The organism is Serratia ficaria, from assembly GCF_900187015.1.
Lineage (GTDB): Bacteria > Pseudomonadota > Gammaproteobacteria > Enterobacterales > Enterobacteriaceae > Serratia > Serratia ficaria.
In genome coordinates this window covers 3288526-3516774 of sequence record NZ_LT906479.1, presented here as the reverse complement: position 1 = coordinate 3516774, position 228249 = coordinate 3288526, and the positions used below count along the sequence as shown (strand labels likewise).

Annotated in this window: 210 protein-coding genes, 5 tRNA genes, 1 pseudogene and 1 riboswitch (2 of these 217 cut by a window edge); of the genes and pseudogenes, 126 read left to right on the top strand and 90 right to left on the bottom strand. The window is 59.4% G+C overall.

All coding sequences use genetic code 11. From position 1 onward, the window contains the following. The 3 genes from sbcB to CKW09_RS16620 form a co-directional block, all read right to left on the bottom strand. Positions 1–1109 carry the 5' portion of an exodeoxyribonuclease I gene (gene sbcB, locus CKW09_RS16630; protein WP_095098471.1) on the bottom strand. 319 nt of this gene lie to the left of the window's left edge, so the window shows 1109 of its 1428 coding nt (coding positions 1–1109); its start codon is at positions 1107–1109; the stop codon falls past the left edge of the window. Between the two features lie 89 nt (positions 1110–1198). Further along, the gene (locus CKW09_RS16625) at positions 1199–1387 is read right to left on the bottom strand and encodes a DNA polymerase III subunit theta (protein WP_061795893.1); all 189 of its coding nucleotides are present in this window, start codon (positions 1385–1387) and stop codon (positions 1199–1201) included. Positions 1388–1459: 72 nt separating this feature from the next. Then, positions 1460–1669 (bottom strand): hypothetical protein, encoded by a 210-nt coding sequence (locus tag CKW09_RS16620; protein WP_095098468.1) that lies wholly within the window; start codon positions 1667–1669, stop codon positions 1460–1462. A 256-nt stretch (positions 1670–1925) separates the two neighbouring features. On the opposite strand from CKW09_RS16620, the gene CKW09_RS16615 reads away from it, so the two are divergent. After that, positions 1926–3035, top strand: coding sequence for an SDR family oxidoreductase (locus tag CKW09_RS16615; protein ID WP_061795895.1), 1110 nt, complete (start codon positions 1926–1928; stop codon positions 3033–3035). 15 nt (positions 3036–3050) lie between these two features. Here CKW09_RS16615 and CKW09_RS16610 read toward each other — a convergent pair whose 3' ends face one another. Beyond that, positions 3051–3797, bottom strand: a complete 747-nt coding sequence (locus CKW09_RS16610; RefSeq protein WP_061795896.1) for a S24 family peptidase — start codon at positions 3795–3797, stop codon at positions 3051–3053. Positions 3798–3973: 176 nt separating this feature from the next. On the opposite strand from CKW09_RS16610, the gene CKW09_RS16605 reads away from it, so the two are divergent. From CKW09_RS16605 to araD, 10 genes are all read left to right on the top strand, one after another. Beyond that, positions 3974–4741, top strand: coding sequence for an N-acetylmuramoyl-L-alanine amidase (locus CKW09_RS16605; protein WP_095098465.1), 768 nt, complete (start codon positions 3974–3976; stop codon positions 4739–4741). Between the two features lie 93 nt (positions 4742–4834). Continuing rightward, positions 4835–5902, top strand: a complete 1068-nt coding sequence (locus CKW09_RS16600; protein WP_061795898.1) for an FUSC family protein — start codon at positions 4835–4837, stop codon at positions 5900–5902. 161 nt (positions 5903–6063) lie between these two features. After that, positions 6064–6381, top strand: a complete 318-nt coding sequence (gene tmaR / locus CKW09_RS16595) for a PTS system regulator TmaR (protein ID WP_004935612.1) — start codon at positions 6064–6066, stop codon at positions 6379–6381. A gap of 546 nt (positions 6382–6927) precedes the next feature. Beyond that, on the top strand, positions 6928–7995 hold the full coding sequence (locus CKW09_RS16590; protein ID WP_061795900.1) for a zinc-binding dehydrogenase: 1068 nt from the start codon (positions 6928–6930) through the stop codon (positions 7993–7995). Positions 7996–8129: 134 nt separating this feature from the next. Continuing rightward, positions 8130–9047 carry an ABC transporter substrate-binding protein gene (locus tag CKW09_RS16585; protein ID WP_061795901.1) on the top strand — a complete coding sequence of 306 codons (918 nt, stop codon included), beginning with the start codon at positions 8130–8132 and terminating at the stop codon, positions 9045–9047. A 57-nt stretch (positions 9048–9104) separates the two neighbouring features. Next, the gene (locus tag CKW09_RS16580; protein WP_083950350.1) at positions 9105–10595 is read left to right on the top strand and encodes a sugar ABC transporter ATP-binding protein; all 1491 of its coding nucleotides are present in this window, start codon (positions 9105–9107) and stop codon (positions 10593–10595) included. Beyond that, the gene (locus CKW09_RS16575; protein WP_061795903.1) at positions 10592–11581 is read left to right on the top strand and encodes an ABC transporter permease; all 990 of its coding nucleotides are present in this window, start codon (positions 10592–10594) and stop codon (positions 11579–11581) included. The genes CKW09_RS16580 and CKW09_RS16575 overlap by 4 nt, the downstream gene beginning before the upstream one ends. Positions 11582–11599: 18 nt before the next feature. After that, positions 11600–13087: an FGGY-family carbohydrate kinase gene (locus tag CKW09_RS16570; protein WP_095098462.1), complete on the top strand. Its 1488-nt coding sequence runs from the start codon at positions 11600–11602 to the stop codon at positions 13085–13087. Next, entirely contained in the window at positions 13074–13943 is an 870-nt protein-coding gene (locus tag CKW09_RS16565) for an L-ribulose-5-phosphate 3-epimerase (RefSeq protein ID WP_095098459.1), read from the top strand. The genes CKW09_RS16570 and CKW09_RS16565 overlap by 14 nt, the downstream gene beginning before the upstream one ends. Further along, positions 13937–14629 (top strand): L-ribulose-5-phosphate 4-epimerase, encoded by a 693-nt coding sequence (gene araD / locus CKW09_RS16560; protein WP_095098456.1) that lies wholly within the window; start codon positions 13937–13939, stop codon positions 14627–14629. The genes CKW09_RS16565 and araD overlap by 7 nt, the downstream gene beginning before the upstream one ends. A 7-nt stretch (positions 14630–14636) precedes the next feature. Here araD and CKW09_RS16555 read toward each other — a convergent pair whose 3' ends face one another. Then, positions 14637–15641: a LacI family DNA-binding transcriptional regulator gene (locus CKW09_RS16555; RefSeq protein WP_061795908.1), complete on the bottom strand. Its 1005-nt coding sequence runs from the start codon at positions 15639–15641 to the stop codon at positions 14637–14639. 480 nt (positions 15642–16121) lie between these two features. Here CKW09_RS16555 and CKW09_RS16550 point away from each other — a divergent pair, with 480 nt between their 5' ends. Both CKW09_RS16550 and CKW09_RS16545 read left to right on the top strand, forming a co-directional pair. Continuing rightward, the gene (locus tag CKW09_RS16550; RefSeq protein ID WP_095098447.1) at positions 16122–16532 is read left to right on the top strand and encodes a hypothetical protein; all 411 of its coding nucleotides are present in this window, start codon (positions 16122–16124) and stop codon (positions 16530–16532) included. 199 nt (positions 16533–16731) lie between these two features. Then, a complete protein-coding gene (locus CKW09_RS16545) occupies positions 16732–17127 on the top strand; it encodes a VOC family protein (protein WP_061795912.1) in 396 nt (131 codons plus the stop codon). A 17-nt stretch (positions 17128–17144) separates the two neighbouring features. Here CKW09_RS16545 and CKW09_RS16540 read toward each other — a convergent pair whose 3' ends face one another. Continuing rightward, positions 17145–17531: a winged helix-turn-helix transcriptional regulator gene (locus CKW09_RS16540; RefSeq protein WP_061795913.1), complete on the bottom strand. Its 387-nt coding sequence runs from the start codon at positions 17529–17531 to the stop codon at positions 17145–17147. A gap of 112 nt (positions 17532–17643) precedes the next feature. Between CKW09_RS16540 and CKW09_RS16535 the strand changes: the two genes are divergently transcribed. Next, positions 17644–18693 carry an NAD(P)-dependent alcohol dehydrogenase gene (locus CKW09_RS16535; protein WP_095098440.1) on the top strand — a complete coding sequence of 350 codons (1050 nt, stop codon included), beginning with the start codon at positions 17644–17646 and terminating at the stop codon, positions 18691–18693. A gap of 394 nt (positions 18694–19087) precedes the next feature. On the opposite strand, the gene CKW09_RS16530 is transcribed toward CKW09_RS16535, so the two are convergent. Both CKW09_RS16530 and CKW09_RS16525 read right to left on the bottom strand, forming a co-directional pair. Next, the gene (locus CKW09_RS16530; protein WP_061795916.1) at positions 19088–19381 is read right to left on the bottom strand and encodes a DUF1330 domain-containing protein; all 294 of its coding nucleotides are present in this window, start codon (positions 19379–19381) and stop codon (positions 19088–19090) included. A gap of 2 nt (positions 19382–19383) precedes the next feature. After that, a complete protein-coding gene (locus CKW09_RS16525; RefSeq protein ID WP_061795918.1) occupies positions 19384–20061 on the bottom strand; it encodes a GntR family transcriptional regulator in 678 nt (225 codons plus the stop codon). Positions 20062–20554: 493 nt separating this feature from the next. Here CKW09_RS16525 and CKW09_RS16520 point away from each other — a divergent pair, with 493 nt between their 5' ends. From CKW09_RS16520 to CKW09_RS16490, 7 genes are all read left to right on the top strand, one after another. Further along, complete coding sequence (locus CKW09_RS16520; RefSeq protein WP_061795920.1) at positions 20555–21157, top strand: amino acid synthesis family protein; 603 nt, start codon at positions 20555–20557, stop codon at positions 21155–21157. Next, a complete protein-coding gene (locus CKW09_RS16515) occupies positions 21129–21974 on the top strand; it encodes an alpha/beta fold hydrolase (RefSeq protein WP_061795922.1) in 846 nt (281 codons plus the stop codon). Before CKW09_RS16520 ends, CKW09_RS16515 begins: the two co-directional genes overlap by 29 nt. Continuing rightward, positions 21961–22881 (top strand): flavin reductase family protein, encoded by a 921-nt coding sequence (locus tag CKW09_RS16510; RefSeq protein WP_061795924.1) that lies wholly within the window; start codon positions 21961–21963, stop codon positions 22879–22881. The genes CKW09_RS16515 and CKW09_RS16510 overlap by 14 nt, the downstream gene beginning before the upstream one ends. Positions 22882–22900: 19 nt before the next feature. Further along, the gene (locus CKW09_RS16505; protein ID WP_061795925.1) at positions 22901–23938 is read left to right on the top strand and encodes an LLM class flavin-dependent oxidoreductase; all 1038 of its coding nucleotides are present in this window, start codon (positions 22901–22903) and stop codon (positions 23936–23938) included. Between the two features lie 11 nt (positions 23939–23949). Continuing rightward, positions 23950–25416, top strand: a complete 1467-nt coding sequence (locus CKW09_RS16500; protein ID WP_095098433.1) for an aldehyde dehydrogenase — start codon at positions 23950–23952, stop codon at positions 25414–25416. Positions 25417–25623: 207 nt separating this feature from the next. Further along, positions 25624–27027 (top strand): purine-cytosine permease family protein, encoded by a 1404-nt coding sequence (locus CKW09_RS16495; protein ID WP_095098430.1) that lies wholly within the window; start codon positions 25624–25626, stop codon positions 27025–27027. A gap of 231 nt (positions 27028–27258) precedes the next feature. Then, entirely contained in the window at positions 27259–28158 is a 900-nt protein-coding gene (locus CKW09_RS16490; RefSeq protein ID WP_095098428.1) for a LysR family transcriptional regulator, read from the top strand. Here CKW09_RS16490 and CKW09_RS16485 read toward each other — a convergent pair. The 3 genes from CKW09_RS16485 to CKW09_RS16475 all read right to left on the bottom strand — a co-directional run bounded on the left by CKW09_RS16485 (position 28133) and on the right by CKW09_RS16475 (position 31411). Then, complete coding sequence (locus tag CKW09_RS16485) at positions 28133–28939, bottom strand: substrate-binding domain-containing protein (RefSeq protein ID WP_095098425.1); 807 nt, start codon at positions 28937–28939, stop codon at positions 28133–28135. The genes CKW09_RS16490 and CKW09_RS16485 overlap by 26 nt on opposite strands. A 14-nt stretch (positions 28940–28953) precedes the next feature. Then, on the bottom strand, positions 28954–30249 hold the full coding sequence (gene tcuC, locus CKW09_RS16480) for an MFS transporter (protein ID WP_061795932.1): 1296 nt from the start codon (positions 30247–30249) through the stop codon (positions 28954–28956). A gap of 367 nt (positions 30250–30616) precedes the next feature. After that, positions 30617–31411 carry an AraC family transcriptional regulator gene (locus CKW09_RS16475; RefSeq protein ID WP_095098422.1) on the bottom strand — a complete coding sequence of 265 codons (795 nt, stop codon included), beginning with the start codon at positions 31409–31411 and terminating at the stop codon, positions 30617–30619. 77 nt (positions 31412–31488) lie between these two features. Between CKW09_RS16475 and CKW09_RS16470 the strand changes: the two genes are divergently transcribed. From CKW09_RS16470 to CKW09_RS16460, 3 genes are read left to right on the top strand one after another with little or no spacing between them, the layout of a single operon-like run. Next, the gene (locus CKW09_RS16470) at positions 31489–33534 is read left to right on the top strand and encodes an FUSC family protein (RefSeq protein ID WP_095098419.1); all 2046 of its coding nucleotides are present in this window, start codon (positions 31489–31491) and stop codon (positions 33532–33534) included. Further along, positions 33524–33739 carry a DUF1656 domain-containing protein gene (locus CKW09_RS16465; protein ID WP_095098416.1) on the top strand — a complete coding sequence of 72 codons (216 nt, stop codon included), beginning with the start codon at positions 33524–33526 and terminating at the stop codon, positions 33737–33739. The genes CKW09_RS16470 and CKW09_RS16465 overlap by 11 nt, the downstream gene beginning before the upstream one ends. Then, positions 33736–34599, top strand: a complete 864-nt coding sequence (locus CKW09_RS16460; protein ID WP_095098412.1) for an efflux RND transporter periplasmic adaptor subunit — start codon at positions 33736–33738, stop codon at positions 34597–34599. Before CKW09_RS16465 ends, CKW09_RS16460 begins: the two co-directional genes overlap by 4 nt. 201 nt (positions 34600–34800) lie before the next feature. Here CKW09_RS16460 and CKW09_RS16455 read toward each other — a convergent pair whose 3' ends face one another. Then, positions 34801–35832, bottom strand: a complete 1032-nt coding sequence (locus CKW09_RS16455; RefSeq protein WP_061795984.1) for a methionine synthase — start codon at positions 35830–35832, stop codon at positions 34801–34803. Between the two features lie 26 nt (positions 35833–35858). After that, complete coding sequence (locus CKW09_RS16450; protein ID WP_061795933.1) at positions 35859–36836, bottom strand: DUF1852 domain-containing protein; 978 nt, start codon at positions 36834–36836, stop codon at positions 35859–35861. A gap of 432 nt (positions 36837–37268) precedes the next feature. Between CKW09_RS16450 and CKW09_RS16445 the strand changes: the two genes are divergently transcribed. Beyond that, on the top strand, positions 37269–40043 hold the full coding sequence (locus tag CKW09_RS16445; RefSeq protein ID WP_095098408.1) for an autotransporter outer membrane beta-barrel domain-containing protein: 2775 nt from the start codon (positions 37269–37271) through the stop codon (positions 40041–40043). 125 nt (positions 40044–40168) lie between these two features. On the opposite strand, the gene CKW09_RS24895 is transcribed toward CKW09_RS16445, so the two are convergent. Then, positions 40169–40357 carry a hypothetical protein gene (locus CKW09_RS24895; RefSeq protein WP_095098404.1) on the bottom strand — a complete coding sequence of 63 codons (189 nt, stop codon included), beginning with the start codon at positions 40355–40357 and terminating at the stop codon, positions 40169–40171. A 273-nt stretch (positions 40358–40630) separates the two neighbouring features. Here CKW09_RS24895 and CKW09_RS16435 point away from each other — a divergent pair, with 273 nt between their 5' ends. The 5 genes from CKW09_RS16435 to CKW09_RS16420 all read left to right on the top strand — a co-directional run bounded on the left by CKW09_RS16435 (position 40631) and on the right by CKW09_RS16420 (position 54553). Beyond that, complete coding sequence (locus CKW09_RS16435; RefSeq protein WP_095098394.1) at positions 40631–41716, top strand: DNA cytosine methyltransferase; 1086 nt, start codon at positions 40631–40633, stop codon at positions 41714–41716. A gap of 4 nt (positions 41717–41720) precedes the next feature. Further along, the gene (locus CKW09_RS24585; protein ID WP_145957253.1) at positions 41721–44519 is read left to right on the top strand and encodes a hypothetical protein; all 2799 of its coding nucleotides are present in this window, start codon (positions 41721–41723) and stop codon (positions 44517–44519) included. A gap of 83 nt (positions 44520–44602) precedes the next feature. Further along, positions 44603–47413, top strand: coding sequence for a kinetochore protein (locus CKW09_RS16430; RefSeq protein WP_167387254.1), 2811 nt, complete (start codon positions 44603–44605; stop codon positions 47411–47413). A gap of 14 nt (positions 47414–47427) precedes the next feature. Then, entirely contained in the window at positions 47428–53388 is a 5961-nt protein-coding gene (locus tag CKW09_RS16425) for a DEAD/DEAH box helicase (RefSeq protein WP_095098391.1), read from the top strand. Between the two features lie 7 nt (positions 53389–53395). Further along, positions 53396–54553, top strand: coding sequence for a RecB family exonuclease (locus CKW09_RS16420; protein ID WP_095098388.1), 1158 nt, complete (start codon positions 53396–53398; stop codon positions 54551–54553). 408 nt (positions 54554–54961) lie between these two features. Here CKW09_RS16420 and CKW09_RS16415 read toward each other — a convergent pair. Next, positions 54962–55037 (bottom strand) — tRNA-Asn (locus CKW09_RS16415). A gap of 465 nt (positions 55038–55502) precedes the next feature. Here CKW09_RS16415 and CKW09_RS16410 point away from each other — a divergent pair. The 5 genes from CKW09_RS16410 to CKW09_RS16390 all read left to right on the top strand — a co-directional run bounded on the left by CKW09_RS16410 (position 55503) and on the right by CKW09_RS16390 (position 60581). Further along, complete coding sequence (locus CKW09_RS16410; protein WP_061795935.1) at positions 55503–56621, top strand: branched-chain amino acid ABC transporter substrate-binding protein; 1119 nt, start codon at positions 55503–55505, stop codon at positions 56619–56621. Positions 56622–56783: 162 nt separating this feature from the next. Beyond that, on the top strand, positions 56784–57698 hold the full coding sequence (locus CKW09_RS16405) for an ABC transporter permease subunit (RefSeq protein ID WP_061795936.1): 915 nt from the start codon (positions 56784–56786) through the stop codon (positions 57696–57698). Between the two features lie 11 nt (positions 57699–57709). Then, positions 57710–58996, top strand: a complete 1287-nt coding sequence (livM, locus tag CKW09_RS16400; RefSeq protein WP_061795937.1) for a high-affinity branched-chain amino acid ABC transporter permease LivM — start codon at positions 57710–57712, stop codon at positions 58994–58996. After that, positions 58993–59868 carry an ABC transporter ATP-binding protein gene (locus tag CKW09_RS16395; RefSeq protein WP_061795939.1) on the top strand — a complete coding sequence of 292 codons (876 nt, stop codon included), beginning with the start codon at positions 58993–58995 and terminating at the stop codon, positions 59866–59868. Before livM ends, CKW09_RS16395 begins: the two co-directional genes overlap by 4 nt. Beyond that, positions 59865–60581, top strand: a complete 717-nt coding sequence (locus CKW09_RS16390) for an ABC transporter ATP-binding protein (protein WP_061795940.1) — start codon at positions 59865–59867, stop codon at positions 60579–60581. The genes CKW09_RS16395 and CKW09_RS16390 overlap by 4 nt, the downstream gene beginning before the upstream one ends. Before the next feature lie 4 nt (positions 60582–60585). Here CKW09_RS16390 and CKW09_RS16385 read toward each other — a convergent pair whose 3' ends face one another. Together CKW09_RS16385 and CKW09_RS16380 are read right to left on the bottom strand one after the other, a co-directional pair. After that, complete coding sequence (locus tag CKW09_RS16385; RefSeq protein ID WP_095098385.1) at positions 60586–61272, bottom strand: aspartyl/asparaginyl beta-hydroxylase domain-containing protein; 687 nt, start codon at positions 61270–61272, stop codon at positions 60586–60588. A gap of 44 nt (positions 61273–61316) precedes the next feature. Continuing rightward, the gene (locus CKW09_RS16380; RefSeq protein ID WP_061795944.1) at positions 61317–62351 is read right to left on the bottom strand and encodes a LacI family DNA-binding transcriptional regulator; all 1035 of its coding nucleotides are present in this window, start codon (positions 62349–62351) and stop codon (positions 61317–61319) included. A gap of 341 nt (positions 62352–62692) precedes the next feature. Here CKW09_RS16380 and CKW09_RS16375 point away from each other — a divergent pair, with 341 nt between their 5' ends. The 4 genes from CKW09_RS16375 (at position 62693) to CKW09_RS16360 (ending at position 68171) form a co-directional block, all read left to right on the top strand. Next, positions 62693–63871 carry a Gfo/Idh/MocA family protein gene (locus CKW09_RS16375; RefSeq protein WP_061795946.1) on the top strand — a complete coding sequence of 393 codons (1179 nt, stop codon included), beginning with the start codon at positions 62693–62695 and terminating at the stop codon, positions 63869–63871. Positions 63872–64147: 276 nt separating this feature from the next. Continuing rightward, positions 64148–65338, top strand: a complete 1191-nt coding sequence (locus CKW09_RS16370; protein ID WP_061795950.1) for a sugar transporter — start codon at positions 64148–64150, stop codon at positions 65336–65338. Between the two features lie 172 nt (positions 65339–65510). Continuing rightward, positions 65511–66908 carry an MFS transporter gene (locus CKW09_RS16365; protein WP_061795951.1) on the top strand — a complete coding sequence of 466 codons (1398 nt, stop codon included), beginning with the start codon at positions 65511–65513 and terminating at the stop codon, positions 66906–66908. A gap of 204 nt (positions 66909–67112) precedes the next feature. Continuing rightward, positions 67113–68171 carry an NAD(P)H-dependent flavin oxidoreductase gene (locus tag CKW09_RS16360; RefSeq protein WP_095098382.1) on the top strand — a complete coding sequence of 353 codons (1059 nt, stop codon included), beginning with the start codon at positions 67113–67115 and terminating at the stop codon, positions 68169–68171. Between the two features lie 6 nt (positions 68172–68177). Here CKW09_RS16360 and CKW09_RS24990 read toward each other — a convergent pair whose 3' ends face one another. The 3 genes from CKW09_RS24990 to CKW09_RS16345 all read right to left on the bottom strand — a co-directional run bounded on the left by CKW09_RS24990 (position 68178) and on the right by CKW09_RS16345 (position 72596). Then, positions 68178–68321: a DUF805 domain-containing protein gene (locus CKW09_RS24990; RefSeq protein ID WP_445263842.1), complete on the bottom strand. Its 144-nt coding sequence runs from the start codon at positions 68319–68321 to the stop codon at positions 68178–68180. Positions 68322–68750: 429 nt separating this feature from the next. Then, complete coding sequence (gene katG, locus CKW09_RS16350; RefSeq protein ID WP_095098374.1) at positions 68751–70949, bottom strand: catalase/peroxidase HPI; 2199 nt, start codon at positions 70947–70949, stop codon at positions 68751–68753. 582 nt (positions 70950–71531) lie between these two features. After that, positions 71532–72596, bottom strand: coding sequence for a LacI family DNA-binding transcriptional regulator (locus CKW09_RS16345; protein WP_095100214.1), 1065 nt, complete (start codon positions 72594–72596; stop codon positions 71532–71534). 235 nt (positions 72597–72831) lie between these two features. On the opposite strand from CKW09_RS16345, the gene CKW09_RS16340 reads away from it, so the two are divergent. Both CKW09_RS16340 and CKW09_RS16335 read left to right on the top strand, forming a co-directional pair. Further along, positions 72832–75951, top strand: a complete 3120-nt coding sequence (locus CKW09_RS16340) for a beta-galactosidase (RefSeq protein WP_095098371.1) — start codon at positions 72832–72834, stop codon at positions 75949–75951. Positions 75952–76132: 181 nt separating this feature from the next. Further along, on the top strand, positions 76133–77398 hold the full coding sequence (locus tag CKW09_RS16335; RefSeq protein ID WP_095098366.1) for an oligosaccharide MFS transporter: 1266 nt from the start codon (positions 76133–76135) through the stop codon (positions 77396–77398). Between the two features lie 103 nt (positions 77399–77501). Here the strand turns inward: CKW09_RS16335 and CKW09_RS16330 are convergent. Together CKW09_RS16330 and dpiA are read right to left on the bottom strand one after the other, a co-directional pair. Then, a tRNA-Asn gene (locus CKW09_RS16330) sits at positions 77502–77577 on the bottom strand. A 261-nt stretch (positions 77578–77838) separates the two neighbouring features. Continuing rightward, complete coding sequence (gene dpiA, locus CKW09_RS16325) at positions 77839–78525, bottom strand: two-component response regulator DpiA (protein ID WP_095098355.1); 687 nt, start codon at positions 78523–78525, stop codon at positions 77839–77841. A gap of 311 nt (positions 78526–78836) precedes the next feature. Here dpiA and citC point away from each other — a divergent pair, with 311 nt between their 5' ends. From citC to dhbA, 11 genes are all read left to right on the top strand, one after another. After that, entirely contained in the window at positions 78837–79910 is a 1074-nt protein-coding gene (citC, locus tag CKW09_RS16320; RefSeq protein ID WP_095098352.1) for a [citrate (pro-3S)-lyase] ligase, read from the top strand. Then, the gene (gene citD / locus CKW09_RS16315) at positions 79910–80218 is read left to right on the top strand and encodes a citrate lyase acyl carrier protein (protein WP_095098349.1); all 309 of its coding nucleotides are present in this window, start codon (positions 79910–79912) and stop codon (positions 80216–80218) included. The genes citC and citD overlap by 1 nt, the downstream gene beginning before the upstream one ends. Next, on the top strand, positions 80202–81122 hold the full coding sequence (gene citE, locus CKW09_RS16310) for a citrate (pro-3S)-lyase subunit beta (RefSeq protein WP_061797544.1): 921 nt from the start codon (positions 80202–80204) through the stop codon (positions 81120–81122). Before citD ends, citE begins: the two co-directional genes overlap by 17 nt. Next, a complete protein-coding gene (citF, locus tag CKW09_RS16305; RefSeq protein ID WP_095098346.1) occupies positions 81122–82627 on the top strand; it encodes a citrate lyase subunit alpha in 1506 nt (501 codons plus the stop codon). Before citE ends, citF begins: the two co-directional genes overlap by 1 nt. 3 nt (positions 82628–82630) lie before the next feature. After that, positions 82631–83179 carry a citrate lyase holo-[acyl-carrier protein] synthase gene (gene citX / locus CKW09_RS16300; protein ID WP_061797541.1) on the top strand — a complete coding sequence of 183 codons (549 nt, stop codon included), beginning with the start codon at positions 82631–82633 and terminating at the stop codon, positions 83177–83179. Then, positions 83160–84038 (top strand): triphosphoribosyl-dephospho-CoA synthase CitG, encoded by an 879-nt coding sequence (gene citG, locus CKW09_RS16295; RefSeq protein WP_061797570.1) that lies wholly within the window; start codon positions 83160–83162, stop codon positions 84036–84038. Before citX ends, citG begins: the two co-directional genes overlap by 20 nt. Before the next feature lie 18 nt (positions 84039–84056). Continuing rightward, positions 84057–85520, top strand: a complete 1464-nt coding sequence (locus tag CKW09_RS16290; protein ID WP_095098343.1) for an anion permease — start codon at positions 84057–84059, stop codon at positions 85518–85520. Positions 85521–85666: 146 nt separating this feature from the next. Continuing rightward, positions 85667–86896: a bifunctional glucose-1-phosphatase/inositol phosphatase gene (gene agp / locus CKW09_RS16285; protein ID WP_095098341.1), complete on the top strand. Its 1230-nt coding sequence runs from the start codon at positions 85667–85669 to the stop codon at positions 86894–86896. 104 nt (positions 86897–87000) lie between these two features. Further along, positions 87001–87693 carry a 4'-phosphopantetheinyl transferase family protein gene (locus CKW09_RS16280; protein ID WP_095098337.1) on the top strand — a complete coding sequence of 231 codons (693 nt, stop codon included), beginning with the start codon at positions 87001–87003 and terminating at the stop codon, positions 87691–87693. A 188-nt stretch (positions 87694–87881) separates the two neighbouring features. Beyond that, positions 87882–89069 (top strand): isochorismate synthase, encoded by a 1188-nt coding sequence (locus tag CKW09_RS16275; RefSeq protein ID WP_061797536.1) that lies wholly within the window; start codon positions 87882–87884, stop codon positions 89067–89069. Positions 89070–89153: 84 nt separating this feature from the next. Continuing rightward, the gene (gene dhbA, locus CKW09_RS16270) at positions 89154–89912 is read left to right on the top strand and encodes a 2,3-dihydro-2,3-dihydroxybenzoate dehydrogenase (RefSeq protein WP_061797535.1); all 759 of its coding nucleotides are present in this window, start codon (positions 89154–89156) and stop codon (positions 89910–89912) included. Between the two features lie 2 nt (positions 89913–89914). Here the strand turns inward: dhbA and rarD are convergent, their stop codons facing one another. Next, positions 89915–90796 (bottom strand): EamA family transporter RarD, encoded by an 882-nt coding sequence (gene rarD, locus CKW09_RS16265; protein WP_095100211.1) that lies wholly within the window; start codon positions 90794–90796, stop codon positions 89915–89917. 138 nt (positions 90797–90934) lie between these two features. Between rarD and alkB the strand changes: the two genes are divergently transcribed. Further along, positions 90935–91582: a DNA oxidative demethylase AlkB gene (gene alkB / locus CKW09_RS16260; RefSeq protein ID WP_095098334.1), complete on the top strand. Its 648-nt coding sequence runs from the start codon at positions 90935–90937 to the stop codon at positions 91580–91582. Here alkB and CKW09_RS16255 read toward each other — a convergent pair. Beyond that, positions 91565–92500, bottom strand: coding sequence for a LysR family transcriptional regulator (locus CKW09_RS16255; protein ID WP_061797532.1), 936 nt, complete (start codon positions 92498–92500; stop codon positions 91565–91567). The two genes, alkB and CKW09_RS16255, sit on opposite strands and share 18 nt — an antisense overlap. Before the next feature lie 84 nt (positions 92501–92584). Here CKW09_RS16255 and CKW09_RS16250 point away from each other — a divergent pair, with 84 nt between their 5' ends. Continuing rightward, the gene (locus CKW09_RS16250; protein WP_061797531.1) at positions 92585–93214 is read left to right on the top strand and encodes an alanyl-tRNA editing protein; all 630 of its coding nucleotides are present in this window, start codon (positions 92585–92587) and stop codon (positions 93212–93214) included. 12 nt (positions 93215–93226) lie between these two features. Here the strand turns inward: CKW09_RS16250 and CKW09_RS16245 are convergent, their stop codons facing one another. Next, complete coding sequence (locus CKW09_RS16245) at positions 93227–93475, bottom strand: hypothetical protein (protein WP_061797530.1); 249 nt, start codon at positions 93473–93475, stop codon at positions 93227–93229. A gap of 295 nt (positions 93476–93770) precedes the next feature. Here CKW09_RS16245 and CKW09_RS16240 point away from each other — a divergent pair, with 295 nt between their 5' ends. From CKW09_RS16240 to CKW09_RS16215, 6 genes are read left to right on the top strand one after another with little or no spacing between them, the layout of a single operon-like run. Then, the gene (locus CKW09_RS16240; protein WP_095098331.1) at positions 93771–95396 is read left to right on the top strand and encodes a TIGR04028 family ABC transporter substrate-binding protein; all 1626 of its coding nucleotides are present in this window, start codon (positions 93771–93773) and stop codon (positions 95394–95396) included. Positions 95397–95405: 9 nt separating this feature from the next. Beyond that, a complete protein-coding gene (locus CKW09_RS16235) occupies positions 95406–96350 on the top strand; it encodes an ABC transporter permease (RefSeq protein ID WP_061797527.1) in 945 nt (314 codons plus the stop codon). Next, positions 96347–97237 carry an ABC transporter permease gene (locus tag CKW09_RS16230; protein ID WP_061797525.1) on the top strand — a complete coding sequence of 297 codons (891 nt, stop codon included), beginning with the start codon at positions 96347–96349 and terminating at the stop codon, positions 97235–97237. The genes CKW09_RS16235 and CKW09_RS16230 overlap by 4 nt, the downstream gene beginning before the upstream one ends. Further along, positions 97234–98889, top strand: coding sequence for a dipeptide ABC transporter ATP-binding protein (locus CKW09_RS16225; RefSeq protein ID WP_061797524.1), 1656 nt, complete (start codon positions 97234–97236; stop codon positions 98887–98889). The genes CKW09_RS16230 and CKW09_RS16225 overlap by 4 nt, the downstream gene beginning before the upstream one ends. Further along, on the top strand, positions 98889–99932 hold the full coding sequence (locus CKW09_RS16220; RefSeq protein ID WP_095098328.1) for a putative FMN-dependent luciferase-like monooxygenase: 1044 nt from the start codon (positions 98889–98891) through the stop codon (positions 99930–99932). The genes CKW09_RS16225 and CKW09_RS16220 overlap by 1 nt, the downstream gene beginning before the upstream one ends. Then, positions 99929–101041, top strand: coding sequence for an alkylhydroperoxidase domain protein (locus tag CKW09_RS16215; protein ID WP_061797521.1), 1113 nt, complete (start codon positions 99929–99931; stop codon positions 101039–101041). Before CKW09_RS16220 ends, CKW09_RS16215 begins: the two co-directional genes overlap by 4 nt. A gap of 86 nt (positions 101042–101127) precedes the next feature. Here CKW09_RS16215 and CKW09_RS16210 read toward each other — a convergent pair whose 3' ends face one another. Continuing rightward, positions 101128–103035 (bottom strand): aliphatic sulfonate ABC transporter substrate-binding protein, encoded by a 1908-nt coding sequence (locus CKW09_RS16210; RefSeq protein WP_061797520.1) that lies wholly within the window; start codon positions 103033–103035, stop codon positions 101128–101130. Between the two features lie 274 nt (positions 103036–103309). Between CKW09_RS16210 and ssuD the strand changes: the two genes are divergently transcribed. The 8 genes from ssuD to CKW09_RS16170 all read left to right on the top strand — a co-directional run bounded on the left by ssuD (position 103310) and on the right by CKW09_RS16170 (position 112814). Beyond that, positions 103310–104482, top strand: a complete 1173-nt coding sequence (gene ssuD / locus CKW09_RS16205) for an FMNH2-dependent alkanesulfonate monooxygenase (protein ID WP_095098323.1) — start codon at positions 103310–103312, stop codon at positions 104480–104482. Beyond that, the gene (locus CKW09_RS16200; protein ID WP_095098320.1) at positions 104482–105864 is read left to right on the top strand and encodes an FAD/NAD(P)-binding protein; all 1383 of its coding nucleotides are present in this window, start codon (positions 104482–104484) and stop codon (positions 105862–105864) included. The genes ssuD and CKW09_RS16200 overlap by 1 nt, the downstream gene beginning before the upstream one ends. An 85-nt stretch (positions 105865–105949) precedes the next feature. Next, complete coding sequence (locus CKW09_RS16195) at positions 105950–107356, top strand: LLM class flavin-dependent oxidoreductase (protein ID WP_061797516.1); 1407 nt, start codon at positions 105950–105952, stop codon at positions 107354–107356. A gap of 7 nt (positions 107357–107363) precedes the next feature. Beyond that, positions 107364–108383: a methionine ABC transporter ATP-binding protein gene (locus CKW09_RS16190; RefSeq protein WP_061797515.1), complete on the top strand. Its 1020-nt coding sequence runs from the start codon at positions 107364–107366 to the stop codon at positions 108381–108383. Then, positions 108380–109084, top strand: coding sequence for a methionine ABC transporter permease (locus CKW09_RS16185; RefSeq protein WP_061797514.1), 705 nt, complete (start codon positions 108380–108382; stop codon positions 109082–109084). The genes CKW09_RS16190 and CKW09_RS16185 overlap by 4 nt, the downstream gene beginning before the upstream one ends. Positions 109085–109086: 2 nt before the next feature. Then, positions 109087–109962 (top strand): MetQ/NlpA family ABC transporter substrate-binding protein, encoded by an 876-nt coding sequence (locus CKW09_RS16180; protein WP_061797512.1) that lies wholly within the window; start codon positions 109087–109089, stop codon positions 109960–109962. A 183-nt stretch (positions 109963–110145) separates the two neighbouring features. Continuing rightward, positions 110146–111600 (top strand): MFS transporter, encoded by a 1455-nt coding sequence (locus CKW09_RS16175; RefSeq protein WP_095098317.1) that lies wholly within the window; start codon positions 110146–110148, stop codon positions 111598–111600. Next, complete coding sequence (locus CKW09_RS16170; protein WP_061797509.1) at positions 111597–112814, top strand: acyl-CoA dehydrogenase family protein; 1218 nt, start codon at positions 111597–111599, stop codon at positions 112812–112814. The genes CKW09_RS16175 and CKW09_RS16170 overlap by 4 nt, the downstream gene beginning before the upstream one ends. Positions 112815–112856: 42 nt before the next feature. Here CKW09_RS16170 and CKW09_RS16165 read toward each other — a convergent pair whose 3' ends face one another. Continuing rightward, complete coding sequence (locus CKW09_RS16165) at positions 112857–113492, bottom strand: flavodoxin family protein (protein WP_061797507.1); 636 nt, start codon at positions 113490–113492, stop codon at positions 112857–112859. A 119-nt stretch (positions 113493–113611) separates the two neighbouring features. Between CKW09_RS16165 and CKW09_RS16160 the strand changes: the two genes are divergently transcribed. From CKW09_RS16160 to CKW09_RS16145, 4 genes are all read left to right on the top strand, one after another. After that, complete coding sequence (locus CKW09_RS16160) at positions 113612–114493, top strand: LysR substrate-binding domain-containing protein (RefSeq protein WP_061797505.1); 882 nt, start codon at positions 113612–113614, stop codon at positions 114491–114493. An 86-nt stretch (positions 114494–114579) separates the two neighbouring features. After that, positions 114580–115167 carry a nitroreductase family protein gene (locus CKW09_RS16155; RefSeq protein ID WP_061797504.1) on the top strand — a complete coding sequence of 196 codons (588 nt, stop codon included), beginning with the start codon at positions 114580–114582 and terminating at the stop codon, positions 115165–115167. Positions 115168–115298: 131 nt separating this feature from the next. Further along, positions 115299–115592 (top strand): DUF2623 family protein, encoded by a 294-nt coding sequence (locus tag CKW09_RS16150; protein ID WP_095098314.1) that lies wholly within the window; start codon positions 115299–115301, stop codon positions 115590–115592. Between the two features lie 266 nt (positions 115593–115858). Further along, on the top strand, positions 115859–118423 hold the full coding sequence (locus CKW09_RS16145; protein WP_095098311.1) for an autotransporter family protein: 2565 nt from the start codon (positions 115859–115861) through the stop codon (positions 118421–118423). Between the two features lie 154 nt (positions 118424–118577). Here the strand turns inward: CKW09_RS16145 and CKW09_RS16140 are convergent, their stop codons facing one another. The 3 genes from CKW09_RS16140 to CKW09_RS16130 all read right to left on the bottom strand — a co-directional run bounded on the left by CKW09_RS16140 (position 118578) and on the right by CKW09_RS16130 (position 122769). Continuing rightward, the gene (locus CKW09_RS16140) at positions 118578–119255 is read right to left on the bottom strand and encodes a Fe2+-dependent dioxygenase (protein ID WP_061797501.1); all 678 of its coding nucleotides are present in this window, start codon (positions 119253–119255) and stop codon (positions 118578–118580) included. A 51-nt stretch (positions 119256–119306) separates the two neighbouring features. Next, positions 119307–121586 (bottom strand): catecholate siderophore receptor Fiu, encoded by a 2280-nt coding sequence (locus CKW09_RS16135; protein WP_374188967.1) that lies wholly within the window; start codon positions 121584–121586, stop codon positions 119307–119309. A gap of 592 nt (positions 121587–122178) precedes the next feature. Then, entirely contained in the window at positions 122179–122769 is a 591-nt protein-coding gene (locus CKW09_RS16130; RefSeq protein ID WP_061797500.1) for a TetR/AcrR family transcriptional regulator, read from the bottom strand. 146 nt (positions 122770–122915) lie between these two features. Here CKW09_RS16130 and CKW09_RS16125 point away from each other — a divergent pair, with 146 nt between their 5' ends. Continuing rightward, complete coding sequence (locus CKW09_RS16125; protein ID WP_095098304.1) at positions 122916–123698, top strand: SDR family NAD(P)-dependent oxidoreductase; 783 nt, start codon at positions 122916–122918, stop codon at positions 123696–123698. Between the two features lie 118 nt (positions 123699–123816). Beyond that, entirely contained in the window at positions 123817–124821 is a 1005-nt protein-coding gene (locus CKW09_RS16120) for an NADP-dependent oxidoreductase (protein ID WP_095100205.1), read from the top strand. Positions 124822–124862: 41 nt separating this feature from the next. On the opposite strand, the gene CKW09_RS16115 is transcribed toward CKW09_RS16120, so the two are convergent. Both CKW09_RS16115 and CKW09_RS16110 read right to left on the bottom strand, forming a co-directional pair. Continuing rightward, positions 124863–125597 carry an NADPH-dependent F420 reductase gene (locus CKW09_RS16115; RefSeq protein WP_061797495.1) on the bottom strand — a complete coding sequence of 245 codons (735 nt, stop codon included), beginning with the start codon at positions 125595–125597 and terminating at the stop codon, positions 124863–124865. Positions 125598–125627: 30 nt separating this feature from the next. Beyond that, on the bottom strand, positions 125628–126062 hold the full coding sequence (locus CKW09_RS16110; RefSeq protein WP_174524356.1) for a MarR family winged helix-turn-helix transcriptional regulator: 435 nt from the start codon (positions 126060–126062) through the stop codon (positions 125628–125630). A gap of 576 nt (positions 126063–126638) precedes the next feature. Between CKW09_RS16110 and CKW09_RS16105 the strand changes: the two genes are divergently transcribed. The 6 genes from CKW09_RS16105 to CKW09_RS16080 all read left to right on the top strand — a co-directional run bounded on the left by CKW09_RS16105 (position 126639) and on the right by CKW09_RS16080 (position 131969). Beyond that, positions 126639–127271: an ECs1377 family protein gene (locus CKW09_RS16105; protein WP_095098301.1), complete on the top strand. Its 633-nt coding sequence runs from the start codon at positions 126639–126641 to the stop codon at positions 127269–127271. 350 nt (positions 127272–127621) lie between these two features. Further along, complete coding sequence (locus CKW09_RS16100; RefSeq protein WP_061797490.1) at positions 127622–127945, top strand: PTS sugar transporter subunit IIB; 324 nt, start codon at positions 127622–127624, stop codon at positions 127943–127945. Continuing rightward, positions 127942–129267 (top strand): PTS sugar transporter subunit IIC, encoded by a 1326-nt coding sequence (locus tag CKW09_RS16095; protein ID WP_095098298.1) that lies wholly within the window; start codon positions 127942–127944, stop codon positions 129265–129267. Before CKW09_RS16100 ends, CKW09_RS16095 begins: the two co-directional genes overlap by 4 nt. A gap of 13 nt (positions 129268–129280) precedes the next feature. Next, the gene (locus CKW09_RS16090) at positions 129281–130672 is read left to right on the top strand and encodes a glycoside hydrolase family 1 protein (protein WP_061797487.1); all 1392 of its coding nucleotides are present in this window, start codon (positions 129281–129283) and stop codon (positions 130670–130672) included. Beyond that, positions 130672–130989 carry a PTS lactose/cellobiose transporter subunit IIA gene (locus CKW09_RS16085; protein WP_061797486.1) on the top strand — a complete coding sequence of 106 codons (318 nt, stop codon included), beginning with the start codon at positions 130672–130674 and terminating at the stop codon, positions 130987–130989. Before CKW09_RS16090 ends, CKW09_RS16085 begins: the two co-directional genes overlap by 1 nt. 59 nt (positions 130990–131048) lie before the next feature. Next, on the top strand, positions 131049–131969 hold the full coding sequence (locus tag CKW09_RS16080) for a LacI family DNA-binding transcriptional regulator (RefSeq protein ID WP_061797484.1): 921 nt from the start codon (positions 131049–131051) through the stop codon (positions 131967–131969). Positions 131970–132123: 154 nt separating this feature from the next. On the opposite strand, the gene CKW09_RS16075 is transcribed toward CKW09_RS16080, so the two are convergent. From CKW09_RS16075 to CKW09_RS16060, 4 genes are all read right to left on the bottom strand, one after another. Then, the gene (locus tag CKW09_RS16075; protein ID WP_061797482.1) at positions 132124–132897 is read right to left on the bottom strand and encodes an FCD domain-containing protein; all 774 of its coding nucleotides are present in this window, start codon (positions 132895–132897) and stop codon (positions 132124–132126) included. Positions 132898–132986: 89 nt separating this feature from the next. Then, positions 132987–133304, bottom strand: a complete 318-nt coding sequence (locus CKW09_RS16070) for a PTS sugar transporter subunit IIB (RefSeq protein WP_061797480.1) — start codon at positions 133302–133304, stop codon at positions 132987–132989. 10 nt (positions 133305–133314) lie between these two features. After that, positions 133315–134742, bottom strand: a complete 1428-nt coding sequence (locus CKW09_RS16065; RefSeq protein ID WP_061797478.1) for a glycoside hydrolase family 1 protein — start codon at positions 134740–134742, stop codon at positions 133315–133317. A gap of 8 nt (positions 134743–134750) precedes the next feature. Beyond that, entirely contained in the window at positions 134751–136073 is a 1323-nt protein-coding gene (locus tag CKW09_RS16060; protein WP_095098295.1) for a PTS sugar transporter subunit IIC, read from the bottom strand. 181 nt (positions 136074–136254) lie between these two features. On the opposite strand from CKW09_RS16060, the gene CKW09_RS24750 reads away from it, so the two are divergent. From CKW09_RS24750 to CKW09_RS16040, 5 genes and pseudogenes are all read left to right on the top strand, one after another. Continuing rightward, positions 136255–136425 (top strand): PTS lactose/cellobiose transporter subunit IIA, encoded by a 171-nt coding sequence (locus CKW09_RS24750; protein WP_165283121.1) that lies wholly within the window; start codon positions 136255–136257, stop codon positions 136423–136425. Between the two features lie 155 nt (positions 136426–136580). Continuing rightward, complete coding sequence (gene gcvA, locus CKW09_RS16055) at positions 136581–137486, top strand: transcriptional regulator GcvA (protein WP_061797565.1); 906 nt, start codon at positions 136581–136583, stop codon at positions 137484–137486. 75 nt (positions 137487–137561) lie between these two features. Then, on the top strand, positions 137562–138389 hold the full coding sequence (locus CKW09_RS16050) for a DMT family transporter (protein ID WP_095098292.1): 828 nt from the start codon (positions 137562–137564) through the stop codon (positions 138387–138389). A 20-nt stretch (positions 138390–138409) separates the two neighbouring features. Next, complete coding sequence (locus tag CKW09_RS16045; protein WP_095098289.1) at positions 138410–139300, top strand: oxidoreductase; 891 nt, start codon at positions 138410–138412, stop codon at positions 139298–139300. A 396-nt stretch (positions 139301–139696) separates the two neighbouring features. Next, a pseudogene (locus CKW09_RS16040) lies at positions 139697–139813 on the top strand (helix-turn-helix domain-containing protein); the annotation flags it as partial. A 34-nt stretch (positions 139814–139847) separates the two neighbouring features. On the opposite strand, the gene CKW09_RS16035 reads toward CKW09_RS16040, so the two are convergent. After that, positions 139848–140633 (bottom strand): SDR family oxidoreductase, encoded by a 786-nt coding sequence (locus tag CKW09_RS16035; protein WP_095098286.1) that lies wholly within the window; start codon positions 140631–140633, stop codon positions 139848–139850. 148 nt (positions 140634–140781) lie between these two features. On the opposite strand from CKW09_RS16035, the gene CKW09_RS16030 reads away from it, so the two are divergent. Continuing rightward, positions 140782–141675, top strand: coding sequence for a LysR family transcriptional regulator (locus tag CKW09_RS16030; protein ID WP_061797470.1), 894 nt, complete (start codon positions 140782–140784; stop codon positions 141673–141675). A gap of 24 nt (positions 141676–141699) precedes the next feature. On the opposite strand, the gene CKW09_RS16025 is transcribed toward CKW09_RS16030, so the two are convergent. The 9 genes from CKW09_RS16025 to CKW09_RS15985 all read right to left on the bottom strand — a co-directional run bounded on the left by CKW09_RS16025 (position 141700) and on the right by CKW09_RS15985 (position 150182). Beyond that, positions 141700–142689 (bottom strand): aldo/keto reductase, encoded by a 990-nt coding sequence (locus tag CKW09_RS16025; RefSeq protein WP_095098283.1) that lies wholly within the window; start codon positions 142687–142689, stop codon positions 141700–141702. A gap of 25 nt (positions 142690–142714) precedes the next feature. Continuing rightward, positions 142715–143566 carry an aldo/keto reductase gene (locus CKW09_RS16020; RefSeq protein WP_095098280.1) on the bottom strand — a complete coding sequence of 284 codons (852 nt, stop codon included), beginning with the start codon at positions 143564–143566 and terminating at the stop codon, positions 142715–142717. Positions 143567–143797: 231 nt separating this feature from the next. After that, a complete protein-coding gene (locus CKW09_RS16015) occupies positions 143798–144862 on the bottom strand; it encodes an alpha/beta hydrolase (RefSeq protein WP_095098276.1) in 1065 nt (354 codons plus the stop codon). A 107-nt stretch (positions 144863–144969) separates the two neighbouring features. Further along, positions 144970–145554, bottom strand: coding sequence for a flavodoxin (locus CKW09_RS16010; RefSeq protein WP_095098273.1), 585 nt, complete (start codon positions 145552–145554; stop codon positions 144970–144972). Positions 145555–145563: 9 nt separating this feature from the next. Then, on the bottom strand, positions 145564–146325 hold the full coding sequence (locus tag CKW09_RS16005) for a carboxymuconolactone decarboxylase family protein (RefSeq protein ID WP_095098270.1): 762 nt from the start codon (positions 146323–146325) through the stop codon (positions 145564–145566). Then, on the bottom strand, positions 146303–146782 hold the full coding sequence (locus CKW09_RS16000; RefSeq protein WP_095098268.1) for a (R)-mandelonitrile lyase: 480 nt from the start codon (positions 146780–146782) through the stop codon (positions 146303–146305). Before CKW09_RS16000 ends, CKW09_RS16005 begins: the two co-directional genes overlap by 23 nt. A gap of 65 nt (positions 146783–146847) precedes the next feature. Beyond that, the gene (locus tag CKW09_RS15995) at positions 146848–148305 is read right to left on the bottom strand and encodes a heavy metal sensor histidine kinase (protein ID WP_095100202.1); all 1458 of its coding nucleotides are present in this window, start codon (positions 148303–148305) and stop codon (positions 146848–146850) included. A 15-nt stretch (positions 148306–148320) separates the two neighbouring features. Next, entirely contained in the window at positions 148321–149001 is a 681-nt protein-coding gene (locus CKW09_RS15990; protein ID WP_061797454.1) for a heavy metal response regulator transcription factor, read from the bottom strand. Between the two features lie 14 nt (positions 149002–149015). Next, positions 149016–150182: an aldo/keto reductase gene (locus CKW09_RS15985; protein ID WP_181907832.1), complete on the bottom strand. Its 1167-nt coding sequence runs from the start codon at positions 150180–150182 to the stop codon at positions 149016–149018. 274 nt (positions 150183–150456) lie between these two features. On the opposite strand from CKW09_RS15985, the gene CKW09_RS15980 reads away from it, so the two are divergent. Next, on the top strand, positions 150457–151482 hold the full coding sequence (locus tag CKW09_RS15980; RefSeq protein ID WP_374188968.1) for an alpha/beta hydrolase: 1026 nt from the start codon (positions 150457–150459) through the stop codon (positions 151480–151482). 122 nt (positions 151483–151604) lie between these two features. Here CKW09_RS15980 and CKW09_RS15975 read toward each other — a convergent pair whose 3' ends face one another. Both CKW09_RS15975 and CKW09_RS15970 read right to left on the bottom strand, forming a co-directional pair. Next, positions 151605–152825, bottom strand: coding sequence for a multidrug effflux MFS transporter (locus tag CKW09_RS15975; protein ID WP_095100196.1), 1221 nt, complete (start codon positions 152823–152825; stop codon positions 151605–151607). 482 nt (positions 152826–153307) lie between these two features. Next, a tRNA-Asn gene (locus CKW09_RS15970) sits at positions 153308–153383 on the bottom strand. Positions 153384–153708: 325 nt separating this feature from the next. On the opposite strand from CKW09_RS15970, the gene nac reads away from it, so the two are divergent. Next, a complete protein-coding gene (gene nac, locus CKW09_RS15965; protein WP_061797447.1) occupies positions 153709–154632 on the top strand; it encodes a nitrogen assimilation transcriptional regulator NAC in 924 nt (307 codons plus the stop codon). A gap of 12 nt (positions 154633–154644) precedes the next feature. On the opposite strand, the gene CKW09_RS15960 is transcribed toward nac, so the two are convergent. Together CKW09_RS15960 and opgB are read right to left on the bottom strand one after the other, a co-directional pair. Next, complete coding sequence (locus CKW09_RS15960) at positions 154645–156108, bottom strand: AMP nucleosidase (protein ID WP_095098262.1); 1464 nt, start codon at positions 156106–156108, stop codon at positions 154645–154647. 161 nt (positions 156109–156269) lie between these two features. Then, positions 156270–158573 carry a phosphatidylglycerol--membrane-oligosaccharide glycerophosphotransferase gene (gene opgB, locus CKW09_RS15955; protein ID WP_095098259.1) on the bottom strand — a complete coding sequence of 768 codons (2304 nt, stop codon included), beginning with the start codon at positions 158571–158573 and terminating at the stop codon, positions 156270–156272. Positions 158574–158865: 292 nt separating this feature from the next. On the opposite strand from opgB, the gene CKW09_RS15950 reads away from it, so the two are divergent. Then, a complete protein-coding gene (locus CKW09_RS15950) occupies positions 158866–159606 on the top strand; it encodes a transporter substrate-binding domain-containing protein (RefSeq protein ID WP_061797443.1) in 741 nt (246 codons plus the stop codon). A gap of 27 nt (positions 159607–159633) precedes the next feature. Here the strand turns inward: CKW09_RS15950 and CKW09_RS15945 are convergent, their stop codons facing one another. The 4 genes from CKW09_RS15945 to tenA are packed head-to-tail and all read right to left on the bottom strand — an operon-like array spanning position 159634 to position 162774. Beyond that, the gene (locus CKW09_RS15945; protein WP_095098256.1) at positions 159634–160569 is read right to left on the bottom strand and encodes an ABC transporter substrate-binding protein; all 936 of its coding nucleotides are present in this window, start codon (positions 160567–160569) and stop codon (positions 159634–159636) included. Positions 160570–160595: 26 nt separating this feature from the next. Beyond that, positions 160596–161363 (bottom strand): ABC transporter permease, encoded by a 768-nt coding sequence (locus CKW09_RS15940; RefSeq protein ID WP_095098253.1) that lies wholly within the window; start codon positions 161361–161363, stop codon positions 160596–160598. Next, entirely contained in the window at positions 161360–162097 is a 738-nt protein-coding gene (locus CKW09_RS15935) for an ABC transporter ATP-binding protein (RefSeq protein WP_061797438.1), read from the bottom strand. Before CKW09_RS15935 ends, CKW09_RS15940 begins: the two co-directional genes overlap by 4 nt. After that, positions 162094–162774, bottom strand: coding sequence for a thiaminase II (gene tenA / locus CKW09_RS15930; protein WP_095098250.1), 681 nt, complete (start codon positions 162772–162774; stop codon positions 162094–162096). Before tenA ends, CKW09_RS15935 begins: the two co-directional genes overlap by 4 nt. A gap of 62 nt (positions 162775–162836) precedes the next feature. Further along, a riboswitch (TPP riboswitch) is annotated at positions 162837–162939 on the bottom strand. 159 nt (positions 162940–163098) lie between these two features. Here tenA and CKW09_RS15925 point away from each other — a divergent pair. The 4 genes from CKW09_RS15925 to gap all read left to right on the top strand — a co-directional run bounded on the left by CKW09_RS15925 (position 163099) and on the right by gap (position 166986). Continuing rightward, complete coding sequence (locus CKW09_RS15925; RefSeq protein ID WP_095098248.1) at positions 163099–164121, top strand: LLM class flavin-dependent oxidoreductase; 1023 nt, start codon at positions 163099–163101, stop codon at positions 164119–164121. A gap of 26 nt (positions 164122–164147) precedes the next feature. Next, positions 164148–164882, top strand: a complete 735-nt coding sequence (locus tag CKW09_RS15920; protein WP_095098246.1) for an SDR family NAD(P)-dependent oxidoreductase — start codon at positions 164148–164150, stop codon at positions 164880–164882. Between the two features lie 40 nt (positions 164883–164922). Then, the gene (locus CKW09_RS15915) at positions 164923–165897 is read left to right on the top strand and encodes a GlxA family transcriptional regulator (protein WP_095100193.1); all 975 of its coding nucleotides are present in this window, start codon (positions 164923–164925) and stop codon (positions 165895–165897) included. Between the two features lie 78 nt (positions 165898–165975). Beyond that, entirely contained in the window at positions 165976–166986 is a 1011-nt protein-coding gene (gene gap, locus CKW09_RS15910) for a type I glyceraldehyde-3-phosphate dehydrogenase (protein WP_061797436.1), read from the top strand. A 52-nt stretch (positions 166987–167038) separates the two neighbouring features. Here gap and CKW09_RS15905 read toward each other — a convergent pair whose 3' ends face one another. From CKW09_RS15905 to CKW09_RS15890, 4 genes are all read right to left on the bottom strand, one after another. Next, on the bottom strand, positions 167039–167827 hold the full coding sequence (locus tag CKW09_RS15905; protein WP_061797434.1) for an inositol monophosphatase family protein: 789 nt from the start codon (positions 167825–167827) through the stop codon (positions 167039–167041). 9 nt (positions 167828–167836) lie between these two features. Further along, positions 167837–168913 (bottom strand): ABC transporter ATP-binding protein, encoded by a 1077-nt coding sequence (locus tag CKW09_RS15900; RefSeq protein WP_061797432.1) that lies wholly within the window; start codon positions 168911–168913, stop codon positions 167837–167839. Further along, a complete protein-coding gene (locus CKW09_RS15895; protein ID WP_061797557.1) occupies positions 168910–171138 on the bottom strand; it encodes an ABC transporter permease in 2229 nt (742 codons plus the stop codon). Before CKW09_RS15895 ends, CKW09_RS15900 begins: the two co-directional genes overlap by 4 nt. 78 nt (positions 171139–171216) lie before the next feature. Then, on the bottom strand, positions 171217–172245 hold the full coding sequence (locus CKW09_RS15890; RefSeq protein ID WP_061797431.1) for an ABC transporter substrate-binding protein: 1029 nt from the start codon (positions 172243–172245) through the stop codon (positions 171217–171219). A gap of 236 nt (positions 172246–172481) precedes the next feature. On the opposite strand from CKW09_RS15890, the gene CKW09_RS15885 reads away from it, so the two are divergent. Beyond that, on the top strand, positions 172482–173504 hold the full coding sequence (locus CKW09_RS15885) for a LacI family DNA-binding transcriptional regulator (protein ID WP_231922070.1): 1023 nt from the start codon (positions 172482–172484) through the stop codon (positions 173502–173504). Between the two features lie 87 nt (positions 173505–173591). Here CKW09_RS15885 and CKW09_RS15880 read toward each other — a convergent pair whose 3' ends face one another. The 4 genes from CKW09_RS15880 to CKW09_RS15865 all read right to left on the bottom strand — a co-directional run bounded on the left by CKW09_RS15880 (position 173592) and on the right by CKW09_RS15865 (position 176830). Beyond that, a complete protein-coding gene (locus tag CKW09_RS15880; protein WP_095098243.1) occupies positions 173592–174335 on the bottom strand; it encodes an SDR family oxidoreductase in 744 nt (247 codons plus the stop codon). Between the two features lie 58 nt (positions 174336–174393). Then, positions 174394–175497, bottom strand: a complete 1104-nt coding sequence (locus tag CKW09_RS15875) for an alkene reductase (RefSeq protein WP_095098240.1) — start codon at positions 175495–175497, stop codon at positions 174394–174396. Between the two features lie 54 nt (positions 175498–175551). Continuing rightward, the gene (locus tag CKW09_RS15870; RefSeq protein ID WP_167387253.1) at positions 175552–176133 is read right to left on the bottom strand and encodes a TetR/AcrR family transcriptional regulator; all 582 of its coding nucleotides are present in this window, start codon (positions 176131–176133) and stop codon (positions 175552–175554) included. 64 nt (positions 176134–176197) lie between these two features. After that, on the bottom strand, positions 176198–176830 hold the full coding sequence (locus tag CKW09_RS15865) for a TetR/AcrR family transcriptional regulator (RefSeq protein WP_095098237.1): 633 nt from the start codon (positions 176828–176830) through the stop codon (positions 176198–176200). Positions 176831–176925: 95 nt separating this feature from the next. Between CKW09_RS15865 and CKW09_RS15860 the strand changes: the two genes are divergently transcribed. From CKW09_RS15860 to CKW09_RS24950, 7 genes are all read left to right on the top strand, one after another. Further along, positions 176926–177540, top strand: a complete 615-nt coding sequence (locus CKW09_RS15860; RefSeq protein ID WP_095098234.1) for a TVP38/TMEM64 family protein — start codon at positions 176926–176928, stop codon at positions 177538–177540. Positions 177541–177575: 35 nt separating this feature from the next. After that, on the top strand, positions 177576–177959 hold the full coding sequence (locus CKW09_RS15855) for a nuclear transport factor 2 family protein (RefSeq protein WP_095098231.1): 384 nt from the start codon (positions 177576–177578) through the stop codon (positions 177957–177959). A gap of 67 nt (positions 177960–178026) precedes the next feature. Beyond that, positions 178027–178413, top strand: coding sequence for a nuclear transport factor 2 family protein (locus CKW09_RS15850; protein ID WP_095098227.1), 387 nt, complete (start codon positions 178027–178029; stop codon positions 178411–178413). Between the two features lie 46 nt (positions 178414–178459). Further along, positions 178460–179119, top strand: coding sequence for an SDR family oxidoreductase (locus CKW09_RS15845; protein ID WP_095098224.1), 660 nt, complete (start codon positions 178460–178462; stop codon positions 179117–179119). A 1-nt stretch (position 179120) separates the two neighbouring features. After that, the gene (locus CKW09_RS15840; RefSeq protein ID WP_095098221.1) at positions 179121–179783 is read left to right on the top strand and encodes a Rossmann-fold NAD(P)-binding domain-containing protein; all 663 of its coding nucleotides are present in this window, start codon (positions 179121–179123) and stop codon (positions 179781–179783) included. A gap of 11 nt (positions 179784–179794) precedes the next feature. Next, on the top strand, positions 179795–180235 hold the full coding sequence (locus tag CKW09_RS15835; protein WP_095098218.1) for an SRPBCC family protein: 441 nt from the start codon (positions 179795–179797) through the stop codon (positions 180233–180235). A gap of 20 nt (positions 180236–180255) precedes the next feature. Beyond that, entirely contained in the window at positions 180256–180387 is a 132-nt protein-coding gene (locus CKW09_RS24950) for a hypothetical protein (RefSeq protein WP_258873661.1), read from the top strand. Positions 180388–180418: 31 nt separating this feature from the next. Here CKW09_RS24950 and CKW09_RS15825 read toward each other — a convergent pair whose 3' ends face one another. Continuing rightward, a complete protein-coding gene (locus CKW09_RS15825) occupies positions 180419–181309 on the bottom strand; it encodes a LysR substrate-binding domain-containing protein (protein ID WP_095098215.1) in 891 nt (296 codons plus the stop codon). Positions 181310–181511: 202 nt separating this feature from the next. Between CKW09_RS15825 and CKW09_RS15820 the strand changes: the two genes are divergently transcribed. Then, positions 181512–181937 (top strand): VOC family protein, encoded by a 426-nt coding sequence (locus CKW09_RS15820; RefSeq protein ID WP_095098213.1) that lies wholly within the window; start codon positions 181512–181514, stop codon positions 181935–181937. A 111-nt stretch (positions 181938–182048) separates the two neighbouring features. Next, positions 182049–183308, top strand: coding sequence for a cation:dicarboxylate symporter family transporter (locus tag CKW09_RS15815; protein ID WP_095098210.1), 1260 nt, complete (start codon positions 182049–182051; stop codon positions 183306–183308). 337 nt (positions 183309–183645) lie between these two features. On the opposite strand, the gene CKW09_RS15810 is transcribed toward CKW09_RS15815, so the two are convergent. Then, positions 183646–183721: transfer RNA gene (locus tag CKW09_RS15810), tRNA-Asn, on the bottom strand. A gap of 102 nt (positions 183722–183823) precedes the next feature. After that, complete coding sequence (gene mtfA, locus CKW09_RS15805; RefSeq protein ID WP_061797427.1) at positions 183824–184612, bottom strand: DgsA anti-repressor MtfA; 789 nt, start codon at positions 184610–184612, stop codon at positions 183824–183826. A 92-nt stretch (positions 184613–184704) separates the two neighbouring features. Here mtfA and CKW09_RS15800 point away from each other — a divergent pair. Next, a tRNA-Ser gene (locus CKW09_RS15800) sits at positions 184705–184794 on the top strand. Positions 184795–184943: 149 nt separating this feature from the next. Here CKW09_RS15800 and CKW09_RS15795 read toward each other — a convergent pair. Beyond that, entirely contained in the window at positions 184944–185744 is an 801-nt protein-coding gene (locus CKW09_RS15795) for a MetQ/NlpA family ABC transporter substrate-binding protein (protein ID WP_061797425.1), read from the bottom strand. A gap of 180 nt (positions 185745–185924) precedes the next feature. On the opposite strand from CKW09_RS15795, the gene CKW09_RS15790 reads away from it, so the two are divergent. Both CKW09_RS15790 and CKW09_RS15785 read left to right on the top strand, forming a co-directional pair. Next, positions 185925–186146, top strand: a complete 222-nt coding sequence (locus tag CKW09_RS15790) for a DNA polymerase III subunit theta (protein WP_095098207.1) — start codon at positions 185925–185927, stop codon at positions 186144–186146. A gap of 110 nt (positions 186147–186256) precedes the next feature. Next, complete coding sequence (locus CKW09_RS15785) at positions 186257–186550, top strand: YicS family protein (protein ID WP_231922069.1); 294 nt, start codon at positions 186257–186259, stop codon at positions 186548–186550. Positions 186551–186563: 13 nt separating this feature from the next. Here the strand turns inward: CKW09_RS15785 and CKW09_RS15780 are convergent, their stop codons facing one another. Continuing rightward, positions 186564–187541, bottom strand: a complete 978-nt coding sequence (locus CKW09_RS15780; protein WP_061797420.1) for a GlxA family transcriptional regulator — start codon at positions 187539–187541, stop codon at positions 186564–186566. 162 nt (positions 187542–187703) lie between these two features. Here CKW09_RS15780 and CKW09_RS15775 point away from each other — a divergent pair, with 162 nt between their 5' ends. The 3 genes from CKW09_RS15775 to CKW09_RS15765 all read left to right on the top strand — a co-directional run bounded on the left by CKW09_RS15775 (position 187704) and on the right by CKW09_RS15765 (position 190317). Next, entirely contained in the window at positions 187704–188390 is a 687-nt protein-coding gene (locus CKW09_RS15775) for a cysteine hydrolase family protein (RefSeq protein WP_061797418.1), read from the top strand. Positions 188391–188511: 121 nt separating this feature from the next. Continuing rightward, the gene (locus CKW09_RS15770; protein ID WP_061797416.1) at positions 188512–188712 is read left to right on the top strand and encodes a hypothetical protein; all 201 of its coding nucleotides are present in this window, start codon (positions 188512–188514) and stop codon (positions 188710–188712) included. Positions 188713–188868: 156 nt separating this feature from the next. Then, positions 188869–190317 carry an EmmdR/YeeO family multidrug/toxin efflux MATE transporter gene (locus CKW09_RS15765; protein ID WP_061797414.1) on the top strand — a complete coding sequence of 483 codons (1449 nt, stop codon included), beginning with the start codon at positions 188869–188871 and terminating at the stop codon, positions 190315–190317. A 3-nt stretch (positions 190318–190320) separates the two neighbouring features. On the opposite strand, the gene CKW09_RS15760 is transcribed toward CKW09_RS15765, so the two are convergent. Then, positions 190321–191145: an AraC family transcriptional regulator gene (locus tag CKW09_RS15760; protein ID WP_095100191.1), complete on the bottom strand. Its 825-nt coding sequence runs from the start codon at positions 191143–191145 to the stop codon at positions 190321–190323. A 199-nt stretch (positions 191146–191344) separates the two neighbouring features. On the opposite strand from CKW09_RS15760, the gene melA reads away from it, so the two are divergent. After that, entirely contained in the window at positions 191345–192652 is a 1308-nt protein-coding gene (gene melA / locus CKW09_RS15755) for an alpha-glucosidase/alpha-galactosidase (RefSeq protein ID WP_061797412.1), read from the top strand. A gap of 81 nt (positions 192653–192733) precedes the next feature. Further along, the gene (locus CKW09_RS15750) at positions 192734–194002 is read left to right on the top strand and encodes an MFS transporter (protein ID WP_095098204.1); all 1269 of its coding nucleotides are present in this window, start codon (positions 192734–192736) and stop codon (positions 194000–194002) included. Here CKW09_RS15750 and CKW09_RS15745 read toward each other — a convergent pair. The 3 genes from CKW09_RS15745 to CKW09_RS15735 form a co-directional block, all read right to left on the bottom strand. Beyond that, positions 193983–194162 (bottom strand): hypothetical protein, encoded by a 180-nt coding sequence (locus CKW09_RS15745; RefSeq protein ID WP_061797409.1) that lies wholly within the window; start codon positions 194160–194162, stop codon positions 193983–193985. The genes CKW09_RS15750 and CKW09_RS15745 overlap by 20 nt on opposite strands. 300 nt (positions 194163–194462) lie before the next feature. Further along, positions 194463–196835, bottom strand: a complete 2373-nt coding sequence (locus tag CKW09_RS15740) for a glucose/quinate/shikimate family membrane-bound PQQ-dependent dehydrogenase (protein WP_095098201.1) — start codon at positions 196833–196835, stop codon at positions 194463–194465. Positions 196836–197422: 587 nt separating this feature from the next. Further along, positions 197423–198316, bottom strand: coding sequence for a LysR family transcriptional regulator (locus CKW09_RS15735; RefSeq protein WP_061797406.1), 894 nt, complete (start codon positions 198314–198316; stop codon positions 197423–197425). Positions 198317–198526: 210 nt separating this feature from the next. Between CKW09_RS15735 and CKW09_RS15730 the strand changes: the two genes are divergently transcribed. Beyond that, complete coding sequence (locus tag CKW09_RS15730; protein ID WP_061797404.1) at positions 198527–198922, top strand: (R)-mandelonitrile lyase; 396 nt, start codon at positions 198527–198529, stop codon at positions 198920–198922. A gap of 140 nt (positions 198923–199062) precedes the next feature. On the opposite strand, the gene gabD is transcribed toward CKW09_RS15730, so the two are convergent. Then, positions 199063–200538, bottom strand: coding sequence for an NADP-dependent succinate-semialdehyde dehydrogenase (gene gabD, locus CKW09_RS15725; protein ID WP_061797403.1), 1476 nt, complete (start codon positions 200536–200538; stop codon positions 199063–199065). 212 nt (positions 200539–200750) lie between these two features. On the opposite strand from gabD, the gene CKW09_RS15720 reads away from it, so the two are divergent. Continuing rightward, positions 200751–200969: a glycogen synthesis protein gene (locus CKW09_RS15720; protein ID WP_061797402.1), complete on the top strand. Its 219-nt coding sequence runs from the start codon at positions 200751–200753 to the stop codon at positions 200967–200969. 37 nt (positions 200970–201006) lie between these two features. On the opposite strand, the gene CKW09_RS15715 is transcribed toward CKW09_RS15720, so the two are convergent. Both CKW09_RS15715 and CKW09_RS15710 read right to left on the bottom strand, forming a co-directional pair. Next, a complete protein-coding gene (locus tag CKW09_RS15715) occupies positions 201007–201921 on the bottom strand; it encodes a pyridoxamine 5'-phosphate oxidase family protein (RefSeq protein WP_095098198.1) in 915 nt (304 codons plus the stop codon). Positions 201922–201926: 5 nt separating this feature from the next. Then, on the bottom strand, positions 201927–202544 hold the full coding sequence (locus CKW09_RS15710) for a glutathione S-transferase (RefSeq protein WP_061797400.1): 618 nt from the start codon (positions 202542–202544) through the stop codon (positions 201927–201929). A gap of 99 nt (positions 202545–202643) precedes the next feature. Here CKW09_RS15710 and CKW09_RS15705 point away from each other — a divergent pair, with 99 nt between their 5' ends. The 4 genes from CKW09_RS15705 (at position 202644) to CKW09_RS15690 (ending at position 206404) form a co-directional block, all read left to right on the top strand. Beyond that, positions 202644–203552: a LysR family transcriptional regulator gene (locus CKW09_RS15705; RefSeq protein ID WP_061797398.1), complete on the top strand. Its 909-nt coding sequence runs from the start codon at positions 202644–202646 to the stop codon at positions 203550–203552. Positions 203553–203704: 152 nt separating this feature from the next. Then, positions 203705–204520, top strand: coding sequence for an alpha/beta hydrolase (locus CKW09_RS15700; RefSeq protein WP_061797397.1), 816 nt, complete (start codon positions 203705–203707; stop codon positions 204518–204520). Further along, positions 204504–204875 (top strand): RidA family protein, encoded by a 372-nt coding sequence (locus CKW09_RS15695; protein WP_095098195.1) that lies wholly within the window; start codon positions 204504–204506, stop codon positions 204873–204875. The genes CKW09_RS15700 and CKW09_RS15695 overlap by 17 nt, the downstream gene beginning before the upstream one ends. 131 nt (positions 204876–205006) lie before the next feature. Next, entirely contained in the window at positions 205007–206404 is a 1398-nt protein-coding gene (locus CKW09_RS15690; protein ID WP_061797395.1) for an amino acid permease, read from the top strand. A gap of 34 nt (positions 206405–206438) precedes the next feature. Here the strand turns inward: CKW09_RS15690 and paaY are convergent, their stop codons facing one another. The 13 genes from paaY to paaA form a co-directional block, all read right to left on the bottom strand. Continuing rightward, positions 206439–207035, bottom strand: a complete 597-nt coding sequence (gene paaY / locus CKW09_RS15685; RefSeq protein ID WP_061797394.1) for a phenylacetic acid degradation protein PaaY — start codon at positions 207033–207035, stop codon at positions 206439–206441. A gap of 12 nt (positions 207036–207047) precedes the next feature. Beyond that, complete coding sequence (paaX, locus tag CKW09_RS15680; protein ID WP_095098192.1) at positions 207048–207983, bottom strand: phenylacetic acid degradation operon negative regulatory protein PaaX; 936 nt, start codon at positions 207981–207983, stop codon at positions 207048–207050. A gap of 78 nt (positions 207984–208061) precedes the next feature. Further along, positions 208062–209369 carry a phenylacetate--CoA ligase PaaK gene (gene paaK / locus CKW09_RS15675; protein ID WP_095098189.1) on the bottom strand — a complete coding sequence of 436 codons (1308 nt, stop codon included), beginning with the start codon at positions 209367–209369 and terminating at the stop codon, positions 208062–208064. A 14-nt stretch (positions 209370–209383) separates the two neighbouring features. Next, positions 209384–210589, bottom strand: a complete 1206-nt coding sequence (gene pcaF, locus CKW09_RS15670) for a 3-oxoadipyl-CoA thiolase (protein ID WP_095098186.1) — start codon at positions 210587–210589, stop codon at positions 209384–209386. Continuing rightward, the gene (gene paaI, locus CKW09_RS15665) at positions 210586–211026 is read right to left on the bottom strand and encodes a hydroxyphenylacetyl-CoA thioesterase PaaI (RefSeq protein ID WP_095098183.1); all 441 of its coding nucleotides are present in this window, start codon (positions 211024–211026) and stop codon (positions 210586–210588) included. The genes pcaF and paaI overlap by 4 nt, the downstream gene beginning before the upstream one ends. Further along, positions 211023–212558, bottom strand: coding sequence for a 3-hydroxyacyl-CoA dehydrogenase (locus CKW09_RS15660; RefSeq protein ID WP_061797388.1), 1536 nt, complete (start codon positions 212556–212558; stop codon positions 211023–211025). Before CKW09_RS15660 ends, paaI begins: the two co-directional genes overlap by 4 nt. A gap of 2 nt (positions 212559–212560) precedes the next feature. Beyond that, on the bottom strand, positions 212561–213352 hold the full coding sequence (gene paaG / locus CKW09_RS15655; protein ID WP_095098180.1) for a 2-(1,2-epoxy-1,2-dihydrophenyl)acetyl-CoA isomerase PaaG: 792 nt from the start codon (positions 213350–213352) through the stop codon (positions 212561–212563). 3 nt (positions 213353–213355) lie between these two features. After that, positions 213356–214129, bottom strand: coding sequence for a 2,3-dehydroadipyl-CoA hydratase PaaF (gene paaF, locus CKW09_RS15650; RefSeq protein WP_061797385.1), 774 nt, complete (start codon positions 214127–214129; stop codon positions 213356–213358). A gap of 10 nt (positions 214130–214139) precedes the next feature. Next, positions 214140–215198: a 1,2-phenylacetyl-CoA epoxidase subunit PaaE gene (gene paaE, locus CKW09_RS15645; RefSeq protein WP_095098177.1), complete on the bottom strand. Its 1059-nt coding sequence runs from the start codon at positions 215196–215198 to the stop codon at positions 214140–214142. Positions 215199–215211: 13 nt separating this feature from the next. Further along, positions 215212–215709, bottom strand: a complete 498-nt coding sequence (gene paaD / locus CKW09_RS15640) for a 1,2-phenylacetyl-CoA epoxidase subunit PaaD (RefSeq protein WP_061797383.1) — start codon at positions 215707–215709, stop codon at positions 215212–215214. Positions 215710–215720: 11 nt separating this feature from the next. Further along, the gene (paaC, locus tag CKW09_RS15635; RefSeq protein WP_061797381.1) at positions 215721–216479 is read right to left on the bottom strand and encodes a 1,2-phenylacetyl-CoA epoxidase subunit PaaC; all 759 of its coding nucleotides are present in this window, start codon (positions 216477–216479) and stop codon (positions 215721–215723) included. Positions 216480–216487: 8 nt separating this feature from the next. Continuing rightward, positions 216488–216775, bottom strand: coding sequence for a 1,2-phenylacetyl-CoA epoxidase subunit PaaB (gene paaB / locus CKW09_RS15630; protein WP_061797554.1), 288 nt, complete (start codon positions 216773–216775; stop codon positions 216488–216490). Between the two features lie 19 nt (positions 216776–216794). Next, positions 216795–217733 carry a 1,2-phenylacetyl-CoA epoxidase subunit PaaA gene (paaA, locus tag CKW09_RS15625; RefSeq protein ID WP_061797553.1) on the bottom strand — a complete coding sequence of 313 codons (939 nt, stop codon included), beginning with the start codon at positions 217731–217733 and terminating at the stop codon, positions 216795–216797. A gap of 318 nt (positions 217734–218051) precedes the next feature. On the opposite strand from paaA, the gene paaZ reads away from it, so the two are divergent. Then, positions 218052–220118 carry a phenylacetic acid degradation bifunctional protein PaaZ gene (gene paaZ / locus CKW09_RS15620; RefSeq protein ID WP_095098174.1) on the top strand — a complete coding sequence of 689 codons (2067 nt, stop codon included), beginning with the start codon at positions 218052–218054 and terminating at the stop codon, positions 220116–220118. A 60-nt stretch (positions 220119–220178) separates the two neighbouring features. On the opposite strand, the gene CKW09_RS15615 is transcribed toward paaZ, so the two are convergent. Beyond that, the gene (locus tag CKW09_RS15615; protein WP_061797378.1) at positions 220179–221765 is read right to left on the bottom strand and encodes a sensor domain-containing diguanylate cyclase; all 1587 of its coding nucleotides are present in this window, start codon (positions 221763–221765) and stop codon (positions 220179–220181) included. Positions 221766–221936: 171 nt separating this feature from the next. On the opposite strand from CKW09_RS15615, the gene CKW09_RS15610 reads away from it, so the two are divergent. After that, positions 221937–222131, top strand: a complete 195-nt coding sequence (locus CKW09_RS15610) for a hypothetical protein (protein WP_061797376.1) — start codon at positions 221937–221939, stop codon at positions 222129–222131. Positions 222132–222149: 18 nt separating this feature from the next. Here the strand turns inward: CKW09_RS15610 and CKW09_RS15605 are convergent, their stop codons facing one another. Further along, a complete protein-coding gene (locus CKW09_RS15605) occupies positions 222150–222569 on the bottom strand; it encodes a VOC family protein (protein ID WP_061797374.1) in 420 nt (139 codons plus the stop codon). 255 nt (positions 222570–222824) lie between these two features. On the opposite strand from CKW09_RS15605, the gene CKW09_RS15600 reads away from it, so the two are divergent. The 5 genes from CKW09_RS15600 (at position 222825) to CKW09_RS15580 (ending at position 225883) form a co-directional block, all read left to right on the top strand. Further along, positions 222825–223598: an SDR family oxidoreductase gene (locus CKW09_RS15600; RefSeq protein ID WP_061797373.1), complete on the top strand. Its 774-nt coding sequence runs from the start codon at positions 222825–222827 to the stop codon at positions 223596–223598. Between the two features lie 53 nt (positions 223599–223651). Continuing rightward, a complete protein-coding gene (locus CKW09_RS15595; RefSeq protein ID WP_095098171.1) occupies positions 223652–224554 on the top strand; it encodes a LysR family transcriptional regulator in 903 nt (300 codons plus the stop codon). Positions 224555–224916: 362 nt separating this feature from the next. Continuing rightward, complete coding sequence (locus CKW09_RS24985; RefSeq protein WP_306307671.1) at positions 224917–225138, top strand: glycine zipper domain-containing protein; 222 nt, start codon at positions 224917–224919, stop codon at positions 225136–225138. A gap of 12 nt (positions 225139–225150) precedes the next feature. Further along, a complete protein-coding gene (locus tag CKW09_RS15585; protein WP_061797371.1) occupies positions 225151–225399 on the top strand; it encodes a GlsB/YeaQ/YmgE family stress response membrane protein in 249 nt (82 codons plus the stop codon). 94 nt (positions 225400–225493) lie between these two features. Then, a complete protein-coding gene (locus tag CKW09_RS15580; RefSeq protein WP_061797369.1) occupies positions 225494–225883 on the top strand; it encodes a YidB family protein in 390 nt (129 codons plus the stop codon). A gap of 2 nt (positions 225884–225885) precedes the next feature. Here the strand turns inward: CKW09_RS15580 and CKW09_RS15575 are convergent, their stop codons facing one another. Next, on the bottom strand, positions 225886–226818 hold the full coding sequence (locus CKW09_RS15575) for a LysR family transcriptional regulator (RefSeq protein ID WP_061797368.1): 933 nt from the start codon (positions 226816–226818) through the stop codon (positions 225886–225888). A gap of 111 nt (positions 226819–226929) precedes the next feature. Here CKW09_RS15575 and CKW09_RS15570 point away from each other — a divergent pair, with 111 nt between their 5' ends. Together CKW09_RS15570 and CKW09_RS15565 are read left to right on the top strand one after the other, a co-directional pair. After that, positions 226930–227982 carry an SDR family oxidoreductase gene (locus CKW09_RS15570; RefSeq protein WP_095098168.1) on the top strand — a complete coding sequence of 351 codons (1053 nt, stop codon included), beginning with the start codon at positions 226930–226932 and terminating at the stop codon, positions 227980–227982. A gap of 103 nt (positions 227983–228085) precedes the next feature. Continuing rightward, positions 228086–228249, top strand: the beginning of a protein-coding gene (locus tag CKW09_RS15565; RefSeq protein WP_095098165.1) for an endonuclease/exonuclease/phosphatase family protein. It continues 919 nt past the right edge of the window; the window shows 164 of its 1083 coding nt (coding positions 1–164); it begins with the start codon at positions 228086–228088; its stop codon lies beyond the right edge, outside the window.

The window sequence follows — 228249 nt, the reverse complement described above, 5'->3', positions numbered from 1 at the left end:
AAACCGTCGTACAGCCGGGCGTCGACGTCATCGGACCCCTTGAAAGGCTCGGCTTCGGCAAACAGCGCCACCACTTTTTCGCGCACTTCCGGATGCTGACGCAGCAGCTGCAGATTCTGCAGGCAGGCCTGGCGATCGATGCCCAGCCGCTCGGCATTTTCCGGCAGCAGCGTTTTGGCCGGCGCCAGCACCGGGCACTTGTTGATGTGTACCAGCTTGATCGGCACCGGCGCCTGGCCAGCGGCCAACTCGTCGCGGCGGGTATACAGCCGCTCGCGCAGCTGCTCGGCGCTCAGGGTCAGCAACGGGGTCATGTCGCCGGCCAGGTCGCACATGATCACCGCGTTCTTGTTGTCCGGGTGCCAGGCCAGCGGCGAAACCCAGCTGGTGTTGCCGCGCGCAGCGCCGAACATGCCGGAAACGTGCACCAGCGGGGTCATTTCGGCGATGTCGATCAGCGCATTCAGCTTGTGCTTGTTGCGGTGCTGCAGCAGAAAATCAAACAGCCGCGGCTGCGCCTGCTTGACCAGCCTGGCCATGGCGATGGTGGCGTAAACGTCCGACATGGCGTCGTGCGCCTGGGTATGCTCGACGCCGTTGGCGCGGGTCAGGTGTTCCAGACGGAAGCTGGGGAAACCCTCTTCGTTTTCCGGCCAGACGATGCCGTCCGGGCGCAGCGCATGGCAGGCGCGCATCACGTCCAGCAGATCCCAGCGCGAGTTGCCGTTTTGCCAGCTGTAGGCATAGGGATCGTAGAAGCTGCGGTAGAAAATGTTGCGGCTGACTTCGTCATCGAAGCGGATATTGTTGTATCCCAAAATACAGGTGCCGGGCACGCTGAACGCCTGATGGATCTGGCGGGCGAATTCCGCCTCGTTGACGCCTTTGGCCCGCGCCTGCTGCGGCGTGATGCCGGTGATCATCACCGCTTCTGGCTCCGGCAGGTAATCATCGGCCGGGGCGCAATAGATCACCAGCGGCTCTTCGATGATGTTGAAATCCATGTCGGTGCGCACGCCGGCAAACTGCGCCGGGCGGTCCATCGATGGGCTTTTGCCGAAGGTTTCGTAGTCGTGGATGTAGAATGTGGCCGGTGCCTTGCTGCTCAAAATCGCATCTCTTCAGTGGCGAATGAATATGCCCCTATTGTAACGGCGAGATGCGCGATGCCAAGCGGTGGTTAGCGAAATGCGCGTTATTACGCACCGCGGTAGTAATTCAGACGCTGAAAAAAATAGGCGCGCAGGTGTTCGGGCACCTGTTGTTCCGCATCGGCCTGAGTGGAGGCGATGCCGTAGCGTTCGTTATAGATAACGCTGATGGCCAATAAGTCGGCTTCGATTTTTTCACGTTCCGCCTGGGGCAAGCTATCCAGCTTTCGAGTCATTTTTATCTCCCTGTAAATCTCAGGGCATCATAGGATCGTTAGCGGTGCTTGTCCCTACCCATAACGGGGGGATCAGGCGGTTGGCGGCAAGGGGGGAGTCCCTTGCGCCGTGCGGGTGTCGTGATGGATTTGGCCGTGTTGCGCCGCCAGCTCGTCGCTCTGGCGATGCTGACCGACGCGCTCAAGGTCGCCATTGAGCGAAGAAATACCGCCGATCACCGCCAGCCAAAAAAAACTGCACAGCAGTAATATACCCAACCAAACTTTTTGGTTATAGGTCATACGCCCTCCAGGGGAAAAGAAAAGTTATGCTGAGAAGTAAATTAAATCAGAGACAACATCAATGATATTTAAACGACGCTGATTAACTCCCGTCATTTTAACGCCAATTTGTTACCAAATGCCGCGCGGGTGTTTCAAAACATTCTTAAGATAATATTAAGAAAAGATAACTAAACACTCCGAGGTTTTATTTAATATTTGTTTAAATATCCACGCATACAATCAGCCTCATTCAATGCCATTGTGGATAATTATTATGAAAACGCTGCTGTTGACTGGCGCTACCGGCTTTCTCGGTGGTGCGGTTCTTGAGAAGTTACTGAATGAAAATCAAAACATTAACTGCCTGTTGTTAGTGCGTGCAGAGGATGCGCCGCGGGGGTTGGCGCGTATAAAAGCCAATATGGAAAAATTTAATGTCGCCGCCAATCTATTATCTAAAATAACGAAAGAAAATATATTGTTGGGCGACTTATCCGAGCCGGAAGCTTTTTTATCTGACTCGCGTATCGATAATGTCACGCACGTTATCAATTGTGCGGCGGTTGCGTCATTCGGCAATAACCCGCTCATTTGGAAAGTGAATGTGGAGGGCACGCTGGCCTTTGCCGAAAGAATGGCGCAGGTAAAAGGGCTGCAACGTTTCCTGCACGTCGGCACCGCGATGTCCTGTGCGCCTGAGCCGGGTTCGCTGGTGGCGGAAAGCGGCGAGTTTGAAGAGGGCGCCGAGCATCTGGTGGAGTACACCCGTTCCAAATCCACCATTGAGCAGCTGATGCGCCAGCGCTGCCCGCAGCTGCCGCTGGTGATCGCCCGGCCGTCGATTGTGGTGGGCCATACCCGCCTCGGCTGCCAGCCCTCCAGCAGCATTTTTTGGGTGTTCAGCATGGCGCTGATGCTGCGCAAGTTCATGTGCTCGCTGCAGGATAACATCGATGTGATCCCGGCGGATTACTGCGCCGACGCGCTGGTGATGCTGATGAACAGCGGCCCGCTGGAAAACGACGTCTACCATATTTCCGCCGGGGAAGGGAGCAGCGTCAGCTTCGCCGATATCGATCGCGCCATGGCCGCCGCGCTGGAAAAGGCGCCGGTCGGCGATGCTTACGCGCAGGTCAACTATGACGCGCTGGTAAAAATGCGCAGGCAGCTGAAAGATATCTTCGGCCCGTGCAATGAGCGGCTGATGCTGAAAGCGATGCGGCTGTACGGGTCATTCGCCATGCTCAACGTGCGTTTCAGCAATGAGAAGATACTCAAGCTGGGCATGCCGAAGCCGCCGCGCTTTACCGACTACATCCACAGCTGCGTGCAGTCGACCCGCGGCCTGACGATCCAGCAGCAGATGGTGGTGGACTTCAAGTAAGCGCCCGGTTGCGCGTCACCAGGACGACGAAGACCAGAACACCCGCCCCAGCACCACCAGCTGCTCTTTGCGCTGCTGGTAGCTGAGGTGCTCGTCCTGATATTCTTCCCGGTTGAGCGAGCGGATGACGACGCCGCCGTCGGGCTGCTCGATCAAAATTTTCACCCGCAGCAGGTTGCCGTGGCGTATCGCGTAGGTCTTGCCTTCGCGAATGCGGGTGTCGTCGGTATTGATGCCCACCACGTCGCCATCCTGCAGGCGCGGCTCCATGCTGGAGCCCGAGATGCGGATAATCCGCGCCGCGTTCACCGCCACCCCCATCTTGTGCAGATAGTAGCGGCGGAAGATCAGCGAAAACTCTTCGCGATCGACGATTTCATAGCAGCCGTCGCCGGCGGAAAAATCGATATCCAGCAGCGGGATCTCCACGAACTCTTCCTTGTCCTGTTCGGTGTCCTCCCACACCACCGGTTTCAGGCGGGCGGGTTGAAAGTCGGATTCTGCCGCCACGTTGTCGAACGGACGGGTCAGCTGCTTTTCATGAAACACGTCAAACCAGCCTTTGGGCAGATCCAGCCTGGCCTCTATCCGCCTGGCGAGGTTGTCGCCAAGATTGCGGGAGGATTTTTCACCGATGATTTGGCTCAGCGTGGGCGCAGAGGATTCAACCAGGGCGGCGAACTCGTTCTGGTTGACGCCTTGCCGGGCGTAGCGGGCCATCAGTTCGCGCAGGTTGTTGCGTCTTATTTCTTTAGTTTCCATCTGCGGATGATCTCACTCTTTAGCAAAAAGGTAAATAACGTTTTTGCTAAAAAACGCTTGCGCGAGATTTAGCGTTTAGCTAAAACAAAGAGGGGGTCTGCAGGCTCACGCCGAGAGAACGGCCAGTCATGATGATGAGCCGTTCAGTGAAATCAACCGAGAAGAGGGAATTTACGATGTTCAAGATTGATTACAACAGCTACCGTTCGGTCGCCAGCTTTGGCCACCGCGTGCGCTTCCTGGTGCTGCATTATACGGCGCAAAATTTTGTCGATTCCGTCCAGTCCCTGACCGGCAAGTCGGTCAGCGCCCATTATCTGGTGCCGGATCCGACCGATCCCGGTTACCAGGCCGCCGGCTTCAGCGGCGTGCGCATTTTCAACCTGGTGGACGAGAACGAACGCGCCTGGCACGCCGGGGCCAGCCAGTGGGGCAACCGCAATAACCTCAACGACACGGCGATCGGCATCGAGATCGTCAACCTGGCGAGCGGCGATGGAGAAGACATCACCTTTCCGCCGTTTGATCCGCAGCAGATTGCGGCGGTGACCCGGCTGGCGCAAAACATCCTGCAGCGCTACCCGGATATCACCCCGGTCAACGTGGTGGCCCACTCCGACATCGCGCCGGGCCGCAAGAGCGATCCGGGCCCGCAGTTCCCCTGGCGGCAGCTGCATCAGGCCGGGGTCGGCGCCTGGTACGACGACGCGGTAAAGCAGCGGCATCAGCAAAGCTATTGCAGCCAGGGCCTGCCTGCGCAGCAGGAACTGCTGGCGCTGTTCGCCAAATACGGCTACGACACCTCGGCGGCCACCAATGCAGAAGGGTACCGCCAGCTGGTGCGCGCTTTCCAGCTGCATTTCCGTCAGCAAAAGTATGACGGCGTAATGGATGCGGAAACCGCCGCCGTCCTGCGTGCGCTGGTCGACAAGTACGTCGCCTAGGCCGGGGGCGAATGGGGGACGCCTCATTCGCCTTTTCTCCCGTCGTCTTCCTCCGCTAAACTAAGCCTCTGGCCCGTATTAACCGGATGCATTGTGCGCCTCGACAGAAAGATTTCGCCGTTTGAACTGCTGACCTACCGCCATTACCGCATCGTGCACGGGGTGCGCATCGGGTTGGCGTTTATCCTGACCTTCCTGCTTATCCGCCTGCTGGAGGTGCCCGAAGGCACCTGGCCGCTGATCACCCTGGTGGTGGTGATGGGGCCGATATCTTTCTGGGGCAACGTGCTGCAAAGGGCGCTGCAGCGCATCGCCGGCACGGTGTTCGGCGCCGCCTCCGGGCTGATCGCCCTGTATCTGGAACTGTATTCGCTGCCGCTGATGCTGGCCTGGTGCGGGGGGGTGATGTTTCTCTGCGGCTACCTGACGCTGGGCAAGCGGCCTTATATGGCGTTGCTGGTGGGGATCACGCTGGCGGTGGTGTGCGGCGCCGGCGCCGGCGACATGCATACCGCGCTGTGGCGCAGCGGCGATGTGATCTTCGGTTCCCTGCTGGCGCTGCTGTTCACCAGCATTTACCCGCAGCGGGCCTATATTCTGTGGCGCATGCAGATGGCCGACTGCCTGCAGAACGCCGGCAGGATCTATAGCGCCTATCTTTCGCCCAACGTGATTGAGCGGCCGCGGTTGGAGCCGCAGCTGAAAGACTTGCTTAATCAGGTGGTCAAGCTGCGCGGCCTGATCGTGCCCGGCAGCAAGGAAACCCATATCCCCAGGGCGGTGTTCGAAGCGGTGCAGACCCTCAGCCGCAACCTGGTGTGCACGCTGGAGCTGTTGGCCGATGCCTACTGGGCCTCGCGCGAGACTCACTTCATCATGCTGAATGCCAAGACTTTGCGCAGCGCCCAGCTGCTGACGCTGAGTTCATTGGCGTCGCTGGCGGCGCTGATGCGTGAAGGGCCGCAGCAACGGCGGCAGGCCGCGGCGGGGCAACTGGGGGAAATCGCCGGCGAGTTGCAAATCCTGATGCGCGAGGCCAGCGTCAGCCAACACGGCGAAGCGCCGATTTACGGCTATGTGTGGCTGAGCATGGTACTGGCGCGGCAGTTGGAGGAGCTTGGCGACCTGCTCAAGGTGTGCACCGCCGGCGGTCCTGAATAAGGGGTCAGATCATGAAGCGAGCGCTTTCGGTTTTGGCCGATGGCCTAAAGTGGGTAAGATAAGGCAATGAGAGTTGTGCCTGACCGCCACAAACCTGTATCTTGGTGCCATTGTGGCCGTAAGCAAATGAATCTGTGTATTACTAAAGCAAGGGTATGAAGATGGATAATGCAAATAAGCCGAGTTTCCAGGACGTTCTGGAGTTTGTGCGTATGTTCCGCCGTAAAAATAAGCTGCAGCGCGAAATCGTCGACAACGAAAAGAAAATTCGTGATAACCAGAAGCGCGTGTTGCTGCTCGACAACCTGAGTGAGTACATCAAACCCGGCATGAGCATTGAAGACATTCAGGGCATCATCGCCAACATGCGCAGCGACTATGAAGATCGCGTTGATGACTACATCATCAAAAATGCCGATCTGTCCAAAGAGCGTCGCGAGCTGTCCAAAAAGCTGAAAGCGATGGGCGAAGTGAAGTAACCTGCTTTATCGGGCCAGGCGTTGCGCCTGGCCCCTGTGTTCCCCCTCTGTTTATCCTCCCAACGCCTTTACCGGCGCTTGCTATGCCTGAACCGCGCCTTTTCTTCAGTATGTAAACGCCGTTTAAAAAACGCATCAACGCGTGGAGAAGCGTCATGCCGTACCGGGCAAACTCTTCCCGATATGAGCGGATGCGATACCGCTACTGCGGCATCGGCTAGACTGTTTCTGTTTATTTTCAAACCATTGCCCCTCTGCAAGGATCCTCCGGCGATCTTTCACCTCATTCATAGTGGGATCGCTGTCGGGTTTGTAGCATTTTTAGCCGCAATGTTAACGATATGTGATTTCGATCAAACAATTATTTTTGCAGCTTTGGTTATATGATGGTCAATGTTTACGTTGTCATTTTCTGTTTTTCGAGGTTTCTTATGTTAAATCAATTAAAATCATTAGGTTAATTTAACCTTTTTTTTATTTGCATAAAAATGACAACGTCAACATTGCTATTTTACAGTAACTTAACGTTTGTTTTTGGAGGGATTGATGAGCCAGTTGCCTGAAAAAATGCGCGCCGTAGTGTGCCACGGACCGCAGGATTATCGTTTTGAGCAGGTCCCTACGCCGCTGCCGAAGGCCCGCGAGTTGGTGATCAAGGTGGAAGGCTGCGGCATCTGCGCCGGCGACTGCAAGTGCAAAAACGGCGCGCAGATGTTCTGGGGGGAAAACCCGTGGGTCAAGCCGCCGGTGGTGCCCGGCCACGAGTTTTACGGCCGCATCGCCGCCATGGGCGAGGGCGCGGAGGGGAAGTACCGGATCGGCGAGCGGGTGATCGCCGAACAGATCGTTCCCTGCTGGGACTGCCGCTATTGCAAATCCGGCAGCTACTGGATGTGTGAAACCCACAACATCTACGGCTTCCAGAAAGACGTGGCGGAGGGCGGCATGGCGGAATACATGCGCTTCTCGGAAAACGCCATCGTGCACAAGATCCCGGAAAGCCTCAGCCATGAAGACGCGGTGCTGATCGAACCTATGGCCTGCGCGATCCACACCGTGGCGCGCGGGGATATTCAGCTGGACGACGTGGTGGTGCTGGCCGGCGCCGGGCCGCTGGGGCTGTGCATGGTGCAGGTCGCCCGGCTGAAGACGCCGAAGAAGCTTATCGTCATCGACGCCATCGACGAGCGCCTGGCGCTGGCGAAAGCCTTCGGCGCCGACGTGGTGATCAACCCGTTAAAGGAAGATGCCGACCAGATAGTCAAATCGCTGACCGGCGGCTACGGCTGCGACGTTTATATCGAAGCCACCGGCGCGCCGATCGGCGTAACCCAGGGGCTGCAGATGATCCGCAAGCTGGGGCGTTTCGTCGAATTCAGCGTATTCGGCAAGGAAACCACCGTCGATTGGTCGATCATCGGCGACCGCAAGGAGCTGGATATTCGCGGCGCGCATCTGGCGCCTTACAGCTATGAAATCGCCATCGACCTGTTTGAACGCGGGTTGGTGACCTCAACCGGAGTGGTGACCCACAGTTATTCATTAAATGAATGGGACCAGGCGTTCGCCCTGGCGGATTCCACCGACTCGATCAAGGTTATTCTGGTTCCCTGATTTATCACGTGAGTCTCGAGGCTTATTTCACTCGGCGATAGAGTGAAATAAGCCGCCTTATCAATAAATAAAACCAAGACATGCTGTTGCTCTGATAACCACAATAATATCCGAACCCTACAGGAGAATAAGCTATGTTTTCATTCGCCAGAAAAACCGTGCCTTTTATTATCGCCGGTGGAATGTTGGTGGCCAGCCAAATGGCGATGGCCAAGCAGATCACCATTGGCATTTCATTCCAGGAAATGAACAACGATTATTTTGTCACCATGAAAGAATCGCTGGAGCAGGCGGCCAATGACATCGGCGCCAAGGTGTATGTCGCCGATGCCCGGCATGACGTTTCCAAGCAAATCAGCGACGTCGAAGACATGCTGCAGAAGAAGGTGGATATCTTGCTGATTAACCCGACCGATTCGGTGGGGGTGCAATCGGCGGTGATCTCCGCGCATAAGGCCGGCGCGGTGGTGGTGGCGATAGACGCCCAGGCCGAAGGGCCGCTCGACTCCTTCGTCGGCTCGGAAAACTACGACGCCGGTTTCCAGGCCGGCGAGTACCTGGCCAAATCGCTGGGCGGCAAGGGCAAGGTGGCGATCCTCGACGGCATTCCGGTGGTGCCGATCCTCGAGCGGGTGCGCGGCTTCGAAGCGGCGATGAAGAAATACCCCGACATCAAGATTGTCACCAAGCAAAACGGCAAGCAGGAGCGCGATACCGCGCTGACGGTAACGGAGAACATGCTGCAGTCGGCGCCGGACCTGGCGGGGATTTTCAGCGTCAATGACATCGGCGCGCTGGGCGCGCTGGCGGCGATAGAAAGCAATGGCGCCAAGGTGAAGCTGGTCAGCGTCGACGGCCAGCCGGAGGCGATTAAGGAGATCCTGAAGCCGAATTCGCCGTTCATCGCCACCTCGGCCCAGTTCCCGCGCGATCAGCTGCGTATCGCGTTGGGCATCGCGCTGGCCCGCTATTGGGGCGCCAACGTGCCGAAAACCGTGCCGGTAAAAGTGAAGCTGATCGACCACAGCAACGCGGCGGGCTTCAGCTGGTAAAGGCGTCAATTATCGCTCCGTTCGGGCGGAGCGATAAACGCGGAGGGTATGACAGTGCTGACACCTTTATTGGAATTAAAGCAGATTAACAAGTCCTTTCCGGGCGTGAAGGCGCTGGACGGCATCGATCTCAGCATTCAGCGCGGCGAGGTGCACGCCTTATTGGGCGAAAACGGCGCCGGTAAATCCACGCTGGTTAAAATTATGTGCGGGATTTATCAGCCGGACAGCGGCGATATTTTCATTGATGGCGAGCAGCGCCATTTCAATAATTATCGCCAGGCGATCAACGCCGGGGTAGGCATTATATTTCAGGAGTTTTCATTAATTCCTTATATGAACGCGATCGATAATATTTTCCTGAACCGGGAAATAAAAAATCGCTGGGGATTATTGGATCGCCGCGCAATGCGGCGCAAGGCCGAAGCGATTTTCAAGCGCCTGACGGTGGAGATCGATCTCGACCGCCCGGTGGAGCAGCTGAGCGTGGCGCAGCAGCAGTTCGTCGAGATCGCCAAGGCGCTGTCGCTGGACGCGCGCATTCTGGTGCTGGACGAGCCCACCGCCACGCTGACGCCGGGCGAGGCAGAGCACCTGTTCAGCGTGATGAACGATCTGCGGCTGCTCGGCGTCGGCATGGTGTTTATCTCGCATCACCTGGACGAGATTTTCACCATTTGCGATCGGATCACCGTGCTGCGCGACGGCGGCTATATCCAGACGCTGACCACCGGCGATACCGACGTCGAGGAGCTGGTCAGGCTGATGGTCGGGCGGAAAATCGAACATGCCTTTCCGCCGAAGCGGCACCCGGCCGGCGACGCGACGGTGCTGCTGGAGGCGAGCATTCAGCGCGAAAAGCACGGCGCGGAGGACCGCTTTCACCTGCGGCAGGGGGAAATCCTCGGCTTCGCCGGGCTGGTGGGCTCCGGGCGTACCGAAACCGTCGCCGCCATGATTGGCGCCAGCGGCTGTTACCGCAAAAACATTCGCCTGGCCGGGCAGCCCGCCGCGCTGCGCAATCCCGCGCAGGCGCTGCAGCGGGGCATCGGCCTGCTGCCGGAAAGCCGCAAAACCGAAGGGCTGGTGCTGCCGTTTTCGGTGGCGCAGAACATCACGCTCAACCGGCACCACCGGCGCGGCAAGATTTTCATCAATGCCCGCAAGGAGCAGGACATCGTGCAGCGGCTGATCCGCGCCGTCGGGGTAAAAACGCCGGATGCGGACACCGCCGTCAGCACCCTGAGCGGCGGCAATCAGCAGAAGGTGGTGATTGCCCGCTGGCTCAATAACGACTGCAACATTCTTATCTTCGATGAGCCCACGCGCGGCATCGACGTGGGCGCCAAGGCGGAAATCTATCAGCTGATGCAGCAGCTGACGCAAAAAGGCATCTCCATCATCATGATTTCATCCGAGTTACCGGAAATTATCGGCGTATGCGACCGCGTGCTGGTGTTCCGCGGCGGGCATATCGTCGCCGAACTGACCGGCGATGAAATCGAGTCCAACAACATCATGCTTCACGCGACCGGGAGTGCATTATGATCGGAATTGAACAGTCTTCCGCAACGGGGCGCGCCGCCGGCCCCGGCCTCAGCAAGCGCTGGGAAAAACGCCTGCATCACCCGGCGGTGCTGCCGTTTATCGGTTTCGTGATCCTGTTCGTGCTGATGAGCGGGCTGAACGACAGCTTCCTGACGGTAAACAACCTGACCAACGTGGCGCGGCAGGTGTCGATCAACGCCATCATCGCCGTCGGCATGACCTGCGCGATCCTGACCGGCGGCATCGATCTGTCCGTCGGCCCGGTGATGGCGCTGGCGGGCTCCATCGCCGCCGGGCTGATGCTGGCCGCGGTGCCTATCCCGCTGGCGATGCTGGCGGCGTTAACGATCGGCGCGCTGTTCGGCCTGGCCAACGGCGCCTGCATCGCCTATCTGCGCATGCCGCCGATCATCGTCACCCTGGCGTCGATGGGCATCGCCCGCGGCCTGGCGCTGCTGTACACCGGCGGTTATCCGATCTCCGGCCTGCCCGAGATGTTTTCTTTCTTCGGCCGCGGCACGCTGCTGGGCATTCAGGTGCCGATCCTGATCATGATCGGCGTGTACCTGCTGGCCTGGCTGATGCTGAACCACCTGCCGTTCGGCCGCTACGTCTACGCCATCGGCGGCAACGAAGAGGCGGCGCGGCTGAGCGGCATCCGCGTGCCGCGCTACAAAATGCTGGTGTACGTGGTCAGCGGCCTCACCGCCGCGCTGGCCGGGCTGGTGCTGACCTCGCGCCTGATGAGCGGGCAGCCGAACGCCGGCGAAGGCTTCGAACTGGACGCCATCGCCGCGGTGGTGCTGGGCGGGGCGGCGATTTCCGGCGGCCGCGGGGCGATTATCGGCACCCTGGTCGGGGCGATGATGCTCGGCGTGCTGAACAACGGCCTCAACCTGATGAACGTTTCCCCGTATATCCAGAACGTGGTGAAGGGCGGCATTATCCTGGCCGCCATCTATCTCAGTTCCGTGCGCCGCAAGTAAGGCGGGGGAGATAACGCCATGGGATTTTTTATCGGGGTGGATATCGGCGGTACGGTGATCAAGGCCGGATTATACCGCGCCGACGGCCAGGAAATGGCGATTGCCGAACGCGACGCCGGGGCGCTTTCCGTTAGCCCCGGATTTAGCGAGCGCAATATGGACGCATTGTGGGATGACGTTTGCGCGGTGATCCGCCAGGCGCTGCATGCGGCGGCGATCGACGCCGGCCAGGTGCGCGGCCTCAGTTTCTCCGCCCACGGCAAGGGGCTGTACGCCATCGACCGGCAAGGCCGCCCGGTCGGCAACGGCATTCTCTCTTCGGATACCCGGGCGGCGGCGATGGCCGAGGCATTGCGGCGCGACGGCGTTGAAGCGCTGAGCTATCCCCGCAGCCTGCAGCCGATCTGGAGCAGCCACCCGGCGGTGCTGCTGCGCTGGCTGAAACAGCGGCAGCCGGCGCAGTACGCCGCCATCGACCGGGTGCTGATGGCGCATGACTATCTGCGCTTTCGGCTGACCGGCGAGATTGCCGCCGAAGTGACCAACATCTCCGGCAGCAACCTGTTCAACCAGCACAGCGGCGATTATGACCCGGCGCTGATGGCGGCCTTCGGCATCGAAGAGGCCGCGGACAAAACCGCGCCGATCGTCGGTTCGGCACAGCTGGCCGGGCGGGTGACGGCCGCGGCGGCGGCGCAGTGCGGCCTGCGCGCGGGCACCGCGGTATACGGCGGGCTGTTCGACGTGGTCGGCGCCGCGCTCAGCTCCGGCGTGGCGGATCACCGTACGCTCAGCGCGGTGGCGGGCACCTGGTCGATCGCCACCTGCGTGACCGACCGTTTGCTGCCGGCCGACTACCCCTACGCCTGGGGGCGTTATTGCATCGAAGGGCGCTACTTTGCCCACGAAGGCAGCGCGACCTCGGCCGGCAATCTGGCGTGGTTTTTGCGCCAGTTCTGCGGCGGCGATCGCCAGCGCTACGCGCAGTTCAACGCCTGGGTGGCCGAACGCCGCGAACGCGCCTGCGACATTCTGTTCCTGCCGTACCTGTACGGCTCCAACCTCGGCGCCGGCGTGCCGGGCGGGCTGATTGGCCTGAGCGGGCACCACGGCATGGCGGACGTGGTGCAGGCGATTTACCAGGGCATCGTGTTCTCTCACCTGATCCACCAGGACCGCCTGCTGCAGCTCAACCCGCGGGTGGAGCGGGTGCGCATGACCGGCGGGCCGACGCAGTCGGAGGTCTGGATGCAGATCTACGCCGACGCCGGCAACTTGCCGCTGGAGGTGGTGGAGACCCGGCAAAGCGGCTGCCGCGCCGCCGCGCTGTGCGCCGCGGTCGGTGCCGGTGAATACGCCGGTTTCTCCGAAGCGCTCGAGGCCGCGCCGCCCCGGCTGCGCCGCTATTTCCCCGAACCCGCCGCCAACCGCCGCCTGCGCGCCCAGATGGCGCGCTATCTGGCGGTGGCGCAGGCATTGAATGAGGTTAACTATGCAAACCACTAGCGCCGCCTGTCTGGGGCTGTACGAGAAAGCGCTGCCCGCCGGCCTGAGCTGGGCGCAGCGGCTGGCGACCGCCGGCGAGCTGGGCTTTCAGTTTATGGAGATTTCCATCGACGAACAGCCGGCGCGCCAGCAGCGCCTGGACTGGGATCGCCGCGAGCGGCTGGCGTTTATCAACGCCCGGTTCGACAGCGGGGTGGCGGTGCCGAGCATGTGCCTGTCGGCGCACCGGCGTTATCCGTTCGGCAGCGCCGACGCGGCCACCCGGCAGCACGCCAGGGTATTGCTGACCAAGGCGCTGGCGTTCGCCGGCGATCTCGGCATCCGCAACATTCAGCTGGCGGGTTACGACGTGTACTACGAGGCTTCCGATCGCCATACGCGCCAGCGTTTTATCGAGGGCATGCAGTGGGCGGTGGAGCAGGCGGCCAGGGCGCAGGTGATGCTGTCGGTCGAGGTGATGGACACTCCGTTCATCAGCAGCATCAGCAAATGGCGGGACATCGCGCGCCACGTCGGCAGCCCGTGGTTCACCGTTTACCCGGATATCGGCAACCTCAGCGCCTGGGGCAACGATCTGGCAACCGAGCTGGCACAGGGGATCGAGCAGATCACCGCGATCCACCTGAAAGACACCGTGCCGGTGGCGCCGGGCTCGGCCGGGCAGTTTCGCGACGTGCCCTTCGGCGAAGGCTGCGTAGATTTCGCGCACGCCTTCGCCATTCTCAAATCGCTCAACTATCGCGGCCCTTTCCTGCTGGAAATGTGGGCGCGCGACGACGAGCAGGACATTAACCGCATCCGCCAGGCCAAGGCCTGGATGGAGCAACAGATGATCAGCGGGGGGATTGCATGCTGAACGAACTCAAACAGCGGGTGCTGGCCGCCAACCTCAGCCTGCCGGCCTATGGGCTGGTGACCTTTACCTGGGGCAACGTCTCGGCGATCGACCGTCAAAACGGGCTGGTGGTGATCAAGCCTTCGGGCATCGCCTATGAACAGATGACGCTGGAGGATTTGGTGGTGGTGGATCTGGAAGGCCGGGTGTGTGAGGGGCACCGCAAACCCTCATCCGACACCGCCACCCATCTGGCCCTGTACCGCGCCTTTCCGGCGATCGGCGGGGTGGTGCACACCCACAGCCGCAACGCCACCATCTGGGCGCAGGCCGGGCAGCCGATCCCGGCGCTGGGCACCACCCACGCCGACTATTTTTATGGCGACATTCCCTGCACCCGGCCGATGAACGAAGCGGAGATTGCCGGCGACTACGAGGGGGAAACCGGCAAGGTGATTATTGAGACCTTCAACCAGGCGGGGCGCGATCCGCAGCAGGTGCCGGGGGTGCTGGTGTATTCCCACGGGCCGTTCGCCTGGGGCAAGGATGCGGCGGATGCGGTGCACAATGCGGTGGTGATGGAGGAGGTGGCGGTGATGGCGATGGCCACGCGCCAGCTTGCGCCGGCGATCGCCCCGATGCAGCCGCAGCTGCTGGACAAGCATTTCCTGCGCAAGCACGGCAAACACGCCTACTACGGGCAATAACCCGCCTTCAGCGATTCAGCAGCGAGCCGGTGAAGAATTCCCTGCGCACCGGCAGCTCGCCGCGGCTGGCGTTAATCGCGCTGAACAGCAGATCTGCGGCGATCTCCCCCAGCATTTGGGTGTCGTGATACACCCCGGCGATATGCAGGCCGTAGGCGCCGGCGCGCGGCGGTTCATCGATCGAGAAGAATTTGACCCGCTGATAAATGCCCAGCTCGTGACACAGGGAGATCGCCCCCAGCGTAATGATGCCGTTCAGGCCGATGATATAGTCCGGCAGGGTTTCCGCCGCCGCAAGATACGCCCTCACCGCCGCTTCCTGCGAGTTAAAATCGTAATCGCCGTTGATGATATGGATATCGTGGCCGTTGTCCCGCAGCGCGTCGACGATGCCGGCGGTGCGCGCCAGCGTAATTTCCGAATCGGCCGGCCCGCCGATAATCAGCATTTTTCTTTCCGGCTGCTGCGCCAGATATTCCCCGGCCAGGGTGCCGATTTCGCGGTTATTGAGGAACACGCCGCTCAGCTGCTGATCGTAGAGGTCGCGGTCGATCAGGATCAGGGGGATGCGATACACCTCGGCTAATTCCAGGTAGGCGGGGCGGTAGTTTTTATCGTCGCGCACCGCCGAAAGCAGTATGCCGCGCGCCTTGTAGCCGAACAGCGCCTGAATGGCCCGCATTTCCGCCTCTTCGCTGCCGTCGGTGTCGAACAGCATGATCTGGTAGCCCTGCAGCCGCGCGATGCGCGACACGGTCTTGATCAGGCCGGAATAAAACGGGTTGTACATGCTGCTGGTGACGATGCCGATAATCTGGCTGCTGCTGCTTTTCAGCCCCTGGGCGAAGGCGTTGGGCACGTAGTTCAGCTCTTTGGCGATGGCGTGAATGCGCTCGCGGGTTTCCGGCTTGACCAACTCGGGCTTATTGAACGCGCGGGAAACGGTGATGTTGGTCACCCTGGCGCGGCGGGCGATATCCACGATGGTGGCATTGGAGTTGGCTTTCGACACCGTCTTTCCTTGCGTTATGCCTCAACAGATCCCTTATTGTAGGGAAGGGGCCGGAGGTATGCCAGATGTAAGTCACTCGGTGAGGTGGGGGCGGCAAAAAGCGTGCTTGGGGGGAAGGTTGGGGTTGTGTGGCGTATTGAAATGGCGGTTTGCTTGGTGGCAAGAGCGGACTTAAGTAACTCCTTAAACTTTTATCAACATCTCTTCTTCCCGTTGTCTAAAATGTACACCGAGTCACTGGCTAAACTATCAGTCGTTCATCCTGAGCAAAATCCAGAAACGGCTACGTACTATCTGTATAAATTTTATCGGAAGACGTTTTGGTGATTTCAGAAAAACATGTTGAAAAAGATGTATATCGACGTTAGTTTGATATGACTAATGATTAGAAAAGAAGGTGGGAAATACACCACGTACGGGGGCGGCACCTTCTAACAAATTGTTAGTATTCAATCGCGGAATATTGTGGAACGTTAGATTGTGGAGTTAAAATTGAGAGACTTTAACAATGGCGGTGACATAAACGTTAACGGGGATTTTAACGTAAATGATAATTCTAAAAGTGAGTTTAAACTCTATATTCATTGCTCAAACGAAGAGTTGTTGGCTGACCGTCCCTTTAGAGCTGAAAATATCAAAATTGAACAGCGAAAGAAAATCAAGCGCTTGAAGCCATTCTATGCTCTTACTGTTTGTTTAGCTTTCGCTGCGGCTATTTGGGCTATGTACAACGGAAAGACGGATCTTATTACGATATTGATGGGAGCAGTTTCCGCATTTTTTGGTTATCAATCTTTGAACGCGACCATTGAGCCAAATACATTTCAAAAAGAAGAACAGGCGGCAGTAAATGAGATAAGCAAAATATTAAAGCAGCGTCGAGTTGAATGATAGCAATGAATACTGACAAGGCGCTCAAGCGAATGAGTTGTTGAATTCGGCGTTAATGTCCGTTTTTCTCTCACAGCAGGCCGTTTTGTGACTGTGGTAGGCACCGATGCCTTGGGCCATATACAGGCTCGGAATGAAGCGCGTTTGTGATAAAAAGAGTTTCAGACCCGTTATGCCTGAAACTAGACGGAGCAGAAAAATGAGAACGCAGAAGCGATGCATGGGATATGTGGCCGTGGTGGTCGATGATTACGATCGCGCAATCGAGTATTACACAGACAAGTTGGGTTTTACCCTCGTTGAAGACACGCCGCAACCGGGGAAGCGCTGGGTAGTGGTGACGCCGAACCCGGAAAGCGATTGCAACATTCTTCTGGCCCGAGCCTCGAACGCGAAACAGGAAGGCTTTATTGGTAACCAATGCGGCGGCAGGGTGTTTCTGTTCCTGCAGACCGACGATTTCTGGCGCGATTACCACGCGATGAAAGCCAAAGGGGTTCATTTCTGCGAAGAGCCCCGTGAGGAGGGCTACGGAACGGTGGTTGTGTTTGAAGATATCTACGGCAACCGCTGGGATCTCTACCAAAACGCGTAGAACGAAGCGCCCAACGGTTAGTCGGACGCCGCCGCCTGATAATTGGCTGCCATTTTATCCAGTGCGGACTGATTTTCTAACCCCCATTGGTACATTTGCTCAATGGGTTCGGCCAAGGTTCGGCCAAGTGGGGTCAGCCGGTAATCGACTTTGGGTGGGATCACGTCATACACATGGCGGGCAATCAACCCGCGCAGCTCCAACTCTTTCAGCGTTTGGAACAGCATTTTCTTGGAAATCCCCTGCAAGCTGCGTTGTAACTCACCGGTGCGTGCGCGTTCATCCGGCCAGTGATACAGCGCGTGCAGCACCATTGTGCTCCATTTAACTGAAAAGAGCTCCATCAGGCGGCGCGGCGGCGAGTCCGCATAGAAAAAGAGTTTACCCTCAACCCAGGCTGGCACTGTTCTGTCCTCTGCTTATGGTCACCAAATGGTAACTACTATCAATATGAAACCCTGTTGACTATAGTCTGCCCCCTTGAGTTAGCCAAAACCAGCACATTCTTGAGGCAAGATGAAAATCAACGCATTAGTCGCACATGACGCGGCACAACCCTTAACATCAGGCCAGGTTTCGCTGCGCTCGTTACAAAAGCAGGATGTCAAAATCGAGATCCTTTATTGCGGCGTGTGCCACTCCGATCTCCATATGGCGCGTAACGAATGGGCGGTCAGCCAATATCCACTGGTGCCGGGACACGAGATAGTCGGGCGAGTCGTGGAGATCGGGGACGAGGCCACCCATTTTAAACCCGGCGATATCGTCGGCGTGGGCGTGATGGTCGACTCCTGCCGCGAGTGCCATTTCTGCAAGCACCACGAAGAACAATACTGTGAAGCGGGGTTTACCGCGACCTACAACGGCATTGATAAATATACCGGCGACAGCACCTGGGGCGGCTATGCGCAGAGCGTGATTGTCGATCAACATTTTGTTGTTTCCGTACCGCGAAACCTGTCGCTTGCCGGGGTTGCGCCGCTGTTGTGCGCGGGCGTGACCGTATGGTCGCCGCTGCGCCATTTCAACGTCAATGCAGGCGATCGCGTTGGTGTCGTGGGGCTGGGGGGGTTAGGCCATATGGCCGTGAAGCTGGCCAGTGCGATGGGGGCGGAAGTGACGCTGTTCACCACCTCCCCGGAGAAGGGCGAAGATGCCCGTCGTCTGGGGGCAAAACAGGTCGTGGTATCGCGCGATGCCGCGCAAATGGCTGCCTGCCGAACCTCGCTGGATTTTATTATTGACTGCGTAGCGGCACCGCACGATCTGGATCCTTATCTGGCAACGCTGAAAACCAATGGCCGCCTGGTGTTGGTGGGTATTCCTGACCAGCCGCACGACTCGCCGAATATTACGCCCATGGTGTTTCGACGTTTAAGCATCAGCGGTTCGTCGATTGGCAGCATTCAGGAAACCCAGGAGATGCTGAATTTCTGCGGCGAGCACAATATTACCGCCGATATTGAAATGATCGGTGGCGAGGATATCGAGGCTGCCTTCGGCCGTATGCTTAAGGGGGACGTTAAGTACCGCTTTGTGATTGATATGCAGGCTACGCGCTGGTAGCGGAGCGGCCGTTCCTGGCCGCCCGGTGCCATGATCGAACTTTTGTAACAAGCAGGCAGATAGAAACTGTTTTGTCAGTTGCCAGCCACAGATACGCTCACTCCGCCGCAAAAAACGGTGGTAGTGAGTGTCGTGGTCGCCTGAACTGACATAAGCATGCTCCAACCCTGGTTGTTTATATCGGAAATAAAAAATAGCACATATCCGGATAGAACACGGTGTTTTGAACGTGCCTCAATATCCTGCCCGCACTTCGCTCATTGCGGACCTGACGGCCTTTCAGTCTGGCCGCTTAGTGCCGGAAGCGGGTCAGTGATGTCCCGCGCCCCGAATATGATCCGACCCTAATCGGGAATAACCGGCGTTTGAAATCGCGATGGCGAACGGTCACGTCTTATGAGCCGGCCAACCCTTCGACAATGGTGATCATCGCCTCGGCGACGTCTGCGCGCGCGGCCCGCGCCTGCCGGTACTCTGCGGAGTGGTAGCAGGCCAGCGCGCTCTCCATATCCGCGAATTCAATCAGCACATGTTTAGCAAAGGATGGGCCCTCCAGCGTCTGCGCTTCGCCGCCGCGGGCGATAAAGCGTGCGTTGTAGCGTTTGAACGCCGCCGGGGCCAAATCCATATAGTGTTGATAGTGCTCGGGGTCGTGGATGTTCACGTGGGCAATCCAATATGCGGCCATATTTACTCCGGTCTGGAAAGGATCTGTTTTGCCAGTTGAGAAGCTTCGGTGAGGTGATCGTACACCGCTTGCTTGGCCTGCGCCGGGTCGTTGCCGGCAATGGCGTCATAGATGCGCGACATGCGTTCAAACCCTGCGACCTGCCGTTCTGGCGACGCCAGCGTCAACGCTCGTAAGCGGCTGATGCGGCTGTTCAGGCGCTGAACAATTTCCCAGGCGATAGTGTGTTTGGCGACGTGGAAAAGGGTTTCATAGAACGCCTGCGACGCTTCCACGCGCTTGATGTCGTCCTGCTCACGTGACGCCTGGGCAATTTGCAGCAGCTGTGTATGCAGGCGCTTTTTGTCCTCGTCATTGGCCAGCTTCGCGCAGTCCCGCGCCGCTTCCTGCTCCAGCAGCATACGGATGTTGTAGATCTGTTCGGCGCTTTCCCAGTTCAGTACGGCGACGATCGGCCCTTTTTTCGGTAACGTCTCGATAAGCCCCTCCGCTTCAAGGTAGCGAATCACTTCCCGCACGACGCTGCGGCTGACGCCAAGCTGCTCGGTGAGCTGGCGTTCCACCAGGCGATCGCCCGCCTTGAAATAACCGGCGATAATCGCCTGACGTACTTTGGTCAGCGCCAGTTCACGTAGGGTGACCGGGACGTTCTCAATTTTTAGCGAATGGTTATCAACCATCAAATCCCTCTGTGTTTATCTAATGAGTCAAAAGCGGCGGCACGGCCCGCAGAGGAGAATAGCTTTACTATTAGCACCCTTTTGTAAAGCGATGCAATGTGGATCCGTCAAGGCCGACTGCGCTTTTCGCCCTGGCGAAAAGGGGGGAAATTGCGCTGGCTCACAAATCTGCATTCTGCTGAAGAAAAAATCATCACTTTCCTGCCGCAATCCTAATGTCTTGATTTTAGTCCATTTCAACCTGCCGATTGACGGGTTGTCGTTGCCTCACCCGTTGCGTGCCGTTGCTGCTGCCGTTCGCGAAACATGATTTCATAATTCCAATTTAAATCATGTCGTTACGTTTTTTCTGCCGCTCGTTTCATTGAATGATTCAAGCTTATTGGTCTGTTTGTATGATGGTATACCATATTTTGACATGTTAATTTCGTCGATGCTATACCACTCACGAAACATTTAATTAGCAATTCATTAACCTTGTTGAGGAGAGAGCATGCATCCCGCGATTCGTAAAACAGTAGTCACCACCGAAACGCTGTACGTTGATGGTGGAAAAGCGGCGGCAAAACCGCTGGTGATGATTGCCGCAGCGGCGGTGATCCGCAACCCATGGGCCGGGCTGGGGTATGTTGACGATCTCTCGCCGCAAATCCGCGAGTTCGCGCCGATCCTCGGCGAGCTGCTGACCGGGCTGATCCTTAAAGAAGCGGGCGGCGGCGAGAAGGTGGAAGCGTTCGGCAAGAGTGCGATTGTGGGCCTGGAAGGTGAGCTGGAACATGCTTCGGCGCTGATCCACACCCTGCATTTCGGCAACCACTACCGCAGCGCGGTGCAGAGCAAAAGCTATCTCGCCTTCAACAACACCCGCGGTCCGGCGAATTCGCCGGTATTGATTCCGATGATGAACAAAAACGACGAAGGCAGCCGCGAACACTACCTGACCATGCAATTCAACATCAGCGACGCGCCGCGCCATGACGAACTTGTCATCGCGCTGGGCGCGGCGTTAGGGGGACGCCCTCATCATCGAATTGGCAACCGTTATTCCGATCTGAAAGAGTTAGGCCATGATGCGCAAAACCCAGCTGCTGTCTGATAGCCAGATGCGGGTCAGCTATCTGGAAGCGGGGGAAGGCGCGCCTCTGGTGCTGCTCCACGGCGTCGGCATGAACGCGGCGTCGTGGTACCCGCAGATAGAAGCGTTAAGCCGCGATTTTCGGGTCATTGCCGTCGATATGCCGGGCCATGGCGAAAGCGAGGCGTTTACCCGCCCCGTCACCTTAACGGATTACGTGGCGTGGCTGTCCGATTTTCTCCGTACCCGGCCGGAGGCGCGTTTTGCCGTCGCCGGCCACTCGATGGGGGCGCTGATTACCGCCGGGCTGGCCATTGACCATTCTGAACAGGTCAGCCACGCCATCGTCATGAGCGGCGTTTACCGCCGCAGTGAAACGGCCCGCCGCGCCGTACTGCAGCGGGCCCGGGAGCTGGCGGCAGGAGAAGCGCTGCTTGATTCGCCGCTTGCGCGCTGGTTCAGCGATGACGCTCATGAGGCCGCGCTGCGCGAGCAGGTTGGCGGCTGGCTCAGCCAGGTCAATCTGCAGGGCTATGCGGCAGCCTATCAGGCTTTCGCCGACGGCGACCGGGTCTACGCTGACCGATGGCAGGAAATGCGCTGCCCGGTACTGGTGCTGACCGGCGAACTGGACGCCAACTCCAATCCGCAGATGGCGCGTGAGATGGCCGCCGCAGCGCCGCAGGGGCGCGCGGTGATTATTCTCGGCGCGCGGCATATGGTCAGCCTGACCGATGCGCCGCGGGTGAACCATGAAATGCTGAGCTTTTTGCGGTACGGCTCGGCAGTACAGGGCAACAGAACTGAAATGGCAGGATTCTCTTATGCAAACAGATAAACGCAGACAACTTCGTGATGCATTCGGCGCATTCATGACCGGCGTCACCGTCGTCACCAGTCGCGACAAAGCGGGCGCATCGATTGGTTTTACCGCCAATTCGTTCTCGTCGGTATCGCTGGATCCGGCGCTGCTGCTGGTCAGCATCGATAAGCGCTCGGCCAATTTCGGCAACTTCACCGAGTGTCGGTTTTTTGCGGTCAATATTCTTTCTGAACAGCAGAAAGAGACCGCCAATATTTTCGCGCAAAAGGTAGAGGATCGCTTCGGCATGATTGACTGGCATGTTAGCGAAAACGGCACGCCGATTATCGACGATAGCTCGGCCTGGTTCGACTGCGCGCTGCATCAGGTTGTGGACGCCGGCGATCACGCGATTCTGATCGGTCGGGTCGAAGGCTTCGACTCTACCGGTACGGCGGGGCTTGGCTACTACCGCGGCGCGTATTTCACGCCGTATCACAATGCGGAAGCGCTGATTCATCGTCTGAGCGTGGAGGTGAGCGCGCTGATTGAGCTGAATGGCCAGGTGGTGATGGTGCGACAGGAAGGGAACTATCGTTTGCCGACTCGCAGCGTCGCGAAAGGCAGCGTGAGCGATACCCTCAATACCCTGATGGGCGAGCTGGGCGTCAACGCCAGCCCGGGCTTTGTCTACTCGGTGTATGAAGACCGGCAGAATCATAAGCAGCACATCGTGTTCCTGTGCGCCCTGCCGACCGAAGCGGAACTGCCGACGCTGCAAAACGCGCAATGGTTTGATCTGGAAAACCTGTCGGCGTTACCGATTGGCGATTCGGCCCTGAAGTCGCTGATGAACCGCTTCGTTCGCGAAAATGCGGTGGGCAACTACAGCATTTACTACGGCGATGAGCAGAACGGCGCTATCAAACAATTCGCTAGCTGAAGCTAATCTGGAGCCTCTGATGAAACTGTCACTCTTTATCCATATGGAACGTATCTCGCCGGATGAGCCGCAGGATAAGCTCTACAACGAGATGATGGCGCTGTGCGAAATGGCCGACGAAGCGGGTATGCACGCAATCTGGACCGGTGAACACCATGGAATGAATTTCACCATCGCGCCGAACCCCTTTATCAACCTCGCCGATTTAGCCAACCGCACCAAAAATGTGCGGCTGGGCACCGGCACGATTATCGCGCCGTTTAACCACCCGTTGCGCCTCGCCGGGGAAGCGGCGATGACCGACATCATTACCGGTGGTCGCCTGGAGCTTGGCATCGCCCGCGGCGCCTACCACTACGAGTACCAGCGGCTGATGCCCGGCCTCGATGCCTGGCAGGCCGGGCAGCGGATGCGCGAGCTGGTCCCGGCGGTGAAAAAATTGTGGGAAGGCGATTACGCCCATCAGGGGGAATTCTGGCAGTTCCCTTCCGCCACCTCGTCGCCGCAGCCGAAACAGCAGCCGCATCCGCCTATCTGGATTGCCGCACGCGATCCTAATAGCCACGAATTCGCCGTGACCAACGGCTGCAACGTGCAGGTGACTCCACTGCATCAAGGGGAAGAGGAGATTGTGCGCCTGGCCGAGTGCTTCCATGAGGCGCGTCAGCGTCTGGCTCCGGGAGAACCGCTAAAAATCATGCTCCTGCAGCATGGTTTTGTGGCGGAAGACGAAGCGGACGCCCAGCTCGCCGCCCAGGAGTTGAACCGTTTTTACAACTATTTCGGCGCCTGGTTTAAGAACGAGCGCCCGGTCAGTAAGGGGCTGATTCAGCCGCTGAGCGATGAAGAGATTGCCGCCAATACCTACTATTCCGCTGAAGCGATGCGCAAAAACCTCGCTATCGGCACGCCGAATGAAATCATCACCCGCCTGAAGAAATACGAGGCGCTGGGCTACGATGAGTTTGCGCTGTGGATCGATAGCGGCATGTCGTTTGAGCGCAAGAAAGCGTCATTGACGCGCTTTATTCGGCAGGTCATGCCCGAATTTCATTAACAGGTGCAGAGATGGAATCGTTCAAACTCTATATTGACGGCAATTTTGAATCCGGCGCGGCCTGTTTTTCGTCGCTGAACCCGGCGACGGCGCAGCCGTGGGCGGAAATCGCCGAAGCGCGCGGCGATGAAGTGAATCGCGCGGTGGCCGCCGCAAAACGCGCTTTCCATGATCCGGCCTGGCGCGGCCTGACCGCCGGCGCGCGCGGCAAATTGCTGCTGAAGCTGGCTGAGCTGGTTGAGCGCAACGCCGATGAGCTGGCGCGTATTGAGACCCTCGATACGGGCAAGATCATCCGCGAAACCCGCGCGCAAATTGCCTACGTTGCCGAGTATTACCGTTATTACGCCGGCCTGGCCGACAAAATGGAAGGGCGCACGCTGGCGATTGACAAAGCGGATACCGAGACCTGGACGCGGCGCGAGCCGGTCGGGGTGGTCGCCGCGATTATCCCTTGGAACAGCCAGCTCTTTTTGTCGGCGGTGAAAATCGGCCCGGCGCTGGCGGCCGGCTGTACGCTGGTGGTGAAGGCGGCGGAAAGCGCGCCGGCGCCGTTGCTGGCCTTTGCACGCCTGGTGGCTGAAGCCGGGTTTCCGCCCGGGGTATGCAATGTGATTACGGGTTTTGCCGAAGCCTGCGGAACGGCGCTGACGACCCACCCGGATGTCGACCATATCGCCTTTACCGGCGGCCCGGAAACCGCGCGCCATATCGTACGCAATAGCGCGGAAAACCTCAGCAAAACCACGCTTGAGCTGGGCGGAAAGTCGCCGTTTATCGTCTTTGAGGACGCCGATCTGGATAGCGCGGCGAACGCGCAAGTCGCGGCGATCTTCGCCGCATCGGGGCAGAGCTGCGTCGCGGGTTCGCGCCTGCTGGTGGCGGAAAGCATTAAAGATAAACTGCTGGCGAAGCTGGTCGAGCGGGTTGAACGCATCGTGATCGGCGCGCCGGATGATGCGGCGACGCAGTTTGGCCCGCTTTGTACCCAGCGCCAAAAAGCGCTGATCGAGCAGGTGGTGAATCGCTCTCTGGCGCAGGGCGCGCGCCTGGTGTGCGGGAATCAGGCCATTGACTCTCCCGGCTATTACTATCCGCCGACCATCCTGGATTGCTCGAAGGTGCCGCAGGCTGAAAGCGTAGTGCGCGAGCTATTCGGGCCGGTGCTCTCGGTGGTGGCTTTCCGCGACGAAGCCGAGGCGATTCGTCTGGCTAATACGACCGACTATGGCCTGGCGGCAGGCGTCTTTACCCGTAATCTGGCCCTGGCCCACCGCGCCACGCGCGACCTGCGCTGCGGCGTGGTGTGGATTAACACCTACCGGATGGTGTCGCCGCTGGCGCCTTTCGGCGGTTATGGCCTCTCCGGCCACGGCCGGGAAGGGGGAATGGAAGCGGCGCTGGAATTCACCACGACCAAAACGGTGTGGTTACGCACCAGCGACGAACCTATCGACGATCCCTTTATCATGCGCTGAGTCCCGCTTTCTCAGCCGCCGTCGCGCTATGGCCGGCGCGACGGGCAGCCGCCGAGTTCTCATGATGAGACGCGTCGTCGCGGCCTTAACGGAATGGCCCCCGAAGCCTGTTTTTCCAGGGATCATGATGATCTCGGGCCCGGCCGCGCTCTTTTAGCCATCTAACCCCTACATATAAAGAAAAAGTCCCCACTAACGGAGGATAAAATGTCCCGGAGTCAAGTAATCGAAAATAAGACGGTGGACTATGTGCCGGAAAGTGAACGGCACGGTCAGGCACGCAGCCTGTTCACCCTGTGGTTCTGTACCAATATCGCGCCGCTGGCCGTGGTCACCGGCGCGATATCGACCCAAACTTTCCATCTGAATGTTCTGTCGGCTATCAGCGCGATCGTTGCCGGCCATATGTTTGGCGGTCTTTTCCTGGCGCTGACCTCAGCGCAAGGGCCGCGCGTCGGTATTCCGCAGATGGTGCAGAGCCGGGCGCAGTTCGGTCGTTACGGCTCCCTGCTGGTGGTGGTTTTCACCAGCGTCATCTATCTGGGCTTTTTTATTTCTAACGTCACGCTCTCCGGCAAGGTGATTAATAACGTTTTACCCGCCATACCGCTGACCGGCGCGACGGTGGTCGGCGCGATCGCCGCTACGCTTATCGGCGTAGTGGGCTATCGGTTCATTCACCGAATTAATAAAATCGGTGCGTGGGTGATGGGGAGCGCGCTGGTATTGGGGCTTGGGATCATGCTCCTGCAGCCGCTGCCGGCGGCGTTCTGGCATCAGGGTACCTTCAGCCTGAGCGGCTGGTTCGCCACCTTTTGTATCTGTGCGGTCTGGCAGATGAGTTTTTCTCCTTACACCTCTGATTATTCGCGCTATTTGCCGGCGAACATCGGCGTGTTTAAACCCTTTATCTGCACCTGGCTTGGCGCGTGCTGCGGCACGATCCTGGCATTCCTGGTCGGCGTCGTGGCTATCAATGTCGTGGGCGGCGAGGGCGATGCGATGGCGGCGGTGCGTCAGGCGACCGGCTGGCTGGGGCCGATTTTGATGGTGCTGTTCTTGCTCAATATTATCTGCCATAACTCGATGAATTTGTATGGTTCGGTCCTGTCGTTGATTACCGCCGTACAGACGTTTCGTCCTGACTGGCGCCCGGATGCGCGCGTGCGGGTGGTGGTGTCGGCCATTGTTCTGGTGGGCGGCGTGCTGGTATCGGCGGTGGCGGCGGCCAATTTTGTCGCTTTTTTCCTCAATTTAATCTGGGCGCTGATCGGCGTATTGATCCCATGGTGCGTCATCAACCTGCTCGATTTTTACGTAGTGAACCGACAGCGTTATGATATTTCGGCTATTTTCAGCGCCGATGGCGGCCGTTACGGGCTGGTGAACACGCGGGCGTTGGCGATCTATTTTGGCGGCGTACTGGTGCAGGTTCCCTTTGTCGAGAATACGTTTTTCACCGGGCCGTGGGCACATCTGATCCCCGGCGCCGATATCTCGTGGATGATTAGCCTGGTGGTGACCAGCGCAGCATATTTGTATTTTTACCGTCGTGATACTTCGCTGCATGCGATGCGCGGCAAAGATCATCTGTTCTTCGGTGAATCGTGACTTTTCAGCGGCAGGCCCCTCGCTCGGGGAAGCGAGGGGCCTGCCGGAGCTCTGTTTCCGAATGGCGCAGGCGTTCTGATCAGGATCACGCTCTCCGTCGACCTCTGCGCCCCGCCAGCGTGCAGAGCCCCAGGCCACGCCGGCGACCGTCGAAAAGGTTGCCGCCGCGCAATAAGCGGCTATCATCTTTCCTTTACGCCCCTGGCGCCTCTGAAAGGATTGTCCGCCGCTATGCCCGTGAATTTTGATCTCAACGATCTCTATGCCTTCCGCGCGCTGGTTGAATACGGTAATTTTCGCCTTGCCGCGGAATCCATCTGCCTGTCGCAGTCGGCATTGAGCCGCAGGATAGAGAAGCTGGAATCCGCGCTGGGCATCAAGCTGTTCGACAGAACCACCCGGCGCGTCACGCTGACGCTGTACGGGCAGACCTTCGCCGAGCGTTCAGACCAGCTGCTGGCGAACGTCGAGTCGGTATTGGCGGATGTCAATAAGGCCAGCCAGGATCGCGTGGGGCTGGTCACCGTCGCTACGGTGCCCTCGGCGGCCTACTATTTTATGCCCGACGTGATCCGCCGCTTCCAGGCCCGCTATCCGCGGGTACGGGTTAAGCTTATCGACAGCAGTGCAGGCAACGTCATTGAAGCGGTTGCCAGCGGTCAGGCTGACTTCGGCATCTGTTTTGCCCGGAACCTGCAGGCCAATATCGAATTTCTGCCGCTGGTGGGGGATGTCTACGTGGCGGCCTGCAGGCGCGATCATCCCCTCGCCGGCAAGAAAAGCCTGACCTGGCGCGAATTTTACCAGCAGGATTACGTGGGGCTGGATAAGACGTCCGGTAACCGCAATCTGCTCGATAAGATGCTGGAACACATCATTCCCGAGCGGCCCAGCATCTGCGAAACCCGCCATGTGACGACCATGCTGGGCATGGTCGAAGCGGGCGTCGGCATCGCCGCCGTGCCCGCCATGTCGATGCCGCCGTCAGAGCATTCGGTGCTGACGCACCTGCCGCTGACCGACCCGGTGGTGAAGCGTACGGTCGGCCTGATCCGGCGCAGCGGGCGTATGCAGTCCTACGTTGCCGCCGGGCTGGAAAAGTTGATCACTGAACGGTATCACGCCGTTTAACCGGCAGTTCGGCCTTCACGGATCGCATGCCGGTGGCGCGAATGCTGTCTTGCGCCTCGGCGGAAGCCAGGAAATCCAGCAGCGCCCGGCCTTCCTGGCGGTGTTGTGCGTCGGCGGTGACCGCGCCGGCAAAGCGGGTAACGTACTGCACATTTTCCGGCAGTTCGCCAATGAAGGTGACGCCCGGCACGGGAAGCAGTTCACTCACCTGCTGGAAACCCAGCGCATATTTTCCTTTCGCCACCTCCGACGCCACCGGAATACGCTCAATCATATGCGCTTTCCCTTTCATCTTGTCTTCAATACCCAGCTTTTTGAACAGCTGGCCGCTGACGTAGCGGCCGCTGGCGCTGTCGGAATAGGCGATGGATTTGGCCTGCAGCAGGGTATTGCGCAGCTCCGCCTCCTGGTTGATATTGGGTTTGGCGTCGCCTTGTTTGACCACCATACCAATCGGCGAGTCGGCCAGTTCCACGCGTGAACCCGGCTGGATCCGGTTATCCTTTGCCAGATTTTTCAGCGCATCGCCCACCATAATCACCACGTCGGCGTTTTCGCCGCGCGCCAGGCGCGCTGGGATCGCCTGAGGCGTCTTGCCCATCGAAGGGCCGGAGACCACAATGATGTGGTCGCCGCTCCTGGCTTCAAACTGCGGGGCCAGTTTTTCCAGGGCGGCTTTAAAGCCGCCTGAAATCATGACGGTCACGTCTTTGGCCTGCGCGCCGGTGCTGATGCAAGACAGTGCCAGGGTGGCGAGGAGCGAACGATAAATTTTTTGCATGGCGTAATCCCTGATTAACGTGCGGTTTGTAGTGACAACGCGCTGCGGCGGTACAGATAAAGCGTCGCCAGCAATGCGCATACGGCGGCAAAGCTCATCCAGTAGCCGGGTGAGGCCTTATCGCCGGTGTACTCGATCAGTGCGGTGGAAATAACCGGGGTAAATCCGCCAAAAACAGCGGTTGCCAGGCTGTAGGCCAGCGAGAAACCGGCCACCCGGACCTCCACCGGCATGATCTCGGTTAACGCCGGGATCATGGCGCCGTTGTATAGGCCATAGAGGAAAGACAGCCACAACAGTACCGTCAGCATCATGGAAAAGCTGGGGGCTTCGGCAAGCAGGCTAAGCGCCGGATACGCAGTGACCAGGGCCAGCAGCGCCATGGCGACCAACACCGGCTTGCGGCCAAAACGGTCAGACAGGGCGCCGCCTACCGGCAGCCAAAGGAAGTTGGATACCGCAACCAGCAAGGTCACCAGCAGGCTGTCAGAGGCGCTGAGCATCAGCACTTTCTTACCGAAGGTCGGTGCATATACGGTGATCAGATAAAACGCGGTGGTGGTCATGGCGACCATCAACATGCCGGCGATAACCACCTGCCAGTTCGCCAAGAGGGTTTTAAACACCTCGCGCATCGCCAGGTGGTTGCGGCGGGCGGTGAACGCCTCGGTTTCTTCCAGCTTGCGGCGCAGGAAAAAGATAAAGGGCACAATCAGGCAGCCGAACAGGAAAGGCAAACGCCAGCCCCATTCGCGAATGGCGCTTTCTTCCATCACGGCATTCAGCGCGAAGCCCATGGCCGCCGCCACCATAATGGCCACTTGCTGGCTGCCGGACTGCCAACTGGTGTAAAAGCCTTTACGGCCCGGCGTGGCGATCTCGGCCAGGTAAACGGATACGCCACCCAGCTCGGCGCCCGCCGAGAAGCCTTGCAACAAACGCCCGGCCAGCACCAGCAGCGGCGCCCAGAGCCCGATCGCTTGATAGGAGGGGATGAGCACAATCAGGAAGGTGCCGGCCGCCATGATCGACAGGGTAACAATCAGCCCTTGGCGTCTGCCGACTTTATCGATGTACGCGCCCAGCACGATCGCGCCGATAGGGCGCATCAGAAAGCCGGCGCCAAAGACCGCGAAGGTCATCATCAACGAGGCGAATTCACTGCTGGCCGGAAAGAATGTATGGGCGATGTAGGTGGCGTAAAAGCCGAACAGGAAGAAATCAAATTGCTCCAGAAAGTTGCCGGAGGTCACGCGCAGTATCGCGCCGGCTCTTGCCCGAGCCGTCATGGGGGGGGTAGGGGAATGCATCTTTATCTCCAGTTGGTCATTGGCGTTTTTGCCGCGCCTGTTGCTGCAGACTGGATCAGGAAAATAAAGTAAATAAGCGCAATAAACTCATGGGCCGATGCGTTCGGCGCATGAATCGACGTTAACAATTGGATGCGATGGGCTGTAACGGGCCATTAACAAGTTTGCCCGGTGCAATCTTGTTGGTGACGGGCTAAAAACTTCCTGCGTGTTTTGTGACGGGGTTCATATAGGGCGCGGGGGGGAAATGAGCGCTTGGCCCCGCGGAGTCCCCCGGAATTGAGCGGGAGCAAGCAGGTTTCAATGTGCAATCATCAGCGCGTGTGGCTTTCGGCGAGGTCGTTACCTGATGCCGAAGCGCATCAGTCTAGCGTGCGCTGGTTTTCCGTTCGGCAAAATAGTGCGCGGGCGTGCTGCCCATGGTTTTTTTGAACATGGTGATAAACGCATTGACCGATTCATACCCCAGATTCGCCGCCACGTTTTGTACCGATATGCCACTGGCCAACTCCCGAAGGGCAATGATCAGATGCAGTTGCTGGCGCCAGCGTCCGAAGGTCAGCCCGGTTTCGCGCAGCATCAAACGCGCGAGAGAACGTTCGCTGAGCGCCAGCCGTTTTGCCCAGGCTTTGAAGGTGCTGCGATCGCCAGGGCAACTGACCAGCGCATCGGCCATGGTGCGGATTTTAGGATGCGACGAGACAGGCAGGCTCAGCTTCTGTTGCGGCATGGTGGCCAATTCATCAAGGGTCACTCTGGTCAGCCTGGCGACATGGCTTTCCGACGGGTAATCGACGCCCTCGCAGGTTAAGCGATCAACTAATTCTTTGATCAGCCCGGAAATCGCCAGGGTGCAGCATCGCTCCGGCAGTGCGGCGGCCCCGGGTTCGATAAACAAATAGTTGAGATGCGCATTCCAGGTGGCTTTGGCGCTGTGCGGAATTCCGCCGGGGATCCAGACGGCGCAATCGGGCGGCACGATCCAGATGTCATTTTCCGCGCGGCAAATCACCGCGCCATACAGGGCAATAATGAGTTGCCCTTTGCGATGCGTATGCACCGGCACTTCTGCGGCGTAGTCAACGAAATCCAGATGACGCGCTACCGCCGGGCAGGGGGTGGAGTCAGGGTCAAACAACGTATTGGCGAATTGGGATATCATGTCATTGGCAACATTTAGGTATTTTTTGACAGAATAGAGTATTTATTGGCATGTGCAAGCCGGTAATAATCACCGGCATGAGCAAAATCCACTTCAGACACTTTCCGTTTTTACGCGCGATTGGCCAGGCGTTCTGCCGCATGGGCCCGGCCTCGCCCGCGATGCTGAATGATGCCAATGCCTTGCTGTATTCTGCGCGGAGTTTTGCCGCAGCGATGCTTGCGTACTATGTTGCCCTGTCGATTGGCTTGGAGCGGCCTTCCTGGGCAATTATCACCGTTTATATCGTTTCGCAAACATCGGTCGGCGCGTCGCTGAGCCGGAGCCTCTATCGCTTGGTGGGAACCGTGGTCGGTGCGGGCGCGACCGTTTTTATCGTGCCTGCCTTCGTGAATATGCCCATCTTTTGCAGCGTGATACTGACAGGCTGGATCACCTTCTGCCTCTATTTATCGCTGCTTGAACGCACGCCCCGCGCCTATGCCTTTGTGCTGGCCGGTTACACCGCAAGCCTGATTGGTTTTCCCGCCGTGTTCGATCCCGGCGCGATTTTTAACATTGCCATTGTGCGGGTGCAGGAGATCATGATTGGCATCTTCTGCGCTGCGCTTATCCACCGTTATGTGTTGCCCATGCGGATCTCAGGGCTGTTCAACAGCAAGCTATCGCAGACGCTGGACGCGGCGCGACGGCGGGTTGCCGACACCTTGGCAGGCAAACCCGATGCGGCCTCGGGGCCGTTGCACCTGGCGCTGGCGTTACAGTTCCTGCAGGGCATCAGCCATCACATTCCTTATGACTTCGCGCTCTCCGTACCGGTCAGGCAGGCCAGAAAAGAGATCCATGACCGGCTGGCGCGATTGGTCATCGTGAACTGCGAATTACGCGATCGGCTGCGGATGATAGCGGTGATGCCAACCGATCTGCAGTCATTGCTGGGCGATGTTCAGGCCTGGTTTGCCTGTGAAGACGCGGGAAAACGCCACCGCGCGACAGCTGCGCTTAAAGAACGCAGTGAACAATCGGCTCGGTTGCACCTGGCGCAGATGCTGACGTTTGAAGACGCGCTGCGGGTGAGTTTTGTGCGTTATCTGACAGAGGCCATTCTCATACTGCAACAGTGCGATCGCCTTTCTGACGCCATTCGTCATCCGCAATCCGCGTCAGCGCAGACGGAAGACCACGCGGTAAAAGGCTATGTTTTCCATCGCGATCCCCTTAGCGCCGCCCGCACTGCGCTGGGCGCTTTCACCATCATCCTGAGCGGCTGTCTGGTCTGGATTTACTCTGCCTGGCCTGATGGCGGCACGGCGGTCTCGATCCTCGGCGTCTGCTGCACGCTGTTTGGTAGCTTCGACACGCCGGCCCCGCATATTGTGAAATACATCATCGGCTCCGTCTGGGGGGTGGCGATTAGTTTGATCTACAGCTTCGCCCTGTTGCCGCAAGTGAGTGATTTCACCGTGCTGGTTGCGGTCTTCGCACCGGTATATCTGCTTGCCGGATCGCTCCAGGCCAGGCCGCCCACCACGTTTATGGCGATGGGGATCACCCTGACGCTGCCCATTTTGTGCGAGTTGGGTGCGCACTACAGCGGAGACTTTGCCGCGGCTGTCAACACCGCCATCGCGTTATTTTCCGCGACCGGCTTCGCCGTCATCAGCATGAGCCTGCTGCAAACCGTGCAGGCAGATGCGGCGATAAACCGCCTGCTGAAACTTTGCCGGCGGGACATTCGGCGTAGCGTGAAAGGCACGCTGAAAACCGATGAAACCCGTTGGACCAACCTGATGATCGACCGGGCGGCGTTGTTGGCGCCGCGTTTGCAGCGCAGCGGGCCGTCATCCGAACTGGCGCTTAACCACCTGTTGCACGCGCTGCGTATGGGTCTTGGCGTGATGCATTTGCGCCGATGTAAGCCACACGCGGGCACTGAGATGAGCGAGCTGTTTTCTCTGATGATCCGCGCGACGGACACCGAAGCCTTGCGCATGCGTATTACCGCTATGACCGAGCGCTGTTTGCCTGCGTCAGATGAGCCCTCGCGCCGGTTTGTCGCCGGGCTGGTTGATCTGTACTGCGCGTTAAGCGAGCGGAAAAAGGAGCTCGCCGATGATAAATGACATCAATATCGGGGGTGTTTTTATTCCCGGTTTGCTGATGACTGCGCTCGCCACCCTCGTCTGCACGCTGTTACTCGGGCCGCTTTTTTCCTTCAGCAGGCTTTACCGCCGTTTGCCTTTTCGCCCGCTGATTGATTTCTCCCTCTATATAGTTACCTTTTTCCTGCTGTTGCAGAGTCTGACCACGCCGGGGTTATTTACATGAAATCTTTACTCTCCCTGTTAGGCCGATATGCGCTGACGCTAAGCGCGGCGGTGATGGCTACCTTTCTGGCTTTTATTATCTGGAAACATTACGCGCAAACACCCTGGACCCGCGATGGCCGGGTTCGCGCGGATGTGGTGCAGATTGCGCCGGATGTTTCCGGGCCGGTGATGAGCGTGGCTGTCCGCGACAATCAGTGGGTTAATCGTGGGGATATGCTCTATTCCATCGATCCGCACTGGCTGAAGCTGGCGGTGGTCAGCGCGCAGGCCGATGTTGAGGCTAAACGTCATGAAATGTTGATGCGCCAGGACGCGGCCAGCCGACGCGCCAAGATAAAAGGGATGATTTCCGGCGAAGATTTACGGCAAACAGGCAGCGCGGCCAGCGTCGCGGCGGCCAATTATCACGGCGCGTTGGCCGCGCTGGAGCTGGCGCAGCTTAACCTGTCTCATGCTACCGTCCGATCACCGGTTGCGGGCTATGTCACGCATCTGCGGCTTCGCCCTGGCGACTATGCCGCGGCGGGAGAAACCAAAGTCGCCATCATAGATGCGCACAGTTTCTGGGTGGTGGGCTATTTCGAAGAGACCAAGCTGCGCCATATTCGCGTGGGAAATACTGCGCATATTTCGCTGATGGGACGTGAGCCGGTGATCGTGGGGCATGTGGAGAGTATCGGGCGTGGAATTGGTGACAACAATGACGAAACGGGCGGGCTTGGCCTGCCAGAGGTCAATCCCACGTTCAGCTGGGTGCGACTTGCACAGCGAGTGCCGGTACGCATCCAGATAGACACATTACCTGAGGGCATTGTGCTGGTGGCAGGATTATCTGCGAGTGTTTCCGTCATGCCTTAAGGGCTCATCCGGGGTGGTTTTATCAATACGTCGCCACCAGACAATGCAATCGTATTTTTCATGGATAGCTGGGAAAGGGCACCGCGTCGCGTTCACCCATGAAGAACAACTCAGCCCGCCTGGCGGTTTGGCAGCGTTAGCGATTGATTGCAGCGCTAGCCGCGGACCGAGTTGTTTCAGGTTATCGACAGCTTGGCGACGTTATTTAGCCAGAAGCTCTTTTCGGACGATTTCCGCGCCTGCATGTAAAGCGTCCAGCTTGCCCCTTGCCACCGCGCGCGGCAAAGGGATCATGCCGCAGTTCGTACAAGGGTAGAGCTTGTCGGCGTCGACGAACTGCAGCGCTTTGCGCAGCGTGGCGGCAACCTGCTCCGGTGTTTCAATGGTATTGGTCGCCACGTCAATCGCCCCAACCATCACCTTTTTACCCCGAATGAGTTCCATTAGCTCCATGGGAACATGGGAGTTTTGACATTCCAGCGAGATGATATCGATATTGGATTTTTGCAGTTTTGGAAAAATCTCTTCGTATTGTCGCCACTCCGATCCCAGCGTCTTTTTCCAATCGGTATTGGCTTTGATGCCATAACCGTAGCAAATGTGTACGGCCGTTTCACATTTAAGCCCTTCGATGGCCCTTTCTAAGGTGGCGATCCCCCAGTCGTTCACCTCATCGAAGAAAACGTTAAAGGCGGGCTCGTCAAATTGGATGATATCGACGCCGGCGGCTTCTAATTCCCTGGCTTCTTCGTTGAGAATTTTAGCGAATTCCCAGGCCAGTTTTTCGCGGCTTTTATAGTGGTTATCATACAGCGTATCTATCATCGTCATCGGGCCAGGCAGGGCCCATTTAATGGGTTGGCTGGTTTGTCGGCGTAAAAACTTGGCATCTTCGACAAAAACCGATTTTTGACGGCTGACGGGGCCAACGACCGTCGGTACGCTCGCATCGTAGCGATTGCGAATTTTAACGATCTCGCGTTTCTCGAAATCAACGCCGTTGAGGTGCTCAATAAAGGTGGTGACGAAATGTTGGCGCGTTTGCTCACCGTCACTGACGATATCAATACCCGCCTGCTGTTGATCTTCCAGGCACAAACGCAGAGCATCTTGTTTGCCGTCGATCAATTCCTGGTCCTGCAATTTCCACGGGGACCAAAGCGTCTCAGGCTGGGCCAGCCAAGAGGGCTTGGGCAAACTGCCGGCGGTCGACGTCGGTAATAACTTTTTCATAATGGATGACCCTGTATCTTGGTTAATCAAAGAGCGCAATTAGCGGACCACTGCTCAAGAATGTTCTGGTATGGTTTAATAAATTTCTCTTCAGTGAACTTACCCTGCTCAATGGCCAGATGGCTACGTTCTTCCCGATCATAAACCACGCGAGTTAAAGAATAATCCTGTTGATTCAGGCTTGGCCGATAGCATTTTCCTGCCGCAGAGTTGGCATTGTAAATCTCGGGCCGGTAAATTTTTTGGAAAGTCTCCATCGTGCTGATGGTGCTGATAAGTTCCAGATTGGTGTAATCGCCGAGCAAATCGCCGTTAAAATAAAAAGCCAAAGGCGCAACGCCGTTGGGCGGCATAAAGTAGCGAGCCTGCAAGCCCATTTTATTGAAGTAGGCATCGGTCAATGAAGGCTCGTCTTGCTGATATTCCACGCCCAATACGGGATGCTCATTACCCGTCCGATAATAGGTGTTTTTACTGGAAACGCTCAGGCATATCACCGGCGTTTTAGTAAAGTTATCTCTGTACGCCTCCGAGTTGACGAAGTGCTTGAATATATTCCCATGCAAATCACCAAAACTATCGGGAATGCTGAATTCAGACCGGTTCTTGTTGTGCGCCGACAACAATACGCTAAAGTCATAGTCGCGCACGTAAGAAGAGAAGTTATTCCCTACAATACCCTCAATGCGCTGGTTGGTTTTTTTATCGACGATGTTGGTTTTTAATATTTCAATCACCGGGAAGCTATTGCCATTGTCTTCAAGACGCATTTCAACAGAAATGATTTCAAGCTCGACAGAGTAACGATCGCCTTTGGGGTTGTCCCAATGCGCCAAACTATTGAAACGATTGTTAATCATCACCAACGTGTTGCGCAGGTTCTCCTGGCGGTCTTTTCCTCTGGCCAAGTTGGCAAAGTTGGTGGTGATCCGCGTATTTTCAGATGGGTTATAATGCTCATCGAAAAGACTGCTCTTAATCGTAAATGTAAAATCGTTATTCATCGTAGTCTTGCATCCTGAGTTCTGATATGAAAACTGAATTTACTTATTTATTTTCCAGAGAACTGACTGGTTTTCTCATGCATCAGTCTTCATGTTGTCAATAAGTTAACATTGCATAATTTATGCCAGAGCCATTGGATGAGTGAAAGCGACTTAATTTCATTACCACATGAGTCATCTTCATGATCCGGGTGCGGCGGATGCCGCAGGGGCTGCAGCCCTTGGCGTCACGTCCGGCTGGCGATGTCGCTGGAGCAGTAACGCGAGGCCGTTTTCTCACCGCCGTTATCAGGTTCGGATGGTGTATGGCGAAGCGTAAGCCGCGTTTTATCTGAATTTCCGCCCCCTGAATGGCAGATTCCCGATTCCTATGTCAGCCTTATTTCGTCGCCGGTCGGCGACGAAATAATAATGAAAAGGCATGGAGGAGACATGGGCAAGCTCTGGGGGCAGCGCACGCTGCCGGTCAAAACACGGTTATCGCGACTGCATATTGCGTTGACCATGGCAACGCTGTCGATGGCCGGCGCGGCCGATGCGGTTTACGCTGACGAAGCTATTCTGGATGGCGATCGCCATATTTCTCATTCGGTTTCTTATGACGGGAAGGTGATCGTCGGCGCGGTGGATGTCAGCCATTTATTGATCGACGGCGGCACGTTCAGCGCCGATCAGCTGGTTATTGGCTCGAAAGGCCAGTCGCAGGCGAGGGTGCGGGTCAGCAACGGCGCCAAATTGGTGAATGACGAAGCGACTATAGCGTACGGTGTTGACGATACTCAGTATGAGCAACGGCCGCAAGCGGTGATTAGCGGTCAGGGCAGCGAGTGGCGGGTTAACAATAAGCTGGCTGTTGCGGGCGTGTTGGATGTGCTTGGCGGCGCAAAGGTCAGCGCCGGAGCTTTGGCGATCGCGTCTCAGCCCTGGGAGGGGAAAAAGGCGGCGGATATTTACGTCGGCGGCGCCGGCTCGCACCTGCATGTTGACGGGCGGGCGGAAATTGAGAGTCTCTCTTTGGTTGACGGCGGGCGCTTCAGTACCGATAGCAAGAAATTATATGCCTCGGGGCTGCTGGTGATCGGCAGTCGCGGCTCTTTTAATGGTTCTGACAAGTATAGTTATGACTTGAATATAGGGACCGACCTGACGCTGGGCCAGGCTCAGGCCCCCGGGGTTTTGGACTCCGATATTGTGATAGATACCGGCACTGATGGGATGTCGAGTTATTGGGCTAACGGGGTGGTTTTCAATCACACCTCGAATGATTACGAACTTGCCAACGTTATCTCCGGCTACGGCTCGCTGGTCAATGTGAGCGGCCAGACGACATTGACGGGCGATCTGCGAGATTTTATTGGGCACGTTATCGTTAAAGGCGGCAAGCTTACCGTCAACAGCGATATGGCGCTGGGGTATGAGGACGAGTGGCTGATCAGATACCAGGAACTGAGCGTAGAGAATGGCGGGACGCTGGTTCTGAACGGCACCATGGGCTTTTTGGGTACGCGCGGCACCGGGTTCTCAAGCCATGTCTTTGTGAGGCCGGGCGGCGTACTGGCCGGCGATGCGACGGTCGGCAGGACACGGGTGGAGCAAGGCGGCCATATTTCTCCCGGTGACGGCGGTATCGGCAAGTTTACGATAAAGGGCGATGCGATCTTCAATGACGGCGCGTTCTATGATGTGGATATTGCCGCAGACGGTCGCAGCGACAGCGTGGCGGTGGCCGATAAGACGACGATAGGCAAGGATGTCAAGGTGCTGGTGAATGCGCTCGATCCGCATACCAGTTACCAGAACGGGCAAAGTTACCGGATATGGACGACTAACAAAGGCTACGAGGGGATGTTCAGCGAAGCGGTGTTGGACTCCGCCTTTTTGGATGCGTCACTGACGAACGATGAAAAATATGTCGATCTGACTATCCGGCAGAAAAACGCCGATGGTAATACCGGCGGCGACGACGGTAACCACGATGGCGGCAACCACAACGGCGACAGTCATGCCGGAGGCGGTGATGGCGATAGCCACAATGGCGGCGGTAATGACGGCCATACCGACGGTAGCCCGAACGCGCCGGGCATCTTCCAGACGGTGGCGACCAACGACAACCAGTGGAACACCGCCGGTGCGCTGAGCTCGCTGGCGCAGCTGGGGCCGTCGCTCGGGCTGTACAACTCGCTGCTGATGCTGAATGCGACTCAGGCGCGCGAGGCGTTTAACCAGTTGTCCGGCGAGCAGTATGCGTCGGTGCAGTCCAGCCTGCTGCAGAGCGGCACGTTGGTCGGCAATGTGGTGAACCAGCATATGCAGACGATGTTCGACGACGACAGCCTGACGGTGCCGCCGCTGGCGATGAGCCTGGTGCAGGGGGCGGAGCGCGAGCGCAGCGGTGCCTGGGGGCAGGTGTTCGGCAACTGGACGCGCAGCAAGGGCGACAGTAACGTCGGCAAGCTGGACAGCAACACCGGCGGTTTCCTGGTGGGCGCGGACCGTGAACTGAGCGAAGGGGTTCGCGCCGGCGCCTATGCAGGCTACAGCCGCACCCATTTCGACGTTGACAGCCGTGCGTCTTCGGGCCATAGCAACAACTACCATCTGGGTCTGTATGGCGCGGGGCAGCGCGACGCGCTGGCGCTGCGCGGCGGCCTGGGTTACAGCTGGCACCGGATTGAGAGCGAACGCAACGTCGGCTTCGGCGGCTATCGCGATCGGCTAACGGGGGGTTACGACGGCAATACGCTGCAGGCGTTTACGGAGCTGGGCTACCGGCTGCGTTATGAGTCGGCGAGCGTGGAGCCGTTCGTCAACCTGAGCTATGTGCGTCTGCATACGGATGCGGTGCAGGAGCAGGGGGGCGCGGCGGCGCTGAGCGTGAAGGATGAGACGATGAACACCTTCTACTCGACGCTGGGCCTGCGCGGCGCGACGGATATTCCGGTATCGGGCGTTGATGTGACGCTGCACGGCAACCTGGGCTGGCAGCACGCCTACGGCGACACGGACACCTCGGCGCAGATGGCGTTCGCCACCGGCGACAGCTTTGCCACCAAGGGCGCGCCGGTGGATAAGGACGTGGCGGTGGTCGGCGTCGGTCTGGACGTGCCGCTGACGCGTTCGACGCGGGTCGGCGTGTCCTATCAGGGGCAGTACGGTTCGCAGCTGCAGGCCAACTCGGTCAATGCGCAGCTGACGGTCACCTTCTAACGCGCCGTTGCTCGCGTGCGAGCTGCCCGTTTCTCTGGCAGCTCAATCAACCGTGCTCTGAATTTCGCCGCCCGCGTGGCGCATTTCCCCTTATTGGGTCGCGATGGCGGCCCAATAAGGGGAATCTATGGTGTATGCAGAGGGGAAAAACGGGAGGGGGTAAATTGAGACCTATAGGCAAAAAGCCCGCTCAGGTTTCCCTGAGCGGGCTTCTCTAATATGGCTCCTCTGACTGGGATCGCCTTTGCCATTAACTGGCTAATAAATAAGCTAAACCTGAATGCCCTGCTTGTCAAGACCACCAGAATGACCACCTTTTAAGGCTCAATCGCGAGGTCTGGAGTGTGAAATATGAGGTTGAATCTTAGGCTGAAGAGTATTCTGTACGTTCTGTTGTGGATCATTATCTACCTGATACTTGCTCCACCTGCCAAAAACATAAATAATGTTAATTCTCTACGCGATCATACCAAGCTATAATAGTTGTCCATGATTTCTAGAGAGAATTTACTGTCTATATGGACAGGTGATCATGATCTTAGGGTTGATAGTGATTAAGTTAGGATGGCGATGCCCAGTATGATGATATGAACAGTATTTTTGAAAGAGAGCATGCCAACATCCAAGTACTTTCACTGTTTTCTGGCGGTGGTGGTATGGATTTTGGTATTGAATCAGCCGGAGGTCAGGTTGTTTTTGCAAATGATATTGTTGAAAACGCTTGTAAGACTTTAGAGACGTATTTTCCTGAATCAGAAGTCAGGCTTGGCGATATATCAAATATCAAAAATTTCCCACATGTTGATGTTGTTGTTGGCGGCTACCCTTGCCAATCGTTTTCGATGGCTGGTAATAGGAAACCTGATAGCGATGCTCGAACGAATCTCTATAAGCAATTTTTGCGTGTATTGAATATTGTTCGCCCAAAATATTTTGTTGCAGAGAATGTGTCTGGTTTGCAGCAGCTTGGCGCAGGTGGTTTTTTAGAACAACAGCTTACAGCATATCAACAAGCTGGATATAAAGTTAGTTATCATATTGTTAACGCTAGGGAATATGGTGTTCCACAATCACGTAAGCGTTTATTTATTATCGGTGTTAGAAACGATTTAGGACAATATTTTGAATTTCCTCCTGCAACACATGGTAAGCCGAGCCAGAAGAATCCTCATTTAAAACCTTACTCATCACATGGTGATGCTATTTGTGATTTGCCTTTATGGCCCGAAGGAGAGTTCTATGAACGCCCTCATGACCCTGAAGGTCATTTTTCATGGTATTTCATGTCGAGGAATCGTAAGGCAAAGTGGGATAGCCCAGCTTATACAGTGGTAGCTAATTGGCGGCATGTTACATTACACCCAGCAAGCCCAGTAATGAAACTCACATGGTCAAATCTTGATGATGGCTGGAAACAGCGCTGGGATTTTTCCGATGAGTATGAACACTTGGCAGTAGATGGGACCCGCCCGATATTGGAACAGGCCAGACGTTTGTCGTGGAGAGAATGTGCCAGGATACAGACCTTTTGCCACGATTATGAACCAGTAGGGGATATTGATGCCAAATTTACCCAAATAGGTAATGCAGTTCCCCCTATGTTAGCTGAGGTTATTTTTAGCCATCTTTTTTCAGGCGCAGGCTTGAAAAATCTTTCTATAAAAAACAGGTGATACAATGGGCGAGTCATTTCCGGTTACTTTAGATGAGTGGAATACAGCCCTGGTTAAAGCCATTTTTTTTGATCCTTCTTGTGCCGGGTCAACATTGAGCCGAATTGATGCTACGGGGCGAATTTTTGATGAATTCAAAGGCTGTCGTAGCAAAGACGAAGCTAAACGTAGCTTTTTAGATGCATTTGGTAAAACACCATATGAGATTCGAGCTCGCTTTAAATGCACAACAAAAAATGCAGCGCTTACGCAACGAGACGGAATCCCACCTTACTTCGCTGCACTATACCTCACTCTGCTTTCTGCCAGTGCTGACGATGACACTTATGAGGTAGGAGATTTCCGAGCAAGATTTGCGATTTTGTTAGGTTTTAGTGAATTACAAAATTTTTCATTTAGTGACTTGCCCGCATTGTGGCACCAATTAGCCGATTGGAGCCGGAGACGAAGAGAGCTTAAAGGTGATTGCGCTGAATTAATTCTTCCAGTTCCACCTGCAAGTGAAAAGCTTATTGGCCATTCTAAGCGTTTATCATTTCCTTGTTATAAAGATGAAAATCGGCTTCGTGATTTACTTGCTAATGAAAAACTAGATAGCCATTCCTCCTTTCAAAAAGTAAATGAAGCTATACACCGTCAATTGTTTTTTTTTAATGAAGTTTTCAATTATGAGGTCAAGACATTTAATTGTTTTTTGTTGAGTGCATCTTGGCAACAAGCCTTCAATAGCCCATTTTGGGGGGCTGTTCGAGACATCACAAGATATGATGAAAGCCAAAAAATAGCAGAGAATGGTAGATTTTGTATACAACTAGATTATGCTGATTTGTGGCATCCAGAAATCTATCTATTGATGGATCAGAAAGGGGCGGATGTTTTTACTGTACAAGAGACCTACACGCTACCACAACAGACAAGTATTTATACTAAAGGCTATTATCAATCTAATATTGATAGTATGTTGATACATCTTTCGTCATTATCACAAAAACAAAATAAAGGGCTTTATCAATCAAGAATAGGAATGGCATTGCAGGTGGGATGCCTTCCATTGTTTCAGGATGACTCAGGCTATATTAGCTCTGACGGTCATTATTTTGATGATGGTCCGGTTTGTCTGGTGATAGATAGTAGTTATGTAAAAAACATTAGCGTGGTGAGTAAGCATATTAATTTAAAATTTAGTTTTTTGGGGTTTAATTCAGAACGTGATAAATGGAGTATTCTTTTTTTTGACGCAATAAGTCGACAGGCACTGACTTCCTTAGCGAAGGCACTTCCTCAAAGCATCCAACGTTTTTTGATTCAAAGTTGGATGCCAGCAAGGCCTCGTCTTATTGGTGGGGCGAGATTCGGACAGGCTGTATTACTTAACCCTGCTAGCACTCCGTTTATTCACATGGAAGGAGTTAACAGTGGAAGATTTGTAATTTGTGATTCTATGGGTAATGAACTTGCTACAGGTGAATTATCGCTCAGTGACGAAGGATTATATATTTCACCAGAGAAATTGGTTTCCATTCACGGGCAAACACTGTGCCGCTATCTATTAACAGTAGATCAACAAATTACGCCTCTTACTTATGATGTTCATGTATTAGACCATGCACCTGAGGCGCTTTATCGACGGTTAAAAGAACCAAGCAATTGGTTGGTTGATGGTCCTTTGGGTGTTTTAGTACCACTTGATGATGTTGCGCGTAGCGAATCTAACTCTGAATTTGTAAATAAACAGAAACTTAGTCCTATGGGGGGAGAGTGGTCATTATGGCAACAACATGAATCGCCTCCTGTAGAACGTGAACTTACTGGTCTGCATTCTATTCCCGTAGCGCTCGATTGGTTAGCTGAAGCACTGTCACTACGTTTTCAAAGGCGCAGCACGCTGTCTTTTAATGAACTAAATAAACATCTCGTACCCGTTTCCAGAGCAATAGGTATTCCTGCCTGGCGGCTACGCCGAATGCTATTTGCATCTGGTTGGCTTTCTGTGGTTGAAAGTCGGTATACACCTTATGCCTCAGTAATACAGGCTCCTCGCACAATCTCATTACTTGACGACAAAGCGCGTACAGTGGCTCGTATTTGTGGAATGATGACAAAAAGTGAACGTAATCATCTGCAAAATGCGCTAGAAGATAATGAGCATCTTGAAAGGTGGTCAATACGAGGTCATGATCTTGCTACAGGTTGTATTACTTTAAATTTGTCAAACGTTGATCGTGCAAAGTTGCTGGTTAAACAGTTTGGTTTGCAACTTATTACCAAGGCAGATTTTTCTGTCAGTCCATTAGGCGCTGTGATTTTACCAATCACTCAGATAGAAAATATTCCATCGTTACCAGTCAATGTAAATGTGTCGACTTGGTTAGAAGCAAAAAATGATTGGTCTGGAGAGTCAGTATTAATTGACCACAATTGCAATGCTTTCGTACGTTGCCGGGAAAAACAGCGCAATCGATATTTTATTATTACCAAAAATGGTTACTGGCGGACTGACAGCTTTGCTTGGGGATTGATGGCTCAGACTATTTTTTCAAAGAAAAAATTGGGTCTCCGGAGCCATAACGGTGATCTACATTGGTCAAAAAGTCTAATAGCGTTACCGCCTTCTCTCACACAATGGTGGTTACATTTTGCTGGTGGCTGTCTTTCTATTGGCGATGACGGTCATGTTTCATTTGTCGGTGGCGGTAGCTCTATTTGGGGCGATCTAGATCGTTCAGAAACTACTACACAAGAGTATCACAACCGGGCCATTGTTCGCCGCTCGCGGGCGTTAAAGTTACGCAAAGGCCGATAATACCAACAGCACGAACAATTTTTACTTGTTCGTTAGATTCACAACGAATTTGTTGAGTTGGCATGTAAAGGAGTTTAATCAGGATGGCTAAAAAACAACAACTTACTAAAGTGCGCTTGAGCCAAATGTACTGCTATGGTTTAGAACCTCACGAGCGAATCAACTGCCTGAAAGAGTGTAAGCAGAAGCTCATTATGGCGGGTGCAAAAGCGGATAACTTGCCTAAAACGCTATCTCAACAACTACATTTTTTAACTGAGCTACAGTCAAAAGCTCAGATTGTTATCCAGACATGGCTTCGAGCTAACATACAGTTTTCTGAACAAGTCGATCCCAATAAAATTCTTAATGACATCCTGTTAAAAGAAAAAAATGGCGACGGTATAGAATCGTCAAAGTTATTGTGGCGCGATATTTTAGGATTTTACATTTCTCAGCCATGTCCTGAAATCATTGAGCGGTTCCTCAATGACGAGCCTATATTTCCACTCCATGATCATGTTGAAGAATACTCCGAGAGTTTGTTGAAAGATCAATTTATCAATGTGACGGAAGATGATCTAGAACAATGTTTACTAATCAGCCAAGGTCACGTTGCACCATCCGATCGTATATTTCCGATGTTTGTTGCTGGTCTTGTGAATACGCTTAATGGTGAGCAAGAAGCAGCCAGCGGGTGGAAGGAAAAGTTATCCAGACATGCCTCCCCTATGGCGCAAAAATTTGAAAGTATTATCACGGAATTTGAGTATTCTCATAATCAGAAAGAAGCTAACGGTATTGAAGTTTTATCGGCAGAGTTTATTGCAACAGAGGATGTGAACGGTTATGTAATCGATAGCATAGCTTTTGTCGGTGTCGTTACCAAATTGCTTCCTAATGATGCTTTCTTTGTTTCACCTGTTGCTATATTTATTAATGATAAACTTTGGTCACTTTCTGAAGAACAAGTGAAGGCCATATATCCTCATCGTGGTGAAGTAGTTGGATTTATAAACAATTACACCAAAAATTTTACTCAAGGAGAGTTGGGAGTATGGGAGGCGGAACATCGACCATCCGACAAACAGGCTCAATATGTACTGGCTGGCTATCAGTCGCGTGTATACCCTGTCGTCAAGCTTCCCCATTTATCCAGTGACCCAGACTCTGTCAGAGCGTGGTTATTAACTCAGTATCAACCACATGATGAATCTCCTGCTATTTTTTTGCTGGATGATGGGGTAGCGTTAAGACTTCCCGGTGATCTATCGGATCCTAGAAAATATGACTTCGATGTACCACTTGATAGCTACAGAAAATTGACCTGTGTTAAATTACATTCACAGAAAACCACCATTGTGACTCGACTTCCCATCGCCAGCGAAAAATACGATTGTGCGCCCGCTGGTACATGGATAAAACGTCTGATGAAGCTAAATTATTCATCAACTAACTTTCCTGTTTTCAACAAAAAACATTTGCAAAGTTTAACTCAATTTATTAATGAGTATGAGCCAGGGAGTAAGGCCTATTTCCGTGCCTTGGCTCATCTGGAGCAGATTGCTGATTCAAGAGAATTGTTGGATGATATGGTTCAGCGGCTACTGGAATTGCCCGTAGTAGATGCTAAAATTAATATAGAGAAGAAAGCGATTCTGGCTGATTATGAAAGTGAACAGAAACAATTAAGACAGGCAATCTCTTCTTTGGCTGACAAGAAAGCACAACTTGAATTGGAAATCGATAAACAAAATAAACATCTAAAAACTGAAACAGAAAAATCAAAAAAAATGATTCGCCAACAGGAAGCAGAACTGGATTTGCGTATCAGACAAACCTTCGAAAATGCGTCACAAGCCGGTATCGAAACACTAGCACAAACGGCCTTGTTTCGTGCACTGGTCGCTGATGTAGCGGTGCCGAAACCCGATTTTACAGTTAAACCTGAATCCGCCATTGTAGCCTCACTATCTATACCGCAGCCAGAACCGTATCTATCACCAATAGCAACTGAGATAACCAGTAAAAGTCAGCTATTGACAGTGATGGAAGAGCAGGCAACTGCAACAGGGCTAAGTGAAACCTTTTTATCATGCATTGTCGCAGCCGCGAATGTAACACCTATTGTTGGGTTATTGGGGAAAAATACTAAAAAAGCGCTTTCTGCTATAGCTAACGTTTTTTCAGGCGGAGTTCGTGGGGAAGTTTCTATCCACGGTGATTTGTTTAGCATCAGCGATTTAATGAAATCTCCTGTATTAGTCAGAAGAGTGGAAAACACATGCACCATGACTCTGGGGGATTTTTTGCTGCATCAGCAAGATAATAGACTGGCTACGGTGGTGGAGTTACGTGGATTTAACCGTATGCCACCAGAGACATTGTTACCTGAGTTGAGTGACTGCCAGATCAGTGATGAACTAGCATCTGGATTTTGCTGGGTGGATCAACATCAGACGCTGCGCCATATTTCAATTAGCCAACCGATACTGTTTGTGTTGACCTTTGCTGTTGGTAAAAGCACGTTCCCATTACAGGGGCCTAGTGCTCGCAGATTGCCGATGTTTCTGGCCGAAAGCATCTGGGGTGATGAACAACCCGCTAATAGCACTACTGAGATCACATCCACCTATGTAACGTCAGTATTATGGAAATCACTATATACAAGTACCCGTCAATCTAACGCTAATCATCATAATGAACAGCAAATCTTACAAACTACACTGAAATCTTTCCATTATTCTGATGAAGAATCACAGGCAATTACCAAATTAGCGTTTGAATCTGGGCGTAGCACATCGGAGAAAATAGTTTCAGATATTGTGCCATTAGCACCTACACTAACGAATTATGCTCGGGAAATTACGCAGGGCGAGGCTGCAGCGGTGCTTGATTGCCTATTTCAGTCATAAGGAAGGTATATAGTATGAACAACCCATTAGAAACGTTTGAATCCATAAGGGATTTTTACATCGCTTATCTTGAGACTGCCTTCCGTATTGGATCTCCTGCCATTCAGGGGTACCGCCGAGAATTACTTGAAAAGCAAGGGACGTTGTGTGCGGATTTATTTCTGGAACCAATGCCCCGATATAGAGACTATGGTTTAACTATTAGCGACTTACGGGATGCTTCGAAAGGGGAAACATGGCTGCCGGGATTTACCGCCCAGCAAAGGGCTGCATTTATCGATCTATGCCTGGGAGGGCTTTTGCCACGCGATCTCAAGGATGTGACCAAAGGGCGTTTTAAACTCTATACCCATCAATTAGAAATGTTACAACGAGGCGTACAACCCGGCAAGCCCGGCATTGTTACTTCAGGAACGGGTTCTGGTAAAACAGAATCCTTCTTACTGCCTATTCTGGCGCAAATTGCCAAAGAGGCAAGTCAATGGTCTCAAAGTACCGCGCTTAAAAGTTGGCTGCCATGGTGGCATGAACCAAATGCCCAACCTACCTTTATGCGAGATCGAGAAGCTCCTATTTATGGGAGACCTAAAGCTGTGCGAGCATTAATCCTCTATCCGATGAATGCGCTAGTAGAAGATCAATTAGTGCGTATGCGCAGAGCGCTCGATTCTGATGAAGCTCATGAGGTAATGGATTCCCATTTTGGTGGCAATCGTATTTTCTTTGGTCGTTATACCAGTGCCACGAAAGTGACTGGGTGGTTGGATCATCCTCGACTAGGTAATGAGCCAAAAGAGAAAAAACGTGTGGCAGGTAAAGTCACTGAATTACGTAAATATCTGCAATTTGCTGAACAGACCCATAAAGAGGCTGTACATCAAGGGAATCTCGATAAGGATGATAATTTACAGTTCAATTTTCCCAGACCGGGCGGAGGCGAAGTGCTTAGTCGCTGGGAAATGCAAAAAATGCCGCCAGATATTCTCATTACTAACACCAGCATGCTTTCAACTATGCTGGTGCGTGAAATTGACGACCCTATTTTTGATCAGACCCAACAATGGATCGAACGCGATCCGAATGCCTACTTCTATCTTGTGCTCGATGAACTGCATCTCCAGCGCGGTACGGCAGGCACTGAAGTCAGCTATTTGCTTAAACATTTGATCAACCGCCTGGGGCTAGATCAACCACAACATCGACACAAATTACGAATTCTGGCTTCGAGTGCTTCACTCCCCGTGAGTGGTCAGGAGGGTAATCAAAGTATTGACTATCTTTGGGGCATGTTTGGTCAACGCGGATTACCAATGAATGCCAGCGCGAAGGACTGGAATACTTGTATTGTTGATGGAAAACTCGATGAACTGGTTGATATACCGCTTTTTTGTGGGGATCTCCCAGCGCTTTGTCAGGCGGTTGAGAAACTGAAGTCAACGGAGGCATCTGGAATATGGAGTGACATAGCTCGTAGTCTGGGATGCTATCGTGATGATGTTACCATAGAAGAATTAGCGCAGCATACGGTCTTATTGGCTGCGCGAATGCTGGAAAAGGGATGTACTAATGATAAAAAATCTTCACGCGCAACCGCTATCAACTCACTGGCAACCGATCTATTTGGAGAACATCCCGATGCGCGTAGGGGAGTCAGTGCGCTAATCTGGATACGGGTGACGGTTGATAGTTGGCAAAAGTGGTTTGCACATCCTTTTCCTGCTCATATTGTACTACCACGTTTTCGGGCTCACGCATTTTTACGCGCGTTGGAAGGTTTATATGTTGCTCCGCTGCCATCACCGCCACAAGCAGATAAAGATGAAATAAATCAATGGTTATTTGCCGATCTTACGGTTGAGTCTGGTCTACGGTACGGTGATCGTTTGTATGGAGATAGGCAGCGTTCGCGACGCGTGGAACTGCTCTATTGTGAATGTTGTGCAACATTATTTTTGGGCGGAAAACCATCTGCTTTCTCAGCGAGAAGTGAGCGGACAGAACTTCTACCAAACGATCCTGACATAGAGAAGCTCCCGGAGCACGCAAAATCGGTGATGATTGAGCGACGTTCAGCAGAAGAATATGTCTTGTTTATGCCAACCGTTGATCGGTTCTGGCCTCTCGGTAATGAAAAACTCGCAGATGACGATTCTTTTGGTAAATGGAGGGAGGCAAGTTACGATCCGTTTACCGCAACGATTACTCAGCCAATATCTCTGGTAAAACCCTTACTAAAAACCGATATTGCTGGCTGGTTCTATAATGTTCCTGTGGGGGATTTTATCCCTCCGAAACGAGAACAGTCATCCAGTAAATCACCTGGTTCTTCATTGCCTTTCCAATGCCCAGCATGTGGAACCTCATATAAATATGGTAAAGGAAAACAGTCTCCTATTCGTGGTTTTCGAGTAGGTTTCGCGAAAACCACGCAGCTCCTTGCTAGTACATTAATGGCTGAATTGCATAAATTCGGAGATCAAGAACGACTGATAACGTTCTCTGATAGTCGACAAGATGCGGCTAAGGCCGCGCTTGATCTTGAATCTGGGCATCATGATGATATCAGGAGGGAGATCCTCATCGGTTCGCTGAAAGAACTTGCGGCGGATAATTGTTCACATGAAAAATTGCGTATACGTTTTGATGAGGTTACAAAAAGGAAGAAAGAACTTGATATTCTTGATGATCTTAACAAACTCTCAGACGTACAGGAAAAAGAACTAAACGATCTTTGGAAAGAACGAAAACACATCAAAGAAACGTTATTACTCCCACAGGCTGATAGTGTCTCGCTAGAAGCTATATTGGAAAATTCGCCCAAGGCGGGAGAGCCACTTAATAGATTGCTGGCTAAGCTGGTTAAAGCTGGTATTCATCCGACGGACCGGACTGGCATTAACCCGGTACCCGATCCATCAAAATATAGAGAAGACATTAAAACCTTTACATGGCAGCAGCTCTTTGATAAAGACCATCAAAATAAATGGTGCTGGAAGGCTTTTCCTTACTATGAAACTGATCTGAATATTGCTCGTCAGGAAATTTCACGCGATCTGAAAGAACTAGCCGGTGAAAGCGTATTCAGCAAAACTTACTTTGCATTGGAAGAAGCTGGATGGGGGTATCCCTGCATCCCTATTTCTGAGAATTACTCCAGGGAAAAATTGGCAATATTTGATGCATTACTTCGAGTTTTGGCGGACGCTTATCGAGTCGAGCCATCGCAGTATCGTAATCCCGACAACCCTAACACACCTTGGAGAAAGGCATCAGCGATCCCTAAACTCAATAGGGTATATCGCTTTGCTAATTCAATATGTCAACAATCTGGCGGTAGTGTTTTAGGCTTACTTGATGAGTTTCTTCTGCTACTTGAAAAAGCGGGGCATCAAGGTGGAGTAATTGATATTGGCAAAGTGCATTTCCATTTAGTTGAACCTGCAGCTAGCTTCTGGCGCTGTAACAAGTGCGGTCGCGTTCACTTACATCTGGGGGCCAAAATATGCACCCGCTGTCATGCTGTTTTACCCGAAATACAATACGGTGAAGCTGGTATGCTTCAGAAACAAAACTACCTTGGTAAACGTATTTTGCATTCATCCGGCAACCATCGAATGCGTTCTGAGGAGCTCACTGGGATGACAGAAAATCCAGCAGCAAGATTACGTCGCTTCAAAGGTATTCTTATTGCGGATGATGATGATATTTTACCAACGGGACTGAAAAACTTTGAACCAGACACTGCGCTGGACAGAAAGGCACGCGTTATTGACGTGCTTTCTGTAACAACTACCATGGAAGTTGGCGTTGATATTGGCGATTTACGTGCTGTATTTCAGGCCAACATGCCACCGCAACGTTTTAACTACCAGCAGCGCGTAGGTCGTGCTGGGCGACGTGGTCAGGCTTTTGCTTTCGTTCTGACCGCGTGTCGTAGCAAAAGCCATGATCTATTTTACTTCCGTCATCCAGAAAAAATCACTGGTGACCTTCCACCGCCGCCTTTCTTAACAACCAAGCTGGAAATGATCTGTCAACGACTGGTGCGCAAAGTCTGGTTGGTTGCTGCGTTCAAGTGGCTAAGACAGAACACAATTAATTCACACCAGTCATGGCCTGTAGATGAACACAGGCATAAAACCGATAACCACGGTGAGTTTTTTCAAGTTGACTGGCTAAAAGACCATCGGGTTGACTGGCTACCACGTATCCGTCAGGCACTAATAGCAACGATGAGAGATCGTGATGAATTTGCCCATGTCTGCATGCCGGATAATCAATCTTTCTATCATAGCATTGTGCAATTACTGACCCCCGACAATATGAGTCAGGATATTGATTCGGCGCTAAACGATAATGCGATGGCGGGTAAAGGGCTGGCTGAAGCGCTGGCGGAGCGAGGGCAATTCCCGATGTATGGTATGCCAACTCGCACGCGTTTGCTACAAACCAGAGCTATTGCTACAGGAGAAGACGATATCCAGTTTGCTAGCATGGATCGCGATCTGGACATTGCAATACAAGAGTTTGCACCGGGAAAATATCTGGTACAGGACAAACGACGCTACTTAACAGCAGGTTATGCTGGGATGCTTAGGCAGCGCTATCCCAACGCTAAAGAATTTGATTCCAACGTGAGTGAACTGGGAGAAGGTCGAAAGATGACTGCCTGCCCAGTATGTCATGTCTGGACTCCAATCAATCACACGATCCCCGAATGTACCGCCTGCGGTGCGGTGTTAGATGATGTTGAGCAGTACCAATGTTATGTACCTTATGGGTTTATTACCTCACTGGAAGATAAATCAGTCAAAGAGGATATCGATCAAACTCTGACCAATGCCAGCCGAGCTTCTATTGCTGAGGCTTACTCAATCTCATCTGAGGCAGAGTTTGATGCTAATGTTGCCATTCAACTTGAATCTCAAATTTGTCTTCATCGCCTTAATCGGGGCACTTATATCGATGAACGGTGGAGCGGTTTCAATGCGCTACAGGGAAACTTGCGTGTTCCCTATAGAAAAGAGGGCGTATATCAATCATTAACGGCAAATCGCGTTTGGGCCGATAGCCAATTACTTGAAACAGATCCTGTGCTGAAAAGACGGTTCACGCCTTTACAGGAAAGTAGAACCTCTTTTTATCTTGCGGCACCTAAAGTGACGGACTTGTTGGCTCTGATGGTGGTTAATACCCCTGTTGGCCTTCATTTACAGACGCCGGCATTCCGGGCCGCAGCACTCTCTGCTGCATTTATTATTGTCAACTATGCATCAAAAGAGCTGCTTGATATCGATCCAGAAGAAATCGAAATTCTGGAGCCGCGTGTCCAAAGATTAGCGGACGGAAGGCTGGCACCGATATTGCAAATGGCCGATCGTCTGGTTAATGGTTCTGGGTTATGCGAGCGTTTACAACAGAAAGGATCATCTGGTACGCCGATAATTCTTGAGGTAATGAAAGCTATTGTCAGCAACAAAAATGGCTTCCCGCTAAAAGAGTTTCTGGACAATGACCATCCGAAAAAATGTATTCAGGCGTGTTATCATTGCTTGCACAGATATGGTAATCAGGCTTATCACGGGTTACTTGACTGGCGACTTGGGCTGGATGTTATCCAACTGCTACTGGATAAAAATTATGATGCCGGACTAAATGGTGATTTCTCAGCTCCCGGTATCGCTGATTGGCGAGAAAATGCCGTGAGTTTAGCCAAAGAGGCGGCATCACTCTTTAATAGTGAAGTTAGAATGGTAGGCCATATTCCGCTAATTAACATTGGCCCACAACGATGGGTTGCGGTGACCCACCCATTCTGGAGCGTGGATGGCGTTTTCATTGCTAATCCTGAGCTTGAAAGGCTTTTCCTTGAATGGCAACTGGAGAAAAAAACGATCAGTACTTTTGATCTCTCTCGTCGTATGGGAGCTGTTATGACTAAGCTAAGAAACCCTGACGGTAATAAGGAGGATTGAGAGCGATATGAATGCTATAACACTTACGCGTACTCGTCCGGCGATCCCGTCTAAGCTAGGAGTGTTTATTGCATGCCCAGCGAGATACTTACTGGAGAGTGAACTACATACTACCCACCAGGTATCTTTACATCCTCGGACGATTCTCGGAAGTGTTGTACATTGGTTGGCGAATACATTGCAAAAGAATTTAGATGGCACGCCAGCCTCATTTGTAGAGCTGTTAGAGAGCTCCTTCATTAGTGCATTGAGGAATACTAAACGGGCAGGGCCCATTACTGAATGGGTCCTTCAACATTACGGCATTTCAGGAATAATATCCCGTCAGACGCTGCTTGAACAAGTTCGCTATGCTAAATCGATAACTAAACCTTTTGTGGAGCGAGGAAAATATTCGCCAATCAGGCTCGAAAAGCAAGAAGGAATAATTCCTTTTGGCAGAGAAAAAATACTTAGCAGCTCCAAGTTCAATATGATTGGAAGAGCAGATCTGATTTATCAAACAGACTCGGGGTCGATACGGGTCGTTGATTTCAAAACCGGCAAAGTATTGGATGAAACAAACCAGCCTAAAGACCATTACTTTCTGCAAATTGCGGCATATGGGATGATGGTGAAAGAACAGATTCCTGATGTTGATATTGAATTAGAGCTGGCAGGTGCTTCTGACAGCTGGTTGGGACATCTGGATAAAATCCTGAATGACCGACTTATCCATATTCTTAGTAAATTGAACAATACATTACCATTGAATAAGACTTTTTATGCCGAAGCTCTTGTACAAACTGGAAAACATTGCGTCACATGTATAAGTCGTTGCTCATGCCCTGTTTATCGTGAAAAGCTACAGCAACACCTGCAGCAACATCAGTTTGGACCTACGTTCTCTGACTATGATATTATCGGGCGGTTACTGGACGTTGAGGAGGGGGATAGTTTAATCACTCTTCGAGTTCAGCTTGCTAATGGTTATACAATAAAGGTATTTCGAATCCCCTCGCAGATTTTTCCTGAGTCGGAAAGGATAGTCGGGCGTCTTTTATCAATGTATGGTTTAAATCGCTTAGGTCGAAGCGCAGAAGGAAGTTTCCCTCGAAATTTTTATGTAATTGATACACAGGATCCAAAGCGATCCGCATTCCAATTTTTCTTGCAATGGAAATAAAGCTTACCTGAAGGATGAGATAGTTATTAAAAGGGGAAATGGCCTTCCCCTTTAGCTGCGTTTTAACTTGAGAGTTAATTCAACAAGTTAATCAATCGTAACAGCGTTGACAAAAGCTCCAGCACGATGATGATCACAGACAGCATGTTCATCCGCGTTCTCCACATAATGCGGAATGCAACATCAGTACCTTACCCTTACATTGCCTGTCGGCATGGGCATACAAGTGTTAGATTGTATGGTCGCATGTCGCTGCTTAACGATCACCTATCGTTAAGGGCGAAAAATCACCAACGGGGTTTTTATTGTCTGGAATTTGGTTTCTCACGTATCCCGATTTCACCGGGCCAAAGGAAAGCACCAAAGCAAAAAGCCCGCTTAAGTTTCCTTAAGCGGGCTTTTCTAATATGGCTCCTCTGACTGGACTCGAACCAGTGACATACGGATTAACAGTCCGCCGTTCTACCGACTGAACTACAGAGGAATCGTGTGAACGGGGCGAATAATAGCGACGCCGCCGGGCTTTGTCAAAGCGCTAAACCGTGAAAAAAGCGCGTTTGCTGACAGAATGAGCACCTTGCGCTGTTTTTCGGCATTCATCGCGGTTATGCGGTGATTTTGCCGACAAAAAAGCGCTGCCGCGCCCTGCACCCGGCGCTGCACATTTATGGTGCGGCGCCGGCACTCCACACGCCTTCCGCGCGTGTCGCCGCGCTGCCTGCCCGGCGCCACGGCCCCCGCATCGCGCCGGATCGCCGGGGCGGCAACTTATATGTACGATGAATAAGCAAAAAATATGTATTGGCCGTCACAATGGCTGGATTTTTGCTTACTTAATTTTGGGTAATGCGACTGTGCTCTCACGCAAATTATTTTCCCCGTCTACACATAAAGTGACGTGCTCTGCGCCCCCGGGCGTTCCGCTAAAACAGTGCTGAGGAAAACAACGATGTCATCAAAATTGATTAAAAGTCCGCTCGCTGCTCTGCTTATCGGTTGTTTAGGAACCGCTTTCACCGCCCAGGCGGATATCGTTATCGGCGTCGCCGGGCCGTTCTCCGGGCCTAACGCCACCTATGGCGATCAGTACTGGCGCGGGGCTTCGCAGGCGGCGGCGGACATCAACGCCGCCGGCGGGATTAAAGGGGAAAAAATCAAACTGGTGCAGGGGGATGACGCCTGCGAACCGAAACAGGCGGTGGCGGTCGCCAACCGTCTGGTCGATCAGGACAAGGTGTCAGCGGTGGTGGGGCATTTCTGCTCGTCTTCCACCATGCCGGCCTCCGAGGTGTATGACGAGGCCGGCATCATCGCCATCACCCCCGGCTCCACCAACCCGCAGATCACCGAGCGGGGCATGACCGGCATGTTCCGCATGTGCGGCCGCGACGATCAGCAAGGGGTGATCGCCACCAACTACATGCTGGATACGCTAAAGGCCAAGCGCATCGCGGTGATCCACGACAAAGACACCTACGGCCAGGGGCTGGCGGACGCCGCCAGGGCGGCGATGAACAAGCGCGGGGTGAAAGAGGTGCTGTATGAGGGGCTGTCGCGCGGCGAAAAAGACTTCAACGCGCTGGTCACCAAAATCGCCTCGGTCAAGCCGGACGTCGTCTACTTCGGCGGCTGCCATCCGGAAGCCGGGCCGCTGGTGCGCCAGATGCGCGAGCAGGGCGTCACCGCCAAGTTCTTCTCCGGCGACTGCATCGTGACCGAAGAGCTGGTGACCGCCGCCGGCGGGCCGCAGTACACCAACGGCGTGCTGATGACCTTCGGCAACGACCCGCGCCAAATCCCGGACGGCAAGGCGGTGATCGCCAAGTTCCGCGCCAGCGGCTTTGAGCCGGAAGGCTACACCCTCTACTCCTACGCCTCCATTCAGGCGATCGCCGCCGCCTTCGGCGCCACCGGCGGCAAAGACAGCGCCAAGGCCAGCGAATGGCTGAAGTCGCACGACGTGGATACCGTCATGGGCAAAAAGGCCTGGGACCAGAAGGGCGACCTGAAAGTCTCGGATTACGTGGTCTATCAATGGGACGACAAAGGGAAATATCACCAGCTCTAACTTTCGCCTGCGTCTTTCAGGCTGCGGCGTCGTTGGCCGCAGCTTGGAATCCATTGGAGAAATGCCAGTTATGGATCCGCGCATCGGGCGGATCCGTTCCGATACTTCCTTTGGGCCGCGTCGGATTTCGTTTGCGGCCTCACCAGGCGAGACTGCTTATTTATGGACGTTTTCTTTCTGCAACAGATGATCAACGGCCTGACCCTCGGCGCGGTTTATGGCCTGATCGCCATCGGCTACACCATGGTGTACGGCATCATCGGCATGATTAACTTCGCCCACGGCGAGGTGTACATGATCTCCGCCTACCTGTGCGCCATCGGGCTGGCGCTGCTGTCCTTCTTCGGGCTGCAGTCGTTCCCGCTGCTGATCCTCGGCACGCTGGTGTTCACCATCGTCATTACCGGCGTCTACGGCTGGGTGATCGAGCGCATCGCCTACAAACCGCTGCGCAACTCCACCCGCCTGGCGCCGCTGATCTCGGCCATCGGCATGTCGTTGATCTTGCAAAACTATGCGCAAATCAGCCAGGGGCCGCGCCAGCAGGGGATCCCCACGCTGCTGAGCGGCGTGTTCCGCTTCGAGTTCGACGGCGGCGTGGTGCAAATCACCTACACCAAGGTGTTTATCCTGGTGGCTTCGCTGCTGGGCATGGCCATTCTTACCTATATCATCCAGCGCACCCGGCTGGGGCGCATTTGCCGCGCCACCCAGCAGGACCGCAAAATGGCGTCGATTCTGGGCATCAATACCGACCGGGTGATCTCGCTGGTGTTCGTGATCGGCGCCGCCATGGCCGGGCTGGCCGGCGTGCTGATCACCATGAACTACGGCACCTTCGATTTTTACGTCGGCTTTATCATCGGCATCAAGGCCTTCACCGCCGCGGTGCTGGGCGGCATCGGCTCGCTGCCGGGCGCAATGCTCGGCGGGCTGCTGCTGGGCGTGGCGGAGGCGCAGTTCGCCGGCATGGTGAACTCCGATTATAAGGACGTGTTCTCCTTCGGCCTGCTGGTGGCGATCCTGATTTTCCGCCCTCAGGGCCTGCTCGGTCGGCCGCTGGTCGCCAAGGTGTGAGGGAGAAAACCATGTCGCAATCTGTCATGAATTCCGGGCTGGATATTAAACGCAGCCTGTTGGACGCCGTATTGGCCGGGCTGATCGCCCTGATCGTGTTCGGGCCGATCGTCGGCATCGTGCTGAACGGCTACAGCTTTAACGTCGAACCGCACCGGCTGGTGTGGATCATCGCGGCGGTGGCGGCGGGGCGTTTGCTGCTGAGCCTGTTCCTGCAAACCGCCTCCGGGCGCAAGGTGCTGGCGCGCTTCGACGGCGGCAACGACGGCGTATACGTGCGGCCGCTGGGCTACAAGTCCAGCCTGCGCTGGATCATCCCGCTGATGGCGGCGATCGCGCTGCTGTTTCCCTTCATCGCCACCAAATACCTGCTGACGGTGGCGATCCTCGGGCTGATCTACGTGCTGCTCGGGCTGGGGCTGAACATCGTGGTCGGGTTGGCCGGGCTGCTGGATCTGGGCTACGTGGCGTTTTACGCCATCGGCGCCTACGGGCTGGCGCTGGGCTACCAGTATCTGGGGCTGGGGTTCTGGGCGATGCTGCCGCTGGGGGCGCTGATGGCGGCGCTGGCGGGCGCGCTGCTGGGTTTCCCGGTGCTGCGCATGCACGGCGATTATCTGGCCATCGTCACCCTGGGGTTCGGCGAAATCATCCGGCTGGTGCTGAACAACTGGATGTCGCTGACCGGCGGCCCCAACGGCATCTCGGTGCCGGCGCCGACCCTGTTCGGCCTGGAGTTCGGCCGGCGGGCCAAGGACGGCGGCGTGCCGATCCACGAGTTCCTCGGCATCACCTATAACCCCAACCTGAAGTTCGTCTTTATCTACGCGGTGCTGTTCCTGGTGGTGCTGCTGGTGCTGTACATCAAGCACCGCCTGACGCGCATGCCGATCGGCCGCGCCTGGGAAGCGCTGCGCGAAGACGAGATCGCCTGCCGCTCCCTCGGCCTGAACCACGTGCTGGTGAAGCTGTCGGCCTTTATGCTCGGCGCCTCCACCGCCGGGCTGGCCGGGGTGTTTTTCGCCACCTATCAGGGGTTCGTTAACCCGACCTCGTTCACCTTCTTCGAATCGGCGCTGATCCTGGCGATCGTGGTGCTCGGCGGCATGGGCTCAACCATCGGCGTGGTGCTGGCGGCCTTCGTGCTGACGGTGGCGCCCGAACTGCTGCGCAGCTTCGCCGAATACCGGGTGCTGCTGTTCGGCGTGTTGATGGTGGCGATGATGATCTGGCGGCCGCGCGGGCTGGTGCGCATCAGCCGCGCCAGCTTCGCCGCCCGCAAGGGGGTGGCGCCATGAGCGACGCCATCCTGCAGGTGGAACATCTGATGATGCGCTTCGGCGGCATCAAGGCGCTGAACGACGTCAATCTGGCGGTGGAGCGCGGATCCATCACCGCCCTGATCGGCCCCAACGGCGCCGGAAAAACCACGGTATTCAACTGCCTGACCGGGTTTTATCGCGCCACCGGCGGGGCAATTTTGCTGAATACCCACAAGCGGCCGACCGACGTGATCCAGGTGCTGGGGCAGAAGTTTCGCGCCGGCGACTGGGTGAACCCGAAGCGGCTGGGCTCGCGGCTGTATTACAAGATGTTCGGCGGCACCCATCTGGTCAACCGCGCCGGGCTGGCGCGCACCTTCCAGAATATTCGGCTGTTCCGCGAGATGTCGGTGGTGGAGAACCTGCTGGTGGCCCAGCACATGCTGAGCAACCGCAACCTGATCGCCGGGGTGCTGAATACCCCGGGCTACCGCAAGGCGGAGAACGAGGCGCTGGATCGCGCCTTCTACTGGCTGGAGGTAGTGGATCTGGCGGACTGCGCCAATCGCCTGGCGGGGGAGATGTCGTACGGCCAACAGCGGCGGCTGGAGATCGCCCGCGCCATGTGCACCACGCCGGAGATGATCTGCCTCGACGAGCCGGCCGCCGGGCTGAACCCGGTCGAAACGGCCACGCTGAGCCGCATTATCCGCTTTCTGCGCCAGCATCACGGCATTACGGTGCTGCTGATTGAGCATGACATGGGGATGGTGATGGAGATCTCCGATCGGGTGATCGTGCTCGATCACGGCGACGTGATCGCCCGCGGCACTCCGCAAGAGATCCAGCATAACGATGCGGTGATAGCCGCCTACCTTGGCGCGGACGAAGAGGAGTTGGCGGGATGAGTGAGGCGATGCTGGAATTTCGCGATGTCGACGTGTTTTACGGCCCGATCCAGGCGCTGCAGCAGGTGTCGCTGCAGGTGAACGAAGGGGAAACGGTGGCGCTGATCGGCGCCAACGGCGCGGGCAAATCCACGCTGCTGATGTCTATCTTCGGCCAGCCGCGCATCAGCGGCGGGCAGATCCTGTTTCGCGGCGAAGACATCAGCCGCCGCTCTACCCATTTTGTCGCCAGCAGCGGCATCGCGCAGGCGCCGGAGGGGCGGCGCATCTTCCCGGACATGAGCGTGGAGGAAAACCTGCTGATGGGCACCATTACCGTCGGCAATCGCTATCTGCAGGAGGATCTGCAGCGGATGTTCGAGCTGTTTCCGCGGCTGAAGGAGCGGCGCAACCAGCGGGCGATGACCATGTCCGGCGGCGAACAGCAGATGCTGGCGATCGCCCGGGCGCTGATGAGCCGGCCCAAACTGCTGCTGCTGGACGAACCCAGCCTCGGATTGGCGCCGATCGTCGTCAAACAGATCTTCGGCACCCTGCGCGAGCTGACCCGCAGCGGCATGACGCTGTTCCTGGTGGAGCAGAACGCCAACCATGCGCTGAAGCTCTCGGATCGCGGCTACGTGATGGTCAACGGCCAGATCCGCCTGAGCGGCAGCGGCGAAGAGTTGCTCAACAATCAGGAGGTGAGAAAGGCCTATCTGGGCGGCGGGTAACCGCCTAGAACGTGCGCTGGATCCAGCGCACGTTCAGCCGCACCAGCGCGATGATGGCGCGGGAAAGCAGCCGCAGCCCGCCGGGTAAATCGCGGCGGCGAACGTCCAGCAGCAGCACGGTGCGCACCCGTTCGCTGTCGTTCCACACCTCGTGTTCGAAGGTATCGTCCCACAGCATGAACTCCCCCTCGCGCAGGCGATACTCCCGCCCGTCGACCTTCAGCACCGCCGCGGGCGAACCGTCCTCGCGCGTGGGCATGTCCAGCACCAGATAACCGCGCAGGATGCCGCGGAACGGGCCGCGGTGCGCCGGCACCCGCTTACCGGGCGCCAGAAAGGACAGCGAGGCGGACAGCACGTCCGGTGAAGCGGCGATAATGCCGGCCAGCGCCGGGCAGCGCGCCAGATTGCGGGGAATGGGGTGGCCGTAGGCCTGCATGATGAACATGCGCCAGTCGCGCGCGTCGTTGGCGGAGATCGACGCCTGTTCGCTCATGATTTCGTGGAATCGCGGAATGTTTCGCAGATCTTCGGCGACGGTCAGCGCTTCGTCGCGGATCTGCCGCCAGTGGGCGATAAAGCGCTGCGCATCGGGGAACAGCGCGGTGCTGTCCAGCACCGGCGCGCTATGGATGCGGCGATCGTAAACCTTGCGCAACGCAAGCACCGACCAATCGTAAATAGCTGACATAGTGACCTCGAATCAGTAACCGGGCTTTCCGCCGTCTTTTGACGCTATTGCTTGTTAAGGTGCGAGCGCCGAATGACCAGCTCGCCGGCATACAGCCGCTGGCCGCCGGGTTCAAACGCCTGCGTCAGGCAATGGATGCCGTCGGCCACCAGCGCCTGCATCGGCTGGCGGTAGGTGGTCAGCTGGTAGCTGGGGGAGGCCGCCAGCTCGATGTCGTCGAAGCCGACCACGGCGATCGGCGCGGCGCCCGGCGTGGCGCGCAGGGCGTCGATCGCGCCGATCGCCAGAATGTCGTTCTCGCAAAAAATGGCCTCGACGCGCTGCGCCGGCGGGGTGGCGGCCAGATAATCGCTCACGGCATCCAGCCCGCATTGGCGCTGATAGTGCGGCGCCTGCAGCACCAGGCTGACTTCGCGCCGCTGCTCCGCCAGCGCATCGCGAAAGCCGTCGAGCCGCCGCAGCTGGGTCGATTCACTGATCGGCCCCGCCAGATAGCCGATGCGCCGGTAGCCTTGCTGCGCAAACAGTTCGCCGATCTCGCGCCCGGCCTGGTAGCCGTTGGTGGCCAGCACCTGAATATAGGGGCTTTCGCTGTAGCGGTAGAGCACCACCAGCGGAATGCGATGAATATCCTGCGCCAGCCGGATCAGCCGCTCGTTAAGCACCGTGCCGAGGAACAGCAGCCCGTCCACCTGCATCTGGTCGGCCAGGGTCAGGGCGGATTCATAATCGCCCTCCGAGGTGATATTCAGCAGCAGCGCCATGTAACCGCGGCTTTGCAGCTGGCGGGTGACCTCATCCAGCAACGGAAAGATGTGCGGATTCTTCAGCTCGTCCGCCACCAGCCCGATGATGCGGGTGCTTTTTTTCGACAGGCTGCGCGCCAGCAGGTTGGGGCGATAGCCGAGCTCGCGCGCCGCGGCCTGCACCCGCAGCCGCGCATGTTCGGAGATCGACGCGCCGTCGGTAAAGGCGCGCGATACCGTCCATTTCGAGACGCCGGCGCGGGCCGCCACGTCGCTGGCGGTCGCCTTGTGGGCCGTCGTTTGCGGGGTAGAACCGGGTTTCTTCGCCATCATCCTTCGCTCGCGGTGAACGCTTCGGGTCGCTGAAATACCGCTCTGAAAAAACGGTAAGGTTCAACAGATTAGCACAGCCTTTCGCCAAGCGGGAGACGCCGCCGCGCCGCGCCCTCCCGGCGTGAGAGCCGGCAGGCGCGGTGCGGCGTATTTTTGTGCGAATTGTGATCCTGGCGGGCAAATATCACTCGCTGAATTTGACTTATTTTTAGCCATCTCCAATAGTCCACGGCAAGTGGCTCTGGTTTTACGGTCGATTTGCCACCTGATTTTGCACCCGGTTGCATCCAATTTTGCACCCGGGTGCAATTTGATTCAATCCCCGGAATTCAGGAGCAGACATGTTGAATGGCGAAAGAAAAATAGCCCGTCCGTTGCGGTGGGCGATGGTGGGCGGCGGGCGGCTCGGGCAGGTGGGGTATAAACACCGCTGCGGGGCCCTGCGGGATAACACCGCCTTTGCGCTGGTGGCCGGGGCGTTCGATATCGTGCCGGAGCGCGGCCGCGAATTCGGCGTCAACCTCGGCGTGGCGGCCGATCGCTGCTACGCCGATTACCGCCTGCTGTTCAGCCGGGAGGCGCAGCGCGAGGACGGTATCGAGGTGGTGTCGATAGCCACGCCGAACGGCACCCATTATGAGATTGCCCGCGCGGCGCTGCTGGCCGGGCTGCACGTCATCTGCGAAAAGCCGCTGTTCTTCACCAGCCGCGAGGCGCGCGAGATCAAGGCGCTGGCGGCGGAAAAAAACCGCATCGTCGGCGTGACCTACGGTTTCTCCGGCCACCCGCTGCTGCTGCAGATGCGCGCGATGATCGCCGCCGGCGAGATCGGCGAGATCCGCATGGTGGATCTGCAGTACACCCACGGTTTTAACGCCACCGACGACGGCGACCAGGTCAACGAAGCGCAGCGATGGCGCGTCGATCCGCGCGTCGCCGGGCCCAGCTTCGTGCTGGGCGATCTCTCTACCCACACCTACTACATGTCGCAGCTGATCATGCCGCAGATGCAAATCCGCGAGCTGCTCTGCGATCGCCAGAGCTTTATTCCTGCGCGCGCGCCGCTGGAGGACAACGCGCTGGTAATGATGCGTTACGCCAACGGCGCGGTAGGGCGCATGTGGGCCTCTTCGGTCAACGCCGGCGCCATGAGCAGCCAGCGCATTCGCATCGTCGGCAGCAAGGCCAGCCTGGAGTGGAGCGACGTCAACCCCAGCGAGCTGCGTTATGAGGTGCAGGGGCTGCCGGGCCAGACCCTGCATCGCGGCATGCCGTATCTGAACGACGACTGCAACGCCTATGAGCGGCTGGGCGTGCTGCATACCGAAGGGCTGACCGAATCCTGGGCCAACATTTACCTGAAGTTCGCGCTGGCGATCGACGCCAGCGATCGCGGCGACCGGCAGGCGCTGGCGCAGCTGGTCTATCCGGATATCGACGCCGGGCTGGAAGGGGTGCGCTGGATCGAAAACTGCGTGCGTTCCGCCGACGGCGGCGCCCGTTGGGTCAACTTCGAGTGATTTAAGGAATAACCGATGAAACTGTCTTTCTGTACCGATAGCCTGGGGCATCTGCCGTTTGAGGCGATGCTCGACCATTTGTGTTCGCGCTGGAGAACTTCGGTGGCGGCCCTGCAGCAGAGCCTCAGCCGGTAGTCCCTGTTAATCCCCGTCTGCCCGGCGCGGCGGACGGGGATCACAAAATTCCATACAATAAAAATGTGACGCATATCGCATTTATCCCGCCAGTTGGTTAAAATATCGCTACTTGCCGCACCTGTCCGGACCCCGTTTACCATGGAACACACCAACGTCTCCCGCTCAACCGCCTGGTTGCGCGTGGTCATTCTTGCCGTCTCGGCCTTTATTTTCAACACCACCGAGTTTATTCCGGTCGGTTTGCTGAGCGATATCGCCGCCAGCTTCTCGATGCAAACCGAGCAGGTCGGGCTGATCATCACCATTTACGCCTGGATCGTCGCCGCCGCCTCGCTGGTGTGCATGTTGCTGACCAGCAAGATCGAGCGCCGCAAGCTGCTGATCGGGGTGTTCATGCTGTTTATCGCCAGCCACGTGCTGACCGCCGTGGCCTGGAATTTCACCACGCTGGTTATCTCGCGCGCCGGGGTGGCGTTGGCCCACTCGGTGTTCTGGTCGATCACCGCGTCGCTGGCGATCCGCGTGGCCCCGGCGGGCAAGAAGGCCCAGGCATTGAGCCTGCTGGCCGGCGGCACCGCGCTGGCGATGGTGCTTGGTCTGCCGTTGGGGCGGGTCGTTGGCCAGATCCTCGGTTGGCGCATGACCTTTATCGGCATCGCGGTATGCGCCACCCTGGCGCTGGCGCTGCTGTGGCGCCTGTTGCCGGAGCTGAAAAGCGAACATTCCGGTTCGCTGTCCAGCGTGCCGGTGCTGTTCAAACGCCCGGCGCTGGTCAGCCTGTATATGCTGACCATCATCGTGGTGACCGCGCACTTCACCGCCTACAGCTACATCGAGCCGTTTATCCAGACGGTGGCCGGGCTTTCCGAGAACTTCACCACCCTGATGCTGCTGCTGTTCGGCGCCGCCGGCATCGTCGGCAGCCTGTTGTTCAGCCGCTTCAGCGAACGTTTCCCTTCGGGATTCTTTATCGGCGCCATCGCGCTGCTGGCGCTGAGCCTGCTGCTGCTGCTGCCGGCCTCCGGCGATGAAAACCACCTGACCCTGCTGTGCATCTTCTGGGGCATGGCGATCATGGCCATCGGCCTGTCGATGCAGGCCAAGGTGCTGAGCCTGGCGCCGGACGCCACCGACGTGGCGATGTCGATCTACTCCGGGCTGTACAACTTCGGCATCGGCGGCGGTGCGCTGCTGGGCAACCAGGTCAGCCTGCATCTCGGCATGGGCAACATCGGCTTCGTCGGCGCGCCGCTGGCGCTGATCGCCCTCGGCTGGTGCCTGCTGAACTTCTACCGCAGCGAACGGCTGCAGCAGCACCACAGCCGTTAATCCCCCTGCGGCGGCCGGGCCCGGCCGCCGCAGCTAAATTTTCTCTCTGTAAAACAGTCCGCTGCAGCGTTTTATGCTTAACTTTTTTTCATAGGCTGCTAATTAAAAATTTAACTCCGGCGCCGGATCGCTAGCATAGAAAGTCATCAAATATGTTAATGGGAGGTTAACGGTGAGTGACTCTGTGGCGGCTTCGCCTATCCATGAGCGGGATCTGTCGGCCAGGATCGACGCCTTGCCCGCGTCGGCCGGCCTGTGGCGCTTTATCATCCTGCTGTCGCTGGGCGGCTTTTTCGAACTCTACGATCTGTTTCAGACCGGCTATATCAGCACCGGCCTGATCGCCGACGGCATTTTCCACACCGGCGCGCAGGGAGTATTCGGCGTTTCGGACCAGGCGGCCTTCGCCTCGGCCACCTTCCTCGGCCTGTTCATCGGCGCCAGCCTGCTCAGCCCTTACGCCGACCGCTTTGGCCGCCGCACCACCTTTATGTTCGCGCTGGCCTGGTACGGCGTATTCTCGCTGCTGCTGGCGTTCCAGCAGCAGGCGGAGTGGGTTATCTTCCTGCGTTTTTTGGTGGGGGTCGGGCTGGGCATCGAGCTGGTGACCATCGACACCTACCTGACCGAATGGGTGCCGGCGCATCTGCGCACCCGGGCGTTCGCCTTCGCGTTTTTCATTCAGTTTCTGTCGGTGCCGACGGTGGCGCTGATGTCCTGGTGGCTGGTGCCGCAGACTATTCTCGGGCTGAGCGGCTGGCGCTACGTGGTGATCGCCGGCGCAGTGGCTTCGCTGGTGATCTGGCTGGTGCGCAAGGGGCTGCCGGAATCCCCGCGCTGGCTGGTGCAGCAACGGCGCTACCCGCAGGCCAGGCAGGTGATGCTGGCGATGGAGCGGCGCTGCGGCGTGACCGACGCGGCGGAGTTCCCGCAGCGCGGGGGCGACGAGGCCGAGCCGGTGCCGAAGCAGGGGCGTTTCAGGGATATCTGGTCGCCGCAGTATCGCGGCCGCACGCTGATGCTGGTGGTGATGAATTTCTTCCAGGCGATCGGCTTCTTCGGCTTCGGCAACTGGCTGCCGGCGCTGCTGTCCGGCAAGGGCGCCTCGGTCACCCACAGCCTGCTGTACGCCTTTTTCATTACGCTGGCCTATCCGGTGGGGTCGCTGTTGTGCAGCCTGTATGCCGACAAAATGGAGAACAAGTGGCAGATCGTTCTGTCGTGCCTGGTAACGGTGATTTTCGGGTCGCTGTTCGCGCTGCAGAACAACCCGCTGTGGCTGATCCTCTGCGGTTTCTTCATCACCTGGTCCAACGCCTGGCTGACCTACAGCTACCATTCTTATCAGTCCGAGGTATTCCCCACCTACATCCGCGCCCGCGCGGTGGGTTTTTGTTACTCGTTCAGCCGCCTGTCGACGGTGTTCAGCAGCATCATCATCGGCGTTATCCTGCAGTACGGCGGATCGTTGGGGGTGATTGCCTTTATCGTCGTCAGCATGCTGATCGTCATGCTGGTGATTGGGCTGTTCGGCCCGAAAACGCGCGGCATCGACCTGGAAAACATCTGACCTCCCCAGCCGGCGCCGATTGAAGCGCTGGGTTTTCGTATCGGCCCGGATCGGCCGGTGGCGCATCACTTCCTGCCGCTGGAGCGGCGGCAGATGAAGCACTAACTGAACGAAGGGGGCGCTGAGAGGGTGCTATGCTTTCCGTCGGGCTCCGGCGGCGCTGCCGGCGGAAAAACGAATTCACTGAGAACAGGCGAGAAAACGATGACGGCATCTTCTGTTTTTACCCGCGCGCTTGGGTTGCGCTATCCGATTGTCCAGGGGCCGATGAACGGCGCTTCGCCGCCGGAACTGGCGGTTGCGGTCAGCAACGCCGGCGGTCTGGGATCCTGCGGCGCGGCGGCGTACGCCCCCGAGGTGATTATCGAGCGGGTGCGGCAAATCAAGGCGCAGACCGCCGCGCCGTTTAATATCAATCTGTTTATTCTCGATGAGCAACACCCGGAGGCCGCCGCGCTGCAGCAGGCTCAGCGTCTGTTGCAGCCGTTCCGCGACGCGCTGGGCCTCGGCAGCGGCGGCACGCCGCAAAAATTTGCGGAAAACAGCCGCGACCAGATTGCGGCGTTGCTGGAGGCCGCGCCGCCGGTGGTCAGCTTTACCTTCGGCGTGCTGCCGCGCGAAACGGTCGCGCAGTTTAAAAGGGCCGGTTCGCGGGTGATCGGCACCGTCACCACGGTGGCCGAAGCCAAAGCCTGGGAGCAGGCCGGGGCGGACTTTATTTGCGCCTCGGGCTCCGAGGCCGGCGGGCACCGGCCCACCTTCCTCGGCGATTTTGAACAGTCCTCGGTTGGCCTGATGGCGTTGATCCCGCAGGTGGTTGCGGCGGTGAAAATCCCGGTGATCGCCGCAGGCGGCATCATGAACGGGCGCGGCATTGCGGCCGCTTTGCTGCTTGGCGCCCAGGCGGCGCAGCTGGGCACCGCTTTCCTCTGCAGCCCGGAGTCGGGCATCGCCGAAGCCTGGCGCAGCGCATTGCGCAGCGCCGGCGACGACAGCACCCGGCTGACATGGGCCTTCAGCGGCCGACCGGCGCGCGGCATCGTCAATCAGTTTATGGAGCGCATGCGTCCTTTCGAGCGGCAAATTCTGCCTTACCCGGTGCAAAACGCGCTGACCGGCGATATTCGCCAGGCGGCGGCCAAAGCGGGGCGTGCGGAATTTCTGTCGCTGTGGGCCGGGCAGGGCGTGGCGCTGGCGCGGCCGATGCCGGCTGCTCAGCTGGTCGCCCTGCTGGCGGAAGAGCTGGAGGCGATCCACGCCTGAGGCCGGTTATGCCGCTTGGCGATCGCCGTAAGGGTTATCGATGTTCCTGGCGGGAAGAAACAGGGCGAAGATAAGCATCACATAGGGCGTAAAGCAGAACCAGGTCAGGCACCAGGCGCCCGAATAACCCGCATCGTGCAGGCGGCGCACATTCGCCGCCAGCAGGGGCAACAGAAACGCCGCCAGCGCGAAGAGGGAGATTTCATTAACCCTGCTGGCGATAACGGCCAGATAAAGCAGAAACCAGGCATGTTGGCACAGGAGCAGCGCTAAAAATGGCGGCGGCTCTCACGGCCTGAATAGCTGAAGGTTTTTTTGTAACTGTTGAGCAAGGCGTTGATCATGTGCAATCGCTTAGGCCCTGTGCGTTGGCTTTCTTGTTTTATTGACTACCAGCTCCTTCAGTGCGACTCAAACTGGATTTTTTCAACATTCATCGATGGAGGCGTTGGCAGCTAAAGCTTATACGGGCCTATAAACCTTTCGTTATCACTTCAGTGTATTGAGGCGCATGGGTCCCTTACTCGATGAAAAGCCCGCCTGAGTCACCCCGGGCGGGCCCGTTTAACGCAGCTCAGATCAGGCCAGATCGAAGCGGTCCAGGTTCATCACCTTATTCCAGGCGGCGACGAAGTCGTGCGCGAACTTCTCCTGCGCATCGGCGCTGCCGTAGACTTCGGCCAGGGCGCGCAGCTGGGCGTGCGAACCGAACACCAGATCGACGCGCGTGCCGGTCCACTTGACGGCGCCGCTGTGGCGATCGCGCCCCTCGAAGATCCCGTCATCACCGACCGGGTGCCAGGTGGTGCCCATGTCCAGCAGGTTGGCGAAGAAGTCGTTGGTCAGCGCATGCGGCCGATCGGTGAAGACGCCGTGTTTGGCGTCGCCGAAGTTGGCGCCCAGGACCCGCAGCCCGCCGACCAGCACGGTCATTTCCGGCGCGGTCAGCGTCAGCAGTTGCGCTTTGTCCACCAGCAGCACCTCGGCGGGCACCTGATATTTGCCTTTGAGGAAGTTGCGGAAGCCGTCGGCCGCCGGTTCCATCGCCTCGAAGGAATCGACGTCGGTCTGCTCTTGGGTGGCGTCGGTGCGGCCCGGCGCGAAAGGCACCTGCAGCTGGAGACCGGCGTTTTTCGCCGCTTGCTCCACGCCCGTACAGCCGGCCAGCACGATCAGATCCGCCAGCGAAACGCGTTTGCCGCCCGGCTGGGCATCGTTGAACGCGCGCTGAATGCCTTCCAGCGTGGCCAGCGTCTGCGCCAGCTGAGCCGGTTGGTTGACCGCCCAGTCCTTCTGTGGCGCCAGGCGGATGCGCGCGCCGTTGGCGCCGCCGCGCTTGTCGGAGCCGCGGAACGTGGAGGCCGAGGCCCAGGCGGTGGCGACCAGCGTCGAAACCGGCAGGCCGGAGGCCAGCACCCGGTTTTTAAGCTCGGCGATGTCCCCTTGGTCGATCAGCGGATGATTGACCGCCGGAACCGGGTCTTGCCAAATCAGCTCTTCCGCCGGCACTTCCGGGCCGAGGTAGCGGGCGCGCGGCCCCATATCGCGGTGGGTCAGCTTGAACCAGGCGCGGGCGAAGGCGTCGGCCAGCTCTTCGGGATGCTCGTAGAAGCGGCGCGAGATCGGCTCATAGAGGGGATCGAAGCGCAGCGACAGGTCGGTGGTCAGCATGGTCGGGCGGCGCTTTTTGTTGGGATCGAAGGCGTCGGGAATGGTTTCGCCCACGTCCTTCGCCACCCATTGGTGCGCGCCGGCCGGGCTCTGCGACAGCTCCCATTCGTATTCGAACAGGTGGCGGAAGAAGTCGTGATTCCATCGGGTCGGGGTGGTGGTCCAGGTGACCTCAAGGCCGCTGGTGATGGCGTCCTTGCCGACGCCGGTGCCGAAGGTGCTGTGCCAGCCGAGGCCCTGGGATTCCAGGCCGGCGCTTTCCGGATCGGCGCCGACGTTCGATGCCGGGCCCGCGCCGTGGGTCTTGCCGAAGGTGTGCCCGCCGGCGATCAACGCCACGGTCTCTTCATCGTTCATCGCCATGCGGGCAAAGGTTTCGCGAATGTCGCGCGCGGCGGCGATCGGATCGGGGTTGCCGTCCGGGCCTTCCGGGTTCACGTAGATCAGGCCCATTTGCACCGCCGCCAGCGGGCTTTCGAGATCACGGTCGCCGGAATAGCGGCTGTTCGGCCCGCCGCTCAGCTCCAGCCAGATTTTCTCCGAGCCCCAGTAGACGTCATCCGGCTCCCAGGTGTCGGCGCGGCCGCCGGCGTAGCCGAAGGTTTTGAAGCCCATCGACTCGAGCGCCACGTTGCCGGTCAGCACCAGCAGGTCGGCCCAGGAGATATTGCGGCCGTATTTCTGTTTGATTGGCCACAGCAGGCGGCGCGCCTTGTCGAGGCTGACGTTGTCGGGCCAGCTGTTGAGCGGGGCGAAACGCTGCTGGCCTTCGCCCGCGCCGCCGCGGCCGTCGCCTATGCGGTAGGTGCCGGCGCTGTGCCAGGCCATGCGGATAAACAGGCCGCCGTAGTGGCCGAAGTCCGCCGGCCACCATTCCTGAGAGTCGGTCATCAGGGCGTGCAGATCCTGTTTGACGGCGGCCAGATCGAGGCTGTTGAACGCGTCGGCGTAGTTGAAATCTTTATCCATCGGATCGGACAGGGGGGAGTGCTGGTGCAGCGGCTTCAGGCTGAGTTGGTTGGGCCACCAGTCGTGATTCGAAGGGCCGCGCTGGGGATTCACCGGCTTATTGCCGCCCGAAAATGGGCATTTGCTTTCAGTTGTCATAATGCGCTCTCTGCTTCCGTTGGTATGCTCTCTGGGCGCGGCCGGTTGCGCCGCGCGGGGAGCCGTTAACTTGATATGCGGATGATGCTCGCGTCGGGTGTTGCGCTAAGTAACTGAACGTGTTCGATAGTTATCGAGTTTGACTTCCGGGCCGCTAACGGGCGCAGGAAGACTCATCGATAAGCTTAGTCAGCGGCGGCGGATAGATAAAATAGGAATGGTTGAATGTTGTGATAGTTCACGGCTATTCAATAAGATGTGATTGATAGACGGAATGCCGGGATTAATGGCGGGATATCCCTGATTGCGGTTCCGCCGCGGCTTATTTAAGCTGAAACGGCAGCGCAAACCGCAATACCCTTCTCAAGAGGCTGACAAATGGGCACAGGTCGATGCCTGGAGAGAAGGGATGGTTTTGTCATGGCGGTGGTTAAAGCACGCTAATTTTCCATCTTATCCGCCCAAGGCGGAGGGGAAATGAAAATCCATCAGGAAGATTTATATGCTAACTCATTGAATTTAAATTGTATAAAGATTGGTGAATATTCTGCTTCCGAACAGGGCAGAATTTCGGAGGGAATATTACAGCTGCTGCACCAAGGCTTTCAGTTGCCTGACGAGCGCGCTCTCCGAACCCGCTGCGTCCGGTTTGCCGGTGGACTGCCGGATAACCAGGGTGGTCGGTAGCAGATCGTTAAACGCCTCTTGTGGCTGACTCGCCATGCTCAATAAATGAGTGACCGCACGTTTACCGATAAGGTCAAAGTCCTGCCTCACCGTGGTCAGGGCCGGGTGGAAATACTGGCTGTCGGGGGTATCGTCATAGCCAATCACGGACACATCCTGCGGTATACGCTTGTTGAGTTGCCGCAAGGCGCTGATGACCCCTAACGCCATCTGGTCGCTGGCGACCAGCATTGCCGTGATATCCGGGTGTCTGCTGAATAATTCCACGGTTTTTACCCAGCCGCTGTTGGCGCTCCAGTCGCCGTATTCGGTATCTGTCTCCGCAATGCCTGCCTGATACAGGGTGTCGCGCCAACAGGCCAGACGCAGCCGTGCCGAAATGGAGCTTTCCGGTCCGGCCAGCAAACCGAATTTCCGATGCCCCAGCTCCAGAAGCAGGTTAACGCTGCTGGTCGTGCCGTCGCTGTGGAGAAAGCCAAGATGACAGACCTCTGCGGCGGGAGGCACGTCCAGAAACAGTTGCCGCATGTCCGGGTTATCCCGTACCAGGGTTTCTGCATCCGCTTTTTCCAGCGGCAGGCTCATGACCACGCTGTTGATCTTCTGCGCCCTAAATTCATTCAGCGCCGACTGAAGGACGCTCAACCGCCCGGTTTTCAGCATCGAGATGGCCACCTGATACCCCACCAATTCCGCATGGCGCTTGAACGACGAGGCGATTTGCGAAGGGGCATGCAGTGCAAGGGAGGTGGTGAGCAAGCCGAACGTCGGCAAGGTCTTGCCGGCCAGGATCTGTGCGGAGCGGTTAGGCACATAATTGAGCGTATTCATCGCGCCCAGCACGTTATTGCGCGTGCGCTCGGAGACGATATCCGGGTTGTTCAGCACCCGTGACACGGTCTGTTGGGAGACACCCGCCTGTTTTGCCACGTCTTCCAGCGTTGCCTGTCGTTTATTCATCAATTCCCTCTCGCAATAAAGTGCGGCCTTGGCCGGCAATGCGTCGTTCTGTCCGAAAATGTAGTAAAAAAACATTTGATGTCATGCGTAATACATTAAAGGAAACAATCGAGAAATAGCGTGATTGAACTCAAATATAACCACTAAATTCATTGCCGGCCAAGGCGTGGATCGTATTTACTCGAATGAAAATGTATAGCGCTATACATCCATTTGGCAACAGGTAAGGATTGTTATGAAGCAGCCTCTTTATTCGGTAAACGACAACCCGCCGGACAGCCTTCTCCATCAGGTTCTGGCCCGGCAGGACTGGCAAAACCCGGCCGTCACCCACCTCAACAGATTGCCTGCCCACCCGCAATTTCGCAGTTGGCGCACGGTTGAGGAGGCCAGGGATAGCCGGCGCTCCGATCGGCGCGTTTCGCTGGATGGCGAATGGCAGTTTGTTTATCTGGACCGGCCCGAAGCGGTGGATCCGCGTTGGTTGGTGGAGGATAGCCGGGATAGCCGGCCGGTAACCGTGCCTTCTAACTGGCAGATGGACGGCTATGATGCGCCGATCTACACCAACGTCCGCTACCCGATCTCGACCGAACCGCCTTTTGTGCCGCAGGAAAACCCGACGGGGTGCTATTCGCGCGAGATCGAAATCCCCGAGGCATGGCTGAAGACAGGCAAAACCCGAATTATCTTCAACGGAGTGAACTCGGCGTTCCACCTTTTTTGCAATGGAGTGTGGATTGGCTACTCGCAGGACAGCCGTTTACCGGCCGAGTTCGATTTAACCGATGCGCTTCGTGCCGGCGGGAACCGCCTCTGCGCGCTGGTGATGCGCTGGAGTTCGGGGACCTGGCTTGAGGATCAGGACATGTGGCGCATGAGCGGCATTTACCGTTCGGTGTCATTGCTGCACAAGCCGGACATCCACCTTACCGATTTCCAGTTGTCCGCCGGGCTGGATACGGAGTACCGGCATGGCACCTTGCAGGCCTCGGTCCACGTCGCTGCGGGGAAAGCCCGGCTGACGGGGCTGCAGGTGGATTTGTCCCTGTGGCGAGGCGACGAAAAAATCGCCGGCCAGCGCAAGCCGTTGGGCACCGAGGCGATCGACGAGCGGGGGACTTATGCCGATCGGGTAACCTTTGCGTTGCCGGTGCAGGCGCCGGATTTGTGGAGTGCCGAGCTACCCCATTGTTATCGGACCGTCATTGCGCTTTATGGCGCCGATGGGCAACTGATCGAGGCCGAGGCGGCGGACACCGGTTTTCGCCACGTAGAGATAAGGGACGGGTTGCTGAAAGTGAACGGCAAACCGCTGCTGATCCGTGGCGTCAACCGGCATGAGCACCACCCGGTGCGCGGCCAGGCGATCAACGAAGAGGATATGATTCAGGATATTCTGCTGATGAAGCAGAACAACTTTAATGCCGTGCGCTGTTCGCATTATCCCAACAATCCACGCTGGTACGAGCTTTGTGACCGCTACGGCCTTTACGTGGTGGATGAGGCCAATATCGAAACTCACGGCATGGTGCCGATGGCGCGGCTGAGTGACGATCCGAGCTGGTTCCCGGCTTACAGCGCCCGCGTGACCCGCATGGTGCAGTGTAACCGCAACCATCCCTCCATCATCATCTGGTCGTTGGGCAATGAGTCCGGGCACGGCAGTTTGCATGATGCGCTTTATCGCTGGATTAAAAGCAACGACCCCACGCGGCCGGTTCAGTACGAGGGTGGCGGGGCCAACAGTGCGGCAACGGATATCCTTTGCCCAATGTATGCTCGGGTGGATGAAGATCAACTCATCCCTGGAGTGCCAAAATGGTCGATAAAAAAATGGGTCGGCATGCCGGGCGAAAACCGCCCCCTGATACTGTGCGAATACGCCCACGCGATGGGCAATAGCCTGGGGAATTTTGACGAATACTGGCGCGCGTTTCGTCAGTATCCGCGGCTTCAGGGCGGGTTTGTCTGGGACTGGGCCGATCAATCTTTGCTTAAAGACGATGGAAATGGAGCGCGCGTATCGGCCTATGGCGGCGACTTCAACGACACCCCCAATGACCGGCAGTTCTGCCTGAACGGCCTGGTGTTTGCCGACCGCACGCCACACCCCTCGCTCCATGAAGCCAAACATGCGCAGCAGTTCTTCCAGTTTTCGTTGGTGGGCCATGCGCCGCTCGAGGTGACTGTCGGCAGTGAGTACCTGTTCCGCCGTACCGACAATGAAAGGCTGCACTGGCGGATTGAACAGGATGGGCGCGAATGGCGGTCTGGCGAGGAGGCGTTGGATATCCCGCCGCAGGGAAATGCCGTCGTCACCCTGGCGGAACGTATCGATTTGCCGGCGAATGCCCGCAATGTCACTCTGATCCTTGAAGTTATCCAACCGGAAGCCACCGCCTGGTCATCGGCCGGGCACCGCGTTGCATGGCAACAATTCCATTTGCCGACGGCTCTGGCGTTGCCGGATGCGCCAAAACCTGGCGTTCGCCCTGAACTGCAGCGCCATGACGACGGCTACCGGGTGCTGCATGGCGATCGGGAATGGTTTATCGACAGCAAGAGCGGTTTGTTGATGCGATGGACGGTGGCGGGTGAAAACAAACTGATGAGTCCGTTCACCGACCAGTTTGTTCGTGCGCCGCTGGATAACGACATAGGGGTCAGTGAAGTTGAACGATGCGACCCTAACGCCTGGGTGGAACGCTGGAAAAAAGCCGGGCTTTATGCCATGCAGCGAACCTGCACCCAGTGCACGGCGGCGGTTTACGAAGACCGCGTGGAGATCCGCAGCACCTTCCATTACCGGTATGACGATGAGGTTCTGATCGTCAGCCACTGGCAGATGAGCATTGATTGCCACGGCGCGCTGAAGATCGACGTAGCAGGAGAGCGTGCTGGCCATTTGCCGCCGCTGGCGCGTATCGGCATGGTTTTCCAAGCCACATCGGCCTCCGCAGATGTCGAGTGGTTAGGATTGGGGCCGCATGAGAACTACCCCGACCGCCAAAAAAGCGCCTGTTTCTCACGCTGGCGCCTGCCGTTGAGTGAGATGGTCACCCCGTATGTCTTTCCCACGGAGAATGGATTGCGATGCAACACCCATGAACTCAATTGGGGAGGCTGGCGTGTCGACGGGTTATTCCATTTCTCCATCATGCCTTACGGCAGCAAACAGTTGATGGATGTCGACCATTGGCATCTGTTGCGTGCTGAACCCGGTATCTGGATTACCCTGGATGCGCGGCACATGGGCGTGGGGGGAGATGATTCCTGGACGCCGAGCGTGCATAAAGAGTGGTTGTTAAAGGAAACGCAGTGGCGTTATCAGGTCAGTATTAAGCATCGGTAAACGTGGAGGGGGGATATGCCCGTCATACTTGAAGCTGCCTCTGTGTTGGCTGCGCTCACTTACCCGAATCGTTGGGGCCAGCGCAAGCGCAGTTCAACAAAATCGTTGGTTTTGTTGTGATGCAACTCCAATTGTTTTGGGTATGTTTCCCCCATTACAAAATAATAATCCAGGTGACACTATGAAATTGACTCAGCTCTCGGCGCAGGAAAGACATAACTTTATTTATTTCATGCTATTCTTTTTTTTCTATTATTTTATCATGTCGGCGTATTTCCCTTTTTTCCCGATATGGCTTTCGGATGTCAATCACCTCAGCAAAACTGAAACTGGGATGGTATTTTCATTTATTGCCTTGTTTGCCATTATTTTCCAGGTGGTTTTCGGTTTAATCTCCGACAAGCTGGGCCTGCGCAAACATCTGCTCTGGGCGATTGTCATTCTTTTGATTTTATTCGCGCCGTTCTTTATTTACGTGCTCGCGCCTTTGCTGCAATACAATATTTATGCCGGCGCGCTGGCGGGGGGGCTTTACCTGGGGTTTGTTTTCTCCGGCGGCGCGGGGGCTGTGGAGGCCTATATTGAACGCGTCAGCCGCACCAACCGTTTTGAATACGGCAAGGTTCGCGTTTCCGGCTGCGTGGGCTGGGCCATTTGCGCGTCGATAACTGGGCTGCTGTTCAGCATTAACCCCAACATTACGTTCTGGATTGCCTCAGGGTTTGGGGGGGTGCTGGCCGTCTTGCTGATTGTTTCCCGCCCGCAACCGAACCAGACGGTGCAGGTAATGGACAAGCTGGGAGCGAATCGGCGCGAGTTCTCGCTGGCCATGGCGCTGGATCTGTTAAAAATGCCGCGCTTCTGGGCCTTCCTGTTATACGTTATCGGCGTCGCCAGTATTTACGACGTGTTCGACCAGCAATTCGCCAACTTTTTCAAAGGCTTCTTTTCATCCCCCCAAAGGGGCACCGAGATCTTCGGTTTCGTCACTACCGGCGGGGAGTTATTGAACGCCTGCATTATGTTCTGCGCCCCGTTTATCATTAACCGCATCGGCGCCAAGAATGCGCTGCTGGTGGCCGGCGTCATCATGTCGGTAAGGATTATCGGTTCGTCCTTCGCCAGCAGCGGCATTGAAGTGATTCTGCTGAAAACGCTGCATATGTTCGAGCTGCCTTTCCTGTTGGTGGGCACCTTCAAATATATCTCCTCGGTGTTTGACCCCCGGGTGTCGGCAACCTTGTTCCTGATTGGTTTTAATTTGTCCAAACAGCTTTCGGGCGTGGTGCTTTCCGCCTGGGTAGGAAGAATGTATGACTCGGTGGGTTTTCATCAGGCCTATCTGATCCTTGGCCTGATCACCACAACCTTTACCGTCATTTCCTATTTCACGCTGACAGGGCGCGGCCTGCGTGCATCGGCGGAGGCTAACGCCGCCACGCCGTAACGCCAACGCAGGGGAGCCGGCCCGACAACAAGCTCAAGAAAGGCGGCAAGATCCCAGAAATCGAAAAGCCCGCTCAGGTTTCCCTGAGCGGGCTTCTCTAATATGGCTCCTCTGACTGGACTCGAACCAGTGACATACGGATTAACAGTCCGCCGTTCTACCGACTGAACTACAGAGGAATCGTGTGAACGGGGCGAATCATAGCGACCCGCCGGCGGCATGTCAAAGGCGGATTGCGCATTCTGTGACTGTTTGCTTACAGAATGCGCAACCCGTTGAGCTTTTGGCAGATTTACACGGATTCTGCAGGTTTTAACCGCGGTCGATAGCGGTAAAGACCGTCGCTGAGCGGAAGGAATGGTATGCCAAACAAGATGCTGATGGACGATAAAAAAGTAAAGCGGTTACACGCAGTCTTGCAAAGCCGATCAAATAACCGTCTATTGCCGTTCGGCGGCGTGGTAAATCCTCTGCGGGCGGCCCACCTTGCCGTAAATTATCTCGGCGCTCAGCTGTTGCGCGGCGGTGCAAAACTCCAGATAACGGCGGGCGGTGGTGCGGCTCAGCCCCATCTTTTGCGCAACGCTTTCAGCGGTATGGCGCGCCGCGGGCTCTGCGAACAGGGCGCGGATTTTCACCAGCGTCAGCGCATCGATGCCGGGCGGCAGCGCCGCCCGCTGTTCGCCGCGCGCATAGGTATTGAACATCTCGTCGATGCGGCGCTGGTTCAGGCGCGCCTTGTCCTTCAGCGCCGCGCGCCGCTGGCTGAACCTGTGCAGCGTGTGGCTCAGGCGATCGTAGGCCAGCGGCTTGATCAGGTAGTCGAACACGCCGTAGCGCAGCGCTTCGGCGACGGTGGCCATCTCGCTGGCGGCGGTGATGAACACGATGCCGCCGCGATAGCCGCTCAGCGTCAGCTCGCGCAGCAGCTCGATGCCCTGGCCGTCGGGCAGGAAGTTATCCAGCAGGATCAGATCCGGTTTGAAGCGTTCGGTCATCGCGCGCGCCTGCGCCAGCGTGCCCGCCAGCCAAATCTGCCGGCAGCCGCCGTTCTGGCGGATAAACTCGGCGTGCATCTCCGCCAGCGGCGTTTCGTCTTCGACGATCAGAATGTTCAGCCATTCCATAATGAAACCTGTAATTTAATTGCAAGAAAAATGCTAATTGATTGTGAGTGAATTGCGGCACCCAATAACCATTGTTTCAATAGTAAACACCATAAAAATAATTAAGCAAATAAACGACATTAAATAACTTATTTACCGGGCTTGGTTTGTGAAACAGGTCAATAATCGGAGGTTTTTTTCTGTTTACCATCTATCCATCAAGCGTCGTTAATGTTTTTTATCTTTATGGTTTTTAAGGTTTTAATTAGCGTTAACCAAAGTGCGTTTTTGTATTTAATTTGTTATTCGTCAGTTAATTCAGAGAGCATATCATGTTGGGCGATGCCGTATTTAATCGGGTAAAAAGATCGGACCATAAAAGCATAGCGGCGATAAACGCATTTCTGCGCAGCAACGATCTGAATATAGATACCACGGTAGAGGTTTTTATTACCGTGACCCAGAACGATAAATTGGTCGCCTGCGGCGGCATCGCCGACAATATCATCAAATGCGTCGCCATCAGCCCGCAGCTGCGCGGGGAAGGGCTGGCGTTGGCGCTGGCGACCGAGTTGGTCAATCTGGCCTATGAGCGCCATCACACCCAGCTGTTCATTTACACCAAGGTGCAGAACGAGCCGCTGTTCCGCCAGTGCGGCTTCTACCCGATCGCCAGCGTGCCCGGCATCGTGGTGCTGATGGAAAACAGCCCGTGCCGGCTGAAACGCTATGCGGCCCGGCTGGCGGCGCAGCGCCGGCCGGGCGAGATCATCGGCAGCATCGTGATGAACGCCAACCCCTTTACCCGCGGGCACCAGTATCTGGTGCGCCAGGCGGCGAAGAAGCAGTGCGACTGGCTGCACCTGTTTTTGGTCAAAGAGAACACCTCGCGCTTCAGCTATGAAGACCGGCGGCGGCTGGTGCTGGCCGGCACCGCCGACATCCCCAATCTGACGGTGCATGAAGGCTCGCAGTACGTGATCTCCCGCGCCACCTTTCCCTGTTACTTCATCAAGGATCAGGGCGTGGCCGACGACTGCTACACCGAAATCGATCTGAAAATCTTCCGCCGGCATCTGGCGCCGGCGCTGGGCATTACCCACCGCTTTGTCGGCAACGAACCCTTCTGCGCGGTGACCGCGAAATACAACCGCGACATGCGCTATTGGCTGGAAACGCCGGCGCTGCCCAGCCCGCCGATCGCGCTGGTGGAAATCGAGCGTTTGCAGTACCAGGGCACGGCGATCTCCGCCTCCTGGGTGCGCAAGCTGCTGGCTGCGGGGGATTTTCACGCCGCCGCGCCGCTGGTGCCGCCGGACACCCTGTACTACCTGCAGGATCTGCAAACGCAGCGCCGGGCCCGGCCGGCCCTGCATCCTTTTGAGTCCGCACAATCAGGTGAATGATGAAAATTATCCGAGAAGCAATGGCCGGCACGCTGGAATCCAGCGATGTCATGGTGCGCATCGCACCGGCCGAGGGGCCGGAACACGATCTGCTGATCGCCAGCAGCGTGGAGAAGCAGTTCGGCGCGGCTATCCGCCGCACCCTGCTGGAGGTGCTGCAGCGTTATGAGGTGGAACCGGTGCAGGTGATGGTCGACGACAAGGGCGCGCTGGACTGCGTGCTGCGCGCTCGCCTGGAAACCGTGCTGATGCGCGCGAGCGGCGGCGAGCCGCTGCCCTGGGAGGCGAAAGATGAAGACGCTGAATAAAACCCGGCTGCGCCGCAGCATGCTGTTCGTGCCGGGCGCCAATGCGGCGATGGTCAGCAACGCCTTTATCTACCAGGCCGATGCGCTGATGTTCGATCTGGAAGACTCGGTCATCCTGCGCGAGAAAGACGCCGCGCGGCGGCTGGTGTATCACGCGCTGCAGCACCCGCTGTACCGGGAGGTGGAAACCATCGTGCGGGTCAACGCGCTGGACTCCGCCTACGGGCTGGCGGATCTGCAGGCGGTGGTGCGCGGCGGGGCGGACATCGTGCGGCTGCCGAAGACCGACAGCGCGCAGGACGTTACCGACATGGCGCGGGAAATCGCCGCCATCGAGGCCGACTGCGGCCGCCCGGTCGGCAGCACCGGCCTGCTGGCGGCGATCGAATCGGCGCAGGGCATCACCAACGCGGTGGCGATCGCTCAGGCTTCTCCGCGCCTGATCGGCATTGCGCTGGGGGCGGAAGACTACGTGCGCAACCTGCGCACCGAGCGCTCGCCGGAGGGCATCGAGCTGCTGTTCGCCCGCTGCTCGCTGCTGCAGGCGGCGCGCGCCGCCGGCATTCAGGCGTTCGACACCGTCTATTCAGACGCCAACAACGAGGCCGGCTTCCTGCAGGAAGCGGCGCTGATCAAGCAGCTCGGCTTCGACGGCAAATCCCTGATCAACCCGCGGCAAATAGAGCTGCTGCACAACCTGTATGCGCCGACCGCCAAAGAGGTGGCGCATGCCCAGCGCGTGGTAGCGGCGGCGGAAGCGGCGGAGCGGGAAGGGCGCGGCGTGGTGTCGCTCAACGGAAAAATGGTCGACAGCCCGGTGATTGAACGCGCGCGGCTGGTGCTGGAGCGCGCGGCGCTGTCCGGCGTTCGCGAAGAACCGGCACGGTGCGGGGAGGAAGCATGATGGATCGTCAACAACGGCTGTTAACCCTCAACAAGGCGGCGGCGCTGCGTTGTTATCAGGACGCCTCCAAGGCCAACCTGCAGGCGCGCAAGCCGCGCGATCTCAAACGCTGCGATTCGCTGCAGGAAGCGGTGCGCCGCAGCGGGCTGCAGGACGGCATGACCATCTCGTTCCACCATGCGTTTCGCGGCGGCGACCTGGCGCTGAACCAGGTGATGGAAACGCTGGCGGCGATGGGCTTTCGCAACCTGACGCTGGCCTCCAGCTCGCTGACCGATTGCCACGCGCCACTGGTGGAGCATATCCGCAACGGCGTGGTGAGCCGCATCTATACCTCCGGCCTGCGCGGGCCGCTGGCGGACGCCGTCTCGCGCGGCCTGCTGGCGGAGCCGGTGCAGATCCATTCCCACGGCGGGCGGGTCAACCTGATCGAATCCGGCGAGCTGAACATCGACGTCGCCTTCCTCGGCGTGCCGGCCTGCGATGAGTTCGGCAACGCCAACGGCTACAGCGGCGAGGCCTGCTGCGGCTCGCTCGGCTATGCGCGGGTAGACGCCGAAGCGGCCGGCGCCGTGGTGCTGCTGACCGAGCAAATTCTGCCGTATCCGCACCATCCGGCCAGCCTGGCGCAGGATCGGGTGGATCTGATCGTGCAGCTTGACCGGGTGGGCGACGCCGACAAGATCGGCGCCGACGCCACGCGCATGACCTCCAACCCGCGCGAGCTGCTGATCGCCCGCCGCGCCGCCGAGGTGATCGCCGGTTCCGGCTACTTCACCGACGGCTTCTCGCTGCAGACCGGCACCGGCGGCGCCTCGCTGGCGGTAACGCGTTTTCTGGAGGACAAAATGCGCGCGCGCGGCATTCGCGCCGGCTTCGCGCTCGGCGGCATCACCTCGACCATGGTGGACCTGCATGAGAAAGGGCTGATCGGCAAGCTGTTGGACGTACAGAGCTTTGACCGCGCGGCGGCGGTGTCGCTGGCGCGCAACCCCGGCCACCTCGAAATCAGCGCCAACCAATACGCCAACTTCAGCTCCAGGGGCGCCTCGGTCGACCGGTTGGACGTGGTGGTGCTGAGCGCGCTCGAGATCGACACCGGTTTTAACGTCAACGTGCTGACCGGCTCGGACGGCGTGCTGCGCGGCGCATCCGGCGGCCACTGCGATACCGCCGCGGCGGCGCGGCTGGCGATCATCGTGGCGCCGCTGGTGCGCGGGCGTATCCCGACGCTGGTGGAGCAGGTGACCACCTGCGTTACCCCGGGATCCAGCATCGACATTCTGGTGACCGACCACGGCGTAGCGGTCAATCCGGCGCGGCCGGAGCTGGCGCAACGCCTGCAGCAGGCCGGGCTGCCGGTGGTCGGCATCGGCTGGCTGCGCCGGCGCGCGCTGCAGCTGACCGGCGAACCGGCGCCGATCGCCTTCACCGACAAAGTGGTGGCGGTGGTGCGCTACCGCGATGGTTCGGTGATCGACGTGGTGCGCCAGGTGGCGGAGTAAGCGATGGCCGAAGTCGATCCGCGTTTAGCCGCCAACCGCGCGGTGAGCCTGCCGGCGCTGCTGGCCAGCCGCGAATGCCGCCAGGCCCGTCAGCAGGCGTGGCTGGCGCGCCACAGCTGCACGCTGCTGGTGCTGACGCTGGTGGTGCCGGGGCCGATAAAAGACAGCGCGTTGACGCGCGGCATCTTCAACCTGGGGTGGCGCGCGCTGCGACGGCTGTTGGCGGAGCAGGGCTGGCCCTGCCTGCAGGCCGAAACGCTGGCGCTGTCGACCGGCTGCGAAGGCTATCTGGCGCTGCCGGTCGACGCCCTGCGGGTCAAGGACTGCGCCATGCAGCTGGAAGTGCGCCGGCCGATCGGCCGGCTGTGGGACATCGATGTGCTCGATTCGCAGGGGCGCATCCTGTCGCGGCGCGATATCGGCCTGCCGGAGCGTCGCTGCCTGCTGTGCAGCCGACCGGCGAAGCTCTGCGCCCGCCAGCGGCGCCACGGCGGCGATGAGCTGCTGAACGAAATGGAAAGGATGCTCAATGATGCGCTCTCAGCCGATTGATGCCCGCGCGCGCCTGCCGCAGGAGATCCGCGATTTTGCCCGCGCCGCCTACCGCGCGCTGCTGGTGGAGGTCAATCTCACGCCCAAACCGGGGCTGGTGGATCGCCGCAACGCCGGCGCGCACCGCGATATGGATCTCGGGCATTTCTACCGCAGCGCCCGCGCCATCGGGCCGTGGCTGCCGCGCTTCATTCAGCGCGGGCGAGAGGACGCGGCGCTGCCGGCGGAACGACAGCTGGTGAGGCTGCGGCCGCTCGGCATGGCCTGCGAAAACCACATGTTCCGCGCTACCGGCGGCGTCAACACCCATAAAGGCAGCGTGTTTTCGCTCGGCCTGCTGTGTGCCGCCTTCGGCCGCCTGCACCGGCAGCGCCGTGCGATAAGCGCCGAAGCCTTGTGCGCAGAAACGGCGGCGATGTGCCGCGGGCTGGTCACGCGGGAGCTGCGGCGCAACAACGCCGGGCACACCGCCGGCCAGCGGCTGTTCGCTGCCCACGGTCTGAGCGGCGCGCGCGGTGAGGCGGAGTCCGGTTTCCGGCTGGTGATCGACGGCGCGCTGCCGCTGTATCGGCGGCGCATGGCGGCGGGACGGGGCGAGCAACGGGCGCTGACGGACAGCCTGCTGTGGCTGATGGCCCACAACGACGACACCAACGTCGCCTCGCGCGGCGGCATCGGCGGCTTGCGCTGGCTGCAGCGCCGCGCCGCGGCGCTGCTGGCGCACAGCGGCGATCAGGCCATCCGGCGCTTCGACGCCGAGTGCATCGCCCGCAATCTCAGCCCCGGCGGCAGCGCCGACCTGTTGATAGTGACCTGGCTGCTGGCGCAACTGCCGCAGCCGGGTGACCAGGAATCATAACCTTCAGGAGAAATCCCCATGTCCCAAACCCAGGAAAAAATCTGGAAAGCGATAGCGCCGCTGGCGGTGCTGGCGATCCTGTTACTGATACCGGTGCCCGACGGCATGCCGCCGCAGGCCTGGCGCTACTTCGCCATTTTCGTGGCGATGATCGTCGGCATGATTCTGGAGCCGATCCCCGCCACCGCCATCAGCTTTATCGCCGTGACCCTCAGCGTGCTGAGCGCCAACTGGGTGCTGTTCGGCGCGCAGGAGCTGGCCGAGCCGGGCTTCAAGGCGGGCAAGGAAGCGCTAAAATGGGGGCTGGCGGGCTTCTCCAGCACCACCGTCTGGCTGGTGTTCGGCGCCTTTATCTTCGCGCTGGGCTACGAGGCCACCGGGCTGGGGCGGCGCATCGCGCTGTTCCTGGTGAAGTTTATGGGCAAGCGCACCCTGACGCTGGGCTACGCGGTGGTGATCATCGACATTCTGCTGGCGCCGTTTACCCCGTCCAATACCGCCCGCACCGGCGGTACGGTATTCCCGGTGGTGAAAAACCTGCCGCCGCTGTTCGACTCCTTCCCCAACGATCCCTCTTCGCGACGCATCGGCGGCTACCTGATGTGGATGATGGTGGTGGGCACCAGCATCAGCTCCTCGATGTTCGTGACCGGCGCCGCGCCCAACGTGCTGGGCATCGAGTTCGTCGGCAAAATCGCCGGGGTGCACATCAGCTGGATGCAGTGGTTCCTGGCGTTCCTGCCGGTCGGCCTGCTGCTGCTGATCGTCGCGCCGCTGATTTCTTACTGCCTGTACAAGCCGGGGGTGACCCACAGCAGCGAGGTGGCCGCCTGGGCCAACACCGCGCTGGGCGAAATGGGCAAGCTGAGCCGCAAGGAGTACACCCTGATCGGCCTGGTGCTGCTCAGCCTGTGCCTGTGGGTGTTCGGCGGCAAGGTGCTGGACGCCACTGCGGTCTGCCTGCTGGCGGTGTCGTTGATGCTGGCGCTGCACGTGGTGTCGTGGAAAGACATCACCAAATACTCCAGCGCCTGGAACACCCTGGTCAACCTGGCGACGCTGGTGGTGATGGCCAACGGCCTGACCCGCTCCGGTTTTATCGACTGGTTCGCCCAGACCATGAGCACCCACCTGGACGGTTTTTCGCCCAACATGACGGTGGTGGCGCTGGTGCTGGTGTTCTACTTCGCCCACTACCTGTTCGCCAGCCTGTCGGCGCATACCGCCACCCTGTTGCCGGTGATCCTGGCGGTGGGGAAAGGCTTGCCGGGCGTGCCGATGGAGCAGCTGTCGATGCTGCTGGTGCTGTCGATCGGCATCATGGGCGTGCTGACGCCGTACGCCACCGGCCCGGGGGTGATCATCTACGGCTGCGGCTACGTGAAGTCGAAAGATTACTGGCGGCTGGGCGGCATTCTCGGCGTGGTGTACATCGCCGCGCTGTTGCTGATCGGCTGGCCGATCATGCGCCTGTGGTTCTAAATTAGCCTGCGGCGGCCATCGGCAGATGGCCGCCGGTACGATCTTTTCCCGTGAACCCCATCACACACTTGGGCGACCAACCCCTCCATCATAGCCGGGCGAAAGCTAACACATTCAAAACAATCACTTTCCGGGAGCCTCTGCGGATGAGAAAAAAAACGTTATTGCTGTGCCTGCCTTTGTTATTCACCGGGACCGTATGGGGGGCAACCAACGACTATCAGCTGGAGCAGGTGCTGGTGATGAGCCGCCACAACCTGCGCGCGCCGCTGGCCAATAACGGCAGCGTGCTGGCGCAGTCCACGCCGCGGGCCTGGCCGGCCTGGGAAACGCCGGGCGGGCTGCTGACCACCAAGGGCGGGGTGCTGGAAGTCTATATGGGGCACTACTTCAACGCCTGGCTGAAGCAGACCGGCCTGCTGCCGCAGGAAGGCTGCCCGACCGCCGGCAGCCTGTACGTTTACGCCAACAGCCTGCAGCGCACGGTGGCCACCGCGCAGTTCTTCAGCAACGGCGCGTTCCCCGGCTGCGACGTCGCCGTGCACCATCAGGAAAAAATGGGCGAGATGGACCCGACCTTCAACCCGATCATCACCGACAGCAGCGCAGCCTTCAATCAACAGGCGCTGGCGGCGATGAAGGCCGAGCTGGCCTCGCTGAAGCTGGACGAGTCTTACCGGCAGCTGGCGAAAATCGTCGATTATAAAGACTCCAGCGCCTGCAAAACCGACCGGCACTGCGATCTGACCAAAGAGGCCAGCACCCTGAGCGCGGTGCCGGGCAAAGAGCCGGGCGTGGCCGGGCCGCTGCGGGTGGGCAACTCGCTGGTGGACGCCTTTATGCTGCAGTATTACGAAGGTTTCCCGATGAAGGACGTGGCCTGGGGCAAAATCGCCACGCCGCACCAGTGGAAGCAGCTGGCGCAGCTGAAAGACGGCTATCAGGATTCGCTGTTCACCTCGCCGGTGGTGGCGCGGAACGTCGCCAAACCGCTGCTGGCCTACATCAACGGCGCGCTGCTCGGCGAGCGCAAGCCGGATGCGCCCAAGCTGACGGTGCTGGTCGGCCACGATTCGAATATCGCATCGCTGCTGTCGGCGATGCAGTTCCAGCCGTATCAGCTGCCGCAGCAGTACGAGAAAACGCCGATCGGCGGCAAGCTGGTGTTCCAGCGCTGGCACGATCGGCAGAATGACCGCGAGCTGCTGAAAATCGAATACGTTTATCAGTCTACCGATCAACTGCGCAAAGCCACGCCGCTGACGCTGCAAAATCCGCCGCAGCGCGTGACCCTGGCGCTGAAGGGCTGCCCAATCGACAAGGACGGCTTCTGCGCCTGGAGCGATTTCGAAAAGACCATGAAAGGCATTCTGTAAGCCGCGTTCCTCTCCTCCGGCGGCGGGGGAGAGGAATAGTCGTTGTTGCCGGGGAGCGCGGGGGCTAAAATCGTCGCTCTGCGCACTGTTCAAGGAACCTCCCGTTGCCCGCTTTTATCCGCGATATCGAACTTTTTAACCTGGTTGATTACCCGGGGCAGGTGGCGCGTTGCCGTTTCTCGCTGGCGGACTATGGTGACGAACGCTTTCGCGAGGCGGGCATCGCTCTGCCGGAGCACCTGGCGCGCGCGGTGCCCAAGCGCCGGGCGGAATATTTGGCCGGGCGCTGTCTGGCGCAGCGGCTGCTGGCGCCGTTGGGCTTCAGCGGTTTTATCCTGCTGCCGGGCGAAGATCGCGCGCCGCAGTGGCCGCCGGGCGTCGCCGGCGCGCTGAGCCACAATGCGGCTACCGCGCTGTGCGCGGTGCACGCCGAAAACGGCCTGGGCGGCGTCGGGCTGGACGTGGAGACGCTGATGCCGCAGGCGCGCGCGGAGGAGCTGTGGGGCGCTATCGTCGGTGCGGAGGAGTGCGCAGAGCTGCGCCGCGGGCCGCAGGCGTTCAATCGCCTGCTGACGCTGACGTTCTCCGCCAAGGAGAGCCTGTTCAAAGCGCTGTACCCGCAGGTGCGCCGCTACTTTGATTTTTTGGATGCGCGCATGGTGGTAATGGATGCGCAAACCCAGACCTTTGAATTGGAACTGCTTAAGACACTCACCCCGCAGTGCCGTGCAGGCCGTCGTTTTTTGGGCCGCTACTGGCATGAAGGTGACGACGTAACGACATTTATTTACTGTTAAATCAGTGCGTTGATTTGCGTTGCACTGTAACGTGCATTTGCCATGCCTGAGCGTTTCATTCATTAATTATTACGCTAACGGTGATTGACCCGCGCCGGGCGGCGGTGTAATTTACCGGTCTTTATAACTAATGATAATCATTCGCATAACCATTATCATTAGTGCGGGCAACGCAAAGGAGTGGTCTTGTGGCTACACTGACAACGGAAAACCAAACCTTTCCCGGTTTTGTTTACTCAGAGCAATCTACCTTTTTATACCAGTCGGAGTTCCGCTCGCTGAGCGCGCAGGGCGTATTCGAACGCATCGAGACGCCGGCCTTCGGCGGCGAGCGGGCCGACAGCGCGCTGGCGCAGAACATCGGCCAGGCGCTGCAGCGCGCCAAACAGGCCGGCCAGGAGGCGCCGGTGGTGGTGGGCGCCATTCCTTTCGATACCCGCCAGCCCTCCTGCCTGTACGTACCGCAACAGAGCCGGTTCGTCGCCAATGACCATTACACCCGCGATGCGCGGCCAATGCTGCAGCAGCACCGGTTGGCCGCCTGCACCAGCATTCCGGACGAGCCGCGCTTCAAGCACGCGGTGGCGGAGGCGGTCAGCCGTTTTAAACAGGGCAGGCTGAGCAAGGCGGTGCTGTCGCGCATTCTGGAGATCGAGCTGGAGCAGCCGGTGGCGGGCCATCAGATCCTCAATAACCTGATGGTGCAGAACCCGAACGGTTACCACTTTTCCCTGCCGCTGCCCGACGGCGGCGTGCTGATCGGCGCCAGCCCGGAACTGCTGATCCGCAAGCAGGGCGGCGAGATCCACTCCAACCCGCTGGCGGGCTCGGCGCGCCGGCAGGCGGATGCGCAGCAAGACCGCATCGGCAGCGAACGCCTGATGCGGTCGACCAAAGACAAATACGAACACAAGCTGGTGATCGACGACATTCGCCAGCGGTTGGCGCCGCTGTGCGCGACGCTGAGCGTGCCTTCCGGGCCTTCGCTGATGAGCACCGGCACCATGTGGCACCTGTCCACCCGCATTCGCGGCGAACTGCGGGACCCGCAGCTTAACGTGATGCAGCTTGCCTGCCTGTTGCACCCGACGCCGGCGCTGTGCGGCTTCCCGACCGAAACCGCCCGCCGGCTGATCGCCGATCTGGAGCAGTACGATCGCGGCCTGTTCAGCGGCATCGTCGGCTGGTGCGACGCCAACGGCGACGGCGAATGGGCGATCGTCATCCGCAGCGGCATTCTGCGCGGCAACCGGGTGCGGCTGTTCGCCGGCGCGGGCATCGTCGAAGCCTCGACGCCGCAGTCCGAATGGGCGGAAACCGCCGCCAAGCTGGGCACCATGCTTAACGCTTTCGGCCTGAACAGCGGCGCGCTGTAAGGCCGGCTCTCTACCCCTTTTGCAGGAGAAACCGATTATGACAACGAATCACGCCGGCGCGAACGCGCTGATGGCGGTGCGCCCATGAGCGTACAGATGGATTTCAGCGGCAAGCGCGTCTGGGTGACCGGCGCGGCGCGCGGCATCGGCGAGCAGATCGCCCGGCATTTTATGGCGCAGGGCGCCGAGGTGCTGGGGTTTGATCGCGAGTTCGCCCAGCCGGATCTGCCTTACCCCTGCGTGACGCTGGATATCAGCCAGCCGCAACAGGTCGCCGAGGTATGCCGGGAGCAGCTGGCGCAAAATCCCCGGCTGGACGTGCTGGTCAACGCCGCCGGCATTCTGCGCATGGGCAATACCGAAGACCTGAGCCTGGACGACTGGCACCAGTGCATCAACGTCAACGCCTCGGGCGCGTTCTATTTGTTCCGCGCGCTGCTGCCGCACTTCAAGGCGCAGCGCCGTGGGGCGATCGTCAGCGTCGGCTCCAACGCCGCGCACGTGCCGCGTGTGCAGATGGCGGCTTACTGCGCCTCCAAGGCGGCGTTGACCAGCCTGAACCACTGCGTGGGGCTGGAACTGGCGCCGTTTGGCGTGCGCTGTAACCTGGTGTCGCCGGGCTCGACCGACACCCCGATGCAGCGCGGCATGTGGCAAACCCCGGATGCCGAACAGCGCACCATCGCCGGTTTCCCCGAGATGTTCAAGCTGGGCATCCCGCTGGGCAAGATCGCCCGCCCGGACGAAATCGCCAACGCGGTGCTGTTCCTGGCCTCGGATCTGGCCAGCCACATCACCCTGCAGGACATCGTGATCGACGGCGGCGCCACCCTGGCTTCCTGAGGTCAAATGCGCCGGCGGCGCAGCAGGTGGCGGGTGCCTTCCGCCACCAACAGCAGCACCGCCAGCCAAATCGGCAGATAGGTCAGCCACTCGCTGCGGCTGATGCTTTCGCCGAGCAGCAAGGCGACGATCACCAGCAGCACCGGCTCCACGTAGCTCAGCAGGCCAAACAGGCTGAACGGCAACAGCCGGCTGGCGAGGATGTAGCACACCAGCGCCGCGGCGCTGATCACCCCCAGCAGCGGGATTTGCCAATAGAGCGCCGGGCTGACGCGCAGCGCCGCCGCCGCGCCGTCGCCGCCGAAGGCGAACCAGGCCGCCACCGGCAGCATCAGCGCCAGTTCGCACCACAGCCCGCCGAGGTTGTCGGTGCCGAAGCGCCGGCGCAAAATAAAGTAAACCGGATAACCCAGGGCCACCACCAGCGTGCTCCAGGAAACGCCGCCCACCTGATACAGCGCATTGCCCACGCCGAGCATGGCGCAGGCCACCGCCAGTTTTTGCAGCAGCGAAAGCCGATCGCGGAATATCACCCGGCCCGCCAGCACCATGGCCAGCGGCAGCAGGAAATAGCCGAGCGACACCTCCAGCGCCTTGCCGTGCAACGGCGCCCACAGAAACAGCCACAGCTGTACGCCCAGCAGCGCCGAGGTCAGCGGCAGAAACAGCAGCCGACGCGGCCGTTGGCGCGCCCAGGCCAGCGTCTCGGCCACCTTGCGCCAGTCGGCGGAAACCAGCATAAACAGCGTCAGAAACGGCACCGTCAGCAGGGTGCGCCAGCCGTAGACCTGCTCGCCGTCGAGCGGCGCCAGCGTCGAGGTGTAGTAATACATCACGCCGAATAACACCGAGGCGATAACCGAAAGACCGATGCCTTTAATCACGCGCATTCCTTGAGAGTGACTGATTTCATTGCGGCTACTGTAGATAAGTTTGTCATAAACAACAATGAGGCCGCCGGGCGCTGGACATTCGGCGCGCGGCGTTTAAAATGAATACTGTGTATTCATACAGGTTTCGCGATGACTATCGATCTCTTTGAAGATTCGCCACCGCCGCCGTGGCGCGAGCAGATCGTGCCGGGGGCGGTGGTGATGCATGGCTTCGTGCGCGATCACGGGCCGGAGCTGCTGGCGGCGGTGCGGGGCGTGGTCGCCCAGGTGCCGTGGCGGCACATGACCACCCCCGGCGGGCATGTGATGTCGGTGGCGATGAGCTGGTGCGGCAACGGCTGGAGCAGCGACAGCCGCGGCTATCGCTACTCGGCGCGCGATCCGCGCAGCGGCAAGCGCTGGCCGCCGATCCCGGAGATTCTGCTGGCGCTGGCGGACGAAGCCGCGCAGCAGGCCGGGTTCGCGCCCTTCGTGCCGGACTCCTGCCTGATGAACCGCTACGATCCCGGCAGCAAGCTGTCGCTGCATCAGGATAAGGACGAGCATGATTTCGGTTCGCCGATCGTTTCGGTGTCGCTCGGCCTGCCGGCGGTGTTTCAGTTCGGCGGCCTGCAGCGCAGCGATCGGGCGCGGCGCATCCCGCTGGCGCACGGCGACGTGGTGGTGTGGGGCGGCCCGTCGCGGCTGTGCTTTCACGGCATCATGCCGGTCAAGGAAGGCTACCATTCGCTGGTGGGGCCGCACCGCATCAACATCACCCTACGCAAGGCGCTGTAGCTGCGGTTCTTTGGCCAGGCGGGCGACGAGGTAATCGATAAACACCCGCAGCTTGGGCGGCAGGTGCTGGTTGGGCGCATACAGCAACCACAGGCCGCCGTGATAGCTGCTGAGGAAATCCCATTCCGGCAGCACCTGCACCAGCTCACCGCTGTCCAGCGCCTGGCGCGCGGTGAAATACGGCAGGCTGCCGATGCCGATATGCTGCTTCACCGCGTCCAGCCGTACCCCGGTATGGTTGGCGGCGTAGCGGCCGCGCACTGCCACCGTGGTCGTTTTGCCGCCGCGGCGAAATTTCCAGCGCGCGTCGTTGGGCGTTTCGCCGAGATAAATGCAGCTGTGCGCCGTGAGATCTTGCGGCTGCCGGGGCGCGCCGTGCTGCGCCAGGTAGTGCGGGGTGGCGCACAGCAGATGATCTATCCTCATTAACTGACGGCCGATCAACCCGGGAGAAGGGCGATCGGTGATGCGCAGCGCCAAATCGACCCTATCGTCAATCAGATCCATATAACGATCTTCCAGCCGCAGCCGAACGTCCACCTTCGGGTAACGGCGCAGGAATTCCGGCATGTGCGGATGCAGCACGAATCTGCCCACCGCCTTGGGCACGCTGACGCCGATCGCGCCTTCCGGCTCCGCGGCGCCCTGGCCGTTGACGGCCATCACCGCGTCCGCCGCCGCCAGCATGCTGCGGCAGTGCAGCAACACCTCTTCCCCCGCTTCGCTCAGGCGCAGCTTGCGGGTGGTGCGGTGCAGCAAGCGCAGCGCCAGCGCCTGTTCCAGCCTGGCGACGCTGCGGCTGATAGCGGACGGCGAAGCGCCCAGGCGGCGGGCGGCGGCGGAGAAGCTGCCGCTTTCCACCACCTCGACGAAAACGGCCATTTCGGCCAGCAGCGAATGCGAAAGATTTGTGCTCATGGCGCAAAGGTCCATTGTGACGATGACGGATTATCCTGCGATTATGGCACGAATATAATAGCTCCCCCAACCAGGAGAAAAATGATGACCGAACGACGTTATTACTACAGCGATGATTTACAGGCCGAGGTACGGGTGCTGGCCTGCACCCCGGTGGAAGAAGGCGCCTTCGCGATTGAGCTGGACGCCACGCCGTTCCACCCGCAGGGCGGCGGGCAGCCCGCAGACGGCGGCACGCTGGGCGAAGCGGCGGTGCTGCGGGTGGCGCAGCAGGGCGATAAGGTGCTGCACTTCACCGCCGAACCGCTGCCGCTGGGGCCAGTGCTGGCCCGGGTGGATGGCGAACAACGCCGCCTGCACACCCGCTGGCATTCCGCCGGGCATCTGATCGGCTGGCTGGGCGAGACCCGCGGCTGGCAGCCGGTGAAGGCGCACCATTGGCCGGGTGAGGGGCGCATTACCTTCACGCCGGGCGCCGGCGCGCAAACGCTGGAGCAGGGCTATCTGCAGGCGGAGCTGGCGCGGCTGATCGCCGCCGATCTGCCGCGCCGCCAGCGGGAAGTGAACGGCATGCGTCAGGTCGGCTTCGGCGATTTGCCGGCCTACGGCTGCGGCGGCACCCACGTGGCCTCGCTGAGCGAGCTGGGCGAGGTCAACATCACCGCGGTGAAGATGAAGAAAGGGCAGCTGATCGTGCAGTATGAAATGGGCTGACCTGCGGCGGGTTTATTTCGCCGCGCCGGCCTGGCGCAGCTGGCTGCAGAACGCGCATTGGCACCCCGGCACCGGCACCGCCGCGCAGGTGCCGGGATTGACCGCCTGGGCGTCCAGCGCGTGAAAACCGTAGAACAGGCTTTCGATATTATCTTGCGCCGCGCGCGCCTGTTCGGGCTGCGGCTCCGGCACTTTGGACTGAAACGCCGCCGCCTGCCCGGCCGCCAGGCCAAGGAACAGCAGCGATAGCTGAATTTTCATCTTTTCACTCCCCTCGCTTATTCACGATACGTTATAACAAAACATCTTTTCTGCCAAGCCGCCTCGCCTTGTGCGATTTGCGCCATAGGTTAGCGAAAATAGTTCGTTCTACTCCCTGCCGATTTGGCTTGTTATATACCCGTCATCTTTCAAGCTGCAGCATTGTTGGCTGCACGCGCTCACCCCAGTCACTTACTTAAGTAAGCTCCTGAGGATCCTCGCGTTTGCCGCCTTGCTGCAACTTGAAAGCTATAGGGTACAACCCGTAACTTTCAAATAATAAGGGCAGACGGGCATGTTTAATTTTTCTTTCAATGGGTTAACCAGCGGGATCGCGGTGGCGTTAGGGCTGGCGGCGGGGATGCAACCGGCGCTGGCGGCGGTGCAGGGCGGCACGCTGGTCTACCTTGAACAGCAGGCGCACACCAATCTTTATCCGCCTTCCGGCGGTTTTTACCCCAACGGCGGCATTCTCAACCAGATAACCGACAAGCTGACCTATCAGAACCCCAAGACGCTGGAGATTGAACCCTGGATCGCCGAGTCCTGGAGCAGCAACGCCGACAAAACCGAATACACCTTCAAGTTGCGCCCCGGCGTGACCTTCTCCGACGGCACGCCGCTGGACGCCAACGCGGTGGCGAAGAACTTCGACACCTACGGGTTGGGCAACAGGGAGAAACGCCTGCCGGTTTCCGAGGTGATCAATAACTACCAGCGCAGCGAAGTGGTGGATCCGCTAACGGTGAAATTCTTCTTCACGCGATCGTCGCCGGGCTTCCTGCAGGGCACCGCCACCATCGGCTCCGGGCTGGTATCGCTCAGCACGCTGAACCGCAGCTACGACCAACTGGGCGACGCGCGCCATATCATCGGCTCCGGCCCCTTTGTGGTCAGCGGCGAAACGCTGGGGCGCGAGGTCGATCTCAGCGCGCGCAAAGACTACAGCTGGGGGCCGGCCCGCCTGGCTCAGCAGGGCCGCGCCAATCTGGACGGCGTTAAAGTGATCGTCACCGGGGAAGACAGCGTGCGCATCGGCGCGCTGCAGGCCGGGCAGGCGGATTTTATCCGCCAGATCCAGGCCTATGACGAGAAGCAGACGCAGGATCAGGGCTTTATCATTTATGCCGCGCCGACGCGCGGCGTCAACGACAGCATCGCCTTCCGGCCGGATAACCCGCTGGTGGCCGATCTGCGGGTGCGTCAGGCGCTGCTGCACGCCACCGACAGCAAACAAATCGTCGATACGCTGTTCTCCGCCAACTACCCGCAGGCCAAATCGGTGATCGCCGCCTCGGCCGCCGGCTTTGTCGATCTGTCCGACAAGCTGAAATTCGACCCGCAGCTGGCCAACCGGCTGTTGGACGAAGCCGGCTGGAAGAAGGGCGCTGACGGGCTGCGCGAAAAAGACGGCAGGAAGCTGTTGCTGACGGTGTACGAATCTTTGCCGCAGCCGCAGAACAAGGCGGTGCTGCAGCTGGTTTCGCAGCAGTGGGGCAAGGTGGGCGCGCGGCTGAACGTTCTGGCGGGCGACGCCGGCAGCCGGGTGGCGGATAACCTCGACCCGCAGAAAACCCCGGCGGCGGTGGTAGAGGTGGGGCGCGCCGATCCGGACGTGATCAAAAGCCAGTTTTACCCAACCAACCGCGACGGGCTGCTGCAGAAGGGCGGCGCCAGCAGCAACAGCGGCTTTAGCGACGACAAGCTGAACGCCCTGCTGCTCGGCATCGCCTCCGAGGTTGACGCGCAAAAACGCCTGCAGACAGCCGGCGAGGCGCAAAATTACCTGATTGACCAGGCCTACGCGATCCCGTTCTTCGAGGATCCGCAGGTGTTCGCCGGCGCGCCTTATTTGAAGGGGGTGAGCTTCGAGGCGGTCGGCCGCCCGAGCTTCTACGGCGCCTGGTTAGAGAAACATTAAGGGGGGGCAATGAACCGATATCTGGCGGGGCGCATCGGGCAGGCGCTATTGGTGCTGTGGGCGGCCTTTACCCTGTCGTTCATCCTGCTGCAGGTGCTGCCGGGGGATGCGATCCTGATTAAATTTCAGAACCCGGACATGGGGCTGAGCCCGGCGCAGATTGCCGACATGCGCGCGGCCTATGGTGCGGACGTCCCCCTGTGGCGGCAGTATCTGCATACCCTGGGCAGCGTGCTGCATGGCGATCTGGGCTACTCGATGCAGGCCGGGGTGCCGGTTACCGCGCTGCTGGCGGCTAATCTGCCCGCCACGCTGCAGCTGGCGGTGCTGGGCTTTGCGGTGGCGTTGCTGCTGGCGCTGCTTATCGCTTTTGCTTCCAACCTGACCGGCTTCGGCTGGCTGCGTTCGGCGCTGCAGACGCTGCCGTCGCTGTTCGTTTCGGTACCCACCTTCTGGCTGGGCATAGTGCTGATTCAGATCTTTTCGTTCCGCCTGAAGCTGATCCCGATCATTAACCCCGGCGAGTGGCAGGGGTTGATCCTGCCGATCGCGACGCTGGCGCTGCCGATCTCCGCGCCGCTGGCGCAAATTCTGATCCGCAGCATCGACGCGGTGCAAACCCGGCCGTTCGTCGCGGTGGCGCGGGCCAAGGGCGCCGGCCGCAGCGGGGTGCTGTGGCGGCACGTGGCGCGCAACGCCATGCTGCCGGCGCTGACCATCGCCGGCATGCTGTTCGGCGAACTGATCGCCGGGGCGCTGATCACCGAAACCGTGTTTGGCCGCAGCGGCCTGGGGCAACTGACCCAGCAAGCGGTGGTCAATCAGGACGTGGCGGTGCTGCAGGCGATAGTGCTGATCTCGGCCGCCGCCTTCGTCACCATCAACTTGCTGGTGGATCTGCTGTTCCCGCTGCTGGATCCGCGGCTGAAAACCCAGGCAGGAGCATCCCTATGAGCAGTATCTCCTTTGACAAAGCCACGGTGCCGGAGCGCGATCTGTCCGGCGCGGAAAGTGAAGGCGCGCTGCCCGCCAGCCGCCCGAGCCGCCGCCGCGTCCCCCTGACGCTGCTGCTGGCCTGGGCGGTCATGGCGCTGGTGGCGCTGTGGGCGTTGGCGCCGCAGCTGTTTACCGCCTACAGCGGCACCGAAGGCATTGCCGGCGCGCAGCGGCTGGCGCCCGGCGGCGAGCACTGGCTGGGTACCGATCAGCTGGGGCGCGACCTGTATGCGCGCATGGTATACGGCGCTTCGCAAACCCTGGCCGGCGCGGTAGTGGCGGTGGCGCTGGGGTTGGTGTTCGGCACCGCGCTCGGCCTGATCGCCGGCGCGCTGGGCGGCGCGGCGGACGACGCCGTGATGCGCGTCGTCGACGTGCTGCTGTCGATCCCCGGCCTGCTGCTGTCGCTGAGCATCATCATTCTGCTGGGCTTCGGCACGGTCAACGCCGCCATCGCCGTGGGCGTCACTTCGGTAGCCAACTTTGCCCGCCTGGCGCGGGCGGAAGTGGTGCGAGTGCGCCACAGCGATTACGTCGAAGCGGCCTACGGCAGCGGCGGCAGCTTTTGGGCGGTGCTGTGGCGGCATATCCTGCCGAACTCGCTGACTTCGGCGATCGCCTTCTCGGCGCTGCAGTTCGGCAGCGCCATTCTGGCGATCGCCACCCTGAGTTTCCTCGGCTACGGCACCCCGCCGCCGACCCCGGAATGGGGGCTGCTGATCGCCGAAGGGCGCAACTACATTTCCACCGCCTGGTGGCTGACCACCTTCCCGGGCATGGTGGTGGTGGCGGTGGTGCTGGCGGCCAACCGCATCAGCCGTTCGCTGGGAGGAAAGGCGCGATGAGCGTGCAAGCGGCATGGCAACGGGCGGCGCGGCCGCCGGTACTGGCGCTGGACAAGGTTTCCATCGCCTATCAGGGCGACGAAGGCAACCGAAGGGTGGTGCATGAGGTGTCGTTCGCGATTGAGCCGGGCGAGGTGGTGGCGCTGGTTGGCGAATCCGGCTCCGGCAAAACCACCACGGCGCAGGCGATCATCGGCTTGCTGGCCGACAACGGCCATCTGGAACAGGGCGCCATCCGGCTGCACGGCACCGATATCGCCGGCTGGCCATCGCGGCGGCTGGATGCGGTGAGAGGGGCGCAAATCAGCCTGATCCCGCAAGATCCCTCCAGCTCGCTCAACCCGGTGAAAACCATCGGCGAGCAGGTGGCGGAGATCGTCAATATTCACCGTCGGCTGCCGCGCGGGCAGGTACAACAGCGGGTGACGGAGCTGTTGACCCGCGTGGGGCTGACGCACCCGGAACTGCGGGCGCGCCAGTATCCGCACCAACTTTCCGGCGGCATGAAGCAGCGGGTGTTGATCGCCATCGCCATTGCGCTGCAGCCGGCGTTGATCATCGCCGACGAACCGACCAGCGCGCTGGACGTGACGGTGCAAAAACGCATTCTCGATCTGATCGACGAACTGCGGCGCGAGTTCGGCACCGCGGTGCTGCTGGTGACCCACGATTTGGGCGTGGCGGCGGAACGCGCCGATCGGCTGTTGGTGTTCCGCCACGGCCGGGTGCAGGAACAGGGCGCTACCGCCGAGGTGCTGCGCGCACCCGCCAGCGATTACACCCGCCAGCTGCTCGCCGATGTGCCTTCATTGAGCGGCGCCGTCGCGCCGCCGGCGAAGCGCAGCGGTCAGCCGCCGGCGATCGTGGTTCAGGCGCTGGTGAAGGATTTTCGGCTGTCCGGCGGGCAGGGCTTTCGCGCGCTGGATCGGGTGTCGTTCAGCGTGCCGCGCGGCACCACCCATGCGTTGGTGGGAGAGTCCGGGTCGGGCAAAAGCACGCTGGCGCGCTGCCTGCTGGGCTTCGAGCGGCCGGATGCCGGGCAGATCCTGATCGACGGCGTCAACGTTACCGGCCTGAAAGGGGAGGCGCTGCGTCAGTTCCGCCGCCGCATTCAGCTGGTTTATCAAAACCCGTTCGGTTCGCTCGACCCCGCGCAAACGCTGTACCGAATCATTGAAGAGCCGCTGCTGAATTTCGAACCGCTCGACAAGGCCGAGCGCGATCGGCGGGTGCGCGAACTGTTCGAACGGGTGGCGCTGCCGCCTGATTTGCTGAACCGCAGGCCGCACGAGCTGTCCGGCGGCCAGCGGCAGCGGGTGGCGATCGCCCGGGCGCTGGTGCTGCAGCCCCGGGTGCTGGTGCTGGACGAAGCCACCTCGGCGCTGGACGTCAGGGTGCAGGCGCAGATCCTGCGTTTGCTGCAGGAGTTGCAGCAGGAGCGAGATCTGACCTACCTGTTCATTTCTCACGATCTGGCGACGGTGCGGCGGATTTCGCACAGCGTGTCGGTGCTGCAGCGCGGTCAACGGGTGGACGGCGGCGCCACCGCCGAGCTGTTCGCCATGCCGGGCAGCGACTATACCCGCCAATTGATCGCAGCGATCCCCCGCCGCACGCCGCATGCCGGGCAGCCCACATTCGAGGAGGCATGATGAGCCACAAGAGACTCGGTTTTTTCACCCGTTTGCTGGATCAGGGCAGCGCTCAGGAGCGTTACCGACTGGCGACCGAACAGATCCTGCACGCCGAGCGAGCCGGTTTCGACGCCGCCTGGGTGGCGCAGCACCATTTCCACCAAGACGAGGGCGGCCTGCCGTCGCCGCTGGTGTTTCTGGCGCAGGTGGCGGCGCGCACCCGCCACATTCGGCTGGGTACCGGGGTGATCACGTTGCCGATGGAGTCGGCGGTGCGGGTGGCGGAAGACACGGCGGTGCTGGATCTGCTGTCCGACGGCCGGCTGGAGGTTGGGGTGGCCGCCGGCGGCACGCCGTCTTCCTTCGGCGCCTTCGGCATCGACGCCGGGCAGCGCAATGCGGTATTCGCCGAAAACTTGCGCACTCTGCTTGGCGCCTGGCGCGGCGAGGCGCTGGGCGGCGAGGAGAATCGCCTGTATCCGGCGGCGCCGCAGCTGGCGCAGCGCGTCTGGCAGGCGACCTTCTCGGTCGAGGGCGGCGAACGCGCCGGCCGGGCGGGGGACGGCCTGATGCTGTCGCGCACCCAGCCGCGCCCGGCGGACGCGCCGGACCTGCCGTTGGACGAACTGCAAAACCCGATCATCGACGCCTATCTGGCGGCGCTGCCGGCCGGCATCGCGCCGCGCATCATGGGATCGCGTACCGCTTTTGTCAGCGAGAACGGCCAGCAGGCGCGCGATTTCGCCGCCGCCGGGCTGAATCGTGGCTTGGCGCGCCTGCGCGCCAGCGGTCATCAGCCGGCCGACGAGTCGCTGGACGGCCTGATCCGCGCTTTCGACGTGCACTTGGGCACGCCCGACCAGGTGATCGCCTCGCTGCAGCGGGACAGCGCGCTGGCGCGGGTCACCGATCTGGCGTTTCAGGTGCACTCCATCGATCCGCCGCACGCCCATATTCTGCGCTCTATCGACCTCATCGCCCGCCATGTCGCGCCCGAACTGGGGTGGCGGCGCAACACCCTCCACACCCCCAATGAACATCACGCTGAGGAAAAGCTATGACGACGTTATCGAAGACGGCCGACCTGCTGGCCGAACTGGCGGAAATCGCCGCAGACTCCGCGCTGGCGCAGGCCAGAACCACGCGTCAGGCGGCCACCGACGCCATTCAGGCCAGCTATCTGGCGCTGTTCTCCCCGGCCGACGCCGGTGATTTTCCGCTGGCGCAGCGGCTGCTGCTGGCCCGGCGCATCAGCGAATGGCACGGCGAGAGTCGGCTGGCGGCGCACTACGCGGCCTTGCTGGAACGGCAGGGCGAAGAGCCGCAAGGCGAGGGGCTGCGTGCGGCGCTGGATCACGCCGAGCGGCTGGCGTTTCAACCGGCCAACGCCGATGCCCAACATTTGCAGGCTTTACGGCAGGCCGGCTGGTCGCTGGACGCCATCGTTACGCTGTCGCAGCTGATTGCCTTCGTCAGCTTCCAGAGCCGCTTGCTGCAGGGCTACCGGCTGCTGGGCGGCAAAGCGGCCGCAGCTGCGGCGCATCCGCCGGTAACGGCCGGCCGCTGGCGCACCGGGCCGCTGACGCTGGACGGCCGTCAGGCACCGCCGGCCTTTACCCGGCAAGAGCTGGGGTGGGAGCCGTGGATCGCCGCCAAACCCCTGGCGGAGTTCGACGAAGACGGCAAGGCGCAGCTAACGCGCTTTGGCCACGCCGATTCGGACTACTTCCGCCTGCTGGCGCGCAACCACCCGGTGCTGGAGCAGCGCACGCTGGCCGACCGGGCGATTTTCTATACCCCCGGCGGCCTGGCGCGGCAGGAGCGCGAGCTGGCGGCGACGGTGGCCAGCAAGGTGAACGGCTGCATCTATTGCGCCTCGGTGCATGCGCGCAAGGCGGCGCAGCTGTCGAAGCGCGAAGCCGAGGTAGAAAGGCTGCTGGCGGTGGCGCCGGGCGAGGTATTGAGCCAGGGGCAGGATGAACGCTGGCGGGCGCAGATCGACTTCGCCGCCGCGCTGTCCGCCACGCCGCCGCGGGCCGATGGCGGGCAGTTGGCGGCGCTGCGCGCCCAGGGGCTGGATGAACTGGCGCTGCTGGATCTGGTGCAGTCGACGGCGTTCTTCGCCTGGGCCAACCGGCTGATGCTCACCCTCGGCGAACCCTATGTCTGATCCCCTTCATCTTTCAAGCTGCGGCCTTGTCGGCTGCAACTCGAAATCTACGGGCATATAACGTCGAGCTCTTCAGCAATAGCGGTTCACATCGGCCACACCGCGTCGCGCACGTTGATCGCTCTGGGCAGCAGGCCCAGGGCGTAAAAGCGGTCGGCGATGCTTTGCTGCTGGCGGATCACCTGCAGGTTCATCGCCCGGGTTTCGTGGCTGCGGCGCGACAGCGCCAGCTCCAGCGAGGCGGTCGCCAGCCCCAGCTCGCTGGAAAGATGACGCGCCGCTTCCACCGGCTGCGCGGCAATATAGCGGCCGGTGTGCTGCAGCGCCTGCATGATGTGCTGCAACAGATCGCCCGACCGTTCGGCAAAGCTGCGGCGCGCCAGATAAAACTGCTGATTCAGCACCCGTTGGGTGCCGTCGGCGATGACGCGCAGCTCGCCCGAACGCTGGGCGTCGCTGAGCAGCGGATCCCACATCATCCAGGCGTCGATCGCCTGATAATCGGTAGCCGACAGCGGGTATTTCGGCGGCGCGTAGACGATGCGCACGTCGTTCAGCGACAACCCCTGTTCATCCAGCATCTGCACCAGCAGATAATGCACGTTGGAGCCTTTGTTGACGGCAATGCGCTTGCCGCGCAGATCGGCGGCGCTGCGGATCGGGCTGTCGTTTGGCACCACCATCGCCACGCTCTGCGGCGCCGGCGGCTCGAAGGCCACGTACACCAGCGCATGGCCCTGCGCCTGGGCGAAGATCGGCGGCACTTCGCCGGTGGTGCCGAAGTCGATTTCGTCGTTGTCCAGCGCGTGCAGCAGCTGCGGCCCGGCGGGGAACTCGCTCCACAGAATGCTGATCGGCTGGTCGGCGAGGCGCTGCTCCAGGCTTTGCCGCGCCTTCAGCACCCCGAGGTTGCCGAACTTTTGATAGCCGATGCGCAGCTCGCGCTCGTGCGGCGGCGCGGCGTTCAGCGGGCGGGCCGCGCCGGCGGCGTTGCGACGCCGCGGCTTGATCAGCCCGAGGTGCGCCAGGTGGGTGCGCAGGGTATTGCGGCTGATGCCGAGCAGCGCCGCCGCCTGCAGCTGATTGCCGTCGCAGGCGTCGAATGCGTTGCGCACCAGCGAGTCCAGCACCCGTTGGTAAAGCTGGCCGCCGTCGCCCTGCAGCTGTTGCCGTACAAAGTGGCCGATGGCGTCGTCGCCGGCGCCGGCCGCTTCCTGCAGGCTTTGGTTGAGCCGCAGCTGGTGGGGGGCGATCAGCGCATCCTTGCTCAGCAGCACCGCGTTGTGCAGCGTGTTTTCCAGCTCGCGCACGTTGCCCGGCCAGCGGTAATCCAGCAGCGCCTGCAGCGTCTCCGGCGCCAGCTGCAGCCGTGGCCGCCCGAGGCGGCGCGCGTACAGCGATAAAAAATGGTTGGCCAGCACCGGGATGTCGTCCGGCCGCTGGCGCAGCGGCGGCAGCGTCACCGCCGCCACGTTCAGCCGGTAATAGAGGTCTTCGCGGAACCGGCGTTCGCGGATGGCGCTGGCCAGGTCTACGTGGGTGGCGGCGATCACCCGCACGTTCACCTTCAGCGCCTTGCGCGATCCCACGCGGGTGATCTCGCGCTCCTGCAACACCCGCAGCAGCTTGACCTGCAGCTGCAGGCTCAGCTCGCCGATCTCATCCAGCAGCAAGGTGCCGCCTTCCGCCGCTTCGAACCAGCCCTGATGGGTGCCGATGGCGCCGGTAAAGGCGCCTTTCTCGTGGCCGAACAGCTCGGCTTCCGCCAGGCTTTCGGTCAGCGCGCCGCAGTTCACCGCCAGAAACGGCTGATGGCGGCGCGGGCTGTTGTGGTGCAGATAGCGCGCCACCACCTCTTTGCCGGTGCCGGTCTCGCCGACGATCAGTACGGTGGCGTCGGTCGGCGCCAGCCGGTCCAGCACGCTTTGAAAGGCGATCGACGCCGGGTCGATCAGCACCGGTTTGTCGGAGGCGTACGGCTGTGGGTTATGCATGGGCGGCTCCTGCGGTGAACGGAGGAAAAATCTTATCCCAGCGCAGCGGCGGCGGCGAGGGGGGCCGCCGCGGGCTTTGCTGCATTTGCAGCAGCTCATCAGCACCGGCTGTTGCCAACGCAACAGTTTTTCGCCGCCGATTTGTTTTCAATTGTTTGATTTTTAATGATTTTAAAAATAATCGGGGCTGGCATGCATCCTGCTATCAGATTTATAACCAAACAAAAACTTTCTATCGATAAAAATCAGTAATGGTTATATAGGAAATGCATAAATGACTGAGTCCGTGAAAGAGAGCATCAACGTCTTCTGGTTTTTGCCGACCCATGGCGATGGCCGCTATCTCGGCACCACCCAGGGCGGGCGCCCGGTGGATCTGCCCTATCTGCAACAGGTGGCGTTGGCCGCCGACAACCTCGGTTATTACGGCGTGCTGATCCCCACCGGCAAAAGCTGCGAGGACTCCTGGCTGGTGGCGGCGGCGTTGGCGCCGATCACCCGTCGGCTGCGCTATCTGGTGGCGGTGCGCCCCGGGCTGCAGCCGCCGAGCCTGGCGGCGCGCATGGCGGCGACGCTGGACCGGCTGTCGGAGGGGCGGCTGTTGATCAACGTGGTGACCGGCGGCGACCCGGTGGAGAACAAGGGCGACGGCATTTTCCTCAGCCACGCCGAGCGCTATGAGGTGACGCAGGAGTTTCTCGAGGTTTACCAGCGGCTGCTGCAGGGCGATAAGGTCGATTTCAACGGCAAGCATATTCGCGTCGAGGGCGCCGAGCTGCTGTTTCCGCCGGTGCAGGAAAACGGCCCGCCGCTGTATTTCGGCGGTTCGTCACCGGAGGCTATCGACATCGCCGCCAACCAGATCGATACCTACCTGACCTGGGGCGAGCCGCTGGCGCAGGTGGCGGAAAAGCTGGCGGTGGTGCGCCAGCGCGCCGAGCTGCAGGGGCGCAAACTCAGCTACGGCATTCGCCTGCACGTTATCGTGCGGGAAACCGAGGAGGAAGCCTGGGCGGCGGCCGATCGGCTGATCGCACACCTGGACGAAGACACCATCGCGTCGGCGCAGAAGATCTTCGCCCGCATGGACTCCACCGGTCAGCAGCGCATGAGCGCGCTGCACGGCGGCTCGCGCGACGGCCTGCGCATCGGCCCCAACCTGTGGGCCGGCGTCGGCCTGGTGCGCGGCGGCGCCGGCACCGCGCTGGTGGGCAATCCGCAGCAGGTGGCGGAACGCATTCGCGAATATCAGGCGCTGGGCATCGATAACTTTATCCTTTCCGGCTACCCGCACCTGGAAGAGGCGCACCGCTTCGCCGAACTGGTGATGCCGCTGCTGCCGCTGTCGCAACCGGCCAATCAGGCGGCGCGCACCGTGAATACCGGCCCGTTCGGCGAGACCATCGGCGGCGACAAACGCCCCGGCCAGACGGTGAAGGAGGGCTGATGACAACGCGTGCGCACGTCATCATCATCGGCGGCGGCTTCACCGGCGCCGCGCTGGCGATCCAACTGGCGCAGGGCGAGGTGGCGGTGACGGTGATCGAGCCGCGCGCCGCGCCCGGCTATGGGGTGGCGTACTCCACCGAAGAACCGGCGCACCGCATCAACGTGCCGGCCGACAAGATGCAGCTGGCCGGCGAGCCGCAGGGGGATTTCGAGCGCTGGTTCCGCAGCGGCGGCGGGCTGGAAACCGATCCCCAGGCGTTGTGGCGCGACGGCAAGATTTACCCGCAGCGCAATGCCTTTGGCCGCTACGTTGAGCAACGGTTTCATCAGGCGGCGCGTTCCGGCAGCGCCTCGCTGCGCCATCTGCGCGACCGGGCGGTGAGCCTGCAGCCGGATGCGCAGGGGGCGACGGTGACGACCGCCAGCGGCGAACGTCTGTGGGGCGACTATGTGGTGTTGGCGGTGAGTCATCCGCCGCCGTCGCCGCCGCGCCAGATTTCGGCCGGGCTGGCGCAGAGCGCCCGGCTGATCGCCAACCCCTGGGCGGCGGACGCGCTGGAACAGGTGGCGGCGGATGAGCCGCTGGCGATCGTCGGCGCCGGGCTGACCATGGCCGACGCGGTGGCGGCGCTGCGGCGGCGCGGGCATCGCGGGCAGATAGTGGCGTTTTCTCGCCATGGCCTGCTGCCGCGCCCCAACGCCGAAGGGGATTACCCGGCCTGGCCGATCGCGCCGGCGGCGCCGAAGCTCGGCCATTGGCTGCGACAGGTGCGGCTTGAGGTGGCCCGCGCCGCCGCGCAGCAAGTGCCCTGGCAGGCGGTGCTGGACGACGTTCGCGCCAACGGCCAGCGGCTGTGGCAAGCCTTCAGCCCGGTGGAGCAGCGGCGTTTTTTGCGCCATCTGCGCGCCTACTGGGACGTGCACCGCTACCGCATCGCACCGCAGGTCAGCACATTGCTGGAAGAAAAACGCGCGGCGGGCAGCCTGCGGGTGCTGGCGGCGCGTTTGCAACGTGCGGAGCTGGAACCGCAGGGCGTCAGGCTGGATTTGGCGCTGCGCGGCGGCGGTGCGGAAACCCTGCGGGTACAGCGGCTGCTGGTCACCACCGGGCCGGCGCACGCCGGGCTGCTCGCCAGCGGCCCGTTGCTTGGCGGGCTGGCGGAGCAGGGCGTGCTGCGCGCCGACCCGCTCGGCCTGGGGCTGTTGGTCAGCGCCGACAGCCAGGCGATTGACCGCCACGGCCGAGCCAACCCGCGCCTGCTGGTGGCCGGCCCGGCGGCGCGCGGCCGCTTCGGCGAACTGATGGGGCTGCCGCAGGTGGCGGAACATGCCCAAAGCGTCGCGCAATACCTGCTGGCGCGATGTCCAGCCTCACGCTGATCGTCCATTCCCGTTTTTAACATCCTAAAAAACCGATATCCGGCCCGGCAACGCCCGCGGCCGGCAGATAATTGTGGAGATCGTTATGTCATCGCAACGTGAAATTCGCCTTAACGCTTTTGATATGAACTGCGTCGGCCATCAGTCGCCGGGGCTGTGGGCGCACCCGCGCGATCGTTCCTGGCAGTACAAGGATCTTGAATACTGGACCGATCTGGCGCGCCTGCTGGAGCGCGGCAAGTTCGACGGGCTGTTTATCGCCGACGTGCTGGGCATTTACGACGTGCTGAACGGCAGCGGCGACGCGGCGATTCGCCAGGCCACCCAGGTACCGGTCAACGATCCGCTGGCGCTGGTGACGCCGATGGCGCTGGTCACCGAGCATCTCGGCTTCGGGCTGACCGCCTCGCTGTCGTTCGAGCATCCTTATCCTTTCGCCCGCCGGCTGTCGACGCTAGACCACCTGACCAAGGGGCGCATCGGTTGGAATATCGTCACCTCCTATCTGGAGAGCGGCGCGCGCAACATTGGCCACCAGGCGCAGACCGATCACGATGCGCGCTACGACTATGCCGACGAATACCTGCAGGTGGTTTACAAGCTGCTGGAAGGCAGCTGGGAAGACGGCGCGATCCTGCGCGATCGCCGGCGACGCATCTTCAGCGACCCGTCGAAGATCCATCCGATCAACCACCAAGGGGCGTTTTTCCAGGTGCCGGGCATTCACCTGAGCGAGCCTTCGCCGCAGCGCACGCCGGTGCTGTATCAGGCCGGCGCTTCAAGCCGCGGCAAGCAGTTCGCCGCCGAGCACGCCGAATGCGTGTTCGTCGCCTCGCCCTCGAAAGCGCTGCTGAAAAAAACCGTGGCCGACATTCGCCGCCGCGCCGCCGAGGCAGGGCGCGATCCGCGCAGCATTCTGATCTTCAACCTGCAGACGGTGATCGTCGGCGAAACCGACCGGCAGGCGCAGGAAAAATGGCGGGAATACAAATCCTATACCAGCTACGAAGGCGCGCTGGCGCTGGTGTCCGGTTGGACCGGCATCGATTTCGGTCAGTATCAGCCGGATCAGGTGCTGAAGCATCTGCACACTAATGCCATTCAGTCGGCGGTGGAAACCTTCTCCAGCGCCGATCCCAGCCGCGAATGGACGGTGCAGGGCATCGCCGAATGGGTCGGCATCGGCGGTTTCGGCCCGCTGCTGGTGGGCAGCCCGCAAACCGTGGCCGACGAGCTGCAGGCGTGGGTGGAGGAAACCGACGTCGACGGTTTCAACCTGGCCTACGCCGTCACCCATGAGACCTTCACCGACGTGGTGGAACTGCTGATCCCCGAGCTGCAAAAGCGCGGGGCGTACAAGCGCGACTACGCCGCGGGCACCCTGCGGGAAAAATTGTTCAACCAGGGGCCGCGCCTGGCGGAGCCGCACCCGGCGGTGGGCTACCGCTGGCCGGCCGGCGCGCCGTTGGCCGACGAACTGAGCGTCAAGTGAGGATGCGATGATAGAGATTGAGGGGTTGCACAAGGCGTACCGCGCGCCGGACGGGCGGCGGATTGAGGTGCTGAAGGGGGTTTCGCTCCAGGTGCCGGCCGGATCTATCACCGCGGTGGTCGGCCCCAGCGGGGCGGGCAAATCGACGCTGGCGAAATGCATCAGCCTGCTGGAACGGCCGAGCGGCGGCAGCATTCGGGTCAACGGCCAGGACTTGTCGCGGCTGTCGGGCGAGGCGCTGCGCCGGGAGCGGCGGGCGATCGGCACGGTGTTTCAGTCTTCCGCGCTGCTGCAGCGCAAAACCGCTTGGCAGAATATCGCGTTGCCGTTGGCCTATCTGGGCGTGGTGCCGCGCGATATCGACAGGCGGGTGAAGACGCTGCTGGCGGCGGTGGGGCTGGCGGACAAGGCGGCGTTTTACCCGGCGCAGCTGTCCGGCGGCCAGCGCCAGCGGGTCGGCATCGCCCGCGCGCTGGCGCTGAATCCGTCGGTGCTGTTGGCGGACGAAGCCACCTCGGGGCTGGATCCGGACGCCACCGGGGCCATTCTCGGCCTGCTTAAACAGCTGCGCGACGACTATGGCCTGTCGATCATCCTGATCACCCACGAGATGGACGCGGTGCGCGACGCCGCCGACGCGGTGGCCGAGATCCGCGACGGCGTGATTGTGCAGCAGGGGCCGGTGCGCGAGCTGCTGGCGGCGTCCGATTCCTTGCTGGGCCGCCAGCTGTTTCCGCTGAAGGCGCTGGCGTCCGACGCCGCGCTGCGGCTGCAGGTGACCTATTCCGCCCGCCAGCCGGCGGCCACCGACTGGATCAGCCGCATCAGCCGCCAGCTCGACGTGCAGATCGATCTGCTGGGCGGCCACGTTGAAGTGGTGGGCGGCAGCCTGGCCGGGCGGTTGGAAATTGCGGTGCGTTTTGGCGGCGGTTCGCGTTCGGTGGCCGAGCTGCAGGGCGAGCTGCGGCGGTTGGGCATTCTCGCCGAGGTGCTGGAACAGCGGTTGGCGCTGCGGGAGGCGGTATGAAGACGCTGCCTGACGGCGTGATGAGCCAGGACACTCCCTGGAACGAGATCCATCGGCTGATGCTGCCGGCCTACGGCGAAACCTGGCTGATGGTCGGTATCGTGATGCTGTTTGTGGTGACGATCGGCGGCGCGGTCGGCGTGGTGCTGTTCAACACTTCATCGCGCGGCTTGTTTCCGCGGCCGGCGCTGCACCGGGCGCTGAGCTGGCTGGTGAACATGGGCCGTTCGCTGCCGTTTCTGGTGCTGATGGCGGCGATTATTCCGTTCACCTTCTGGCTGACCGGTACCACTATCGGCATTCCGGCGGCGGTGATCCCGATGATCGTCGCCGGCATTCCGTTTTTCGCCCGGCTGGTGGAAAACGCGCTGCGCGAACTGCCGCCGGAGGTGACGGCGGTGGGGCTGGTGTCCGGCGGCTCGACCTGGCAGATAATCACCCGGGCGCAGCTCAGCGAGGCGCTGCCGGCGATCGTCGCCGCCATCACGCTGAACGTCATCTCGATGATCGAATATTCGGCCATCGCCGGCACCATAGGCGCGGGCGGCATCGGTTATCTGGCGGTGGTGTACGGCTACCAGCGTTTCGACAATCACATCATGATCGCCACCATTGTGGTGCTGATCGCCACTATTCAACTGATCCAGTTTATTGGTGACCGCCTGGTCGCCGCGTTGCGTCATCATCAGGAAACCTTTTAATCATGCCTAACAACGACTTTGAGATAGCGAAGAAGAAACGCTGGCCGTGGCCGGTGGGTATCGCGGCGGTGGTGATTATCGCCGCCGCGGTTTGGCACTTCACCGCCCGCCAGCAGCAGGCGGTGCAGTTCGGCAGCACGCTGCAGGTGCATTTTGAGCCGGCGATGGCCGGAGAACAGCGGGTGATCGAGTACGTCGGCGAACATATCGCGCCGGATTACGGCCTCCGCCTGGAGGCGGTCGGGCTGCAGGATCCGGTGCAGGCCGATCGCGCGGTGGCGCAGGGGCAGTACGCCGCCACTCTCTACCAGCACCAGTGGTGGCTAAAGCAGGTGGTGGACGCCAACGGCTTCAAGCTGACCCCGACGCTGCCGGTGTTCCAGTGGGCGTTCGGCATCTATTCCGACCGCTATAAGTCGATCGCCGCGTTGCCGGACGGCGCGGAGATCCTGGTGCCCAACGACGGCGCCAATCAGGGGCAGGCGCTGTGGCTGCTGCAGCGCATTGGGCTGATCGGGCTTGACCCGGCGATCGAGGCGCGCACCGCCAGGCTGAAAGACATTCGCGAGAACAAACGCCACTTCAACTTCAAAGAGCTGGACCTGCTGACCATGCCGCGCGCGCTGAACTCGGTGGATGCGGCCATTGGTTACGTGTCGCAGTTCGACGCCGGCAAGGTGCCGCGCGAGAAGGGCATTCTGTTCCCGCCGGCGCCGAAGACCTTCGCCTCGCAGCTGGTGATCGGCACGCCTTATCTGCAGGACGAAAACATTCGCAAGCTGCAGCAGGCGTTCGCCGACCCCCGGTTGCAGGCGTGGCTGAAAAGCACCGACGATCCGCTGGTGCAAGGCGTGCTGGTGCCGGTATCGGCAGAATAATCGCCGCTCGGGATGAGGGGGATGAGTTCCGGATTAACGCGGGTTAATCCGGCATTTTCGTTACGTCGTAACTTTATGTAATTAATTGATATTAATCATATTTATAGCGAAATTTGTTGTTTGTCGGCGTGCGTGTTTCACCCTATAAACGAGGTGTCACCCGCCAATTGCAACGAGGAAACTATGAGTACCTTAAATATTGATACCGCACCGCCGTTATCTGCGCCCATCGGCTCGGCCAGCGATGTGGCGCGTTTGATTAACCAACGCAGCGAGAAAAATACCCATGCGCGCATGATAGTGCTGTTGGCGCTGGGCGGCGTTTTTCTCGATGCCTATGACCTGACCACGCTGTCTTACGGCATCGACGACGTGGTGCGCGAATTCAGCCTCAGCCCGCTGCTGACCGGGGTGGTGACCTCGTCGATCATGGTCGGCACCATTCTCGGCAACCTGGTCGGCGGCTGGCTGACCGACAGGTACGGCCGCTACCAGGTGTTTATGGCCGATATGCTGTTCTTTGTGGTTTCCGCCATTGCCGCCGGGCTGGCCCCCAACGTCTGGGTGCTGATCGGCGCGCGCTTTTTGATGGGCATCGGCGTCGGCATCGATTTGCCGGTGGCGATGGCCTACCTGGCCGAGTTCTCCAAATTCACCGGCAAGGCCAACAAGGCGTCGCGCCTGGCCGCCTGGTGCCCGATGTGGTACGCCGCGTCGTCGGTGTGCTTTCTGATCATCTTCGCGCTCTATTTTCTGCTGCCGGCCGAACACGCCGACTGGCTGTGGCGCGCCTCGTTGATTTTCGGCGCCGTGCCGGCGCTGCTGATCATCATGGTGCGCAGCAAGTTCATGAACGAGTCGCCGCTGTGGGCCGCCAATCAGGGCGATCTGAAAGAGGCGGCGCGCATCCTGCGCGAGTCTTACGGCATCGCCGCCCATGAGGCGGAACCTGACGCCGCCAAACCGCCGCCGCCGCCGAAGGTCAGCTTCCGCGTGTTGTTTCAGAAGCCATACCGCGAACGCACCCTGGTTTCCAGCGTGATGAACGTTTGCATTTCCTTTGAATACACCGCCATCGCCTTCTTCCTGCCGTCGATTCTGGCGCAGTTTCTCGGCGCCGGGGTATTTGAAACCATCTCCGCTTCGCTCGGGCTGAACGTGCTGTTCGCCTTTACCGGCGGCCTGCTCGGCATGCGGCTGGCGTGGAAGTACCCGTCGCGCCACGTGGCGATCGCCGGCTTTGCGCTGCAGTTTATCGCGCTGATTTCGCTGGCGCTGATCGGCCACCCGCAGGCGGCGTTCGGCGTCGGGCTGGCGATTTTGATGCTCGGCCTGTGGCTGTTCGCCGAAGGCTTCGGCCCCGGCGCGCAGATGATGATCTACCCGGCGCTGTCTTACCCGACGGCGATCCGCGCCACCGGCGTCGGCTTCGGCCGCTCGCTGTCCGGCATCGGCAGCGCGCTGGCGCTGTTTATTCTGCCGATCCTGCAGGCGCACTTCGGCACCGACATGTTCTGGATTGTTTCGCTGGCGGCGGCTATCCCCATCGCCTTCCTGCTGGCCATTCGCTTCGAGCCGACGGCGCACGACATCGACGACCTGGGCGAATCGCCCCAACCACAGAGGAAACTGCCATGACTCAGCATCTGTTATCCACCGGCGCGGACTATCAGCAATTGGCCGCGCGTTTTCGGCCCATTTTCGCCGACATCGCCGCCGGCGCGGTGGAGCGTGAGCTGTCGCGCACCCTGCCGCACGAGCCGATCCGTTGGCTGAAAGAGGCGGGCTTCGGCGCGCTGCGCATTCCGCGCGAGAAGGGCGGCGACGGCGCTTCGCTGCCGCAGCTGTTCGAACTGCTGACCGAACTGGCGGAGGCGGATTCCAACCTGCCGCAGGCGCTGCGGGCGCATTTCGCCTTTGTCGAAGATCGGCTGAACGCCCCGGACGACCCGCAGCGCGATCGCTGGTTCCGGCGCTTTCTCGACGGCGAGCTGGTCGGCAGCGGCTGGACCGAGATCGGCGACGTGAAGTTGGGGCAGGTCAACACCCGGGTGACGCCGCAGGCCGACGGCTGGTTGCTCAACGGCGAGAAGTTTTACAGCACCGGCAGCCTGTTCACCGACTGGATCGACGTCTACGCCGAGCGCAGCGACAACGGCGGCGCGGTGATCGCCGTGGTGAACGTCGGCCAGCCCGGCGTGGAGCGCGACGACGACTGGGACGGCTTTGGCCAGCGCACCACCGGCAGCGGCACCACGCGGTTTATCGACGCGCGGGTCGAGCGGGCGCACGTGTATGACTTTGCCGAACGCTTTCGTTACCAGACGGCGTTCTACCAGCACGTGCTGCTGGCGACGCTGGCGGGCATTGGCCGCGCGGTGTTGCGTGACGTCGGCGAGGGGGTGCGGCGGCGCAAAAGGGTCTACAGCCACGGCAACGCCGGCTGGGTGAAGGACGACGTGCAGATCCAGCAGGTGGTGGGGCACATCAGCGCCTGGGCTTACGCGGTGGAGGCGACGGTGCTGAAGGCGACCGCCTCGCTGCAGCAGGCTTACGAGGCGCATGACTCTGGCGATGAGGCGCGGCTGCAGGCGCTTAACGTGGCGGCGGAACTGGATGCCGCCAGGGCGCAGGTGATCGCCGGGGAATGGGTGCAGCGCGCCGCCGGCGAGCTGTTCAACGCGCTGGGCGCCTCGGATACCCGCACCGGCAAGGCGCTGGATCGCCACTGGCGCAACGCCCGCACGCTTTCTTCGCATAACCCGGTGATCTACAAGGCGCGCGACATCGGCGACTGGGAAATTAACCGCCATGCGCCGACCTTTATCTGGCAAATCGGCAGCGGCGGCTGAGGAACGGGCGAAAGTCAGGGGCGGCGAGGCCGCCCGGTCAGGTTACTCCGGCCACACCTGGGTGCTGCGCGGGCTGTCCATGCGGTAGTCGGAGTAGCTGCGGGTGAAGATCTCGCGTCCCAGCGCGCGCGCCGCCTGCAGCGGATCGCGCGGGTCGCGGGCGATTTCGCCGCGCTTGTTGCCTGCGCCGTGGACCAGGCCGACAAACTCGGAATGGGTGTAGCGGCTGAACTCCTGGATCTGATGCACGATGCCCAACGCCGCGCCGGGGTAAGTTTCTTCCGAAGCCACCGCCAGCCCGATGCGTTTGCCGCGCATGCGCCGATGTACCTGCTCCGCCTGCGGGTAGGCGTCGGAATAGAAGCTGAAGGAGCGGTCGAAGAAGGCCTTGGTCTGCGCCGACATGCCGTACCAATAAACCGGCGTGCAGAATACCGCCGCATCGGCCGGCAGAAAACGCTCCAGAAACAGTTCGGCGTAGCGATCGTCCGCCGGCGGCGCATGCCGCTCGTCGCTGAGAAAGCCGCTGACGTAGTCGTCGATAAAGTGCAGGCTGGCCTCGCTGCCTGCTGCGGTGGCGCCATCGATGACCGCCTGCCCGAGGGCGGCGCTGTTGCCGTCGCGGCGCGGGCTGCCGACCAGGACGATTAGGCGTTTCGGTTGATGAGTTGTGCTCATGTCAGTCTCCAGCGTTGCGGGTGAGGTTACCGGCCCTAATCTAGAAGATAACGGCGCCGGGCGACAAATGACGGCTTTTCTGCCAGGATGAGTTAAATTCATCTATTGGAGCCACCGTCATGTTCGCCACGCTGCCCGTCAATGCCTTGCGCACCTTCGAGTCCGCCGCCCGCTTGCGCAGCTTCAAGCTGGCGGCGGAGGAATTGGCGGTGACGCCAACGGCGATCTCGCATCAGATCAAAAGCCTGGAACAGCAGTTGGGTTTTGCGCTGTTTGAACGGGTGCCGCGCGGCGTACGGCTGACGCCGAAGGGCGAGCGGCTGTTTAGCGGCGTGCACGGCGCCTTGCTGGACGTCGCCAATACGCTGGAGACGCTGCGGCCGGTGCCCAGCGCCGGATCGCTGTGCGTTTCCGTTACGCACTCCTTCGCCGCGCTGTGGCTGGTGCCGCGGCTGGGCCGGTTTTATCAGGCCTATCCGCATTATCTGGTGCGGCTGGAAGCCTGCGCCGAGGTGATCGATCTGCAGCAGGACGCCAGCGTGGACATCGCGGTGCGCTACAGCCGCGCTCGGTATCCCGCCCTGCATCAGGCGGCGCGGCTGGAAGAGTCGTTTGGCGTGTACGCCGCGCCGGGCTTTGCCGCCGCTGAGCCGAAGAAACCGGTGCTGATCACCGTCAAATGGGGCGATTCCGCGCTGTACGATACCGGCTGGCGCGACTGGTGCCAGGCCGCGGGGGTGGACTGGTGGCGGCGGCATGCGGCGCTGCGCAGTTACGATGAGGAACATTATGCGCTGCAGGCCGCGGTGGCCGGGCAGGGGTTGGTGCTGGCCAGTTCGGTGATGGTGTCCGATCTGGTGAACAATGGCCTGCTGGCGGCGGTCAGGCCGGAGATCCGCGTGCCGGGCGCCGCTTACAGCGTGCTGTGCGCGCCCGGCCGCGAACGCCATCCGCCGGTCAGGGCGTTTTTGTCCTGGCTGCAGCAGGAACTGCCGCGCTGAATCAGCGCACAAAATAGAAGTTTTTCTGGCATAAGGTGTGGGAATATCAGATAACTTCCGTATTCACTTCAACGAGAGAACGCCCCATGAGTCAGCCCAGAATCCCTGATTACCCGATTGATGCGCAGTTTATCGAACGCTGGTCGCCGCGCGCGCTGGCAAACGATCCGCTCGACGATGAAACGCTGCTGAGCTTCTTCGAAGCGGCGCGCTGGTCGCCTTCCGCCTACAACATTCAGCCGTGGCGCTTCGCCTACAGCAAGCACGGCTCCGACAGTTGGGAAGACTACCTGGAGTTTTTGATCGAGTTCAACCGCAGCTGGGCGCAGCACGCCTCGGCGCTGGTGGTGATCATCTCCAAAACCACCAGCGTGAACGGCGAGCAGGAAGTCGGCAACCCGAGCCATTCCTTCGACACCGGCGCCGCCTGGGCCAACCTGGCGCAGCAGGCGCACCTGAAAGGCTGGCTGACCCACTGCATGGGCGGCGTACACCACGATAAAATCAAGGCCGCGCTGAAGCTGCCGGACAACTACGTGGTGCACGGCATGGTGGCGATCGGCAAACCGGGCGATAAATCGCGCCTGCCGGACTTCCTGCAGGATAAAGAGATCCCTTCGGGCCGCCTGCAGCTGGAAAAAACCGTGATTGAGGGGCTGAATTTCAGCCTGTGACCGAATCCGATCGAGGCCCGCTTGGCGGGCTTTTTTATGCCTCAAATCCGCGGATAAAACCCGGAGGGTATGTTCCCTTGCCGTCAATCGCTGCATAATTATTTATATATCGGTATGAAATGGAGTCCACCATGGGCAATCACTTCGGCAAGGGGCTGCTGGCGGGATTAAAAGCGCAGAACCTGAAACCGGCGGCGGAACTGTCGAAGTTTTGCTCCGACTACAAACGCGGCTTCGTGCTGGGCTATGCGCACCGTCTGGCGGAAAGCACCGGCGATGAGAATCAGGCGGCGTTCGAAGCGGGAAGGCTGTGCCGGGATTATGGCCTCGGCGGTGAGTCAATGGGCGAGTTTTTCTCCGGCGGCGCCAGCCGCCTGGCGGAAAAGTTCTTTTGTGCCGGCTATAACCGGCCGGGTAAAAATTAACGGTTCCCCGCACTTTCCTGCCGGCAAACCGTACTGGATTGCCGGTTTTGGCTGACGATGATTTAACGGCAATGCCGGATTTGCGCCTGGAACACGGCTCTGGCAATGCCGAAATAATCTGAAAATTTCCGCCTGCATGGCGAGATCCCCCTGCCTATGCCAATCTTATTGAGCTTCTCAGAGCCGCTGCCGGCTCTTTTTTTGCGTTCGAATATCAGCAATGTATAAGGTTAAAAATTATTAACTGCCAAAATAACAAGGAGAAAATGGTGAATATACTCTGGGGGTATTATCCATCACCGGTAAAAACCCGGTTATCCAAACTCTATCTTGCATTGGCCATTGCGCCATTGACGATCGTCGGGAATATAGATCTTGCTCGTGCGGACGATGTCGTCTTTGAGGGCGATCATCGCATCACTGAAACGGTATCCTATGACGGCAATGTGACTATCGGTTCGGCAATGAATGATGGAAAATTATTGATAGACGGCGGTGGGTTAAATGCCAAAAACATATATATAAAGAACGTAGGGGTCGAGTCTTCGGCGTTGTTGGTTCTGCGCGGGGCAAATTCATTTGTAAATACCCAGGGCGGCAATATATACCTGAATCTTGGTGCGTTGGTCATTGGCAGCGATGCTCATTTTGAATATGACCCGAATGAGCCTGATTGGGCATACCCAGAAGTAAAGTTGGGTGCGGCGCAGGCACCCGGAGTCATTGATGACAATACGGTGATACATACCAGCAGTTTTGGATTTATTCCCGACGCCGATATTATTTTTAATCATAATTCAAATGACTATGAACTAAAAAATAAAATAGATGGGTTCGCGACGATCCTGAATTACGCGGGGCAAACAACTTTAAGCGGGGATATGTTTTTTTTCGAGGGGAACATTACTGCCAAAGGCGGGAAGCTGATCCTCAATAGCGACGTCAATACGGAAGTTGATACTGCTTACAAGTATCAGGCGTTGACCGTTGAGGATGGGGCTACCTTGATCATCAATGGAACGGCGGGCACATTTGCTTCTGGCTCCGGGTCCGGTAGCCTCGCGTTTTCAACGTCGGCATTCGTCAAGTCCGGGGGCGTTCTGGGCGGCAAAGGAACCTTTGGCAGAACCCTGGTGGAAACCGGCGGGCATATTTCCCCCGGTGATGGCGATATTGGCAAGTTGACGATTAGAAGCTGGCTGACTTTCCAGGACGGATCGTTTTATGACGTCGACATTGCCGCGGACGGCCGCAGCGATCAGTTGGGCATGCAGGGCGAGACGACGATCGGCAATAACGTTAAGGTGCTGGTGAATGCGCTTGACCCGCATACCAGCTACCAGAATGGGCAAAGCTACCGCATTCTGAGTTCGGGCGGCGGGATCAAGGGCATGTTCAGCGAGGCGGTGCTGAAGTCGGCATTCCTCGACGCAACGTTAACCCGCGACCGGCAATATGTTTATTTGGCTATCGCACAAAAAGATACCGGTGGGGGTACGCCTGGCGGCGGCGACGGCAACACCGGCGGCGGCGACGGCAATACCGGCGGCGGTGACGGCAATACCGGCGGCGGTGACGGCAATACCGGCGGCGGCGACGGCAACACCGGCGGCGATGACGGCAATACCGGCGGCGGTGACGGCAATACCGGCGGCGATGACGGCAATACCGGCGGTGGCGACGGCAATGCGGGGTCGACGGGGATCTTCCAGACCGTCGCCACTACGGGCAACCAATGGACTACCGCCGGAGCGCTGGGGACCCTGGCGCAGGAAGGTCCTTCACTGGCCCTGTACAATGGGTTATTGATGCTGAGCGCGTCGGAAGCGCGCGAGGCGTTCAATCAGCTTTCCGGCGAACAGTTCGCATCGGTGCAGTCCAGCCTGCAACAGGGCAGCATGCTGGTCGGCAATGTCGTTAATCAGCATATGCTGACGATGTTTGACGATAACGGCGTCTTGCCGGTGCCGCCAATGGCCATGAGCCTGGTGCAGGGGGGCGAACGCGAACGCAACGGCGCCTGGGGGCAGACATTTGGCACCTGGACGCGCACTCAGGGCGACAGCAATATCGGCAAGCTCGACAGCGATACCGGCGGTTTCCTGGTTGGCGCCGATCGTGAGTTCAGCGACAACGTGCGGGCCGGCGCCTATGCGGGCTACAGCCGCACCCGTTTCGATGTTGATAACCGCGCCTCCTCCGGCCATAGCGATAACTACCACCTCGGTCTGTATGCCGGCGGCCAAAAGGATGCGCTCGCCTTGCGCGGCGGCCTGGGATATACCTGGAATCGCATTGAAAGCACGCGCAATGTCGGTTTCAGCACATTCTCGGATCGCTTGTCCGCTGACTACGACGCCAACGCGTTGCATGCGTTCACCGAGCTGGGCTATCGGCTGGGGAATGAGACGGTCAGCGCGGAGCCTTTCGCCAATCTAAGCTATGTGCGCTTGCATACCGACAACGTTGAGGAACAGGGCGGGGCGGCGGCGTTGCGCGTCGAAGACGAAACCATGAATACCTTCTACTCGACGTTGGGGCTGCGTGGTGCAAGCGAGCTCCCGCTGGGCGGTGTCGATCTGACGCTGCACGGCACCCTGGGTTGGCAGCATGCCTATGGCGATACGGACACCTCGGCCAGGATGGCGTTTGCCACCGGCGACGCTTTCACGACCCAGGGAGCGCCGATCGATAAGGATGTGGCGATAGTGGGCGCGGGTGTCGATGTTCAGCTGACGCGCTCCACGCGTATCGGGATTTCCTATCAGGGGCAATACGGTGCGGATCTGCAGGCCAATTCGGTTAACGCCCAGCTGCAGGTTACCTTCTGACCGGCAAGGAATGGCCGAAGTGATAAACGCCGCGCATCCTTTTCGAGGTGCGCGGCGTCAAAATTTGGCTCCCGGGCGTCTTCGAAGCGGAGCGCGGGTTGCCTTTCGCCTACCACATTTCGCTAATTGTTGCGCCATTACGTCGGCAAGGGGGCTACACCTCGGCCCATTCGCGCAATAGGTTGTGGTACAGGTTCAGCAGCGACAGGATCTCATCCTGCTCGCCGAATGCGGTGCGCAATTTCTGGATATTCTGATCAAGTTCGAACAGTTGGGTGCGTTTCCGGTCGTCGCGCACCATGGACTGAACCCACAAGAAAGAGGCGACGCGGTGGCCTTTGGTGACCGGCGTGACGCAGTGCAGGCTGCTCGCCGGGTACAGGATCATATCGCCGGCGGGCAGTTTGACGCTGTGTTGGCCATAGCTGTCGTTGACGACCAGTTCACCGCCTTCATAGCCGCCGGGATCAACCAAAAACAGCGTGGCGGACAGATCGGTGCGCATCCAGCCGCTGGCGTCGTTTTGGCGCATGGCGCCATCGACATGAAAGCCGTAAAACTGCGCATTCCGGTAGCTGTTGAACAGCGGATTGGACAGCCTTGCGGGCAGCGCGGCGGCAAAGAACAGCGGATTGCGCTGCAGCGCCGCGCCGACCACGGCCTGCGCTTTTTTGTAGCCTGCGCTTTGCATGTCCAACTGCCGATTGTTTTTGACTTTGGCGCCTTGTTCTCCGGTGCTGACGCGGCCGTCGACCCACGGGGTTTCGGCCAGCGTATGCAGCAGGCAATGGACTTCTTCGGGGGTTAGCACTTCCGGGATATGCAGCATCATGATTGGCGTTCCTTGCCTCCCGCAGGACAGCCCCGCGGGACGGCGCGAAGATTAGAAATGCACGTTGGTGGTCAACATGAAGGTGCGCGGATCGCCAGGATGATAGCGATAGCCGCTTTTGTTGATCGACGATACGTAGTCTTTGTCGAAGAGGTTGTTGAGGTTAAGCTGGACATCGACGTGCTTATTGATCTTATAGCCCGCCATCGCATCCGCGACCCAATATCCCTCGGTGTAAGCCGGCGTGCCCACCGCGCCGTCTTTGCCGCGCTTCATCCCGCCGACGTAACGCGCGCCGCCGCCAAGGGTGAGCCGATCGGTGATTTGGTAATGGGTCCATAGCGTGAAAGCCCGTTTTGGCGTGTAGGTCAGCGCCGATGAACCGTCCTGTGCGGCATTGGCCCCGTCGCGGATGCTGGCGTTTTGCAAGGTGTAACCGGCGAACAGGCGCCAGTCGGGGGTGATATTGCCGACCATGCCCAACTCATAGCCTTGAACGCGTTTCTTGCCGTATTGAGAATAGGTTGCGTCGTCATTTTTCCCCACCTCGTTTTCAATATCGGTACGGAACAGCGCCGCCGTCAGCAGCAGGTGATTGCCCAACAGCGCCCATTTGGTGCCGATCTCGATGGTTTTCGCCTTTTGCGGCTTGAAGTCAGTTCGGTTGGCGCTGCTGCCTGAGCCGGACTCCGCCAGCGAAAAGTTGTTGCCGCCGGGCGGTTGTTGAGAAATGCCGTAGTTGAGGTAGGCGTTGCCGCGCTCGGTGATATGGTACAGCGCGCCGGCTTTCCAATTGAACAGGTTGCCGGTTTTGGCGATATCCAGCGTGTTGATGGGCGTATTGGTCGCTATGCCCGGCGGGCAGACTACGGCTCGGCGCCCGGAACCGCCGCAGGCGGTGGCGCGATCGTATGAGGTACGGTAGCTGTCTAAGCGAACGCCGCCGTTAATTTCAACGCTTCTGCCCAGTTCAAGCGTGTCGAACGCGTACAGGCCGAAAGTCTCGGTTGTGCCGTTGGCGTTGGCGCCGTTGCGTGACACTGCGGGGGCGGAAACCGACGGTTCGGGACGGTAGATATTGACGGCCGGCAGGGCGACGGCGTGCAGGCCATAATGGGTTTGGCGCTCGCGCGTAAACTCCACGCCGGCGCTAACGTCGTGGCGCACCGTGCCGGTACTGAATTTGCCGGTCAGGTTGGTTTGGTTGCTCAGCAAGGTGTTGCGCGCATCTTTGGTATTGGCCAGCCGTGAAGCGGTCCAGGTGTCGACACGATTAGCATCGACGATAACCACGTTTTTGTCGCCTATCATAAAGGCGCTCAACAGATAATCCTGTTTCACCTGGGACCAGCGGGTGGTATTGCGCAGCGTGAGGTTATCCGTAAGATCCCGTTCCAGGCGGAGCGTTGCCGTATCCGTGGTCGAGTTGTCGCGATCGTCTCGGGTGCCATAAAAATTACGGCTGTTCACTTTCCCCGCGTCGTTCAACGCGTCGGTTCGGGCACTCGGCGCGGAATAACCCGGTAAACCGAGGGTGGGAACGCCGCCGTCCGGCACGTTGTCCTGTTGCAGATGGAGGTAGTTCAGGTAGAGGCGGGTGGCAGTGCCAAGGCCGTAAGCGAAGGAGGGAGCAACGCCGAAACGTTCTTGCCGCACATGGCGACGGCCGGCCTCCGGCGCTTTCTCACCCAGCAGATTCAAACGGATAGCCGAGGTTTCGCCGAATGCCTGGTTATAGTCCAGCGTGGCGCGGCGGTAACGGGCGCTGCCCAGGCTGGCCGACGCGTCCAGGCCGGTATCCATGCGCGGTTGCTTGCTGACCTGATTGATCGAACCGCTGGGGGCGCTGCGGCCATAGTCTGCACCTGAAGGGCCTTTGAAAACTTCGATTTGCTCGGTATTGAAGGTGTCTCTGGAAACGCTGGCTATATTGCGCATGCCGTCCAGGTAGAGGCTGTTGGAGGTATCAAACCCGCGCATGTAGACGGCATCACCGGTCGTTGAGTTGCCGTTTTCGCCGGCGAAAAAAGCGCCTGCGCCGGCCACGTTTTTTAACGCCGCGGTCAGCGTAGTGGCGCCCTGTTCTTTGATTAGCGCTTCAGGGATCAGCACCATCGTACGCGTCGTATCTTTCTGCGGGCGGGTAAATTTGGGGTCGGCCGATGCCTGGATATAAAACGAGTCTGGCGCATCGGCGGTCACCAGCCTTTCTTCGCTCGCCGGAGCCGGGGAGGCGGTTTCGGCGAGGCTGGCGCCACTCGCCCCCATGCAAAGCCCGGTAAACAAGGTTAAGGAGCTAACGCCGGAGAATGAAAACCGGTCGTTCGAAATCCTGGCCGGTGAAGTTTTTACATTTTTTATATAGTTCATTTTTATCATCTTCCTGATGTAAATGGTAATGAGAACTATAATCACTGGTAGGTTATTGTGCAGCGATTTTATTTTCACTCTTACGTGAAAAGCTAATGATATTTAACTTTTTCTTTACTGTTTTTATTTGTTTCGCGCCTGATGTGCCAAATTATTTTTCTGTGGGTAATATATTAATTTATGATGAGTTTTTACGATGCACGGGGTGTTTGGCGAAATTTTTTAGTTTATTCGTAGAGTTGCCTGAATAATGTAATTTGTTCGCGTCAATTAAATATATAAGTGATTGGATTAAAAAACGCCTGACTTTTCTAATGAGTAGCCTAAGCAGATATATTAATATTATTGTGATGCCGCTCTCAGGAGATTTGTCCATTTCTCGACAAAAACATGAATAAGGTAAAATAACTATTTACCCGATGCCAGGAGGGAAAGCCGGACGGGAAGTATAGTTGCTCTCGACGCGCCGTTCCGCTAAGGCACCAAAGCGCCGGCCGGGTTGGCGAGCGAAAATATGCATGCAAAAAGCGGCCTTCGCCGGAAGGCTGCTTTTTTATGTTATCGGCGCGGAAAATTCACCGCCGACATCTTCTTGAGCTTCCTGAGCGAGCAGGCGGGAACGGCAAACGTCCAGAATTTCATCCGCCAGGGTGGAATCATCAGGGCAGGCGCGAGACAGCACCAGAGCACCGACAAGATGCGCGAGGGTGTCGATCAGGTCTGCACGCGTTGCGCTTCCCGCGCCGTTTTCATCGGCTAAAAGGCTCAGCTGTCGTTCGATCCCGGCGGAAAATGTCGCCTTGATTGATTCTGATTGACGGGCTGTATCGGTACCCAGCGCCGACATCACGCAACCCTTACCCATAGCATCGCGATGCTGGCGGGAGAGGTAGTCTGCGATAAACTTTTCCCGCTCCACGCCTAACGAGCTTTCCGCCGATCGCCTAAAACCGCAGCTCATCGCCTCCGACAATAAATCCGCCTTGGAAGCGAAGTGCTTATAGAACCCGCCGTGGGTCAAACCTGCCGCCGACATCAATTCCGCGATGCCTACGCCGTCATAGCCCCGTTCACGAAACAACACCGAGGCGGCTTCAACAATACGCGCTCGGTTTTCGCGAACCTGCTCTTTAGACACTTTCACCCTTTCTGATCCCCACTGAAAACGCATGCTGCAAGTATACATTGATGATGATCGTAATCAAACCGATTGACTTTTTAGATTATGATCATCATCATTAACTTCGTGACTTAGGCCCCTGTTTATTCATTGATAAAGAAGATTAACTCATGACCAAATCATCAGTCCTCATTACGGGCGCGTCTACGGGCATTGGCGCCGTCTACGCTGAACGGTTCGCACGCCGGGGCCACGACCTCGTTCTGGTCGCTCGCGACAAGGCAAAGCTTGAGAGCCTTGCCGAGCGTTTGCGGCAGGAAAGCGGCATTTCCGTCGATATTCTGCCCGCGGACCTCACGCAAGCGGATGATTTAGCGGCCGTCGAAGCGCGCCTGCGTAGCGATGAGCGGATAGGCATTCTCATCAATAACGCGGGTATCGCGCAGGCGGGCGGCTTTATGGAACAGTCTCCTGATGCGATCGAACGGCTTATCGCGCTTAACGTCACGGCCTTGACGCGACTCGCCAGCGCGGTGACGCCACGCTTTGCGCAAGCCGGCGAAGGATCGATAGTCAATATCAGCTCCGTTGTCGGTCTGGCACCCGAATTTGCCATGTCGGTATATGGCGCCACCAAGGCCTTCGTTCTTTTCCTGTCGCAGGGAATGAACCTGGAACTGTCCGCCAAGGGCATTTATGTTCAGGCGGTGCTTCCCGCCGGCACTTACACGGAAATTTGGCAACGCGCAGGCATCGACATCAGTGCCTCACCCAAAATGATGGAGGCAGGGGCGTTAGTCGATGCGGCGCTGGTTGGCTTTGATCGCCGCGAGCTCGTTACCATGCCACCGTTACACAACGCGGCGCGCTGGGAGGCCCTCGACGCCGCGCGACAGGCGCTGCTTTCAGACATCAGGCAAGATGAACCCGCAGAGCGATATAAAACCCTTTAAAGGCCTTGTTTCAGCAGGGCAAATAAACCCGCAGCGCTTGTGGCGGGGCCCCCTCGGGTATTGGCGAGGCGACGGCAGGCAACGATTGAAACGGAAAGTACAGCGGGGGAAGAAGACGATGAAAGCCTTCAGGTTTAAACGCTATGGCAAATCGCCCGAATTGGGGTTCGATGACGTAGATTATCCGACACCCGGCGCCAATGACATTCTGGTTAAAGTGCACGCAGCGGGGCTGAATCCTATCGACAACAGGGTGCCGACCGGCATATTCAAGCCGATTTTGCAGTTTAAGCTTCCCGCCACATTAGGCAGCGACCTGTCTGGCGTTGTCGTTGCCGTGGGGAGCCGCGTGACGCGTTTTACGCCAGGCGACGAAGTCTTCGCCAGCATTTTCGATACGGGAACGGGCTCGCTTGCCGAGTTTGCGACGGTGCCCGAGAGCGTCGCCGCCTTGAAGCCGGCAAATCTGGACTTCGTGCAGGCGGCTTCGCTGCCGATGGTGAGCCTCACGTCCTGGCAAGCATTGACGGAGCGCGCCGGGCTGCGGCCCGGTCAGAAAATTTTCATTCCGGCAGGGTCGGGAGGAATTGGCACCCTGGCGATCCAGCTGGCTAAATACCTGGGGGCCAGGGTAGGCACCACCACCAGCACGGGCAACGTCGCATGGCTTGAACGGCTGGGCGCGGACGAGGTGGTCGACTATAAAACGCAAGCATTCGAAAAGGTGTTGAGCGGCTACGACACCGTCCTTGGCACCATCGAAGGCGATACGATTGAAAAATCCATCCGGATCCTCAAGCCGGGAGGAAAGATTGTTTCTCTCGTCGGGCCGTTAGATGCCGCATTCGCACGGGCGCGGGGGTTAAACTTCTTGCTGACCTTGGCGTTTGGGATGATGAGCCGCAGGATAATGCGTCTGGCGCAAAAGCGAGGTATCGCCTATTCATTTCTGTTCGTTCGACCTGAAGGCGAACAGCTCGATCAAATCGGCAAACTGATCGAAGCTGAACGCATCGCCCCGGTGATCGACAAGGTATTCCCCTTTGCCGAGACCAAGAATGCGCTTGCCTACCTTGCCCAAGGGCATGCGAAGGGCAAAGTGGTGGTCAAGATAATCGAATGACCGGCCTGTTAACGCGCCGCCTTGCTAAAGGTGGCGAAGGATTAAGCCGTCACCGCCCGGTTGCGCGCAATGATGGCATCGTGCGTGAGTAAACTGCCGGCGGCGATGAACTCATTGATTAATGCGTCTCGGTTCAGAGGCGCCCGCGCTTTATCCGCCGTTTGCAGGGCAAGGTTCAGCTCATCGATTTTCAGCTCGGTGCAGTACGCCGGGGTGCCGGGCTGCTGCCGCCATGATTCGTTCAGCGGGCCGGCGTCAACCGCATCGAAGCCGGTCTGATTAACCAGCTCCAGCGCGATGGCTTTTGCATTGGCGCTGTCGCCGGCAACCGGGATGGCGAGACGGGATCCAGACCCGTCTGCAACGCCTTTCTCCGCCAACGTAGCCGCCAGAACGGCATTCCAGGCCTTAATCAAAGGCCGTTGAAGCACTTCACTGGCAAAGACGCTCTCCGGTTTCCCATTATTGATGTCAGCGATATCGCCATCGCGGAAGGGGTAGTAGTTAGAGGTATCGATAACAATCACGTTTTCGGGTACGCCAATTAACAGCGCCGCCAATTCTGCATGTTTGTCAAACGGCGTGGAGAGGATGATGACGTCCACATTGTGCACCGCTTCCTGACGCTCAACCGCGACCGCACCAGCTTCCCGCGCCAGCTCTGCAATGGTGTCCGGCCCCCTTGAGTTGGCCAGTTTGACCGCGTGCCCATGGCTTGAAAGTTTACGCGCCAGCGTTGCGCCTATATTTCCGGCGCCAATGATGCCAATTTTCATTTAATACCTCCGTATCCGAGTCGTAGGCGATTAACGGTCCGCCGGATGGGCAAAATCATTCAGGGTGTCGCGAAGTTCTTCCAGTTTGGCATCCGATAACCGGCAGGCTGATTTGATGTTATCGGTGATGCGCCAGAGTGCATCCTGCAGCGCTCTGCCTTCGTCCGTCAGGGTAATCAGCACCCGTCTTTCATCAGTGCGGTCACGCGTGCGGCGGACCCGCCCAGCGGCCTCGAGACGCTTGAGCACCGGGGTGATGGTGCCGGTGTCCATGCCGAGCTTGCCGCCGAGATCGCCGACGGTGCGGGGCGTTTCATTAAATAACTCCAGCATCACCAGGTACTGAGGGAAGGTGAGGCCCAGAGGCGCCAGAAAAGGTTTATGCAACCGGTTCATCCGGCTGGCCGCACCATAGAGCGCAAACGAAAGTTGTGTTCCGATTTCTCGGCGGGTCTGCGTTTTCATATCCGCTCCATTACCTTGTTGTTGATTGTCTAGTGCACTAGATAAAATACTAAGCCATTTTTTCCGCCATGAAAAGGCCGCGCACGGGTTAATTTGTGCGGCATAACATTTTCATACTCAGCTAAACCGGGGCGGAGTTGAAATTTCGCCAACTGACCCTATCTACAATCTGCTGCCCCGTTGCCGGCCTCGTAATGTTCGAAGCGGTTGAACATCGGCAGGGGCAGCGTCTTTCCCGCTGCGCATCACGCTCTAGCCGTTCAGCCAAGGCTGCTCACTGACATATTGCAAGAACAGCATCATGCTGATGCATACCAGTACCCCTATCACTATGATTATCGCCAGCCGCATAAATCCTCCCTCTTAATCATGGCCATGCGGGTCCCATCAGGTCAGGACATAGTAAGAAAAGACGATTCAATCATAAACCGATAATTCACCATAACGGCCGGGCGTGAAGGGGAAAGCGCGTCACTGCCGTTCCGTCGGCCTTCTCCCTGACAACTGACTTTCAGTTATCTCCGCCCGCTGATAAAGTGGGGCGGATACCGAAGAGCGATCGGGAGAGGCTTCAGCGTGACCGGACGAGTTGACTACCAGATTGAAAAGTATTGCTTTGCCGAAGCGACGGAAAGCCCCCGCCTGACCCGACAATGGGCCGATGTGATTGCCGAATGTCGGGAAAATAAGGCCGGAGCGGAGGAGCGCCTGCGTATCGCATTGCTGAACGTGGATTACGTTACGAGCTTTGAGCTTCCCTTCAGATTATTGCTCACCCGCGCCCCGCAATTGATAGCCGGCGTGCGCGATGAACTGCCGCTCAGCCAAAAAAACGTGCTGTTCAACGGTAAGCGTTTCGGCTGTATCTACAGCCTGAAGAGCGATCTGGCCGGAATACCGGACGAATTTCAGTACCGTCTGACGACCCGTATCCAGCGGGTCGACGCGGCGGGGATCACCGCGGCCCCTTACCGGCAAATCGCGCAAGAGGCGAAAGCGCCGCGGGAGCGCCTTAAATTGGCTCTGGAAAGCGGGCTGCCGGTCACGGCGCTGGACGGCCTCTTCTGGCTCGGCATACAGCGGATCGCGGCGGAGGTGCGGCGGCTGAGAGAGGGCGGTATGAAGATAGCCACCTCGGTGGCTGAGGTCTCCGATACCCTGACGGGAACGGCGCGGCCGGTGCCCGTTTACCGGCACGACACGCGTTAACGCTAATATCCGGGGGGCTTGACGCCCCCTGATACTCGACGCGCGTTCGTTGTATTCCGTATGCCGGCACTTGTCGGGCGGGCCTGTTTGCTCCCTGTCCATAATTAACTACCGCGCGCAGCTGACACATGCGGATTTATAACCGCGTCGCCATAGCAGTTCTTCCGCTCTTTTCCTGGCCTGGCCGCTAGCCTGCCGTTGAAATTGTGACCCAGCTCACGAGGTTTCCGCTATTTTATCTTTAATGCATGAGAACCCTCTCAAATCGATTTTTATTCATTGGAAACCGGTTTCCATTTTGTTTCCAATGAGGATCGGGAAGACCACGAATCGTCACTGGGGTAATCATAATGAAGAAAATCATGCTTTGTTGTTCTGCGGGGATGTCGACCAGTCTGTTAGTCAATAAAATGAATGCTGAAGCCGCCGGCCGCCAACTGGCGGTAGAGATCGCGGCGTTCAGCGCCAGCGAGTTCGATCAGCAGTTCCCGAACTATCACGTGGTGCTGCTTGGCCCGCAGATCAAGTACATGCTGCCGGCGCTGTCAGCCCGCGCAGCGGAGAAGGGCGTGCCGGTCGCGGCCATCGACATGATGGATTATGGCATGCAGCGCGGCGACAAGGTGCTGGACTTCGCGCTGGCGTTGATCGCACGGCAGGGAGCGCGCGCATGAGTTCCCTTTATCAGGCGATGGTCAGGATCATTGAACAGCGGGTCACGCCGTTGGCCGGCAGCGTCGGTCAGCAACGGCATGTGATAGCCATTCGCGACGGCTTCGTATCGGCGCTGCCGTTCATGATTATCGGTTCGTTCATGCTGGTGTTTATTTTCCCGCCGTTCGCCGCCGACAGCAGTTGGGGGATTGCGCGCGGCTGGCTGAACTTTTCTCTCAAATACCGTGAACAGCTGATGTTGCCGTTTCACCTCAGCATGGGGGTGATGACCTTCTTTATTTCGGTCGGCATCGGCGCCAGCCTCGGGCGGCATTACAAGCTTGATCCGATCATGACCGGTCTGCTGGCGTTTATGGCCTTCCTGCTGGTGGCTGCGCCGTACCGTGACGGCGTGATCGATACGCAATATTTCTCCGGCCAGGGGATTTTTACCGCCATCATTACCGCGCTGTATGCCGGTGAGCTATACGCCTGGCTCAAACGTCGCAACGTCACTATCCGGCTGCCGAAAGAGGTGCCGACCGGGGTGGCGCGTTCGTTCGAGATCCTGATCCCGGTGGTGGTGATCGTGGCGACGCTGCACCCGCTTAACCTGCTGGTGCAGAGCTATACCGGCATGATCATTCCGCAGGCCATCATGCACCTGCTGGAGCCGCTGGTTTCGGCGTCGGACTCGCTGCCGGCGATCTTGATTTCGGTGTTTATCTGCCAGATCCTGTGGTTCGCCGGCATTCACGGCGCGCTGATCGTAACCGGCATAATGAATCCATTCTGGATGACCAATCTGGCGCTGAACCAAACAGCACTCGCCGCGGGCGCGCCGTTGCCGCATATCTACCTGCAAGGATTCTGGGATCACTATCTGCTGATCGGCGGCGTCGGTTCAACTCTGCCGCTGGCGTTTTTGCTGCTGCGCAGCCGGGCCGTCCACCTGCGCGCCATCGGCAAGATGGGCGTGGTGCCGAGCATGTTCAATATCAATGAACCGATTCTGTTTGGCGCGCCGATCATCATGAACCCGGTATTTTTCCTGCCGTTCATTCTGGTGCCGATGATCAACGCCACCTTCGCTTATATCGCCACCAAACTGGGCTGGATCGCGCAGGTGGTATCGCTAACGCCGTGGACCACGCCGGCGCCGATCGGTGCCTCCTGGGCCGCCAACTGGGCCCTCAGTCCGTTGTTCATGTGCCTGTTCTGCATGCTGTTGTCGGCACTGATGTATTACCCGTTCCTGAAAGCCTACGAACGCACCCTGCTCAAGCAAGAGCAGGAAAACAATCAACCGCAAAGCGACGTCGCCGCCGCCGCCAATTCCTGAACAAGGAGCAATAATGAAATATTCGTTCCCGCAAGATTTTTGGTGGGGCAGCGCCAGCTCGGCGCCGCAGACCGAAGGGGAAAGCCTGAACTTCGGTAAAAGCGCCACCGTTTGGGATGAGTGGTTTGCACAGCAGCCGGGGCGCTTTCACCAGCAGGTCGGGCCGCAGGATACCTCCGGCTTTTACCGGCACTGGCGCGAAGATATCGCCCTGTTGAAACAGCTGAATCACAACACCTTTCGCACCTCGATTTCCTGGGCGCGGCTGATGCCGATGGGGCGCGGCGGCGTCAACCAGCAAGCGGTGGCGTTTTATAATCAGACGATCGATGAAATGCTGGCGCAGGGCATTACGCCGTTTATCAACCTGTTCCATTTTGACATGCCGATGGCGATGCAGCGGCTTGGCGGCTGGGAAAGTCGCGAGGTGGTTGATGCCTATGCTGAATTCGCCGATAACTGCTTCCGGTTGTTCGGTGACCGGGTGAAGCACTGGTTTACCTTCAATGAGCCGATCGTGCCGGTGGAAGGCGGCTATCTGTACAATTTCCATTATCCGAACGTGGTGGATTTCAAACGCGCCGCCACCGTGGCGTATCACACCATGCTGGCGCACGCTCAGGCGGTGAAAAAGTACCGCGCTCGGCAACAGGGCGGGGAAATCGGCATCATTCTCAACCTGACGCCGTCATACCCGCGCTCCGACAACCCTGCGGACGTCAAGGCGGCCGAGGTCGCCGACCTGATGTTCAACCGCAGTTTCCTCGACCCGGCGTTGCGCGGCGCGTATCCGCAGGAACTGGTGGCATTGTTGCAACAGCACGGCCAATTGCCGAGCTGCCGGCCGGGGGATGCGCAGTTGCTGCGGCAGGGCGTGGTGGATCTGCTGGGCGTCAATTATTATCAGCCGCGCCGCATACAGTGTCGCGACAGCCTGGTAAACCCCGACAGTCCCTTTATGCCGGAATGGTTCTTCAGCAGCTATGAAATGCCGGGCCGTAAAATGAACCCGTACCGCGGCTGGGAAATTTACGAAAAAGGCGTTTACGATATTCTGTCCAACCTGCGCGAAAATTATGGCAACCCGCGCTGTTTTATTTCAGAAAACGGCATGGGCGTGGAAGATGAGCTGCGATTTGAACGGGGTGGGCAGATCCAGGATGACTATCGCATTGCCTTTGTGCGCGACCATCTGCGCTGGGTACATCGCGGCATTCAGGAGGGCAGCAACTGTCTGGGCTACCATATGTGGACCTTTATCGACAACTGGTCATGGTGCAACGCCTATAAAAACCGCTATGGTTTTGTGCAGTTGGATCTGGCTACGCAGAAACGCAGCGTCAAAAAAAGCGGTGAGTGGTTTGCCGCCGTCGCCGAGGCCAATGGTTTTGAAGGAGCGGAATAATGGACGATCTGGAAAGCACGGTGATGGAAATCATCGTCAATGCCGGCCAAACGCGCAGCCTGTGTTTTGAGGCGTTGCAGGCCGCGCGCGATGGCGACTTTGCCCTGGCGCAGGCGCGTTTGCAGGATGCGGATAGCTATTGCCGCGCGGCGCATCGGGTACAGACCCAACTGATTGAGCATGACGCGGGCGAGGGGAAGACGCCGATGACGCTGATCATGGTGCATGCGCAGGATCATCTGATGAATGCTATTCTCGCTCGCGAGCTGATCGCTGAAATGGTCGAACTTTATCAACGACAGCGGGCGGCGAGTTAAGGATAATCGTTAACGGGCCGGCGGCCCGTTTTTCAACATCAGCAGGAAGACCCGCAGTTATGGCCAATATCAACGATGTTTCCCGTCTGGCGCAGGTGTCGAAAGCCACGGTATCCCGGGTGCTGAGCGGCAGTCGCGGGGTAAAGGAAGAAAGCCGTCTGGCGGTGTTGCGGGCGGCGGAAACGCTCAACTATCGGCCGAACGCCGTTGCCCAGTCCCTGACCAGCCAATCAACCGGCTGCATCGGCGTGGTGTGCGCTACCGAACATATTCAGCAGTCCACCGGTTATTTGCAGGCGTTGGAAAAACAGCTTAGCCAACAGAGGAAGCACTTGCTGTTGCGTTTCGCCAACGACGCGCCGACGCTGGCGGCCGCGGTGGCGGAGCTGAGCAACGGCTGGTGCGATGCGCTGATTGTGGTCGGCGCGCGCTTTAGCCTGCCGCCGCTGCCGGATAGCGTGATGTGTCTGGACTGCCTGTCCGCCACCACCGGTAAAAGCATCGGCTTCGATCATCAGTTTGCCGCCGAAACCGCGGTGCATTATCTCGCCAATCAGCAGCGACGGCAGATTGCGCTGGTCAATTTTGCCGGCGGCGACGCCGCGCAGCAGGTGCTGCAGGGCTACTGCAGCGCGCTCGAGACCCATCTGATCCCCTATAACCGGCAGTTGGTCGTGGAGGGCGAACCGTCAGCACGGATCGCATTGCAAAGCCTGTTGAACGGCAATATGCCGTTCAATGCCCTGCTGGTCACCGATGACTGCCAGGCGCAGGAAGCCCTCAGCGTCCTGCACCAGTATCAACGACAGGTGCCGGGGCAGGTGACGGTATTCAGCCTGGACGGTTCGTTGCAGTGGCCCGGCGCGCCGGCGGTGCCGTCGATCGAATATTCACTGGAAGCGCTGGCGCAGCGTGCGCTGGCGTTGCTGACCGGCGACGAAGACCATAGCCTGTTGCGCGGCAGCCTGACGGCGCGCTGACTTGCCGTTTCGCGAACATGGTCTATAAATCGACCCGCTTTTTACGCTAACGACGAAAAAGCGGGCCTGCGGTTAATGACCCGATTTGGTGTCAGGCTTTATATTTTTGGCATTGGCGATAGGCCGGCGGATATCCGTTCGCTGCTCTGGCTTATCACACCAATTTCCCCTGGAAGATCGGTATCGACTCAAATAGATAGCCGTCGAACTCCGGCGCATCGACGTCGGACAGCTCCATCAGCGTTCCCTTGATGTTTTCCATGTGTTGCCACATGGCCTGATACGATCCCATCACGTCGCGACGGCGCAGCGCCGCCAGAATGTTCTGGTGATCGGCCAGCCATTTCAGCCGATAGCCTTTAGTGGCAATGCGGCTGTGTAACTGCTGCCAAAGCGGGCTGGCATCCCGCCGCTGCCAGATGCTTTTTACCGTATCCAGCAGCATCTGATTCTGCGTCGCGCCGGCGATCAGCAAATGGAACATTTTGTCATTGTCGCCGCTTTCGTCATTGGCGATGATGGCGCGTTGCTCCTGTTCCAGCGTGCGCCGCAAATTTTCGATATCGGCCTTGGTGGCCATTTTGGCGGCAAACGCCGCAATATTGCTTTCCAGCAGTTGCCGCGCCTGGAGCATTTCGAACGGCCCGACTTCGCTTTGCAGCAGCGGATCGTCATCTTCCGCCGTTTCGCTCGGAATACGCATCACGTAGACCCCCGAACTTTGGCGAATATCCACCGTTCCTTCCAGTTCAAGCATCAGCAGCGCTTCGCGAACGATCGTGCGGCTGACGCCGTAGGTTTCGGCAATGTTGCGCTCGGGCGGCAGACGCGTGCCGATAGCGAAATGGCCCTGCTGAATTTTCTGCCGAAGGTCCCGTCCAATCTCCTGATACTGCTTTTTTTCCTGCGGAATCACGACTTTGCCCACCGTTTCACTCTGAAATACGCCTGGCCGATGCCATACCTTGCCTGCAAGAGGCTTTTAGCCCTGAAAAGTCCGTTGGGACGACAGCGGCGCTAGTCTACCAAATCCAACGCCTGATCGAGTACTTTTGCGCCGTTTAACGTGCCATAAGCCACAGAATCAATCACCGCGATGGGGATCCGGTGTTCGTCGGTGAGCTTTTTGTTTTCCGTCAGCTTGAAGCGCACCTGCGGCCCCAGCAGCACCGCGATGATGTCGTTGCCGTAACTTTGCAGCTCATCGCGCAGATTCTGTTCAGGGATGGCGTAGATCTGCAACGCCAGCCCGCGCGCTGTCGCTTCTTTTTCCATTTTGGTGACCACCAGCGAGGTGGACATGCCCGCCGAGCAGGCCAGAACGATTCGTTTCATCAGCAGGTCCTTATTTATTTTCGTCGTCAAGCGTCAGAAGCAGCCGCCGGCTGTCGCTCAGCGCGCGGAACCAGCGCGCTGATTTTTTTTGCCGCCGGTTGCGCCGGTTGTCCAGATCGATCTCAATCAGGCCGTAACGGTTCTTGAAGGCGTTCATCGGCGACAGGTTGTCGGTAAACGCCCACAGCATATAGCCTCGGCAGTTCGCCCCGGCCTCCACCGCTTTCAACGCCCAATAGAGATGCTCGCGGATGAACTCGATGCGGTAGTCATCCTGAATTTCCCCCGCGGCGTTTTTAAACCGCGCCTCGTCCTCGACGCCCATGCCGTTCTCGGCAATGAACCATGGAATGTTGCCGTACTCGTCGCGCATGCGCAGGCCCATGTCATAAACGATTTTCGGCAAGATTTCCCAGCCGCGCGATTTATTCATCCGCCGCCCCGGAAGTTCAAAATGCTCGTAGTACATCGCCGGGTGGAACGGCGTTGCGCTATGCCATGCGCGGCTCGGCGCCTTGACCCGGTGCGGGTAATACAGGTTGATGCCCACTTCGTCGACGGTGTTGTCGCGGATCAACGCCATTTCTTCCGGCGTCCAGGCGAAATTCACTTCATGCTTTTTCAGCAGCGCCAGCAGTTCCGCAGGGTATTCCCCCTTGATCGCCGGGTCGAGAAAAACCCGGTTGTAGAACAAATCATACAGCTCGGCGGCACGCCGATCGTGCGGCGCGCTGGAGCGGGGATAAGTCACCTCCGGGTTAAGTATCACCCCGATGCTGCCGGCGCAGTTCATTTGGCGAAACAGCTGCACCACCGAGGCGGTCGCCAGATTTTTATGGTGATTCCACTGCATCCATTTGGTGGTGTTCTGCTCGTACGGCCAGCGGATGGCGTCGAGATAAACCCGCGTCTGCACCACCACCGGTTCATTGAAGGTGAACCAGCGCGCCACCTTGGCGCCGAAGCGTTCGAACACCCGGCGGGCATACAGCACGAACAGTTCAACCACGCGCTTGGCGTTCCAGCCGCCGTATTTTTCCAGCAGGCAGCCCGGCAGCTCGTAGTGTTCCAGGCACAGCATCGGCTCGACGCCCTGGCGTTTCATTTCGTCCAGCAAGGCGTCGATATAGGCGGCGTAATCTTCATCCACCACGCCTTGCTCATAATCGGTAAGAAAGCGCGCCCAGTTGATCGACGTGCGGTAGTGGCTGACGCCGCTTTGTTTCATCAATGCCACGTCTTCCGGGTAGCGGTTGATAAAATCGGTGGCGACCGATGGGCCATAGCCGTTATGCCAAACGTGGCGATCGTGCCGATACCACAAATCAAGGTAAGAATCTTGCCCCTGTTTTTTACCGCTCCAGCCCTCGGTTTGCCAGGCGGAAGCCGCCGCGCCGAGAATGAAATCCCCGGGTATCTCGATTGAAACCTGACTCATTGCTGACCTCATGCATTCTGTATAACGGGTTGTTCGGCCTGTGCGGCACGGCGTGCGGCGACTTTGACGAACGGCAGGTAAATCAGCGTGGCGACCACGATGCAAATCAGCTGGGTGATTACCGCGCCCATCGAACCGGCGGTCGATAGCCAGGCGTTGATGATCGGCGGCGTCGTCCACGGCACCATCACCACCGCTTTGCCGGCAAAACCGATGCTGGTGGCGAAATAACCGATGGTGCCGGTAATCAGCGGCGTGATGATGAACGGGATCGCCAGAATAGGGTTGAGCATGATCGGCATGCCGAAGATTACCGGTTCGTTGATGTTGAAGAAGCTCGGCCCGAGCGACAGCTTGCCGATTTCCCGCATCTCCTTGCGCTTGGTGGCGATCATCACCGCAAACAGCAGCCCCAGCGTGATGCCGGATCCGCCGATGCTCATATAGACATCCCAGAATGGCATGGTGATGATGTTGGGGATGTCCTTGCCCTGCTCAAAGGCAGTCATATTGACCATGATGGCCCCCAGCAGCAACGGCTCGCGGATCGGTTTTACCATCTGATTGCCGTGAATGCCGATGACCCAGAACAGCTGCGCCACGAACATCAGGATCAGGATGCCCGGCAGGCTTTGCACCACCGTTTCCAGCGGCTGCTGCACCACCTGGTATACCGCGTCATACAGATAAATGCCGGTGAGGCGGTGGAAGACAAAACCGAAGGTTGCGATTGCCACCACGGTGATGATCGCCGGGATCAGCGCCGAAAAAGACGCGGACACGTTGGGCGGAACGCTTTCCGGCATTTTGATTTTTAGCCGGTCGAGCGTTTCCAGTTTGGAATAGATCTCCACCGACAAAATGGCGATAAACATGCCGAGGAACAGGCTGCGGGTATCCGAAAACTGTTTTGCCAACACGTCTTTCACCAGCTGCATCTGGTTGTTGACCATCAGTTCAACGGTGGTCGGCGTGACCGAAATAAAACAGATCACCGCCAGCAGGCCGGGGAACAACGATCGCGAGCCGTTAATCTTGCCCAATTCGATGCCGATCAGGAATACCGCGCCAATGTTGAGAAAGCTCAACGTGGCGTAGTTGATGCTGCTCATGATCGGCTTCAGGTCCGCAAGGAACGAAAACATGGCGAAGCTCGCCAGGCCATTCTTGGGATCCATCACCATATTGGAGATCAGCACCGAAAACGCGCCGACGATGATCACCGGCATCAACGTGATGAACGACGCCTTGATGGCCATAATGTATCTGTAACTGTTGAACGTATTGGCGAAGGCTCCCAGAGAGTCTATTAGCCGGTCCCGAAATGACATGACACCACCTCTTGTTGTGTTGTGCTTGCTCAGACGACCGATTCGCGTACCGCCGTTTCGCGATTTGGCATACCAAAAAATAGGCCAATCGAATTATTTTTCTGTGATCGCATTCTCACAAGCCGATATTGGAATTCCAATATGATAAAAAAGCTATTTTTGGCATACCAATGAGTGGGCTATGTCGAACGAACGGGAAGAAACGGTAATGGAACCGTTGATTAATGCCGGTGAAGCACGGTCTCACGCGATGACCGCCATGTTGTGCCACGATCTGGCCAAGGAAATCGTGCTGCTGCGCCAGGCGATTTTCTCCAACGGGACATCGCCGGCGCGCAGTGGCCTGTGCTGACGGTTTCAATAGGGCAGGCCAGCCAGCCCTATCAGGAGCCATTACGCCTTCGTTAAGGCGTAATGGCTTGCAACACGCTCAAGGTTTACTGCTATCTTTTTCCGCGCTTCCGGCATAGGGTGTTATGAGCATAAGCTCATTGACAGGAACGAATGATGCGCGATCTCCCCCCAACAGCCACGCTGCGCACTTTTGAAGTCGCCACTCGCCACACCACCTTTACCTCCGCCGCCGCAGAGCTTTTCATTACGCAAAGCGCGGTCAGCCACCAGTTGAAAAATCTGGAGGAAATCTGGGGCCTGCAGCTTTTTGAGCGCGGTAAAACCCTCAGCCTGACGCCCGCAGGCGCCGCGCTCGCCCCCCTGGTGCGCGAATTCTTTAGCAAGTTGGAAACCACGTTGGCCGACCTTCGCGAGCAAAAAGGTCGGGTGCGATTGCGCGTTAACACCACCTATTCTTTCGCGCTAAAGTGGCTGCTGCCGCGCCTGCCCGGCTTGGCGCGTTTGCACCCGGAGATTCTGGTGACGCTGGAAAGCACCGACACGGCCATTAACTTCGCCAGCACAGACTCCGATGTGGCGATCCGTTTTGGCCACGGCCATTATCCCGCGCTGCACACCGAGTTTATGTTTCGCGAACAGCTATTTCCGGTTGCCAGCCCGGCGTTATTGCGGCGCTTCGGCACCCCCTCCGAACCCGCCGAGCTGCTGCGCTATCCGCTGCTGACGCGTGACGGCGCCGATTTGGTGCCGAAATGGGACGTCTGGTTTAAGCTGATCGGCATAAATACCGATGTGTTGCACGAAAGCGTACGCTTCGCCGACACAAACATGACGATTGAAGCCGCGTTACTGGGGCAGGGCATTGCGTTGGCGCGCAGCGGACACGTGGAAAAAGAGATCGGCGACGGCAGCCTGGTGCGGCTGTTTGACGTGCCTTTTCCTTCCCCGGCCGCCTATTATTTCGTCTGCCCGAAAGGCATCGAAACGCAGCCGCACATCACCGCATTCCGCCGCTGGTTGCAGGCAGAGTCACAGCAGGCGCAGCTCAGCTACCGTTAAAGCATGAGTATTTGCTCATGCCGCAATGACGACACTTCACTGTCAATCCGGGCGGCTGCCGTTTAGTATCGGCGCATGCCTGGACACATTGTTTTGCTTACCTTATTCGCCGCCCTGCTGCATGCCGGCTGGAACACCTTATTGCGCGGCGGCGCTGACCGATTGTGGTCGATGACCATGATGTGTCTGACGATCGCGCTTGCCTGCGCCGCCGCCGCGCTGTTTCTGCCGCTGCCCGCCCGCGCCAGCTGGCCGTACGCGCTGCTTTCGGCCCTGCTGCATGTCGGCTATAACCTGTGTCTGGTACGCAGTTATCAGTGGGGGGAGCTAGGGCAAAGCTACCCGATTGCGCGCGGTTCTTCGCCGCTGATGGTGACCTGCGCGGCGGCAATATTCGCCGGAGAAAAAATTGAATTCAGCACCCTTGGCGGCATCACGCTGGTGTCCGCGGGTATTTTGCTGCTGGCCGTGAAAGGGGGGCGGCTGGCGACGCCGGGCCTGCAATACGCCCTGGCAACGGGCGTTTTTATCGCCGCGTATAGCGTGGTGGACGGTATCGGGGTGCGGGTTTCCGGCAATGCGCTCTCTTATACCCTGTGGATGGGCGCATTATGGGGCGGGCTGATGACGGCGCTTTATATCGCGCTGCGCGACAGTAAAAGTTTACTGCGCCGGCGGCCCGGCGTGCTCCATGCGGCGGTTGGCGGTCTGGTTTCGCTGGTCGCTTACGGCAGCATCATTTATGCCATGACGGCCGCGCCAATGGGCGCCGTCTCGGCGCTGCGCGAAACCAGCGTGCTGTTCGCCGCCGCGCTGGGTTATCTGTTTCTCGGCGAAAGGTTAACGCCGAGAAAAATGCTGGCGTGCGCGGTGATTGCCGCCGGCACGCTGATGATGGGCTAATCGAATCAGGAGAACACCCGATGTCTGAGCATCCCACGCTGGCTCTTATTGGTCCGGGCGCTATCGGCACCACCATCGCCGCGGCGCTGCATGAAGTTGAGCGAACGCCGGTCCTGTGCGGGCGAACCGCGCATGCGCAGCTGATTTTGCGTCGCGATAAGCGGGAAATCGTAGTGCCGGGCCCGGTATTGAGCGATCCGGCGACGGTCGGCCACCCGTTCGATCTGGTGTTCGTCGCGGTGAAAACCACCCAAATTGCCGACAGCGCCAACTGGTTGGCCGCGCTGTGCGATGAAAACACCCTGGTATGTGCGTTGCAAAATGGCGTAGAGCAGGAAACCCTGCTGGAGCCCTACGTCAACGGCGCAAAGGTGCTGCCTGCGGTAGTGTGGTTCCCGGCGCAGCGCGAGCCGGATGCATCCGTCTGGCTGCGCGCCGCACCGCGCCTTACGCTGCCCGATACGCCGCAGGCAAAACGGATAGCGGAGGTGTTCAGCGGCACGGGCTGCGCGGTTGAGCTGGCAGCCGATTTTATCTCCATCGCATGGCGCAAGCTGCTGCAGAACGCGGTCGCCGGTCTGATGGTGCTGGCCAATCGCCGCGCCGGCATGTTCTCGCGGGGAGATATCACTGAACTGGCTTTGGCTTACCTGCGCGAGTGTTTGAGCGTAGCGCGTGCCAGTGGGGCGCAGCTGAGCGATAACGTTCCGCAGGAGATCGTTGACGGTTTTCATCGTGCCCCTGCGGATTTAGGCACTTCAATACTTGCCGACCGCCAGGCCAACCGCCCGCTGGAGTGGGATATCCGCAATGGCGTGATACGGCGTTATGGTCGGTTACTGGGTATCCCCACCCCCGTCAGCGAGGTGCTGGTACCGCTGCTGGCGGCTGGGAGCGAGGGGCCGGGTTGAGAGATTAACCGCAGGGGATGGAGCAGAAAGGTTCTTCAGCAAAAAGCCCGCTTAAGTTTCCTTAAGCGGGCTTCTTTAATATGGCTCCTCTGACTGGGATCGCCTTTGCCAGTAACTGGCTAATAAGTAATCCAAACCTGAATTCCCTTCCTGTCAGGACCACCAGAATGACCACCAATAGTTGCGGGTTCCATAAATTCTGGTATGAGCGTTCCGCAGCATGAGTGAACATTACTATTTTACTCTCTGAAAATGAAACGTAATTAGAGGTAACGTCGAAGGTGTTTATCCTATGTGAAACTGTGTGCAAAGAGGTTTAACTGTCGGCTGAGAGCCAGAAGCGGGCATGTCTAATTTCAGTTGTGCTCATTAATCTGGTTCACTGAACGAAGAACAAAACAGGTCGTTATTGAGCGTATTAATTTAGGCTTAAGCATCAGCTCTATTGCCCGAGAATTTAGCACTACCCGGCAAACCATACTTCGAGTAAAGGCCGGATCCAAACTGTCATAAGACCGACTTCTCTTTGACCAAATTGTCAAAGGTGTTAGATTGATTTTACTTGTTTTGAAAACAGGTTCAGCTCGTTAATAATGCACTCAGGTTCTTCATGCAGAGGCATATTTTCTATATCTAGAACTCCATCATTTTTTTCAGGATTATCAGTCTGCAGGCCAGCAAACAGCGGAGTAAGATCCTGCTGCGCTTCTCCTGGTATAGCCACCAGCTCGAACGTTTTATTTGTTGCTGCACCGTTACTCAACGCACTGACCAGCACTTGAGCGATTTGTTTTCTGGATATAACACCATCTTCTGGCGTTCCTGCATGGCGTCGATTCCCCTGGAGCATAACGATTCTGTGCTCATCATCATTGTTGTAATCAAACCAGCCGGGCCTGACGATGGTATAGGGGTGACCACTCGCCCTGACCAGACGTTCGGCACGTCTTTTCCAGTCATGAACCTCAGTGCGTTGATTCCAGGTGCTGAGCCGTTCAGTTACGCCAATCGTGGTCATTAAGCCGATGCGAACAGGCGTATCCTTGAACGTTCGCAAAATGTTACGCACACCACCGTAATCTATCGCTCTGGCACCAATACGACCCTGTCCATCGGAACCGAGAGTGAAGATCATGGCATCAATATCTTTCGGCAAATCGGTGAGTGTTTCAGGCATTGAAACATCGCCGTAGAAAACATCTGTTCCACGAGGAAGCAATTTTACTTTGCGCCGATTTCTGACCAGCGCCACGGGGTAATGGCCCATTTCAATAGCGGTGTTCACGACATGAAGACCAATACTTCCTGTTGCCCCTGCAACGAGTATTTTCATGATAAACCTTATGATAATTCAGACTTATTCCCGATACGGCCAGAATATCAATTATCATTATTGTCAGTAATGGGGCTAAAATGATTGTGTCTATGAACACCCTTCATGAGTGCGTTTTGAAGGGAATGCTTCCATAAGGAAATCGCCAATGCTCAAAGAAAACTTCAACGAACTCCAAATCTTTCTTGTGGTAGCAAGGGAGAGAAGTTTTACCAAAGCTGCGGGCAAACTTGGTGTTTCTCAGTCTGCACTCAGCCACGCGATGAAGGCACTGGAGACAAGGCTAAATATTCGCCTCTTAACCCGTACGACCCGAAGCGTTGCACCTACAGAAGCAGGTGAGAGAATTATTGCCTGCCTTGAACCCCGTATCGCCGATCTTGAACAGGAGCTGGAATCGCTTGTTCAACTGAACGGCACCGCCTCCGGGAATATCCGTTTATCTGCCGGAGAGCATGCCGCGCGAAGTCTGGTATGGCCGAAGTTAAAACCTTTCCTCAGGGAATATCCGGAAATCAATGTTGAACTGGTGGTTGATAACGGCTTTGTCGATATTGTTGAGGGGCGTTTTGATGCCGGGATCCGTCTGGGCGAAAGCGTGGATAAGGATATGGTCGCCGTGAGGATTGGACCGGATATGCGCATGGCTGTGGTGGGAGCTCCGTCATATTTTGCCGCTAACCCTGTGCCCAAAACCCCTCACGAGCTACAAAATCATCGGTGCATCAATATGCGCCTGCCGACTGCCGGTGGAGTTTATCACTGGGAGTTTGAGAGGGAAGGGAAACCGTTACGGGTCAGAGTTGAAGGGCAGGTAACGTTTAATCTGCAGGCGGAAAGGATAGATGCTGCTTTATCCGGTTTTGGCATCGCCTGTATACCTGAGGATAGAGTACAGGATTATATAAAGTCAGGGGAATTGATCCAGGTTCTGCAGGATTGGTGCCCGTCTTTCTCCGGATATTATCTTTACTACCCCAGCCGTAAGCAGCATCCGCCCGCATTTGCGCTGATGATCGATGCACTTCGCTACCAGGAATAACGGGTCCGTGGACCCGTTCGGGCATTAACGGCCTGTGCGAGCCTGGTGCTCAGGAGAGTAACGTTCGCCGACGATTTTAATCGTTTCAAGCGCCTGGGTTATCTGCCGCGAGTCATCCTGCGAAAGCATGATGTCGGCAGAGCTCAGATTTTCCTCCAGCCGGTGCAGTTTGGTGGTGCCGGGGATGGGAACAATCCACGGCTTTTGTGCCAGCAGCCATGCCAGAGCGATTTGCGCAGACGTCACACCTTTCTCTGCAGCCAGTTCACCCAACAACGAGACTAACTTCTCATTGGCTTCAATCGCCTGTTCGGCGAAACGCGGCACGGTGCTGCGGTAATCATCCTTGCCAAAAGTGGTTCCTGGCTTAATCGAGCCTGTCAGGAAGCCTTTGCCTAATGGGCTGAATGGCACAAAACCAATACCCAGTTCCTCCAGTAACGGCAGGATCTCCCTCTCAGGCTCGCGCCACCACATGGAGTATTCGCTTTGCAGGGCAGTGACAGGTTGTACGGCATGCGCACGACGAATGGTTTGCGCACCCGCTTCGGACAGACCGAAATGTTTGACTTTGCCTTCAGCGATCAGGTCTTTCACTGTACCCGCAACATCTTCAATAGGGACATCCGGGTCGACACGGTGTTGGTACAGCAGATCAATGACATCAGTCTTGAGACGGCGTAATGATCCTTCAACAGCTTCACGGATATGCTCCGGACGGCTGTTTAAAATCTGCTGCTTGTTGTCGTCGCCAAAGGTAAAACCAAACTTGGTGGCGATGACCACGCGGTCACGAAACGGTTTTAAGGCCTCACCGACAACCTCTTCATTAAGGAAAGGGCCATATACTTCGGCGGTATCGAAGAAGGTGACGCCACGTTCAACCGCTGCGCGAATGAGCTCGATAGCCTGACGCGTATCGGTCGCCGGGCCGTAGCCGTGGCTGAGACCCATGCAACCGAGCCCAAGAGTGGAGACTTCGAGTCCGGATTTACCCAGATAACGTTTTTGCATTGAATGAATACCTCTTTATTGCGACTTAAACATCAAGTTTGCGGCCAGTCAGCCATTCCACCATCGCTGGGTCGCGGTGAGAGAAGAAGGCGCTGGTTGCGGTGTCGAGGGCGGCAATCTGCAGCATATCTTCAGAGTTGAGTTCAAAATCGAGAATGTTGATGTTCTCTTCCATGCGCTCTTTCCGCACCGATTTCGTCAGCGAAACTATGCCTCGCTGGAAGATCCACCGCAGTACAACCTGGCCCACGCTTTTGCCGTATTTCTGACCCATCGCCGTTAATACGGGATGCTGGAACAGACCATTTCTACCCTCAGCAAACGGTGCCCAGGCTTCCGGCTGAATGCCACGGCTTTGATTCCATGGAACGGCGTGCAGCTGCTGGTTGAAGGGGTTAACTTCAATCTGGTTTACCGCAGGGGCAACGTTGTTGAAGGCCATAAGATCGGCCAGTCTGTCAGGATGGAAGTTGCTGACGCCAATCGCGCGAATTTTGCCTGCCTGCTGCAGTTCTTCCATTGCACGCCAGGCCCCATGGACATCGCCGTAAGGCTGGTGAATCAGGTACAGGTCAACGTAATCAAGTTGCAGCCGATTCAGGGAGCGTTCGAACTGTGCTTTAGCGCCTTCGTAATTGGTATCCTGCAGCCACAGCTTGGTCGTTACAAAGAGTTCGTTCCGTGCGATACCGGTCTGTTTAAGTGCGTTCCCGACCTGGGTTTCATTCTGGTAAGACGCTGCGGTATCGATCAGGCGGTATCCCGTATCGATGGCATCAATAACGGCTCTTTCGCATTCGGCAGCATCCGTCATCTGGAAGACACCAAAGCCCAGCAGGGGCATTTCAATACCGTTGTTCAGTTTTACAATTTGCATGACGTTGTCCTTTAGCTGTTGTGTTGGAAAAGCATAACGCAAAGTGATTTATTCGATTAGATGGGGTAATTAGCTAGGGTTTATTAAATTCACTCATTAATTGTTGGGCTGACGGTCTGCTGTGTGGCAAGGCGGACCGTCACTTTTCCGTCAGGATTAAGCCACTGTATTATTTATAAGGCTTATGTATGTGTTGAGCCTTCAATAATGAAGGCTCGCGATTAATTCATCCTACTGCAGATCTTTTTCCTTCAGGAACTGACTCACCAAATCAGCAATCTGCACATTATTTAAATCAGAGAACGGGAAGTGGGTATTCCCTTTAATTCCCACTTCAGGCAGATGCGTCACCGTCACATCCCCGCCATGCTTGTTCACCACGTCACGCCACTCGCGAGCCATCGCCAGACGTACGCGCCAGCTGTCCTGCGCGGGCATGGCGACAGGCTTATCTGGTATGTTATCGCCGTAAATAATCAGAATCGGGATTTTGGTCAGAGCCATAAACTGCTCCATCGGCACCGGCTCACCCTTCAGCGTGTCGAACGCGCTTGGCATAGGGGCAGGGAGTTCTTTTTCCGGGAAGACAAAGCTGCTGCCAGGCTCGAAGGCGACAATGGCTTTGACCTTGTCGTTTTTCATCGCCGTATACCAGCCTGGTCCGCCACCCTGAGAGTGGGTGAAGAGGATAGCAGGGCCGGATTTGTCCACTACGGCGGACATTGCATCAGAGATGACGTTGATATCAAACGGCCCGGTATTCGGGGTCATCTGACGGAAATACTGATTCAGTGCTTCTTTGTCGTGAGAGAACTGAACGCCCTTAAAATACTCTGGCCACACGCCAACGCGGAACTGGTTGAACCACATCTGTTCATCCGGTTTAGGCGAAACAATACCTTCTACAGTCGTGCGCCCGGCGCTGCCTCGGCGTGGCTGATCGACAAGATAGGTTGAGAATCCACGACGCAGGAATATGTTCTGGAACCCTTCACGACCATCCGGGGTGCTTTCCCAGGTACGGGAGAACTGACCTGCGCCGTGCAGCATGACGATAGGGTATTTATGCGGATTCTCCGGAATCTGGTAGAACACTGAGGCATGATCGCCATGATAGGTTTGGCCAGCAGAATCCAGCGGCTTTTTCGCGTCAAATGTTCCTGGTGCGATGATGATAGTGCCACCAGCAGAAAAGCTTCCTTGTTCCTGAATGACCAGCGGCTCGGCGTATACCGACTGAGCTACCAGGCCACCCGCCATTACGCAGATGGCCAGGGTTTTTAAGATTGTCTTCAAGATTACATCCTCTGTTATGTTTGCCGTTCAATCATATCTGAGTTGTCAGCGTTAATTATTTAGCACCCCTGATTGTCCTTATTTGGCAGACTCATGGATGCGGACGATTAACTACGTATCGTCTCTAACCAACTGGTTACCGTTTCTGTAGTTCTTCGTTCCTGGTCGCATTCAAGGACCAGCGGTTTTTCCCGGCGCGCAGTTGGGGCGAGACTGGCAAGGATGTCGTCGCTGTCTCCTTTACCGTAGCCGCCGTGAGTAATGAAGGGGATGAGTAATTTGCCCGCAAGGTTATGGCTGCTGAGAAAGGTTTGCACTACAGGCGGCACGCTGGTCCCCCAGATCGGAAAGCCTAAATACACGGTCTCATAGCGTGGGATATCTGTGACGCTATTTTTTAATGCCGGTTTTACGCCCCGCTCACGCTCATTTTTGGCCTGTTCAACGGTCTGAAAATAGTCTTCCGGATAAGGCGTTGCCGGTTCGATTTCAAACAGATCGGTATTCAGGCTGCGGTGAATGACGCCCGCAATAACCCGAGTATTTCCGCTGCGGGAAAAGTACGCCACCAGAATACGGCTTTTTCCCTGCACGTTTGCGTTTCCGGTGGCAGCTGTCGCCAGGGAGACGTTCGCCAGCGTGAGCCCGGCAAGCGCGGTAATCAACATTCTGCGGGTGGGATCATGCTCCATAATCAACTCCTAATTGTGTGCGAGCGCCTGTTGCAGTGCCTTTTCTGCCCGCACAGCTGCATCATTTTCGCCATGTTCACGCAGAACCTGTGCCAGCTGGCGCAGCTGGGCTGCCGTCAGGCCGACCCGCATGCTGGCTCGCGTATGCGATAACAGCTGGGCTTCAACGCCTGGTGTGGCCGCTAATGCACCAACCGTTGCCAGCTCGCGGCTTTGCCAGTCGAGGTTATCGCGGGCGAAAATGTCGCCGAACAGATGCGTTTGCAGAAATTGATTAATGACAGGTGCAAAATCAAACAGAGGGCCCTGGACGGGAGCGCCTGAGATTTTAGTCTGATTTGCGGTACCGACGCGGCGAAGCTCATCCCCGACGGGGATGGTGGCGACCGGTTCTTTGCCCTCAACGTCTTCGATGCCACGTTGTTTACGCGCTTCGACGACCTTCATCAGTTCGCTAAGTGCATTCAGGCTACGAGGGAAGCCCGTGTAGGCATAGAGCTGGATAAGAATCTCTTTGGTTTCATTTATGGTGAGTCCTGCATCAAGTCCCTGATTCAGGGCTGCATTCAGCTTATCCATCTGACTGCTGGCCATCGATGCCGCAATCAAGGGGATGGCCTGCTGGCTGGCTGACAGCGTATCTGAAACCCTTTGTTCGTGGTTCATTTCTGAGGTTCCCTTATTGACGGGCGCAGCATTCGCCGCGAGACCAAAACCAAAGGTCAGCAGTACCGCTGCCGTTAATGCTTTAATGGGCGTGGTATTGTTCATCTGTCACTTTCTCCATCCAGTTAACGCTTTTGCCATCTACAATCCCGGTTATCGCCAGGTGCGTCATCGCGCTGCCAGGTGCCGCTCCGTGCCAGTGTTTGACCCCCGCCGGGCAAGAAACAACGTCGCCAGCGCGGATGACCTGCACCGGCTGGCCTTCTTGTTGGGTGAGCCCGACACCAGAGGTCACAATAAGCCGCTGACCTGCCGGATGCGTATGCCAGGCGGAGCGAGCGCCGGGATCAAAGGCGACATAAGCCCCGGAAACGCCGATGTCTTTATCAGGTTTGAAGAGAGGATCAACCCGGACGCGACCGGTAAAATTCTCCGCTGGCCCATACACCGCATTCTGACTTCCGGCCGGTGCGATATGGACAGCGGAATTTTGCTCCGCTGCCCAGGATGAAAACGTAAAGAGGGACAGTAACAGCCCGAGGTAACGTAAGTGTCCGATCATGCAAAGCGTCCTTATCAATGAAGAGGGGGATTGCCTGCAATGATTTTAACGAGGGAGTCATGTCGTCAGGCTGACGCCCCCCTGACAATTCTGTCAGTTAACCCTGGTCCCGGCTTAGTGGCAGGGTGAGCATTGCCCGCCGTTTTATCCGCTTGTATCTCAAAAGTGAGGCCAAAGGTATTGATACCACCTTCACTACGTGCAAAGACGTCCCCCCTGTGCATGATGGCGACGGCGCGTACGATCGACAGGCCCAGCCCATGATGGGTATCACTTCTTGCTCGGGAGGTGTCGACGCGATAAAAGCGCTCGAAAAGCCGGTGTAAGTGCTCAGGTGCAATCGGATCGCCCGGGTTAGAAACTTCAACACAGGCTTGATTGTTTTTTTCGCTTAACCGCACCCTAACCGTGCTATTGGAGGGCGAATGTCTTGCGCTGTTTTCCAGTAAATTAGCCAGTGAGCGGTGGAACAGTCGCCGGTCGATGTGCGCGGTGACATCGCCCTCAACATCCAGAGAGAGCTGTTTTTCAGAAAAAGAGGGTTCCACATACTCCGCTGTTTTTAGGGTTTCTTCTCGCAGGGACACCTGCGTAAGCTGGGAAGCATGTTCACCCGCGTGCGCATGAGACAGGAACAGCATGTCGTTAACTATCGACGTCATGCGTTCAAGCTCCTCAAGATTTGAACCCAATAACTCTTCCAATTCATCTTGCGAACGTCGGCGCGAGAGACCCAGTTGCGTCTGGCCAATCAGGTTGGTCAGCGGGGTCCTGAGTTCATGCGCAACATCGGCATTAAAGCTTTCGAGCTGTCGCCAGGCGACCTCTTGCCGTTCCAGTACGCCATTAAAAGATGAGGCTAACTGCTGTAATTCGTCAGGTAATGCTTCGGTATTCAGGAGCTGGCCAGGGGCCCCGGGAGCGAGTTGCCGGGCCTGTTTACTGAGCGCCCCAACGGGACGAAGACCGATCCTCGAGACGATGTATCCCAGTAAGGCTACAATCACGACGCCCAGTGCGGTAATGATCAGCAGTGTACGGGTGAACGCATCGAGTGTCCCCATGTAAGGCGTGGAGTCGATGGCAACCACATAGCGCAGCTCAGGCCGTTCACCGTTCGCGGGAATGGTTTTCACTAACAGGAACAATGAGCATGCGCTTTCCGATGCACCGGGCACTTTATTAAAACCTTCCTGCAAAGAAGACCACTGGACACCCACCGGTGGTGTTCCCCCCATGCTGAAGCGCGGGTTATCGCTCACAATCCAGTAGCGAACGCGCTCACCTTCAGAATTGGTTAACACGGTGAATTTATTGGCCAGCGTAGACCAGTCGTCAGCCGAGGTTCGTGCGGTGATCCACGGACTCATTAATGATTCCCGGAACAGCAGTTCGTTGTGCATCTGCTTTTGCAAAGAATCATGCAAGGAGCTTCTCAGCAGGATGCCGATAACGGACACAATCAGCAGTGCGGATAAGGCAAACATCAGCGCCAGATGAATTGAGATGGAACGCTTAAGCATGCTTATCCCCTTCATTTATTCGGACCGGACTTCGAGGACATACCCCATGCCACGAACGGTATGCAGCAGTTTGGTGTCGAACGGAGCATCCACTTTGGCCCGCAGACGTTTAATGGCCACTTCAACCACGTTGGCATCGCTGTCAAAATTCATGTCCCATATCTGCTCAGCAATCATCATCTTTGAAAGGATCTCCCCCTGATGCCGGGCCAGAAGGCTCAACAGGGAAAACTCTTTTGCGGTCAGCTCCAGTCTCGTTCCGGCGCGGAATACGCGGCGAGCCAGTAAGTCGAGATGCAGATCGTGAATTTGCAGTTGGGTGATGTCTGCGCCATCCGTAGCGCGGCGACGCACCAGTGCCTGAATACGCGCCACCAGCTCAATAAGCGAAAAGGGCTTGGGCAGATAATCATCCGCGCCAAGACGCAGCCCTTTAACGCGCTCGTCGACCGATCCCCGTGCCGAGAGCATCAGCACCGGCGTCTGTTTGGCTGCTCGCACACCCTCAAGCACCCGGTAGCCATCCATCCCCGGTAGCATCACATCCAGGATTATCGCGTCGTAGTCGAACTCCAGCGCGTAATGAAGACCTTCAGCTCCATCTGCAGAGACGTCTACCGTAAATCCAGACTCGCCCAGCGCACGGCTGAGATAGGTTGACGTTTTTTCTTCATCTTCGACTAACAACAGGCGCATAACGGGACTTCCTCTTAACTTTTCAACGGAGCTTCAACATCTGAATAAACCTGTACGGCATCCGGCAGACGTTGACCCTGGATAGTGATGGCATCCAGTGAGCGGGTGAGCTCGGTCATATCTGCGGCAGTCAGCGATATGCCGGTAGACGCTGTGTTTTGCAGCATATGGTCTTTATTGGTAGTGCCAGGGATGGGAACTATCCAGGGTTTACGGGCCAGTAGCCATGCCAGTGCAATCTGACCCGGTGCGGCATTTTTTCTTATTGCCCATGATGTTAGCAGTTCAACCAGCTGTAAGTTGTGTGGCAGGTTTTCAGGCGAGAAGCGCGTTTCTGTCGCGCGGAAATCACCGGTAGCGAACCGGGTATTCTCATCAATCCAGCCCGTTAAAAACTGCACGCCGAGTGGGCTCCATGGCACAAACCCGATGCCCAGCTCTTCACACACCGAAAGGGCCTGCTTTTCAGGGCCGCGCCAGAGCATGGAGTATTCACTTTGTACGGCGGTAACGGGTAATGTTGCATGGGCGCGTCTCAACGTGTTGATGCCCATTTCAGACAGACCCCAGTGCAGGACTTTCCCTTGGTCCATTAAATCTTTAACCACACCGGCGACATCTTCGATCGGGATCTGCGGATCAACACGGTGTTGATACAGTAAGTCGATACGATCGGTACGCAGGCGTTTGAGCATGTTTTCGACAACCTGTCTGATATGCTCCGGTCTGCTGTTAAGGCCCGGCAGACGCTTACCTGTCTGTTGGTCAATGTTCCAGCCAAACTTAGTGGCGATAATGATTTTGTCCCTGAACGGGGCGACGCCTTCCCCGAGAATTTTTTCGACTTCAAAGGGACCGTAGGCTTCAGCAGCGTCGAAAAATGTCACCCCTTCATCAAATGCCCGCTGGATAACATTGATCATCTCGGGACGCCAGGGAACAGAGGTGTCATATTTGCGACTCATGTTCTGGACGCCCAGGCCGACGGCTGAGACTTCCAGCTTCCCGAGTTTACGCTTGCCCGGAGCAGCAGGGCGATGGCTGGTTTGTCTGGAGGAATCGACCTGAGAGGACTGGCTCGCCGCCGATACGTGGGGAATCAGCGAGGCGGCGGCAATACCCGCCCCGGCGACTAATAGCTTGCGTCGCTCTGGTATTGTTGGGTCATTCTGGCTTTTCATTGATTACTCCTTTTCTCAGAAAATTGAACATGAATCTCATTTAAGCGAGAACATTCTGCCGCTTGATTGCCAACATAAAGCTGACGGCTACCTGACAGCGTTGTCAGAAACACTTACCCATCCCAGTCAGTTTCCTGACAAAAATGTTATTTTCCTGTCACGATGCTGACAGCCCTCTCCCCCTAATCTGAGCCTGCAAATTTAATTCCGCGAGCCTGCATAAACAGGCTGACACTCATCGGGAGAGACCATGAAATTCACGCTTATCAGTGCAATGCTACTCACGGCAATGGCTGGAGTGACCTCAGTCAATGCGGCTGATTACAAAAAAAATCCATTCACACTGGCCTATGACGGTGCCATCACGGAGAACGTCAAAGGCAAGGTCAACATTCATCCGGTGAAATACGATCTGCATGGCATCCAGATTGCCGCGAATGTCTATACCCCTGCTAACTACGATCCCGCCAAAAAATATCCTGCCGTGGTGGTCGCGCATCCTAATGGCGGCGTAAAAGAGCAGGTCGCGGGTTTGTATGCCCAGCGTCTCGCCGAGCAGGGCTACATCACAATTACCGCCGATGCGGCTTATCAGGGCGCTAGCGGTGGGATGCCGCGCAGCGTGGATAAACCCGCTAATCGCATCGAAGATATCCACGGCATGGCTGACTACATCAGCCAGTATCCGGGGGTTGATACTTCCCGCCTCGGTCTGCTTGGCATTTGCGGTGGCGGCGGGTATTCACTTGTTGCTGCCGAGACGGACAAACGGTTCAAATCGATTGCAACCATCAGCATGTTTAATTCAGGTCTTGTGCGCCGCAACGGTATGCAGGATTCACAGCTGGATACTATCCAGCAGCGTCTTCTGCAGGCTTCTGACGCACGTGCTCAGGAAGCCGCCGGAGGAGAAGTGCTTTACTCCGGCGATGCCAACCTGACTGATGAACAGATTGCTAAATTACCTTTTGCCTTGTATCGCCAGGGCTACGAGTACTACTGGAAAACCCACGCGCACCCGAACTCCACGTTTAAATACACCACCAGCAGTCTGCTGGATTTGATGAGCTTTGACGTAACGGACCATATCAATCTCATCAATAAACCGCTGCTGATGATTGCCGGTACAAAAGCCGATACGCTCTATATGACTGAAGATGCGTTCGCGAAAGCCACCGGTACGAAGGACAAAGAACTCTACCTGATCGATGGTGCTACCCATATCGAGACGTATTGGGTGCCTAAATACGTTGACCAGGCTATGCAAAAGTTAGACGTCTTCTTCGATAAGAATATTTAATTCGCATCTGTCGATACCCTGGCGGGTATCGACTTATTCAGAATTTATCGTTCAGATTAACGGAGTCGGGATGAAAGATAATTACGCCTTGTTAATAGCCACCATGAATGAAATTCATAAAATCATTCTGACAGGGGATGGTTGTTTTTTACCTGAACAGTCAATGCCATCAAGGCGCTGGCTGCTGTAAACAACGCAATTATCCAGCCCATCGTCCATGGTGTGCCGTCACTGAACAGAGCAAGAAGAAGTGAAGAGATGATGCCGCTGCCGTATTGTAATGCCCCCATTAGCGCCGATGCGGAGCCTGCAACATTAGGCACTGCGTCAAGCGCGCAAGCCGTGGAGGTTGCAGCGATGATGCCATTCATGGAGAAGAATACGAACACAGCGCCGACAATCACGGTAATTCCACCAATGCCCAGGTCTGTTGCGCCCGCCAACGCTATTGCCGCAATAGCGGCGATGAATACCGCATTCCTGAGCAACGCTTCCAGTGGATAGCGATGAACCAGGCGTCTGTTAATCATGCTCACTGCCATTAATCCCACGATGTTTACTGCAAACAGCCAACCGTAGTGCTGTGGATCAACGCCGAAGTACGTGATGTACACAAACGGAGAGCCCGTGATAAAGGCGTAGGCCGCAACGTAATAGAACGTCAGGCACAGAGTAAACCGCATGTAACTGGCGTTGGTCAGCAAGGCACAGTAGTTCTGAAAGGCTCTGGTTACGGAGGATTGCGAGCGTTTTTCAGCAGGTAATGTTTCCGGTAACCAGAATAAAGACATCAGCATTAATGTTCCGATAATCGCCAGCAGCCAGAAAATGGCGTGCCACGAAGTGGCTTTAATCATTTGGCCGCCGATTAGGGGCCCGGCAATCGGCGCGATGGCCATGATGATCATCAGGGTCGAAAGCATTTGTGCTGCACGAGTGCGGCTAAACAGGTCGCGGATCATTGCTCGCGCCAGCATCGGGCCGGTACAGGCACCTAACGCCTGAAAAACACGCCAGAAGACGATTTGAACAATGTCAGTTGATAACGCACAACCCACCGAACCGATGATAAACAGAACTAAACCGATAAAAAGCGGCAGACGACGCCCGTATCGATCGCTAACCGGTCCCCAAATCAGTTGCGCAATGCAAAAACCGATAAGGAAGCCTGTAATTGTCAGCTCTGCATCACCCTGTAAATCTTTTGCCATCACGGGCATAGCCGGAAGGTAGATATCGGTTGATAAAGAGGTAACAGCCATCAGGGCACTGAGAATGAGCAGAAATGATAGACCGGTTTTTTTAGCTGTAGTTGACTGTGTACGTGCCTGTTGATTAAGCATGGTGATCCGTTGGACATGAAGATATAAGGGCATGTTAACGGGTTTGTGCATGCTGATAACCACAGGTGGGAGGATAGGGACTATGAATGACATTCATTAATATTGTGAATTGCGAAGGCAGTGAAAGAGTGGTTTAAACAGGCTCTTATCTTAGGCCTTATAGGGAGAAATCGAGGTATCGTTTCCGTTTCAGGCTCGATTTGTGTTTGCAGACAAGGGCACGAATTATCAGATTATAAAACAGCATACCTTCCTATCTAATGTAAGAAAAATTTCGTCATAAAGCCGTAGGTTAGTCTTAGCGTAGGATAGTTTCGGTTTTCCAAGCGGACTGCCTTGCTCACCGCTGATTAACACACCGCGATTTTAGTGATGCCATTATCAGTGGTTAGAACAGTTGCCAACTTCCGCTTTTCGCTCATAACCGCCGGTCAAAAAAGCCAAAAGCCCGCTCAGGTTTCCCTGAGCGGGCTTCTTTAATATGGCTCCTCTGACTGGACTCGAACCAGTGACATACGGATTAACAGTCCGCCGTTCTACCGACTGAACTACAGAGGAATCGTGTGAACGGGGCGAATCATAGCGGCGCGCTTCCGGCTTGTAAAGCCTGAAAACGCCGCGCCGTTTCGTTTGCTGCAAGATTATTCAACCTGCTGCTTTTTATGGCTTTTGTTGATGAAACCGCGCGCAGCGCCGCCGCGGATGCCCGAATGCCTTATCTTGGTGCAACCCGCGCGCCGTTGGCCGCGCCGTCTCTGCAGGCCAGAATATCATTTATTGTTATTTTTCCTGTGATTAGCCTGCCCATATGCTAATTCGCCGACTCTGGCCCGGATCTTGCTCCTATTTCCCATTCGCAGTTTCGCGGCATGACGGAGGCAATATGAATCTCAGGCGTCTGAAGTATTTCGTAAAAATCGTCGATATCGGCAGTCTGACCCAGGCGGCGGAGGTGCTGCATATCGCCCAACCGGCGCTTAGCCAGCAGTTGGCGACGCTGGAAGGGGAGCTGAAGCAGCAGTTGCTGATCCGCACCAAGCGCGGCGTGATGCCCACCGAAGCCGGCAATATCCTCTACGCCCACGCCCAGACCATTCTGCGCCAGTGCGAGCAGGCGCAGAGCGCGGTCAACAGCGCCGGGCAGGCGATGAGCGGCCAGGTGTCCATCGGGCTGGCGCCGGGCAGCGTGGCTTCGCAGCTGGCGCTGCCGCTGCTGCAGGCGGTGCGCGACCAGCATCCGGGCATCTTGCTCAGCCTGAATGAAAACATCGGCTCGGCGCTGGCCGGGCAGGTGGCCAGCCAAACGCTGGATATGGCGATGATTTACGGCGCCAAAATGCCCGCCGGCCTGCACGCCACCGTCTTGATGAAGGAAGACCTGTACCTGGTGGCGACGCGCGCGGTGCCCAGCCCCGGCAACAGCGTGGAGCTGCTGGACGTGGCGCGGCTGAACCTGTTTCTGCCGCGAGAAGGCGACGTGGTGCGCAGCCAGGTGGAGGAAGCGATGGCGCTGCGCAAGCTGGCGGCCAACGTGGTGGGGGAGATCGAGTCCACCGGCACCCTGAGCGCGGCCGTCGCCAGCGGGTTGGGCGCCACTATTCTGCCGGAATCGCTGGCGCGCGCCATGATAGGGCCGGCCAAGGCGTGGATGGCGCGCATCAATGCGCCGACGCTGTCCGTGCCGTTGTCGCTGTGCATTTCCAGCCAGCATTCGCTGTCTGCGCCGGCGCTGGTGGTGAAAGAGATGCTGCTGTCGATCGCCGGCAGCCGCAGCCAGGAGAAACGCGCCCTGGCGCTGGTGCGATAGGGCGCGTCGGGGTTAGCGGAACGGCGGTTCGTTGAAGGTGCGCAGCTTGCGCGAATGCAGGCGGTCGCCTTCGGCGCGCAATAAATCGATGGCGCAGATGCCGATTTGCAGGTGCTCGGAGATCGCCCCTTCATAGAAGCGGTTGGCCTGGCCGGGCAGTTTGATCTCGCCGTGCAGCGGTTTATCGGACACGCATAGCAGCGTGCCGTAAGGCACCCGGAAGCGATACCCCTGGGCGGCGATGGTGGCGCTTTCCATGTCCACCGCCACCGCGCGGCTGAGGTTAAAGCGCAACGCAGAAACGGAGTAGCGCAGCTCCCAGTTGCGGTCGTCGGTGGTGACCACGGTGCCGGTGCGCAGGCGCTGCTTGACCTCTTCGCCGGGCATGCCGCTGACCATCTTGGTGGCGTCGTACAGCGCGCGCTGCACTTCGGCGATGCTCGGGATCGGGATATCCGGCGGCAACACCGAGTCCAGCACGTGGTCGTCGCGCAGGTAGGCGTGCGCCAGCACGTAGTCGCCGATCGACTGGCTTTCGCGCAGCCCGCCGCAGTGGCCGATCATCAGCCAGGCGCTGGGGCGCAGCACCGCCAGGTGATCGCAGATGGTTTTGGCGTTGGACGGGCCGACGCCGATGTTGATCAGGGTGATGCCCTGGCCGGTGCGGGAAATCAGGTGATAGGCCGGCATCTGGTGGTTTTTCCACGCCAAATCCGACACCGCCTGATCCGGCGCGTCGGTTTCCGGCGTGATGTAGGTGCCGCCGGCGCTGGACAGGGCGATGTAAGGGCTGGCCGGATCGGCGATCTGCGCGCAGGCCCAGCGGACGAACTCATCCACGTAGCGGGTGTAGTTGGTGAACAGCACGAACGGTTGGAAATGCTCCACCGGCGTGCCGGTGTAGTGCCGCAGCCGCGCCAGCGAGAAATCCGCGCGCAGCGCATCGAAGTGCGACAGCGGGAAATGGTTGCCGGTGGCGTGGAACAGGCCGTCGGCGGTTTCATCGCCGATTTGCGCCAGCTCGGTGGTGGGAAAATGCTGAGCGATGCCGGCGCTCATCGAGCGGTCCAGCGTCAGGCTGGAGCCGTCGATCACATAAGGGAAGGGGATTTCCTGCCGCGACGGCACCACTTCGATATGGGCGGCGTAATCCTGTTCCAGCATCGCCAGCTGTTCGGCCAGATAGTGGCGAAACAGCTGCGGACGGGTAATGGTGGTGCTGTAGCTGCCGGTGTGGGTGAAACGGCCGTAGGCGCGGGTTTTGCTCTGGCCGGATTTTTTGCCGTCCCAGCTGACGCGCAGCTCGGGATACACGAACTGCCCGGCGGCGCGCGCCTGTGGGTCCGGCAACGCGCCGTGGCTGATAAAATCGCCGACCGCCTGGCGCAGCGCGTCGACTGCGGCGTCATACAAGGCTTCCAGTTTATCGAGCGCCTGGGCGGCGCTGAGGCCGGTGCGGGATGGGTCGTTACTCATGCTCTCTCCTTGGTTCTCCCCCCGCGGCGGCGGGAGGCGGGCGGATGCCGATATCATTTCACCGCAACAGGTTAGCCGAAGACGAGCGCAAAAGCTTGGTCGAAATGGCGGGCGGGAAAAGAAAGCGCAGCGGCGCACCGGGCCGCCGCTGCGTTGGGCGGTCAGGAGGCGGGAGCCGCCCGTTCCACCTTGAGCGACACCAGGCCGATGCCCAGTTTTTTCGGCGTGAAGCCGCCGCTGGCGCCTTCCTGCGGCTCGGTGGGGGCCGGCGGGGTGATGCTGATTTTGCGCGCGCCCCGCGGGTTGTCGAAGCGCAGCGTGACGGTGCTGTCCTGCTCGCCGAGCGAGACGAAACGCTCTTCGTCGCCGACGCGCACCGAGATAGGCTCGCCGACGTTTTTGCCGTAGGCGCGGGCGCGCAGCACCAGATCGAAGGTTTTCGGCAGCGGCTCTACGTAGTCGATGTCCACCGCCGGCGCCAGGTTTGCGTCGGACCAGCGGCCCCAGTCTTCGACGCCGGACACCCCGGTAATGGCTTTCACCTGCTCGGGCATGCCCGGCAGCATGAATTCGATGGCTTCCGCCTGATACTTCACCGCCGCGTCGTCGACCTGCAGCCGGGCGATGGCGTCCTGGTAGCCGGCGACGCTGTCCGCCGCCGGGCTCTGGAAGCTCACCTTGCCGCGGAAGCGCTCGCCGGTGGCCCGCACGATCTGCGGCGGCGAAGCCAGGGTGCCGGAGGCGACGCAGATGTCGGTGCTCAGCGCCAGCTTCGGCGCCCAGACGCGGCCGATTTCATAGCATTTGTCGACCCAAACGAATTTCTCGCCCGCGCCCAGCCCGGCCAGCTGCTTTCTCAGCGGCGTGGACAGGTAGACGTTAAACATCGGTTCAATCTTATTGTCCGCCACCTTGAGGATAAACGGCACCTTGAAGGTTACGCCGGAGAAGGTGAAGCGGCGGCCCCGGGTATCGACGCTGTAGTCGGTGATGCCGTTCGGGAAGCCCCATTGCTTGATCACCGCCGGTTTCCAGCCGTTGATTTTCTCGTCGATGTTGAGGAACACCGTGGACAGCGTCGAGGCCGACAGGCTGCTGCGGCCAAGGCCGATGTAGTTGTCGCCGCCCATGCGGTCCAGCACGGTGGCGCCGTTGTCCAGCGTGCTGCGCTTCTCGTTGCGCTGTTCCGCCTGCGGGCGGGTGCCGTCGATGATAAAGAACAGGTTGCGCCGCTTTTGCTTGGCCAGAATGTCATAGGCGGTATTGTTCATCGCCAGATGATCGGAAGACACCACGATCACCGTGTTGCTGAAATACGGCGAACGTTTGATTTTTTCGATCAGCGCGGCGATATGTTGCTGGCTGCAGGCCACCGCGCTCAGTGAACGGTTGTCTTTATTCTGCCAGGCGTAGGTTTTTTTGCTGCAGCTGGCGGAGATAAAACCGTCCGGGTGATGGGTGTCGACGGTCAGGGCGAACAGCGAAAATTTTTGCTGCCGGCTGGAGAGCTCGACAAACTTGTCGTACACCAGATCCAGCAGGGTATCGTCATACCAGCCCCAGTCGTTTTTATAGCCCGGATCGCTGACCTGAGCGCGCAGTTCCTTATAGCCGTAAACGTGGTCGAAGCCGTGCGATTTGAGGAAGGTGTCCTTGCCGGCGAACGCCAATTCGGCGCCCTGATAGAAATAGTTGCCGTAGCCGGCGGATTTCAGCACGTCTCCCAGGCAGACGTTTTCCGGATAAAAGGTCGAAACGGCGCTGGACGCGTTGCCGTCGAACGGGGCGAACAGCGGGATGCCGCACTGCGAGGCCACCATGCCGGCGATGGTGTAGCCGGTGCCCGGCAGCTGTTGGGTGTTGCTGAAATCAATGCTGTCCTCCCGCAACCGGTCCAGTTCATCGGTCAGGCCGGGGAAGCTGTGCCGATCGAAATAGGTGCGTTCCAGGCTTTCCGCATAGATATACACCAGGTTAGGCTGCTTGCCCTGCAGGGTCTTTTTCGGCGCTTTATAGTAGGTGGCGAAATCGGCGGTATCGCCGCCGATTTGGCTTTTGACCAGCAGCGAAATGTCCTGAAAGGCCGGCGTGGTGCCGACCGAAAACAGCGCCAGCAGCACGGCGATCAGGCTGTAAATCACGCTGCTGCTTTTGGCCTTGCGGCGCAGCAGGCTGCGGGCCAACAGGGCGAAAATCAGCGCCAGCGCCGCCAGCAGGCCGAGAAACGGCAGCACGTATTTGCCGACGCCGGCGCCTTTCAGGCTGCTGGTGACGGTGTAGATCACCGCATCGGTAATGCCGTCGCCGGTGAAGTAGTTGCTGGCGATCAGGATAACGTTCAGGATCAGATAGCTGCCGAGCAGCGTCAGCAGGATAGCGAACCACCAGCGGTTGGCGGCGGCCCGGGTGCGATAGATTGAAATCGAGGCCAAAAAAAGAACGAACGACGCGAGTGCTGAAACCATCCACCGAATCCTGTCTGATTAGAAAGAAAATCTTTACTGTTCTGGCGCACGCCGCCAACGCTGCCGGGGCGTGAAAAATGAAGGGTATAGCCTATTGAAAGCGGCAGGGCAATGCGCGTTTGCGCCGCGCGGCGTTCGGCGGCGGCGATTGGCGGTTTTTGTGACAATACTGTGACAATCATCACGCCGCGCAGGCCGATAACGCCGAAATATTGCTCGCCGGGCTTTTGGCTCTACCATTAATGGGTAGCGTCGAATGCCGGCGCGCCTATCAGTCATTCAGGAGAAAAACATGCAGGCTATTCCCGCAGCCGTACTCGAGGAACTGGCGCCGCAGGGCGCCCTGCGCGCGGCGATCAACTTCGGCAACCCGGTGCTGGCGCAGCGGGGGCCGGGCGGCGAGCCGCAGGGCGTCTCGGTCTCTCTGGCCGCGGCGCTGGCCGGCGAGCTGGGCGTGGCGCTGGAGCTGGTGCCCTATGATGCGGCGGGCAAGGTGTTCGCCGATCTCGACAGCGGCGCCTGGACCCTGGCCTTTATGGCCATCGAACCGGTGCGTGCGGAACAACTCGCCTTCAGCGAACCTTATGCGATCATCGAGGGCACCTATCTGGTGGCCGAGGCGGCGCCCTATCGGCAGGTGGCCGAGCTGGATCGGCCGGGCGTGCGCATTGCGGTGGGCAAAGGCGCGGCCTATGACCTGTTCCTGTCGCGCACGCTGCAGCAGGCGCAGCTGGTGCGGGCAGGCACCTCCGCCGAAGCGATCGGCCTGTTTCTGGAGCAGGGGCTGGAGGCGGCGGCGGGGGTGCGCCAACCGCTGATGGCCGCTGCGGCCGCGAACCCGGGGCTGCGGGTGCTGGCAGGGCATTTCACCGCGATCAGGCAGGCGATGGCGGTGCCGCGGCGCAAAACGCAGGGTGCGGCCTACGTGAACGATTTTATCGAACGCTGCAAGGCCGACGGCCGGGTGGCCGAGGCGCTGCGGCGCAGCGGCCAGGGCGATGTGACCGTGGCGGGCGGCAAGGCGCCCGGCTAAACGGGCTCCCGCCGCGGCCGGGGCAACTCAGCGCAGTTCGACCGCGTACTCCTCCACCGGGGTGATTTTCTTGATCAGCTTATTGTCGAACAGGAACTGCTCGTAAGCCTGGTAGCGCGCGCTGTCCAGCCTGGCCGGATCGGTGGCGAACAGCGGCAGGCTGGCCTGCCAGGCCTGCTTGTTCAACGCGGTATCCAGTTCGGGATAGGCTTTGGCGAACGCCAGCCAGGTTTGCTGCGGGTGCGCGCGCAGGTAGTCGCCGCCTTTTTTCAGCGCGGCGAGGAATTTTTTGATCTTCGGCTCCGCCAGCGCGTCGCGGCTGGCGACGATGATCAACTCATCGTAGGCCGGCACGCCGTAGTCTTCCACGTTGAACACCCGCGGCTCCTTGCCCTGCAGCTTCAGCTCCAGCGCTTCGATATTGCGATAGCCGCCGATCACCGCGTCCACCTGGCCCGCCAGCAGGGCGCCGGTCAGCTGGAAGTTGACGTTGATTAGCTTGATGTCGTCAGGGTTGACGCGCTGATTTTTGGCCATGGTGGCCAGCGTCGCCTGTTCGATGCCGCTGACCGAATACCCGACCTTTTTGCCTTTGAGGTCCGCCGGCGTGGCGATGCCTTTATCCAGCGTGATGACGGTGTTCAGCGGCGTGTCGATCAGCGTGCCGACGCGCACCAGCGGCAGGCCCTGATCGGCGAAGAAGTGCAGCTGCGGCTGATAGGTGATCGCGAGGTCCGCCTGTTTGGCCGCCACCAGCCGCGGCGGCAGCGCCGGATCGGACGGCGGCACGATCTTGACGTCCAGTCCGGCGTCCCTGAAGGCGCCGATCTGTTCGGCCACCATGATCGGCGCGTGATCGGGGTTGATGTACCAGTCGAGCACCAGCGTCAGCTTTTCGGCGGCGCCGGCCTGGCTCGCCATGGCGGCGCCGAGCAGCAGGCCGCAGACGGTTTTTTTAAACATGGTTGTTCCCTTAGTGGTTGAAATCATCAATGGTTCTCCGGCGCCCAGACGATCAGACGCCGCAGCAGCGCATCCACCGCGACCCACAGCAGCACGGTCATCAGCACCAGAATAAACAGCGCGGCGAAGCACAGGTCGGTCTGCATGCGCGCGTTGGCGTTGAGCATCAGGTAACCCAGCCCTTCGGCCGAGCCGACCCACTCGCCGATGATCGCGCCGATCGGGGCGACGGCGGCGGCCATGCGCAGCCCGGAGCCGAAGGCCGGCAGCGCCGCCATCAGCCGCACGTGGCGCAGCAGCGCCCAGCGCGAGGCGCCGAGGGTGCGCGCCAGGTCGAGATAGTCGTCATTGACCCGGCGCAGCCCGTCGAAGAAGGCGGAAACGACCGGGAAGAAGATCACCAGCACCGCCATCGCCACCTTGGCGCTCATGCCGAAGCCGAACCACAGCACCAGCAGCGGGGCCAGCGCGAACACCGGTATCGCCTGGCTGGTGAGCACCAGCGGCATCAGCCAGCGCTGCAGGCGCGGGGAAAAGATCATGCCCAGCGCCAGCGCCGCGCCGAGCAGTACCCCCAGCGCCAAGCCGCTGAGGATTTCCGAGGCGGTGACCAGCGTATGCCAGGCGAGGTAATCGCGGCCATGCCACAGCGCCTGCGCCACCGCCGCGGGCGAGGGCAGCAGGAAGGCGGGAATGCTGCCCAGGGTGAGCAGCCACCACAGCAGCAGCAGCCCGGCGAACACCGTCAGGCCGCGGCGCAGGCGGCTCAGGCCGCTTTCTGTCTGCGGTTTCATTGCGCCGCCCTCACCAACTGCCGCAACAGTTCCGCCTGGCTTTTCAGCAGGTGCGGATCGTCCGGCGCACGCGGCGGTTGCCCGCCGATCGGGTGGTTATCGTCGATGCCGCTCGGCGAGTTCGCCAGCACCAGCAGGCGGTGGCTCAGGCGGCAGGCCTCCATCGGATCGTGGGTGATCAGCAGCACGGTGTTCTGCGCCAGCAGCTCGGCCGCCAGCGTCTGAATAGTGGCGCGGGTAATGGCGTCCAGCGCCGAGAACGGCTCGTCCATCAGCACGATCGGCCGGCGCTCGTACAGGGTACGCGCGATGGCGGCGCGCTGACGCATGCCGCCGGACAGCGCGGCGGGCAGGGCGCCGCCATAGCCGCTCAGCCCGACCCGCTCGAGCAGGTGGGCCGCCCATGGGCGATCGGCTTTCTCCCCGCGCAGCCGTGAGCCGAGCGTGATGTTTTCATCGATGGTCAGCCAGGGATAGAGCAGGTCTTTTTGCCCCATATAGGCGATGCGCCCGGCGATCGGCAGGCCGTCGCTGCCGCAGACGCTACCCGAGGTGGCCTGAGCCAGCCCGGCGATGATCTTCAGCAGGCTGGTTTTGCCGGCGCCGCTGGCACCGAGCAGGGCGACGAAGCTGCCGCCGTCGATCGTGAAGCTGAGCCGTTCGAAAATCACCCGATCGCCAAAGCGCAGGGTTAAATCCCGGACCTCGATGCCGGGTGGCTGGCGGGGCGTCATGAGGCGTTCAGCCCCATCTGCCAGAACGCCGACTCCAGCCGGGTGGCGGTGGTGAAAATCTGCGCCAGCTCGGCGAAGCGGCTCTCGGCGCCGCGCTGGCGGCCGACGTTTTCCAGCAGCTCGATGGCGGCCCGCACCCCGGCCAAGTAACCCGGATCGCCATAATTTTTGATCCAGGAGGCGTAGGGATTGCCCTCCATCCGGGTGGCGGGATCGTTCAGCAGCCGCAGGCCGATTTCGGCATAGCCGGCGACGCAGGGCAGCAGGGCGGCCAGCAGCTCCAGCGCATCGCCGGCGTGGCCGATGTCCAGCACGTAGCGGGTGTAGTTCATGGTTTCTGGCGCTTCGGGCTGGGCGGCGATTTCACCCTCGTCCAGCCCCCAGCCGGCGCAGTAGGCCAGGTGCAGCGGCAGTTCGGCGACGATGGCGTTGAGCGAGGCGGCGGCGGCGCGCATTTCCGGCAGGGTGCGCAGCTTGCTGACCAGCAACGCGTAGGCGCGGGCGAAGTGGATCAGGAACAGGTAGTCCTGGGTCAGATAGCGGCGGAAAGCGGGCTCGGGCAAGGTGCCGGCGGCCAGCTGTCGAATAAAGGGATGAGCGACGTAGTCCTGCCAGTGACCGCCGGCCTGTTGGCGCAGCCGTCCGTAAAGGCCGGTTTCGAACATGGTGGTATACATGGGACCTCCATAAGTGAGTGGAGATCCGGGCGCGCTGAGGTATGAACAGGCAATGAGCGAAGGCGTTATTGCCGACCCGTCCCTTCGCTGGCATGACCCAGATCAGGTTCAAAGGGTTCGGCTTGCGCCATCTCAGCCCATAACAGGACACCCCTCGGAGGTGCCTGTTATACGACATTTATTTTTTGATTACAATGCCCGGCCGCAGGGCGCGGCGGCGGCGGAAATCGGTTCGTTTAGTGCGATTGGGGGCGATTTTTCTGGCACAGGCGGCGGTATTTTTGTCACTGTAATCCCGCTACGTTGAATCTGAGGACACACCCCATGAAGAAGATCGGCTTTCTCTCTTTCGGCCATTGGGCGCCTTCCGCTCAGTCGGGCACCCGTTCGGCGGCGGATGCGCTGCTGCAGTCCATCGATCTGGCGGTGGCCGCGGAAGATTTGGGGGCGGACGGCGCCTACTTCCGCGTGCACCACTTTGCACGCCAGCTTGGCTCGCCGTTCCCGCTGCTGGCCGCCATCGGCGCCAAAACTCGCCGCATTGAGATCGGCACCGGCGTGATCGACATGCGCTATGAAAACCCGCTGTATATGGTCGAGGACGCCGGCGCCGCCGATCTGATATCCGGCGGGCGTTTGCAGCTCGGCATCAGCCGCGGCTCGCCGGAGCAGGTGATCGACGGCTGGCGCTATTTCGGCTACACGCCGGCCGAGGGCGAAACCGAGGCCGACATGGCTCGCCGCCATACCGAGGTGCTGCTCGAAGCCCTGCGCGGCGAAGGCTTTGCCGAGCCCAATCCGCAGCCGATGTTCCCCAATCCGCCGGGCCTGCTGCGCCCCGAGCCGTTTTCCGCCGGGTTGCGCGATCGCATTTGGTGGGGGGCCAGTTCCAACGCCACCGCGGTGTGGGCGGCCAAACTGGGCATGAACCTGCAAAGCTCCACGCTGAAGAACGACGAGACCGGCGAACCCTTCCATGTGCAGCAGGCCAGCCAGATCCGCGCCTACCGCGCCGCCTGGCAAGAGGCCGGCCATGTGCGCGAGCCGCGGGTGTCGGTCAGCCGCAGCATCTTTGCGCTGATGGACCAGCGGGACCGCAATTATTTCGGCGGCAGCGGCAAGGAAGGCGATCAGGTGGGCTATATCGACCAGCAAACCCGGGCGATTTTTGGCCGCAGCTATGCCGCCGAGCCGGAGCAGTTGATCGAACAGCTGGCGCAGGACGAGGCGATTGCCGAGGCCGACACGCTGCTGCTGACCGTACCGAACCAGCTGGGGGTCGACTACAACGCGCACGTTATCGAAGCGATCCTGACCCAGGTCGCGCCGGCGTTGGGCTGGCGCTGATGGCGCAACAATAACGGGAGGTAGCCATGTCACGTATTTTCATTACCGGTTCGGCGGACGGGCTGGGCCGCGCGGCGGCGGAAACCTTGCTGGCCGAGGGGCATCAGGTGATCGTTCATGCGCGTGAGCCTGGCCGGCTCCACGGCATGCGCGCTCTGCTGGATCGCGGTGCGCTGGCGGTGACCGGCGATTTGTCTGACCTGCAGCAAACCCAAGCCTTGGCCGGGCAGGTGAACCGGATCGGCCGCCCGGACGCGGTGATTCACAATGCCGGCGTCTTCAGCGGGCCGCAGGTGCTGGCGGTGAACGTCATCGCGCCTTATCTGTTGACGGCGCTGATCGCCCGGCCGGCGCGTTTGGTGTATTTGAGCAGCAGCATGCATTTCGACGGCCGCGCCGCGCTCGACGCGGTGGACTGGCGCGGAAACCAGCCGATGCCCTATTCGGACAGCAAACTGTTGGTGACGGCGCTTGCCGCGGCGGTGGCGCGCCGTTGGCCGGAGGTGATCGGTAGCGCCGTCGATCCCGGCTGGGTGCCGACCCGGATGGGCGGCGAAAACGCCCCCGGCGATTTACGCCTGGGCCACCTGACGCAGGAGTGGCTGGTCGGCAGCGAAGATGCGCAGGCCCGGGTTTCCGGCGGCTATTGGCATCACCAGCGCCGCCTGGCGCCGCACGCCGCCACGCGCGATCCGGCTTTTCAGGACGCCTTGCTGGCGAAGCTTGAACGGGTGACCGGCGTAACGCTGGCGATGCCCTGAGCGGCATTGACTTATTTTGCTCATTTTGTATTTTAAGGACATGCATACATTTCTGATTATCGTCCCCGAAGGGGGCATGCTGTTCGAATCGGCGGGCATCGCCGACATTCTGATGCAGGCCAACCGCTTGCGGCCCGCCGATGCGCCGCTGTATCAGGTCGCGGTGGCCACCACGCAGTCCCATCGGGTGGTGCACGGCTCGTCCGGCCTGAACCTCTTGGCCGACCATCGCCTGTGCGATCTTGACCCCGAACGGGAACGCGACACCATAGTGGTGACCGGCCGGGGGGCGAACGAGGAAGAAGGGGCGTTGGTCGCGGAGTGGCTGCGGCGCGCCGCGCCCAACGCTCGGCGTATCGCCTCCGTTTGCGGCGGCGCCCTGCTGCTCGCCGAGGCCGGTTTGCTCGACGGCCGCCGGGCGACCACCCACTGGCGATTGCTGGAGACCCTGCAGTCCCGCTTCCCGCAGGTGAGCGTCGAAAACGGCCCGATTTATGTCCAGGATGGGCAGGTCTGGAGCTCCGGCGGCGTCAGCTCCGGTTTCGACCTCACGCTGGCGCTGATAGAAGACGACTACGGCTTTATTCAGGCCCGCGAAGTGGCGCAGGATCTGGTGATGTTCCTGCGGCGGCCCGGCGGCCAGTCGCAGTTCAGCCGCTACCCGTTGAACCAGGCGAAAACGCCCGGCCCGATCCGCGATCTGCAATGCTGGATCCTGGAAAATCTCACCGACGATCTTTCCGTTGAAAAACTGGCCGAGCGGGTGGCGATGAGCCCGCGCAACTTTACCCGAGTGTTCACCCGGGAAACCGGCATTTCGCCCGCCAGGTTTGTTGAGGAGGGGCGCTTGCACAGCGCCAGACAGCGCCTGGAACAGAGTGCGGAAAGCATCGAACGCATCGCGGCGACCACCGGCTTCGGCAACGGCCTCAACCTGCGGCGGGTATTTGAAAGAAACCTGCAGCTCACCCCCAGCGAATATCGCCAGCGTTTTCATAGCCGCAATTTGGCGTAAATAGATCTAAAAACGTCATTTACGCCACCCGCGCTCCGGGCTAAGTTTACCTCAGAGCCAATAACGGAGGAGCAGATCATGGTCAAAGTAGGCATCAATGGATTCGGCAGGATCGGGCGCAACGTGTTGCGCGCGGCGCTGGGGCGCGACGATTTCGAGGTGGTGGCGATCAACGATTTGACGGACAGCAAAACGCTGGCGCACTTGCTGAAGTACGATTCGCTGTCGGGCACGCTGGCCGCCGACGTAGCGGCCGGTGAGAATCAGCTGCTGCTCGATGGCCGGCCGATTCGCGTGTTCTCCGAGCGGGATCCCGGCGCCATTCCCTGGAGCAGCGTTGGCGTCGAGGTCGTGATCGAGGCCACCGGCTTCTTTACCGATAAGGCCCAGGCCGAAGTGCATATCACCAAAGGCGGCGCCAGGCGGGTGATTATCTCGGCTCCGGCCAAAAACGACGACATCACCCTCGTGATGGGCGTCAATGACGGCCAATACGATCCGGCCCGGCATCGGGTGGTCAGCAACGGCAGCTGCACCACCAACGGGCTGGCGCCCGCCGCGCAGGTGCTGCATCAGACCTTCGGCATCGAATACGGCCTGATGAACACCACCCATGCCTACACCAACAGCCAGGCGCTGCACGATCAGCCGGAAAAGGATCTGCGCGGCGCCCGGGCGGCGGCGCTGTCGATAGTGCCTTATTCCAGCGGCGCGGCCAGGGCGCTCGGCAAGGTGATCCCGGAACTGGACGGCCGCCTGACCGGTTATTCGCTGCGGGTGCCGGTGCCGGTGGTGTCGATCGTTGATTTGACGGTCACGCTGAAACGCGAAGCGAGCGCGGACGAGATCAACGCCGCGTTCCGCCGGGCCGCGGAGTCTGGCCCGCTGAGGGGGATCCTCGGCTACAGCGATGAGCCCCTGGTGTCGAGCGACTATAAAGGCGACCCGCGCTCATCGATTATCGACGGGCTGTCTACCCTGGTCATCGGCGGCAAGCTGGTCAAGATCCTGGCGTGGTATGACAACGAGTGGGGGTTCTCGAACCGTCTGGTCGATCTGGCGGTGCTGATGGAAAAACGCGGGCTGTAACCGCCCAGCTAACGTCACCCGGCGCAAACCGGGTGACGCATTCAGGCGCAGATCACAACTGCGCGATTTGCGTTAACGCCTCTCTGGCCCCCGGGGCCACCGCCAGCACCGGCGCGCCGCGCAGCAGATGATCACCGGCGGTGTTGAACGGGTGCGTCCAGCCGCCGGCCTCGTTGACCAGGCAATATCCCGCCAGACAATCCCAGGCGTGCATATAGGGTTCGTAGTAGCCGACCAGCCGGCCTGCGGCCACCCAGGCCAGCATCATGGCGCCGGAACCGTTGCGGAAGAAGTTGCCGCCCGCCGCGGTGATCCCGGCGGCAATCTCACCGACGCGCTCGGGGGGGACATGGCTGTTGGCGCCGAAGCCGGTGACGTGATTTTGCATGGTGCGCGTCGGATCCACCCGCAGCGGTTTGCCATTGAGCGTGGCGCCTGCGCCGCGCGCCGCGATAAAGCATTCCTGCTGGCAGGGGGCGACGATCGCGCCGATGACCGGCTGGCCCTGATGAATGACGGCGATGGACACGCACCAGTTCGGCATGCCGTTTACGAAGGGGCTGGTGCCGTCGATCGGATCGACTACCCAGGTGTAATCGGAATCGCCGGCCTGCAGGCCAAACTCTTCCCCGAGAAACCCGTCGTCCGGAAAGCGCCCGGCGATCTGTGCGCGGATCAGCAATTCGACTTCGCGGTCGGCGATCGAGACCACATCCTGCGCATCGCGCTTGGTTTCAATCACCAGGCTTTCGCGGCGGTTGAAGTAGTCCAGCGCTTTGGCGCCCGCTTCGCGCGCCGCCTGCTCGGCCAGCGTCAGCCGCTGGGAAATCTGTGGGTTCATATAAGGTCCTTAACGCGTTGCGGATGGCCGGGCGATCAGCGCCAGCCCCTGAGATTTGAAATCCACGGCCACGCGGGTGGCCGGCGGCAGTTGGCGTTCCATCTGCACGTCGACGATAAACAGCGCGCCGAGCTCGGTCTTCACTTCATATTCGATATGGTCGCCCAGCCAGGTGCTGTGGGTCACTTCGCCGTTCAGGGCGCCGCTGTGCCCGGCCTGCAGGGTGATAAACTGCGGGCGCACCGAGAGCTGCGCCGCGCCGGGGCGAGCCTGCGCACCCGGCACCCGGTATTGGCGGCTGCCGAGGGTGATCAGCGCCTCGCCATTCTCCACCCGTTCGATGTCGCAGGGCAGAATATTGGCCTCGCCCATAAAATCGGCGATAAACACCGAAGCCGGGGAGTGGTAAAGCTCCTGGGGTGCGCCCTGCTGAGCAATATGCCCTTCTTTCATGACGATAATTTTATCGGAGACCGCCAGAGCCTCTTCTTGATCGTGAGTCACGTACACGGCGGTAAAGCCGAGGCGCTGCTGCAATTCGCGGATTTCGGTACGCACGCGGCGGCGCAGCCGCTCGTCAAGGTTGGACAGAGGCTCATCGAGCAGCAGCACCTGCGGCTCCAGCACCAGCGCGCGCGCCACGGCGATGCGCTGCTGTTGGCCGCCGGACAGCTCCGCGGGCAGGCGCCGGCCCATGTTTTCCAGCCCGACCAGCTTGAGGCCGTCATGCGCCCGGGCCTGGGCCTCCTTGCGCGACAGGCCGCTGGCCAGCAGGCCGTACATCACGTTGTCCAGCGCGTTCATGTGCGGGAACAGCGCGTAGGACTGGAACACCATCGCGACGTCGCGTTCGTTGGCGGGCAAATGCGTAACCTCCTTGCCGCCAATCAGGATGCGCCCCGACGTTGGGTGCTCCAGGCCGGCCAGCAGGCGCAGCGTGGTGGTTTTGCCGCAGCCGGAAGGGCCGAGCAAGGTTACCAGCGTACCCGGTTCGACGCTGAGTGACAGACCGGGCAGGGCGATGAAGTCGGCGAATTGTTTGGTGACGTTTTCAAACACCACCGAGCCGGAACGAATGGCAGTCATGCGGCATTCTCCTGATGTAGGGCCGACGGGGGCGAGACCGGCGGCGTGGCGACACGGACGGCGCGGCGCAGGCGGCGTTCGCCGACCAACAGCTGAAAGGTGAGGATCACCGCCAGCATCACCACGATAAGCACCGAAGAGTAGGCGATGGCCACGCCGTACTCGCCGTTTTCGACCAACCCGACGATATACGAGGTGGCCATGTTGTACTGGGCGCTGACCAGGAAGATCACCGCGCTGATGGAGGTAATCGCACGCACGAAGGCGTACACCAGGGCGGCGCTGATGGCGGGTTTCAGCAGCGGCAAGATCACTTTGCGCAGGGTGCGGAAACTGTTGGCCCGCAGCGTCAATGACGCCTCATCCAGGCTGCGATCCAGCTGGCTCATGGCGGCGATGCCGCCGCGCACCCCCACCGGCATATTGCGGAACACGAAGCAGGCGACCAGGATCAGCGCCGTGCCGGTGATCTCCAGCGGCGGCAGGTTGTAAGCCATAATGTAACTGACGCCGATCACCGTGCCGGGAATGGCGAAGCTGAGCATCAGCATGAATTCGAATGTCTGGCGGCCGGCAAACTTTTGCCGCACGATCAGCCAGGCGGTGAGCAGGCCTACGATGGCGGTGAGCGGAGCGGCGATCAGGGCGATTTCCAGGGTGGTCCAGAACGAGTTCCAGGCCACGCCGGTCCAGACGATCTGGCCGTCGCGCCAGTGGAAGCCGAAAGCGCGGGCGTAATGCCCCAGCGTCAGGCTGTTGTCGAGCCCCCATGACTGCACGAAACCGCCGATCAAAATCATGCCGTAGACCACCAGCGTGAACAGGCCCCAGGGGATCACCAGCGCGTACACGCCATAACGCAGCCCGCGCGGCAGCCCGCAGTGCGTGCCGGAGTCGCCTTTACCGGTCACGGTGGCGAAGTTTTTCCCGGCCAGCCACAGGCGCTGCAAAATAAAGGCGCCGAGGGTAAAACACAGCAGGATGACCGCCAGCACCGCGGCGCGGCTAGGATCGTTTTGCGCGCCGACCACCGAGAAGAATATTTCGGTCGACAGCACGCCGTGGCTGCCGCCCAGCACCATCGGATTGCCGAAGTCCGCCATGCTTTCGATAAAGCCGATCAGGAAGGCGTTCGCCAGGCCGGGCGCCATCAGGGGCAGTGAAACATGGCGGAAGGTGCGCCAGCGGTTGGCGCGCAACGTTTGCGAAGCCTCTTCCAGCGACGGGCTGACCCCTTCGACCACCCCAATCAGCACCAGAAAGGCTATCGGGGTGAAGGACAGCACCTGGGCAATCCAAATGCCGGTCAGGCCGTACAGCCAGCGGCCCGGCTCGATGCCGAACAGGTTGGCGAGCAGTTCGGTGACCACGCCGGCGCGGCCAAACAGCAGCATCAGCGCCAGGCCAATCACGAACGGCGGCGTGATGATCGGCAGCACGGTCAGCAGGCGCAATCCCTTCTTGAACGGCAGCGGCGTGCGGGTGGCGGCGAGCGCAAAGGCCAGGCCGAGCAGCGTTGAGCCGCCGGCGCTCATCAAGGCCAGCGTCAGGGTGCGCCAGGCGGTGCCGCAGCTGCCGCCGCGCAGGCAGCCCAGGCTCCAAATCGCCGGATCCCGCATGTTGGCTATCATGCCGTCGGGCTTGAACGATCCCTCCACGTCCTGCACCGAGGCGACAAACATGCTCAACACCGGGTAAAGCACGAAGGTGCTGACCAACGCCACCAGCAGCACAATCGCGGCCACCACAAAGGCGTCGCCTTTCAGAACGCCGCGCTCGGCCAACCCAAAAGAGAACAGCAGCAAAAAAGCGGTGAGCAACAGAACGGCGCCGGCGCCAAAGGCCGGTTGGCCGTCGCTGAGCGCGCCGAACAGCCGCTCGCTCCATTGCCAATTCCAGCCGCCGTAGCCGATGGCATGGCCTTCAAACAGCAGGAACAGCACGCCGGCGACGCTGGCGCCCATCAGCAGCTGCGTGCGCAGCCGGCCGACGGGCCGCAGGCGAGCCAGCGCGCAAATCGCCAGCAACAGTACGGCGCCAGCCAGCCAGGGGCGCTGAAAATGCAGCATTTGCCACAGCAATGGCGCGCTCTCCCGATCCCGCCAGAGCGTACTCAGCCAGCTAAAGTCGAAGAACCCGGATTCCTGGCTGTACCAGGGCAGCGCCAGCAATGCCAGCGCGCCGAGCAGCAGCGCCCCGTCAAGGCGGCGGTTTTGAGTATTCATCGTGACCTCGATCAATTCATCGTTCTTTCACTGCGTTATCGCAGGGCGCATGGCATTCAGAAGGGAAATCGACGGGAATTATTGGGCGCTGGCGCCGATCTCTTTGTCCCAACGGCTGAGCAGCGCCTTACGCTTGTCCGTGGCGCCGTAGGTCTTAAAGTCGTAATCGATCAGTTTGATGTTCTCGAAGCGCGGTGCGTATTCGGAAATCGCCGCGTTGCGATTTGACGGCAGCTGGAAGGATTTGGCGTCTTTCATGTGCGACTGGGCCTCTGCGCCGAGCGCCCAGTCGTACCATATCTTGGCGTCGGCCAGGTTGCGCGCGCCTTTGACGATCGACATGGAGCCGATTTCAAACCCGGTGCCCTCGCAGGGCGCCACCGCTTTTACCGGGAAACCATCCACCTGCATCGCCACCGCGTCATGCATAAACACGATGCCGACGGTCGTTTCGCCGCGCGCCGCCGCTTTCACCGGCGCGGAGCCGGATTTGGTGTACTGCGAAATATTGGCGTTGAGCTTTTTCAGGTACTCGAAGGCCGGATCTTCCCCCATGATTTGCACCAGCGTGGCGAGGGTGTTGTAGGCGGTGCCGGAAGAATTCGGGTTGGCCATCTGGATCTCGCCTTTATACGCCGGATCCAGCAGATCGCTCCAGCAGGCGGGCACCTTGAGCTTTTTCTCCGCCAGCAGTTTGGTGTTGTAACCCCAGCCGAGGGCGCCCGCATAGACGCCCACGGTGCGGTAACCGGCGCTTGCGGCCTGCTTGCGCGCCCAGTCTTGCTGTTGGTCCAGCAGCGGGGATTTATAGGGTTGGGTCAGGCCCTCTTCGGCGGCCTGCATATGCGGATCGCCCGTACCGGCCCACCAAATGTCGGTGCGCGGGTTGCGGGCTTCGGTACGAATACGCGCGTAGGCTTCCCCGGCGGAGAGGCGCACCATACTGACTTTGATGTTCGGGTGTTGTTGCTCAAACAGATTGGTCATTTGCTCGCAGACCACGACGTCGGCGGAACAGATCATATTCAGTTTGCCGGCGGCGTGAACGGGCAGGGCTGAGAGCGCAGAGCCGGCGGCGAGGGCCGCCATCAGAGTAACGCGATGCATGGTGTTCTCCTTGGTTGTGTAGGGTGGCGATACGTTGTCGCCATTTTCTTTGCACGTGTGTGCAAATAACTAGAGGATAAAAAATGCGCTGTCAATCTTGCTATAATACAATTCAAACCATTCGTCACAAAAATGAAACAATTTCGCAGTGAAAAATTTGCACAGCTTTGCAAATTGCGGCAAACTTTTCTCGGCAAGAGAAACGGAGAGATGTGAACAGGGCTATGGAAAAGGACATGATCAGTGCGAAAGACGTGGCGGAGCTGGCCGGGGTTTCCCGATCGGCCGTCTCGCGAACCTATACGCCAGGCGCCAGCGTTTCGGCAGCAACCCGCGAAAAGGTGATGCGAGCCGCCGCCGAGTTGGGTTACCACGTCAATCATCTGGCGCGGGGATTGGTGCGCAATCGCAGCGGCATCGTCTGCCTGATCGTTTCGGAGTTGGCGACGCCTTATCGGGCCAGCCTGGTGCGATTGTTGACCCAGCATCTGCAGGAGGCGGGCAAAATCGCCATGCTGATTAACACCGACCGGTCTGACGACAGCGTCTCACAGGCGTTGCAGCAGGCGATTAACTTCCGGGCGGATGCCTCTTTTGTGCTTTCCGGCATGCCGGACAGCGCTATTGCGCGCCTGTGCCACAAGCACGGCCAGCGGCTGGTGCTGATTAACCGTGATGATGTTTTACCGGGATCTCTGAGCATCAATCTGGATAACGAAGAAGCGGCCGGCAGGGTGGTGATGGCATTTGTGCGCGCCGGCTGCAAACGGATCGCCTTCGCCAATTCACTGGCGGGCACGCCGAGCCTGATGGCGCGCGAACGCGGTTTTATCCAGGCGGCGGAAGCGGCGGGGCTGCAGGTGAGCGTCGAACGCTTCGGCACCACTTCCTATGAGAGCGGCCAGATCCTGGCGCACCGGTTATTGACCCGCAGCACGCGCCCCGATGCGGTGTTCTGCGTGACCGATCTGCTGGCCTGTGGCTTTATGGATGAGGCGCGCCATCGCTTTGCGCTGCGTATTCCGCAAGACCTTTGCGTCGCGGGTTACGACGATATCCCGCAGGCGGCATGGTCCTCCTACAACCTCACCACCTTTACCCAACCGGTGATGCAGTATGCGCAGGATTCGGTGTCGTGGCTGGTGGCGGAGGAGACGAAGGAAGAACACATGCCGCCGGCGTTAGGGCAGGAAATGCCGGGGGAAACGCGGCTGTACCATGCCGATTTTGTTTGGCGCGGCACCATTCGCGGCGCTTGAAACCGGGCGTTCCAACAGCAAAAAGCCCGCTCAGGTTTCCCTGAGCGGGCTTCTCTAAATATGGCTCCTCTGACTGGACTTGCCTTATTACCAGTTCTGCCGGGTGGGTGAAATAATCAGGTCATTGACCGTCACGTTTTGCGGCTGATTTAGCGCATACACCACAGCACTGGCCACATCCTGCGGGCTGATAGCAATTTTAGTCAGTTCCTGAGCGACCTTGCGGCCTTCAGGATCGCTTACCTTATCCGCCCAGCCCGTATTAATGACACCCGGGCTGATAGTGTTCACGCGAATGCCTTTATTCACGCCTAAATCTTTGCGCATCGACTCGGTCATCGCATGCACAAAAAACTTGGTCGCGCTGTAAACGCCCGCGCCTGCATCAACCTGATGGCCTGCCACGGACGCCATATTCAGGATTTGTCCGTCTTTTTTCTCCAGCATTCCCGGAAGCACGGCCGCAATGGCGTTCAGGTAACCCTTCACGTTGACGTCCACCATTTTGTTCCAGTCTTCCCACACCACATCGCTCCAGCTGGAGAAAAGCATCAGGCCGGCATTGTTGATCAGGATATCGACCGAACCGAAGGTCTCAGTGGCGTATTTTGCCAGCGCTTGTGCGTCTTCCAGACGAGTCACGTCGGTCACCAGGCCAACTGCCTCACCGCCTTCTGCTTTGATGCTCTTCACTAACCTGTCGAGGCCATCCTGATCCAGCGCGGCCGCCACGATATTCACGCCGTGCCGTGCAAGTTCCAGGGCGGTTGCTGCGCCAATGCCCGATGACGCACCGGTAATGACAGCCGTTTTTTTCTGCAGGTGATTCATTTTATTGTCCTTCTTTATCAGGTACAGGAGGCGGGGGGATCCCCGCCCGTGTGGTATATCAGTAATGGCCTTCCGGCCAGTCGGTGTAGCCTTTAGCCCCGCCGCCGTAATACGCCTCTTTCGGCGCAATCGTCAGTTCGGCACCGTAACGCAGACGTTTCACCAGGTCCGGGTTGGAAATAAACAGGCGACCAAAGGCAACGGCATCAATAATTCCTGCGTTCCGGCGGCTGATGGCCATCTCAAGGTCATAGTTGTTGTTGCCGATAAACGGCCCGTCGAACTGCGCGCTCAGCGCATCCATATCCACGTCGGCAGGCACGTCGCGGGAAGTGGCCGTCGCCCCCTCAACAAAGTGCAGGTACGCCAGGTTAAACCGGTTCAGTTGCTGAATGAGGTAACCGTACATCGCCATGACGTTGCTGTCCGGCGGGGTATTACCGGCATCAGGGGTCACCGGCGAGAGGCGAATGCCCACTCTCTCATTGCCCCAGATGCCGACGATGGCTTCTGTCACTTCAAGCGTGAGGCGGGCCCGGTTTTCAATTGAGCCGCCATAGGCGTCAGTGCGGTGATTGGTGGAGTCACGCAGGAACTGATCGAGCAGGTAGCTGTTTGCTGAGTGCACTTCTACGCCATCAAAGCCGGCACGCAGGGCGTTTTCTGCCGCTCGTTTGTACTGCTCAATGATGCCGGGGATTTCCTCTGTTTCGAGCGCTCGCGGGGTGGAAACCGGCACGAAACCGTTGACGGTATAGGTCTGCCCCTCTGCTTTGATTGCGGAAGGTGCCACAGGGCGTTCTCCGTTGGGCTGCAGCTCAACGCTTGAAAAACGGCCCACGTGCCAGAGCTGGCAGACGATTTTTCCGCCCTCAGCGTGGACGGCGTCAGTCACCTTTTTCCAGCCAGTCACCTGCTCTTCGCTCCAGATCCCCGGGGTAGCCGCATAGCCGCGGCCCTGCGCTGAGATGTTGGTGGCTTCTGAAATAATCAGGCCCGCGCCGGCGCGCTGTGCATAATAAGTCGCATGCAGTTCATCAGGCACGCCGTCCTCGCCGTAACGGCTGCGAGTCACCGGGGCCATCACGATGCGGTTAGCCAGCTGAAGCATCCCCATCGTAACGGGTGAAAATAAATCGGTACGGGTACTGTTGTCAGTCATATAAACTCCATAATAGTTGACCGGTCGTCTAGTTTTAAGGTAAAAAAAATACGGCTACCCGAGCAGCCGCAGAGTGGCGTTCAACGCTTTATCAAACGCTTTATCAGGATCATGAATTTTTGCCATCAGGGAAGCACCAAGCCAGAGCTGATAGAGTTCTTCGGCGAGTTCCCCGGCATCCGCAACCGCCGGGAGAGAGCGGTCTTCCTGGCCCTCACGGATACACTGAGCAATTTTCTGCACGATATCGTGCGTCCCTTTTGCCAGAACGTGTCGCATGCTGTCGTACTGATCGCAGACTTCTGCGCCCAGCTTGACGACGAGGCATTTACTTTCGGGCAGGTCTGCGCCCTGGGTCGTTTTCCAGAAAGTGAAGTAGCGCAGCAGACGCTCACGGGCTGGCCCGCTGCCATTAAGCTGAATGTCTACCTCACCCAGATAGTGGCTGAAATAGTGCTCCAGCAGCGCTTCGGCAAAATCTTCTTTAGACTTAAAGTAATAATAAAACGAGCCTTTAGGGATGCCGGCGGCCTGGACAATCTCAGCAATTCCGACGGCGCTGTAACCTTTGTGCGTAATAATTGCCCTCGCCACATCAATGATGTGCTGGCGTATGTCTGTCGTGTGTTTTTTCATAGTCCGGGTACTCTAGTAAAAAACTGACCGGTCGTCTAGTTGTGTTGTGTGGCATTTCGTGCGTTCAGGCATTCAGCGGCGGCAGCAGCCTGATGGCGTGCTGTCCGGTCAGCTTCAGGCTTTCGGGCGTGGCGCCGTCTTTCGCTTCAATTGACATCCCTTCAAGCAACGTATTCAGAACGGTAGCCAGGGCAGCGGTATTTGTTCCCGCAGGCAGCTGATTTTCCCGCACCGCTCTGCCCAGCCGTTTTTCAAACAGGTCTTTTCCCTCCTGCCGGAGAACGCTGACCGCCCTGATGACATCGGTCGAGTCCGCTGAAACATTAATCGCCGCAAGTACCACCATGCAGCCACAGGGTGCTGAGGGTGAGAGCAGTATCTCTGTCGCTTCGCTGAAGAACCGATCAATGGCCTGAGTGATGTCCGGCGTCTGTTCGAGCCGCTCCCAGGTCGCTTTCCAGTATACCCGCTCGTAGTAATTTACCGCCTCAAGGAACAGTTTTGCCTTATTGCCGAAGGCCGCATACAGGCTGGGCGGATTGATTTCCATTGCGGCACAGAGTTCGGCAACCGACGCCGGCTCAAAGCCTTTACGCCAGAACAGATCCAGAGCCTTGAGCAGCGCCTTGTCACGGTCAAAGCTGCGCGGCCTGCCTTTAGGTTTTTCCACGGCTTCGGGTAAATCACGATTTTTCATGCAGGGAGGTCTCAATGATTCGCTTGACAGTTTACGTAGTGATCACTATACAATAATAACATTACATAGCGATCACTACAAAACACAGGAAATTGATGGCGAACCTTATCTCATCTCTGAGTCTCTATCTTCAGGCTGCCGGCGGGGTGGGGGCGGTGCTGTTTTTCGCCGTTTTTGTCGCGGCCACGCTACTGTTTTTCCCGGCCTCATTACTGACTGCACTGTCGGGATGGCTGTTTGGTGCCACGGGCGGAACGCTGATAGCCCTGCTGGCCGGTATCACCTCTTCATTGCTGGCTTTCGGGCTGGCCAGGAGCCGCCTCTTTCCGCATGTTGCGAAAGGGGCCGTCAGGAGCACCAACCTGAGCAGGGTGCTTTCTCTGGCGCAGCACAATGGCATTGTGCTTGTTCTGCTGCTCCGTCTGAGCTCAGTGGTGCCGTTTGCGCCCCTGAACTATGGGCTGGGGGCGAGCGGCATGCATTTTAAAAAATATCTGGCTGCCACGATGCCCGGCCTTATTCCGGGAACCTTTATCTACGCCAGTGCGGGTGCCACCGTATCAGACGTGGGGGTGCTTGCGCGGGGGGATTTTTCACCCCTGGAAATGATGCAGAACACCGGTGTGTTAACCGGTGCGGCGGTCGCCGCGCTGGGCCTGGTATTGCTTTATCTGCTGCAACGGTGCATCAGACGAAAAATGGGTATCTGAACGGATACCCGGTTTATTAAAACGGAGACATAAACATGAGCGACACAACCTACGTGCAGGACTATAACGCCATCGTAGACGTGCTTAATCAGTACAGCGAAGGCGGTAAGCAGGCGAAGAGCGAACTGATGAAGCCCGCTTTCAGCGATAAGGCGACTATTTTCGGCGTTGACGGGAACGGCCATCTCAGCGGAGGTCCGATTCAGGGGCTGTTTGACACCATCGATACCGCCTTCCGTCCTTCACCCGAAGCCAAAGCGGCCATTGTGCGTGTAGATATCGTGGGTACGGCGGCCAGTGCCCGCATCGACACTGACGACATTTCGGGCTTTCGCTTCACCGACTTTTTCAACCTTCTGAAGGTGAACGGTCGCTGGACCGTGGTCAGCAAGATTTACCACACCCACGTCGCCCCCTGATAACGGCCCGGCCCGTTGACTGATGCAGCGTGCAGTTCCTGCATGCTGCCAATAAGAGGAAAGTAAGATGAGTAAAAATATCAAAGCGGTACCCACTGCCGATTACCGGGCTGTTACGGAAACGGCTGAGAGATACGTTGACGGACTGCGCACCGGTGAAGCTGAAACGGTGGCGGAAGCCTTTCATAACGATGCGGTGATGTACGGCTTTACCAACGGCAGGCTGCTGGGCGGGCCGGTGGAGAACCTGTACGCCTTTGTTCGCGAGAACGGCAGCGCGCCGGATATCGTAACCCGCCTCGATGTGTTGGCTATCACGCCGACTACCGCAGTAGTGCGGGTTGATATGGAAAATGACGCTATAGGTGCGGACTATAACGATTATCTGACACTGATTAAGATTGACGGACGCTGGCAGGTGATCGCCAAAGTGTACCATCAGTTTGAAGGTTGATAACGCGGCGATTACCGCCGCCTCATGACAGGGCAAGGAGAACGTAATGACCCGTGTTTTCATTATCGGTGGCGCAGGCCAGATAGGCCGGCGCCTGAGCAGGATCCTTTCGGATAACGGACATGATGTCCGGGCGCTTTGCCGCAAACCAGAGCAGGAAACGTTATTACGCCAGCAGGGGGCTGAGCCGGTCAGCGGAAGCCTGACCGAGCTGGATGAGGATGCGCTGGCTGCATACCTGACAGGCAGTGAGGTGGTGGTATTTACGGCCGGCGCCGGCGGTAAGGGCGGCCAGGAAATGACCAACGCGGTAGATGGCGAGGGGCTGAAAACCGCCGTTGCCGCTGCCCTGAAGGCCCGGGTGTCGCGCTTTCTGCTGGTTTCCGCATTCCCGGAGGCCGCACGGGGTCAGTCAGTGTCTGACACGTTCGAGAACTATATGCGCGTCAAAAAAATGGCCGACGTGGCGCTGGCGCAAAGCGCTCTCGACTGGGTGATATTACGACCTGGCACGCTGCGGGACGAGCCCGGCACGGGCCTTGTCCATGCGGGCCTCGCTATTCCTTATGGGGATGTTTCCCGTGATGATGTGGCGGCCACCCTGGCTGAAATCATTGAACAGCCCGGCGTCAGTCGCATCATTATCGAGCTGACTGCCGGCGAGGTTCCGGTTCGGGAAGCCGTGCAGAAAATGGCGGGCCGGTAAGGTGAGCCGCCTGTTGCTGCTGGGTGCAACCGGGCTGGTGGGCGGCCATGTCCTTCGCCAGGCGCTGGCCAATCCCGCCGTCAGTGTCATTATCGCCCCCACGCGAAAGCCACTTCCTCCGTACGCTGCCGGCGGAAAGACGCTTATCAATCCCCAAATCAGTTTTGAGGATATGCGCACCTGTGTGCAGGAAGGAACGCTGGACGCGGTGATCTGCGCACTTGGCACCACGATGCACAAAGCCGGAAGCCGGAACGCCTTCCGGCAGGTTGACTACGACTATCCGCTGGCATTTGCCCGCCTGGCGCAGAGCCTGGGCGCCTCAACCTTTGCCCTGACCTCGGCTGCCGGGGCAGATCCGGATTCGCGCTTTTTTTATAACCGCGTAAAAGGAGAGCTTGAGCAGGCGCTCTTGCAGGAGAATTTCCGTTCGCTGACCTTCGTCCGGCCCGGCGTTATCGGGGGGGCCAGGAAAGAGGTGCGCCCGGGGGAAATGGCGCTGAAACTCGCCCTTAGGGTTTTCGCACCGTTTCTACCGCGCCGCTGGCGTCTCAACCCGGCAGCAGAAATCGCCGCCCGCCTTATACAGTCCGCGCTGAATCCGCAGCCGGGCATTTCCATCATTCGCGCGGCCGACATGGCCGGAAAACGCGTAACACAATAAAAGGCACCGCTATGTCAGTCGTAAAATTTAACGCCACCGTCGCCGCTGATGCGAACCGGGTATGGCAAACGCTCCGCCAGTTTGGCCGCATCAGTGAATGGCACCCGGCGATCCGCAGCAGTGAAATTGAGGACCATCAGCCGGACGGGCTGCCGGGCTGCAAGCGCAGGCTGGTGCTGGAGAACGGCGACATTCTTCGTGAGCAACTGCTGATGGTTGATGAAACGCGTCAGGCTTTTTCTTACCGCTTTATCGAATCGCCGCTGCCTGTTGATGACTATGTGGCGACCGTCAGCCTTATTCCCCTGACCGGGCGGGACGAAACGGTCATTGTCTGGCAGGCCAGCTTTGAGGCGCACGCACGCGAGAAAGCGCCGGAGATAACGGCCATCGTCCAGGAACTGATTATGTCAGGGCACCGGAGCCTGGCTGACTTTATTGAAGGCCGTTAAAATTTCAGCGGAGCAGCAAGATGAATGAGTTTATAAAAGCGGCAGACTGGCGCAGCCTGCACTATATTGCTGGCGGTCACTTCTACACGACCGGAGATGCGGTCAACATCGCCGGCGTGCCGGCGAGTACCCCCGGCGCTCCGCAGGGCTGATCGTTAAAAGCATGAGCGTCCGTGACATGATTTAACGGGGCTTGCGCAGGCTGTCCCGCCTTGCCTGCATGATAATCAGCTCAGAAATGCGCCTGACGTCATCGTCAAGGCGCTCAAGCGGCCGGTGAATCAGCCCCACATCCCGATAAAAAATCTTCTGCCCCAGACTGAGTGCCCTGACGGATGATGGCCAGCGGTGCCAGGCGGCAATCTGGGGCAAAAGGGCGACGCCCACACCGTTACTGACCAGCTTAAGGATGGCCTCCAGTTCGTCGACTTCACAGATTTCAGTGACGGAAATGTCCATCTCTCTCAGAAAACGATCCACCAGGCGTCCGCCGAAGGACGAACGATCGTAGCGAATAAATGGCCGTTCTCTGAGCAGCCCGGCGATATCGTCGCCCGCGACTCCTTTCGGCACGATGAGATGAAAAGGCTCATGGGTCAGCGCGCTCCACTGCAGGCCCTGCGGCAGGGCGAAAGGCGGTTTCAGGACGGCGGCCATGTCTATTTCGCCGGCGTCAACGAGATTTATGAGATCCATCGACAGCCCCGGTATCACGCGGGTGCGACACCCGGAGCTCTGCTTACTGAACAACGTCAGCGCGTCCGGAAGCAGGGTGCGCTGTACGGAAGCAATGGCGCCAATCGTCACGATTTTGCCGGGAATAGCCCGGGTCAGCCTCTCGCCCAGACCGTCATACAGCGTCAGCAGTTCCTGCGCCTGGGTGACGAGCTGCAGCCCTTTCTGGTTGAGGCGTGCATTTCTCCCTGATCGGTCAAACAGAGCAAAGTTTAAGTCCGCTTCAAGACGCTGCATCTGGGCGCTGACAGCAGCCTGCGTGAGACCGATTTTATTCCCCGCCGCCGCGAAGGTTCCCTCTTTTGCCACCATCAAAAACGTCTTCAGTTCACGGATCATAAGTCACCCAATACACAAATATAATTTGTATTATACAATGATAAATATTGATTTTAATCAAAGAAAATTATTTATAATCTCCTTTGTGACGGTAATGTTAACGTCACACCAGACGCCGTTCTGGCTCAGCGCGTTGCATTACTCAATATCAATCAGATTTTCCGCAGCCAGAAGGCAGCGACTTTCTTATGAGGATGTATTAATGAGCCTTTCTCCCTTTCATCTGGCAATTCCTGTGTATGACCTGGAGGCAACCCGCCATTTTTACGGTGAGGTGTTCGGACTGAACGAAGGGCGTTCGAGCGAGCAGTGGGTAGATTTTGATTTTTATGGTCATCAGTTGGTGATCCATGAGCATCCTAAAACGGCGTCTCAGGAAAGCGCGCATTCAAATCCCGTTGACGGCCATGACGTACCGGTGCCGCATTTTGGCATTGTGCTGAAATGGGACGAATGGGAGGCGCTGGCTGAACGGCTTAAATCGTTCGGCACCCAATTTGTTATTGAGCCCTACATCCGCTTTAAGGGGCAGGTCGGGGAACAAGCCACGATGTTCCTGTTTGATCCCTGCGGTAACGCGCTGGAATTTAAGGCGTTCAAAGATATCAGTCAGCTTTTCGCAAAATAATACTCTGAGCACGGTTTCAGCTCGTGCCACCTCTCTTTTCACCCGAATGTATCTCGCGTGACTTCTGCCGCTTTCTGGCAGAGGTTGCCCTGTTTAATCTGAGGGCTGGACATGAAAAAAATAACACTGGTTTGGCAGATCGTTATCGGCCTTTTACTGGGGATCGTGGTGGGATGGTATTTCAACACGCATCCCGAATATCAGCAGTGGGTCAGTCACGAAATTCTCAAGCCGCTCGGCGATATTTTCATCAAGATGATGAAAATGGTCGTGGTGCCGATTGTCTTCTGTTGCATGATCCTGGGTATCACCGGAAGTGGTGATAATAAATCCTTTGGCAGGATGGGCGTGAAATCGCTGGGATATTTCTTTACGGTCACCGGGATAGCAATCGTTTTCGGACTGGTGCTGGCCAACCTGATTGCACCGGGAGAAGGCACCAGTATACAGGGAATGGCCCACGGTGAAGGGCACATGAAGATGGAGCCGGCACGCGGTGCGCTGGTGATCGTGCAGAACATTGTTCCGGATAATCTGTTCGTGGCGCTCTCAGAGGGCAAACTGCTGTCGGTGCTGTTTTTTGCTGTTCTGTTTGGTCTTGCGCTCAATGGACTTCCACGTGAGAAAACGGCTCCGATCCTCAGCGTCCTGCAGAGTGTGTCAGACGGCATGTTTCGGGTGGTTGCTATCGTCATGGCGTATGCCCCGGTTGGCGTATTCGGCATGATTGGCGCTACCGTTTCGACTTTCGGCTTCGCCTCGCTTCTGCCGCTCCTCAAGCTTGTCGGCACGGTATATCTGGGCCTGATATTATTTGCCCTGGTTGTGCTGGGCGGTATCTGTGCTCTGATCGGTGAGAACGTCTTTAAACTGGTGAAACATTTCCGCCAGGAGCTGGTGCTGGCCTTCTCAAGCGCCGCTTCAGCAGCCGTCATGCCTCAGCTGATGTATAAGCTGGAGCGCTACGGCGTGCCGGGCCGCATCGTCAGTTTTGTCGTGCCGGTTGGTTATGCCTTTAATCTGGACGGGGCATCGATATTTCTCGGTGTAGCAACCATATTTGTCGCGCAGCTTTACGGTATCGATCTGACGCTGATGCAGCAGATTATCCTGGTCGTCACCATGGTGCTGACCTCAAAGGGGGCCGCAGGCGTACCGGGTTTTGCCATCCTCATTCTTTCTGCCACTCTTGCCTCTGCGGGGCTTCCGCTTGATGCCGTTGCGCTGATAGCCGGTATATTCCGCATTATCGACAGCGGAACTACAACCTTAAACGTGCTTGGAAATATTGTGGCTCCCCTGGTCATTAACCGGTGGGAAAAAGCAACCGAACCGGTTACCGGCACACACGCCGAATTAAACAAGCTCTGATATGTCAGTAAAGGGAACGTTGTCTGTTCCCTTCACCATTTAAAAGGCTTATACGAGTGTTTAACCGAGCGTTGGCTGTAACAGAATTGCCAAAATTTTGTCCTGATATTACTCAGCTCAACTCTGAATTTATCGTCCATTGTTTGCAACGTTCGCTTCTTGATACAGGGAAAACGAACCGTCAGGCGAGCTGAGAGGCGTGTTCCTGGTGGCGGATCAAAGGATCACTGGAGAGATTCAGAATAAAAGCAGATCGTTATTTGATGGAACTATCTGATTCTTTTGCTAAAACACGCAAAAAGCCCGCTCAGGTTTCCCTGAGCGGGCTTTTTTAATATGGCTCCTCTGACTGGACTCGAACCAGTGACATACGGATTAACAGTCCGCCGTTCTACCGACTGAACTACAGAGGAATCGTGTGAACGGGGCGCATCATATCCAGCCGCCCAGGGCGTGTCAACGCTAAATTGGCCAATACGGCGCGACTGCTCGGTATCTGAGCAATGCGCGGCGATTTACTGCGCCTGCGCGTCGGATTCCGCCTGCAGCCGCAGCAGGCGCGCCAGCGGATCCTGGCGGTAGAAGCGGCAAAAATGCTGGTACAGCGCCGGAAAGCGCTCGGCCAGCAGCTCGGGAGCGCTGAAGAAATACTCCGACAGCACCGCGAAGCATTCGGCCGGATCGGTGGCGGCGTAGGCATCCATGCTGGCGGCCTCTTCGCCGACCATGTCTATTTCATCCTGCAGGCTGTCCATGGCGGCGTGCAGGTCATGCTCCCAGGCGGCGATTTCGCGCAGCGGAATAGGGGGGATGCCGGTAGCGACGCCGCCGTTGCGCATGTCCAGCTTGTGCACCGCCTCGTGGATCACCAGGTTAAAGCCGGAAAGATCGAAGGAATCCTGCACGTCCTGCCAGTTGAGCACGATCGGCCCCTGTTCCCAGCTTTGGCCGGATTGCACCACCGGCCCGGAGTGCACCAGGCCGATATCGTCCTGCCACTCGTCTTCCACCACGAAAGGCGACGGGTAGAGCAAGATTTCATTGAAGCCGTCGAGGCATTCCGCCCCCAGTTCCAGCACCGGCAGGGCGAACAGCAGCGCGATGCGCGCCTGCATTTGCGACGTCAGCTGCAGCCCCTGCAGCGGCACGATACGTTTTTGCTGCAGGATTTGCCCGGCGACCGTCACCAGCCGCCGCTGTTCCTGTTCGTCCAGCGGCGAGAGCAGCGGGATCGCCAGCGCGTCCTGCCACTGGGCCTGCGTATCCGCCTGGGGTTGATTTGCTTTCCACGGCCATTTAATCATCAGGTTGCTCGTAAAGTGGTCACTTGAACGTTCGGCTGGAGGCTAACACTGTAAAAATGCCGCAAAAAGGGGCATGATAGCAAGCGTTGTCAGGAGAGATGCCGGAGCGGCTGAACGGACCAGTCTCGAAAACTGGAGTAGGGGCAACTCTACCGGGGGTTCAAATCCCCCTCTCTCCGCCATTATTCAATCACTTACGTAGTGATCTTTCAACGATCCCGGTCACAGATAGCCCATCCCCACCGCAGTACGCCCGCATCGAACACCTTGTCAAGCAGTAGCTCCGGGGATAGCTGACCCGGCACAGGCGCGTTCGCCGTGCCGGTGAAGATTACCAGGCCTTAATGGCGTCGCCCTTATAGACGTCCCGCGCTTTGTCCTCGACGCCCTTCGACTGGAAGGCCGCTTTCAATTTCTGCAGTTTTTCACTGTCTTTATCCTCTGCTCGCACCACCAGCGCATTCACGTAAGGCGAGGCGACGCCTTCCATAAACAGGCCGTCGCGCGCGGCGGACAAACCGGCCTGCGCCGAGAAATTGGTGTTGATGATCGACAACGAGACGTTAGGGTCGTCCAGCGTGCGGGTCAGCTGCGGCGTATCCACTTGCACGAACTTGAGCTTTTTCGGGTTTTCGACAATGTCCAGCGTGGTGGGCAGGTAGCCGACGCCGTCCTTCAGCTTGATCAAGCCCTGCGCCTGCAGCAACAGCAGGCTGCGGCCGAGGGTGGTGGCTTCGTTGGACAGGGTCAGGGTGGCGCCATCCTGCAGCTCGCTGAGCTTGCGGATTTTGTGCGAGTAGGCGGCGATCGGGAAAATAAAGGTCTTGCCGAGAATGGCGAATTTATAGCCGCGCTCCTTCGATTGATCTTCCAGATAAGGCAGGCTCTGGAAAGCGTTGGCGTCGACGTCTTTATTTCTCAGGGCTTCATTGGGCAAAACGTAGTCATTAAAGGAAATAACCTCGACATCCAGCTGGTATTGGCTCTTCGCGACCTTTTGCACTTCCTGCCAGATAGCCTCATCCGGCCCGGTATTGATCGCCACCTTTATCTTGCTGTCGTTGTCGGGCGAACAGGCCGACAACAAAATAACGGATGTGGCTACCAACGCCGAAAACATCAACTTTTTCATCAACTACGCTCTCCTGAGATCATGATTGATGGATACTATTACATCCCTTTCCGGCTGTATATCGCTTCTCATCCGGCGGCGGCGCTGGAAGATCGTTATATACTTGGTTATATTTCGGTGGGTGAGGCTGGTTCCCTGCGCGGATGCGGCCTCGAAATTTAGAGGTCTTCAGGGGGCGGCATGTCACTTTACTATCGGGGTTATTCGGGCAATTACGTCGGCAAACTGCATGCGGATATTGCGGCCAGCTGCGTGGCGGGCAAGGAGCGGTTGAACCTGCCGGTGACGCCCGCGCTGGTGGAGGCCGAGCAGCCCGAGCATCTGCGGCGCTATTTCAAACAGCGTCTGGAGCACTACCGCCAGGTGGCGCAACGGCTGCCCCCCGAAAAAATCAACGGCTGAGCCATCGTCACCGGCGGCACAGGGCTGCCGCTCGCTGCGCCGTTTGCGCATTGTTTAGGGAGAACATATAGTTAAAGCTATCTTACCCTTCCTGAACCAAGGAGCGTTCCGTGGCCGCATCAAGAAAACTTTTACTGTGGGTCTGCCTGCTGGCTTCCGGCAATGCGCTGGCTGAATCCGCATTGCAATCCCTGCAGTTTGAGCAACATAAACAGCAGGTGATGGCCGAGCTGAAGAAAGTCTGCCATCAACAAGCGGGAACGTCCGATAACGACTGGGCGAACAAAATACTGTCCGTTGGCGACAATAAGCAGCATATCCGCGAGGCCACGGTGGCGATAGAGCGCAAAAACGAGAAGAATTATCGGGATGCTCTCGCCAAGGTGCAGTGCCCGGCATCCTGATCGGGCGGCCATTTCACCCTGTTCCGGCCGGTGCCTCGGTTAACCGAAACTCCTTGCGGTACAGCGAAGGCGACGTCTTGAACTGTCGTTGAAAATGGCGGCGCATCGACAGCGCGGTGGCGAAGCCGGCGGCCTGCGCGATACGCTCGACGGGCTGATCGGTTTTCTCCAAAAAACGCTGCGCCATCGCCAACCGTTGGTTGAGCAGCCACTGCATGAAGGTGGTGCCGGTGGTTTGCTGAAAGCGCCGGGTGAAGCTGCGGCGGCTCATGCAGGCCCTGGCCGCCAGCGCGTCCAGCGTCAGCGGCTGCCGCAGGTTTTCCGTTGCCCAATTCAGCGTTTGCATGAACCGATCGCCACCGGCGGTGTTATACACCGGCTGTTCGATAAACTGCGCCTGGCCGCCCTGACGATGCGGCGGCACCACCAATTGTCTGGCCACCGCGTTGGCCGTCTCCGCACCGCAGTGGCGGCGCACCAGATGCAGGCAGCAATCGATGCTGGCGGCGGTGCCCGCCGAGGTGACGATATCGCCGTCGTCCACGTACAGCACGTTTTTGTCTACCGACACCCGCGGATAACGCTGCAGAAAATCCGCCATCCAGTGCCAGTGGGTGGTCGCCGGCCGGCCATCGAGCAGGCCGGCGGCGGCCAGCACAAAGGCGCCCATGCACAGGCCGACAATTTGCGCCCCGCGCGCGTGGGCGGCGAGCAGGGCGTCGGTCAGCGCCGGCGGCGGCGGGATGTCCGGGGTGCTCCAACTGGGCACGATCACCATGTCGGCCTGCGCCAATGCCGCCAAACTCTGTTCCGCGATAATGGAAAAGCCGGCGTTGGTGCGCAGCGGCCCGGGTTCGGTGGCGCAAATCATCAGCCGGTAGGCGGCCTCGCCCTTGGCGTCCAGCGCCTTTTCGAACACCGCGCAGGGTACCGAAAGATGAAACGGGATGATGTCGTTAAAGACCACGATAGCCACGTTGAGGGGTGACATGTTGCTTCCTTCTGATGATGCACCGTCCGCGAAAATTTGGCCCGATGGTATCGTTTTTGGTGACTGGAGTATCTGTTGCCGCCGCGCCGCAACCCGCAAAATTGATCCTGTCCCCGCGGCGGATTGTCCGCGGTTTTTCTTACCTCACAAGGATAACCGAAAATGAAAAAACTGATTGCCTGCGGTGCGTTGACGCTGTCGATGGCGGCCTCCGGCCTCGGCTTCGCCGCCGACGCGCAAACGGCGCCGACCATCCGCACCCTGAGCGGCGCCCAGGCCACTCAAAGCCTGCCGGCCAACGCCACGGCGTTGCTGGTGATTGATTTCCAGAATGAATACTTTATCGGCAAGATGCCGATCCCCGACGGCCTCAAGGCGTTAAAGCATACCCAGCGGCTGGTGGCGTTCGCCCATCGGCATCATATGCCGGTATTCTTCGTGCGCCATCTTGGCCCGGCCAACGGCCCGCTGTTCGCCGAAGGCAGCCAGTTCGCCGCGTTCCATCCGGACCTGCAGCCCGCCGCCGGGGATAAGGTGATTACCAAAGCGACGCCCAGCTCGTTTGTCGGCACCGATCTGGATCGGCAGTTAAAACAGGCGGGCGTCAGGCAGCTGATCGTCAGCGGCTTGATGACTCACATGTGCGTTTCCTCGACGGCGCGCGATGCGGTGCCGCTGGGGTATCAGGTGATTATTCCGGCGGACGCCACCGCCACCCGCAGTCTGGCGACCTGGGACCATCAGGTGGTGAGCCATGCGGACCTGCAGCGCGCCGCGTTGGCCGGCGTCGCCGACGTGTTCGCCGAAATCATGAGCACCGATCGGGTGCTGGCGCTGCCGGTAAACTAACGCCGTTATCCTCATGCCGGCCGGTCTGGGCCGGCAAAGCGGGCTGTCCCCCCGCGGCGAATCGCGGTAAAATGCGGCGGTGAACCCTATCGCAACGCACCAGGCCGCTCAGACACTGTTTATGAAAACGCTTAAACCGCGCCGTCCGCACGGGCGGTGGATCTATTACATCCTGCATGAAGACATGCTGTGGCCCTGCCCGGTCAAATGGGAGTGGGAAAGCGGCTATAACGCCTGGCTGCCGTTCTACTACTCGCCCACCCTCGAATTCGTCGCCGGCAACCCCGCCCGGGCGACCAAGGTCAGCGGCGCCCGGCGCTAAGCGGCCAACCGTTGCTGCCGGGCTTTTCCGCTCGCCCACGTGCCATCGCCCCGATTTTTGCTGCCGCGCGTGAATCGGCTAAAAAATTCTTTGCAGGGTAACGGTTTGTCACTCATCATTTGAAATGAAGTTTCACTTTTATCCCGCGAGCCCATCTTGAATTTATATGCCGCACTGCGCCAGCGCGTGGAAAACACGCCCTGGTACGCCAAACGCAAGAGCTACCGGGTGCTGTTCTGGCGCGAAATCACGCCGCTGGCGGTGCCGATCTTTATGGAGAACGCCTGCGTTCTGCTGATGGGGGTGCTGAGCACCTTCCTGGTCAGTTGGATCGGCAAGGAAGCCATGGCCGGCGTCGGGCTGGCGGACAGCTTCAATATGGTGATCATCGCCTTCTTCGCCGCGGTGGATCTGGGCACCACCGTGGTGGTGGCCTTCAGCCTGGGCAAGCGGGATCGCAAAAGGGCGCGGGCGGCGGCGCGCCAGTCGCTGGTGCTGATGACCCTGGTCTCGCTGCTGTTGGCGGCGGGCATTCACCTGGCGGGCGAGCGGATTATCGACGTCATCGCCGGGGCGGCCACGCCGCAGGTCAAGGCGTTGGCGCTGTCTTACCTGCAAACCACGGTGTGGAGCTACCCGGCGGCGGCGATTGCGCTGATCGGCAGCGGCGCGCTGCGCGGGGCGGGCAACACCAAAATTCCGCTGCTGATCAACGGCGGCATGAACATTCTCAATATCATCATCAGCAGCATACTGATTTACGGCATGCTGGGCTGGGACGGGTTGGGCTTTGTCGGCGCCGGGCTGGGGCTGACCATTTCGCGCTATATCGGCGCCGCCGCGATTATTTACGTGCTGATGATCGGGTTTAATCCGGCGCTGCACATCACGCTGAAAAGCTATTTTACCCCGCTGAAGCTGAATATCCTGTGGGAGGTGCTGGGGATCGGCATACCCGCCAGCATCGAATCGGTATTGTTCAACGGCGGTAAACTGCTGACCCAGATGTTTGTCGCCGGGATGGGCACCAACGTCATCGCCGGCAATTTTATCGCCTTCTCCATCGCTTCGCTGATCAACCTGCCGGGCAATGCGCTGGGATCGGCGTCGACCATCATCGTGGGCCGGCGGCTGGGCAAAGGGCAGATCGGCCAGGCGGAACGCCAGCTGCGCCACATCTTTTGGCTGTCGACCCTCGGGCTGACGGCCATTGCCTGGGGCACCGCGCCGCTGGCCGGGGTGTTCGCCGCCTTTTATACCCAACAGGATGACGTGAAAGAGGTGGTGAAGGTGCTGATTTGGCTCAACGCCGCCTTTATGCCGATCTGGGCCGCCTCCTGGGTACTGCCCGCCGGGTTGAAGGGCGCGCGCGACGCCCGTTTCGCCATGTGGGTGTCGATGCTGGGCATGTGGGGTTGCCGGGTGGTGGCCGGCTATACGCTGGGCATCGTGCTGGGCATGGGCGTGGTGGGGGTGTGGCTCGGCATGTTCTTCGACTGGGCGGTGCGCGGCGCGCTGTTCTATTGGCGCATGGTCAGCGGCCGCTGGCTGCAGAAATATCCGCGGGTTAAAAGGGCGGCCGCGCAAGAGCGGCCCGGCGGCTGACCCTCAGGCCGGCTGATTCTGCAGCCGCCATTTGGCGGGCGACAGGCCATACACCTGCTTGAAGGCCTTGGAGAAGTGCAGCTGGTTTTCATAACCCACCGAAATGCCGACCACTTTGATCGCCGTCTGGCTGTTGCACAGCAGGCTGACGGCGATGTTCATGCGCAGTTTCAGCAGATACTCCTTGGGCCCGACGCCGAACTCCTGTTTGAACAGCCGACACAGGTGGCTGCGGTTGAGATTGCAGTAGGCGGCCAGGCCTGCGACGGTCAGCGGCTCATGGTAGCGGTTTTCAAGGTATTTCACCGCCTTGCGCAGGTGCTGCGCGCGGTCGCTCTGCCGCTCGGCGGCGCCCTGCGGCGTGCTGGTCACCAGCGCGGAGAAAAACAGGTAGCACAGGCCGATTGCCGTCAAGCGGTGGCGCTCGCCCTGCGCGATGATTTGCCGCAGATAGCGCAGGGTATCGGGCTCATCGCCGTACTCTGCGGGGCGGTAAACCGGGGCGCGGCGGCTCAGGCGGCACTCTTCGAACATCTTGCCGGCGATCAGCCCGTCCACCTCCAGCCACATGTAGTGCCAGGGATCCCGCGGGTCGGCGCAATAGGTGGTGACATCCTGCGGATAGATCAGGAAACCTTCGCCGGCGGCAACCGGAAACGCGCCGAATTCGCTGTGCAGAACGCCGTGGCCGCTTATCACATAATGAAATAGATAGTGCCGCCGCACGGCGGGGCCGAAGCTGTGTCCTTTCGCGCAATTTTCCTCGCCGTACTGATACAGGTTCAGTTCGATGTTATCGGTGTGGCTCAGGGTAAAACTCTTGTGCATCAGGCAGTCTCCACACTTTTTGTTCTCGTTGACAGTGTAGCCGCCGCCGGCGAACGGCGCGCTCGGCAGACTCAGACTCAGCTCACAGTTTTTGACCGGCGTCATTTTTCGCCATAATCAGGTCACATTTATCCCTATACCGGGTCACCGCCGCCGGGTAGTTTCAAGCCATCGAAAACAGCAGCAGCGGAGACAGACGATGATTAAAGTGACATTTATGGGCGCAGGCAGCACCATTTTCGCCAAGAACGTGCTCGGCGACATCATGGCGACCCCGGCGTTGAAAGAGGTGGAGATTGCGCTGTATGACATCGACAGCGCCCGGCTGGATGAATCCTTCGCCATGTTGAGCAATATCAACCGCAACATCAACGCCGGCAGGGCGCGTATCGGGCGCTACCTCGGGGTGGAAAATCGCCGTGCGGCGCTGAAAAACGCCCACTATGTGGTGAACGCCATTCAGGTTGGGGGTTACGATCCCTGCACCATCACCGACTTTAAGATTGCCAAAAAGTACGGCCTGCAGCAGACCATCGCCGACACACTGGGGATCGGCGGCATCTTCCGCGCGTTGCGCACCATCCCGGTGCTGTTCGATTTCGCTCGCGATATCGAAGAGGTTTGCCCCGACGCCTGGCTGTTGAACTACACCAATCCGATGGCGGCGCTGACCGGCGCGATGCTGCGCCATACCGGGGTGAAAACCGTCGGCCTGTGCCACAGCGTGCAGGTGTGCGCAGAAACCCTGTTGAAAAGCGTGGACATGCCCACCGACGACGTGCAGTTCCATATCGCCGGCATTAACCACATGGCCTGGCTGCTGGATATTCGCCGCCACGGGGAAGATCTGTATCCGGAGATCAAACGCCGCGCCAACGCCCTGCAGGGCAAGCACGACGATATGGTGCGCCATGAGATCATGAAAACCTTCGGTTATTACGTTACCGAATCATCCGAGCACAACGCCGAATACATGCCGTACTGGATCAAGCGCCACTACCCGGAACTGATCGAGCGCTTCAATATCCCGCTGGACGAATACCCGCGTCGCTGTATCGAGCAGATCGACCGCTGGCAGCAGCAGAAACTGGCGTTGACCCATGACGCCACCCTGAGCCACAGCCGCACCCACGAATATGCCTCTTATATCATCGAGGCGATAGAAACCGACCGGCCGTACAAGATTGGCGGCAACGTGCTCAACGCCGGCCTGATCGCCAACCTGCCGGCGGAGGCCTGCGTCGAAGTGCCGTGCCTGGTGGACGGGCAGGGGATTACGCCCTGCCACGTCGGGCGCCTGCCGGAACAGTTGGCGGCGCTGAACCGCACCAACATCAATACCCAGCTGTTGACCATCGAGGCGGCGGTGACGCGCAAGCGAGAGGCCGTCTATCACGCCGCGCTGCTGGATCCGCATACCTCGGCCGAGCTGTCGATCGACGACATTCGCAGCCTGTGCGACGAACTGATCGAAGCGCACGGCAGCTGGCTGCCCGCCTACCACTAAAGGTTAACCGAACGCATTTACCGCCTCGATAACGCACAAGGCGCAGGGCCTCCTGCGCCGTCAAAAATGGGATGGTGAGCCATGTTTTATTTGAAAAACAAGAATTTCTGGATCTTCGGTGCCTTCTGTTTTTTCTATTTTTTCATCCTCGGCGCGGTGCTGCCGTTTTTCCCGATCTGGCTGCATGACGTCAACCAGCTCGACCAGCGGCAAACCGGGCTGGTGTTCGCCAGCATGGCGCTGTTCGCGCTGATTTTTCAGCCGATCTTCGGCTTTGTCACCGACAGGTTCGGCCTGAAGAAGCACCTGCTGTGGATGATCATTTTCCTGCTGCTGTTCCTGGCGCCGCTGTTTATTTACGTGTTTTCACCGCTGCTGCGCAGCAACTTTGGCCTGGGCGCGCTGCTGTGCGGTATTTATCTCGGGGCGGTGTGCAGCGGCGGGTCGCCGGCGATCGAAGCCTACGTCGAAAAGGTCAGTCGGCGCAGCCGCTTCGAATATGGCCGGGCGCGGCTGTTTGGCTGCATCGGCTGGGCGGTGTGCGCTTCGATCGTCGGTTACATGTTTACCATCAACAACCAATTTGCTTTCTGGCTGGCCTCCAGCTTTGCGCTGGTGCTGGCCGGGCTGCTGTTGCTGTTCAAACCGGAGCAAAACAACACCCTGACGGTGGCGCAGGGGCTGGCGTTGAACCACCAGCCGCCCAAACTCAAGGCGGCGTTGAACCTGCTCAAGATGCGCAAGTTCTGGTGCCTGGTGATGTACATCGTCGGCGTCGCCTGCGTGTATGACGTGTTTGACCAGCAGTTCGCCAACTTTTTCACCTCATTCTTCAGCGATCGCCACGCCGGAACCCAGGCCTTCGGCTATGTGACCACCCTGGGCGAGTTCCTCAACGCCTTCATCATGTTCTTCGCGCCGTTGATCATTAACCGCATCGGCGGCAAGAACGCGCTGTTGATCGCCGGGATCATCATGTCGGTGCGGATTATCGGTTCGTCGATGGCGGAGTCGGTGGCGGCGGTGATCGTATTGAAAACCCTGCATATGTTCGAGGTGCCGTTCCTGCTGGTGGGGGTGTTCAAATACATCACCACGCAGTTTAACGTCAACCTCTCGGCGTCGATTTACCTGTGGGGATTTTGCTTCTTCAAGCAGCTGTCGGCCATCGGCATGTCCTATGCGGCGGGCCTGATGTACATCAGTTACGGCTTCAAGACGTCCTATCTGATCCTGGGCTGCGTCGCCTTGCTGTTTACGCTGCTCTCCGCGTTCACCCTGAGCGGCAAGGTGACGGTGTTGAAAGAGGAGGGCGCGCCGCAGGGGCCTTTCAATACCCTAGCGTCATAGCGCCGAAAAACAGCAGCGTCAGCACGATGATCACCACGTTTTGCACCGCTTTGCGCACCAGCCGGCTGGCGCCCAGACGGCTGTCTATCGCATACAGCACCGGCACCATCAGCAGCACATAGGCGAACATCAGCATGGCGGTAAAGGGCTGCGGGATCATGCGGATTTCTCCCGTTCGCCGCCGTCGCGGATGGGGCGATGCATTGGCGATGTGTGCCGAGCCTTGTCTTGCCGCTGGGGGATATGCCTGACCATGTGCCTCCGAATAAGGCCGCCCGAAGGCGGCCGACTGTTTACTGCCTGTGATGTGGAGAATGATTGTCGGCCACTGCCGGGGCCAACGCAGACATAATATTGCAAATGATAATCATTATCAACAATGGCGTGATATTTTATTGCCGGGCGGGGATAAAAAAAGAGCACGCCGGGCGGCGTGCTCTGGGTCGCATTACTGCAGCGGTTATTTCGCGTCAGGCAGCGCGTAGGCCACGATATAGTCGCCCAGCGTGGTGCCGAACGAACCGTGACCGCCGGCGGAAATCACCACGTATTGCTTGCCGTTGGCCTCATAGGTCATCGGCGTCGCCTGGCCGCCGGCCGGCAGCCGCGCTTCCCACAGCTTCTCGCCGTTGGTTACGCTGAAGGCGCGCAGGTAGTTGTCTGCGGTGGCGCCGATGAAGAAGACGTTGCCGGCGGTAGAAACCGGCCCGCCCAGCATCGGCATGCCCATTTTGAACGGCAGCGGCAACGGCGAGCTGTCGCGTACGGTGCCGATGCGTTTTTTCCACACGATGTCGTTGGTTTTCAGGTCAACGGCGGAAATGTAACCCCAGGCCGGCTGTTTGCACGGCAGGCCAAACGGCGACAGGAACGGGTTCAGGGTCACGCCGAACGGCACGCCGTACTGCGGCTGCACGCCGGATTCGCTACCGCTGCCGCCTTTGTCGCCCTCTGGCGGCTCAATCGGGTTGCCCGGGCCGCGTGGGATCAGTTTGGAAACGAACGGCAGCGCTATCGGGTTGGCGATGGCGATCTGGCGGTCGGTGTCGACGGACAGGCCGCCCCATTCGAACATGCCGAGGTTACCCGGGAATACCAGCGTACCCTGCTCGGAAGGCGGGGTGAAGGTGCCTTCGTAACGCAGGCTGTGGAACATCACCCGGCAGACCAGCTGGTCGTAGATGGTGGCGCCCCACATGTCCGCGCCGGTCAGTTTCTTCTCGGGACGGAAGGTCAGCTCGGAGAACGGCTGGGTTGGCGACAGGCGATCGCCCTTGGCCGGGCCCTGCGGCACCGGTTTCTCCGGCGCCGGCACCACCAGCTCGCCGTTGGTGCGGTTCAGCACGAAGATGTTGCCGGTTTTGGTCGGCACGTAGATCACCGGCACTTTGTTGCCGCTCTTGTCGGTGATGTCCGCCAGCGTTGGCTGCGCCGGTACGTCCATATCCCACAGATCGTGGTGCACCGTCTGGTAGAACCAAACCAGCTTGCCGGTGGTGGCGTTCAGCGCCAACAGGCCGCTGGCGTAACGCTCCATTTCCGGCGTACGGTCGCCGCCCCAGATATCCGGCGTGGTGACCCCCATCGGCAGGTAGACGATGTCCAGCTTGGCGTCATAGGCGGATGGCGCCCATGAGTTCGGCGAGTTCGGGGTAAAGTGATGCTCGTCCGCCGGAATGGCGTTCGGATCCTTGGCGCCCGGATCGAATGCCCACAGCAGCTTGCCGCTGTTGACGTCGAAACCGCGGATCACGCCGGAAGGTTCGCGATTCGAATAGTTGTCGGTCACCGCGCCGGCGATGACGATCACTTTGTCGGTGATCACCGGCGGCGAAGTCGGTTCATAGTGCCCCGGCGTCGCGTACGGCATGTTGCTCTGCAGGTTCAGTTCGCCGTTGTTGGCGAAGTCCGGGCAGCGTTTGCCGCTGTCGGCATCCAGTGCGAACAGGCGGCCGTCGTTGACCGGCAGGATGATGCGACGCGCGCACAGCGCCGGAGCGGCGCCGGCGGCAGCGTCCGCGGCGGCGGCGGTTTCATGGTAAGACACGCCGCGACAGGTGATGTGCTGGAAGGTCGGATCGAACTTCAGCTGCGGGTCGAACAGCCATTTCTGCTTACCGGTCGCCGCGTCCAGAGCGAACAGCTTTTGGTGCGGGGTGCAGAGGTAGAGCGTATCGCGGATCTTGATCGGGGTGACTTCGTTGGTGATTTCGCCCGGATCGTTGGCGGTCTTCAGATCGCCGGTCTGGAAGCGCCAGGCTTCCTGCAGCTGGCCGACGTTTTTGTCGTTAATCTGGCTCAGCGGCGAGTAACGGGTGCCTTCCTGGGTGCGGCCATAGGCCGGCCAGTCGGCGGCCGTCGCGTCGGTGGGCTGTACCTGCGCCGCGTCCAGGGTGCCGTTGATCTCTTGCGGATCGTTAAACACCGAATAGGCCAGGGCGACGACCGTGATCACCAGCGCGGCGCTCAGCGCGCCATAGGCCAGTTTGCCGTTGGCAATCAGGCGACGGTAAATAAACGGCAGCACCAGCCACAGGCCGAAGAAGAAGGTGACGTCCAGACGCGGCGTCAACGCCCAGAAGTCCGGGCCCACTTCCCACAGCGCCCAGGCGGTGGTGCCGAGCAGGAATACCGCGTACAGCAGCAGCGCGGTCGCGCGGCGGCGGAACAGCAGCCATGAGGTCAGCAGCAGTACCAGGCCGGCGATGATGTAATACAGCGAACCGCCCAGCTTGGCCAGCCAGATGCCGCCCCCGAGCAGATAGAGCCCGCTCAGGGCGGCAAATAGCGCCGTCAGGATGAGCAGCGGCGATAATGACGCTTTATTTTGCATAGCAATACCCTTACCAAAAATGAAAAGTCCCCGATTTAGAGATTAAGCTAAATCCAGAAAAACACGCGGTTTCTCGCTAAATAGGGTGACGTGAATACCGTCCCGCGCATTAGCCTAATGGTGCTTTGCCTTATTCAAAGCCTGAAGACAGGGTGGCGCGTTCACCCTGGCCGCACCCCGACGCCTCCCAGCGGCCGTCATGGTGGACAACGTTTGCCGCTGCGCCGGGTGCACCGGGGCGAGAGTATCCCGATGCCGTCGGCGAGTGTCAATTCCCAGATATTTCCTTGCCAAAACCATCCCCCCGCCGGCGCGGCTCCGCGCTCGCCTCGGTGAAGTTTTTCAGGCATGGGCGAAGCCCACGGGTGATGAAAGGGTAACCCATCGCGGATCGTGAATAGCCATCTGTTGCTCCTTGTACATGACGCTAAACGGGAAGAGAAACGCATCCTGCATCGAGTATAGGTTATTCCGTTGTCAACCGCCCCGAGGCGCGTTTGCCTTGGAGGCGCGTTTCAGCGCCGAAGCGCGCAGGGCCAATCAGGCGCTGGTGACGGTGCCGGGGCGGATAGCGCAGTAAAAGGGCGTTAAGCCCGGTAGCGCAGCGCGTCGACCAACAGCGCGAAGGCGGTGGTGTGCTGCCTGCGGCTGGGATAATAGAGGTAGTAGCCGGGGAACGCCGGACACCACGCCTCGAGCACCTTGCGCAGGCGGCCGCTCGCCAGCTCTTGCGTCACGGTGTCTTCCGGCACAAAGGCGATGCCGAGGCCAAACAGCGCGGCGTCGATCCTCTGGCGCAGGCTGTTGAAGGTCAGCTGGCCGTCGACCCGCACCTTGATTTCGCGGCCGTCGCGTTCGAACTCCCAGGCATAGAGCCCGCCCATGGTGGGCAAGCGCATATTGATGCAGCGATGATTCTGCAGATCCTGCGGGCCGTTGGGCACGCCGAATTGTGCAAAGTAAGCCGGCGACGCGATGGGTACCATGCGCATTTCCGGCCCGATGCGCACGGCGACCATGTCCTTCGCCACCTGCTCGCCCAGACGAATGCCGGCGTCGAAGCGACCGGCGACGATATCCGTCAGGCTGTTGTCGACGGTGATTTCCACGTTGATATCCGGATAGTCGGCGAGAAACGATCGCAGCACCGGCCACAACACCGAATCAACGGCATGTTCCCCGGCGGTGAGGCGGATATTGCCGGCGGGGCGATCGCGCATTTCGCTCAGGGCGTCGAGCTCGCTCTCAATTTGCGCAAAGTGCGGGCCGATGTTGTTCACCAGCCGCTCTCCGGCCTCGGTGGGGGCCACGCTGCGGGTGGTGCGGGTCAATAACCGCAGTTCCAGCCTCTCTTCCAGCCCCCTGATGGCGTGGCTGAGCGCCGATTGCGAAACGCCGAGCTTTGCCGCCGCCCTGGTGAAGCTGCGCTCTCTGGCCACCACCAGAAAAGAAATCAAGTCGCTGAAGTTCTCTTTTAACATCCCGGCTCCCGCAGGCTGGCGAAAATTCATCTCGGTATTCTATACCCTGGCGCGGAGGGGCACATCCGCTGATTCATGAGTTTTACTCATAGCTCCTTGCGTATTTTGCTGGCTAGCGCCCATCGGCTGTCGGCGGTATCTTTTCGTCAGCGCATCCCATTATCTTGTCACTGTCAGCGCCGGCAACCCGTGCCGACGCGGAGGAAAAAAATGAAGATTCAACGCAGCGGTTCCTTGCCTTCCCAACGCGGCCCGGAGAACTACTTTACCGGCCAGGTGCGCATCGACGCGCCCTTCGCCGGCACCGAACCGGCCCGGGTAGGCGGCGCCACCGTCACCTTCGAACCCGGCGCCCGCACCGCCTGGCATACCCATCCGCTCGGCCAGACGCTGATCGTCACCCAGGGGCGCGGCTGGATCCAGGTGTGGGGCGAAGCGGTTCAGGAAATGAACCCGGGCGATATCGTCTGGATCCCGGAAGGGGTGAAGCACTGGCACGGGGCGACGCCCGACACCGCCATGACCCATATCGCCATCGCCGAGTCGCTGAACGGCAGCCCGGTGACCTGGATGGAAAAGGTCAGCGACGCGCAGTATCAGGGATAGCATCGAGCCCTGCCGGCGTTGCCGGCAGGGCTTGTGGCGTTACGCTCGCTCGCGAAGCGCCGCCGGTTGCCGAAGGGATCGGCGACGTTCCAACCGAGAGGATGCGGAGCCGCGGGGGAGAACTCCATCGTAGTGTCCTGTTAGTCGCTCAGGCCGCCGAGACACAGGTATTTGATCTCGAGATAGTCCTCGATGCCGTATTTCGACCCTTCACGCCCCAACCCCGAGTTTTTCATGCCGCCGAACGGCGCCACCTCGGTGGATATCAACCCTTCGTTAATGCCGACGATGCCGTATTCCAGCGCTTCGGCCACGCGCATTACCCGGCCGATATCGCGGCTGTAAAAATAAGCGGCCAGGCCGAACGGCGTGTCGTTGGCCAGTTCGATGGCTTCGTCTTCATGAGTGAAACGGATCAACGGGGCGACCGGGCCAAAGGTTTCCTCGCGGAAGATTTTGGCCTCGCGCGGTACCCCGGTCAGGATGGTCGGGGCATAGAAGTTATGGCCCAGCGCGTGCGGTTTGCCGCCCAGCAGCACCGAGGCGCCGTGTTTGACGGCGTCGGCGATATGCTCGCTGACTTTCTCCACCGCCTCCCGATTGATCAACGGGCCGATGGTGACGCCGTCGTCCATGCCGTTGCCGACCTTCAGCCGTTCCACAGCAGTTTTCAGCCTGGCGGCGAAGGCGTCATACACGCCGTCCTGCACCAGGAAACGGTTGGTGCAGACGCAGGTCTGGCCGGCATTGCGGTATTTTGACGCCACCGCCCCCGCGACCGCGGCATCCAGATCGGCGTCGTCGAACACGATAAAGGGCGCATTGCCGCCCAGCTCCATGCTGGTCTTTTTGATGGTCGGCGCGCACTGCGCCAGCAGCTGCGCGCCCACCTCGGTGCTGCCGGTGAAAGACAGCTTGCGCACGTCGGGGTTGGCGGTCAGCTCGCCGCCGATGGCCTTGCTGGGGCCGGTGATCACGTTGCACACGCCGGCGGGCAGCCCGGCGCGCTCGGCCAGCACGGCAATCGCCAACGCCGAAAACGGCGTCTGGCTGGCGGGACGGATCACCCCGGTACAGCCGGCCGCCCAACCGGGGCCGGCCTTGCGGGTGATCATCGCCGCCGGGAAGTTCCACGGGGTAATGGCGGCGAACACGCCGATCGGCTCTTTTTGCACGATGATGCGTCGGCCCGGCTGGTTTTGCGGGATGGTGTCGCCGTACACCCGTTTGCCTTCTTCGGCGAACCATTCGATAAAGGACGCCGCATAGGCTATCTCTCCGCGGCTTTCCGCCAGCGGTTTGCCCTGTTCTGCGGTCATGATGCGCGCTAAATCGTCCTGATTTTCCATCATCAGTTCAAACAGCTTGCGCAGCTTGCCGGCGCGCTCTTTGGCGGTCAGCGCGCGCCAGGCGGGTTGGGCCTTTCTGGCGGCGGCGATCGCCCGGGCGGTTTCTTCGGCGCCGAAGGCCGGCACCTGGCCGACCGGTTCGCCGCTGGCGGGATTGCGGATTTCGATCGCCTGGCCGTCTTTAACCGGCAGCCATTGCCCGTCGATGTAGTTGGCCTCGCGGAACAGTGCGGGATCCTTGAGGGTGGCGGAAAAGTGAGTGCTCATCGGTATCTTCCTTTGCAGAATTCAACACAGGGTGGTCTGCCCCATACGACACCCTTCACCCTAGCAAATTTTTGCGGCGTCGTTGGGTCAAGCCCGACAAGAAAGCCATTTGCCGCATGCGCACCTTCTGTACAAAAAACACCCGGCGGGGGGGCGATACTGAAATCAGCAGGCATTTGACCCTTTTCGAGGTGACCAAAAGGAGTGTGCAAATGATGAAATCAGTGGACAGACATCTTGCGGCCTACGGCGGCGGCGAAATGGATTTTCTGGCGTCGAGCATCGCGCTGATGGAGTGGCAGGGCAGGGAGATTGACGCCGGCAAGGTGGCCGGCAACATGTCGGAGCAGCAAAGCCGCCTGTTCTTTGAGCGGCTGAGTTATTTTCGCCAGCTTTATCAGGCCGCCGCGGTGGCGGAGCACAGCGCGTAAAATTTTATCTGGCCCCGCCGACGCGGGGCTTGTTGTTTCAGCCGGGCCATACGCCGGTGCTGAGCGTCGCCGGCGAGTATTCCCGGTTGCGCCCCCGCCAGGGCAACGCCGCCTTAAAACGCCATGCGCTGCGGACATCAAATCGCCAGTAGCGTTCGGCGCCCTCGACCCCCGGGCCGCGTTCCGGCCGCCAGAGGATCTCCGTTTCCCCCTGCAAATGCAGCACGTCGCCGCGTTCGAAATCGATAAACAGCAGCGCGGCGCGCGGCTCGGCCAGCAGGTTGCCCAGCGTATTCATATAACGGTTGCCGCGAAAATCCGGCATCCACAAGCTGGCGCCGGCCAGATGGATAAACCCCGGCCGGCCGCCGCGGTGCGAAATGTCGACGCCGCCCTGCGCCAGCTCAAGGTGCGCGGCGCTGGCGACGAAGCAGGTGTCGGCCTGGCGGATCAGCGCCTGCGCCGCCGCGTCCAGCGCGCCGAGATGCTCGATCGGCTGCGCAACGCCCGCCGCCGGGTACAGCTCACGACGCTGAATATACTGCGGACAGTTGCCGAAGCTTTGCCGCACCGCGATCTCCAGCCGATTTTTGTCGGTGCGGCTGATGACGCCGTTGACCCGATTGCGCCGCCGGTTGCTGAAGTCCAGCCCCAGCGCGCCGACCGGTTTGCCGGGCAGCAGCATCGCCTGAGCCGGATCGTCGCCGCGGCGCGGCGCGCCGATGCGCAGGTGCCGGTCGTCCGGGGTGCGCAGAAACCCCGGCGGCCCGCTGAACAGCGTGGCGACCGGCCAGCGGTTATCGTCCAGCGTGGCGACGAACAGATAGGGCAGCGCGGCGAAGAACTCCCGGTGCTGCTCGGGCATGGCGTCGTAGATGCCGCTCCCCACGCGGTCGAAACCGGCCAGCGTCTGGGCGCGCAATTCGTCGGGGTGAAATACCGGGCCGGTCATCGGCTTCAGCTCGCAGCGGGTTCTGGCAGCGCCGGCATGGCGAAAAAGCCGGGCAGCGCGGCGATGCGGGCGATCCAGCGCTGGATCGCCGGATAAGGCGCCAGCGAGACGCCGCCCTCCGCCGCCACCGCCAGGTAGCTGTGGCAGGCCAGATCGGCGATGGTCGGCCGCTCGGTCGCCAGATATTGGCGATCGCCGAGATGCCGCTCCATCTGCGGCAGGAAGCGGTCGTTGATCGCCAACGCCGCCTGATAATCCTCCGGCGCGGAGAACTGCGCGATCAGCCGGCAGGACGCCGGGCCATAGCGCACCTCGCCGGCGGCTTTCGACAGCCATTCCTGCACCTGCGCCGCCGCCAGCGGCTGTTCAGGCAGCCAGTGGCTGCCCGGCGCGTAGCGTTTCACCAGATACACCAGGATGGCGTTGCTGTCGGCCAGCGTCAGTTCGCCGTCCTGCAGCACCGGGATCTGGCCGAACGGATTGAGGCGGCGAAACGCCGCGCTTTGGCGCATCGCCGCCGCGGCCTCGACCCATTCATAGGGCAGGTCGAGCATGCGCAGCAGCAGCGCCACGCGGTGGGCGTGGCCGGAAAGTGGCGTGCCGTACAGCTTGATGGTGGACATAATGTGTCTCCTCGTTCGTTTTCCAACAGCATACTCTTGCATTCGGTGACGTGAATCCGGCAATGTAGAAATTGATAATTTCACTTTATGGAACAGTCTATGGACCGATTGGACGAGCTGGCGATATTTGTGGCGGTGATCCAGCACGGCAGCCTGGCCGCCGCCGGGCGCAAGCTGCGGCGTTCCGCGCCGGCGGTCACCCGGGCCATCGCCGCGCTGGAGCAGCGTTTTGGCGCCCGGCTGGTGGAACGCACCACCCGGCGTCTGGCGCCGACCGAAGCCGGGCTGCGGTTGGCGGAGCGCGCGCAGCTGCTGCTGCAGGATTATCACGCGGCGGTGCTGGATACCGCCGATAGCCAGCTCAGCGGCCTGCTGCGCATTACGTCGCCGGTGCAGTTCGGCCGCATGCACGTGGCGCCGGTGGTAATGGCGTTTCTCGACGACTACCCGCAGATGCAGATTGAAATGGTGCTCAACGATCGCAACCTCGAGCTGATCGACGAGGGGTTGGACGTGGCGGTGCGCATCGGTCACCAGCAGGACTCTTCGCGGGTGGCGCGCCGGCTGGGGCAGGTCAGCCGGGTCACGGTCGCCAGCCCGGCTTATCTGGCGCGCCGCGGTGAACCTCTGACGCCGGCGCAGCTGGCGGATCACGACACCATCGTCGGCACCCAGCGGCCTTCGCTGCGCGAATGGCGCTTCGGCCCGCAGGAAAACGGCGAACGGGTGCGCCTGACGCCCCGGCTGCTGCTCAACGAGGTGGAAACTCAGCTGCTGGCCGCGCGCGCCGGCAAAGGCATCGCCCGTTTGCTGTCTTATCAGGTGGCGGACGATCTGGCCGCCGGCGCGCTGGTGCGGCTGCTGCCGGCGTTTGAACCGCTGCCGATGCCGGTACAGCTGGTGGCGCAGCATGTACAACGGATGCCGCTGAAGGTGCGCACCTTTTGGGATTACGCCTTCCAGCGGCTGAGCCGATTACCGCAAATTCAGGCCGGGCCGCCGGTTTAAATAAGCGCAATACGTTTCGCTGGTTGAACTTTTCGAGCGGAATTCAAGATTTATATTGTCGGGCGCGCATTGCTGATGCAGCCGTCTTGACAATATTTTTAGTGATTGCTAATAGTTAACTCACTTCTTAAATAATAAACGAAGTTTAATATATGAAACTTATGCCGGGGAGTTATGACAACGGTTCGACGGTGGAAAATGAGGGTGAAATTCTGGCTTCATTTCAATCGCGCAGCCGAGAGGTTTATCGAAATGGTCGGCATGATAAAAACATTCCCTATGGCGACTCTCCGCGAGAAGTTTTCGACTGGTTTTATTCCGCCGGAAATACGCAGGGGACGTTAATTTTTATTCACGGCGGTTATTGGCAGTTTTGCAGTAAAGAAGATTTCGCTTTTATTGCGCCGGCGCCGTTGGCGCTCGGTTTTGACGTGGTGCTGGTGGAATATGCGCTGGCCCCCGTGGCTTCTCTGGACGATATATGCCGCCAGCTGGGGGCGGCGCTGGACGTTATTCAACGGCGTCTGCCGCCGCGGCCCCGGCGGCCGGTTTACCTGTGCGGCCATTCCGCCGGCGGCCATTTGGCCAGCCTGTGGCAGCACCATGCTGCGGTCGACGCGGTCTTGCCCATCAGCGGCATCTTCGAGCTGGAGCCGCTGTTGAACTGCTATGTCAACCGGGCGCTGCAGTTGACCGGGCGGCAAATCTTGACGCTCAGCCCGGCGCGCAACATCCCCGAACGCATCAAGCCCATGACGCTGTTCTACGGCGCGGCGGAGCTGCCGGAGCTGATCGGCCAATCGCGGCACTATCACGCCGCGCTGCGGGAGCGCGGGCTGCGGGCCGGCCTGAACGCGGTGCCCGGCGCCAATCATTACACCATTCTGGATGCGCTGTTCGCCGCCGACGGCGCGTTGATCCGCCAACTTGGCAACCATGAGGAACTTCAGCATGCGCAAGGTCATTGATACCGGGCTGCCCGACATCGGCCAGCCTTTTTCCTGGGCCACCCAGGGCGGGGGCATGCTGTTTACCGCCCACGGGCCGGTCAGGGCCGACGGCAGCATAGAAACCGGCGCGCCGGAAAAACAAATAACCCTGACGTTCGATAATCTGGCTCAGACGCTAAAGGCGGCAAATAGCCATTCCGATAACGTGTTGCAGGTCATTATTTATTTGACCGACGTTAACGACGTTAAATTGCTCGATGACATTTATCTTGAATATTTCAACTATCCGTATCCTAACCGTTCCACCGTTATTGTCGAAAAGCTGGTGGTGCCCGGCATGAAAATAGAGATTACCGTCAGCGCCATCGCCTGATTGTTTTTTCAGGCGTTGTTTCAGTTAATTCCATAGTGAACTAAGGCTTACCTGTGCTTGAAATTGTTAATTCAGCCACCGCCGCCATTTCGGACGTTAACCGCACTGCGTGAATAAGGTAGGGCTTAGTGATGAAACCGATAAAAGATTTTGAGCATATCGCCCGGCGCCAGGGCGGGTTGAATAAACACCTCACCGCCGGGCAAATGTCGATGCTGGCGATCGGCGGCGCCATCGGCACCGGGCTGTTTCTCGGCAGCGCCTACGCCATTCAAATGGCGGGGCCCAGCGTCCTGTTGAGCTACCTGATCGGCGGCGCGATCGCGCTGTTGCTGATGGGGTGCCTGGCGGAAATGACCTCCGAACACCCGACGCCCGGTTCGTTCGGCGACTACGCCGAGTTTTACCTCGGGCCGCTGTTCGGCTTTTTGGTGCGCTACTCCTACTGGTCCTGCGTGGTGCTGGCGGTGGGCACCGAGGTGACCGCCATCGGCATGTACATGCAGTTCTGGTTCCCGGCCACGCCGATCTGGCCCTGGGTATTGCTGTTCTCGGCGGCGGTGATCGCCATCAACCTGATCGGCGTGAAATCCTTCGGTCAGGTGGAATACGCGCTGTCCACCGTCAAGGTGGTGGCGATCGTGGCGTTTATCGTTATCGGCATCGGCATTCTGTCGTTTTCCGCCAACCCGGCCTTCGGCCTGCGCAATCTGACTGAGGGCGGTTTTCTGCCGTTCGGCGTCAAAGGCATGTGGTTCGCGGTGATCGTTTCGATCTTCAGCTACCTGAGCATCGAAATGATCGCGGTGGCGGCGGGCGAAGCCAAAAATCCGGTTATCGCGGTTCGGGCGGCATTCAAGGGCACCATTGTGCGCCTGTTTATTTTCTACATGCTGTCGATTGGCCTGATGCTGGCGATTGTGCCCTGGCGCCAGTCCGGCACCGGCGAGAGCCCGTTCCTGATGGCGATGAACGTGATCCATCTGCCCGCCGCCGCCGGCATCTTCAACTTTATCGTGCTGGTGGCGGCGCTGTCGGCGATGAACAGCCAGCTGTACATCACCACCCGCATGATGTTTTCGCTGTCGCGCGCCGGGCAGGCGCCGGCGGCGCTGGGGCGGATCAGCCGGCGCGGCATTCCGGTCAATGCGCTGGCGATGTCTTGCATCGGCATCCTGGTGTCGATCGTGCTGAGCCTGGTGGCGCCCAAAACCTCATTCGCCGCCATGATGTCGATTTCGGTGTACGGCGCCTGCTTCACCTGGTTGATGATCTTCGTCACCCACCTGTTTTTCCGCCGCCGCCATCGTCAGACGCACCTGAAGTTTCGCATGTGGGGCTTCCCGTACACCACGCTGGCCGGCGCGTTGCTGATGGCGGCGCTGATGGTGTCGACCGCCTTCACCGAGTTTTTCCGCATGACGCTGTGGTTCGGCATTCCGTTCACCCTGCTGCTGGTGGCGGCTTATCTGTTCCATAGCCGGCGCGCGCCTGCGCCGCAGCCACTCAAGGTGCCGGAGGTGGAATAGGGGGGAGGGCTGAAGGAAACCTTCAGCCTGGGGATCACAGCTGGCTTTTCGGGATCAGATGGTCGCCAAAGCTCAGGCGCTGGCGGCCAGGTTCGATTTCCGTCAGGGGGGCGACTTCGCGCAGCGAGGATTTGCAGCGCTGCACCAGATCCTGGTATTCGCGGGTGCCGGCGACTTTCCACTCCAGCTCTTGTTCGGTCAGATCGCGCAGCACGCGCGCCGGGCTGCCGACCACCAGTTTGTTGGCGGCGATCACCGCCGCCGCCTTGACGAACGCCATGGCGCCGACGATGGTGTTCTCGCCGATTTCCGCGCCGTCCATAATCACCGCATTCATGCCGACCATGGCGTTGCGGCGGATGCGGCAGCCGTGCAGGATCGCGCCGTGGCCGATGTGGCCGTCTTCCTCCACCACCGTATCCTGCTGCGGGAAGCCGTGCATCACGCAGTTATCCTGGATATTGGCGCCGTCGCGGATCACCAGCCGGCCAAAATCGCCGCGCAGGCTGGCGTTCGGGCCGATATACACCTGCTTGCCGACGATCACGTCGCCGATCAGCACCGCGGTTGGGTGCACGTAGCTGCTGGGGTCGACCACCGGGGTCAGGCCGTCAATCTGATACACAGGCATAGCGAAAGCTCCTTAAAAAGTGTCGCGCGGCAGGCCGCCGAAGCGCCGATAGTAGCTCGCCGAGGGGGCGGGCAGGGCGCCGATGGTGGTTTCCGCCAGTGCGCTGACGTAATCGGTCGCGGCGCGATCCACCTGCTGATAGATATTGATGCACAGGTTGCGGGCGATTTGCCCTTCCCATTGGGCGGGCAACAGCGCATCCGGCAGCAGCGGATCTTTCAACACCACGCGGCGAAAGAAGTGAATCAATAATAGCTTAATCTGGAAACAGCGCTGTGGCGTCAGCGCCGCGGGGGCGATCTCGCGCAGCAGCGCCATCAGCGGGCGGAAAGAGACGATAAACTCGTGGTAGCCCGCCGCCACTTCGTTCAGCGACCAACAGTCGGCCACCAGCTGCTGCAGCGTCTGTTCGGAGCGGTTGTAGGGGTAGTCGGCGCGGAAGTAGATCACCCGCTCGCTGGCGTTGAGTTCGCCGAGCAGCGCCGTGACGTCGGTCTGGGCGTGGGTGGGGGCCGCCATCAGGTTGTTGGCGATCTGGCCGAAGCCCAGCCAGCCCAGCTCTTTCTTCAGCCGCGCCCGTTCGTGCTTGTCGGCGCGCTCCAGCAACAGCAAATCCCATTTGCCGTCCCAGGCCGGTTGTTCGCTGAGGTAAATTTTCGACTCGGCATGGCGGAACTGGCGCATGCCCTGTTCGGTCACGCGGTAGAAGCTGCGCCGGCCGATTTTCTCCACCGCCAGCCAGCCCTCTTTTTGCAGGCGGAACACCGAGGTGCGCACGAAGCGATCGCCAAAACCCAGCGCCTCCAGCAGCGCGCTGAGGCTGCCGAGCCAGATCTCGCCGCCGCGGTGGCTGAGCGCGTCGCCGTACAGCGAGATGATAAGCGACGTGCCGCTGACCGGTTGGGCGTCTACGGCATGGCGGATAAACGCATCCAGTTTATGTTCCATATTTTTCCATGGGTTAGCCGACGATGAGCCCTAACATTACCATAATTCGCCGCGGCGTCATCCGTGACGCCGCGGGCCTCAGCGCGGCCGCAGGTCGACCACCCGCTGCGCCTTGCCTTCCGAACGCGGGATGTCGCCGCAGTTGGCGATGCTGACGTCGGTGCTGACGCCAACGATCGATTTGATGTGGTGGCGCAGTTGGTGGCAGATGTCGCAGCGCTGCTGGTGGCTGAGGCCGAGCGCCGATTCCTTCAGCTCGACGCGCACCGCCAGGGTGTCGAGGTGTCCGCTGCGGCTGACCTGCAGCTGGTAGTGCGGCGACAGCTGCTCGAATTGCATGATCTGTTCCTCCAGCTGCGACGGGAACACGTTGACGCCGCGGATGATCAGCATGTCGTCGGAACGGCCGGTGATCTTGCCCATGCGGCGCATCTGGCGGGCGTCGCCCGGCAGCAGCCGGGTGAGATCGCGGGTGCGGTAGCGGATCACCGGCAGCGCTTCCTTGGTCAGGGTGGTGAACACCAGTTCGCCGTGTTCGCCGTCCGGCAGCGCCGCGCCGGTTTCCGGGCAGATGATTTCCGGCAGGAAATGGTCTTCCCAAATGGTCGGGCCGCCGCCGCTTTCGGCGCACTCCATCGCCACGCCCGGGCCCATCACTTCGGACAGCCCGTAGATATCCAGCGCCTTGATGCCCATGCGGGTTTCGATTTCGTGCCGCAGCGCTTCGGTCCAGGGCTCCGCGCCGAACACCCCGAGGCGCAGCGAGCAGCCGCGGGCGTCGCCGCCCATTTTGCGCTCCAGTTCGTCGATCAGCGTCAGGCAGTAGGACGGCGTCACCATGATCACGTCGGGTTTGAAATCCAGGATCAGCTGCGCCTGCTTTTCGGTTTGGCCGCCGGACATCGGGATCACCGTGGCGCCAAGGCGCTCGGCGCCGTAGTGCGCGCCGAGCCCGCCGGTGAACAGGCCGTAACCGTAGGCGACATGCACCTTGTCTTTGGCGGTGGCGCCGGCGGCGCGCAGGCTGCGGGCGACGATATCGGCCCAGTTATCGATATCGCGCTGGGTATAGCCGACCACCGTCGGCCGGCCGGTGGTGCCCGACGAGGCGTGGATGCGCACCACCTGTTCCATCGGCACCGCGAAGGTGTCGAACGGGTAGTTGTCGCGCAGGTCCTGCTTGGTGGTGTAGGGGAAACGCGCCAGGTCGCTCAACTGCCGCAGATCGTCCGGGTGCACCCCGGCCCGATCGAACTTGCGGCGGTACATCGGCACGTTGTTATAGGCATGGCGCAGCGTCCATTTCAGACGCGCCAGCTGCAGCGCTTCAATCTCGTCGCGCGAGGCGAATTCGACTGCATCGAGTGGCTGTGGATTTATTGTCATAATTAGCCTCGGGGTCAGACACGCTCAATGATCATGGCGATGCCTTGGCCGACGCCGATGCACATGGTGCACAGCGCGTAGCGGCCGGCTCGCCGTTCCAGTTCAAACAGGGCGGCCAGCGCCAGGCGCGCGCCGCTCATGCCCAGCGGATGGCCCAAGGCGATGGCGCCGCCGTTGGGGTTCACCTGCGTGGCGTCGTCCGGCAGGCCGAGCTGGCGCAACACCGCCAGCGCCTGGGCGGCGAACGCTTCATTCAGCTCAATCACGTCCATCTGCGCCAGGCTCAGCCCGGCGATTTCCAATACCTTGCGGGTGGCCGGCAGCGGGCCGATGCCCATCAGCCGCGGCTCGACGCCGCAGGTGGCGGTGGCGACGATGCGCGCGCGCGGCGTCAGCCCCTGACGCGCCGCCATCGCTTCGGAGGCGACGATCAGGGCGGCCGCGCCGTCGTTCAGCCCGGAGGCGTTGCCGGCGGTGACGCTGCCGGGCTGGCGGAACGGGGTTTTCAGCGCCTGCAACTGTTCAAGTTGGGTATCGGCGCGCGGGTGTTCGTCCCGGCTGAACTGCGTGACCGCGCCTTTTTTACCGCTGAGGCCGACCGGCACGATCTCCTGCGCCAGGTATCCCAGATCCTGCGCGCGGGCGGTGCGCCGCTGGCTGCGCAGCGCAAAGGCGTCCTGATCGGCGCGGCTGATGTTGAACTGCGCCGCCACGTTTTCGGCGGTTTCCGGCATCGAGTCGGTGCCGAAGCCGGCCTGCATCCGCGGGTTGACGAAGCGCCAGCCGAGGGTGGTGTCATACAGCTGCGCCTGGCGGCTGAAGGCGCTGTCGGCCTTGCCCATCACCAGCGGCGCGCGAGTCATCGATTCCGCGCCGCCGGCCAGCACCAGCCCGGCTTCACCGGCCTTGATGCTGCGCGCCGCCATCGCCAGCGCATCCAGCCCCGAGCCGCACAGGCGGTTGAGGGTGGTACCGGAAACGCCGGTCGGCAGGCCGGCCAGCAGCAGCGCCATGCGCGCCAGGTTGCGGTTGTCTTCCCCGGCCTGATTGGCGCAGCCGAGGATCACGTCGTCGGTCTGCGCCCAATCCACCTGCGGGTGGCGCTCCAGCAGCGCGCGCAGCGGCAGGGCGGCCAGATCGTCGGCGCGCACGTTGGCCAACGCGCCGCCATAGCGGCCGATCGGGGTGCGCACGCCGTCGCAGATAAACGCCTGACTCATGCTTGCTCTCCTAAGATGCTGTGGCCGAGACGGTGCGCGCGGCCGCGGAACCAGGCGACGGTCTTGCCCAGTTGGTTGACTATCTCGACGTCGTACAGCCCGGTGGTTTTGCCCTGATGGCGCAGCTCGGCGCTGGCGACGAGGCGATCGCCGGCCCGGGCCGGCCGAATGAAGTCGATGCTGCAGCCGGAGGCCACCGCCGCCAACCCCTGGCTGTTGCAGGCGTAGGCGAAGGCGGTGTCCGCCAGGCTGAACAGCTGGCCGCCGTGGCAGGTCTGATGGCCGTTGAGCATCTGCGGCCCGACGGTCATGCTCACCTGGGCGAAACCGGCGTCGACCGCCTCGATGCGCATCCCCATGGCCTGGGCGCAGGTATCCTGCCGGAACATCTGTTCGGCGCAGCGCTGGGCCAGCGCGCGCGGCGTATTGGCGTTCATCGTTCGGCTCCTGAGCTTGGGGCGGTTGAAGGGGCGGCATAGCGGCGCAGCAGCGGCATCGGGCGATAGCGCGCCTCGCCGTAGAACTGCTGCAGGTTTTCCAGCGTGGCCAGGATATGCCGCCAGCCGAGGGCCGCGCTCCAGCCCAGCGGGCCGCGCGGGTAGTTGACGCCGTGCAGCATCGCCAAATCGGTATCGGCGGCGCTGGCGACGCCTTTGTTGACCACGTCGAGCGCTTCGTTGGCCAGCATGGCCAGGGTACGCATCACCAGCAGGCCGGGGTAGTCCGGCAGCAGGATCACCCGCTTGCCGAGCGACTGCAGCAGGCGGATCGCCTTGGCGTTGTGCCTCGCCTCGTTCTGCGCCGCGCAGCTGATGGCGACGGCGGGGGCTGGCGCATAGTTGGCGGACAGATCAAACAGCACCACGGGGGTTCCGGTTTCATCGGCAATCTGGCTGGCAGTTTTACCATTTGTTAACATAAATGTAACTTCATCGAGGGTGGCGAAGGCGCTGGTCTGGCCAGGTTGTTTGACCGCCGCCGCATTTCTCGCCAACAGCTCGGCGAAATCGGCCAGCGGCGACCAGTCGCCATGCAGGGTCACGCGCTGCGGCGCTTCGCCCTGTTCCGCCGGTGCATACCGGGCGGCGGGGGCCGGCAGCTCGGCGCCGTAGCGATAAAAACCGCGGCCGCTTTTGCGGCCAAGGTGCCCGGCGGCCACCAGTTCCTGCTGCACCAGCGAAGGGGTAAAGCGCGGGTCCTGGAAGAAGGCCTGGAATACCGATTCGGTAACGGCGTAGTTGATGTCCTGGCCAATCAGATCGGTCAGCTGCAGCGGCCCCATGGCGAAGCCGCCGGCGTCGCGCAGCACCGCGTCCAGCGTGGCGGCGTCCGCCACCCGTTCCTCCAGCGCGCGCAGGGTTTCGGCGTAGAACGGCCGCGCCACGCGGTTGACGATAAAGCCGGGCGTCGAGCGGCACTGCACGCTCTGCTTGCCCCAGCGGTCCGCCAGCGCCCGCAGGGCGTTCAGGGTAGCCGCGCTGGTTTCCAGGCCGCCGACGATCTCCACCAATTTCATCAGCGGCGCCGGGTTGAAGAAGTGCAGCCCGGCCATGCGCTGCGGGTGCTGCAGCGCGCCGGCGATGGCGGTGATCGACAGCGAAGAGGTGTTGCTGGCGAACAGCGCGGCGGGTGAGCACAGGGCCTCCAGATCGCGGAACAGGCTTTGCTTGACCGCCAGGCTCTCCGCTACCGCCTCGATCACCAGGGCGCTGTCGGCCAGTTGGTCGAGTGAATCGGCGCGGCGGATGCGCGCCAGCAGCGCTTCGGTAGCCGCAGAGTCGGCCTTGCCGGCCGCCACCCGTTGGCGCAGCCGTTGAGCCAGCCCGTCGAGTGCGCGCTGGGCGGCGGGGGCGGAGATGTCGAACAATCGCACCGGGTGCCCGGCGGCGGCGGCCACCTGGGCGATGCCGATGCCCATGGTGCCGGCGCCAATCACCGCCACCGGTCCGTTGAGTGTGGGCGTGTTCATGGTCATTTCCCGCTGAAGTTGGGCGCGCGTTTGGCGAAGAAGGCGCTGACGCCTTCACGGTAGTCGTCGCTGCGCCCGCCCAGGCGCTGCAGATCGCGCTCCAGATCGAGCTGCTGGTCGAGGCTGTTGGTGGCTGAGCCGTAGAGCGCCTTTTTAATCAGCCCCAGGCCGTAGGTCGGCTGGGTAGCCAGATGGCGCGCCAGCGTTTGCGTGCGGTCGGCCAGTTCATCCGCCGCCGCCACCTGCCAGATCATCCCCCAGTCCAGCGCCTGCTGCGCGCTGATTTTGTCGCCCAGCAGCGCCATGCCCATGGCGCGAGCGTGGCCGGCCAACCGCGGCAGGAACCAGCTGCCGCCGGAATCCGGCACCAGCCCCAGGCGGCAGAACGACTGAATAAAGCTGGCGTTGTCGGCGGCGATGACGATGTCGCAGGCCAGCGCCAGCGCGGCGCCCGCGCCGGCCGCCACGCCGTTGACCGCGCAAACCACCGGTTTGGGCAACGCGGTCAGGCGGCGGATCAGCGGGTTGTAAAAACGCTCCACCGACAGCCCGAGGTCCGGCGCCTGCTGGTCGGCGCTGACGTTGCGATCGTTGAGATCCTGTCCGGCGCAGAAACCGCGGCCGGCGCCGGCGATCAGCAGGCAGCGCACGTTGTCGTCGCGTTCGGCCTGGGTCAGCGCTTCGCTTAGCTGGCGGTGCATCTCGTCGTTGAAGCTGTTGAGCCGATCCGGCCGGTTGAGCGTCAGGGTCAGGACCCCGGATTCGAGATGGCTGAGAATCAATGCGTTTTCCATAAATCAGCGCCCCTGATAGTTTGGCGTGCGTTTTTCGAAGAAGGCGGCGATGCCTTCGCGGCGATCGTCGGTGGCGGCCAGGGTGACGAACTGCTGGCGTTCGATCGCCAACCCCTGGCTGAGGCCGGTCTCGTCGGCCTGTTTCAGCGCCTGTTTGGCGGCGCGCAGCGCCAGCGGCGCCTGGCGGCTGATGCGTTCGGCAAGCTGCTGCGCGCGCTCCAGCGTCAGCGCGTCGAGGCAGACCTCGCTGACCAGCCCGGCCTGCAGCGCGCTGCGGGCGTCGATGGCTTCGCCGGTCAGCACCATCTGGCTGGCGCGCGATTTGCCGACGCAGCGGATCAAGCGCTGGGTGCCGCCGGCGCCCGGCATCAGGCCGAGGGTGATCTCCGGCAGGCCGAAGCGTGCGCTTTCGCCGCAAATAATGATGTCGCAGGCCAGCGCCAGCTCACAGCCGGCGCCGAGCGCATAGCCGTTCACCGCCGCCAGCAGCGGTTTGCTGACTTGCGCCAGCCGCTGCCACAGCCGTGGGCGGTTGTCCGCCAGCGCGGCGGGCAGGTCTTGCCGCTGCAGTTCGCGCAGGTCGGCGCCGGCGGCGAAGCAGCGCGGCGCGCCGGCAATCACCACGGCGCCGACGCCGTCGTCGGCCTCGGCCTGCTCCAGCCGATAAACCAGCTGCTCCAGGCAGGGGGTGCTCAGCGCGTTACGCACTTCAGGGCGATGCAGCGTCAGCGTGACGACGCGTTGCTGCTGGTCGCGCAGGATCCAGGGGGTGTCCATCGGCGGCTCCTTATACGTCAAAGTCCAACACCACGCCGTCGCCGCTCGGCCACGACTGGCAGCTCAATACGTAGCCCGCCGCCAGCTGATCCGGCTCCAGGCTGTAATTGACGCCCATCTCCACCCGGCCGGCCTTCAGCCGGCATTTGCAGGTGGCGCAGACGCCGCCTTTGCAGGCATAGGGCAGATCGGCGCCCTGGCGCAGCGCCGCATCCAGAATGCTGTCGTCTTGCTCTCCGACCTCGATATCCAGCCGGCGCCCGTCGAGCAGAATTTCCACCCGGGTGGCGTTGCGGTTGCCGAGGTTGGCCGGGCGGGCGACGCCGCCGCCGGTATTGAAGCGTTCGCTGTGGATGCGCCCGGCGGGCATGCCGGCCTGTTCCAGCACGGTTTGCGCGTCGTCCATCATCGCTTCCGGCCCGCAGATGAAGGCGTGGTCATAGTCGCGGTAGTCCAGCAGCGCGCCGCCGATCGCCGTCAGCCGATCGCGGTCGATGCGGCCGCTGAGCAGCGGGCTGTCGAGGCTTTCCTGGCTGAACAGGTACAGCGGCTGAAAGCGTTGCGGATAGCGGTTTTTCAGGTCAGACAGCGCCTCTTTGAACATCACCGAGCGGCTGCTGCGGTTGCCGTAGATCAACGTAAAGCCGCTGTGCGGCTCGAGCTGCAGCGTGGCCTTGATGATCGACAGCATCGGCGTGATGCCGGAGCCGGCGGCGATCGCCAGATAGTTGCCGTGGCTTTCCGCCGTGGGCTGATAGCCGAAACGCCCCTGCGGCACCATCACCTCCAGCGCATCGCCCACCTTGAGCATGTGGCTGACGAACGAGGAAAAACGGCCCTGATGAATCGCCTTTACGCCGATCTGCAGCAGCCCCTCCTGCGGCGAGCTGCAGATCGAATAACAGCGGCGCAGCTCCTCACCGTTGACCTGCGCCTTCAGCGTCAGGTGCTGGCCGGGGGTATAGCGGTAGTGGGTTTTCAGCTCTTCGGGCACCCGCAGGGTGATCGCAACCGCGTCCGGCGTTTCGCGCTCGATGGCGGCGACGTTCAGGCGATGAAAGACCGTCATGATGTCAGCGCTCCTATATGCATTTGAAATAGTCGAAGGGTTCTCGGCACTCGCGGCAGCGATACAGCGCTTTGCAGGCGGTGGAACCGAACTCGCTGATTTTCTCGCTGCGGGTGCTGCCGCAGCGCGGGCAGGGCACCGGGCCGTGGGCGTGCGGCCGATCGCAGGTGTGGCCCTGCGGCGGCGCCACGCCGTATTGGCGCAGGCGTTCGCGCGCCGCCGCGTTCATCCAGTCGGTGGTCCAGGCCGGGCTGAGGCGAATATCCACCTGCACCGGACTGAAACCGGCCTCGGTCAGCCGCTGCTCGATGGCGCTGAGCAGAAATTCGGTAGCGGGGCAGCCGGAGTAAGTGGGGGTGAAGATCACTCGCCAACCGTCGCCGTCGCGCTCGACGTCGCGCACCATGCCCAGATCGGTAATCGACAGCACCGGCAGCTCCGGATCGCTGATTTGCTGCAGGCAGTGCCAGATTTGCGGGATTTCCGCGGGCTGCAGCCGGGTAACGTTCATGGCGTCTCCTTTTACCAGCTGCTGCGCGGGTAGGCGCGCTGCAGAAACTGCATTTCCGCCAGCAGCGGGCCGAGATGTTCGCTGTGCCGCCCCTGTTTGCCGCCGCGGCGGAATGCCCGTTCCTCCGGCAGCGAAAGGGTAGCCAGGCGCAGGGTGTCGTCCACCGCCGCCTGCCACGGCGCCTGCAGCAGGCGCGGGTCCACGGCGATGCCCTGTTCCGCCAGCTCCAGCTCGAGGTCGTCGGCGTGGAACAGTTCGGCGGTGAAACGCCACAGGTTATCCAACGCCTGTTGGATCTTCTGGCGGCTGAGATCGCTGCCGTCGCCCAGGCGAATCATCCAGCCGCGGCTGAAGCGCAGGTGGTAATCCGCCTCCTTCAGCGATTTGGCGGCGATGGCGGCAATTTGCGGGTCGCGGCTGCGGCTTAATGCCCGGTGCAGCTGCACGTGGTAGGCATCGAGCAGAAACTGACGCACCAGCGTGTCGTTGAAGCCGCCGTTCGGCTGCTCCGCCAGCAGCAGGTTATGAAACTGGCGCTCGTCGCGCTCGAAGGCGAGACGGTCTTCGCTGTAGTCCGCGCCGGCCAGCTCGGCGGCGTAGCCGAGAAAGTTGCGCGCCTGGCCGAGCAGATCGAGGCCGACGTTGGCCAGCGCCAGGTCGATTTCCAGCTCGGGCGCATGCCCGCACCAGGCGCACAGGCGCTGCGCCAGGATCAGGGGCGTATCCCCCTGGCGCAGTAAATAGCTGATTCGCGGATCGTTAAGGGTCATGGCCGCCTCTACATGTTCTTGATGCCGTCGGGGATGGTGTAAAACGTCGGATGACGGTAGATCTTGTCGTCGGACGGATCGAAGAAAGCTTCGCGATCTTCCGGCTGCGAGGCGATCAGATGGCAGGATCGCACCACCCAGATCGAGCAACCCTCGTTGCGGCGCGTATAGGCGTCGCGGGCGTTTTCCAGCGCCATTTGGTCATCGGCGGCATGCAGGCTGCCGACGTGGCGATGCGCCAGCCCTTGTTTGCTGCGAATAAACACTTCGTACAGCGGCCATTCAGCGTGAGTCATCATCGGTTCCTTATCTATGCTATGCGGCGGTTGAGGCGCGTTTCGACGCGTGAGCCAGCGCGCCGTCGCGCACCCAGGCGCCGTCTTCCCAGGCGCGGCGCTTGGCCTGCAGGCGCTCGTGATTGCATGGCCCGCGGCCCTTGATCACCTCGTGCAGCTCACGCCAGTCAATTTCGCCGAAGCGGTAATGGCCGCTGGCCGCGTCCCAGGCCAGGCTGGCGTCCGGTGCGCTCATGCCCAGCGCTTCCAGCTGCGGCACGGTGTTGTCGACGAATTTCTGCCGCAGCTCGTCGTTGCTGTGGCGTTTGATCTTCCAGGCCATGCTCTGGGCGCTGTGCGGCGAGTCGTTATCGCTGGGGCCGAACATCATCAGCACCGGCCACCAGAAGCGGTTGATGGCGTCCTGCAGCATGGCCTTTTGCTCATCGCTGCCGTTGGCCATCGCCATCACCGCCTCGTAGCCCTGGCGCTGGTGGAAGCTTTCCTCTTTGCAAATTTTCACCATCGCCCGCGCATAGGGGCCGTAGGAAGCGCGGCACAGCGCCACCTGATTGACGATGGCCGCGCCGTCGACCAGCCAGCCGATCACCCCGATATCCGCCCAGTTGAGCGTCGGGTAATTGAAGATCGAGGAGTACTTCATCTTGCCGTCGAGCATCTTCTGGTAGATGTCCTGCCGCGAGCAGCCGAGGGTTTCGGCGGCGCTGTACAGGTACAGGCCATGGCCGGCTTCGTCCTGCACCTTGGCCAACAGCACCGCCTTGCGGCGCAGGGTCGGGGCGCGCGTCAGCCAATTGGCCTCCGGCAACATGCCGACCACTTCGGAATGGGCGTGCTGGCCGATCTGGCGGATCAGGTTCTGGCGATAGGCGTCCGGCATCCAATCCTTGGCTTCGATGGCGGTGTCCGCCGCGATTTTGTCGTCGAAATGCTGCTGATGTTGCGCGTCAGTTGTCATGCTTGCCTCTTGATGATTCGTATTTTTCACATAAACCATAAAAATGTGAATCATATAATCCAACCCTAAGGCTACAAACTGATAACAAAAAGATCAAACGAGATTAATGTGGTTTTGCGATGCTACTCACAGGATGATATGTCAAATTGTTGTTATTAATGGGTATTTAAATGTTTTTTTTGCCGAAAATAACCGTTCAGGAGAGCGAAAATTAACCGGTTGTTCGTTTTTTGTTAATTTTAACCCTGGCGTCGACTGGAAAATATGTGATACGTAATTAAGCTGTATGGTGTTAATTTTTGAATTCCGGAGGAGTCGATGCAGCAGTTACACAGTTATCTTTCTGGCGGCTGGGTGTATGGCCAGGGGAAAGCCCGCGAGATCCGACACGCCGTCAGCGGTGAAACGCTGTACCAGGTATGCTCCGACGGGCTGCCGCTGGCCGCCAGCCTGGAGTATGCGCGCCGCTTCGGCGGCCGTGCGCTGGCGCAGATGACCTTTCAGCAGCGCGCGCAAATGATGAAGGCGGTGGCGAAACACCTGCTGGCGCATAAAGAGGCGCTGTACCGGATTTCTTATCAGACCGGCGCCACGCGCAGCGACGGCTGGGTGGATATCGAAGGCGGCATCGCCACGCTGTTCGCCTATGCCGGGCTGGCCGGCCGCGAATTGCCGGACGACACGCTGTGGCCGGAAGACGAAACGATCCCGTTGTCGAAGCAGTCGCAGTTCGCCGCGCGTCACGTACTGACGTCCCGGCCGGGGGTGGCGCTGCACATCAACGCCTTCAACTTCCCCTGCTGGGGCATGCTGGAAAAGCTGGCGCCGACCTGGCTGGCAGGCATGCCGGCGATCGTCAAGCCGGCCACCGCCACCGCGCAGCTGACCCAGGCGATGGTCAGGCTGATCGTCGACAGCGGGCTGGTGCCGGAGGGGGCGCTGCAGCTGGTGTGCGGCGGCATCGGCGATATGTTCGACCGTTTGGATTATCAGGATGCGGTGACCTTTACCGGCTCGGCGCAAACCGGCCAGCGGCTGCGGGCGCATCCGCGGCTGCTGGAGAAATCGATCGCCTTCACCATGGAGGCCGACTCGCTCAACTGCTGCGTGCTGGCCGAGGACGTGACGCCGGACATGCCGGAATTCGCGCTGTTCATCAAAGAGGTGTGCCGCGAAATGACCGCCAAGGCCGGGCAGAAGTGCACCGCCATTCGGCGCATCATCGTGCCGGCGGCGCAGGTGGCGGCGGTGCGCCAGGCGCTGTTGCAGCGCCTGGCCGGCGTAACGGTAGGCGACCCCCAGCTGGAACAGGTGCGCATGGGGGCGCTGGTGAGCCATGAGCAGCGCGACGACGTGCAGCAGAAGGTCGATTTCCTGCTGCGCAACGGCTGTGAACCGCTGTGCGGCGGGGCGCTGGCTAAGCTGAAGGTGGCAGGCGAAGGGGCGCAAAACGGCGCTTTCTACCCGCCGACCTTGCTGTACTGCGCCGATCCCTTTAGCCATCAGGCGGTGCATGGCACCGAAGCCTTTGGCCCGGTGGCGACCCTGATGCCTTACGCCGATAGCGAACAGGCGATCGCACTGGCGCTGCTGGGACAGGGCAGCCTGGCGGGTTCTTTGGTGACCGCCGATCCGGCGCTGGCCACGCGCTTTATTCGTGCGGCCGCCTGCGCGCACGGCCGCATGCTGATCCTCGACCAGCAGGCGGCGGCGGAGTCTACCGGCCACGGTTCGCCGCTGCCGATGCTGGTGCACGGCGGGCCGGGGCGCGCGGGCGGCGGTGAGGAGCTGGGCGGGCTGCGCGCGGTGAAGCACTACATGCAGCGCACGGCGATCCAGGGCAGCCCGGCGATGCTGGCGGCGATCGGCGGCGAATGGGTGCGCGGCGCACCGGTCAACGAACATCCGGTGCATCCGTTCCGTAAATATTTTGAACAGCTGGCGCTGGGCGACAGCCTGCTGACCGCGCGCCGCACCGTCACCGAGGCGGATATCGTCAACTTCGCCTGCCTGAGCGGCGACCATTTTTACGCCCACATGGACAAGCTCGGCGCAGCGGAGTCGCTGTTCGGCGAGCGGGTGGCGCACGGCTATTTTGTGGTGTCCGCCGCCGCCGGTTTGTTTGTCGATCCCGGCGTGGGGCCGGTGATCGCCAACTACGGCATGGAAAACCTGCGCTTTATCGAACCGGTGAAAATCGGCGATACCATTCAGGTGCGGCTGACCTGCAAAAAGAAAATTCGCAAGCCGCAGAAAACCGCCGAGGATCGCCCGCACGGCGTGGTGGTGTGGGATGTGCAGGTGTTGAATCAGCAGCAGCAGGCGGTGGCGCTGTACAGCATCCTGACGCTGGTGGCGCGGCAGCGGGGCGATTTTGACGCCTGACGGAGGGCATCGGCCGGGATGGTGCGCGCCATCCCGGCAACGCCGCAACGCGCCGCTATTTCAGGGCGTTTCTCCGGCCGGCGGAAGGGTGCAGTTTTCGCAGGCAATACGGTTTTTCCCCTCTTTTTTCGCCAGGTAAAGCGCGTTGTCGGCCTCGTTGATAAAGCCGATCGGCGTATCGTTATACATGTGCGGCACCTTGGCGCAGATGCCGATGCTGATGGTGACGATGCCGTGCGGGTTGCCCTGATGCGGGATCTTCAGCTCGCGCACCGCGTTGATGACGCGCTCGGCGAAAATCAGCGCGCCCTGGGCGTCGGTGTCCGGCAGAATAATGCCCAGTTCTTCGCCGCCATAGCGCGCCATGATGTCGTTGCTGCGGCGCGCCAGGCCCTTCAGCGTCTGGCCAATCTGCTGCAGGCACTGGTCGCCGGCCACGTGGCCATAGATATCGTTGTACTGTTTGAAATAATCGATATCCAGCATCAGCAGCGCCACGCTGCGGTAGTTGCGCGAAGCGCGCGTCAGCTCGTTTTTCAGCGCGATATCGAACTGGCGGCGGTTGGCCAGGCCGGTCAGGCCGTCCAGCAGCGCCAGCTCTTCGAGCATCTGATTGATGGTGGTCAGCTGATCGCGGGTGCGAACCAGCTCGGCTTCGGTTTGCACGCTGTGCTTGATTTGCCGCAGCAGCACCAGCCCCAGCGCCAACAAAATCACCAGCAGCGAGAGCCCGCCGACGGCGAACAGGCTGGCGTCGTCGCGCCAGTCGGCCAAGGCGTCGCGTTTTGACATGCCGGCGGCGATCACCAGCGGATAACGGTTCACCCGCGAGTAACCGTAAATGCGCTCGACTTTGTCATACAGCGAAGTGATGGTGGCGTTGCCGAACTCCGAGTGCGGCAGGATCTCGCGGAACAGCACCCCCTGGGAGATATTCTTGCCGATCGAGGCCGCGACGTAAGGCCGGCGGTAAAGGATGGTGCCGTCCGCCAGCAGCAGGCTCAGCGAGGCGTCGGTGTTGAGCGCAAAGCTGTCGTAAAACTGGCGGAAGTAGTCGACGTACAGCGTCGCCAGCACGACGCCGGCGAAGCTGCCGTCCGGGTAGTTGAAGCGGCGTGAAATCGGAATGATCAAATCGCCGGTGGAGCGGCTGCGGATCACCTTGCCGATATACAGCCCTTTGCCATCGGCATCTTGATGGTATTTGAAGTATTCGCGATCGGCGTTGTTGGCGTTGGCGACGAACTTGCCCGACGAGGTGGCCAGCCAGCGGCCGTGCGAGTCGTAAATGAACATGCCGTGCAGCTGCGGCAGATTGCCGACCTGAGCCTGCATCACCCGCTGCAGCCGCAGCAGCTGCGGCTGGCCGAGGCCGTCGGTTTGGATGCGTTCGGTCAGATCGAGCAGGTTGCCGTCGACCTGCATGAAGGTGTCGTCGGCGTGTTGCGCCAGTGAACGGGCCAGGTTGGCGGATTCGTGTTCGGCGCTGCGAAGATCGCGTTGGTGGGCGTTCCAGATTTGCCAGCTGTTAAACAAGATCAGAGTGACGGCCACGATGAGGATAAATACGCCGGCCTGAAATAATAGCGGGGAGCTTTTAGCGGTGCGCGCCTGTTTTGCTTCCTGCGTGGGTTGCTGCTGAGTCATGTCACCCTTGTTATACAATCAATACGACAAATCGAGTTAAGAACAATCTTACATCTTATTCGTTAATCCTGCCGATCACTACCCCTCAAAGAGGTAGATGTTGGCGGCGGGTGGTATAATACGCGCCAAAAATTGCGGGCGAATGTGATGGACGTTGAGGCGAGCGATTAAATGTCGGACTACATTATTATCGGTTTATTGACGCTGGCGGTGTATTACCCGTTCACCCTGGGGGCGCTGGCGCTGATGATGTTCTTTGCCTGGCGGCGGCGCAAATCGCCGTATTGGCGCCTGGCGCTGGGGATATTGGCGCTGCTGTTCGCGTTGTTCGCCAAAGCGGCCTACGACTGGCACCGCTATCGCTAGCGGCGCCGCATTTCATCGTTATTCGACGTTGATCATCCAGTTGACGCCGAACTTGTCGGTCAGCATGCCGAATCCTTTGGCCCAGAAGGTGGGTTGATAGGGCATGGTGACCTGGCCACCCTGCGCCAGCTTTTCAAACAGCGCTCGGCCCTGTTCGGCGTCGGCGGGATTGAGCGACAGGGAGAATCCCTTGTGCGACGCGCTCTCGCCCTCATCCTGCGGGCAGCCGTCGGACGCCATCAGCACGCCGTCGCCAATCAGCAGGCGGGCATGCATGATCGATTCGGGGTTGGCGTCCGGCTGCCCTTCCTGTTTGGCTTCCTCCGGCAAATCCTTATAGCGCATGACCATTTCAATTTTGGCGCCCAACTGCTGTGCATAGAAATTAATCGCCTGCTCACAATTGCCGCTGAAAAATAAATAGGGTTGTACCAGCATGACATTGACCTCGGTTGTGGCCCGTCAGACGGCGTATCGGCCCGCGGGCGGGGAAGATAGTCACGGACAGCGATGATTGCCGCCGGTGACTTATTAGTGTAGCCCCAAAGAGGCGGAATGCCCGTCGGGCGATCACAGAACGGCGGGACGCCGTATTAACCGAAAAATCGGGATAGTCCATCCCATTTTGAGCAGATTATCCGCGCGATAACCTTTCCTATACTCATCGCACCTTCCACTAACGGAGTCATTGCTATGAGTAATCAATCTTTGCAGGGAAAAGTGGTGTTGATCGCCGGCGGCGCAAAAAATCTGGGCGGCCTGGTGGCGCGCGATCTGGCTGCCGGCGGCGCGGCGGCGGTGGTAGTGCACTACAACAGCGACGCCACCCGCGCGGCGGCCGAGGAAACGCTGGCGGCGGTGAAAGCGGCGGGCGCGCAGGCGATTGCGGTGCAGGGCGATCTGACCAGGCCGGCCAACGTGGCGCGGCTGTTCGACGAGGCGGTCAAGGCCTTCGGCAAGGTGGATATCGCCATCAATACCGCCGGCCTGGTGATTAAAAAACCGATCGCCGAGGTGACGGAGGCGGATTACGACACCAGCTTCGACGTCAACGCCAAAGCGGCGTTCTTCTTTATCCAGCAGGCGGGCAAGCACCTGGCGGACAACGGGCGCATCGTGACCATCGTCAGCTCGCTGCTGGCGGCCTATACGCCGTTTTACGCGGTTTACCCGGGCAGCAAGGCGCCGGTGGAGCATTTCACCCGCGCGGCGTCGAAGGAGTTCGGCGAGCGCGGCATCAGCGTGAACGCCATCGGCCCGGGCCCGATGGACACGCCGTTCTTCTACGGCCAGGAAAGCAAGGAGGCGGTGGACTACCACAGCAGCGCCGCCGCGCTGAGCAAGTTCTCGAAAACCGGCCTGACCGACATCGAGGATATTGCGCCGATCGTCAAATTCCTGGTCACCGACGGCTGGTGGATCACCGGCCAGACGCTGTTCGCCAACGGCGGCTATACTACCCGTTAACTTCAACGCCGCTGCGGCTGGTGCCGCAGCCTCTTATTCAGGATGGACTGCCGGTGGATAAAATAGGGAGATTGCGGGTTTTTATCCAGGTTGCCGAGGTCGGCAGTTTCATTCGCGCTTCACAAATTCTGTTGATGCCGAAAACCACCGTCTCGGCGGCGATCCTGCAGCTGGAAAACGAGATGGGCGCCCGGCTGTTTCATCGCACCACGCGGCGGGTTCAATTGACCAGCGACGGCGAACGGCTGCTGGACAAGGCCCGCAGCCTGCTGCAGGAGGTCAACGCGCTGGATGAGCTGTTTTCACCGCGGGACGGGCCGATCGGCGGCCGGCTGACCGTGGACGTGCCCAGCCGCATCGCCCGGCGCATGATTGTGCCGGCGCTGCCTGACTTTCTGCAACGCTACCCTGACATTCAGCTGTTTCTCAGCGCCGGCGATCGTTCCATCGATCTGATTCAGGAGGGCGTGGACTGCGTGGTGCGGGTCGGCAGCCTCAGCGACAGCAGCCTGGTCAGCCAGCCGCTGGGCAGGCTCGGCATGATCAACTGCGCCAGCCCGGACTATCTGCGCCGCCACGGCACGCCACGGCATCCCGAGCAACTGACGGATCACTGGGGCATTGGCTATGCGCAGCCCAACCTGCTGGAGGCCGACAGCTGGCAATGGATGCAGGGCGCGCAGCGCATGGAAAAAATGCTGCGCAGCCGGGTGACGGTCAATAATGCGGAGAACTATATCGGCTGCTGCCTGGCGGGGTTGGGGATGATCCAGATCCCGCGTTTCGACATTCAGCACCACCTGGACGGCGGCGAGCTGATCGAGGTGCTGCCCGATTTCAGGCCGCCGGCGATGGGCATCGCTCTGCTTTACCCGCACCGCCGCCAGCGCTCGGCGCGTTTCAGCGTTTTCGCCGACTGGTTCGGCCAACTGATTGCGCCTTTTTGCGAAAGCTAACCTACGGTTTTGATGGGATTTTTACCCAATGCACCGGTATTTTTCGGTGTGATATCAATCGGCTGGCGGTGCTGAAAGATCACCACACAATTAAGCCGCTCGTAAAAGTGACAATCGCTGTGTAACCTTATAAAAATCTTCCGGCGGCTGAATGAACGAGGTTATTTTTCTTTCGACCAAATTCAGACGGACGGAAATGGGTAAACCGCTGATTTTTTACTATAGTCATAGTGTGAAGATGCGCGTTTACCGCAGATCACCCTGTAGTGAGCGGCCGGCAACGGCTAGCCCAGGGAAACATTAGTGTGAAAGTATCGCTCAGGCTGGGCCAGACGCGGAACTCGCTGTGAACTTTTCAGGCTATGTTAACGGAAGGATTTGAAATGTCGGTAAAAAATGACGTTACAGAGGGTGTGGGGCAACTGAGTGACTGCGCCAAAACCGCCGCGTGCGAAGTGCGGGCCGGGTTGAAACAGGCGGCAGGGCATTCATGTGCCTACATTAAGGATAACCCTTGGGCAGGGGTTGGCGCCGGTGCCGTCGCAGGCCTGGTGATAGGATTTCTTTTAGGCAAAAAGTCATAGGGAGAGTAAAAAATGGGCATCATTTCCTGGATCATTTTTGGTTTAATCGCCGGTATTCTGGCTAAGTGGATCATGCCGGGCAAAGACGGCGGCGGTTTTATCGTCACCGTTATCCTGGGCGTTATCGGTGCGGTTGTCGGCGGCTATATCAGTACCTTCTTCGGAATGGGACGCGTCGACGGCTTCAACCTGGGCAGCTTCGTTGTGGCTGTGATCGGTGCCCTGGTGGTGCTTTTTGTCTACAGAAAGATCAAAGGCTAAGCCGTCATTGATCGACAGGGTCGCCGCGGCGGCCCTTTTTCGTGAATTTAACCTGGCCGCGCGGCAGTGTCGCGCGGCCTGAAAGGGGATTACCATGGGTCTGTTTGATAGCGTATTGGGCAACATTCTGGGCGGCGGCGCCAACGGCAAGGGCATCGACTATGTCGCCATCATGCAATGGGTCGAACAACAGGGTGGCCTGCAGGCGATTCTGGACAAGTTCCGCCAGGGGCAATTCGGCGATGTGGTCGGTTCGTGGCTCGGCAACGGCGAAAACCAGCAAATTTCCGGCGATCACGTGCAGCAGGCGCTGGGCAGCGACGCCATCAATCAGCTGGCCGAAAAACTGGGGATCGATCCGGCCCAGGCGTCCAGCACCATTGCGCAGTTCTTGCCAACGGTCGCTGACGCCGCCTCGCCGAACGGCGAAGTGCAGCAGAACAGCAACGAACTGGGCGACATGGTCGGCAAGCTGTTCAAATAACGTCATGCCCCCGGTGACTTGCCGGGGGCATTCATCACCTTAATCCCTTCGATCTCCTCCAGCGCTTCCAGCAGATAATCCACCCAGGCCCGCACCTTGCCGGGGATAAAACGCGCCGCAGGGTAGACGGCGTGCAGCACCATTGGCGGGTAACGGTAATCTTCCAGCACCGGCACCAGCGTGCCGGCCGCCAACTGCGCGCCGATCAGCGGCAACTGCGCGCCGCCGATCCCCAGCCCCGCCTCGATGGCCGCCAGCAGCGAGAAGCCGTTGTTGGCGCGAAATACCGGCCGCAGCGTCACCATTTCAGTCCCCCGCGGGCCGATCAGCGTCAGCGTGTCGCCGTCGCTCAGGCCGCTGTAGCGCACGTGCGCATGCGCCGTCAGCTCAGCCAGCGTTCCCGGCGCGCCATGACGCGCCAGATAGGCCGGCGACGCCACCAGTATGCGCCGCATCTCTCCCAGCCGACGCGCCACCGTGCCGGGCGCGCTCAACTCGCCAAAGCGGATCGCCACGTCGATGCCTTCGCCGATCACGTCGGCCCGCCGGTCATCCAGCAGCAGCTCGATGTTCAGTTCGGGATTGCGCTGCTGAAAGGCGATGGCCAACGGCGCCAGATGGCGCTGGCCGAAGCCGGTGGGCGCATGGATGCGCAGATTGCCCTGCAGCTGCCGGGTTCCCCCTTGCAGCGTTTCTTCCGCCTCGGCCACCGCCGCCAGAATGGATTTGACCTGGCGATAATAGCGGCCGCCGGCGTCGGTCAGGGTGACCGCCCGGGTGCTGCGATACAGCAATTGGGCGCCCAGCTGCTGCTCCAGAGCGGCAATCTGCTGGCTGACGGCCGGCTGCGTCAGGCCCAGTTCGCGGGCGGCGGCCGACAGGCTGCCCAATTCAGCCACCCGCAGGAAGGTACTCATCGCATTCAGCTTGTCCATGGCCATTCCATATATAGATATTTCTTATAAGTATTAGTAGCAAGGCGCCTCTACCGCAAGCCTTGCTAATCAATGACACTGTCGCTATCGACACTGAGCGGGAGAAAAGTCATGAAAAATCGCAACCAGGCATTGGTGGTCGGCGCCAACGGCGTTATCGGCCGCCGGCTGATAGACGAGCTGGAACAGCAGGGATGGACGGTGGTTGGCCTGTCGCGCCGCGGGGGAGAGGACCGGCCGCAGGTGCGTTATCTGGCGGTCGATCTGCTGGACGCCACGGCGACGCGCGCCGCGCTGCAGCCGCTGACGGGGATCACGCACCTGTTCTACGCCGCCTATCAGGACGCGGCGGATTGGGCCGGGCTGGTGGCGCCTAACCTGCTGATGCTGCAAAACGTGGTGGAGGGGCTGGAGCCGGCGGCGCCCGGTTTACGGCACATCAGCCTGATGCAGGGCTACAAGGTGTACGGCGCGCATTTGGGGCCGTTCAAGACGCCGGCGCGGGAGAGCGATGCCGGGCATATGCCGCCGGAGTTCAACGTGGAACAGCAAAACTACCTTGAACGCCGTCAGCGGGGGAAAGAGTGGCGCTGGAGCGCGATCCGCCCCAGCGTGGTGGGCGGTTTCTCGCTCGGCAACCCGATGAACCTGGCGCTGAGCATTGCGGTTTATGCCTCAATCAGTAAGGCGCTGGGGCTGCCGCTGCGTTTTCCCGGCCGGCCGGGGGCTTACCACAGCCTGCTGGAAATGACCGACGCCGGCCTGTTGGCGCGCGCAACGCTGTGGGCGGCCACCGACCCGGCCGCCGCCAATCAGGCGTTCAACATCAATAATGGCGACCTGTTCCGCTGGAGCGAAATGTGGCCGAAAATCGCCGATTATTTCGAGCTGGAAACCGCGCCGCCGTTGCCGATGCCGCTGGAGCAGATGATGGCCGACAAGGCCGGGCTTTGGCAGGCGTTGGCGCAGCGGCATCGGTTGAGCGAGCCGAATTATCAGGCCGTGGCCGGCTGGCGCTTCGCCGACTTCGTCTTTTCCTGGGATTACGATATGTTCGCCGACGGCAGCAAGGCGCGACGTTTTGGTTTTCATCAGTACGTCGAGACCGAGGCGATGTTCTTCGCCTTGTTCGATGAATTCCGCCGCCGCCGGATTATTCCGTAACCTCGGCTGGCGAGGCGGGCGGTTTTTGTGGCAAGCTTTGGCTGCCGCAGGGCATGAGAGGCTGCCACCCCGGCAGCCTGAACCGAACGAGAAGGAAACAACCGTGACAGGGATTACCGTCATACTGACGTTGCTATTGGCTCTGATGACGTTGGCGCCGATTTCTACGCACCCGGCCTGGTGGATCAGGGTATGGGATTTTCCCCGTCTGCAAATATTGGCGCTTGCGCTGTTGACGCTGCTGCTCAATCTGCTGTTTGTTCCGCT

Bases quoted from the DNA above. Each gene is read 5' to 3' on its own strand.
- CKW09_RS15740 (WP_095098201.1), bottom strand. From the start codon at position 196,835: ATGCAAAATAAAGCGTCATTATCGCCGCTGCTCATCCTGACGGCGCTA.
- citD (WP_095098349.1), top strand. From the start codon at position 79,910: ATGAAAATTATCCGAGAAGCAATGGCCGGCACGCTGGAATCCAGCGAT.
- CKW09_RS16010 (WP_095098273.1), bottom strand. From the start codon at position 145,554: ATGGAGCATGATCCCACCCGCAGAATGTTGATTACCGCGCTTGCCGGG.
- CKW09_RS16380 (WP_061795944.1), bottom strand. From the start codon at position 62,351: ATGATGGCGAAGAAACCCGGTTCTACCCCGCAAACGACGGCCCACAAG.
- CKW09_RS16115 (WP_061797495.1), bottom strand. From the start codon at position 125,597: ATGAAAATTGGCATCATTGGCGCCGGAAATATAGGCGCAACGCTGGCG.
- CKW09_RS16185 (WP_061797514.1), top strand. From the start codon at position 108,380: ATGAAGACGCTGCCTGACGGCGTGATGAGCCAGGACACTCCCTGGAAC.
- CKW09_RS16500 (WP_095098433.1), top strand. From the start codon at position 23,950: ATGGAATCGTTCAAACTCTATATTGACGGCAATTTTGAATCCGGCGCG.
- CKW09_RS15735 (WP_061797406.1), bottom strand. From the start codon at position 198,316: ATGTTAAAAGAGAACTTCAGCGACTTGATTTCTTTTCTGGTGGTGGCC.
- CKW09_RS15575 (WP_061797368.1), bottom strand. From the start codon at position 226,818: ATGGACAAGCTGAATGCGATGAGTACCTTCCTGCGGGTGGCTGAATTG.
- CKW09_RS15925 (WP_095098248.1), top strand. From the start codon at position 163,099: ATGAAGAAGATCGGCTTTCTCTCTTTCGGCCATTGGGCGCCTTCCGCT.
- CKW09_RS16250 (WP_061797531.1), top strand. From the start codon at position 92,585: ATGACCGAACGACGTTATTACTACAGCGATGATTTACAGGCCGAGGTA.
- CKW09_RS16450 (WP_061795933.1), bottom strand. From the start codon at position 36,836: ATGAATAACGATTTTACATTTACGATTAAGAGCAGTCTTTTCGATGAG.
- CKW09_RS15605 (WP_061797374.1), bottom strand. From the start codon at position 222,569: ATGCTGGTACAACCCTATTTATTTTTCAGCGGCAATTGTGAGCAGGCG.
- CKW09_RS16230 (WP_061797525.1), top strand. From the start codon at position 96,347: ATGAGCAGTATCTCCTTTGACAAAGCCACGGTGCCGGAGCGCGATCTG.
- CKW09_RS15935 (WP_061797438.1), bottom strand. From the start codon at position 162,097: ATGACGCCCCGCCAGCCACCCGGCATCGAGGTCCGGGATTTAACCCTG.
- CKW09_RS15945 (WP_095098256.1), bottom strand. From the start codon at position 160,569: ATGTTTAAAAAAACCGTCTGCGGCCTGCTGCTCGGCGCCGCCATGGCG.
- livM (WP_061795937.1), top strand. From the start codon at position 57,710: ATGTCGCAATCTGTCATGAATTCCGGGCTGGATATTAAACGCAGCCTG.
- mtfA (WP_061797427.1), bottom strand. From the start codon at position 184,612: ATGATTAAATGGCCGTGGAAAGCAAATCAACCCCAGGCGGATACGCAG.
- CKW09_RS15940 (WP_095098253.1), bottom strand. From the start codon at position 161,363: ATGAAACCGCAGACAGAAAGCGGCCTGAGCCGCCTGCGCCGCGGCCTG.
- CKW09_RS16165 (WP_061797507.1), bottom strand. From the start codon at position 113,492: ATGAGCACAACTCATCAACCGAAACGCCTAATCGTCCTGGTCGGCAGC.
- nac (WP_061797447.1), top strand. From the start codon at position 153,709: ATGAATCTCAGGCGTCTGAAGTATTTCGTAAAAATCGTCGATATCGGC.
- CKW09_RS16625 (WP_061795893.1), bottom strand. From the start codon at position 1,387: ATGACTCGAAAGCTGGATAGCTTGCCCCAGGCGGAACGTGAAAAAATC.
- citE (WP_061797544.1), top strand. From the start codon at position 80,202: ATGAAGACGCTGAATAAAACCCGGCTGCGCCGCAGCATGCTGTTCGTG.
- CKW09_RS24950 (WP_258873661.1), top strand. From the start codon at position 180,256: ATGAATGAGTTTATAAAAGCGGCAGACTGGCGCAGCCTGCACTATATT.
- CKW09_RS16340 (WP_095098371.1), top strand. From the start codon at position 72,832: ATGAAGCAGCCTCTTTATTCGGTAAACGACAACCCGCCGGACAGCCTT.
- CKW09_RS16080 (WP_061797484.1), top strand. From the start codon at position 131,049: ATGGCCAATATCAACGATGTTTCCCGTCTGGCGCAGGTGTCGAAAGCC.
- CKW09_RS15980 (WP_374188968.1), top strand. From the start codon at position 150,457: ATGCTACTCACGGCAATGGCTGGAGTGACCTCAGTCAATGCGGCTGAT.
- CKW09_RS16470 (WP_095098419.1), top strand. From the start codon at position 31,489: ATGAGCAAAATCCACTTCAGACACTTTCCGTTTTTACGCGCGATTGGC.
- CKW09_RS16195 (WP_061797516.1), top strand. From the start codon at position 105,950: ATGTCATCGCAACGTGAAATTCGCCTTAACGCTTTTGATATGAACTGC.
- CKW09_RS16520 (WP_061795920.1), top strand. From the start codon at position 20,555: ATGCATCCCGCGATTCGTAAAACAGTAGTCACCACCGAAACGCTGTAC.
- CKW09_RS16335 (WP_095098366.1), top strand. From the start codon at position 76,133: ATGAAATTGACTCAGCTCTCGGCGCAGGAAAGACATAACTTTATTTAT.
- CKW09_RS24585 (WP_145957253.1), top strand. From the start codon at position 41,721: ATGGGCGAGTCATTTCCGGTTACTTTAGATGAGTGGAATACAGCCCTG.
- CKW09_RS16375 (WP_061795946.1), top strand. From the start codon at position 62,693: ATGTTGAATGGCGAAAGAAAAATAGCCCGTCCGTTGCGGTGGGCGATG.
- CKW09_RS15850 (WP_095098227.1), top strand. From the start codon at position 178,027: ATGAGTAAAAATATCAAAGCGGTACCCACTGCCGATTACCGGGCTGTT.
- CKW09_RS15660 (WP_061797388.1), bottom strand. From the start codon at position 212,558: ATGAACACGCCCACACTCAACGGACCGGTGGCGGTGATTGGCGCCGGC.
- CKW09_RS15775 (WP_061797418.1), top strand. From the start codon at position 187,704: ATGAAAAAACTGATTGCCTGCGGTGCGTTGACGCTGTCGATGGCGGCC.
- CKW09_RS16530 (WP_061795916.1), bottom strand. From the start codon at position 19,381: ATGGCCGCATATTGGATTGCCCACGTGAACATCCACGACCCCGAGCAC.
- katG (WP_095098374.1), bottom strand. From the start codon at position 70,949: ATGACAACTGAAAGCAAATGCCCATTTTCGGGCGGCAATAAGCCGGTG.
- CKW09_RS15700 (WP_061797397.1), top strand. From the start codon at position 203,705: ATGAAACTTATGCCGGGGAGTTATGACAACGGTTCGACGGTGGAAAAT.
- CKW09_RS15750 (WP_095098204.1), top strand. From the start codon at position 192,734: ATGTTTTATTTGAAAAACAAGAATTTCTGGATCTTCGGTGCCTTCTGT.
- tenA (WP_095098250.1), bottom strand. From the start codon at position 162,774: ATGTATACCACCATGTTCGAAACCGGCCTTTACGGACGGCTGCGCCAA.
- CKW09_RS16385 (WP_095098385.1), bottom strand. From the start codon at position 61,272: ATGTCAGCTATTTACGATTGGTCGGTGCTTGCGTTGCGCAAGGTTTAC.
- CKW09_RS15870 (WP_167387253.1), bottom strand. From the start codon at position 176,133: ATGAAAAAACACACGACAGACATACGCCAGCACATCATTGATGTGGCG.
- CKW09_RS16155 (WP_061797504.1), top strand. From the start codon at position 114,580: ATGAGTCAGCCCAGAATCCCTGATTACCCGATTGATGCGCAGTTTATC.
- citF (WP_095098346.1), top strand. From the start codon at position 81,122: ATGGATCGTCAACAACGGCTGTTAACCCTCAACAAGGCGGCGGCGCTG.
- CKW09_RS16515 (WP_061795922.1), top strand. From the start codon at position 21,129: ATGATGCGCAAAACCCAGCTGCTGTCTGATAGCCAGATGCGGGTCAGC.
- CKW09_RS15730 (WP_061797404.1), top strand. From the start codon at position 198,527: ATGAAGATTCAACGCAGCGGTTCCTTGCCTTCCCAACGCGGCCCGGAG.
- CKW09_RS15920 (WP_095098246.1), top strand. From the start codon at position 164,148: ATGTCACGTATTTTCATTACCGGTTCGGCGGACGGGCTGGGCCGCGCG.
- CKW09_RS15960 (WP_095098262.1), bottom strand. From the start codon at position 156,108: ATGAGTAACGACCCATCCCGCACCGGCCTCAGCGCCGCCCAGGCGCTC.
- CKW09_RS16035 (WP_095098286.1), bottom strand. From the start codon at position 140,633: ATGAAAATACTCGTTGCAGGGGCAACAGGAAGTATTGGTCTTCATGTC.
- CKW09_RS16000 (WP_095098268.1), bottom strand. From the start codon at position 146,782: ATGATCGGACACTTACGTTACCTCGGGCTGTTACTGTCCCTCTTTACG.
- paaD (WP_061797383.1), bottom strand. From the start codon at position 215,709: ATGAACGTTACCCGGCTGCAGCCCGCGGAAATCCCGCAAATCTGGCAC.
- CKW09_RS16605 (WP_095098465.1), top strand. From the start codon at position 3,974: ATGTTCAAGATTGATTACAACAGCTACCGTTCGGTCGCCAGCTTTGGC.
- CKW09_RS16005 (WP_095098270.1), bottom strand. From the start codon at position 146,325: ATGAACAATACCACGCCCATTAAAGCATTAACGGCAGCGGTACTGCTG.
- CKW09_RS16090 (WP_061797487.1), top strand. From the start codon at position 129,281: ATGAAATATTCGTTCCCGCAAGATTTTTGGTGGGGCAGCGCCAGCTCG.
- paaA (WP_061797553.1), bottom strand. From the start codon at position 217,733: ATGACAACTGACGCGCAACATCAGCAGCATTTCGACGACAAAATCGCG.
- CKW09_RS16360 (WP_095098382.1), top strand. From the start codon at position 67,113: ATGACGGCATCTTCTGTTTTTACCCGCGCGCTTGGGTTGCGCTATCCG.
- CKW09_RS16590 (WP_061795900.1), top strand. From the start codon at position 6,928: ATGAGCCAGTTGCCTGAAAAAATGCGCGCCGTAGTGTGCCACGGACCG.
- CKW09_RS16085 (WP_061797486.1), top strand. From the start codon at position 130,672: ATGGACGATCTGGAAAGCACGGTGATGGAAATCATCGTCAATGCCGGC.
- CKW09_RS16210 (WP_061797520.1), bottom strand. From the start codon at position 103,035: ATGCATAACCCACAGCCGTACGCCTCCGACAAACCGGTGCTGATCGAC.
- CKW09_RS15705 (WP_061797398.1), top strand. From the start codon at position 202,644: ATGGACCGATTGGACGAGCTGGCGATATTTGTGGCGGTGATCCAGCAC.
- dhbA (WP_061797535.1), top strand. From the start codon at position 89,154: ATGAGCGTACAGATGGATTTCAGCGGCAAGCGCGTCTGGGTGACCGGC.
- CKW09_RS16455 (WP_061795984.1), bottom strand. From the start codon at position 35,832: ATGAAAAAGTTATTACCGACGTCGACCGCCGGCAGTTTGCCCAAGCCC.
- CKW09_RS15845 (WP_095098224.1), top strand. From the start codon at position 178,460: ATGACCCGTGTTTTCATTATCGGTGGCGCAGGCCAGATAGGCCGGCGC.
- CKW09_RS16395 (WP_061795939.1), top strand. From the start codon at position 58,993: ATGAGCGACGCCATCCTGCAGGTGGAACATCTGATGATGCGCTTCGGC.
- CKW09_RS15615 (WP_061797378.1), bottom strand. From the start codon at position 221,765: ATGACTCAGCAGCAACCCACGCAGGAAGCAAAACAGGCGCGCACCGCT.
- CKW09_RS16435 (WP_095098394.1), top strand. From the start codon at position 40,631: ATGAACAGTATTTTTGAAAGAGAGCATGCCAACATCCAAGTACTTTCA.
- CKW09_RS15900 (WP_061797432.1), bottom strand. From the start codon at position 168,913: ATGACTGCCATTCGTTCCGGCTCGGTGGTGTTTGAAAACGTCACCAAA.
- paaZ (WP_095098174.1), top strand. From the start codon at position 218,052: ATGCAGCAGTTACACAGTTATCTTTCTGGCGGCTGGGTGTATGGCCAG.
- opgB (WP_095098259.1), bottom strand. From the start codon at position 158,573: ATGGTTTCAGCACTCGCGTCGTTCGTTCTTTTTTTGGCCTCGATTTCA.
- CKW09_RS16495 (WP_095098430.1), top strand. From the start codon at position 25,624: ATGTCCCGGAGTCAAGTAATCGAAAATAAGACGGTGGACTATGTGCCG.
- CKW09_RS16180 (WP_061797512.1), top strand. From the start codon at position 109,087: ATGCCTAACAACGACTTTGAGATAGCGAAGAAGAAACGCTGGCCGTGG.
- paaB (WP_061797554.1), bottom strand. From the start codon at position 216,775: ATGACTCACGCTGAATGGCCGCTGTACGAAGTGTTTATTCGCAGCAAA.
- ssuD (WP_095098323.1), top strand. From the start codon at position 103,310: ATGACTGAGTCCGTGAAAGAGAGCATCAACGTCTTCTGGTTTTTGCCG.
- CKW09_RS16620 (WP_095098468.1), bottom strand. From the start codon at position 1,669: ATGACCTATAACCAAAAAGTTTGGTTGGGTATATTACTGCTGTGCAGT.
- CKW09_RS15760 (WP_095100191.1), bottom strand. From the start codon at position 191,145: ATGCACAAGAGTTTTACCCTGAGCCACACCGATAACATCGAACTGAAC.
- CKW09_RS16615 (WP_061795895.1), top strand. From the start codon at position 1,926: ATGAAAACGCTGCTGTTGACTGGCGCTACCGGCTTTCTCGGTGGTGCG.
- gcvA (WP_061797565.1), top strand. From the start codon at position 136,581: ATGCGCGATCTCCCCCCAACAGCCACGCTGCGCACTTTTGAAGTCGCC.
- CKW09_RS15610 (WP_061797376.1), top strand. From the start codon at position 221,937: ATGTCGGACTACATTATTATCGGTTTATTGACGCTGGCGGTGTATTAC.
- CKW09_RS16420 (WP_095098388.1), top strand. From the start codon at position 53,396: ATGAATGCTATAACACTTACGCGTACTCGTCCGGCGATCCCGTCTAAG.
- gabD (WP_061797403.1), bottom strand. From the start codon at position 200,538: ATGAGCACTCACTTTTCCGCCACCCTCAAGGATCCCGCACTGTTCCGC.
- CKW09_RS15950 (WP_061797443.1), top strand. From the start codon at position 158,866: ATGCAGGCTATTCCCGCAGCCGTACTCGAGGAACTGGCGCCGCAGGGC.
- CKW09_RS16570 (WP_095098462.1), top strand. From the start codon at position 11,600: ATGGGATTTTTTATCGGGGTGGATATCGGCGGTACGGTGATCAAGGCC.
- CKW09_RS16535 (WP_095098440.1), top strand. From the start codon at position 17,644: ATGAAAATCAACGCATTAGTCGCACATGACGCGGCACAACCCTTAACA.
- CKW09_RS16525 (WP_061795918.1), bottom strand. From the start codon at position 20,061: ATGGTTGATAACCATTCGCTAAAAATTGAGAACGTCCCGGTCACCCTA.
- CKW09_RS16020 (WP_095098280.1), bottom strand. From the start codon at position 143,566: ATGCAAATTGTAAAACTGAACAACGGTATTGAAATGCCCCTGCTGGGC.
- gap (WP_061797436.1), top strand. From the start codon at position 165,976: ATGGTCAAAGTAGGCATCAATGGATTCGGCAGGATCGGGCGCAACGTG.
- CKW09_RS15585 (WP_061797371.1), top strand. From the start codon at position 225,151: ATGGGCATCATTTCCTGGATCATTTTTGGTTTAATCGCCGGTATTCTG.
- CKW09_RS16290 (WP_095098343.1), top strand. From the start codon at position 84,057: ATGTCCCAAACCCAGGAAAAAATCTGGAAAGCGATAGCGCCGCTGGCG.
- CKW09_RS16565 (WP_095098459.1), top strand. From the start codon at position 13,074: ATGCAAACCACTAGCGCCGCCTGTCTGGGGCTGTACGAGAAAGCGCTG.
- CKW09_RS15995 (WP_095100202.1), bottom strand. From the start codon at position 148,305: ATGCTTAAGCGTTCCATCTCAATTCATCTGGCGCTGATGTTTGCCTTA.
- melA (WP_061797412.1), top strand. From the start codon at position 191,345: ATGATTAAAGTGACATTTATGGGCGCAGGCAGCACCATTTTCGCCAAG.
- CKW09_RS15905 (WP_061797434.1), bottom strand. From the start codon at position 167,827: ATGAACCCACAGATTTCCCAGCGGCTGACGCTGGCCGAGCAGGCGGCG.
- paaX (WP_095098192.1), bottom strand. From the start codon at position 207,983: ATGGAACATAAACTGGATGCGTTTATCCGCCATGCCGTAGACGCCCAA.
- CKW09_RS24750 (WP_165283121.1), top strand. From the start codon at position 136,255: ATGTCGAACGAACGGGAAGAAACGGTAATGGAACCGTTGATTAATGCC.
- CKW09_RS16070 (WP_061797480.1), bottom strand. From the start codon at position 133,304: ATGAAACGAATCGTTCTGGCCTGCTCGGCGGGCATGTCCACCTCGCTG.
- paaF (WP_061797385.1), bottom strand. From the start codon at position 214,129: ATGGACACCCCCTGGATCCTGCGCGACCAGCAGCAACGCGTCGTCACG.
- CKW09_RS16545 (WP_061795912.1), top strand. From the start codon at position 16,732: ATGAGAACGCAGAAGCGATGCATGGGATATGTGGCCGTGGTGGTCGAT.
- CKW09_RS16100 (WP_061797490.1), top strand. From the start codon at position 127,622: ATGAAGAAAATCATGCTTTGTTGTTCTGCGGGGATGTCGACCAGTCTG.
- CKW09_RS16150 (WP_095098314.1), top strand. From the start codon at position 115,299: ATGGGCAATCACTTCGGCAAGGGGCTGCTGGCGGGATTAAAAGCGCAG.
- tcuC (WP_061795932.1), bottom strand. From the start codon at position 30,249: ATGCATTCCCCTACCCCCCCCATGACGGCTCGGGCAAGAGCCGGCGCG.
- CKW09_RS15860 (WP_095098234.1), top strand. From the start codon at position 176,926: ATGGCGAACCTTATCTCATCTCTGAGTCTCTATCTTCAGGCTGCCGGC.
- CKW09_RS16145 (WP_095098311.1), top strand. From the start codon at position 115,859: ATGGTGAATATACTCTGGGGGTATTATCCATCACCGGTAAAAACCCGG.
- CKW09_RS16175 (WP_095098317.1), top strand. From the start codon at position 110,146: ATGAGTACCTTAAATATTGATACCGCACCGCCGTTATCTGCGCCCATC.
- CKW09_RS15825 (WP_095098215.1), bottom strand. From the start codon at position 181,309: ATGATCCGTGAACTGAAGACGTTTTTGATGGTGGCAAAAGAGGGAACC.
- CKW09_RS15790 (WP_095098207.1), top strand. From the start codon at position 185,925: ATGTCACTTTACTATCGGGGTTATTCGGGCAATTACGTCGGCAAACTG.
- citG (WP_061797570.1), top strand. From the start codon at position 83,160: ATGCGCTCTCAGCCGATTGATGCCCGCGCGCGCCTGCCGCAGGAGATC.
- CKW09_RS15820 (WP_095098213.1), top strand. From the start codon at position 181,512: ATGAGCCTTTCTCCCTTTCATCTGGCAATTCCTGTGTATGACCTGGAG.
- CKW09_RS15695 (WP_095098195.1), top strand. From the start codon at position 204,504: ATGCGCAAGGTCATTGATACCGGGCTGCCCGACATCGGCCAGCCTTTT.
- CKW09_RS16510 (WP_061795924.1), top strand. From the start codon at position 21,961: ATGCAAACAGATAAACGCAGACAACTTCGTGATGCATTCGGCGCATTC.
- CKW09_RS16245 (WP_061797530.1), bottom strand. From the start codon at position 93,475: ATGAAAATTCAGCTATCGCTGCTGTTCCTTGGCCTGGCGGCCGGGCAG.
- CKW09_RS16405 (WP_061795936.1), top strand. From the start codon at position 56,784: ATGGACGTTTTCTTTCTGCAACAGATGATCAACGGCCTGACCCTCGGC.
- CKW09_RS16585 (WP_061795901.1), top strand. From the start codon at position 8,130: ATGTTTTCATTCGCCAGAAAAACCGTGCCTTTTATTATCGCCGGTGGA.
- CKW09_RS16045 (WP_095098289.1), top strand. From the start codon at position 138,410: ATGTCTGAGCATCCCACGCTGGCTCTTATTGGTCCGGGCGCTATCGGC.
- CKW09_RS16485 (WP_095098425.1), bottom strand. From the start codon at position 28,939: ATGCAAAAAATTTATCGTTCGCTCCTCGCCACCCTGGCACTGTCTTGC.
- paaK (WP_095098189.1), bottom strand. From the start codon at position 209,369: ATGACAATAAATCCACAGCCACTCGATGCAGTCGAATTCGCCTCGCGC.
- CKW09_RS15880 (WP_095098243.1), bottom strand. From the start codon at position 174,335: ATGAATCACCTGCAGAAAAAAACGGCTGTCATTACCGGTGCGTCATCG.
- CKW09_RS16425 (WP_095098391.1), top strand. From the start codon at position 47,428: ATGAACAACCCATTAGAAACGTTTGAATCCATAAGGGATTTTTACATC.
- CKW09_RS15815 (WP_095098210.1), top strand. From the start codon at position 182,049: ATGAAAAAAATAACACTGGTTTGGCAGATCGTTATCGGCCTTTTACTG.
- CKW09_RS16170 (WP_061797509.1), top strand. From the start codon at position 111,597: ATGACTCAGCATCTGTTATCCACCGGCGCGGACTATCAGCAATTGGCC.
- CKW09_RS16025 (WP_095098283.1), bottom strand. From the start codon at position 142,689: ATGCAAAAACGTTATCTGGGTAAATCCGGACTCGAAGTCTCCACTCTT.
- agp (WP_095098341.1), top strand. From the start codon at position 85,667: ATGAGAAAAAAAACGTTATTGCTGTGCCTGCCTTTGTTATTCACCGGG.
- CKW09_RS16125 (WP_095098304.1), top strand. From the start codon at position 122,916: ATGACCAAATCATCAGTCCTCATTACGGGCGCGTCTACGGGCATTGGC.
- CKW09_RS15780 (WP_061797420.1), bottom strand. From the start codon at position 187,541: ATGTCACCCCTCAACGTGGCTATCGTGGTCTTTAACGACATCATCCCG.
- CKW09_RS16575 (WP_061795903.1), top strand. From the start codon at position 10,592: ATGATCGGAATTGAACAGTCTTCCGCAACGGGGCGCGCCGCCGGCCCC.
- CKW09_RS15990 (WP_061797454.1), bottom strand. From the start codon at position 149,001: ATGCGCCTGTTGTTAGTCGAAGATGAAGAAAAAACGTCAACCTATCTC.
- CKW09_RS16505 (WP_061795925.1), top strand. From the start codon at position 22,901: ATGAAACTGTCACTCTTTATCCATATGGAACGTATCTCGCCGGATGAG.
- CKW09_RS16460 (WP_095098412.1), top strand. From the start codon at position 33,736: ATGAAATCTTTACTCTCCCTGTTAGGCCGATATGCGCTGACGCTAAGC.
- CKW09_RS15770 (WP_061797416.1), top strand. From the start codon at position 188,512: ATGAAAACGCTTAAACCGCGCCGTCCGCACGGGCGGTGGATCTATTAC.
- CKW09_RS24985 (WP_306307671.1), top strand. From the start codon at position 224,917: ATGTTAACGGAAGGATTTGAAATGTCGGTAAAAAATGACGTTACAGAG.
- citX (WP_061797541.1), top strand. From the start codon at position 82,631: ATGGCCGAAGTCGATCCGCGTTTAGCCGCCAACCGCGCGGTGAGCCTG.
- CKW09_RS16430 (WP_167387254.1), top strand. From the start codon at position 44,603: ATGGCTAAAAAACAACAACTTACTAAAGTGCGCTTGAGCCAAATGTAC.
- CKW09_RS16410 (WP_061795935.1), top strand. From the start codon at position 55,503: ATGTCATCAAAATTGATTAAAAGTCCGCTCGCTGCTCTGCTTATCGGT.
- citC (WP_095098352.1), top strand. From the start codon at position 78,837: ATGTTGGGCGATGCCGTATTTAATCGGGTAAAAAGATCGGACCATAAA.
- paaC (WP_061797381.1), bottom strand. From the start codon at position 216,479: ATGACCCTTAACGATCCGCGAATCAGCTATTTACTGCGCCAGGGGGAT.
- CKW09_RS16060 (WP_095098295.1), bottom strand. From the start codon at position 136,073: ATGTCATTTCGGGACCGGCTAATAGACTCTCTGGGAGCCTTCGCCAAT.
- CKW09_RS16235 (WP_061797527.1), top strand. From the start codon at position 95,406: ATGAACCGATATCTGGCGGGGCGCATCGGGCAGGCGCTATTGGTGCTG.
- CKW09_RS16220 (WP_095098328.1), top strand. From the start codon at position 98,889: ATGAGCCACAAGAGACTCGGTTTTTTCACCCGTTTGCTGGATCAGGGC.
- paaI (WP_095098183.1), bottom strand. From the start codon at position 211,026: ATGAACGCCAATACGCCGCGCGCGCTGGCCCAGCGCTGCGCCGAACAG.
- CKW09_RS15570 (WP_095098168.1), top strand. From the start codon at position 226,930: ATGAAAAATCGCAACCAGGCATTGGTGGTCGGCGCCAACGGCGTTATC.
- CKW09_RS16390 (WP_061795940.1), top strand. From the start codon at position 59,865: ATGAGTGAGGCGATGCTGGAATTTCGCGATGTCGACGTGTTTTACGGC.
- CKW09_RS15915 (WP_095100193.1), top strand. From the start codon at position 164,923: ATGCATACATTTCTGATTATCGTCCCCGAAGGGGGCATGCTGTTCGAA.
- CKW09_RS16160 (WP_061797505.1), top strand. From the start codon at position 113,612: ATGTTCGCCACGCTGCCCGTCAATGCCTTGCGCACCTTCGAGTCCGCC.
- CKW09_RS15720 (WP_061797402.1), top strand. From the start codon at position 200,751: ATGATGAAATCAGTGGACAGACATCTTGCGGCCTACGGCGGCGGCGAA.
- araD (WP_095098456.1), top strand. From the start codon at position 13,937: ATGCTGAACGAACTCAAACAGCGGGTGCTGGCCGCCAACCTCAGCCTG.
- CKW09_RS15835 (WP_095098218.1), top strand. From the start codon at position 179,795: ATGTCAGTCGTAAAATTTAACGCCACCGTCGCCGCTGATGCGAACCGG.
- CKW09_RS16190 (WP_061797515.1), top strand. From the start codon at position 107,364: ATGATAGAGATTGAGGGGTTGCACAAGGCGTACCGCGCGCCGGACGGG.
- CKW09_RS15855 (WP_095098231.1), top strand. From the start codon at position 177,576: ATGAGCGACACAACCTACGTGCAGGACTATAACGCCATCGTAGACGTG.
- paaE (WP_095098177.1), bottom strand. From the start codon at position 215,198: ATGACGGTCTTTCATCGCCTGAACGTCGCCGCCATCGAGCGCGAAACG.
- CKW09_RS16465 (WP_095098416.1), top strand. From the start codon at position 33,524: ATGATAAATGACATCAATATCGGGGGTGTTTTTATTCCCGGTTTGCTG.
- CKW09_RS16240 (WP_095098331.1), top strand. From the start codon at position 93,771: ATGTTTAATTTTTCTTTCAATGGGTTAACCAGCGGGATCGCGGTGGCG.
- CKW09_RS16215 (WP_061797521.1), top strand. From the start codon at position 99,929: ATGACGACGTTATCGAAGACGGCCGACCTGCTGGCCGAACTGGCGGAA.
- CKW09_RS16120 (WP_095100205.1), top strand. From the start codon at position 123,817: ATGAAAGCCTTCAGGTTTAAACGCTATGGCAAATCGCCCGAATTGGGG.
- CKW09_RS16475 (WP_095098422.1), bottom strand. From the start codon at position 31,411: ATGATATCCCAATTCGCCAATACGTTGTTTGACCCTGACTCCACCCCC.
- CKW09_RS15690 (WP_061797395.1), top strand. From the start codon at position 205,007: ATGAAACCGATAAAAGATTTTGAGCATATCGCCCGGCGCCAGGGCGGG.
- CKW09_RS16490 (WP_095098428.1), top strand. From the start codon at position 27,259: ATGCCCGTGAATTTTGATCTCAACGATCTCTATGCCTTCCGCGCGCTG.
- CKW09_RS15795 (WP_061797425.1), bottom strand. From the start codon at position 185,744: ATGAAAAAGTTGATGTTTTCGGCGTTGGTAGCCACATCCGTTATTTTG.
- CKW09_RS16050 (WP_095098292.1), top strand. From the start codon at position 137,562: ATGCCTGGACACATTGTTTTGCTTACCTTATTCGCCGCCCTGCTGCAT.
- CKW09_RS16095 (WP_095098298.1), top strand. From the start codon at position 127,942: ATGAGTTCCCTTTATCAGGCGATGGTCAGGATCATTGAACAGCGGGTC.
- CKW09_RS15875 (WP_095098240.1), bottom strand. From the start codon at position 175,497: ATGACTGACAACAGTACCCGTACCGATTTATTTTCACCCGTTACGATG.
- CKW09_RS15580 (WP_061797369.1), top strand. From the start codon at position 225,494: ATGGGTCTGTTTGATAGCGTATTGGGCAACATTCTGGGCGGCGGCGCC.
- tmaR (WP_004935612.1), top strand. From the start codon at position 6,064: ATGGATAATGCAAATAAGCCGAGTTTCCAGGACGTTCTGGAGTTTGTG.
- CKW09_RS15710 (WP_061797400.1), bottom strand. From the start codon at position 202,544: ATGTCCACCATCAAGCTGTACGGCACGCCACTTTCCGGCCACGCCCAC.
- dpiA (WP_095098355.1), bottom strand. From the start codon at position 78,525: ATGGAATGGCTGAACATTCTGATCGTCGAAGACGAAACGCCGCTGGCG.
- CKW09_RS16225 (WP_061797524.1), top strand. From the start codon at position 97,234: ATGAGCGTGCAAGCGGCATGGCAACGGGCGGCGCGGCCGCCGGTACTG.
- alkB (WP_095098334.1), top strand. From the start codon at position 90,935: ATGACTATCGATCTCTTTGAAGATTCGCCACCGCCGCCGTGGCGCGAG.
- CKW09_RS15865 (WP_095098237.1), bottom strand. From the start codon at position 176,830: ATGAAAAATCGTGATTTACCCGAAGCCGTGGAAAAACCTAAAGGCAGG.
- CKW09_RS15885 (WP_231922070.1), top strand. From the start codon at position 172,482: ATGATCAGTGCGAAAGACGTGGCGGAGCTGGCCGGGGTTTCCCGATCG.
- CKW09_RS16370 (WP_061795950.1), top strand. From the start codon at position 64,148: ATGGAACACACCAACGTCTCCCGCTCAACCGCCTGGTTGCGCGTGGTC.
- CKW09_RS16065 (WP_061797478.1), bottom strand. From the start codon at position 134,742: ATGAGTCAGGTTTCAATCGAGATACCCGGGGATTTCATTCTCGGCGCG.
- CKW09_RS15600 (WP_061797373.1), top strand. From the start codon at position 222,825: ATGAGTAATCAATCTTTGCAGGGAAAAGTGGTGTTGATCGCCGGCGGC.
- CKW09_RS15745 (WP_061797409.1), bottom strand. From the start codon at position 194,162: ATGATCCCGCAGCCCTTTACCGCCATGCTGATGTTCGCCTATGTGCTG.
- CKW09_RS16345 (WP_095100214.1), bottom strand. From the start codon at position 72,596: ATGAATAAACGACAGGCAACGCTGGAAGACGTGGCAAAACAGGCGGGT.
- CKW09_RS16445 (WP_095098408.1), top strand. From the start codon at position 37,269: ATGGGCAAGCTCTGGGGGCAGCGCACGCTGCCGGTCAAAACACGGTTA.
- CKW09_RS15985 (WP_181907832.1), bottom strand. From the start codon at position 150,182: ATGAAAAGCCAGAATGACCCAACAATACCAGAGCGACGCAAGCTATTA.
- CKW09_RS15715 (WP_095098198.1), bottom strand. From the start codon at position 201,921: ATGACCGGCCCGGTATTTCACCCCGACGAATTGCGCGCCCAGACGCTG.
- CKW09_RS16110 (WP_174524356.1), bottom strand. From the start codon at position 126,062: ATGAAAACGCAGACCCGCCGAGAAATCGGAACACAACTTTCGTTTGCG.
- CKW09_RS16610 (WP_061795896.1), bottom strand. From the start codon at position 3,797: ATGGAAACTAAAGAAATAAGACGCAACAACCTGCGCGAACTGATGGCC.
- paaG (WP_095098180.1), bottom strand. From the start codon at position 213,352: ATGGAAAACGCATTGATTCTCAGCCATCTCGAATCCGGGGTCCTGACC.
- CKW09_RS16255 (WP_061797532.1), bottom strand. From the start codon at position 92,500: ATGAGCACAAATCTTTCGCATTCGCTGCTGGCCGAAATGGCCGTTTTC.
- CKW09_RS15890 (WP_061797431.1), bottom strand. From the start codon at position 172,245: ATGCATCGCGTTACTCTGATGGCGGCCCTCGCCGCCGGCTCTGCGCTC.
- CKW09_RS15895 (WP_061797557.1), bottom strand. From the start codon at position 171,138: ATGAATACTCAAAACCGCCGCCTTGACGGGGCGCTGCTGCTCGGCGCG.
- CKW09_RS16140 (WP_061797501.1), bottom strand. From the start codon at position 119,255: ATGATGCTGCATATCCCGGAAGTGCTAACCCCCGAAGAAGTCCATTGC.
- pcaF (WP_095098186.1), bottom strand. From the start codon at position 210,589: ATGAGTCAGGCGTTTATCTGCGACGGCGTGCGCACCCCGATCGGCCGC.
- paaY (WP_061797394.1), bottom strand. From the start codon at position 207,035: ATGCCTGTGTATCAGATTGACGGCCTGACCCCGGTGGTCGACCCCAGC.
- CKW09_RS15975 (WP_095100196.1), bottom strand. From the start codon at position 152,825: ATGCTTAATCAACAGGCACGTACACAGTCAACTACAGCTAAAAAAACC.
- CKW09_RS16200 (WP_095098320.1), top strand. From the start codon at position 104,482: ATGACAACGCGTGCGCACGTCATCATCATCGGCGGCGGCTTCACCGGC.
- CKW09_RS16030 (WP_061797470.1), top strand. From the start codon at position 140,782: ATGCTCAAAGAAAACTTCAACGAACTCCAAATCTTTCTTGTGGTAGCA.